Annotated in this window: 150 protein-coding genes, 1 tRNA gene and 2 pseudogenes; 90 read left to right on the top strand and 63 right to left on the bottom strand. The window is 42.7% G+C overall.

Annotated elements, in window-relative coordinates; genetic code table 11:
* Positions 1-148: 148 nt before the first annotated feature.
* The gene (locus M2470_RS11330) at positions 149-2110 is read right to left on the bottom strand and encodes a hypothetical protein (protein WP_348524218.1); all 1962 of its coding nucleotides are present in this window, start codon (positions 2108-2110) and stop codon (positions 149-151) included.
* A gap of 365 nt (positions 2111-2475) precedes the next feature.
* On the opposite strand from M2470_RS11330, the gene truA reads away from it, so the two are divergent.
* From truA to M2470_RS11315, 3 genes are read left to right on the top strand one after another with little or no spacing between them, the layout of a single operon-like run.
* Positions 2476-3237, top strand: coding sequence for a tRNA pseudouridine(38-40) synthase TruA (truA, locus tag M2470_RS11325; protein WP_280745103.1), 762 nt, complete (start codon positions 2476-2478; stop codon positions 3235-3237).
* Between the two features lie 3 nt (positions 3238-3240).
* Complete coding sequence (locus tag M2470_RS11320) at positions 3241-4137, top strand: EamA family transporter (protein WP_280745102.1); 897 nt, start codon at positions 3241-3243, stop codon at positions 4135-4137.
* Positions 4138-4145: 8 nt separating this feature from the next.
* Positions 4146-4778, top strand: a complete 633-nt coding sequence (locus M2470_RS11315) for a DUF3256 family protein (RefSeq protein ID WP_280745101.1) — start codon at positions 4146-4148, stop codon at positions 4776-4778.
* An 8-nt stretch (positions 4779-4786) separates the two neighbouring features.
* On the opposite strand, the gene M2470_RS11310 is transcribed toward M2470_RS11315, so the two are convergent.
* The 4 genes from M2470_RS11310 to M2470_RS11295 form a co-directional block, all read right to left on the bottom strand.
* Positions 4787-5620, bottom strand: a complete 834-nt coding sequence (locus M2470_RS11310; protein ID WP_280745100.1) for a PepSY-like domain-containing protein — start codon at positions 5618-5620, stop codon at positions 4787-4789.
* A gap of 27 nt (positions 5621-5647) precedes the next feature.
* Positions 5648-6094, bottom strand: coding sequence for a PepSY-like domain-containing protein (locus tag M2470_RS11305; RefSeq protein ID WP_280745099.1), 447 nt, complete (start codon positions 6092-6094; stop codon positions 5648-5650).
* A 66-nt stretch (positions 6095-6160) separates the two neighbouring features.
* Positions 6161-7429: a HAMP domain-containing sensor histidine kinase gene (locus M2470_RS11300; protein ID WP_280745098.1), complete on the bottom strand. Its 1269-nt coding sequence runs from the start codon at positions 7427-7429 to the stop codon at positions 6161-6163.
* Positions 7426-8106, bottom strand: a complete 681-nt coding sequence (locus M2470_RS11295; protein ID WP_280745097.1) for a response regulator transcription factor — start codon at positions 8104-8106, stop codon at positions 7426-7428. The genes M2470_RS11300 and M2470_RS11295 overlap by 4 nt, the downstream gene beginning before the upstream one ends.
* A 258-nt stretch (positions 8107-8364) precedes the next feature.
* On the opposite strand from M2470_RS11295, the gene M2470_RS11290 reads away from it, so the two are divergent.
* The 4 genes from M2470_RS11290 to M2470_RS11275 all read left to right on the top strand — a co-directional run bounded on the left by M2470_RS11290 (position 8365) and on the right by M2470_RS11275 (position 10791).
* A complete protein-coding gene (locus M2470_RS11290; RefSeq protein ID WP_280745096.1) occupies positions 8365-8916 on the top strand; it encodes a sigma-70 family RNA polymerase sigma factor in 552 nt (183 codons plus the stop codon).
* Positions 8906-9394, top strand: coding sequence for a hypothetical protein (locus M2470_RS11285; protein ID WP_280745095.1), 489 nt, complete (start codon positions 8906-8908; stop codon positions 9392-9394). Before M2470_RS11290 ends, M2470_RS11285 begins: the two co-directional genes overlap by 11 nt.
* An 82-nt stretch (positions 9395-9476) precedes the next feature.
* Positions 9477-9869, top strand: coding sequence for a hypothetical protein (locus tag M2470_RS11280; protein ID WP_280745108.1), 393 nt, complete (start codon positions 9477-9479; stop codon positions 9867-9869).
* A 22-nt stretch (positions 9870-9891) separates the two neighbouring features.
* A complete protein-coding gene (locus M2470_RS11275; protein WP_348524217.1) occupies positions 9892-10791 on the top strand; it encodes a PorT family protein in 900 nt (299 codons plus the stop codon).
* A gap of 249 nt (positions 10792-11040) precedes the next feature.
* Here the strand turns inward: M2470_RS11275 and M2470_RS11270 are convergent, their stop codons facing one another.
* The 3 genes from M2470_RS11270 to M2470_RS11260 all read right to left on the bottom strand — a co-directional run bounded on the left by M2470_RS11270 (position 11041) and on the right by M2470_RS11260 (position 11884).
* Positions 11041-11433, bottom strand: a complete 393-nt coding sequence (locus M2470_RS11270; RefSeq protein ID WP_280745093.1) for an antitoxin HicB — start codon at positions 11431-11433, stop codon at positions 11041-11043.
* A gap of 12 nt (positions 11434-11445) precedes the next feature.
* Complete coding sequence (locus M2470_RS11265) at positions 11446-11634, bottom strand: type II toxin-antitoxin system HicA family toxin (protein WP_280745092.1); 189 nt, start codon at positions 11632-11634, stop codon at positions 11446-11448.
* A 174-nt stretch (positions 11635-11808) separates the two neighbouring features.
* A tRNA-Pro gene (locus M2470_RS11260) sits at positions 11809-11884 on the bottom strand.
* 161 nt (positions 11885-12045) lie between these two features.
* Here M2470_RS11260 and M2470_RS11255 point away from each other — a divergent pair.
* The 6 genes from M2470_RS11255 to M2470_RS11230 all read left to right on the top strand — a co-directional run bounded on the left by M2470_RS11255 (position 12046) and on the right by M2470_RS11230 (position 17675).
* A complete protein-coding gene (locus tag M2470_RS11255; protein ID WP_280745091.1) occupies positions 12046-13224 on the top strand; it encodes a Xaa-Pro peptidase family protein in 1179 nt (392 codons plus the stop codon).
* 19 nt (positions 13225-13243) lie between these two features.
* On the top strand, positions 13244-14938 hold the full coding sequence (locus M2470_RS11250) for an alkaline phosphatase (RefSeq protein WP_280745090.1): 1695 nt from the start codon (positions 13244-13246) through the stop codon (positions 14936-14938).
* A gap of 67 nt (positions 14939-15005) precedes the next feature.
* Positions 15006-15926, top strand: coding sequence for an aspartate carbamoyltransferase (pyrB, locus tag M2470_RS11245; RefSeq protein WP_280745089.1), 921 nt, complete (start codon positions 15006-15008; stop codon positions 15924-15926).
* Between the two features lie 7 nt (positions 15927-15933).
* Complete coding sequence (gene pyrI / locus M2470_RS11240; RefSeq protein WP_280745088.1) at positions 15934-16398, top strand: aspartate carbamoyltransferase regulatory subunit; 465 nt, start codon at positions 15934-15936, stop codon at positions 16396-16398.
* A complete protein-coding gene (locus M2470_RS11235) occupies positions 16395-16961 on the top strand; it encodes a flavin reductase family protein (RefSeq protein WP_280745087.1) in 567 nt (188 codons plus the stop codon). The genes pyrI and M2470_RS11235 overlap by 4 nt, the downstream gene beginning before the upstream one ends.
* A 3-nt stretch (positions 16962-16964) precedes the next feature.
* Complete coding sequence (locus M2470_RS11230) at positions 16965-17675, top strand: porin family protein (protein WP_280745086.1); 711 nt, start codon at positions 16965-16967, stop codon at positions 17673-17675.
* Positions 17676-17678: 3 nt separating this feature from the next.
* On the opposite strand, the gene M2470_RS11225 is transcribed toward M2470_RS11230, so the two are convergent.
* From M2470_RS11225 to M2470_RS11215, 3 genes are all read right to left on the bottom strand, one after another.
* Entirely contained in the window at positions 17679-20582 is a 2904-nt protein-coding gene (locus tag M2470_RS11225; protein ID WP_280745085.1) for a PD-(D/E)XK nuclease family protein, read from the bottom strand.
* Between the two features lie 222 nt (positions 20583-20804).
* Entirely contained in the window at positions 20805-21413 is a 609-nt protein-coding gene (locus M2470_RS11220; protein WP_280745084.1) for an OmpH family outer membrane protein, read from the bottom strand.
* Positions 21414-21436: 23 nt separating this feature from the next.
* Positions 21437-21655 (bottom strand): hypothetical protein, encoded by a 219-nt coding sequence (locus tag M2470_RS11215; RefSeq protein WP_280745083.1) that lies wholly within the window; start codon positions 21653-21655, stop codon positions 21437-21439.
* Positions 21656-21797: 142 nt separating this feature from the next.
* Here M2470_RS11215 and M2470_RS11210 point away from each other — a divergent pair, with 142 nt between their 5' ends.
* The 5 genes from M2470_RS11210 to M2470_RS11190 all read left to right on the top strand — a co-directional run bounded on the left by M2470_RS11210 (position 21798) and on the right by M2470_RS11190 (position 29375).
* The gene (locus M2470_RS11210) at positions 21798-23255 is read left to right on the top strand and encodes an aminoacyl-histidine dipeptidase (RefSeq protein ID WP_280745082.1); all 1458 of its coding nucleotides are present in this window, start codon (positions 21798-21800) and stop codon (positions 23253-23255) included.
* 148 nt (positions 23256-23403) lie between these two features.
* Positions 23404-24852, top strand: coding sequence for a hypothetical protein (locus M2470_RS11205; protein ID WP_280745081.1), 1449 nt, complete (start codon positions 23404-23406; stop codon positions 24850-24852).
* Between the two features lie 12 nt (positions 24853-24864).
* Positions 24865-25857, top strand: coding sequence for an endonuclease (locus M2470_RS11200; protein ID WP_280745080.1), 993 nt, complete (start codon positions 24865-24867; stop codon positions 25855-25857).
* A 9-nt stretch (positions 25858-25866) separates the two neighbouring features.
* Positions 25867-27555 carry a M23 family metallopeptidase gene (locus tag M2470_RS11195; RefSeq protein WP_280745079.1) on the top strand — a complete coding sequence of 563 codons (1689 nt, stop codon included), beginning with the start codon at positions 25867-25869 and terminating at the stop codon, positions 27553-27555.
* A gap of 68 nt (positions 27556-27623) precedes the next feature.
* Positions 27624-29375 carry a phospho-sugar mutase gene (locus tag M2470_RS11190; RefSeq protein ID WP_280745078.1) on the top strand — a complete coding sequence of 584 codons (1752 nt, stop codon included), beginning with the start codon at positions 27624-27626 and terminating at the stop codon, positions 29373-29375.
* A 79-nt stretch (positions 29376-29454) separates the two neighbouring features.
* Here the strand turns inward: M2470_RS11190 and M2470_RS11185 are convergent, their stop codons facing one another.
* On the bottom strand, positions 29455-30396 hold the full coding sequence (locus tag M2470_RS11185) for a rod shape-determining protein (protein WP_280745077.1): 942 nt from the start codon (positions 30394-30396) through the stop codon (positions 29455-29457).
* A 26-nt stretch (positions 30397-30422) separates the two neighbouring features.
* The gene (locus tag M2470_RS11180) at positions 30423-32315 is read right to left on the bottom strand and encodes an alpha-L-fucosidase (RefSeq protein WP_280745076.1); all 1893 of its coding nucleotides are present in this window, start codon (positions 32313-32315) and stop codon (positions 30423-30425) included.
* Between the two features lie 310 nt (positions 32316-32625).
* Here M2470_RS11180 and lysS point away from each other — a divergent pair.
* The 4 genes and pseudogenes from lysS to M2470_RS11160 all read left to right on the top strand — a co-directional run.
* Positions 32626-34131: pseudogene (gene lysS / locus M2470_RS11175) on the top strand (lysine--tRNA ligase); the annotation flags it as partial.
* A 48-nt stretch (positions 34132-34179) separates the two neighbouring features.
* Positions 34180-35175: an NAD(P)H-dependent glycerol-3-phosphate dehydrogenase gene (locus M2470_RS11170; protein WP_280745075.1), complete on the top strand. Its 996-nt coding sequence runs from the start codon at positions 34180-34182 to the stop codon at positions 35173-35175.
* A 7-nt stretch (positions 35176-35182) separates the two neighbouring features.
* Positions 35183-36526, top strand: a complete 1344-nt coding sequence (locus tag M2470_RS11165; RefSeq protein ID WP_280745074.1) for a glucose-6-phosphate isomerase — start codon at positions 35183-35185, stop codon at positions 36524-36526.
* Positions 36527-36530: 4 nt separating this feature from the next.
* Complete coding sequence (locus M2470_RS11160) at positions 36531-37202, top strand: HAD-IA family hydrolase (RefSeq protein ID WP_280745073.1); 672 nt, start codon at positions 36531-36533, stop codon at positions 37200-37202.
* A 68-nt stretch (positions 37203-37270) separates the two neighbouring features.
* Here M2470_RS11160 and M2470_RS11155 read toward each other — a convergent pair whose 3' ends face one another.
* Complete coding sequence (locus tag M2470_RS11155; RefSeq protein ID WP_280745072.1) at positions 37271-38143, bottom strand: sugar phosphate isomerase/epimerase; 873 nt, start codon at positions 38141-38143, stop codon at positions 37271-37273.
* 158 nt (positions 38144-38301) lie between these two features.
* Between M2470_RS11155 and M2470_RS11150 the strand changes: the two genes are divergently transcribed.
* Entirely contained in the window at positions 38302-39687 is a 1386-nt protein-coding gene (locus M2470_RS11150) for a DUF1080 domain-containing protein (RefSeq protein WP_280745071.1), read from the top strand.
* Between the two features lie 47 nt (positions 39688-39734).
* Here the strand turns inward: M2470_RS11150 and M2470_RS11145 are convergent, their stop codons facing one another.
* The 5 genes from M2470_RS11145 to M2470_RS11125 form a co-directional block, all read right to left on the bottom strand.
* A complete protein-coding gene (locus M2470_RS11145) occupies positions 39735-40964 on the bottom strand; it encodes an ABC transporter permease (RefSeq protein ID WP_280745107.1) in 1230 nt (409 codons plus the stop codon).
* A gap of 4 nt (positions 40965-40968) precedes the next feature.
* A complete protein-coding gene (locus M2470_RS11140; protein ID WP_280745070.1) occupies positions 40969-42147 on the bottom strand; it encodes an ABC transporter permease in 1179 nt (392 codons plus the stop codon).
* Complete coding sequence (locus M2470_RS11135; RefSeq protein ID WP_280745069.1) at positions 42144-43157, bottom strand: HlyD family secretion protein; 1014 nt, start codon at positions 43155-43157, stop codon at positions 42144-42146. The genes M2470_RS11140 and M2470_RS11135 overlap by 4 nt, the downstream gene beginning before the upstream one ends.
* A gap of 21 nt (positions 43158-43178) precedes the next feature.
* Positions 43179-44540 (bottom strand): TolC family protein, encoded by a 1362-nt coding sequence (locus M2470_RS11130; protein ID WP_280745068.1) that lies wholly within the window; start codon positions 44538-44540, stop codon positions 43179-43181.
* Between the two features lie 78 nt (positions 44541-44618).
* A complete protein-coding gene (locus M2470_RS11125; RefSeq protein ID WP_280745067.1) occupies positions 44619-45524 on the bottom strand; it encodes a hypothetical protein in 906 nt (301 codons plus the stop codon).
* A gap of 193 nt (positions 45525-45717) precedes the next feature.
* Here M2470_RS11125 and guaA point away from each other — a divergent pair, with 193 nt between their 5' ends.
* On the top strand, positions 45718-47238 hold the full coding sequence (gene guaA, locus M2470_RS11120; protein ID WP_280745066.1) for a glutamine-hydrolyzing GMP synthase: 1521 nt from the start codon (positions 45718-45720) through the stop codon (positions 47236-47238).
* A 43-nt stretch (positions 47239-47281) separates the two neighbouring features.
* Here guaA and M2470_RS11115 read toward each other — a convergent pair whose 3' ends face one another.
* From M2470_RS11115 to M2470_RS11100, 4 genes are read right to left on the bottom strand one after another with little or no spacing between them, the layout of a single operon-like run.
* Positions 47282-47665, bottom strand: coding sequence for a putative quinol monooxygenase (locus M2470_RS11115; RefSeq protein WP_280745065.1), 384 nt, complete (start codon positions 47663-47665; stop codon positions 47282-47284).
* Between the two features lie 16 nt (positions 47666-47681).
* Positions 47682-48383, bottom strand: coding sequence for a 16S rRNA (uracil(1498)-N(3))-methyltransferase (locus tag M2470_RS11110; protein ID WP_280745106.1), 702 nt, complete (start codon positions 48381-48383; stop codon positions 47682-47684).
* Between the two features lie 6 nt (positions 48384-48389).
* Complete coding sequence (locus M2470_RS11105) at positions 48390-49703, bottom strand: nucleoside transporter C-terminal domain-containing protein (protein ID WP_280745064.1); 1314 nt, start codon at positions 49701-49703, stop codon at positions 48390-48392.
* A gap of 3 nt (positions 49704-49706) precedes the next feature.
* Complete coding sequence (locus tag M2470_RS11100) at positions 49707-50336, bottom strand: bifunctional nuclease family protein (RefSeq protein WP_280745063.1); 630 nt, start codon at positions 50334-50336, stop codon at positions 49707-49709.
* A 209-nt stretch (positions 50337-50545) separates the two neighbouring features.
* Here M2470_RS11100 and M2470_RS11095 point away from each other — a divergent pair, with 209 nt between their 5' ends.
* The gene (locus tag M2470_RS11095; RefSeq protein WP_280745062.1) at positions 50546-52231 is read left to right on the top strand and encodes a sodium:alanine symporter family protein; all 1686 of its coding nucleotides are present in this window, start codon (positions 50546-50548) and stop codon (positions 52229-52231) included.
* A gap of 78 nt (positions 52232-52309) precedes the next feature.
* On the top strand, positions 52310-54751 hold the full coding sequence (locus M2470_RS11090) for an ATP-binding protein (protein WP_280745061.1): 2442 nt from the start codon (positions 52310-52312) through the stop codon (positions 54749-54751).
* Positions 54752-55048: 297 nt separating this feature from the next.
* Here the strand turns inward: M2470_RS11090 and M2470_RS11085 are convergent, their stop codons facing one another.
* The 14 genes from M2470_RS11085 to M2470_RS11020 all read right to left on the bottom strand — a co-directional run bounded on the left by M2470_RS11085 (position 55049) and on the right by M2470_RS11020 (position 73003).
* Positions 55049-56821, bottom strand: coding sequence for an L-fucose isomerase (locus M2470_RS11085; protein ID WP_280745060.1), 1773 nt, complete (start codon positions 56819-56821; stop codon positions 55049-55051).
* Between the two features lie 20 nt (positions 56822-56841).
* Entirely contained in the window at positions 56842-58125 is a 1284-nt protein-coding gene (fucP, locus tag M2470_RS11080; RefSeq protein WP_280745059.1) for an L-fucose:H+ symporter permease, read from the bottom strand.
* 23 nt (positions 58126-58148) lie between these two features.
* Positions 58149-58550, bottom strand: coding sequence for a nickel-responsive transcriptional regulator NikR (nikR, locus tag M2470_RS11075; RefSeq protein ID WP_280745058.1), 402 nt, complete (start codon positions 58548-58550; stop codon positions 58149-58151).
* Between the two features lie 257 nt (positions 58551-58807).
* Positions 58808-60484 carry a hypothetical protein gene (locus M2470_RS11070; protein ID WP_280745057.1) on the bottom strand — a complete coding sequence of 559 codons (1677 nt, stop codon included), beginning with the start codon at positions 60482-60484 and terminating at the stop codon, positions 58808-58810.
* Between the two features lie 5 nt (positions 60485-60489).
* Positions 60490-61641, bottom strand: coding sequence for a DUF4249 domain-containing protein (locus M2470_RS11065; protein WP_280745056.1), 1152 nt, complete (start codon positions 61639-61641; stop codon positions 60490-60492).
* Between the two features lies 1 nt (position 61642).
* Positions 61643-64384 (bottom strand): TonB-dependent receptor, encoded by a 2742-nt coding sequence (locus M2470_RS11060; RefSeq protein WP_280745105.1) that lies wholly within the window; start codon positions 64382-64384, stop codon positions 61643-61645.
* The gene (locus tag M2470_RS11055; RefSeq protein WP_280745055.1) at positions 64384-65058 is read right to left on the bottom strand and encodes a hypothetical protein; all 675 of its coding nucleotides are present in this window, start codon (positions 65056-65058) and stop codon (positions 64384-64386) included. The genes M2470_RS11060 and M2470_RS11055 overlap by 1 nt, the downstream gene beginning before the upstream one ends.
* A 186-nt stretch (positions 65059-65244) precedes the next feature.
* Positions 65245-68940 (bottom strand): methionine synthase, encoded by a 3696-nt coding sequence (gene metH / locus M2470_RS11050; RefSeq protein WP_280745054.1) that lies wholly within the window; start codon positions 68938-68940, stop codon positions 65245-65247.
* A complete protein-coding gene (locus M2470_RS11045; protein ID WP_280745053.1) occupies positions 68930-69883 on the bottom strand; it encodes a nucleoside recognition domain-containing protein in 954 nt (317 codons plus the stop codon). Before M2470_RS11045 ends, metH begins: the two co-directional genes overlap by 11 nt.
* 2 nt (positions 69884-69885) lie before the next feature.
* Positions 69886-70347 carry an SsrA-binding protein SmpB gene (gene smpB / locus M2470_RS11040; protein WP_280745052.1) on the bottom strand — a complete coding sequence of 154 codons (462 nt, stop codon included), beginning with the start codon at positions 70345-70347 and terminating at the stop codon, positions 69886-69888.
* 22 nt (positions 70348-70369) lie between these two features.
* Positions 70370-70942 (bottom strand): YIP1 family protein, encoded by a 573-nt coding sequence (locus tag M2470_RS11035; protein ID WP_280745051.1) that lies wholly within the window; start codon positions 70940-70942, stop codon positions 70370-70372.
* 52 nt (positions 70943-70994) lie between these two features.
* Positions 70995-71558 (bottom strand): nicotinate (nicotinamide) nucleotide adenylyltransferase, encoded by a 564-nt coding sequence (nadD, locus tag M2470_RS11030; protein ID WP_280745050.1) that lies wholly within the window; start codon positions 71556-71558, stop codon positions 70995-70997.
* Positions 71555-72121: a guanylate kinase gene (gmk, locus tag M2470_RS11025; RefSeq protein ID WP_280745049.1), complete on the bottom strand. Its 567-nt coding sequence runs from the start codon at positions 72119-72121 to the stop codon at positions 71555-71557. Before gmk ends, nadD begins: the two co-directional genes overlap by 4 nt.
* Before the next feature lie 9 nt (positions 72122-72130).
* A complete protein-coding gene (locus M2470_RS11020; protein ID WP_280745048.1) occupies positions 72131-73003 on the bottom strand; it encodes a YicC/YloC family endoribonuclease in 873 nt (290 codons plus the stop codon).
* A gap of 110 nt (positions 73004-73113) precedes the next feature.
* Between M2470_RS11020 and tsaB the strand changes: the two genes are divergently transcribed.
* From tsaB to M2470_RS11000, 4 genes are all read left to right on the top strand, one after another.
* The gene (gene tsaB, locus M2470_RS11015; protein ID WP_280745047.1) at positions 73114-73815 is read left to right on the top strand and encodes a tRNA (adenosine(37)-N6)-threonylcarbamoyltransferase complex dimerization subunit type 1 TsaB; all 702 of its coding nucleotides are present in this window, start codon (positions 73114-73116) and stop codon (positions 73813-73815) included.
* A gap of 369 nt (positions 73816-74184) precedes the next feature.
* Complete coding sequence (locus M2470_RS11010; RefSeq protein WP_280745046.1) at positions 74185-74901, top strand: NUDIX domain-containing protein; 717 nt, start codon at positions 74185-74187, stop codon at positions 74899-74901.
* 33 nt (positions 74902-74934) lie between these two features.
* A complete protein-coding gene (gene xylA, locus M2470_RS11005; RefSeq protein ID WP_280745045.1) occupies positions 74935-76263 on the top strand; it encodes a xylose isomerase in 1329 nt (442 codons plus the stop codon).
* Between the two features lie 2 nt (positions 76264-76265).
* The gene (locus tag M2470_RS11000; RefSeq protein ID WP_280745044.1) at positions 76266-77225 is read left to right on the top strand and encodes a GNAT family N-acetyltransferase; all 960 of its coding nucleotides are present in this window, start codon (positions 76266-76268) and stop codon (positions 77223-77225) included.
* A 7-nt stretch (positions 77226-77232) separates the two neighbouring features.
* Here the strand turns inward: M2470_RS11000 and M2470_RS10995 are convergent, their stop codons facing one another.
* A complete protein-coding gene (locus M2470_RS10995) occupies positions 77233-78549 on the bottom strand; it encodes a sigma-54 dependent transcriptional regulator (protein WP_280745043.1) in 1317 nt (438 codons plus the stop codon).
* Between the two features lie 389 nt (positions 78550-78938).
* Here M2470_RS10995 and M2470_RS10990 point away from each other — a divergent pair, with 389 nt between their 5' ends.
* Entirely contained in the window at positions 78939-83057 is a 4119-nt protein-coding gene (locus M2470_RS10990; protein WP_280745042.1) for a two-component regulator propeller domain-containing protein, read from the top strand.
* Here M2470_RS10990 and M2470_RS10985 read toward each other — a convergent pair.
* Together M2470_RS10985 and M2470_RS10980 are read right to left on the bottom strand one after the other, a co-directional pair.
* A complete protein-coding gene (locus M2470_RS10985; protein WP_280745041.1) occupies positions 83054-84397 on the bottom strand; it encodes a dihydroorotase in 1344 nt (447 codons plus the stop codon). The genes M2470_RS10990 and M2470_RS10985 overlap by 4 nt on opposite strands.
* The gene (locus M2470_RS10980) at positions 84394-85149 is read right to left on the bottom strand and encodes a polyprenol monophosphomannose synthase (protein ID WP_280745040.1); all 756 of its coding nucleotides are present in this window, start codon (positions 85147-85149) and stop codon (positions 84394-84396) included. Before M2470_RS10980 ends, M2470_RS10985 begins: the two co-directional genes overlap by 4 nt.
* Positions 85150-85260: 111 nt before the next feature.
* Here M2470_RS10980 and mfd point away from each other — a divergent pair, with 111 nt between their 5' ends.
* From mfd to M2470_RS10965, 3 genes are read left to right on the top strand one after another with little or no spacing between them, the layout of a single operon-like run.
* Positions 85261-88602: a transcription-repair coupling factor gene (gene mfd, locus M2470_RS10975; RefSeq protein ID WP_280745039.1), complete on the top strand. Its 3342-nt coding sequence runs from the start codon at positions 85261-85263 to the stop codon at positions 88600-88602.
* Between the two features lie 39 nt (positions 88603-88641).
* On the top strand, positions 88642-89178 hold the full coding sequence (locus M2470_RS10970; RefSeq protein WP_280745038.1) for a hypothetical protein: 537 nt from the start codon (positions 88642-88644) through the stop codon (positions 89176-89178).
* 27 nt (positions 89179-89205) lie between these two features.
* Positions 89206-91104 carry an AMP-binding protein gene (locus M2470_RS10965; RefSeq protein WP_280745037.1) on the top strand — a complete coding sequence of 633 codons (1899 nt, stop codon included), beginning with the start codon at positions 89206-89208 and terminating at the stop codon, positions 91102-91104.
* A 71-nt stretch (positions 91105-91175) separates the two neighbouring features.
* Here the strand turns inward: M2470_RS10965 and M2470_RS10960 are convergent, their stop codons facing one another.
* Both M2470_RS10960 and M2470_RS10955 read right to left on the bottom strand, forming a co-directional pair.
* Positions 91176-92504: an outer membrane protein transport protein gene (locus M2470_RS10960; RefSeq protein WP_280745036.1), complete on the bottom strand. Its 1329-nt coding sequence runs from the start codon at positions 92502-92504 to the stop codon at positions 91176-91178.
* Positions 92505-92637: 133 nt separating this feature from the next.
* Positions 92638-93537 carry an SMP-30/gluconolactonase/LRE family protein gene (locus M2470_RS10955; RefSeq protein WP_280745035.1) on the bottom strand — a complete coding sequence of 300 codons (900 nt, stop codon included), beginning with the start codon at positions 93535-93537 and terminating at the stop codon, positions 92638-92640.
* Positions 93538-93734: 197 nt separating this feature from the next.
* Between M2470_RS10955 and queC the strand changes: the two genes are divergently transcribed.
* The 3 genes from queC (at position 93735) to M2470_RS10940 (ending at position 95701) form a co-directional block, all read left to right on the top strand.
* Positions 93735-94412, top strand: a complete 678-nt coding sequence (queC, locus tag M2470_RS10950; protein WP_280745034.1) for a 7-cyano-7-deazaguanine synthase QueC — start codon at positions 93735-93737, stop codon at positions 94410-94412.
* Positions 94375-94818: a preQ(1) synthase gene (queF, locus tag M2470_RS10945; protein ID WP_280745033.1), complete on the top strand. Its 444-nt coding sequence runs from the start codon at positions 94375-94377 to the stop codon at positions 94816-94818. Before queC ends, queF begins: the two co-directional genes overlap by 38 nt.
* Positions 94819-94906: 88 nt before the next feature.
* Entirely contained in the window at positions 94907-95701 is a 795-nt protein-coding gene (locus tag M2470_RS10940; RefSeq protein ID WP_280745032.1) for a DUF1080 domain-containing protein, read from the top strand.
* Here M2470_RS10940 and M2470_RS10935 read toward each other — a convergent pair whose 3' ends face one another.
* Entirely contained in the window at positions 95702-97453 is a 1752-nt protein-coding gene (locus tag M2470_RS10935) for a DNA polymerase III subunit gamma/tau (protein ID WP_280745031.1), read from the bottom strand.
* A 70-nt stretch (positions 97454-97523) separates the two neighbouring features.
* On the opposite strand from M2470_RS10935, the gene M2470_RS10930 reads away from it, so the two are divergent.
* The 3 genes from M2470_RS10930 (at position 97524) to M2470_RS10920 (ending at position 98637) form a co-directional block, all read left to right on the top strand.
* Positions 97524-97829, top strand: a complete 306-nt coding sequence (locus M2470_RS10930) for a septum formation initiator family protein (protein ID WP_280745030.1) — start codon at positions 97524-97526, stop codon at positions 97827-97829.
* A complete protein-coding gene (locus M2470_RS10925) occupies positions 97829-98152 on the top strand; it encodes a hypothetical protein (protein ID WP_280745029.1) in 324 nt (107 codons plus the stop codon). Before M2470_RS10930 ends, M2470_RS10925 begins: the two co-directional genes overlap by 1 nt.
* 62 nt (positions 98153-98214) lie before the next feature.
* Entirely contained in the window at positions 98215-98637 is a 423-nt protein-coding gene (locus tag M2470_RS10920; RefSeq protein ID WP_280745028.1) for a hypothetical protein, read from the top strand.
* A gap of 14 nt (positions 98638-98651) precedes the next feature.
* Here M2470_RS10920 and M2470_RS10915 read toward each other — a convergent pair whose 3' ends face one another.
* Positions 98652-99635 carry a TlpA disulfide reductase family protein gene (locus M2470_RS10915; protein ID WP_280745027.1) on the bottom strand — a complete coding sequence of 328 codons (984 nt, stop codon included), beginning with the start codon at positions 99633-99635 and terminating at the stop codon, positions 98652-98654.
* Between the two features lie 154 nt (positions 99636-99789).
* Between M2470_RS10915 and M2470_RS10910 the strand changes: the two genes are divergently transcribed.
* From M2470_RS10910 to M2470_RS10895, 4 genes are all read left to right on the top strand, one after another.
* Positions 99790-100845, top strand: coding sequence for a glycoside hydrolase family 88 protein (locus M2470_RS10910; RefSeq protein WP_280745026.1), 1056 nt, complete (start codon positions 99790-99792; stop codon positions 100843-100845).
* Between the two features lie 32 nt (positions 100846-100877).
* Positions 100878-102143, top strand: a complete 1266-nt coding sequence (locus M2470_RS10905; protein WP_280745025.1) for a glycoside hydrolase family 5 protein — start codon at positions 100878-100880, stop codon at positions 102141-102143.
* Positions 102144-102421: 278 nt separating this feature from the next.
* Positions 102422-103570: an aldo/keto reductase gene (locus M2470_RS10900; RefSeq protein WP_280745024.1), complete on the top strand. Its 1149-nt coding sequence runs from the start codon at positions 102422-102424 to the stop codon at positions 103568-103570.
* A gap of 1 nt (position 103571) precedes the next feature.
* Positions 103572-104222: a hemolysin III family protein gene (locus M2470_RS10895; protein ID WP_280745023.1), complete on the top strand. Its 651-nt coding sequence runs from the start codon at positions 103572-103574 to the stop codon at positions 104220-104222.
* 1 nt (position 104223) lies between these two features.
* On the opposite strand, the gene M2470_RS10890 is transcribed toward M2470_RS10895, so the two are convergent.
* The gene (locus M2470_RS10890) at positions 104224-105003 is read right to left on the bottom strand and encodes an EFR1 family ferrodoxin (RefSeq protein ID WP_280745022.1); all 780 of its coding nucleotides are present in this window, start codon (positions 105001-105003) and stop codon (positions 104224-104226) included.
* A 179-nt stretch (positions 105004-105182) separates the two neighbouring features.
* Here M2470_RS10890 and M2470_RS10885 point away from each other — a divergent pair, with 179 nt between their 5' ends.
* Both M2470_RS10885 and M2470_RS10880 read left to right on the top strand, forming a co-directional pair.
* A complete protein-coding gene (locus M2470_RS10885) occupies positions 105183-106112 on the top strand; it encodes a transcriptional regulator (protein ID WP_280745021.1) in 930 nt (309 codons plus the stop codon).
* Positions 106109-106585 (top strand): GyrI-like domain-containing protein, encoded by a 477-nt coding sequence (locus M2470_RS10880; RefSeq protein ID WP_280745020.1) that lies wholly within the window; start codon positions 106109-106111, stop codon positions 106583-106585. Before M2470_RS10885 ends, M2470_RS10880 begins: the two co-directional genes overlap by 4 nt.
* Before the next feature lie 7 nt (positions 106586-106592).
* On the opposite strand, the gene M2470_RS10875 is transcribed toward M2470_RS10880, so the two are convergent.
* Complete coding sequence (locus M2470_RS10875) at positions 106593-106955, bottom strand: helix-turn-helix domain-containing protein (RefSeq protein WP_280745019.1); 363 nt, start codon at positions 106953-106955, stop codon at positions 106593-106595.
* Positions 106956-107107: 152 nt separating this feature from the next.
* Here M2470_RS10875 and M2470_RS10870 point away from each other — a divergent pair, with 152 nt between their 5' ends.
* Positions 107108-107524, top strand: a complete 417-nt coding sequence (locus M2470_RS10870) for a cupin domain-containing protein (RefSeq protein ID WP_280745018.1) — start codon at positions 107108-107110, stop codon at positions 107522-107524.
* 64 nt (positions 107525-107588) lie between these two features.
* Here the strand turns inward: M2470_RS10870 and M2470_RS10865 are convergent, their stop codons facing one another.
* From M2470_RS10865 to M2470_RS10845, 5 genes are all read right to left on the bottom strand, one after another.
* The gene (locus tag M2470_RS10865) at positions 107589-108677 is read right to left on the bottom strand and encodes a peptidoglycan bridge formation glycyltransferase FemA/FemB family protein (RefSeq protein WP_280745017.1); all 1089 of its coding nucleotides are present in this window, start codon (positions 108675-108677) and stop codon (positions 107589-107591) included.
* Between the two features lie 225 nt (positions 108678-108902).
* The gene (locus tag M2470_RS10860) at positions 108903-110939 is read right to left on the bottom strand and encodes a beta-L-arabinofuranosidase domain-containing protein (protein WP_280745016.1); all 2037 of its coding nucleotides are present in this window, start codon (positions 110937-110939) and stop codon (positions 108903-108905) included.
* Between the two features lie 90 nt (positions 110940-111029).
* Positions 111030-112667, bottom strand: coding sequence for a RagB/SusD family nutrient uptake outer membrane protein (locus M2470_RS10855; protein ID WP_280745015.1), 1638 nt, complete (start codon positions 112665-112667; stop codon positions 111030-111032).
* A gap of 12 nt (positions 112668-112679) precedes the next feature.
* Entirely contained in the window at positions 112680-115907 is a 3228-nt protein-coding gene (locus M2470_RS10850; protein ID WP_280745014.1) for a SusC/RagA family TonB-linked outer membrane protein, read from the bottom strand.
* Between the two features lie 184 nt (positions 115908-116091).
* A complete protein-coding gene (locus M2470_RS10845; protein WP_280745013.1) occupies positions 116092-117102 on the bottom strand; it encodes a FecR family protein in 1011 nt (336 codons plus the stop codon).
* Between the two features lie 207 nt (positions 117103-117309).
* Here M2470_RS10845 and M2470_RS10840 point away from each other — a divergent pair, with 207 nt between their 5' ends.
* Together M2470_RS10840 and M2470_RS10835 are read left to right on the top strand one after the other, a co-directional pair.
* The gene (locus M2470_RS10840; RefSeq protein WP_280745012.1) at positions 117310-118248 is read left to right on the top strand and encodes an IS1595 family transposase; all 939 of its coding nucleotides are present in this window, start codon (positions 117310-117312) and stop codon (positions 118246-118248) included.
* Positions 118241-118390 (top strand): hypothetical protein, encoded by a 150-nt coding sequence (locus M2470_RS10835; protein WP_280745011.1) that lies wholly within the window; start codon positions 118241-118243, stop codon positions 118388-118390. Before M2470_RS10840 ends, M2470_RS10835 begins: the two co-directional genes overlap by 8 nt.
* A gap of 180 nt (positions 118391-118570) precedes the next feature.
* Here the strand turns inward: M2470_RS10835 and M2470_RS10830 are convergent, their stop codons facing one another.
* Positions 118571-118918 (bottom strand): hypothetical protein, encoded by a 348-nt coding sequence (locus tag M2470_RS10830; RefSeq protein WP_280745010.1) that lies wholly within the window; start codon positions 118916-118918, stop codon positions 118571-118573.
* Entirely contained in the window at positions 118908-119396 is a 489-nt protein-coding gene (locus tag M2470_RS10825) for a type II toxin-antitoxin system antitoxin SocA domain-containing protein (RefSeq protein ID WP_280745009.1), read from the bottom strand. The genes M2470_RS10830 and M2470_RS10825 overlap by 11 nt, the downstream gene beginning before the upstream one ends.
* Positions 119397-119783: 387 nt before the next feature.
* On the opposite strand from M2470_RS10825, the gene M2470_RS10820 reads away from it, so the two are divergent.
* The 3 genes from M2470_RS10820 (at position 119784) to M2470_RS10810 (ending at position 120626) form a co-directional block, all read left to right on the top strand.
* On the top strand, positions 119784-120029 hold the full coding sequence (locus tag M2470_RS10820) for a hypothetical protein (protein WP_280745008.1): 246 nt from the start codon (positions 119784-119786) through the stop codon (positions 120027-120029).
* Between the two features lie 2 nt (positions 120030-120031).
* Positions 120032-120397: a hypothetical protein gene (locus M2470_RS10815; protein ID WP_280745007.1), complete on the top strand. Its 366-nt coding sequence runs from the start codon at positions 120032-120034 to the stop codon at positions 120395-120397.
* Positions 120398-120485: 88 nt separating this feature from the next.
* Entirely contained in the window at positions 120486-120626 is a 141-nt protein-coding gene (locus M2470_RS10810; protein ID WP_280745006.1) for a hypothetical protein, read from the top strand.
* On the opposite strand, the gene M2470_RS10805 is transcribed toward M2470_RS10810, so the two are convergent.
* Positions 120627-120812 (bottom strand): hypothetical protein, encoded by a 186-nt coding sequence (locus M2470_RS10805; RefSeq protein WP_280745005.1) that lies wholly within the window; start codon positions 120810-120812, stop codon positions 120627-120629. It lies immediately after the preceding gene.
* A gap of 133 nt (positions 120813-120945) precedes the next feature.
* Positions 120946-121500 carry an RNA polymerase sigma-70 factor gene (locus M2470_RS10800; protein ID WP_280745004.1) on the bottom strand — a complete coding sequence of 185 codons (555 nt, stop codon included), beginning with the start codon at positions 121498-121500 and terminating at the stop codon, positions 120946-120948.
* 763 nt (positions 121501-122263) lie between these two features.
* On the opposite strand from M2470_RS10800, the gene M2470_RS10795 reads away from it, so the two are divergent.
* The 23 genes from M2470_RS10795 (at position 122264) to M2470_RS10685 (ending at position 146184) form a co-directional block, all read left to right on the top strand.
* Positions 122264-122794, top strand: coding sequence for a dihydrofolate reductase family protein (locus M2470_RS10795; RefSeq protein WP_129733360.1), 531 nt, complete (start codon positions 122264-122266; stop codon positions 122792-122794).
* Between the two features lie 55 nt (positions 122795-122849).
* Positions 122850-123338: an RNA polymerase sigma-70 factor gene (locus M2470_RS10790; protein ID WP_129733359.1), complete on the top strand. Its 489-nt coding sequence runs from the start codon at positions 122850-122852 to the stop codon at positions 123336-123338.
* A gap of 11 nt (positions 123339-123349) precedes the next feature.
* Entirely contained in the window at positions 123350-124135 is a 786-nt protein-coding gene (locus M2470_RS10785; RefSeq protein WP_129733358.1) for a FecR family protein, read from the top strand.
* A complete protein-coding gene (locus M2470_RS10780) occupies positions 124136-126565 on the top strand; it encodes a carboxypeptidase-like regulatory domain-containing protein (protein WP_129733357.1) in 2430 nt (809 codons plus the stop codon).
* Positions 126566-126657: 92 nt separating this feature from the next.
* Entirely contained in the window at positions 126658-127008 is a 351-nt protein-coding gene (locus M2470_RS10775) for a hypothetical protein (protein WP_129733356.1), read from the top strand.
* A 114-nt stretch (positions 127009-127122) separates the two neighbouring features.
* Complete coding sequence (locus M2470_RS10770) at positions 127123-127554, top strand: DUF6769 family protein (protein ID WP_129733355.1); 432 nt, start codon at positions 127123-127125, stop codon at positions 127552-127554.
* Positions 127555-127670: 116 nt separating this feature from the next.
* Positions 127671-128465, top strand: coding sequence for a phosphatase PAP2 family protein (locus M2470_RS10765; protein ID WP_129733354.1), 795 nt, complete (start codon positions 127671-127673; stop codon positions 128463-128465).
* Positions 128466-128477: 12 nt separating this feature from the next.
* A complete protein-coding gene (locus tag M2470_RS10760; protein WP_129733353.1) occupies positions 128478-129209 on the top strand; it encodes a glycosyltransferase family 2 protein in 732 nt (243 codons plus the stop codon).
* A 13-nt stretch (positions 129210-129222) separates the two neighbouring features.
* Positions 129223-129870, top strand: coding sequence for a lipid-A-disaccharide synthase N-terminal domain-containing protein (locus M2470_RS10755; RefSeq protein WP_129733352.1), 648 nt, complete (start codon positions 129223-129225; stop codon positions 129868-129870).
* On the top strand, positions 129867-130889 hold the full coding sequence (locus M2470_RS10750) for an NAD-dependent epimerase/dehydratase family protein (protein WP_129733351.1): 1023 nt from the start codon (positions 129867-129869) through the stop codon (positions 130887-130889). The genes M2470_RS10755 and M2470_RS10750 overlap by 4 nt, the downstream gene beginning before the upstream one ends.
* Before the next feature lie 23 nt (positions 130890-130912).
* Positions 130913-132481 (top strand): glycosyltransferase family 39 protein, encoded by a 1569-nt coding sequence (locus M2470_RS10745; protein ID WP_129733350.1) that lies wholly within the window; start codon positions 130913-130915, stop codon positions 132479-132481.
* Between the two features lie 104 nt (positions 132482-132585).
* Positions 132586-133197, top strand: coding sequence for a hypothetical protein (locus M2470_RS10740; protein ID WP_129733349.1), 612 nt, complete (start codon positions 132586-132588; stop codon positions 133195-133197).
* A gap of 101 nt (positions 133198-133298) precedes the next feature.
* On the top strand, positions 133299-133721 hold the full coding sequence (locus M2470_RS10735; RefSeq protein WP_129733348.1) for a transcriptional repressor: 423 nt from the start codon (positions 133299-133301) through the stop codon (positions 133719-133721).
* A 4-nt stretch (positions 133722-133725) separates the two neighbouring features.
* Positions 133726-134205 (top strand): DUF6769 family protein, encoded by a 480-nt coding sequence (locus M2470_RS10730; protein WP_163176182.1) that lies wholly within the window; start codon positions 133726-133728, stop codon positions 134203-134205.
* 165 nt (positions 134206-134370) lie between these two features.
* Positions 134371-135696, top strand: a complete 1326-nt coding sequence (locus tag M2470_RS10725) for an efflux RND transporter periplasmic adaptor subunit (protein WP_129733346.1) — start codon at positions 134371-134373, stop codon at positions 135694-135696.
* Between the two features lie 20 nt (positions 135697-135716).
* Positions 135717-138860: an efflux RND transporter permease subunit gene (locus M2470_RS10720; protein ID WP_129733345.1), complete on the top strand. Its 3144-nt coding sequence runs from the start codon at positions 135717-135719 to the stop codon at positions 138858-138860.
* On the top strand, positions 138857-140035 hold the full coding sequence (locus M2470_RS10715) for a TolC family protein (RefSeq protein WP_129733344.1): 1179 nt from the start codon (positions 138857-138859) through the stop codon (positions 140033-140035). Before M2470_RS10720 ends, M2470_RS10715 begins: the two co-directional genes overlap by 4 nt.
* Before the next feature lie 11 nt (positions 140036-140046).
* Positions 140047-140319: a hypothetical protein gene (locus tag M2470_RS10710; protein WP_129733343.1), complete on the top strand. Its 273-nt coding sequence runs from the start codon at positions 140047-140049 to the stop codon at positions 140317-140319.
* A gap of 63 nt (positions 140320-140382) precedes the next feature.
* A complete protein-coding gene (locus tag M2470_RS10705; RefSeq protein WP_229058570.1) occupies positions 140383-142275 on the top strand; it encodes a heavy metal translocating P-type ATPase in 1893 nt (630 codons plus the stop codon).
* A gap of 38 nt (positions 142276-142313) precedes the next feature.
* Positions 142314-143162 carry an RteC domain-containing protein gene (locus tag M2470_RS10700; RefSeq protein ID WP_163176180.1) on the top strand — a complete coding sequence of 283 codons (849 nt, stop codon included), beginning with the start codon at positions 142314-142316 and terminating at the stop codon, positions 143160-143162.
* A 339-nt stretch (positions 143163-143501) separates the two neighbouring features.
* Positions 143502-143861: a helix-turn-helix domain-containing protein gene (locus M2470_RS10695; protein ID WP_129733340.1), complete on the top strand. Its 360-nt coding sequence runs from the start codon at positions 143502-143504 to the stop codon at positions 143859-143861.
* On the top strand, positions 143824-145863 hold the full coding sequence (locus tag M2470_RS10690; RefSeq protein WP_163176179.1) for an AAA family ATPase: 2040 nt from the start codon (positions 143824-143826) through the stop codon (positions 145861-145863). The genes M2470_RS10695 and M2470_RS10690 overlap by 38 nt, the downstream gene beginning before the upstream one ends.
* Positions 145864-145875: 12 nt before the next feature.
* Entirely contained in the window at positions 145876-146184 is a 309-nt protein-coding gene (locus M2470_RS10685) for a helix-turn-helix domain-containing protein (protein ID WP_129733338.1), read from the top strand.
* Between the two features lie 86 nt (positions 146185-146270).
* On the opposite strand, the gene M2470_RS10680 is transcribed toward M2470_RS10685, so the two are convergent.
* The 6 genes from M2470_RS10680 to mobC form a co-directional block, all read right to left on the bottom strand.
* Positions 146271-151988: an N-6 DNA methylase gene (locus tag M2470_RS10680; RefSeq protein WP_129733337.1), complete on the bottom strand. Its 5718-nt coding sequence runs from the start codon at positions 151986-151988 to the stop codon at positions 146271-146273.
* Positions 151975-152421, bottom strand: a complete 447-nt coding sequence (locus tag M2470_RS10675) for a DUF1896 family protein (protein ID WP_129733336.1) — start codon at positions 152419-152421, stop codon at positions 151975-151977. The genes M2470_RS10680 and M2470_RS10675 overlap by 14 nt, the downstream gene beginning before the upstream one ends.
* A gap of 160 nt (positions 152422-152581) precedes the next feature.
* The gene (locus M2470_RS10670) at positions 152582-152908 is read right to left on the bottom strand and encodes a hypothetical protein (RefSeq protein ID WP_129733335.1); all 327 of its coding nucleotides are present in this window, start codon (positions 152906-152908) and stop codon (positions 152582-152584) included.
* Complete coding sequence (locus tag M2470_RS10665) at positions 152908-154998, bottom strand: type IA DNA topoisomerase (protein WP_129733334.1); 2091 nt, start codon at positions 154996-154998, stop codon at positions 152908-152910. Before M2470_RS10665 ends, M2470_RS10670 begins: the two co-directional genes overlap by 1 nt.
* Before the next feature lie 28 nt (positions 154999-155026).
* Positions 155027-156511: a DUF3945 domain-containing protein gene (locus M2470_RS10660; RefSeq protein ID WP_129733333.1), complete on the bottom strand. Its 1485-nt coding sequence runs from the start codon at positions 156509-156511 to the stop codon at positions 155027-155029.
* A 182-nt stretch (positions 156512-156693) separates the two neighbouring features.
* Entirely contained in the window at positions 156694-158703 is a 2010-nt protein-coding gene (mobC, locus tag M2470_RS10655) for a conjugal transfer protein MobC (protein ID WP_185154804.1), read from the bottom strand.
* Positions 158704-159352: 649 nt separating this feature from the next.
* Between mobC and M2470_RS10650 the strand changes: the two genes are divergently transcribed.
* Entirely contained in the window at positions 159353-160048 is a 696-nt protein-coding gene (locus tag M2470_RS10650) for a cation diffusion facilitator family transporter (RefSeq protein WP_129733331.1), read from the top strand.
* Positions 160049-160184: 136 nt separating this feature from the next.
* Here M2470_RS10650 and mobB read toward each other — a convergent pair whose 3' ends face one another.
* The gene (gene mobB, locus M2470_RS10645) at positions 160185-161444 is read right to left on the bottom strand and encodes a conjugal transfer protein MobB (RefSeq protein WP_129733330.1); all 1260 of its coding nucleotides are present in this window, start codon (positions 161442-161444) and stop codon (positions 160185-160187) included.
* Positions 161429-161866 (bottom strand): conjugal transfer protein MobA, encoded by a 438-nt coding sequence (gene mobA, locus M2470_RS10640; RefSeq protein ID WP_129733329.1) that lies wholly within the window; start codon positions 161864-161866, stop codon positions 161429-161431. The genes mobB and mobA overlap by 16 nt, the downstream gene beginning before the upstream one ends.
* A 711-nt stretch (positions 161867-162577) precedes the next feature.
* Between mobA and M2470_RS10635 the strand changes: the two genes are divergently transcribed.
* The 14 genes and pseudogenes from M2470_RS10635 to traN form a co-directional block, all read left to right on the top strand.
* A complete protein-coding gene (locus tag M2470_RS10635; protein ID WP_129733328.1) occupies positions 162578-163330 on the top strand; it encodes a ParA family protein in 753 nt (250 codons plus the stop codon).
* A gap of 6 nt (positions 163331-163336) precedes the next feature.
* Entirely contained in the window at positions 163337-163798 is a 462-nt protein-coding gene (locus M2470_RS10630) for a DUF3408 domain-containing protein (RefSeq protein WP_129733327.1), read from the top strand.
* An 18-nt stretch (positions 163799-163816) separates the two neighbouring features.
* Entirely contained in the window at positions 163817-164263 is a 447-nt protein-coding gene (locus M2470_RS10625) for a DUF3408 domain-containing protein (protein ID WP_129733326.1), read from the top strand.
* Positions 164264-164265: 2 nt separating this feature from the next.
* Positions 164266-165021 carry a hypothetical protein gene (locus M2470_RS10620; RefSeq protein WP_129733325.1) on the top strand — a complete coding sequence of 252 codons (756 nt, stop codon included), beginning with the start codon at positions 164266-164268 and terminating at the stop codon, positions 165019-165021.
* 163 nt (positions 165022-165184) lie between these two features.
* Entirely contained in the window at positions 165185-165487 is a 303-nt protein-coding gene (locus M2470_RS10615; protein ID WP_018075063.1) for a DUF4134 domain-containing protein, read from the top strand.
* A gap of 23 nt (positions 165488-165510) precedes the next feature.
* A complete protein-coding gene (locus M2470_RS10610) occupies positions 165511-165843 on the top strand; it encodes a DUF4133 domain-containing protein (protein WP_129733324.1) in 333 nt (110 codons plus the stop codon).
* Positions 165836-168340, top strand: coding sequence for a TraG family conjugative transposon ATPase (locus tag M2470_RS10605; protein ID WP_163218418.1), 2505 nt, complete (start codon positions 165836-165838; stop codon positions 168338-168340). Before M2470_RS10610 ends, M2470_RS10605 begins: the two co-directional genes overlap by 8 nt.
* 5 nt (positions 168341-168345) lie before the next feature.
* Positions 168346-168648 carry a DUF3876 domain-containing protein gene (locus tag M2470_RS10600; RefSeq protein WP_129733322.1) on the top strand — a complete coding sequence of 101 codons (303 nt, stop codon included), beginning with the start codon at positions 168346-168348 and terminating at the stop codon, positions 168646-168648.
* Positions 168649-168685: 37 nt separating this feature from the next.
* Complete coding sequence (locus M2470_RS10595) at positions 168686-169306, top strand: DUF4141 domain-containing protein (protein ID WP_280745003.1); 621 nt, start codon at positions 168686-168688, stop codon at positions 169304-169306.
* A 20-nt stretch (positions 169307-169326) separates the two neighbouring features.
* Positions 169327-170313 (top strand): conjugative transposon protein TraJ, encoded by a 987-nt coding sequence (gene traJ / locus M2470_RS10590; protein WP_129733320.1) that lies wholly within the window; start codon positions 169327-169329, stop codon positions 170311-170313.
* Positions 170314-170334: 21 nt separating this feature from the next.
* Positions 170335-170958 carry a conjugative transposon protein TraK gene (gene traK / locus M2470_RS10585; protein WP_129733319.1) on the top strand — a complete coding sequence of 208 codons (624 nt, stop codon included), beginning with the start codon at positions 170335-170337 and terminating at the stop codon, positions 170956-170958.
* 3 nt (positions 170959-170961) lie between these two features.
* Complete coding sequence (locus M2470_RS10580; RefSeq protein ID WP_129733318.1) at positions 170962-171237, top strand: TraL conjugative transposon family protein; 276 nt, start codon at positions 170962-170964, stop codon at positions 171235-171237.
* Entirely contained in the window at positions 171230-172585 is a 1356-nt protein-coding gene (gene traM / locus M2470_RS10575) for a conjugative transposon protein TraM (protein WP_129733317.1), read from the top strand. The genes M2470_RS10580 and traM overlap by 8 nt, the downstream gene beginning before the upstream one ends.
* Positions 172586-172656: 71 nt before the next feature.
* Positions 172657-173352: pseudogene (gene traN / locus M2470_RS10570) on the top strand (conjugative transposon protein TraN); the annotation flags it as partial.
* Between the last annotated feature and the right edge of the window lie 88 nt (positions 173353-173440).

Raw genomic sequence — 173440 nt, 5'->3', positions numbered from 1 at the left:
TAAAGATACTAATTCTTGCAGATATAAACAAGAAATAATCAAACTAATATATTGTCAATCAAATAAATGAAATGCTTTTAAGGATAGACTAAATAGATTAGTGATCTTTTTATTTATCCTTATAACAGTCCAAGTCTTAAAAATGTTTTTATTGCAGAACTTTCCTTACGGCAGAAAGCATGGGGTCTACTGTTAGCCGTTCGCCAGTTGCTTCCAGCATCCATTGGGTGGGTGTAAGGCGTCCCAGACTGAAGATACGGTCTACCTCCGTAGCAAAGTCTTTTCCTTGCAGATGCCCCTCTAGTTGGAACTCAATAATCTGTCCAAAAGCATAAGCTGATAGATAAAGCGGATAACCGATCATGTGTGAATAAATGGCCAGTACGGTTTCATCTTTTACGTCGAAGACCGGTGCATAGTATTTATTCCAAATTTCTTTTGACAGAGACACAACAGCGTCACGCAGTTGCTCTGCTGTAGCATCGGGGTGTGAATACAGCCATTTCCATACAGAAATGTCAAGCATAGACACTCCGCATATTTCATACATGCTCCATACCTTATCCAGTACATTCATTGCTTCTTTTTCCGGATTATTGTCGGTGATGCCAAGTATTTCCAGGTCGCGTTTCTGAAATACAAAGGCCAGAGCCTCAGTAAATGCCGTGTTCGGCACACCATTTAACATGTAATAATCAACATCATACAGAGAGATCGTTTGTTCAACGTTATGTCCGAATTCATGAATAGCTATGTTGTATCCTTTATAATCCATACCTCCTGCCGGGATACGGGTGCGCAGACGTGATTTTTGCCCTTTCATAACGGCTCCTAAAGCATGTCCTGATCCGCGTGCCGGGTCTACGCCTATTTTTTCAGCCAGATAGTTACCCCTGTCCTTGCTAAAGCCTAGTTTGGCAAGAATATTCGGCAGATCCTTTTCCAAGGCCTCGGCATTTGGGTAAAGGGCTCTTGTTTGTTGGTTTAGCTTTGTTTCATCCAGGTTACTACGGGCTTTGAAGCCGTCATACCAAATATCATAGGCTTCCAGCTTACGACCGAGACGCTTGGATATCATCTTGCCTACTTCTTTTAGCTCGGGAGCCGACAGGAAATCATCGAACAGGCGGGTAACCTCATCTACGGCTACCTCCATGTCGTTGTCGAACTTCCGGTCAATATAGGTATTGCCTGTATACTTGTCTATTTCCTGCATGATGTTGAAGTTGTTCAACATTTTCTGGTAACGTTCCTTTGTTTCCGGGCTACCTTTCATCTCTTTACCCTCCTTTAATACGGTATTCGTATAGGGATTCCAATCGTATGCTCCGCTGTTGATTACTTCTAGGGGGATATCCTGATTGATGATCTGTTTCATTACCTGGTATACGGTGCGTTGTTTCTCCAGTCCCGTATTGCCTTTGTTGTAATTGGCTTTTATTTCGTCGCGCAAATTCCAGTGTGAGAGCAATATCATATCTTCCGGGAATATCTTCTTCCCTTTTGTGTTCAACAGATGCCCCATATAGACATTGTATGCCGCAATGTACATATCAGCATCACTGCTTATTTGTGCCCTTTTCTGCATCACAGACGAAGGAACCCGCTGCGTGAAGAAGTCTCCCAACCGGGCATATGCCCAGGCCTTCCGGTCTTTGCCTAAAGATTCTTTTTCTTTTAAGCTTAATTCGGGAAAGTTCAATGCGATGGTAAATGCCAGTTTGTTGTTATAGAAGTCTTCGGAAAGATGCGAAGAGGGGCTGTAAGCGGCAAACTTCCGGTCGATAGGGTGCAGCTGCCCGTCGTCTATCGTAACATTCCAGTCCAGCCGTACAGACATAGCGCTGAAATTTCCGTATATACCTTCCATGTAATCGCTTATTTTCAGAAAAACAGTTTCCTTTTCCGAAGGATCGGCTATATAATTCTCCAGACAGAAGGCTTTGAAGGCTTCTTCGTCTCCGTCTTTATCCTGCCAGAGCCTGGCAACCTGGCGAACGCCTTTTTCCATTATTTCTTTCTGATTGCCGGATTTCTCCGCCAGACTTTCTATCGTAGTCCGGATGACAGTTTGCGAAATAGTAGCAAATACATTAGAATGTGTGATCATGCAAATTAGTGTGGCGCAAATAAAAGTAATTATCTTTCTCATACTTGATTAATTATGTAGATTATATACAATGAAAACAAAAATAATATTTTTAATTTGTTACACAAAAATAGCCACCTGTCACAGGCAGCTATTTTTCTACTTAACCAAAACCTACTATAGGCATTTTGCTGCCTATATGTAACATACTATAGGTGGCAAAGTTAATATCAGAGCCATTTTTAAAAATGCAATTTTTAATTTATTATTTGTCATATATCAAAAAAACGAATGCTTTAACCTGACGGTTCTTCTAAGCGAGGAATTGTTCCCATCGCTTTTTTCTGTTACCTTTGCCGACGAAAATATAACAATAATACAGGGCATTGAATCGCTATTTTATCTATTTGGGATATAACGGAAAGAACTATTGCGGCTGGCAAGTGCAGCCCAATGGAGTAACGGTGCAGCAGACGCTTGAAGAGGCCTTGGCTACTTTGTTTCGTTGTCCTGTTCCGGTAGTAGGAGCCGGGCGAACGGATGCGGGAGTACATGCCCGCCTGATGGTTGCCCATTTTGACTTTCCGGAGTCTATTGATGATTTGCCCTTTTTGAAAGAGAAGCTCAACCGTCTGCTTCCTAAAGATATTGCCGTGTATAAGGTCGTTCCAGTGAAGGAGGATGCGCATGCCCGCTTTGATGCCGTATCCCGTACCTATCATTATTATATTACGACCCGGAAAGACCCTTTTATGTATGAGTTTGTTTATAAAATGCACGGCTCCCTTGATTTTGATGCGATGAACGAGGCTTGCCGGGTGTTGTATGATACGGTAGACTTTACCAGTTTCAGTAAATTGCATACCGATGTGAAAACAAACAACTGCCGTGTTACATACGCCGGATGGGAGCGGGAAGGGGAGAACTGGAAGTTTACGATTACGGCCGACCGCTTTCTGCGCAATATGGTTCGTGCCATCGTAGGTACATTGATAGAAGTAGGACGCGGTAAGCTATCTATACAAGAGTTTAAAGAGGTAATAGAGGCAAAAGACAGGTGCCGGGCGGGAACTTCCGTACCGGGGCATGCCTTGTTCCTGGCGGATGTTCAATATCCCGAAGCATTGTTTAAGGTTAATAATAAGTAAAATATGTGGGTAGCCCTGGCGTTTATGTCGGCCTTCCTGTTGGGATGCTATGATATAAACAAGAAAATGTCGTTGAACGGGAATGCTGTGATCCCGGTGTTGTTTCTGAATACATTGATAAGCAGCCTGATATTTGTTCCCGTTATCATCCTTTCATATGGAACGAATTTGCTCGACGGAAGTATGCTGTATGTGCCGCATGCACCGCTGGAACAGCATATCGCCGTATTTATAAAAGCCGTGATTGTTCTGTCTTCCTGGTTGTTCGGTTATTTTGCGATCAAGAATCTTCCGCTAACTATAACCGGGCCAATCAAAGCCACCCAGCCGGTAATGACACTGCTTGGCGCACTTCTTATCTTTGGCGAGCGTTTAAATCTCTATCAGTGGATTGGTGTGATTTTGTCTATCATTTCTTTTTTCCTCCTTTCCTTGTCGGGAAAGAAAGAAGGGATAAACTTCTCCCACAATAAATGGATTTTCTTTATGATACTCTCTGCCATGCTGGGAGCCTTAAGCGGACTGTACGACAAACACCTGATGCGTTCGCTGGATGTGATGACTGTGCAAGTGTGGTTCAATGTGTATCAGTGCTTTATCATGGTGTTTATTCTGCTGTTCCTTTGGTATCCAAGAAGGAAGAAAAGCACTCCTTTCAAGTGGCGCTGGAGTATTGTTTTTATCTCTGTCTTTCTGGTGCTGGCTGACTGGATTTACTTTTATGCCCTCAGCTTCCCCGACTCTATGATCTCCATTGTAGCCATGATCCGCCGTAGCAACGTATTGGTGACCTTCGCTGCCGGTGCCCTCTTCTTCCATGAAAAAAATCTAAAGAGCAAAGCTCTGGATCTATTATTAGTGCTGATTGGAATGATATTCTTATATTTGGGAACAAAATAACGTATAATATGAAGCGATATATTTCTGTATTAGTCTTTTGTTTTTGTGTTGTAGGTATGTGGGCGCAGGATATGAAAAGTGTATTTATAGCGATGCCTGATGTGTATATACCTCAGTTGGAATCAGCTTGGAGAAAGGATTTGGTGGATTTGTACGAGTCGGGAAAAGAGGCTCGCTTGAAGAATACGATGGACGGCTATTCCCATCTAAAACAACTGACGGCTGACTACCTACTGCTGCAAACAACGGAAAGAAGCCAGGTTGAGCTGAAAATGCTGCCGCTGGTAAATAATACCCACATTATTTGTATGTCGATCACTGTCGAGGCTCCGGTAGCAGATAGCCGTCTGCAGTTTTTTACAACGGAATGGGCGCCATTAGAGGTGTCAGACCTGATTAGTCCGGTTGCTGCTGATTGGTTTTTAAAAGAAGATGCTGATAAAAACAGTGATGCCTATAAAGATGCGATAGCCCTTTTGGATATGGATTTGATCCGTTATGAATTGAATCCGGACAATCAGACATTGACCGCTACCTATACTACTCCCCTGTATTTAAGCAAACAAGAAAAAGGAAAGGTATTACCTTTCCTTAAAGATGAACCGAAAATCTACACTTGGGAGAAGTTTCAGTTTAAATGAAATATTTCTTATTTGTTGATGATTGTACCGTCTGACTTAATGGTGAGATATACCTCTTTATTCCCTGATTCCAGTTCAAAGATGTAATATGCTCCGTCGGGCTTCTCCATGAAGTCTACATCATCAACTTTGTAGCTGCTATATTCGCTGGCTTTAAGAGCGCTTAATACTACTTGAGGTACATCGTTGAGGCGGATTTCCCATGTTGTGCTTACCCACTCGTAACTGCTGTTATACAATACGTCTTTCTGGATATTGTTATGACGGATATCTATTTCAATATATGATCCTTCTCTTTCAAATTCAAGGAATTGGGCGTTTGGATACCTCTCTTTAATTTCTTCGATCACTGAATTAGGCACCACCAATGGCTCATGGGTATTGGCTCCATTATCGTTTATCTCTTTGATAAGACTACCATCTTCTGTGTAGTATAGATCCACTTCCTGTTTGCCTTGTTCTACTTCTATGATATAGACTGTTTCCGTATTGTGACGTTCCAGTTTGTCTACATCGTCTACTTTCCAATCGGCATAGCTGCTTGCCTTAAAGCTGTTTTGTACAGCCTGAGGTAGTTCGTTGTACGTAATGTCGGTTTCTGTCATCACCCATTCTCCGGTGGGTTCAAACCATGCTTCAAGTTCGTTTTTGTTGAAGTGGAAATCAGCCACTTTGTAGCCGGCTTTTGTTTCCCATTCTACCTTTGTAGCTTGTGGGTATTTGCTTTTGAAAGCATTTACTACTACATCTTCCGGTGTGTAATTGTCGTCATCATTACATGATGTAAAAGCCAAGGTGTTACACACCAATAAAGCGCTCAATAAAAATGTTTTTGTCTTCATAACTATAGTCTTTTATTTGTTAATATGTTAATCGTCAATGTCTAATAAGTTTCCTTTGTGATTGAAGGTAAGTTCCAGTCCGTTACTCAAATCCACTTCATAATCGTTCCAGTCTTTGTCTATTTTAATGATATGAGCTTCTTTGAATTTTGTTTGTACATAGGTCAGGATGGGTTGCGGAATGATACTGCTTGGTACAACAGCCTTGTTGGCGTCTACCTCTGTCCATTCTCCGGCTTTGTCAAATTCCACATCTACTCCATTTGTAAGGATTACGTCGTACCCTTTTATACCCATCATGTTTTTCTCGATAGAGATGTGAGAGATCCTTATTCCGCTAAAATGTTTGGCTATAAAATCCCGGCTGGCAGCAGGAAGTACAGATGTGTCATTCGTTATTGTTTTGCCTCTGTTTCCGGCTTGTATCGTTGTTATGATAAGCAGACAGACAAGAAATAAACCAATCTTTTTCATATTGCTTTGCCTTTAAATTATACTGCAAAGAAAAAGAGGCTTTTGGGAAAGAATCTGGAATAAAGGCTAGCGGAATGTTAAAACAAATTGGTGTTTGCCTGTATAGTGATAAGTAATACTGATTTTATAGGTAAGAATAATTGATTGAACAATGGCCAGTCCAAGTCCGGTAGACTTATTATTGTCTGTTTGTTTGGCGAAGCGGCGAAATAACTTTTCTTTGTTCAGTTCCGGGCAGTTGCCGGTGTTTTCAATGCTGAATGTATTCTCTGATATCGTGATGTTTATTTCGCCATCCGCTATGTTATGAACGAATGCATTCTTCACTATATTTTTAATGAGAATTGTAGCCAGCGATTCATTCATGATATACTTGAGTGATGCATTTTCCGACACCGATATCTTTATTTGTTTTTCTTCGTATATGTCGGAAAAGTCCTGAATGATCTTTTTCGTAATAGCGTTGATTGATACAGTCTCCGTATCTGCAAACTGCTTGTTTTCAATGCGGGATAGTAGTAGTAGGGATTTATTCATTTTTACAATCCCGCCCAGTGTTTGGTGTATGTCGGCTATCTCTGTCAATTGCTCCTGGGTGCAATCAGGATTTTCGCTCAGTAGTTCCAGTTTGTTCAGGCATACGGCAAGTGGTGTCTGCATCTCGTGTGAGGCGTTCTCTACAAACTGCTTTTGCTGTTCGTATAATGCACTGCTTCGTTTGCTGGCATCTGTTATTCCTTCGTTCAGGATTGCGAACTCTTCAATAGGCGTATCATTGTTTAGCGGCTCGATAGGCTTGTCGGGGCGGAACTTTTTGAGCCAGTCCAGAATCGTATATAAAGGACGGAAACTCTTTTTAAATACATACCGGTTAACTAACAGGATGCAAACCAGTAACACCAGATATAAGATGATGATACTGAATAGGATTGTCTCTATCAAATCTTCCTTTTCCAGCGTAGATGTTTCAATGACTAACTCATAGTATTTCCCGTTTGCATCCATGAAGTTTGAGCGTAATACACGTATGGGCTCAAACTCCATTTCTATTTCTATATATTTTGTTGAGTCGTAAAACACATCCTCAGACAGGTTTGCGTCTTTAGCCGGTATTTCCCTGATCTGATAGCGGGTCATGATATCCGGATGGTTGGCAAGAGCGGTACTGTCGGATAGAAATTGTTTGATAATAATTTCCTTATAGTTTTGCAGGCTGTCGTTCGTTTCGTCATCTATCTCGTAAAGGATTAAGAAATAAAATGCTGTAGCCCAGACTGCCATAACAATAAGTAATGGAAATGCCAGCTTGCGAAAGGTGTATTGTATTAGCTTCATTCTTCGTCTGTCATTTTATAACCAAATCCGTATACAGCCTTGATCTCGGGAGTAGCTCCGGCTGTTTTGAGCTTTTTCCGCAGGTTTTTCACCTGGCTGTAAATAAAATCAAAACTGTCAGTCTGATCTATGTAATCTCCCCATACCGACTCAGCTAAGGCGCTTTTGCTGATCAGTCGGTTCGGATTGGTGACGAAATAGTAAAGCAGGTCAAACTCTTTACGGTTCAGTATCAACTCTTCATTGTTTATATATACTGCATGGCGATCCGGATACACCGTAATGTTTGCCAACTCAATATTGATCTCGCCATCCTGCTGGTTTCGCCGGATGATACTTTTTATCCGGGCATTCAGCTCTGCCAGGTGGAAAGGCTTTGTCAGGTAATCGTCGGCTCCCAGATCTAAACCGGTCACTTTATCCTCTATAGAATCTTTGGCCGATACAATAATGACAGACTCTTTTTTGTGCATCTTCTTCAGTTCTTCCAGTAACGTCAGACCACTTCCTCCGGGCAACATCACGTCTAATACCACGCAATCGTAGTCGTAGTCATTAAGCTTTAATGATGCCTCCTGATAATCTGCCGCACTTTCTACCACATAACGTTCCTTTTCCAGAGAGCGAATCATGATCTCACGCAAAGAACGATCGTCTTCCACTATTAAAATCTTCATGCAAAAAACCTTTAGCGGCAAACCTACTAAAATATTCTGGCAAAATTCTGGAATTTCCGGAGTTTTATCTCGAAATCAGACGGTTGTTTTTTGTTGCCGACAATTGTCGGCAAGCCTGCCGATAACTATCAACAATATTGCCGATAATTATCGGCAGGATTGTTGATATATGTGGGCAAACAATTATAACGGGCATTTTCAGGGAATAAACCAGCTTTTGGAAAAAGTTAATTTAGGCAGAAAAAAAATATAGTGGGGATGTTATGTTTTATTTCCTTTGTCGTCTTAATAGTAAAGATGGAACTTGAAGGGTTTAAAATAACAGTTCTTCCGCTTAGAGGGAAATTATTGAATATCTCGCGGAAATTGCTGGAGGAGGAGATTGATTCCGAGGATGTTGTACAGGAAGCATTTCTGAAGCTCTGGCATATCCGTGACAAGCTGGATGAATACCAGAACGTAGAGGCCTTAGCGGTTATGGTAACGAAGAATCTGGCACTGGATAAACTGAGGACACGGAAAAGTATGGTAGAAGAGTCGAACCTCTACACCTATGATTCCGGAATGAAGAACCCCGCAGAGTTACTGGAACAACAGGATGCCATAGCATGCATCCGGCATCTGATAGAGCATTTACCCACTTTGCAACAAACGATTATCAGGATGAAAGACATAGAGGGATACGAGTTGTCCGAAATTGCCGAAATAACCGGAAGTCAGGTAGAAGCAGTAAGGGTAAATCTTTCAAGAGCAAGGAAAAAAGTAAGAGAACAGTTTTTAGCATTAAATCAGTCGGGATATGAATATTGATGACTTGTTAAATAAATATTTTGAGGGGGAAACCTCCATGGAGGGAGAGCGCTATCTGCGAACTTTCTTTGCCTCAGACAAGGTGCCTCAGCGGCTGATGATATACAAGCCGATGTTTGCCTACTTTGACGAGGAAATCAGGAAGAAACAAGAGCTGCGGCAGAAGCAATACACTGTGAAGAGCAACAGGCCTTTCTATTGGCTGGCCGGTATGGCTGCAACTATCCTGCTTGTATTGGGTATCAGACAGTTTGTCTTTACTCCCGATCCTTGCTATTGCTCAGAGAATTATGTGGTGATAAACGGTCGCTGCTATACGGATATTCACAAGGTGCGCGAACTGGCTCTTGAAGCCTTGGGCGAAGTAGCCGCTCCGGCCAGTGAATACTTCCCCGACAGGGAGGAGGATGCTTTAGACCGTAAATTGATAGAGAACCAGTTGAAAGAACTGGAGGATATTTTCAGTGATGACGAATAAATTGAAGAAAATGAGATACGTACACTACACTTATGCACTTTTGCTGGTTGTTTGTTTTCTGTTCCCAACGAAAGCAAAAGCAATGGAAGCCCAGAAAGATCTGAAGATACAGGAGGTGTTCCAACGATACGGGAAGAAGAAGAATGTAACGATGGTTGAGCTATCGAACGAAATGCTGGAAACATTCAGTATGACACACTACAAGAGTATCACGATAAAAGATGATGCGGAAGCCCTGCGTTTTACCCGCAAATGCCTGGAAGAAGATCAGCATGGCGCCCGGAAAATCAAGGAAGTAACCGATGATGGCGGCATTATATCGGCCTACTATCAGCTGCCGGGAATGAATGAAGAACTGAATCGCTTTATCCTGTTTAAACTGAGCAAGAAAGGAGTGATTACTTTGGTCTACATAGAAGGAGAGCTGGATAGTGATGACTTGATCACGATTCTCTTTACAAAGAAAGATTTATAAATAAACTAAACGATAGAAAATGATGAAAAAATTACTGTTAATCATGGCTCTGTGCATATCATTCGGAGCCTGGTCTGCCGGGATTGAACCGATGTCTACAGATACCGTAATAATACTGGGCGGAAAACGTATAGAGGTGAAAGAGAGCGAAGAACGTATGAAGGTAAGGGTCTATGAACTAACGGAAGACGATGAGGAAATAGACGACGAACTGGTGTTTGAAGGGCATTATAAAGACGGCAAAAGTTACGAACGCCGTAAGCGCTCTATCAACATACCGCTTCCTTCCTGGCACAAAAGTTTCGATCCGCATTGGACAGGTTTTGGTATGGGCTTTGCCAACTTTGCTGACGGGAGCTTTAACATAAACGACATAAACGGCGTCTCTTTGCGCAGCGGTAACTCCCTGGAATACAATCTGAATATTCTGGAAACGAGTTTTCCGTTCTCAAAGAAGTCTGACTTTGCAGTCGTTACCGGAGTAGGTATGCGCTGGAGCCGTTACAGGCTTGATGGGGAAGTGTACTTTAAGGAAGTAGACGGAGTTACTGGTCTGTTGCCCGTTCCTGAAGATATGAATTATCGTTCCAGTCGTCTGAATATCACGAGTCTTACGATTCCCCTCTTGATAGAATGGCAGAATAGGAGGCACTCTGAAGATTTCTTTATTTCTGCAGGTGTTGTAGGAGTCGTGAAGACCATTTCTTCGTCGAAGGTGGCTTATAAAAATGAGAAAGGCAAAGGCCAGGTAGATAAGATGGATGGTGGTATGAATATTCGCCCGGTAACCATGGACTTCCTGTTTCAGGCCGGCTACGACTGGATTGGCATCTATGCGAAGTACTCACCTATGGGATTGTTTGAAAGCGGCAAGGGGCCTAAGGTACACCCAGTGTCTATCGGATTGCATATCCATTTATAAACAAGATATATTACGAAAAAAATACGTCCGAATATTCACATATTCGGACGTACCAGTATTTAACCAATAATTATGAAAACAATTATTTAACGAAAAAATGATTGTCATTGCAAATATAATGATAGAAACCAGAATATTAAAATAAAATGTCGTAATTGTACAATGTTTTGGGGAAATTGATAACAAACCGGAGCCTAACTAGTCGTTCTTTGCAAAAAGAACTTTACTTTATCACCATGTATTGTGAAATTAAATCAAGCTGATGGAGGATAGTTCTTCGGTCAGTATATTTATTCCTTTTTGTATTTTTTCTAACTGTTTGGCACGAGGCTTATGAACCCCAGCTGCATAGTGCCAAAGCTGGCGCTCATTTATTCCGGTGATACGGCTTAATGCTGCTTTAGTGAAAATATTGCTATAATAATTTATAAACGTGGCGGCATCAATCTTAAATTTCAATTCAAATTCTCCGGAGAGGATATCAACTGGAGAAGGATTATCTTCAAGATATAATTCGATAGCCTCCTGCATATTCTTCTCGATTTCTTTCAGGTCATTACCTACAGTCATGATAGGAGCTCCATCAATATATGCACTTAGGTTGTTTCCTGCATATTCTACGATTACTTCAACTACTTTCATATCTCTTTGCTTTTATTTAAGTCCCGCTTGTCTCAGGATGTTGTAATAAGTTCCTTTTTCAATGCCTTTTTTGCCATGATTAGGGACAATTACCATTAATCCGTTTTTCTCGTATTTCAGGTGACTGCCTCTTTGGCTTTTTAATTCAAAGCCGTTTTTTATAAGCAAAGCCACTACTTCTTTTACAGATTTGTAACTCATAGTGTGTTGATTTTGGACTTGTTTACAATACAAATGTAGTAATTTTACGAACGAAAACAAATAAATTGTTCGTTTTTTTACTATGTATTGAGTGAGGAAGTATTGATCTGGGGATGGAATAGTGAGGGGATGTTAAAATAAAAAAGCTGAGTATCTATATGATCTCAGCTTTATTGGTCGGGATGAGAAGACTCGAACTTCCGACCTCCACGTCCCGAACGTGGCGCGCTACCAACTGTGCTACATCCCGATTTTTTCTTACGGCTGCAAATGTACAAATAAATTGGAAAAAGGAAATACTTTCTATGATTTTTGTTTTGTAATATTTATTGTTGCTCATTGCTAACGCTTTTTTTACTACTTTTGAAGGGTATAATAGAACGTGTATTTATTCTAGGATTGTAGAAAGGAGTGATAAACAAAGATTTAGTAGGAGATTTAAAGTTGAAGTGGGAGCGCATACAGCAAGCTATGCAGCAGAATGGTGCTGATGCCTGCTTGTTGAGTGTTGATGTGAATTTGTATTATGCAACCGGACAGGTGTATAATGGTTATTTCTATCTGCCTGTCGAAGGTACTCCCTGGTTTTTTATTAAACGCCCGAACGGATTGAGCGGAGAGCAGGTATCATATATCCGCAAGCCGGAACAGATGACCGAAATATTCGCCGAGAGAGGAATCAAGATGCCGGAAAAGCTTTTGCTGGAAGCAGACGAATTGACATATAGCGAATACGTGCGCTTGCAGGCTGTCTTTAGTCCGAAAGAAACAGGAAATGCAACAACGATATTACGTTCTCTGCGTAGCATTAAAACGCCTTGGGAGATTGAGCAGTTTCGTATCTCCGCCAGGCAACATGCCAAAACGTATGCCGAAGTACCTTCGTGTTATCGTCCGGGAATGACCGATCTTGAGTTTCAGATTGAGATAGAGAGACGAATGAGGCTGAATGGCTCTATCGGGCTGTTTCGCTCTTTTGGCTCCAATATGGATATCTTTATGGGAAGTGTTTTGGCAGGAGAAAATGCCGAAGCGCCTTCTCCCTTTGACTTTGCTCTGGGAGGGGGAGGAGTTACCTCGCTACCGCTGGGAGCAAACGGAACCTTGCTGAAAGACGGAACGGCTGTTATGGTAGATATGGCAGGTAATTATACTGCTTATATTACGGATATGACCCGTATATTCTCTGTCGGTAAATTACCCGAGATCGCTTACCGGGCGCATCAGGTGTCTATTGATATCCAACAGGAAATTGAACGGATCGCTCGTCCGGGAACTTCTTGTGCCGAGCTGTATAATCTGGCAGCAGGTATATCCGAAAAGGAAGGCTTGTCGGCATATTTTATGGGCACTAAGCAGCAGGCCAAGTTTGTAGGCCATGGTATCGGCATACAAATAAACGAATTACCTGTATTTACGCCACGTTCAAAAGAACTGTTGCAACCTAATATGGTTTTTGCCCTGGAGCCTAAATTCGTGCTTCCCGGAATAGGTGCCGTAGGGATTGAGAATAGTTTCCTGGTAACGGAAACAGGAATAGAAAAGCTGACCCATGCCGAAGAGAACATCGTAAACTTATCAAAAGAATAGAATTTAAATGAACAAAACAATGAAAAAGAGAATGACACTCTTGCTCTTGCTGGCTGTCTTTATGTTGCCGGTTTCCGGAGCGGATGTAAAAGAAGTCAAACCGGTTAAGAACATCATTCTGTTGATACCGGACGGCACTTCACTAGCTACGGTTTCCATTGCCCGTTGGTTGCAATGGTACGATAACCCCGATCTGCCAAAATTGAATATCGACCCTTATTTATGCGGAACGGTGCGCACGCACTCTTCCAATGCTCCGATCGGAGACTCTGCGCCAACAACATCCTGCTACATGACAGGCTATCCAAGCCGTACAGGTTATGTCTCTACTTATCCGGAAAGTGATCCGCAGAATGATATCTACCCAAATGATCCGGCACGTGCTTTCCAACCTCTGGCTACCGTTCTGGAAGCCGGACAATGGCTGCATGGTAAGGCTGGTGGACTGGTGTTTACCTGTGAGTTTCCTCACGCAACTCCGGCAGACTGCTCGGCTCATAGCTACAACCGGGGAAAATACGAATGGATTGCTCCCCAGATGGCACATAATGACTTGGCAGTTGTGATTGGTGGAGGTATTTCGTTTCTTCCGGAAGAGAGTGAAAACTATCTGAAAGCTAACGGCTATTCTGTTTACAAGAACGACTTGAATGCCATGCGCAATGATTCATCTGATAAGATGTGGGCCTTGTTTGGCGATGGCGCTATGGATTATGATATTGACAGGGATCCTGCTCAGCAGCCCTCTATCGAAGAGATGACTCGTAAAGCTATCGAAAAACTGTCTATGCATGAAGACGGCTTCTTCCTCATGGTAGAAGGAAGCAAGGTAGACTGGGCGGCTCATGGCAATGACCCGGTTGGAATGGCGACTGATTTCCTGGCCTTTGATCGTGCCTGCGGAGCCGCTTTGGAGTTTGCCCGTAAGAATGGAGAGACGGCTGTTATTATTGTGCCGGATCACGGCAATAGCGGCGTAAGCCTGGGAGCACGTCATTGCGGGGGCTACGACAAACTGAGCAAAGACCAGCTGTTTTCGGCCTTCTCCCAGTTTAAGCTGACAGCCGAAGGCTTTGTTAAGAAACTAAACAGCGAGCCGGCTTCGGAGGTGCAGAATATATTCCGCGAATATGCAGGTTTTGAATTAAACGAGAGCGAATTGCAAGCCTTGTATCACTGCAAGAGCTACAAAAACAGTCCGATACCTGAAAACGAGCGTTCGTCTGAAGGTATAGAACCATCTTTGTATAGTGGCTCTTTAAATACGTTTATTTCAAATTTAATTACTTCCAAAACCTGCTTTGCTTTTACCACCGGAGGGCATACCGGAGAGGAAGTCTTTCTGGCTGCCTATCATCCGAACGGAGATCTTCCGATCGGCATGCATACGAATATCGAGTTAAACGAATACCTGTGTAAGTTGTTCGGCTTTAACCGGGATTTGCTGGACGAGCTGAGCAATCAGAACTTTGCTCAACACACAGAGGTATTCAAAGGTTATACCTGCGAGATTGTTCCGGCGAAAGAAGAGAAAGGTTTCCCCACTTTGGTTGTGAAGAATAAGAAGAAGCAACTCAATATAAAGCCGTTCACGAACATCGTAACGGAAGGCAAAAAGGGAGACAAGGAAATTCGCCTCAATTCGGTAATTGTTTATGTCGATAAAAACAATATATTCTACTTGCCGGAGAGCTTGGCGGAATATCTGAAATAAATTGAAAGCGAAGGCTGTTAAGTCTTCGCTTTTTTTATACATTTGTAACTACACAATCAGACAAATTATGAAGAGTAGAAGTTTAGTTTCCATAGATCAATGCTCCAAAGAAGATATCCTGCGTATTTTGGAGAATGCCGCTAAATTTGAAGAAAATCCCAATCGTACCTTATTGGATGGTAAGGTAGCCGCTACTTTGTTTTTTGAGCCGTCCACTCGTACCCGTTTGAGTTTTGAAACGGCTATCAACCGTTTGGGCGGACGGGTGATCGGTTTTCAGGATGCCTCTACCACCAGCTCCGCCAAAGGGGAGACGCTGAAAGATACGATCCTGATGGTTAGCAACTATGCCGACCTGATCATTATGCGTCACCACCTGGAAGGAGCCGCACGCTATGCTTCGGAAATAACAAACGTCCCAATCGTGAATGCAGGCGACGGAGCGAACCAGCACCCGTCACAAACCTTGCTCGACTTGTATTCTATTCAGAAAACGCAAGGGACGCTGAACGATTTGACTATCACGATTGTCGGCGATCTGAAGTATGGGCGCACCGTTCACTCGCTGATCGTAGGTATGTCTCATTTTAATCCGACTTTCCATTTCGTGGCTCCGGACGAGCTGCGTATGCCCGAGGAACAGAAGGCCATATGCGACAACCTGAATATCCCTTACACAGAGCATACGGCTTTTGCCGAAGATATAATCAATCAGACAGATATTCTTTACATGACGCGCGTACAGCGTGAGCGCTTTACCGACCTGGAAGAATATGAACGGGTGAAGAATGTATATATCTTGCGGAAAGATATGCTGAAGGGAAGCCGGGACAACTTGCGTATCCTGCACCCGCTACCCCGTGTAAATGAGATAGATTACGATGTGGATGATAGTCCGAAAGCCTATTTCATACAGCAGGCAAGAAACGGATTGTTTACGCGCGAAGCTATTATATGCGAAGTTTTAGGTATCAACGATTTAATTTGATATAAGTATGTCAACAGGAAAGAAAAGAGAATTACAGGTCGCTGCATTGGAGAATGGAACGGCTATAGACCATATACCGCCCGACCAGTTGTTTAAAGTAGCTCATCTGCTGGAACTGGAAAAAGTGAACAATACAATTACGATAGGTAATAACTTCCATAGCAAGAAGATGGGACGTAAAGGAGTGATCAAGATTTCGGACAAATTCTTTGAAGAAGACGAGATCAATCGCATCGCCTTGATTGCTCCGAACGTCATATTGAACGAAATACGCGACTTTGAGGTAATCGGGAAATATACCGTGACCCTGCCGGACAAACTGGTAGGAATCGTAAAATGTAACAACATTAAATGTATCACCAATAACGAACCGATGCAGACTCGCTTTGAGGTAATAGATAAGAACAAGGGAACCATCAAATGTTGTTATTGCGAGCGGAAAATAAACAAAGAAGATATTATAATAAAATGAAAATAAGCTGGAAGCCGGGAACAATGATCTACCCTTTGCCGGCGGTGATGATTAGCTGCGGAAGCGAGCCCTTGGAGTATAATATAATTACGGCAAGTTGGGTAGGTACGCTCTGTACCAATCCGCCGATGTGTTATATCTCCATTCGTCCGGAGCGCCATTCGTATCCTATCCTGAAAAAGAATATGGAGTATGTAATCAATCTGACTACCGAATCGCTGGCGTATGCTACCGACTGGTGTGGAGTGACATCCGGCAAAAATCATCATAAGTTTGAAGAAATGAAGCTCACGCCGGGGAAAGCATCTCTGGTAAATGCTCCCATCATAGAAGAGGCTCCATTGTGTATCGAATGCCGCGTACGGGAGGTTATGGCATTAGGTAGCCATGATATGTTTATCTCGGATGTTGTAAATGTACTGGCCGATGATAAATACCTGGATAGTGAAACCGGAGCCTTTGATATGGAAAAGGCAGGGCTGCTGGCCTATGTTCACGGAAAATACTATGGATTGGGAGAGTTTATCGGTAAATTCGGCTGGTCGGTAAAGAAGAAAAAGTAAGTAATGAAACAAATCTGTCTGATAGCGTTTTGGCTTTTGTTTGGCCTGTTTGCCCAATCGCAAAACCCCATCAAAATAGAAGACAAGGTCTTCAATTGGGGTGCGAAGGTGGGGCTTAACTCTACATTTCCGGTGATAAATTCAATTACTGTAAACGGAGAGCAGGCCGAAAACATTCACCTTCAGTACCGGGTGGGTTTTTTAGCAGCTGCCTTTTGGCGTGTTAATATCGACAGGTTTTTCATCCAGCCCAGCGTCTCCTGGCGATATTCGTCGGGTGATATCCGATTCAACCTTCCGGAGGAAAAAATGGCTACAACTGCCGTAAGCAATGTCTATGACCGCCTGGTATACAAAACCAGATCCATAGAAGCGCCGGTCTTAGTAGGCTATAAGATTGTGAACGACTACCCATACGGTTTAAGCCTCATGGCGGGACCCAATTTTAAGTATAATTACGATGTCAATTACTCGTCGGATATTTATAATTCGCCGCGCAAGTACACCAGCGACAGTACCCCCTGGGGAATCAACATCGTCGGTGGAGTAGGGGTAACGATCTGGCGCTTTTTCTTTGATGTAACCTACGAGTTCGGACTGAATCAGGTAGACTCTGACTTTAGAGATACCAGCGTAGATGAACCACAGGGAAACAATATCGTTATTGATAAACGAACCAATGTCCTGAGCTTTTCTTTGGGCTTCCTGTTTTAGTCTTTATTTCCCGCAGATGTCTTTGAATGGGCAATAGACACAGGCTTTTCCGGTAGGAGTCTGTATAAATGCCTGCTCTGTCCCGAATATCTCGTCCAGGCAGCTGCGCATACCGCTCTCGAAGTCTTCGGAATAATGGGCAAAGTCTTCCACTAGCTCTTTCTTTCCACGCTCTATCCGCTGGTATATACCGGCCGTAAAGTCTTCAGAAAAGATGGTTCGCATGTAGTAGATACCGGGTTGTATCGCTTTGCTGTTGTTTTCAGGCAGGCGACTGTACATCCAGGCATACATGAAAACCTGCATAATGGCCTTGGCTCTGTCTTTTTCTTCTAAGTTAAAGAGGCTTTCGATACTGTTGAATTGCTGTATGCCATTTCCGCTTTTATAGTCGATAATGCGAATCCTGTCTTGTACTTCATCAATCCGGTCTATAAAGCCTTTCAGTTGTATTTCCGAACCGTCTGACAGGGTAAACGTATCGCTCATTCTCTTTTCCGACTCAATATATACGAAGGGTGTTAGCTTGCTGTCGCGTTCCAGTATCTTCTCCACATATTTGCGGATCATCTCGCCGATCAGGTAGTTCTGACCGCTTAGCGGGCGCACGGTGCCGGACTTGAAAAATACGTCGGCAAAGGCATATTCTATCGTATGGGTTACTGCTTCCTTGTCTTGTTTGATAATTTTCAGCAGATCGGCAGTTACCATCTTCTGTTTGAAAGGCTTGTAGAGCACTTCCATTACTTTATGCAGGATGCTCCCGAATACGTCACTCTCGATGGTTTCACTCACTTCCTCCTCTTCCTGTATTCCTTCTACAACCGAGAAGTAAAACTTCAGCGGACAATCCAGATAGGTGTTCAGAGCACTGGCGGAGATCGCCTTTTCGCCCCCTTTGCGGAAGACTTCCAGCCGCTTCATCACGTCCTCCGTTTTATTCACCTGTATAGGTAGTTTCTTTGACGAGGAAACATCATAAACCACCAGTTTGTCACGCATCGGTACTTCGTAATGATAATGAAGCTGATGGATAAAGCGGCTTTTTTCACCCGTCTGCAAGCCGTTGTTACGAGTGTCGTACAGCAGGCTTATCTTGCCGGCCCGCTGAATCAGACGGTAGAAATGGTAGGCCCATACACTATCCTGATGCTCATAAGTAGGTAGCCCGAACCCGCGACGCAAGTTGTACGGAATAAAAGAATTAGCCGCTTTTTTTAGCGGGAAGATCCCTTCGTTCATCGACAAGATGATGATCCTGTCAAAGTCGAGTGCCCGGGTTTCCAGTACCCCCATGATCTGCAATCCGGAAAGGGGCTCGCCACGGAAGGGTATGGTGATGGTATCGGTAATCCTTTTCAATAGCCGGAAGTAGGTGTCTATCTTCATCTCAATATGCGCTTCACGCATGATGTCCTGCATCCGGTTGACAGTTGTAAAGTAGTGGAAGATAAACTCTTGCTCGATATCCCGGGTAGAGAAGGGTCGGGCAGACGAGGGGTCGGAATCTTCCTCTTCTACCTCCGGCAGCTCGCTACTCATGCGCTTGTTTAATTCTTCCAACACCCAAATCAAATAACCGGACAGCTGGCTCATATCCTCTACTGGACTGAACAGAATACCTAGTAGAGGCGTTTGGTTCAGCTCGTTATAGCTGATGTATATTTTGTTGTAAGCCGTAATGTCTTTTACCAATGAGGTGATAATTTCCGGATGGCTTGGTGCGATATAACGATGGTTCAGGATAGGCAGAACATCCCGGTAGTAAAAGGTGGGGATGCGATCCATATAGCGGATGTTCTTTTGCAAGGCCAGGATATACTCCATCAGCGAGGCAACGGGTGTTCCCGATAGCGGATACCCCATGGTTACATTGATCCGTTTGATGGCTTCGGGGATGGCATTCAGTACCGGCATCAGCAAGTGCTCGTCCGGCAGGATGATGGCTGTCCGCAAAGCCTCTTCGTCTGTCAGTTCGCTTTGATTGCAAATTTCGTTCAACAGGCTGTACACCTGCTTGGCTTGCCCTATTGCAGAGGGAATGCCTATTACTTCTATATCCGCCTTTTTCCCAACTTCCTCCTTAGGAACAGTAAGGGCAGAGGGAAATAATTTCTGGTTACGTTTAACAAAAAAAGAGGCTTTGTTTTCCGGATCTGTTACTTTCTCGGACACATAATCCCAGTAAAAATCAGCAACTTCTTGCTTCTTTAATTCCAACAATAACATTTCTTCCGCTACGGAAAGCGCGTTCAACCCCACAAATACAATCTTCCGGTAGGGAAGCTCCTTTGCTTCGCCCCGTTGCATATTTTCTACTACTTCGCGGAAGATCATGCCTTCATATCCCTTTCCTTCTTCGGCCAGGGAATGCCTTAAGTCGCTATATAGCTCGTAAAGGATTTTCCAGACGGCCAGAAAGCTCTCCTGATTGCTGCTGTCCCCCTTCGGATAAAAAGAAGACCAGAACGAACGGATTGCCGCGATCTGTTCATCGCTTAGAAAGCTGAAGTCGGCTTCTATTGTCCGCAAATCTGTCACATTAGAGAAAAGCATCCGCGCATCAGCCATGTATTTATCAACATCGTCAAAGTCATTCAGCAGCATCTCTCCCCAATAGAGAAACTCGTCAAAGGATTCCGTACTCCCGCTTTTGGCAATATATAGGTTGTATAAGGTGAAAAGCATGCTGATTCGCTCGGCTGTCTGCTTTCCACTCAACTGCATAAACAAGTCGTTAATGGTAAGAATCGTAGGTGAAAACAAAGGCTTGTCTGAGATCTCGGCTAGGTATTTCCTGAAGAACAGCCCGGCACGCCTGTTTGGAAACACAAACGCCAGGCGACTGATGCCTGCTCCATGTTCCGAAAAAAAGAGTTCTGCTATCTGATATAAAAATGGCTTCATACTAACGTTGTTTACATGCAAACCTACTACTTTTTTTATGGATGAAGAAAAAGTTTCATGCCGTTGAGAAAAAAATCTCACGCTGATGAGAAAAAATTCTCATGCGGGTGAGAAAAAATTCTCATGGCGATGAGAAAAAAGTTTCAACCGGGTGAAAAAAAATAGCTCACGAGCCATTTTTGTTTACTCGTGAGCTATTTTGTATGTTGTTTGTGTAATTTCTTACTTGGTGGAAGGATTGTAATTTTTGTTCAAGTGATCCAGTATTTCGTCTGTGATGTTGTAGGCATCGTTTGCCAATAGGATCACGTCTGTAGACCTGCTGCTGAAGATTACCTGGAATTTTCTGTCGGCATTGTATATCTTCAATTGTGCAAGCAAAGAGTCGCGAAGTTGTTCCGTTAGTTTCTGTTGTTCTTCCATCAACTCTCTGGCTAAACGGTTATCAAGGGCTTCCAGCTCTTGCTGCTTTTTCATCAGGCGTTGTTGTTCTTCTTCGGCGCGTTGACGCGTAAGGAATGCATTATTCTGTATTTTGCGTTCAAAATCCTGAATTTCTGTTTGAAGTTTGCTTGCCTGCTGGTTGATGTTGGCACGGGAATTTTCCTGTTTTTTCATGATCACTTCCAGCAGATCATTATAGTAATTATAATTAAGAAGCAGAGAGTCCATATCCACATAAGCGATAGGAAGCAAAGCAGTAGGGTCACCGTCGGATGTAAATGTAGCGACTGCAGCTTTTGTATCCTTTTTGCCTGTAAATTGTAGAATAAACAAAATAATGACAGCTACGGCAAGTACACCGTTAACTACGTAGTTCATGTTCTTCATAAAGCTCAAATTAAATCTTTATATTATACTTTTATTTCTTTCAAACGTTCTTCGAGGTTCTTGCGCTTCATATCTTCCAGATGTTGTGTTCTGGCGCAATAAATCCCTTTTTCTCTTAGCGCTTTGTTGCCTCCGACATGTGAATTGGGGAACTCTCCTCCTTTTTTGAACAATATCTTGACAGAAAGCAATACGAGACAAATAAGAAGAATTATGATTGTTATTAATAATGTTGCAAGCATTTTCTTTATATTTGTGGACGCAAATATAAGAGTTTAACTGATTACATGGTATCTTTTTGGTAGAATATTCTACTTTTTTTAGTGCATTCTTAATATATTGCCTTTAATTAACTAAATACAAACACTGAAACAAGATAACATTATGGACATTAAAAATTTGAAACCGGAAATCGTATGGAAGTTCTTCCATGAGATTACACAAGTGCCTCGCCCTTCTAAGAAAGAAGGCAAAATTATCCAGTATCTGGAGTCTTTCGCAAAAGAGTACAATATCCCGATAAAGAAAGATAAAGTAGGAAATATCCTGATGACAAAGGCCGCTACTCCCGGTTACGAAAAACTGCCGACTGTTATTCTGCAATCGCACATGGATATGGTTTGCGAAAAGAATAGTGACAAGGTTTTCGACTTCGAGAATGATCCCATCCAAACAGTAGTAGACGGCAAATGGCTACGGGCCGATGGCACTACGCTGGGCGCCGACAACGGAATAGGAATGGCTGCCGAGCTGGCTATACTGGCTTCAAACGATATAGAACATGGCACTATTGAATGCCTCTTTACGGTAGATGAGGAAACCGGCCTGACAGGTGCCAAAGCCTTGGAGTCTGGTTTTATGACAGGTGAGATCTTGCTCAACCTGGACAGCGAAGACGAAGGAGAATTGTTTATCGGTTGCGCAGGAGGTAAGGATACACAGGCTGTCTTTTATTATGAAGAACTTGCAGCTCCTGAGGATATGCTGTATTTCCGTATCGACGTGAAAGGTCTGAAAGGCGGGCACTCCGGTGGCGAAATTCATAAAGGCTTGGGAAATGCCAATAAGATATTGGTTCGTTTCCTTTATCTGCTGAAAAAGAACTTCGACTTTGTGCTTTCTGCCATAGATGGTGGCAATCTGCGGAATGCCATTGCCCGTGAGGCATATGCCGTTATCGGTCTGAAATCAGCAGACAAAGAAGAAGTACGTGTCATGCTGAACCGCTTTACAGCTGACATAGAAAATGAATTGAAGCATGTAGACCCGGATGTGCAGATTGTTATGCAGTCTGTAGACCGTCCGGAGAAATATATTGACCCGCTTGTTGCAGAAAAGCTGATCTATTCTCTTTATGCCTGTCCGCATGGCGTAATTGCTATGAGCCATGATATCGAAGGATTGGTGGAAACCTCTACCAACCTGGCTTCTGTAAAGATGAAAGGCGGCGACACGATCGTAATAGGCACCAGCCAGAGAAGTTCAATAGAATCGGCCAAAGAATCAATTGCTAACCAGGTGGCATGTACTTTCCTGTTGGCAGGCGCAACGGTGACGCATGGCGACGGCTATCCGGGCTGGGCTCCTAACCCCAACTCAAAAGTGCTGAAAGTGGCGGAAGAAACCTACAAAGGTTTGTTCAACAAAGAACCGAAAATCATGGCGATTCATGCCGGGCTTGAGTGTGGCTTATTCTTGGAGAAATACCCCTACCTGGATATGATCTCCTTCGGACCAACGCTGCGTGACGTTCACTCTCCGGACGAACGCATCGAAATCGACACAGTTGGTTTGTGGTGGCAGCACACATTGGAACTGTTAAAGAATATTCCGGCAAAATAAAAAGAAAGACTTTTCGTTATAAGAGAGAGGATGAATCCTTATGGAATTCTTCCTCTCTTATGTTTTATAGCTTATGATCAATAAACTGACAGTTTTTTTTCTTGTAATATCAGCTGTGTTTTTCATTGTATTACCGGCTTGTAACGATATGAATGATGATTATTCGACGAATCCGAATGACCGTCTGTCCTTTTCTGTTGATACCCTTTCGTTTGATACGGTGTTTACAACTGTAGGTTCGGCTACCCGTCAGTTTATGATTTACAATAGGAATACAGATCCGCTGAATATAGAATCTGTTCAATTGGCCAGTTCGTCTACTTCCGGCTTTCGTCTTAATGTGGATGGGCGTAGCGGAGAATCCTTCTCTGATATTCGTATTCTGGGAAAAGACAGCATGTATGTCTTTGTGGAAGTAACTGTCGACCCGACAGGGCATGTAGAACCACTACTGCTGGAAGACCGGGTGGAATTTACCACCAATGGTGTGAAGCAAACAGTACTTTTGCAAGCTTACGGGCAAGATGCCAATATGATAAAAGGAGGCTATACCTTTACAACAGATACCTTACTGACAGCTGAGCGACCTTATCTGATCTACGATAGTGTGGTCGTGGCTGAAGGGGTGACGCTGAAAATAGAAGAAGGAACTACTTTCTATATGCACGATAAAGCGAAGTGGCAGGTGTTCGGAACAATGCAGGCTACAGGAACCTTAGAGAAACCGGTGGTATTCCGGGGAGACAGGTTGGATGATATACTCACCGATCTTCCGTATGACCGTATGCCGGGACAATGGGGCGGCATTTACCTTAAAAAGGAAAGTTTCAACAATACTCTGGATTACGTGATCGTGCGGAATGCAACCCATGCCATGGTGCTGGAATCCTCTGAACCTACACAGCCTAAACTGACTATCCGAAACTCGCAGATAACCAATGCTCAGGAAAGTCTTTTTGTAGCCCAAAATTGTCAGGTAGAAGCCATCAATACAGAGTTTACGAATGCAGCTAAGTCTATTGTTTCTTTGGTGGGTGGTAGCTACCATTTCATCCATTGTACATTGGCTAATTATTTTATTATTAGTCCGGGACGACGTGGACAGCCCGTTCTTGCTCTGACGAACTATATCATAGGAGCAGATAAGGAAACGATAATTTATCCCTTGCAAAAGGCTACTTTTGATAATTGTATCATTGACGGAAGCTATCCGGAAGGGGATAAACCACTGGGAGGCGAAATATCTGTAGACAATGCAGAAGGAACGGAGATTAACTTCCTCTTTAATCATTGTGCTGTTAAAACAAAGGAGGCAGAAGTATCTGTTTTTGTTGGAGTGCAGTTTATTGATAAAGACAATAAACTGAGTTATAAATCCCTCGGGAGTAGCGATAATGATTATGTGTTTGATTATCGCCTCAATATAAGCCAGGATGAAGATGGGAACGTCTTGGAAAAGCAGCTGGCTGTAGGAAAGGCAGATCGTTCGGTCTCCGAATTATACCCCTTGGATCGATATGGCCTTGATAGGCTGGCGAGCGAAGATGGACCTGATATCGGCGCCTACGAATATGTGCCGGATCCGGAAGAAGAATAACGAAAATTAAATATGAGCAAAACCTTAACTATCCTGATTTTATCCCTCTTTTTATTAGCTGTAGCAGAAGGGCAAATCCCCTTTCGCGTGATGAGCTATAATGTGGAAAATCTGTTTGATACGGAAGATAATCCGGCAACGAATGATGACGAATTTCTACCCTCCGGTAACCGCCGCTGGACCAAAGGGCGCTATTACCACAAACTACAGCAGATCGCCAAAGTAATCACTGCCGCCGGAGAGTGGGATACTCCTGCCTTGGTTGGCCTGTGTGAAGTAGAGAATGACACGGTGTTGACTCATTTGCTGAGACGGACGCCTCTTCGCCAACAGCATTACCAATACTGTATTTCCCAAACCTCAGACAGGCGCGGCATCAATATGGCTTTGCTTTATCAGCGGGACAAGTTCCGCTATATCAATCATCGCTCCGTTCCGGTAAAGCACAAAAAGAACGAATCGCATGCAGCGCGTGAAATCCTTTATGTCTGGGGAGAGGTTATCAGCGGAGATACGCTGGATGTGATGGTCTGCCATTTTCCTTCAAAGTACGGAGGAGAAAAGGAAAGCCAAAGCCGACGGGTGGAGGCGGCAAAGGCTGTGAGAAACGTATGCGATTCGTTGATAAAGGTTCGCACCTATCCACTAATCCTGTTGATGGGCGATTTCAATGATCCGCCGGAAAGCCGCTGTATGCAATGGCTAATAGGTGATGATTTCACGAATCTTTTCACCGGAAAAGGAGGCAGCCACAAATACCAGGGAGAATGGTCTCAGTTAGACCAGATTGTTGTACACCGGAACCTGACGAAGCCTGATTCACGTATGAAAGTAGTGGAGGAAAGTGCACGCAACTATTCCCCTTCTTTCTTGTTTATAAAGGATAAGACCTGGCGGGGTGAGCGTCCTTTCCGTACCTATCATGGCTTTAAATACGAAGGAGGATATAGCGATCACTTGCCCGTTTTGGCGGATTTCTTTGTATATTTGTGCGAAGATCAATAAACAGAACCAATGCGTTATTACTCTATTATATTTATCCTCAGTTTTTTGTCGTCTGTGCTGCTTCCTGCTTTCGGGCAAGAGGAACTGCGTAATCCCTTTGCTTTCCCTATCCTGCTGAGTGGCAATTTCGGGGAGTTGAGAACCAATCATTTTCATGCGGGACTGGACTTCAAAACACAGGGGGCAGAAGGTAAATCTATTCACATGGTGAAGGATGGATATGTGTCGCGTATATCGGTTAGCCCCTGGGGATACGGAAACGCCTTATATGTAGACCATCCGGACGGGACAACCACCGTTTATGGACACTTGCAGAAGTTTAACGATACACTTACAGCTTATATAAGGACAGAACAGTATGCCCGGGAAAGTTTTAGCGTAAACCTGCTTCCGGAACCGGGACAGTTTCCGGTGAAGAAAGATGAGATCGTTGCTTTAAGCGGGAATTCGGGTAGCTCGGGCGGGCCGCATCTACATTTTGAGATACGCGATACCCAGACCGAAGATATACTGGATCCGATGGATTATTACAAAGCACAGATAAAGGATAAGAGCAAACCTCGGATTCAGGGCGTAATGCTATACCCTGTAGAGGGAAAAGGCGTGATTAACGGAAGCGGCAAGAAGAAAGAGTTGAAGCCTGTAACCGCCAAAGACGGCATGCAAACCATCGTAGGAAAGATAGAAGCCTGGGGTGATATCTCTGTTGCCGTGAAAGCCTATGATTATATGGACGGAACGTCTAATATCTATGGGGTACGTAAGGTGGCTTTGTCAGTTGATAGCCAGCTTGTTTTCAAGAGTAATATCAACCGTTTTGCCTTTGATGAAAGCCGCTATCTGAATAGTTTTGTGGATTATGAGGAGTGGAAGGATAAAAAGTCCTTTTACATGAAAAGCTTTGTAGAACCGGGTAATCGCCTGCGCTTTATAGAGGGCGTGAACCGGGGTATTATTACGATTGACGAAGAACGCGTGTATCAACTGACCTATCATCTGCAGGATGCGTTTGGAAATACAGCACAACTATCTGTTTGGATTGATGGAAAAAAGCAAGACATCCCGGCGCCTGATACAGCGAATGCCACTTATTTCCACTGGAAAAGCGAGAATCGTTTCGGGGCAAAAGGCGTTCGTCTTACCATTCCTTCCGGCAACCTTTATGACGATGTATATTTTCGTTATTCGGTAAAAGAAGACAGCACGGCTCTTGCCGCTACACATACCCTGCATAATCGTACCATTCCTATACATGACAAGGCGCAGTTATCACTTCGTCTGCAAAAGGATTCACTTGATAATAAACAACAATATGGTATTGTGAGACGGCAGAACGGAAAGTATACCTGGGTGGGTGGTACGTACCGTAACGGCTGGCTGGATGCCGATATCCGGGAACTGGGTGTTTATACGATTAAACAGGATACGGTTCCCCCTGTTATTACTCCTGTTAATCAGACTGCTTGGGTAGGTAGCCAGAAAATAACCTTCCGTATAACAGACAACCTGAGTGGAGTAAAGTCTTATCGGGGCGAAATAGACGGACAGTATGCCCTTTTTGAATATGACGGAAAGAAAGGACTGGTTTCCTACTCTTTTGATAAGAAGCGTCTTGCCCGGGGCAATCACAAACTGTCGTTTTTGCTGATAGATAATTGTGGAAATGAGTCTCTTTTTGAGCATTCTTTTGTTTGGTAATTTTAATAAATTGATATCTTTGTTTGCTTATAAATAAAGAGAAGCAATTAACAATACGTGATATAGATATGGAGAATAATGACTTACTTGAAATGGTAAGAAGCCGTGCGAAAGGCTGGCTTACCGATAGTTATGATGCCGATACGCGTGCTCAGGTACAGGCTTTACTGGACAAAGAAGATCCTACGGATTTAATCGAAGCCTTTTATAAAGACCTCGAATTTGGAACCGGAGGACTCCGTGGAATCATGGGTGCAGGAACCAATCGTATGAATATCTATACGGTAGGAGCTGCTACACAAGGTCTTTCCAATTACCTGAAAAAAGAATTTGCTCATTTGTCACAGATAAAAGTCGTTATAGGACATGACTGTCGGCACAACAGCCGCAAGTTTGCGGAGATATCTGCCGATATTTTTTCTGCCAATGGAATCAAGGTCTATCTATTTGAAGATCTTCGCCCTACTCCTGAAATGTCATATACGATCCGTAAGTTCGGATGCCAGAGTGGTATCATCCTGACAGCCTCTCACAACCCCAAAGAATATAATGGCTACAAGGCCTATTGGGACGATGGCGCGCAGATGATTGCCCCACATGATAAGAATACGATTGCAGAAGTAAACCGGATTCGGAATGCTTCTGAGATTCAGTTTAAAGGTGATAAGAGTTTGATTGAAATTATAGGTAAGGATGTTGATAAACAATATATTGAGGCCTTGACCGGTATTTCGCTTTCAAAAGAAGCGATTGCTCGTCATCACGATATGAAGATTGTTTATACTCCCATCCATGGAACAGGGGTACAGATTGTGCCCGCCACCTTAAAGGCCTATGGCTTTACGAATATTATCCATGTGCCGGAACAGGATGTAGTGAGCGGCGACTTCCCGACAGTGGTATCTCCAAATCCGGAAGAACCCGCAGCCTTGGCTATGGCTGTAGAAAAAGCGAAGGAAACAAATGCCGAACTGGTATTGGCAACTGATCCTGACGGCGACCGGGTAGGGGCGGCTGTTAAGAATAATGAAGGCGAATGGGTGTTGCTCAATGGTAACCAAACGGCATTATTGTTTGTCTATTACCTGATCACCCGCTGGAAAGAGTTGGGCAAAATAACAGGTAAGGAATACATCGTTAAAACTATTGTTACTACGGAGTTAATTAGTACGATTGCCGAGCGTAACAAAGTAGAGATGTATGACGTATATACCGGCTTCAAATGGATCGCCAACGTGATGCGCGAAAATGAAGGCAAGAAGGCCTACATAGGCGGTGGAGAAGAGAGCTATGGCTTCCTTTGCGAAGACTTTGTTCGGGACAAAGACGCCGTTTCAGCTTGTGCTATATTGGCAGAAATGGCCGCCTGGGCAAAAGATCAGGGCCTTTCCTTGTATCAGTTGCTGCAGCGTATTTACCTGGAATATGGCTATTCGCATGAAAAAGGTATTTCAGTCGTAAAAAAAGGAAAGAGCGGAGCCGAAGAAATAGAGGCTATGATGGCCAATTACCGCAAGAACCCTTTAACGGAAATTGCCGGTTCCAAAGTAGCTTTCATCTATGATTATTCTACATTGAAGGGATACAGTTGTCAGGACAAGGAAACGATAACCTTGGATATGCCTACCACTTCCAACGTGTTACAGTATGTTACGGAAGATCAAACAAAAGTATCTATCCGTCCTTCGGGAACGGAGCCCAAGATCAAATTCTATTGCGAAGTGCAAGCTAAGATCAGTAGCCTTGACGAATTGCGGGAGGCCCATGATGCAGCAGAAGAAAAGATCGGCCGGATATTAGTTTCCTTAGGCGTTAACTGAGGTATATAAATTAAAATACGAAAACACGGAGAATACGACATACAGTATCTCCGTGTTTTTTGTTTTTATATCCTTAAGATCAGATTATTAAATATTTGTACAGCTCTCCGGGATTGGACTGTATCTTTTCCAGCCCTATACCCAGATAATAGATATCCGGGTTGTATGATTTTGGGGATATGTTTATTTGTTTCGAGATATACTCAATTACCCCTTTTAGTTTAAAGCCTCTTCCTATCAAATAGATACCGGAGCCTTTTACTTTCTGCATAATATCTTCATCCAGGTTCTCATAATGTCTTATGATGCTATCCACTAGATAATCAATGTATTTTTTTACGCAATTGGAGATCTCTGTGTTGAGTATAGTGATGCTTTTGCTCTTGTCGGTGTGTTTTTCTTTTCCGCTTATTGCGATGTATTTTTCAAATGTTTTGTCACTGAGGTCTGCGTATTGTATCTTTAGTTTTTCAGCTTCTGTCTTATCAATCTCCAGATTGTATTCTCTCCTTAGGTAAAGCCAAATAGCTTCGTCGATACTATCGCCTGTAGTGTCGGAAAGGTTGTTTCTTAATATCTTGTATCCTTCTAGGGTAGTGATACTGGTTTTTCCGGCACCGAAGTCTACAAGCATGGATACGGAGTTTTTGATGTCTACCTCTAATCCGGTCAGAGTAATGAAACAATCCTGCAACATAAAACATTGCTTAGCTCCGGCACATTCCATTACATCCCGGTATGCCCTTAGATCAATCTCGCTGGCTCCGGCAGGAATCGAAACTAAAATAGTATACGACGGATGTAAAAAACCTAAAATGGGCTTTTGAATCTTTTTGATCTCTTGTTTTACAAATTGCTCCGTCCCATAGAGGCTGGCAATCTTTCCGTTAGCGATAATGCTAAAGATTTTCCCTTTCTCCTCGAGCAGTGGGGGTGTTTCCGTTTGTAGCTTACCGTTTTTACATATCCTGACTAGACTTGTTCCCAGATCAAAGGCGATATTGTTTTTTAGGTATGCCATTTGCCCGTTGTATCAGCCACTTGCACTTACTCTACCATTACCTTAATCTCGGCAATGGTATAAGATGTTGTGTTGGTGGTTGTTTCAAGTGCTTCCAGCTTTACGTATCGGGCTTCTACCGGGTCGCTAAACCAGACATCCTGACGGATGGGGTTGTTTTTAATATTGTTGAATACTGCTTCTTTTCTTATTTCCTTCCACTCGGAACCATCTTCACTTACGTACAAATTGTATTTGGTGATATGAGAGGCAAACATGTTGTCGGCCGGAGTGTATGAGAATCCTTGCAAGGAAAGGGTTTCTCCCAGGTTCAGAATAATGGGTTCCAGATTGCTGAATGTGCGGGTGGTATGCATATTCCCGTCAATAATATCTCTGTTTCCTTTTTCGGCGGGAGAGTCGATATTCCATTTTTCAGCAAGAGCAACTATTTCGTCTGCCTTGTCGGCACCCTCTGCGGAGCTTGTGTAAAAATGCTCCGGAGCATTGTATATCTCCACTTTGTTCAATACCGGGCAAGCCAAGGCTTCCTTGATATTCAGGCGTAGCTTTTGAGTGGTTACCTGGTGGAAGCGGAGGATGCGCTTATATCCAATCGTTGTGCCGTCGGCTATCATCTCCCAGTTGGCGGTATTTTCGTCCCATATCTCTAGCGAGAAGGCGGCTACCCGTTGTCCCAGCGGGATGTATTCCTGTACCAGAAAACGATTGAATGTTTCCGGTTTCTGAAGGGTGATCTCTATAGCAGTAGACAATACATCATCGTCGGCAGCCCAATAGCTGTCGTATGCTTCGTCCAGCAGATGTTCTGCTTTGTATTTGGCTGATCCTCCACGGGTGTTGATGGCATGCAAGGATGCTCCCTGAGCCAGGTCGCGGGCAAAGCTGTCGTCTATCGCCTGGCGGAATTCCATCAGGCGTGCCGAGTCGTTAGGGTGAATGCGCCCTTCCCGGCTGGGAGGAACATTCAGTAGCAGGTTTGAATTGCGCCCGATGGACGTATAATAGATGTCCATCAGCTGATTGAGGTTCTTAACCTGGTTGTCGGTACGGGGACTGTAGAACCATCCCGGACGGATGGAAACGTCTGTTTCTGCCGGTACCCAGGCTTCTCCATTGATATTCCCCCGGGTCAGTGTGTCACTGGGAGGAGCTCCCAAACCCGGCTCAAATCCTTTGATATTCAGGCGTGACCAGTTTGTTTCTCCGGCTATTCCTTTTTCGTTACCCATCCAGCGGCAACCGGGACCTACATCGCTGAAGATAACAGCTTGCGGATGGTAGCTATATACTGTTTTATGGAATAAATCCCAGTCGTATTCCTGTCGTTTACCTTTGTGTGCATCTCCGTTTGCTCCGTCAAACCATTGCTCGAACACGTCGCCATAACTGCCCAGTACTTCTGCCAGTGTATTGGCAAATACCTCGTTGTATTCAGGCGTGCCATAAGAGGGATGGTTCTGATCCCAGGGCGAAAGATAAACGCCAAACTTTAAACCATATTCCTTGCAGGCATCCGACAGTTCGCGCAGCACGTCTCCCTTGCCGTCTTTCCAAAGGCTTTCACGCACAGTGTGGGTGCTGTATTGGCTGGGCCACAGGCAGAACCCGTCATGATGTTTGGCTGTAATGATGATCGCTTTCATACCCGCTTCCTTGGCGATAGAAGCCCACTGCCGGCAATCCATCTGGGTAGGGTTGAATACTTTCGGATCTTCTTTTCCATCTCCCCATTCTACATCTGTAAAGGTATTCGGACCGAAATGGATAAACATATAATATTCCATTTGCTGCCAGGCGAGTTGGCTTTCAGAAGGAAGGGCGCCATAAGGAGCCGGTGCTTCTACCTCTTTTACGCAAGATGTAAACAGCAAAGAAAGAATGGGTAGTGAGCAAAACAACAAGATTTTTTTGTGCATAAATAAAGCTGGTTTTTAAGTTGTATAAAGTGCTGCAAATATACGAAGAAATGCCGATTACACCTAAAACGCACTGCGTTTTTGTGCGTATCACTTTTGTTGCCGATAATTGTCGGCAAGCCTGCTCATAATTGTCGGCAATATTGTTGATAGTTATCGGCAGAATTGCTGACATATGTCGGCAAACAATGATAACCAACATTTTTCAGGAAGTATGCCCGAAAACTTTATCGATTACCTGTAGCTTCTTTTAATATGATTAATAGGAAAAGTTTTGTACTTTTGTGGCTGTTATTCAAATAGCAAAACAATGAGTGTATCGGAACTAAGTGAACAAGAGATTTTCAGACGGAATAGTATGGAACAGTTGCGCCAGATGGGCATAGAGCCTTATCCGGCAGCTGAGTATGTAACAAATGGCTGGTCTGAAGAAATAAAAAAGAATTTCAAGGATGACGCAGAGCGCCGCGAGGTGCGCGTTGCCGGACGTATCATGAGCCGCCGCATTATGGGAAAGGCTTCCTTTATGGAATTGCAAGACTCGGAAGGCCGGATACAAGTGTATATTTCAAGGGATGATTTATGTCCCGGTGAAAACAAAGAGATATACAATACCGTATTTAAGAAACTACTGGATATAGGTGATTATATAGGTATTAAAGGCTATGTGTTCCGTACACAGATGGGTGAAATATCCGTACATGCCGAGGAATTGACAGTATTGGCCAAATCGCTCCGCCCGCTTCCTATCGTGAAGATGAAGGATGGTGTGGTGTACGATGGCTTTACAGATCCGGAACAACGCTATCGCCAGCGTTACGTAGACCTGGTGGTAAACGAAGGAGTGAAGGATGTTTTTGTCAAGAGAACCAAGATATTTAACTCCATGCGTGAGTTCTTGAATCAACATGGATATATAGAGGTAGATACGCCTGTACTTCAGAGCATTCCGGGAGGAGCTGCAGCTCGTCCTTTCATTACGCATCATAATGCGCTGGATATTCCTTTGTATTTGCGTATAGCCAATGAGCTTTATCTGAAACGTTTGATCGTAGGGGGCTTTGAAGGGGTGTATGAGTTTAGCCGTAACTTCCGTAATGAAGGGATGGATCGTACTCACAACCCAGAGTTTACAGTCATGGAATTCTATGTCGCCTATAAAGATTATAAGTGGATGATGAACTTTACAGAACAAATGCTGGAAAAGATTTGTATGGATGTTCATGGAACCACAAAAGTAATGATGGGAGATAAGGAAATAGACTATAAAGCTCCTTATCCACGTGTAACGATGATTGATTCTATCAAAGAGTTTACAGGTGTAGACATCAGCGGAATGGATGAGGCCGAGTTGCGCAAAGTTTGTAAGCAATTAGGTGTAGAACAGGACGAAACAATGGGTAAAGGAAAGCTGATCGACGCTATCTTTGGTGATAAATGTGAAGGCAATTATATCCAGCCGACCTTTATTATCGACTACCCCATAGAGATGTCTCCTCTAACTAAAAAACATCGTGACAATCCGGAACTTACCGAGCGTTTTGAACTGATGGTAAACGGTAAGGAACTGGCCAATGCCTATTCCGAGCTGAACGACCCGATAGATCAGCGGATACGTTTTGAAGACCAACTGAGTCTTTCGGAAAAAGGCGATGATGAAGCGATGTTTATCGACCAGGATTTCCTTCGGGCACTGGAATATGGTATGCCTCCTACAAGTGGTATCGGAATTGGAATGGATCGTCTGACAATGTTCCTCACCGGTCAGGAAAGTATACAGGAAGTATTGTTCTTCCCACAGATGCGTCCGGAAAAAACCGTCAGAAAAGATGCTCCCGAAGAAAAATAATAATACAAGAATACTATGAGACATCCCGGTAAAATAGCCATTATGGGAGGCGGAAGCTGGGCTACGGCATTGGCCAAGATCGTGCTGTCTACGGAAGATAGTATCAATTGGTATATGCGGCGTCCGGATCGTATTGAAGAGTTCAAACAGTTTGGACATAACCCCTGTTATATTACCAGTATTAAGTTTGATACGGATAAGATAAACTTCTATTCAGACATAAATAAGGTAATTAAGGAGTCTGATACGTTGCTGTTTGCAACGCCTTCCCCTTTCCTGAAGCAACATCTGAAGAAGATTAAAACTCCGATGTGTGATAAGTTTATTATATCAGCCATCAAAGGTTTGGTGCCGGATGAAAATATTCTTATCACGGATTACTTTACTCAATACTATGGAGTTCCTTCGGAGAATATAGCTGTCATCGGAGGTCCTTGCCATGCCGAGGAGATTGCCTTGGAGCGTTTGTCTTATCTTACATTGGCTTGCACCAATACGGATAATATTCAGATCTTGTCGGAGGTGTTCAGAAATCATTATCTGAAGAATATTATCAGTCAGGATGTAGCCGGTATAGAGTATGCATCTGTGTTGAAGAACGTATATGCTATCGTTGCAGGGATCTGTCACGGCATGAAATATGGTGATAACTTCCAGGCGGTATTCCTTTGTAATGCCGTGCAGGAGATGCGCCGCTTTGTAGATGCTGTCAGCGATGTAGAACGTGATATTACCGACTCAGTCTATACAGGTGACCTGTTGGTTACATCTTACTCCCGCTTCAGCCGGAACCGGATATTCGGAACGATGATAGGAAAGGGCTATTCGGTTAAGACAGCTCAGCTAGAAATGGAAATGATAGCCGAGGGCTACTATGGAACCAAGTGTATATACGAAATAAATCAAAAGTACAAAGTAAATATGCCTATCCTGGATGCGTTATATGGCATATTGTACGATAAGAAATCTCCAACAACAGTAATCAGGAAACTGACGGAGACGTTTAAATAAATAAGATATGAAAAGTATTAGTCTTAACATCGACAAGGCATTAGGTGTTGTAACAAAAGAGCAGGTATATGCTCAGCAAGCAAAGGCAACTGCCTGTATAGAGAAATTGCACAAAGGTACAGGCGCAGGGAATGATTTTTTAGGTTGGTTACACCTGCCGTCTTCTATTACAGAAGCAGAACTGGCAGATATAGAACATACAGCCAATGTGCTTCGCGAGAAGTGTGAAGTTGTGGTAGTTATCGGTATCGGTGGAAGTTACTTAGGCACTAAGGCCGTACTGGAAGCTCTGAACAACAGCTTCGACTGGTTACAGAAAGACCGGAAGAATCCGGTTGTAGTGTATGCCGGACAAAACATAGGTGAAGATTATTTATACGAACTGACTGAACTATTGAAAGGCAGACAGTTCGGATTGATTAATATCTCCAAATCGGGAACAACAACCGAGCCGGCTCTGGCTTTCCGTCTATTGAAGAAACAGTTGGAAGATGCCGTTGGCAAAGAGGAAGCCAAACATCGTATTGTAGCCGTTACGGATGCTCAGAGAGGTGCTTTGCGTACCCTGGCAGACCAGGAAGGTTATAAAACATATGTGATACCCGATAATGTAGGTGGACGCTTTTCAGTACTTACTCCGGTAGGTTTGCTGCCGATTGCTGTAGCCGGAATCAGTATCCGCGACTTAGTGGCTGGAGCAGTTGACATGGAGAAAGCAACCGGAGAGAATGTTCCATTCGCAGACAATATGGCTGCTATTTATGCCGCCGTACGGAATGAGCTATATAAGAGCGGAAAAAGCATTGAAATCCTGGCCAACTTCCATCCTAAATTGCATTATATCGGTGAGTGGTGGAAACAGCTTTATGGCGAGAGCGAAGGCAAAGACCATAAAGGAATATTCCCTGCTTCGGTAGACCTGACCACTGACCTGCATTCTATGGGACAATGGATTCAGGATGGCGAACGTACGATCTTTGAAACTGTTATTTCGGTAGAAGCCCCGGATCACAAACTGTTGGTTCCGACAGATGAGGCTAATCTGGACGGCTTGAACTTCCTGGCCGGAAAGCGTGTAGACGAGGTAAATAAAATGGCAGAACTTGGGACACAGTTGGCACACGTTGACGGTGGCGTACCCAACATCAAGATCACAATGCCGGAAGTAAACCCTTACTACATAGGCCAACTGTTCTACTTCTTTGAAAAAGCTTGCGGAATCAGCGGCTATATGCTGGATGTAAATCCATTTGACCAACCAGGTGTAGAAGCCTACAAGAAAAATATGTTTGCCCTGCTGAACAAACCCGGATTCGAAAAAGAAACAGAAGCAATCAAGGCCAGATTGTAAGCAGATGATTAAAGCAGTATTATTTGATATGGATGGAGTGTTGTACGACTCCATGCCATTCCATGCGCGTGCCTGGTATGAAACAGCGATGAGGCATCAACTGGACGCCACTCCCGAAGATTTTTTTCTTTTCGAGGGGCGTACAGGTGATAGTACCGTCAATGCTTTATTTCAGCGAACGTTCCAACGCGATGCCACGCAGGAGGAAAGAGAAACCATCTATAAGGAAAAAGCAGCACTCTTCAATACCTATAATGACGGTCAGCCGATGGAAGGTGCAGCAGAGGTGCTGAAGCAGGTAAAAGCCATTGGACTTGACACCTTGATCGTAACCGGCTCCGGACAGCACAGCTTGATTGACAAATTAAACCAGAGTTTTCCGGGTGTTTTTGTGCGTGAAAAAATGGTGACAGGTTATGATGTGATTTATGGCAAACCTCATCCAGAACCTTACCTAATGGGATTGGAAAAAGCAGGCGTTAAAGCTAGCGAGGCCATAGTCGTAGAGAATGCCCCCATGGGCGTACAAGCCGCAGTAGCTGCCGGCATCTTTACGATTGCCGTGAATACCGGCCCGTTGGATGACAGCGTATTGCTGGAAGCAGGCGCAAGCCTATTATATCCAGACATGAAAAGTCTGGCCGCAGACTGGAAAAATATTATGGAAAGTCTGTAAAAAGGAATAAAAAGAAAAGCCGGCATTGTTCAAGTGCCGGCTTTTTTTATGCTGAATAAAGAGCTTAATCAATATACGTAACCAGCTTTTGCCAGGAAGTCATAGCTTTCTTGTACGCTTTCTACCGGATTGTTGTTGGTGTATTGTTCTACTTCAACATACCAGTCTTTTACGTTATTAGCTTGCATTTGTTCAAAGATGGGCTGGAAGTTCATCTTACCACTTGCGCCGATTTCTTTTTCGTCTTTAATGTGGATAGTCTTGAACTGGCTGGGGCGTTCTTTCAGGTAGGCAGCAGGATCTTCTCCTCCCATCATTACCCAATAAACGTCCATCTGGAAAAATACGTGCTGTTTGCTTACATTGTCAAGTAGATAGTCATACGCATATTTTCCGCCAAATTTGTATTTGAATTCGAAGTCATGGTTATGATAGCCGAAAGCCATGCTGGCTGCAGCGGTCTTGTAACCAACAGAAGTGAAGTAATCGCAATACATCTTCATGTCGTCTTCGGTTGTATTGTCGTCGATAGGCATCCAAGGTTGCACCAGATATTTAGCACCCACCTGGTTGTAAGCTTCGATAGCTCTGTCCCACCAAGCCATTACCTCGTCTTTGTTATCTTTTGTGATCGCTTGGCTAAGGTGAGCGCTGGTACATTTCATACCCAGGTCGTCTACCATTTTTTTGAATTCTAGAGGAGCCAATCCGTATATCTTGCCATTATCGTATCCGGCCGTTTCAAGATGGGTGTAACCCATTTTTGCAACAGTTTCCAGAACGGCTTTAATGCCTTCGTCTTTTACCATTTCGCGAAGAGAGTAAAGTTGTAGGCCAATATGTTTTTTAGGACCACCACAAGATGTTAATAGTTGAGGCATAACCATACCTCCGGCGAGCATAAGGGAAGCTCGTTTCAAAAAGTCACGTCTGTTTTGCATAGCACTTCTGATAAATTAAGTTTATTTTGAGAATAGTACAAAAGTATGATTATATTTTCAGGATTCAAGCCCCAATTTGTTAAAATCTACAAAAACTATTTCGTATCTTAATTTTAAAGTAACTTTAGGCAATAAAAAGAAACTTAATTCATTATACCATGAAAAATGTGTTCATTCTTCCGGTAGTAGCTTGCTGCCTGCTGCTTACCTTTTGCAGCCAATCCCAAAGCGGTGTTTTGTTTGATGGAAAAGATAGTAATAAATGGAAGACAACAGGGCTGGTAGCTGTTGCTGATGAAGCATTGACGCTATCCGGGGCTGAAGCTCAGGCGGTCTTGAAAGGCGGTGATTATCAGAACTTCTTCTTAAGTATGGACGTGCGCACTACTCCGGGTGCGAAAGGTGCTGTGTGGTTTCATACTGATCCGTCCCTGACGAAAGGTTATCAGGTAGCGATAAACAATAACAGGGAAGATCCGGAATGGTGGAAAATGACAGGAAGTTTGCTCTCGGTTCGTAATCTGACCAAGAGTTTTGTAAAAGAAAATGACTGGTTTAAACTGGATATTACGGTGGAAGGCCATTTTATTATGGTTCGTATCAATGGTAGCCCGGTTGTAGAATACATCGAACCGGCTGCTCCTTACCGGGTAGGTGCAAATACGACCGCTTTATTGTCAAAAGGGACGTTTGCACTTGTAAGTGATGGCAGCGGCGATATCCAGTTCAAGAATATAGCTGTAGAAGCATCAGGCAAGAAGGTAGATGTAACAACTCAACAGGCAAGAGCGAATGATGAACAGACAGACGAGATTATCCGTTTGCACCAGGAAGACTTTCCGGTATTGGACTTCCACGTACACCTCAAAGGCGGGCTGACAAAAGAAGTAGCTGCCCAGCAATCGCGCGAGACAGGTATCAATTATGCCATAGCCCCCAACTGCGGCATTGGTTTCCCGATAACCAATGATGGGCAGGTGATGGATTTTCTGAATGTGATGCGTACGGAACCTTTTATCCTTGCCATGCAGGCAGAAGGACGCGAGTGGATTGAAACATTCTCTCAGGGGGTAAGAGACGAATTTGACTATGTGTTTACTGATGCCCTGACATTTACAGATTCCAAGGGGCGTAGAACCCGCCTCTGGATACCGCAAGAAACCTGGATTGAAAACGAGCAGGAGTATATGGACTTAATCGTAGACAAAATATGTGGTGTATTGCAAGAGCCTATGGACATTTACGTGAACCCTTGTTACCTACCTCCTCAGATGCAGGACCGCTACGATGAGTTCTGGACGGAAGCTCGCATGAATAAATTTATCGACGCATTGGTGAAGAGTGGCAAGGCTTTGGAGATTAACGAACTTTACAATATCCCTAACAAGGCTATCCTGATGAAAGCCAAAGCAGCCGGTGTGAAATTCACCTTCGGAACAAATAATATAGTACCCGAGGTAAGTATGCTGGAATACAGCATTCGCATGAAGAAGGAACTAGGCTTAACGGCTAAAGATATGTACAAACCGAAAATCAAGATTTGATCTTTAAGATTGAGTCGTGAGCGATATTTTTTAGCTCGTTAGCTATTTTATTTAGCTAACGAGCTATTTTTATTTGCTAACCTCTCGCTGCGGATGATCTGGTAGCGATAGATGATACAGGCGGTAATGAAATAAAATCCGGCCTGTATCCACAATAGGCGATATTCGGCGGCTACTTCGCTCAACGTGGCTCCTGTAGAGTTGATCCGGATAAATCCCTGTATACCCGGGGTAGAAGGGAACAGGTAACCGAAGGCTTTCCAAAAAGGTGGTACGGAAGCCAATGGCCACGAGACACCGGAAATAAACAATAGGATAAGCGAGGTGAAAACGAACACCAGCATGGGTGATTCGCGGGTAGTCATAAATCCCGACAAAGTCATCGACAAAAATATACAGGCAAACAGATAGGGTAGGATAAAGAGCAATACATCCCAGGGTTCTCCCACTTGCGGAAGTGAGAAAAGGCGCGGGACGATAGCCAATACCCACAAACAAACTACTGCATAGAGCAATATATAAGCCAGAGACTTACCGAATACGATACGAAGCGTACCGTTATAATGCCTGGCAATGGGCACTAATGAGTGGAAACGGTTCCGCTCACGGGCAGTTCCCCCCAACATGCCGATACCCAGTATCAGGGTTTGTTGAATAACCAATATTAAGATGGCCGGAACCAGAAAACTGGCAAAGCCGCTCTGCGAATTAAACATCGTAACCGACTCATAAGGGATAGGGTTCAGAACAATCTGTTGTAATTCGTCCGTTGAAGCCGGATTGTTCCGGGCTGTCAATTCCTTACCCAGATCGAGCGATACTTCGGTAGCGGATAATAAGAAGGCCTTATAGAATAACAGACTGCTCATGTCGGAATACAAGGACACCTTGGTCTGTTTTCCGGTGTGGAGGTCTTTACTGAATTCGCTAGGGAATAACAGTATGCCGTATGCCTTTTTCTCGTCCAGCATCCGTTTGGCTTCTGCCATGTCGGAGCAAACAGCCACTACCTGTACGTCAGGCGTAGCATTCACCCTGCGGGTAAACTCACGGCTCAGGTAAGAGTCCGACTGGTCTACTACTACCATCTTGGCTTCGCGCACCACTTCATTATCATAGATAAAGGCATAGAGTACCGGATACGCCAGCGGGACAAGGAAGAAAAAGATCATCACCCCCGTATCCTTAAATACATTTTTCAGCTCTTCTTTCCAGATGTGAAAAGAGTCCTGTATACCTTCTTTTATTATATATCTTAAACGGCTTTCCTTATTCATCATATTATGGAATATATTTAAAGTGCATCAATGCTCCCTTCAGATTTTTGCCGATTAATAAAGGAAGAATAAGAAATGCAGCCAGACTGGCATATTGTGTCCATGAGAAGAATAGCTCGCGCCCGTTTAATGCCTGGTCTATATAGATCAGGAAATAATGGCGCAAGGGAAACAGGTTGGCCAATGCCTGTAAGGTGGGGTGCATGTCGAGTACGGGATAGGAAAAACCCACGATAGAAAAAGATATCATCCCGAACAAGCTGGCAAAACTCAGCCCCAAACGCAACGTAGGCAGTGTGCCAATCATAAAGACCCCCACAGCCTGCGAGGATATGACGAGCAGGAACATGGCAGACAACATGGGCAACCATCCGCTGTTCAGCGGGAAAGCATTCAGCCCATACATCAGCGCGCAATACATAAAGCCAACGGTTGTAAAAACGATCGTTTGCGGGATTAATTTTCCCAACAAACTGTTGGTCAATGAATGGTTACCCGCTTGCAGCCATTGGCGTGAGGTTTCGTATTTGATTTCGGAGCCGATACTGAACACCGTTACCAGGAATATCATGAGTTGCAAGATACCGGGCAACAGGGTGTTATTCAGGTACACCGAGTAGTTGAGCCACGGATTACCCAACACGTGCGTGTCGAGCGCAATAGGCTGCAACTGAGCCATGATCTGTTCATTCGTGTACCCCTTTGCCGTGCCTTGTTGCAAGCCTACGGATGCGCCGGCCAGAACGGATATGGTTTTCATATCGCGGAACAGCAGCGAACCGGCAATCAGGTAAGACGAATTGGTATAGAACGAGAGCGTCGGCTGTTTCCCGCTTGTTGCTTCTGCCGAAAAGTCTTTAGGGATATAGAATATGCCGTAAACAGTTCCTTTCTGGATTTCCTGCCGCGCTTCGGTGAACGACATGGTAACCATTGCGACTTCGGTCTGCTCAAAGGCGTCCAACTGTCTGATCAGGTTGCGCGAAGTGGAAGAATTATCCAGGTCTACTACGGCAATAGGCAAATCGGTAGGCAGTCCGTTCCACATCAGCGTCAGGAAAAAAATGACACTGATAATAGGAGCACCCAGCATACAGAAGATATAGAGGGGATGAGACCCGAATCGCTGTACCTCCCGTTTGGCTACATTCCAAACACCTCGTTTGCCGTTTGTTGACATCATAGAATATCTTTCCCTTTTTTCTTCATGATAACCGACATGCCGGGGCGTAAATCTGCTATCTTCTCAGTCGGACGGGCACGCACTTCAAACGTTTTTGCATCGTATTGGCCGGTTGTTTTAGTGGCTTTCCAGGCGGCATACGAGCCCATATCCTTCATATAATATACTTTCAATGTCACTTTTTGATCGTCCAATGCCGGGATAAAAGCATTCAGTTCGGAGCCAACCCGTATGTTTTTCAACAAATCTTCCCGTATGCTGAATGTTATCCACATATCGTTCAGGTCTGTAACGTTCATGATCGGAGCACCCGTGCCAACCAACTCGCCCAACTGAGGGAAGCGGTCGGATATCTCGCCATCGATAGGAGACAGCAGAACACTCTCGTCTATATACGATTCAACCTCTGCCACAGCGCCTGAAGCCTGGTTTACCAAAGCTGCGGCTGCATGCTTATCTTCTACGCGTGCACCGTCTTTAGCCATGTCATATTGGGACTTGGCAGCCTTTTCGGTAGCTTCCATAGCCTTGTAGTTGGCTTCTGCCTCGTCTCGTTTCTGAGCAGACATAACTCCCTTTTCGTACAGGTTCTGTACCCGTTCGTATGATTTTCGGGCAATTTCTTTTCCGGCCTGAGCCTTTTGCCACATCTCGTAAGCGGCGGCAATTTCCTGCGCGCGGGCTCCTTTCTGAGCTTTGGCACTTTGAGCTTCGGCTGCTGAGCGGGCGGCTTCTGCTTGTTTCAGCTTTGCCATGATATCTGGTGTGTCCAGGAATGCCAGGGTGTCACCCTTCTGTATCCGGTCTCCTTCATCGGCACGATAGGATGCTACACGTCCGGGTACCTTACTGGATATACGGACTTGCGTTGCTTCTGCCTGCCCCATCACGATGTCGTCGGGAGGTGTTAAGAGGAAAAATCCGGTTAGAGCAACCAGCCCAATGACAACCAACACGGCAATAAATGCCAGTAGCATATTATTGGTTGAAAATTTCTTGTCATGATCCATTTCTGTATGTTTTAATTGTTTTTATTCGTGTTCTTGCGGCCTGAGCTTACCCAATGCTTTTGTCAGGTAAACCTCCGTTAATTTTACATCTATCTGCGCATCTATCATGTCCGAGTGAGCCGATAGCCAGGCCGTTTGCGCTTCCATCAGGTTTAGTGGAGGGATAACGCCTTCCTCAAAACCAAAATTGGCATGGCGCAGGTTTTCTTCTGCACTTTCCATGTGCCGACTGGAAGCAATCAGTTTCTTCTGAGCTTCGTTTACTTTGTAGACCGATTGGTTTACCTGCAACTCTATCTTTTCACGCGCTTCTTCAAACTCCAGCCTGCTTATCAGTGTCTCTGCGCGGGCAGAGTTACGTTTGTAAGAGCCTTCCCACCAGCCGGAGAGCGGCACCTTTAGCATGACACCCACATTGAACATCCCTCCGAATTCATTCTTAAATCCGTTGAATGAGTTGGGGTTTGTGATTAGGTAATTAGCTGTCAGCGCTACGTTAGGCAACATGTCTGCCAGCACGATAGACTCTTTCTTTTGGTATATTTTGGAGGCCAGGTCAAGGCTTTTTAATTCCTGACGGTTCATGAACGCTTCGTTCACATCAGCCGAGATACGGCTCTGTCCGACAGAAATGTTTTTTATATTCTCGTCTGCCAAAGCAAGCGGTTCATGTATGGGGAGTCCGCATAGTTGAGCCAGCAGCATACGGGAAAGTGCCAGGCCGTTGTCTACTTTTGTCTGAGCCATTTCGGCCTCGTTTAATTTCACTTTAACGGAGAGTCCGTCGGCCTGTGTGGCAAGTCCTTCGTTAATCATCTCTGTCACGTCACGATTCATCTTCTGCAACAGGGAAACATAGGCGTCTGCCAGTTCCTTTTTATTGACCAATGATACCACCTGCCAGTAGGTTTCATCAATCTGATAGATCACATCCTGCAGTTTCTGGTTATTCATGGATTCTGCCAGCTCTTTCGCATATTTGGTGATCTGATTGTAGTTTATGATCTTACCACCCAGGAAGACGGGCTGAACTAAGGATACAGCTCCTACCCATACGTTCTGAATGTCCAGATGACCGATGTCTTTCAGCCCAGGAGCAATTGTTCCTACTATTTCTCCGATGCTACCCAAGCCGCTGAGGTCGATAATGCGGAGGTCTTTCTGATTCCACAGATAAGCCCCCGTAGCCGATAGCTCCGGGAAATATTTGGTAAAAGCAGCCTTCTTTTCGTAATCAGCCGCTTTAATTTTTTGATTAGAAATTTGTAACTCTTTATTGTTTTGGATTGCTAAATTCCGGCATTCTTCCAAGGTAAGAGTTCGTTGTGCGTGTGTGTAGTTTACTGCTAGCAGTAACGCAAATAACACAATCAGTTGCTTCATTTTTATATTGTTTAAATACTCAACATTATAACCTAATTTAAAACAAAACAGACTGAATGGCAGGATTGTTCGGAAGGTTTATTTTTCCAAGTCGAATTTTTTTTGCCCGATCAGGTTTCCATCGGCAAAAATATCTACACGATAGGTGCCGGGAGACAAGAATTCTTCAATATTCCAGTACATGGTAACGGGTAGTTCTTCTCCGTCATATTCTACCATTTTTTTCATGGAATAATTGATCTCTTTTCCTTCAAAAGCAAATACATTGGCGCGACTTTTTACAAGGATGTCATCATCCGGCTTCTTCAAACGAATATAAATTGTTTTTTCACCCACCGGAGCTGTTATGTTTTTTACGATGCGGAAGTTGACCGCAAATTGTTCCATTTGCTTTATCTTTTTCACTTCTTTGCCCCTCCCGTTGATCGGAGTAACCGTAATGCCTGTAGCATCCAACCTGCTGGCCAGTGTTACACGCTCTGTTTGTTTTTCCAGTTCCTTTGTCAACTGGGCAGCACTGCTTGAAGCTTGTTGATATCTTCTTACCGCTTGTTCTTTTTCCTTTGTCAGTTGCTGGTTGGCTTGGTTGAGGGAGTCAATCTGTATAACGTAATTGCGCATTATCTTGCGTAGCGTTTCCAGTTCTTTCTTTAGTTCGCTTATTCGGCGGGCATTGGTTGTTTTCACTGTGCGTAACTCTTCCATCAAGCGTTGCACTTTGGCCTGTTCTGTAGACAATAGCGCCAACAGTGAGTCATTATTTACACTGAACTTATAGCCTTCGTATTGAAGCGAGAGCTCATTGAATTCATCTTCCAATGATTCTTTTTCCAGATCGAACGTCTGAACCAGGTCCGACATCTGCTGCTTTTGGTGATATATATAATACGCCGCTCCACCTATTACTAGCAACAATACAATGATAGCTACAATAAGCAGTGATAGTTTATTTATGTCTTTATTCTCTTTCTTTTCCGAATCCATACGGTTTATCAACTAATGAACGTGCAAAGGTAGTGTTAAATTATATTCAATAGGAACTATTAACTCACATTTTACACATTTTAAAACCGTCTTAACATATCTATTGTTCATTTGCAATAATATAATTTCACTCTTTTTCCGCTTCGGAATATTATTATTAACTTTGTGCCACTCAAATAAACACAAAAACTTCATGCACGAGAAAATAATTATTCTTGACTTCGGATCGCAAACGACTCAGTTAATTGGCCGCAGGGTCAGAGAGTTAAATATGTATTGCGAAATAGTCCCATACAACAAGTTCCCTCATGAGGCAACAGATGTAAAAGGTGTTATTCTTTCCGGTAGCCCTTATTCTGTTTATGATGCTCAGGCATTTAAAACAGAACTGGGCGGAATTCGTGGCAAATACCCGGTATTAGGTATCTGTTACGGAGCCCAATATCTGGCTTATACTTCCGGAGGCAATGTAGAGTCGGCAGACTCTCGCGAATACGGAAGGGCAAATCTCAGTTACATTAATAATGATGATCCCTTGCTGAAGGGCGTTCATACAGGGTCACAAGTATGGATGTCTCATGGCGATACGATTACTCAGCTTCCATCTTCTTTCCGGATCATAGCCAGCACTGGTGATGTAGAAGCAGCCGCTTATCGCGTAGACGGGGAGAAGACCTGGGGAGTACAATTCCACCCGGAAGTGTATCACACAACAGATGGTACCCAGTTGTTAAATAATTTCCTTGACATCTGCGGACGTAAAAAAGACTGGACGCCGGCTTCCTTTATCGAGTCTACAGTTGCCGATCTGAAAGAACAACTGAAAGACGACAAAGTGATTCTGGCCTTGTCAGGAGGTGTGGATTCTTCGGTTACAGCCGTATTGCTGAATAAGGCGATAGGAAAGAACCTTACCTGTATCTTTGTGGATCACGGATTGCTGCGGAAAAACGAATTCGAGAACGTCTTGAAAGATTATGAACATCTGGGCTTGAATGTTATAGGAGTAGACGCCAAAGAAAAATTCTATAAAGAATTAGCCGGTGTGACGGATCCGGAACAGAAACGTAAGATTATCGGCAAAGGCTTTATTGATGTATTCGACGAAGAAGCACATAAGCTGCAAGGTATTAAATGGCTTGGACAGGGGACTATCTACCCGGATGTTATAGAGTCATTGTCTATTACCGGCACAGTAATAAAGAGTCACCACAACGTAGGAGGCTTACCTGAAAAAATGAATCTGAAACTGGTAGAACCCTTACGCCTTCTCTTCAAAGATGAAGTGCGGAAAGTAGGAATGGAACTGGGTATGATGCCTCACCTTATCAAGCGTCATCCGTTCCCGGGCCCGGGTCTGGGAATCCGTATCATTAGTGATATTACACCAGAGAAAGTGCAGGTACTTCAGAATGCAGATGCTATTTTCATATCACTGCTCCGCGAGTGGGGATTATACGATAAGGTATGGCAGGCTGCCGCAATTTTACTCCCGATCCGCTCGGTAGGAGTAATGGGCGACGAACGCACATATGAAAACACAGTAGCTCTCCGGGCAGTAACCTCTACTGATGCCATGACGGCCGACTGGGCACAATTACCTTACGACTTCCTGGCAAAAGTATCAAACGAAATAATCAACAAAGTAAAAGGTGTAAACCGCGTAGTATACGACATAAGCTCAAAACCCCCAGCAACGATTGAGTGGGAGTAATTTTATACAGGCACGGATTTCTTTGGGATCCGTGCCTGATTTTTTAGAATTTCTTTTTCATGGTGTAAACTTCCAGAGAGGCTTTGCCTTCGATGGCCTTGGCGAATTCTTGGAAATGGGCACTTTCGTTGTGGGCTTTAATAGCAGCCTGTGATTTCCAAACTTCAACAAATGTGAATTTTTGCGGATTGTCGACGTGCTGGTGCAAAACATACGAGACACATCCCGGTTCCTGACGAGTACCTTTTACCACAGCATCAAAAACTTTTATCATCTGATCCTGGTATTCAGGGTCAATTGTTACATGTGCTACTATTACCAATTCTTCCGGATTGGAATTGCTTTGGGCAGATGAATTGCAAGAAGCAAAAGAAATGGTAGAGCAAAGAGCGAGGAGTAAAAAGCTGCAAAGAATAATCTTTTTCATGACTAATTGTTTTGAATTAATACTCATTTAATATGTGAAATGTCTGACAGGATACCAAGGCTGCAGTCTCGGTACGTAGGCGGCTTTCTCCTAGAGAAACGGGTTCAAATCCGTGACTTATGGCGGCTTGTATTTCTTCGGGGCTGAAGTCTCCTTCCGGTCCTATTAGCAGTAAGGCATTTTCGCCCGGCAGATATGTATGTTTCAATGTTTTTTTCTCTCCTTCTGCACAATGGGCTATGAACTTACGTCCTTCAAAAGGCTGGCTGATAAATGTCCGGAAGTCGGTTATGCCGTTTAATTCAGGCAGTATCGCTTTTTGAGATTGCTTCATGGCGCTGATTAGGATCTTCTCCAGACGGGCTGCTTTTATCTCGCGTCTTTCCGAGAAGCGGCAGTTCAGGAACGTAATAGCATCTATTCCTATCTCTGTTGCTTTCTCGCAGAACCACTCCATCCTGTCTATGTTTTTGGTAGGGGCTACTGCTATGTGTAGGCGAAAATGCCAGGAGGGAGGTTGTTGCCATTGCTCAGTTACCGTTACTGTACAATGCTTGGGGTTGGATTGCGAAATGATGGCTTTGTAAAAATACCCTTTCCCATCGGTCAGCAATACTTCGCTTCCTTCGGCTAGTCTGAGGACGCGAAGGGCATGCCTGGCTTCTTCTTCGGGAAGCTCGGGATGTGTGCTGATATCCGGTGTGTAAAATATTTGCATCATTGTTTAACCCATAATCATACCAACAATCGTAGCAGACATAATAGAGACCAATGCTCCGCCAATCATGGCAGGGAAACCAAAACGAGTGATCATGCCCCGTTTTTCGGGGGCCAAAACACTGATTCCGCCTATTAAAATACCAATGGATGATATATTGGCAAATCCGCATAAAATGTATGTAGACATCAGCATGGACTTCTGATAGATAAACAAACCTGCATTTTTCCATTCTTCCATTTGGGCATATGCCACGAATTCATTCAGAATTGTTTTCTGTCCCAAAAGCGAGCCTACGAGCATGATGTCGTCTGTTGGAACACCAATCAACCACATGAAAGGAGACAGAAGTGTTCCAACGATAAACTCAAAGGTAAACCCTTCCGACTTGCCGTTAGTGAAATCTCTTACCCACTCGTTTATACCGGTATAGCGGCCTATGAAGTCGGAGGATATATAATTGACCAAGGCAACCAAAGCGATGAATACCAGTAGCATGGCGGCTATATTAACCATCAGCTTCACACCGGTAGAAGTACCTGCAGCCAAGGCGTCAAGTGCATTCGATTTGCCGCCCACATGCTCCATCTGGATCATGGTGTCGGTAACTGTTTCAGTCTGTGGGCAAAGCATTTTGGCTATAACAATGGCACCCGGAGCTGCCATTACAGAAGCCGAAAGAAGGTGCTTGGCGAACAATACCTGAGACGCCGGATCACCGCCTCCCAGCATAGCTACATAAGCTCCCATTACAGAACCGGCGATAGTTCCCATTCCGGAAACCAGTACCAGGAATATTTCCGAGCGATTCATGGCTGGCAGGTAGTTTTTGATAAGCACCGGAGATTCGGTCATTCCCATAAAGATATTGCCGGCAGCTACCAATCCCTCTGAACCGGATATGTTCATGAAACGTCTGAGTACCCAGGAAAAGGCCCCTACGATGCGTTGGATAATCCCCCAGTGGTAGAACAGGGAAACGATAGCCGAGAAGAAAATAACGATAGGTAGCGAATGGAGCAGAAAACTAAAACCTTGGGTTTTGTCGGCATAAGGGCCTAATAGGAAGGCTATTCCGGCATGTGTAAAGTCCATTAGTTTGACAAATGCCTTGCCGACCCATTCAAACAACAATCCCACAAAAGGAATATATAATATAGACAGTGCCAGGATCAATTGTAGAAGTAAGCCTCCGCCTACCAGTTTCCAGTCGATGCGTTTCCTGTTATAACTCATTAGATAGCATACAGCTACAATAGATATCATCCCCAATAAACCACGTAAAAGCGAGGTGATATTAAATCCCATAGGTTCGATCATGTGTTATTCTCCTTTGTTTTCCCGACGATGTAGTTCGTCTTTGTATATTTTGGCATATTCGTAATTTTCATTGGCTATGGCTTCTTCCAGTTTGCTTTTAAGTTCCTCGTCGTCCAGTAGGGTGAGCCATTTTCGGAATTGGTTTTCGTCTTTCATTTCTTCGGGCTCCAGAGCATAAGCTGATTCGTCTTCATCCTCCCTGTCGTCAAAAAGTGAGGTGTCTTCCAGCATAACGCTACATTCCTGCATAATCGCTTCTGTGGTATAAATGTTGCATTGTACGCGAAGTGCAATAGCTATGGCGTCTGAAGTACGTGAATCGAGCTTCACCTGATGTATACCATCATTGAAAAGCAACTCAGAATAAAATACCCCTTCTTCAAATTTATAAATAAATACCTCCTGCAAGCGGATGGAGAACGATTTGAAGAATGCGGAAAACAAATCGTGAGTCAACGGACGCGGAGGCGTAATGTGCTCCAGTGCAATAGCAATAGATTGTGCTTCAGCTGTTCCAACGATAATCGGGATGCGGCGCTGTCCTGCTTCCTCTGCCAGAATCAGAGCATAGGCTCCGGATTGTATCTGGCTGTTTGTTAATCCCTGAACTCTTAATTTTACTCTTGTATTCAAATTCACACTATTTACGTACTGCATACAAAAGTAATATATTTTGTGTTTACATTCATTGTTCTGATGCTGAAAAAAGAATCGCGCCACATATGTGGAGTGATCAAACTACATATGTGTTTTGATCGTTCTACATATGTGTTTCGATCGTTTGACATATGTGGCGCGATTCTTTTTCTAAATAAATTGCTATATTGCAATATCTTATATAAATGAAAAACTACAATATAATGCAGCAATTAAATGATATCCTTTCGTTAATAGACTCTTATTTTGGTGGTTCTCAGTGGTTTGTTTTTCTGTTGTTGGGGACAGGTTTTTTCTTTACGTTTTATCTTAAATTTCCGCAGATTCGCTTTTTTCGCCATGCTATACGTGTTCTTAGCGGAAAGTATGACAAAGAACATCACATAGGCGATACCTCACACTTTCAGGCGCTTTCTACGGCCTTGTCCGGTACGGTAGGAACCGGTAATATTGCGGGTGTGGCATTGGCTATTCATCTGGGTGGGCCATCGGCTTTGTTCTGGATGCTGATGACTGCTTTTGCGGGGATGACAACCAAGTTGGTAGAGGTAACACTATCTCATAAATACAGGGAGCAAACGGAGGACGGAACTATCTCCGGAGGTCCGATGTATTATATGAAAAATCGCCTGAATATGCGTTGGCTGGCAGCTATATTTGCCGTCGCTACTATTTTTTCATCCTTTGGCACCGGTAGCCTGCCGCAAATCAACAGTATATCCAATGCCATGTTTGCTACTTTCGGGATCAAACATTATGCTACGGGAGCAGTTCTGGCCTTTCTTCTGGCCTTAATTGTTATTGGTGGGATCAAGCGCATCGCTAAAGTGTCTGAAAGGCTGGTTCCTTTTATGGCTGTCGTCTATGTGTTGGGGGCAATAAGCGTATTGGCTTATAATTATCAGCATATTATACCTTCTTTTATTTCTATATTTTCCAATGTGTTTAGCGGGACGGCTGCTATGGGAGGTTTTCTGGGGGCTACGGTAGTGCTGGCTTTCAACAGAGGGGTAAACAGAGGATTGTTTTCCAATGAAGCCGGACAGGGCTCGGCGCCGATAGCGCATGCTGCAGCCAGAACCGAAGAGCCGGTATCCGAAGGTATGGTTGCCTTGCTTGAGCCATTTATCGATACGATTATCATATGTTTGCTAACTGGTTTGGTTATCCTTTCTTCGGGTGCCTGGGTTGAAAAAACAGAGAATCAGTTTCAGCAAGCCGACCTGATTGTACTGTCCGGTGTTTATCAAGAGAGCGATCCCGTTCAGCAAGCTGCTGTATCCGATTTTATACAGGGAAAGAAGAATATACCTCTTTATTCGGGCAGTTTGTCTGTAAGGGATGGACTGTTAGACGGAAATACGGTTACTTTGATCCATGCACGTTCTTTTGCCGAGGAAGTGAAGGTGAGAAACAATGACGAGTTTTATACCGGAGAGATCCTTGTCAGGAACGGACGGATCGACCTTTCTTCCGGAGTCGGTAGCCAGTTCTTTATTACCGGAAAATCCCTTACTCACTCAGCACCGCTCTCGACTGAAGCCTTTAAAAAGGGCTTTTTAGGTGATTGGGGAAAATACATTATCCCCTTATCGCTATTGCTGTTTGCTTTTACTACTACTGTGGCCTGGTCGTACTATGGCGACAGGGCTGTAACGTATTTGTGGGGGAGTAAATATGTGCGTTTGTTCCATATTATATATGTCGCCACTTATTTTCTGGCTTCCTTTACCGATACTACGATTGTATGGGCGTTCTCGGGTGTGACTATTGCTTTAATGACATTGCCCAACCTGATCGGTATCTTACTGCTTCATAAAGAAGTGAAAGCATCTATCAATGAATATTGGGCAAAAGTTAAAAGGAAGTAAATTTTTTGTTTAAATTTGCGTTTTTTGTAAGTAGAAAGTGTTTTTATATATATTGCCATTATTAATTAATATTCACCAATGACCGGAAAAAAAGAACATCTGACCAGGATAGTTGTGCTAGGCTATGTCTCTTTGATAATTATAGCTGCTTGTGCTGTACTATATATCTTTAACCTGGTATCGAAAATAGCCGGAGAAAAAAACCTGGATAATGATGCCAGGGAGAAAGTGTACCTGATAGCTAATGTTTTGTCTTTGCTTTATGAGGGTGAAACCTATACTCAGTTTTCGGCAAATGCCGATGAAGAGTACGAGTTGTTTAACGCAACAATGGATAAGGTGACCCGTCAGATGGAAACCTTGCGTATATCTGTAGACTCGACCAACTGGGGGAAGATAGACACGATTGATATCCTGCTAGGCAGAAAGCGTGAAAATACCCGGCTGATGCTAACAACTATGCGCGAGATGCAAGGCATTTATGAAAAAAGTATCGCAAAAGAACTATCTATCTCGCGAGAGCTGAAGAAGCAGATCGAAATCCAGCAACGGGAAGAAAATAAAAAGGATACAGTACTTGTACAGCGTGAGAAGAAAGGCTTTTTCAAACGTTTGGCAGAGGCCTTTGTACCTATAAAGGCTGATACTGCTATCCATGTAAATACCACCAATCATGTGATGATTGATTCTTTAGCCTTTGATTATGACCCTTCGGAGGAGATAACAACTGTATTGCTCCGGGTGCAGCGTGATATCGCATTAGAGCGTGCGAACTTGACAAAACTATTGACAGACAGAACGAATGAGTTACGAAGAGATAATAGTGTTATAGCCAACGAGGTTAATCGTGTACTTGTAGCCATAGAAGAAGAAGAGGTGCTCAATTCGTATGCGGAAGAGCAAACAAAGCAGGATATGATTCATCAGGCTTCTAAGCATTTGGCTATCATTGCTGTAATAGCGATTTTCTTTATCTTGCTATTCCTCTTTTTAACGATTCGCGATATCTCTAAAAGCCGTTATTACCGGAGGCAGTTGGAAGAAGCCAACAAGTATGCACAAGATCTGTTGGTGAGTAGAGAAAGGATGATGCTTACCATCACCCATGATATACGTGCCCCGCTTTCATCTATTATAGGATATATAGACTTGTTGAAAAATAAAGAATCGAAAGAAGGGCAAAAAGAGTATCTGGATAATATGAATGTTTCGGCCAGTCATATTCTGTCGTTGGTGAATGATTTGCTTGATTTCCATCGATTGGAATCCGGACAGATGGATATACACCCGAAGCCATTCCACGTCCCGGCTTTGTTCAACGAGATCTATACCGGATTTAAGCCTTTGGCTCAGGCAAAGAACCTGAAGTTCAATATGGCCTTGGAGGATAAAAACGATTCACAAGCATATATGGGGGATACGGTACGTATCCGGCAGGTAATTGGCAATTTACTTTCCAATGCCATCAAGTTTACTCCCAAAGGAAATGTATTGATGAGTGTTTCTGTTATTCCTGATACCCCTCAGCAAGCCCTTTTGCGCGTGATGGTTAAAGACGAAGGGCCCGGAATAGCCGAAGCGGAGCAGAAGAAGATATTTGAAGAGTTCACCCGTTTGGCCGGAGCAGAAAAAGCAGAAGGTTTTGGTTTGGGATTGTCGATAACCGGAAAACTGGTTTCTTTAATGAAAGGAAATCTTTCGTTGAACAGCACTCTGGGCAAAGGTTCCGAGTTTACGGTGATACTTCCCTTGCCTTTATCAGACGAGGCAGTAGTATCAGCAAAACAGGCAGTGGAGGATGTAAAGCTGCTTTCCGACCGGAAAATAAACTGTTTGCTGGTAGATGATGATACGGCGCAAATAAAACTGACGGAAGAGTTGTTGAAGCGAAATCAGGTGAATGTGATAGCTGTTACCAATCCGCATATGGTATTGGATTTACTTGCTACAGCTTCTTTCGATATTATACTGACGGATATCCAGATGCCGGGACTGGATGGATACGGTTTATTGGAGAAAATCCGCAATTCTGCTCTGCCGGGTGCTGATACCATCCCGGTGGTAGCTCTTTCAGCCAGTGTAGCAGAAACAAAGGAGCATTACAGAGAAGTAGGTTTTACCGGATTCCTGAATAAACCTTTTACGGCAAATGAACTGATCCAGTTGCTAAATGAGATATTATCTGTTCAGCTTAACCCGATAAATATATCCTCCTTATTGTCTTTTGCCGAGGAAGATAAAGAGGCTTCCAAAGATATTTTGAAAACCTTCTCCGAAGAAACAAAAAAGAATATCTCCTTGCTTGAAGAAGCCTTAAGCAAAAAAGATATGGTACAGGCGGCCAAGGTTGCTCATAAAATGATTCCTTTATTGAAGATGATGGAAGTAAATACGCTTGTTGACAAACTCAAGGAATTAGAGGCCAATCGCCTGCCCAAGAAAAAATGGGAACAAACAATTAAAAGTGTGATTAAAGAGTCTTCAGACATCGCAATCCAGGTTGAAAATCTGATCAGCTGAGGATGTGAATTGTGGAAAAATTCCCCAACTGGGGTGGGATTCCACACTAAAACACAAATAAAAAATGCAGAGATAATTTTTCTGCATTTTTTATTTATAGCTGATAGATAGCTGATTAAGTCTATTTTCCTTTACGTTTTATTTTTTGGCACGGTATTAGCTATTATATAAGTATATTATTGATAATGGCATTTCTACATTTAACCTTTTTAAGAGTAATCATCATTGAATAACGAATGTATTTGAATTCGTAGGGGAAGGCTGTCTCTGTGTTGAGGTGGCCTTTTTTTTATTTTCTTATTTATATGGCGGACCATAGGCAGCACATGCCCTGTAGTCGGCTCCTTCAAGGTCGGCTCCGAAAGCATTCCAAGCGGATGGGCGGAAAATATCAGCTTCATCTACATTGTGCATGCAAACCGGAATGGATAGAATAGATGCTAGGGAGATCAGGTCGGCGCCAATGTGCCCGTAACTAATGGCTCCATGATTGGCTCCCCAATAATTCATAACAGAATATACATCTTTGAAACGTCCTGTTCCGGTGGTTCTCGGCACAAAGAATGTAGAAGGCCATGTCTTGTCTGTACGCTTGTTTATCACCTCAAATACATGTTCGGGGAATGTAGCGGTCCAGCCTTCAGCTATCTGAAGTACGGGGCCTAATCCTTTCACCATATTCAGGCGGCTCATCGTAATAGGCATGCCGGCTTTTGTAAGGAAATGAGAAGAATAGCCTCCTCCCCGGAAGTATTCCAGTGAAGCGGGATACCAGGTGGTTGCATTCAACATGTTGTCTACTTCCTCTTCTTTTATCTCCCAGAATGGCTTGATAACCGGTTGGCCGTCTTTTGTTTGCTGGCCGGTACCATCTAATGTGCAGGCACCGGAGTTGATCAGGTGGATAGCACCGTTGGCAAGCATTCCGTCTGGTTTCCATCCGCTTACGCGTTCAATGGCTTCCGGGCTCCAATAGGTTCGTACGTCTGCAAATATTTGTGAAGTGTTGGTCAATAGCTTACCGAATAGCATCGACAGGCCATTCAGATGGTCGTTTTCTGTTGCTACAACAAATGGTTCACGTATGCCGTTCCAGTCGAAAGAGGAGTTTAGGATCGCTTCAGAAAAATCTCCGTTAGGCATGAAGTCCGTCCATTGCCTTTGGCCTTGGAAACCACTGGCTATGGCATTATGACCCATAGATTCTTCTTCAAAGCCCATTTCTTTTAACTGGCTATTTCCTATCATCAGGTCTTTGATAATGAGAGTCATTTTAACGACAAACTCCCAGTCTTTATCTTTCTGTTCGCGAGACTTTTTATAGGTTTCCGAGTTGAAGTCTTCTCCTTCTTTCGGCATGCAGTGTTTCTTTGTCCAAGCCAGGGCTTTTTCGTATTCTTCCTGGCTGTAGATGTTCTGCTGAACGCGACGGATGATTTCCGCACTATCCACATATTCGGCACGCATTCCCAGATACTCTTGCAGCAGGTCGGCATTTACGATTGAACCGGCGATGCCCATCGAAACCGTACCGATGGCCAGATAGGATTTGCCACGCATCAAGGCTACAGCCAGCCCGGCTTTGGCAAAGCGGAGTAGTTTCTCCTTTACATCCTCAGGAATGGATGGGTCGCTCACATCCTGTACGTCGCGTCCATAAATGCCAAAGGCTGGGAGCCCTTTTTGTGTATGGGCTGCTAAAGCGGCTGCCAGGTAAACAGCTCCGGGTCGCTCTGTTCCGTTGAATCCCCATATTGCTTTGGGTATGTGAGGGTTCATATCTATTGTTTCCGAACCGTAGCACCAGCAGGGGGTTACAGAAAGCGAGACACCTACGCCTGCTTTTTCAAACTTCTCTGCGCAATTGGCTGCTTCTTTTACACCACCTATACAGGTGTCGGCTATAACGCACTCAACAGCCGATCCATCGGGGTAGCGAAGTGTTTCGCTATACAACTGGGCAACGCGTTTTGCCAGCCCCATCGTCATATCTTCTAAAGATTCGCGTACGCCGCGCCGACGCCCGTCAATGACCGGACGAATACCGATTTTGGGAAATGAATGTTTCATGGCAGATTTATTTTATATTATTAGATGTGTTTTTTCTCCATATAGATACTATATAGTACAACCAGCAGAAAACAGGCCAGCGGTACAATGTAGGAGGTGCTGATGCTGCCGGAAGCATCGGATACAACGCCTTGTATAGCGGTGATAACAGCTCCTCCCAGAATAGCCATAATCTGTCCGGAACCTCCAATCTTAGTATCTTCCCCCAAACCTGTTATTGTTAATCCGTAGATAGTGGGGAACATTAAAGACATAAAGAAGGAAACCATCACCAAGCTGATCACTCCGGCATAGCCGCTCAGCCCAATGGCCAAAGCGCAGCAAACAGCCGCCATAATAGCCGCAAACAGTAATAGGCGGATCGGGCGGAAGTACTTCATCAGAGCTGTAAAGATAAAGCGGGCGCCAATAAATACGATCAACGATAGTATGTAGAAATTAGAAGCTGTTTCTTCATTGACAGACAACTCTCTCATGGCATAGCGGATGGTGAACGACCAAACGGTGATTTGAGCTCCTACATAGAAGAATTGAGCAAGAACTCCTGAAACATATTTTTTGTTGGATAATAAACGTTTTAATGTAGCTGCAAGATGCAGGGAAGAGTCGTCGTCCGAAGCTTTGGGCATCCGGGTGAAAACGATTAATAATAGGATGATTATTAGTACAAAGGCAACTCCAACATACGGTCCCATAACAGCATTTAATTCACCGGACTGAATGTTGTTCAGTTCTTCTGCGCTCATCTGCGCCCGTTCTGCTGCCGTATGAGTGGCTAATCCGGATAAAATGAAGAACTTACTCAGGATAACACCGGTTACCGATCCGATCGGATTGAACGACTGAGCCAGATTAAGCCGTCGGGTAGCTGTTTCTTCCGGCCCCATCAGGATAATATAAGGGTTGGCTGTTGTCTCCAAAACGGATAAGCCACCGGCTAAAATGTAGAGGGATATCAGAAAATGACTGTAAACCATCGTCTTGCTGCAAGGGTAAAACAGCAAAGCCCCTGTGATAAACATAATCAGCCCTACCACAACTCCGGTCTTATAAGTTGTTTTTTTAATTAAAATAGCAGCCGGAAGTGCCAGGCAGAAGTAAGCAAAATAAAAGGCAATTTGTATCCAGGATGTCTGGAAGTCCGTCATGCTCATGATCTTCTTAAAGGCAGCCAATAAGGTATCTGTCATATTATTAGCCAATCCCCAAGCAAAGAATAATGACGTAATTAAGATAAAAGGTAAAAGGAATTCCCTGGGTACTAAAGGCTTTTTTCCGGAAGAAGAGGTAGTGTTTGTTTTCATGTTTGTAGTATTAGATAGATATATTAATCAGCCCGGCTCATCACCAGCTTTCCGTGCTTGATACCTTTAATGGTTGTCAGACGGTCGGAAAGTTCGGTTAGCCGATGGGCTTCTCCTGTTACAGCTACGATGTGCATACAAAAGTTTATGTTGATGTAATATTGTGAAGAAGAAAGAATAACGTCTGTATACTGATATTGGATATCTGTTATTTTGGAAGCAATATCTTTTTTCTGCCGATCATATATCACAATGATAGTACCGGCAACGATATGATTACATTGCCACTTTTGCTCTGCCACGTTTTTCTCTACCAAAAAGCGGATGGCTTGCGAACGATTGGCAAACCCATTATCATTCACATACTGATCCAATGCCTCCAGTAGCTCGTTTTCCAATGATACTCCAAACCGTTTTAATGACATATTCCCTATAGTTTGATATACAAACTTAGATAAAAAAAAAGACTTTTCATACGCCGCCCCATAAAAACTATTTTGCAAACCTTGATCAACCCTGGTTCGTAGATATAGATATATCGATTGGTATATAGCTATTTATTCATTTATACGTATATTTTTCAGCGGTTCACCTAGGTGAGCTGTCTCGTCCACCTTTGTGAACTGATTAATAAATCGGTACAAAAACATAAAATAAATACAGGTAGAACAAGAAATGTGTATTACTCCACCTGGAAGAAAGAGGTGCCTCTGATGATTTCTCCGTCTGTTGTGATTCCTTCTACTGTGATTTGGTATTGGCCGGGGATATCTGAGGTGCTGAATGGGACAGAGATGGTGCTCTTTCCTTCAGTGGGTATTTCAGGCATCCAGAGGAGCGTGTGGCGATAGTCGGGGATACGGTTGTTTTTTACCTGGCTATCTGTGTATGAAGGAGCGTAGAAACGACGATGTGCCTGGGTGCCTTCATAGTCGAATGTTTGTGTTGTTTCTCCTACTTTCAGGCCGGGGTAGTTGAGGTTGTATGTCGTAAAGAAGATGAGTCCGTCGTAAAACTGTCCTCCGAAGACGAACTTTCCTCTGTAAACATCTATTTTACGGACTAAAAACGGGTCATAGCGAAAAATGGATTCGTGATCGGTTACCGGAACTCCGTCTACCAAAACCAGCGAGTTTCCGATGGTAAAGCCACTTCGCTCTTCGTTCAGGACGGATAGTAAACGCTGGTTGTTGATCTTCCGGAAGCGCAGGGTAGGGATGAACTCGATAATGACTTCTTCCATTGTTGTAAAGCGCGTGTATTCATCCAGAAGGTACGAACGGTCGGGCTTCCACTGGAAATGAGCATACGTGGTGTCTGTTTTGCTTAAGGAGTCGGCTGTATAGGTGTATAATACTTGTAACCCCATGCTGCGATCCATCAGTTGCTCTCCCCATGCCGGATTAAGCGTTAACAGAGGGAGTTGCTTCTCACTATGCGCGGCAAACGGAGAGGTTATATCTACCCGGTACTGATTGTTTGAAGCAGAGTAGGTGGCTGTCGCCAACTCGTGCATCCCTTGAATATGTGTTGTATAAAACAGCACATCCTCTTTCTGTATTTGTCCGCCAAAGAGTCTTACCTGATCACCTGTAAAGCCTAACAGAGGGGATACGGATTCGTTTGTACCCAACGTTTCGGTGGATATGTTGATCAGTTTGCCTTTCACTATGTGCCCTTCATATTCGGGGATAAATTCCGTTTTAAGGGGTAGCCTTGGTTTGTCGGACAGTTGGTTATGCCATTGGTTTATATTGATAGCGTTTGTGGTCGGAAGCATGTCAGCTCCGGCTACGGATACAGACAGGGAATGTACATTATCAGGCAAACCCTGTATGCGAAATTCGCTTTGCGAACGTAAAGAGAGCGTCTGCCTTTCGGTTGTGATAGATAGGTTGTTGTCTAAGACAGACGGACTTGTAGCTTGCAAAGTTGAATCTGTCCGAATTGTCTCATCTGTTTTGAATGTATTGATAATTCCTATCAGTTTTTGGAAAAACACCTCTTCTCCTTCATTCTGCATATAGCGGGTATAGGCTGTCAGGCGGTAATAGCCGGTAGGCAGGTTGGCGGGTAAGTCCATCCATCCCTGAGCCGTTCCGTTAGTAATATCCAGTTTTATTTGCACTTGGGCAGAATGCTCGTCCAGCAGTTCTATATATCCTATCTTGCTGAAGGAAGAAGGTTTGCCAGTCGCATCCGTCAGATAGAGTTTTAGCCATAATGACTCGCCTGCCAGATAATGCTGTTTGTCTGTTTGCACATAAACACGTTCCCTGAAATCACCATGACCGGCAGCTAGGCGTTGAAGGCATAAAACCAATAGAGCGAGTATATAGATATAATGTCTTGTTTTCATATGCATTAATAATGATTGTTGGGCCAGAAATCCGGTTTGTTTTTAGTTCCTCTTGTGGTGCAATCCACACATCTCCTGGGTGCATATGTTACATGCGACGGGGGCATGTATTCATAATACGCATATACCGGAGGAGCAAATTCAGGATCATCTGTCACCAAATTCGAACATGAACGGTAAGGAGACTCGTATAAGCCATAGTTCTCAGGCACAAAAAGATCTTTTTGCACAGTAGTAGAAACCTCGATATATCCAATAACCGGGAGTTCCGGATTGTTTATACATTCTATATTTCCCTTCATTTCGGATGGTACCGGAGAAAAGATGCTTCCGGTCTGTTCTACGTTTTTCTGCAAATTAGAGAAATAATCATATGCTTCTTTTCTCAGTATGTTTTGCTTTACCTTAATATAGTATAGAACAGACAACTTCTCGTTGTCACTAGGGATTTCCACCAGTCTTTTCTGATAGACAATGTTGTCGGATAGCTTCTCTGTAGTGGCGAGTATTAAAATTCTGGATCTGTTTTTTCCCCAGCAATAATAGGTGTTGTTGGAGTTTGATAAAGAAAAATAATTGGGAGGACCATTTTCTACATAACCTGCGTTTGCAAACAACTCGGCTTTGATTTCCCAGTTTTCTTCATACGACCAACGGTAGTATCGCGACTGATTGAGTGGGTCATGCGTATTTACACACATAAAGACTGGCTCTCCTTGGCCTTTCTTTGTAGGAGCGATACTATCTATCTCCGGGGTGATAAGAGGAGCCAGGAATGACGACTGATACTCGTTCCCCTTTAAGGAAATGCGGAGGCGATACCGGGTGTTTGTGTCCAAGGCTCCGGTCGCTATCGTATAGGTACCTTTTCCTTCATGCACTCCATCAAAGCGTTTGCCGTTCTCCGCTTCCACATATAGTTGGGCGTTTTCGATACCTTCGTTGCCTGTCAGGTATTCCGATAATCCTACGCTGTGGCTTAGCAATATGGTGGATACACTGTCTGTTATAGCGCCGTCTACAATTAAAAGGTCGCTAACCTCTTCTATCCCTTCCGGTGTAAATTCGGTAATACATCCTGAGAACGAAAATGTAAGTGAGGCCGCTGCAGCAACGGCAATACATCGTACGGTATGGAATATATAGTTTGTGTTCATATCAGAATTTAATATTATATGAAATAAAAGGAATAGGTACACCGAAGATAGCCAGTTTATACCCCTTCATCATGCCATTCTCGGATACATAGTATACAGAATAAGCATTCTTTCTTCCGGTGAGGTTATACACGCCGAACGAGATAGTGCTATGCGTCAGCAAGGTCAGGTGATGGCTCGGCTCAATGTTGAAAGAAGCGTCCATGCGGAAGAAGTCCGGTATTCTATATTTGTTACGGTCTGAGAAGTAGACAAATTCTCCTCCTGCGTAATTGTACTTGGAAACCGGGAGGGTAATCGGACGCCCTGTACTGTAATCACAATTCAATGAGAAACTGAAACGGTGTGTGAATTTATAATTACCCACAAATTTAACATCGTGAGGTTTATCGTAATCTGCCGGATACCAGTCTCCTTTATTTACCGGATTACTGATCTTAGAGTCATTCTGGCGAAGCTCTGTGTGTGAATAAGTATAGCTTATCCAGCCGTTCAACTTGCCTTGTGTTTTTTTAACCATGAATTCAACTCCGTAAGCCCGTCCTTCCGTGTTCAGAACATCGGTTTCTATATGATGATTCATCAATAGTTCCGCACCGTTCCGGTAGTCCAGGTAGTCGTCCATCGTTTTATAATACGTTTCTATAGAAGCTTCGATTGTGTTATTGGCAAAATTCTTGTAGAAGCCAATGGCGAACTGCGAACCTGTCTGAGGCTTGATATTTACATCACTCAGCTTCCAGGTATCGGTAGGCGACATAATGGTGGTGTTGGATAACTTATGTATGTTTTGCCTCATGGTGTTATAACCTGCCTTTATGGAGAATCCGTCTTTAAATTCATAGCGGGCAGATAGCCTGAACTCCGGCCCATGATAGGTCTTAAAGACACCTTTGCCTGCTGTTGCCGTGTCTACAATAGTAGTCAGCGATGGTAGATAATTGCTTGAATATTGATTATACGTTCTGGGGCCTAATGCGTTAAACATGGAATAGCGTATACCGGCATTGATGGAAAGACTGGGCGTGATGTCCCAACGATCTCCCACATAGACAGCCGATTCGATAGCTTTTTCCTTTTGCATCCGGTCTTCAATTACCAGGGATTCGGAACTTGTCGGTAAATATGTGCCGGGGTTCAGCTCGTAATACATACTGTTGGCTCCAAAGTCCAGCGTATGTTTATCATTGATGTACCAGGTAAGGTCGGCCTTCCCGTAATATTGGTTGATCCCAAAATCCAGGGAGTAGGCGTTTACCGGGTTGTCGGTGTTTTTAGTCGTATAGTCGTAATGGTCATACCCGCCGGTTATGGTGCTGGTTAATTTGGGGTTGAAGATGTGGCGCCATTTGGCGGAAGCATTCGCATTCCGGTAGGTATAGCGCTCTTCTGCATCAAATTTGAAGCGGTCGTGGCTATAATAACCATTTACGTACAAGTTGTTGTATTCGTTGAATTTGTGGTTGATCGTAGCATTGAGGTCATAAAAGCCGGCGCTTCCGTCTTTATAGCCGCTTTTTTCCGGCAGGCGTTTCAGTATCCAGTCCGAATAAGTAGTACGTCCCCCTACGATAAAGGAAGTTTTTTCGCTGAAGATAGGCCCTTCCAGCGTGAGACGGCTGGTTAATAAACCGATACTGGCCGATCCTTTGAATTCTTTTTTGTTTCCTTCGCGTGTTGTGATGTCCAATACAGAAGAAATGCGTCCGCCGTATTTGGCAGGGATACTACTTTTATATAGCTCCATATCTTTTACCAGATCCGGATTGAAGGCTGAGAAGAAGCCAAACAGGTGGGTCGGGTTGTATATTGTTCCGTCATTGAATAAGATCAGGTTCTGGTCGGTAGAACCTCCGCGAACGTTGAACCCGCTGGAAGCCTCACCTACGGCTTTTACACCCGGTAGAGACAATACGGCGCGTATGATGTCTACCTCTCCAAAGGCTGTCGGGATATTTTTAATGTCACGTATCTTCAGGCGTTCCACTCCCATGGTGGTACTTCTTACGTTCTCTATTTTTTCCGAAGAAATTGTTACTTCTCTCAAGGCGTAAATTTCTTCTTCCAGTTCTATATCCAGCTTTCCTTCCGAATGGACAACGATTTGGCGGCGTGTATCTTTTAGTCCCAATCCGCGAATATTCAGATCGTGTCGCCCGGCAGGCAACTGAATGGTATAATATCCATAGGCATCAGAGGTGGTGGCTATCATGGGCTCGTTGATGTATAAGGCAGCACCTACCACGGGTTCTCCGGTTTTAAAGTCGGTAACCGTACCTCTCAGGCTCACTCTTCTGGTGGAGCTTAGTGTCGGATCTCCAATCTCGTACACTTTACTTTCAGAGGAGGCCTTCTGGTCTCGTCTGCTTAGCGACAACAGAAGCCCGGAGGTATCATACGCATCTCCGCTTCTTTTTTCGTGAAAATAGTCTTCCGGTAAGGCCGTTATTAGTTCTACATTATCTGTAATAAACAGATGATTCCGGTATTGTGAAACCTTCAGGCTTGAACCCTGCAAAGCTTCGCGGATAACCTCTACAGGCTCTGCAGCGGTGGCATGTACGGTTATAAATAAGGAATCGGTATCTTCCGGCAGACAGAATATCTTGTATGTCGTTTGTTGTTCGATGGCATCGAATAACTCGGGAATGGGCCTGTTTTCAATCTGTACATTTACGGTCTGCTGGGCAAATGTAACAAAGGGTAACAGTAACAATAAAGCTAAAAAGAGGTGCTTTTTCATCATCTGGTAAGTATTTGGTATTGCTGGGCAACGGCTACTATGGCTTCTTCCGGAGATTTGCGGAAATTAAGTTTCTGCTGCTTGATATATTGATTTAATTCTTTCTTTTTTGATTTGAATAATTTCAGAACAGAAGATTTATTGTTTACCTGGTGGTAAACGCCGTCTTTATAGATGTAGAACCTGGTTTTTCCGATGAAAGAAAACTCTACTGCCATATCTTTTGTGGCCGAATTCAGAAAGAATGTTTCCCTTCTTACTACTTTGTGTTCTCCATCATGCAGTCTGATATAATACCCTTTGGGTAGCATTTCTTTGTCTTTCGGCAGATAGAATATGTAGTTGGAACCTATAAGGGCATAATCAATCCGGTTCGCCGGAAGCAGAATGTTGAAGCGCTTGTCGGGTGAACAAATGACCAACTCCTCCAAATGCTGGTTTAAGCGTAACATGACGTTAGGGTAGAACTGTCCGTCAAACGACAAGGAGCCTTCCTGGTATTCGCTTGTTTTCCAATAGGGATGATTGAGTATATAGGTAGGATATTTGGGTTCTTCCTTTCCTGTGTAAATGATGGATTGAACACTGGCTGTATTGATGTAAGATTTTATGTCTTGGGCATTTATTTGCCAGCTAACCAGTATGCAAAATAGAAGAATAAGGTGTCGTTTCATTATGGTATTTCGTATTTTGTGCCTAAATATACAAACTTATAGGAATGAAACAACACTTTATGGCACTAGAGTTGTATTTTCTAGTTTACTAGCCATATTGTAACTTTCTAAAAAATGGTTCCTCGTTCCTCTCAAAAGCTATAAAATCCATTTTTTGAGGAACCAAAAGGAACCGGTGAAGACCTGTCAGGGACGGATATTTTTATTCAGGAAACGTAGAATGTCTTCTTTGTCTACTTTTCTCCGCTGTGCATAATCGGCTACTTGTTCATCGTCTATCGTGCCGATCATGAAATAGGCGGATTCCAGATGGGCAAAGTAGAGCCCGCTAACGGATGCCGTGGGGTGCATGGCGCCGTTTTCAGTCAGGCTGACACCGATTTGGGAAAACGAAAGTAGTTCGTCTAAGGCTACGTTTAACAACTGGTCGGGAAGGGAAGGGTAGCCTATGGCGGGGCGTATGCCCTGGTATTTCACCCGGAACAGGTCGGATATACTCAGAGACTCGTCCGGAGCATATCCCCAGAACTCCCTGCGGACTTTTTGATGTAAATACTCGGCTGTGGCTTCGGCCATCCTGTCTGTCAGCGTTTGCAGCAGCATAGACGAATAGGTGTCGCCTTCCGCCTCGAACTTCTGGCGTAGATAATCCGCGCCCACTCCGGCAGAAACTACAAAGGCACCGATGTAGTCTGTCCGCCCTTCGGAAAGGGGTAACAGATAGTCGGCAAGAGATTTGTAGATGTTGTCTTTATTCTTGCTTTGCTGACGTAGCATCGGGAGTAAGGTGCCGTTTTCGAGTACGATATTATCCTGGTCGCTATTGGCAGGCAGGAAGCAATAGATGGCTTTGCAGTATTCCGCTTTCATTTCTTCCAGCTTATTTAATAGCCTGTTGGCATCTTTGTATAGCTGCATGGCTTCGGCAGCCTTGGCTCTGTCTTCTTCGGGGAAATCAGCCAGCCAGTTGGCACGGCAGACATCGCAACCGTCTATTCCTGCAATCCCGGCAAAGCGTCCGCTCAGTTTCCAGGCGGCAAAGAAGAAGTTCCAATGGATATAAGGGCGTATCTCTTCAATGGAGATGTAAGGAATGACCTGTACACCTGATTGAGCCGGTTTTACCGGATGATAACTCTTCCAATCTATGCGGACGGGATGTTTCCGGGCTTCTTCCAGAGACACCAGCTCTTCTTTCTTTTCTTTCATGGAAGCACGCAGGCTTTCATATTCTTTGTTTAACTCGTCGAGATAGGTCTGACGGGTCTCGGGGTGGAGCAATTTGGCGGCAATGAGCGGGTTTTGAGAAGCATCCAATACATGAATAATCGGAAAACTATGATTGGGTGCAATCTTAACGGCCGTATGCAGCTTAGAGGTGGTAGCCCCGCCTATCATCACGGGAATGGTAAGCCCGGCTTTCTCTAATTCGTCGGTTACATGTACCATCTCGTCCAGCGAAGGTGTAATAAGCCCGGACAGGCAGATTAGATCCGGCTTTACTTCTATCGCCTTTTTTATAATGACATCAGCCGGAACCATCACGCCCAGGTCTATCACATCGTAATTGTTGCAAGACAAGACAATGGATACAATATTCTTGCCGATATCATGCACGTCGCCTTTTACAGTAGCGAAAACGACTGTTCCGGCTTTTGTAGAGCCCGCTTCCGTCTTTTCAGCTTCAATGGCGGGTTGAAGGATGGCTACGGCTTTTTTCATGGTGCGGGCTGTCTTTACCACCTGGGGCAAAAACATCTTGCCTGCCCCGAACAGCTCGCCTACTTTGTTCATACCGCTCATCAACGGGCCGTCGATAATGTCTACGGCTCGCGGATAGTCGCGGAGCGCTTCTGCCAGATCGGTTTCCAGAAAGTCGCCGATGCCCTTTTGCAGTGCATATTCCAGACGCTCTTGCAAAGAGGAGGTTCGCCAGACTTCTTGTCCGCTATCGGTTGTTTCAACAACTTCCTTTTGCAGGTTCTGTGCGTAAGCGATCAGTTCTTCAGCCGCTCCGGGTCTGCGGTATAGGATTACATCTTCCAACAAGGTGCGGAAGCTGGGTTCAATATCTTCGTAAAGGATAGAAGAAGAGGGGTTGACAATGCCCATATCCATACCCTTGCCGATGGCATGATACAGGAATACGGCGTGCATGGCTTCCCGCACGTAGTTATTGCCCCGGAAGGAGAAGGAAAGGTTGCTCACCCCGCCGCTGACTTTGGCTCCGGGCAGATGTTGCTTGATCCATTCAACGGCCTGAATGAAGTCCAGTCCGTAACGGTTGTGCTCTTCCATGCCCGTAGCAATCGCCAATACATTCGGGTCGAAAATAATATCCTGAGGGTTAAAACCTACCTTGTCTATCAACAGCTTGTACGCCCGTTCGCAGACAGCCGTTTTGCGTTCAAAGATGTCGGCCTGTCCTTTTTCGTCGAAGGCCATCACCACTACCGCCGCGCCTAACTGCTTGATCCGCGAAGCTTGTCTGAGGAATGTTTCTTCTCCTTCTTTCAGGCTGATAGAGTTTACAATACTTTTCCCCTGCGTACACATCAAGGCCTGTTCGATGACGTTCCATTTTGAGGAATCAATCATCACAGGTACACGGGCAATGTCCGGTTCGGAAGCGATGAGGTTCAGGAAAGTAGTCATTTCCTTTACGGCATCCAGCATTCCGTCGTCCATGTTTATATCGATGACCTGTGCTCCGTCGTCTACTTGTTTGCGGGCGATGGAGAGGGCTTCTTCGTAGTTCCCTTCTTTTATGAGTCGCAGGAATTTACGTGAACCGGCCACATTGCAGCGCTCGCCTATATTGACAAAATTATTCTCCGGTTTTATTTCCAGCAGTTCCAGTCCGGACAGCCAGAGTGTTTGAGGGGCGGCTACCGGTTGATGAGGCTTTGCACCCTTGATGAGTGCCGGATATTGTGCGATATGCTCAGGCGTTGTGCCGCAGCAGCCGCCCAGTATATTGACAAGTCCTTCATCTATGAAGGATTTAATATGCTGAGCCATCGTTTCCGGTGTTTCATCATACAAGCCGAAACTATTGGGTAGTCCGGCATTGGGATAAGCACTTATATAATAAGGAGCCGATTGTGCCAGCTCTTGCAGATACGGTTTCATATCAGCCGCGCCAAACGAGCAGTTCAGCCCGATGCTGACAAGGTTCACATGCTGGACGGAGGCCAAAAAAGCAGTTAGTGTTTGTCCCGAGAACGTCCGTCCGCCCTGAGCGGAAAGTGTTACGGACAGCATGATCGGAAGCTCTTTGCCTTGTTCCCTGATGGCTGTCTCGGCAGCTTCCAAGGCTGCTTTGGCATTCAGGGTGTCGAACACCGTTTCAACAAGGATGATATCTACGCCTCCTTCGATCAAGGCTTCTATCTGTTCTTTGTAGGCAATATACAGGTCTTTATAGGTAACAGTCCGGTAGGCAGGATCGCTGACATCGGGACTCATAGAAGCCGTTTTGTTCGTTGGGCCTACCGAGCCTGCTACAAAAATAATCCTGTCGGGATGCTCTGCCATGAAGGTATCGGCCACCTTGCGTGATAGCTGTCCGGCTGCCAGGTTTATCTCCCGGCTGAGGGTTTGCATACCGTAATCTTCCATCGATATGGCATTCGCATTGAAGGTATTCGTGGCGAAGATGTCAGCCCCGGCATCTAAGTATTGACGATGTATACCGGCAATGATATCCGGCTGGGTGATGTTCAATAGGTCGTTGTTTCCTTTCAGGTCGTTGGGGAAGTCGGCAAAGCGCGTTCCCCTATAGTCTTGTTCGGATAGTTTATGTCGCTGGATCATGGTACCCATACCACCATCCAGTATTAATATCTTTTCTTTCAGCAGTTGCTGCAATTTATCTTTCATGAGATACTTTTATTTTTCTTACGTAATAGAAGTTGTATGCCCGTTTGAGCCATACAACGATAATAGCAAAGATCAGCCGTGTAAAGATAATCCATAAGGCCGGAATACCAATGGCTATAAATATAAGAGAGTCTTCCAGCAAGGAGTGGCTCATTGCCAGATGATAGTTTAACAGATTCCCGTCTTTATAGGTCAGTTTCTTTTGCTCTACCTGTTCCACCATGATAGCGCCTCCATAGGCTAAACCTACTACATTCCCTACCAACCACAGAAAGGCTGTATCTCTGGGAAGTCCGAATACACGCATCAAAGGAGCGAATATAGTAGAGAGCCCCCGCATCAGTTTAAATTCGTCGAGAATGTAATGCAGTATCATCAAGGCTGTAACCACCAGCAAAATGGTGATAATAACCTTCATAGAGCTTGTAAACCAAAGGACAAACACATCCCATAAGCTATTACAAACCTCTGCACTAACGCTCACCCCAAGCGTACCCCATCCGTCCAAGGCCATTACTTTGTTCAGGATAAAAGCGATTACAAAACTCATAATCAAGCGAAGGATACTCATTTCCCAGAAGCCGGCTCCGGTCTTGGACTGAACGGACGATTCTACCGGTAAGTTATGAGAAATAAGGCACATCAAGGACAGAATAGTAGCTTCCCGCACGCTTAACGACATAGATGTAATCAAGGCTATGGGTGCATATAAAGGAGAAAATATACTGGTGATAAATACAATAGCCGTTTCACCGGGCAGGCCTATTCTGGAAAAAACAGGCTCTAAAAATACAGACAGGGTACTTAATACCCCCGAATATTGAAGCAATCGAACGAAGAGGGAGATCGGTAGAATGATCTTCAGCAACCAAAGGCATGTCTTTCCGGCTTTGGGTAAGGCACGTTTGATACAATCCCATACACGCTTGATTACCTGATTCATAATTAGCGCTTGAATGCACGATCCATTTCGCGTTTATCGTCACGCTCTTTTAATGAGTCGCGTTTGTCATATTCTTTCTTACCTTTAGCAATGGCGATTACTATTTTAGCCAAGCCTTTCTCGTTGATAAACAGCCGTACCGGAATGATAGTGAAGCCACTGTTCTTAGACTCTGCTTCTATTTTCTTCAGTTCTTTCCGGTTGAGTAGCAGTTTGCGGTCTCTACGGGCTGAGTGATTGTTGTAGGTGCCGTAAAAGTATTCGGCAACATACATATTCTTTACCCACAATTCGCCTCTTTCTACAAGGCAGTAGGTGTCTACCAAGCTGGCTTTCCCCAGCCGGATGGATTTTATTTCCGTTCCGGTTAGTACAATACCTGCCGTAAAGGTTTCGAGCAAAGCGTAATCAAAGGTTGCCCGCTTGTTCTTGATCTGTATATTATTTGAAATCTTCTCTTTCATTGTCAGTTGTTGCTACGTTCTGTTATACCCGTAATCCCGGCATCAGCATGAATAACAAGAGCCCGATAATTTCCGGTAATAAAATAATCAGTGCCGAAGCCGTGAGTACGAATTTGAGCCGTATGTTTTCTGTTACTTTCATATAGGGAACGGCTCCTTCCCAAACGATATATACGGTATATAAAACAAAGATACGTAAAAAGAAAAAGTCGGATGTCGGCAATAGCATCAATATAATGTTAAGAGCATACATCATAGCCGAAGAATATCCAACGAAACGTTGGCAAAGCTTCAGGTCTTTTTCCTGTTTAAAGAAACTACTCCACAACTCATTCAGAAAGTATGAAGCCAGATAAAATCCTCCGAAATAAGACACCAAAGCCTTAATGGACGACTTTAAAGCCAACTCTATACTGAATTCCTTTTGAGTAAAAAGTATTCCGATAAAAGCTGCAGCAGTAACAAGCCCGATCAGGGGATAGACAAACTGTGTGAGGTATTCGTCATTCTTTTCTTCCTTATCAGCCAGTTCTTTCAGCGCTTTTCCTGGTTGAGTAATAATGGCAATTACCCATTTGAATAAATCTTTATACATCTTTTGCTCTCTTTATCTTCTTTTTACGAGAGGACAAAAGTACGAAAAAGTATTAAAATTCAGAGAGGTTGTTGCGAATACTTTCGGGGAGGAAGAAGCGGATATCTTTTCCTTCACGGAACGCCTGCCTGATAAACGAAGAGGAGATCTCCATTATCGGAGCATTTACCATGCGAATACGGGGGTATTCATCAGGGATAGTAACCTCGTATCCCAGCCGGGGATAGATGAGTATTGGGTAATTCTTCAGGATTGTTTCATAATCTTTCCACTGATTGATTTTTACCCAGTTATCTGCTCCCATAATGAAGTGGAAATCATGTTCGGGATATGCTTTCTTCAGTTCTGCCAGCGTGTGGACGGTATATGAGGGCTGAGGCAGGGTAAACTCAAAGTCGCTGACTTTAAACTTCGGATAGCCGGCAATGGCCTTTTGCACCATTTCATACCGAAGTTGGTTGTCTATCAGTATGTTTTTTTCTTTTAACGGGTTTAAGGGGGTAACCAGGAACCATACTTCGTCTAGTTCTTCAAACTCACATAGCCAGTTGGCTAAGGCCAGATGCCCGATGTGAATGGGGTTGAACGAGCCGGAGAATATACCCGTTTTTTTCATGCCTCGAGAAACTGTTTAACAATCCGGCAGGTTTCTTCCTGTGCTTCAGACAGGTCGTCGTTAATTACTATTTTGTCAAAGCGGGGAGCGAAGGTCATTTCGTATTCCGCTTTGTTGATCCGGTTTTCAATTGTTTCGGGACTATCGGTGCCTCTTCCCTCCAGCCGTTTGCGTAGTTCGTCTATGCTGGGGGGCTGTATAAATATGGAAAGAGCTTGGTCTCCGTAGTATTCTTTAATGTTGCAGCCACCCACAACGTCTACGTCGAAAACGACATTGTCGCCCTGTTCCAGTATGCGTTCTACCTCGCTTTTCAGTGTGCCGTAAAAACGGTCGGTATACACCTCTTCGTACTCCAGGAAATCTCCTTTTTCTATTCGTATACGAAATTCTTCGGGAGAGAGGAAGTAATATTCCACACCATGCTGTTCTTCCCCTCGCGGAGGACGGCTGGTTGCCGATATGGAAAAGCATATCCGCAAATCCTGCTTCAATAAATAGTTAATAATAGTAGACTTTCCCGAACCTGAGGGAGCAGAGAATATGATTAACTTTCCGGCCACTTTGATTGATTATAAAACGTTAAGTACTTGTTCCTTTATTTGTTCTAATTCGTCCTTCATACGAACAACGATTTGTTGCATTTCGGCGTGATTGCTTTTGGACCCCAGTGTATTGATTTCTCTACCGATTTCCTGAGCAATAAAACCTAGCTTTTTACCTTGTCCCTGTCCGTCAGCCATTGTGCTGATGAAGTATTTCAGGTGATTAAGTAAGCGGCTTTTTTCTTCGTTTACATCCAGCTTTTCTATGTAGTAGATCATTTCCTGTTCAAAGCGGTTTTTGTCATAGTCTGTCAAAGCTACTTTTTCCAGGTTGTCCGTGATGCGGGCTTTGATCTTTTCGATACGTTCGCCTTCATATACTTCCAGTTCGCTTAATAAGCTTGATATCTTTTCAATCTTTTCGGTGAATAACTGCTGAAGCATGGCACCTTCCTGTATTCGGAAATCTTTCAGTTGCTTGATGGCATTGTTGATGGACTGCTGGATAAGGTTCCATTCGCTTTCGTCTACTTCTGCAATTTCGGATTTTAAAACTTCCGGCATACGCAGCAACAAGGTGAACCAGTCTGCCGGAAGCGGTAGCTGTAGCTTGTTGGCCATCTCGTTGACCTGGTTATAATAACCTTCAAAGATGGTGGCATTGATTTGAGTAGCTGCTTCTTTTCCGATATGTTCTACCTGGATATTGAATTCAATTTTTCCACGTTCCAGTTCTTTCAGTAACTGACTACGGATTTGCATTTCCATTTCTTTATAAACGGAAGGCATACGTGTTGAGATGTCTGATTGTTTACTGTTTAATGCCTTTATCTCAACGGTTACTTTTTTTGAAGGTAATTCGGCTGTAACCTTACCGAAGCCAGTCATTGATTGTATCATTTTTTCGAGAAATTTTCGCAAAGGTACTTTTTTATTTCAACTATTATTTAGCATACTATATTAAAAATGTACATTTGTACTTTAAAACAAGAATATTACAAGATTATTATATGTCGTGTTTATTAGCTATTGAGACAGCAACAACCGTATGTTCTGTTGCCTTGTCTTATAATAATGATATACTTTTCAATAAAGAATCTTTTGAGGGGCCGTCGCATGCTGCCTTGCTCGGAGTGTATGTGGAAGAGGCATTGAATGTGGTAGCATCTGAAGGCTTGAAGCCCGATGCGGTAGCTGTCAGCAGTGGCCCCGGTTCGTATACCGGTTTGCGTATTGGTGTGTCGGTGGCGAAAGGCTTGTGCTTTGGCTACGGAATCCCCTTGATTAGTGTTCCTACTCTTGAGATACTGGCTTCAAAAGTGATTGCAGAAAAAAAGATGCCGTCGCAAACTCTTTACTGTTCTATGTTGGATGCTCGTCGAATGGAGGTGTATGCCGCAATCTATGACGAAAACCTTCATCCGGTCAGGGATACCATGGCGGAGATCGTAACGGCGGATACCTATGTCGCTTTCCTGAAAGAAAACCGGGTTTGTTTCTTTGGTAACGGAGCGGCAAAGTGTAAAGAGGTTATAGTATCGGAGCAAGCAATCTTTCTGGATGACATCCATCCGTTGGCTATTGATATGATTCCATTATCCCGAAACTATTTTGATAAGAAGCAATTTGAAGATGTAGCATATTTTGAACCCAATTACCTGAAAGATTTTATAGCTACCATTCCTAAGAATAAAGTATTGGGAAATCTCTGACACAAGTCTGCCTGAGCTTTAAACCTTATTGTATTTTTCCTCCTTTATTAAGTGTATTTACGGGGTGAATTGTATTTGCCTGTGCATTAATTTGTTGTGTCTTTTCAAAAAACGCATGTATACTTTTTTGAAAACGCATGGCTGCAATTTCCCAAACGCATGCATGCGATTCGGAAAACGTATGCATGCGTTTTTTGCTTCGTATAACTTATTGTTTATTTTTCCTTTCATGCTTTGTGCTTATCGTGTAAAATACGATATGTAAAAGTTTGCGCTATAATAATTTAACTAAAATAAATATATCAAATTGTTCGGATTAATGAAATTATATTATATCTTTGATGCCATTGATAAAAATAGCATTTTGCCATGAACACAATGTTTATTCATACCTATGTTTCTGTAGACTGTGTGGTCTTCGGTTTTGAAAACGATCAACTAACCATCTTGTTGGTGAGGAGAGGAGAAGCCGATAGCCATGAAAAAGAACTGAAACTTCCGGGTAGTCTTATCTATAATGAAGAAGATGTGGATGACGCGGCACACCGTGTTCTATTTGAGTTGACGGGAATTAAAAGGGTTTCTCTGAAACAATTTCGCTGTTTTGCCTCGCCCGACAGAGCGAACAATCCCGAAGATATGAAATGGCTAGACAAAGCCTATCAGCCGAATATCAACCGCCTGATCACCGTGGCGTATTTGTCATTGTGTAAGGTGGACAGAAAATTAAATAATATATCAAAGTATAAACAGACAGACTGGTGTCCGATCAGCCGCATTCCTAAATTGCCGTTTGATCATAACCGGATTGTAAACGAGTCGCTAACGGAAATTCGTACCTGGATAGAAAACAATCCGTCTATCGTTTTCGAAATGCTTCCCAAGAAGTTTACGATCAGTCAGCTGCACAAACTATATGAAGCTATATATAATAAACGTATAGATATTCGCAACTTTCATAAAAAAGTAGCGGCTATGCCTTATGTAATTGCGCTGGACGAAAAACAAAAGGATGTTTCGCATCGTGCAGCCCGTTATTATAAGTTTGATAAGAAAGTATATAAGAAAATGAAAAGCAATATATAATCAAGAACTTACATTTATTCACAACAAACAATTATGGAAATTTTAAAAGGAACAAAAGAGTTCTTTCCTGGTATCGGAAAGATTAAATTTGAAGGAAAAGAAAGTCGTAACCCCTTAGCATTCCGCTATTACGACGAGAACAAAGTAGTGATGGGTAAAAGCCTGAAAGACTGGATGCGTTTTTCAATGGCATACTGGCATACATTGTGTGCAAATGGAGGTGACCCATTTGGCGGTCCTACCATTCATCATCCTTGGGATCTAGGTAATGATGCAATCAGCAGAGCCAAGAATAAAATGGATGCTGCATTTGAATTTATGACCAAAATGGGAATACCTTTCTATTGCTTCCACGACGTGGATTTGGTAGATTCGGGCAACTCATGGGGTGAATACGAAAAGAATTTGCAGGCTATCGTAGACTATGCAAAAGAAAAACAAGCTGCCTCTGGTGTGAAACTGCTTTGGGGAACTGCTAACGTATTCGGTCATGAACGCTATATGAATGGTGCTTCTACAAATCCGGACTTCGATGTTGTAGCATGTGCCGGAGCACAGGTGAAGAACGCTATTGACGCAACAATAGCCTTGGGTGGATCAAACTATGTATTCTGGGGTGGACGCGAAGGCTATATGAGCTTGCTGAATACCGATATGAAACGCGAAAAAGATCATCTGGGACGCTTCTTGGCTATGGCTCGCGACTATGCACGCAAACAAGGCTTTAAAGGTACATTCCTGATCGAGCCTAAACCAATGGAGCCAACTAAACATCAGTATGACTTTGATACGGAAACGGTAATAGGCTTCCTTCGTAACTACGGACTGGAAAAAGACTTCAAGGTAAATATAGAAGTGAACCACGCTACATTGGCTGGACACACATTCGAACATGAACTACAGGCTGCTGTTGATGCAGGAATGCTGGGTAGCATTGATGCGAATCGTGGTGACTATCAGAATGGATGGGATACCGACCAGTTCCCGTTGGATATCTATGACTTTGTACAGGCTTGGTTGGTAATGCTTCCGGCAGGCGGACTGGGACATGGTGGTGTAAACTTTGACGCGAAGATTCGTCGTAACTCTACGGATATGGATGATCTGTTCATTGCCCATGTCTCTGGTATGGACGTATTTGCCCGTGGATTGATTACAGCTGCTGAAATCCTTGAAAAATCAGATTACAAGAAACTTCGCCAGAATCGTTACGCTTCTTTTGATGGTGGTAGCGGAAAGGCGTTTGAAGATGGTAAGATGACTCTTGAAGAACTGCTTGCACACGCTCATAAAATTGGTGAGCCAAAGCAAACAAGCGGAAAGCAGGAGTTGTTTGAAGCAATACTGAATATGTATATTTAATATTGAAAAGTAAGAAGAAACAAGTCTATAATCTGTGGAAGGCCGTATTTGGAGATTCGGATACGTTCATGGATTTGTATTTCAGCCGGGTTTATAAGGATGAAAATGCAATGACTATTGAACGAGACGGAACAGTTGTATCTGCGCTCCAGATGCTGCCTTACACAATGACTTTTTGCGGACAGGAGATTTCGGTTGCTTATATCTCCGGTGCTTGTACCTCGCCTTCGGAACAGGGAAAGGGCTTGATGAAGCAGTTGCTTCGTGAGTCTTTCGACGAGATGAGGCGAAGGAATATTGATATAACAGCTTTGATTCCGGCAGAGAAGTGGTTGTTTAATTATTACCGCTCGATGGGTTATACGGAGGTTTTTGAATATTCGCTGGTTGTATACACCCGTAACGAATACATTACACCAGAATTATCCTTGCAGGTAGAACCGCTGAATAAAATACCGGATGCAACCTTGTATGCTTATTTTGACCGTAAACTGCGCGAACGCCAAACCAGTATTCTGCATACCTATGACGACTTTGTAACGATCTATAAAGACTTGAAGACTGTTGATGGAACCTTTTTTGTAGCCTATAACGACGAAATGCAGCCTGTTGGGCTGGCACATGTAACTCCCCCGGGCAAGACTAATCCGGAGAATGTATTCATAAAAGAGTTTCTGTATAATAATGAACAGGCAAAGACCCAGATGCTGTTTGAAATAACCAAGTCCTTTGAGGTGGAAAAAGCCGTTTACCGACAGCCTTTCAGCAATCACCTGGTCGCCTATCCTTACGGTATGGCCTCTGTTATTAATAAAGAAAAGCTAATAGGCTTGTGGCTTCAAGCGCATCCGGAAAGCTCTGTTACGGCAGAGGAGATGGAAGCTATGGATATCCGTAGCCTTACGGCTCATTTATTTGATTACGCAAACAAGACAGCTTACATGAGCCTGATGCTGGACTAAGCCATCCTTATTTGTCTAATCCGTACCCCTTTAATTTATTGTATAATGTCTTTCTGTCTATGCCCAGCAAGCGGGCGGCGGCGGTTTTATTGTTCCTCGAATCCTGTAGTGCTTTGAGGATTAGTTCGCGTTCGTGGGCTCCATCGCGCAAAAGCGTTTGCTCTGCAACTGGAGTAGGAGAGGCAAACATTTCTTCCGGGAGTTCTTTGATTGTTATGTATTGCCCTGTCGCCAGCAAAGTGGCGTACTTGACGGCGTTTTTCATCTGTCTCAGATTCCCGGGCCAGGCATGCGTCTGGAATAATTGAATAACCTCAGCATCAAAGCCGGCAATACTTTTCTGTAGATCCTGATTGGCCTGATGCAGGAAATGATTCGCAAACACCATGATATCTTCTTCTCGTTCTTTCAGATCCGGTATGCGGATGGTAAACTCATTGATCCGGTGGTAAAGGTCTTCTCTGAACTCTCCTTTGCTAATGGCTTCGCGCAGGTTTTCATTTGTGGCGGATACCAGTCGGACATCGGTTGTTATCTCCTGGTTGCTACCTATCGGCTTAACTTTTCGTTCCTGTAAAGCTCTGAGTAGTTGTACCTGCACTTCGTATGTAAGGTTGCCTATTTCATCCAGGAAGATAGTGCCTCCGTGAGCAGCTTCAAAGGCGCCTGTTTTATTGTCTATCGCTCCGGTAAAGGATCCTTTTACGTGTCCGAAGAATTCCGAGGCTGCCAGATCTTTGGGGATAGCCCCGCAGTCTACGGCAATAAAGGGAGCGTTCTTCCGGTTGCTCAACTCATGTATCCGGCGGGCTACGTACTCTTTCCCGGTCCCACTTGAGCCGTTGATTAATACAGACATGTCGGTGGGAGCTACTAAACGGATGTATTCAAACATCTGGCGGGAGACAGGACTTTCTCCTTCTACAAATGTTTCGTCGGGTTGTTTATGGGGTAGCTGAACGGAGGGGAGTTTGATAATCTCCTTTATCTTGAGTAATAATTCGTCGGGGTTGATGGGTTTGGATATATAGTCGGAGGCTCCTAATTTGATAGCTTGTACAGCCGTCTGTATTTCGGCATAGCTGGTCATCATGATTAATGGCTGCGACAGGTTCTTTTCGGCCATCCATTTGAGCAAACCAATCCCATCTCCGTCAGGCAGGCGGAGGTCGGACAATATTAAGTCGTAACTATCAGCTTCGATTTTCTGTTTTGCCTCTGAAATAGAAGCAACGGCATTTACTACAAAATCTTTCTTTTTTAGCCAGGTCGAAAGCATCAAAGCAAATGTGATATCATCTTCTAAAATGAGAATAGATGCCATATTTGGGTTGTTTTCCAAACACAAAGGTAATATTTTCGTTTAATAAAAAAAGAAAACCTGAAAACTAACAGCAAGAAATCTCTTGTTTGTTAGTTTCAGGTATTTATCTTTCCATCTCTTGATAGAGACGGTAGTGTAATTATATAGAGGGTTAGTTAATGTATTACAAAGATCAACAATAAAACTATTCTATATTGTCAATTATGTACACAATCCTTTAAACAATGTTTCATTTGTGAAAAATAATAAGAGAACCTTATTATTTTCTAACATGGCTTGTTTGCCTGATAAATAAAAGGTTTCTCACATAAGATGGTGTATTTTTGTATGTGAAATGATTCATAATTGAAAGAATTACGCTAATTTTACGTAATGGAAATCAAATTAATATGAAAAAAAGCTCGTGGCTGATATTCTTTTGCTTCATATCCGGAACTCTGCAATCATTTGCAGGTATTGATTTGCAGAATATAGGCACCTTCTTCACAACGGAGAATGGTCTGTCTAGCACAAAAATTACGTGCATCCGGCAAGATAACCGAAACTTCCTGTGGATAGGGACAGAGGATGGGCTCAATCGTTTCGACGGCTACGAATTTACCGTGTATAAAAAAGAGTCTGAGGAGCCATTATCCCTCATCAGCAGCCATATAACCGTTCTTTTCCAGGATTCTCATAACCGTATGTGGGTTGGCACGATCGCTGGATTGGAGTATTATGATTTGGCGAGCGACGGCTTTATCAATGCGTCCTTAAATCAGCCGGATGAGGTTATAAAATATAATCAATGTACGGATATAGTAGAAGACAGCAGAGAAAATCTCTGGGTCACGTCTTCTGGATTCGGGGTGGTGTGCTATTCGCTCCTTACGGAAGAGAGTATTTTGTTTACTCCTTCGGCAGATTCTACCTCGTCGCTTTGTAGTTCGTATATACGTTCTATTGTGGAAGATGCGAAGGGCAACATTTGGTTTGCTTCTCAGGATAAAGGTATCTCTGTGTATAACCCGGTTAATGCCACTTTCCGGAACTATAACACAGCCAATAGCTCCTTGCCGAGCAATGCCGTCTTTGATTTAGAGCTTCTTTCCAATGGGAATATCCTTGTCTCCACTTTAAGAGGAGGCCTGGCTATTTATGATGTGCAGAAAGACAACTTTGAAACCTTTCCGGATCTTTTTAACGAAGCCAATACCCGCTCGGTCTTTTGTTCCATTGAAGATTTTAATGGCGATATACTGGTAGGGACAGAAGGTAAAGGAGTTCTTATTCTCGATCCTCAGAAGAGAACCCTTAAACAGCATCCTGTCTTTCTGGAGATGGGTGACTTGATAGGTGATTCGAAAGTACACTCTATCTACAAGGGAAACTACACCTACTTATGGTTTGCACTGGTTAACAAGGGTGTTTTCGTGCTTGGGCACGAGGATACAGGCTTCAAAACCTTGCAGAAGCTTCAGAACAACCCCAATTCCCTGAACTATGGTTCCGTTACGAGCATTACTACAGATGTGGAGCAGAACATCTGGATCGCGACAGACGGAGGCGGCCTAAATTGCTATCATCCGAATACAAATAGCTTCACCTACTATACGAACAATCCTCTCGATAGTCGCACGATATCAGATAATGCCATTGTCAACGTCTTCTGCGATAGCAAGAACCGAATATGGGTCGGAACTTACACCGGCGGACTCTGTTTGCTCAATCGGGAAACAAAGACCTTCACTCGCTTCACAGCATCCGACGCTCCCGACGGATTACAATCTGACTACGTGAAGAGTATAAAGGAAGATAAACGGGGATTCCTCTGGTTGGGAACCAATGGAGGAGGATTAAGCCGTTTCGACCCGGAGAAAAGAACCTTCCGCACCTTCCGCAGTGCCGATAACCGTGGGTTGGTAAATGATTACATTATCACCCTTTTTATCGACTCCCGCGACCGGATGTGGATCGGAACTTATTTTGGACTGAGTTGTATGGACATCGATACAGAGACTTTCACCTTTTTCGGACGTGAAAACGGACTCAGTAGTCTCTCTATCTATTCGCTGGCGGAAGATGAGAACGGGACAATCTGGGTTGGAACGGAAGATGGCCTCAACCGCTACCATCCGGACACGAATACCTTTACAAAGGTCTACCCCAAGTCGCAGTATTACAGTCCCGTTGTGAATGGTATCCTCGCAGAGGATGGCGAGAACAACCTCTGGCTGAGCACCAATCATGGCATTGTGCGCTATTCTGTCAACACCGGGGAACTGATGAAATACCTCTATAATAGTGGCCTGCAAAGTAATGAGTTTCTACTCGGCTCGTATTATAAAGATCCCGGTGGGCAGATGTTTTTCGGAGGCGTAAAGGGACTCAATATGTTTTATCCTGCCAATATTTACGATGAGGTAACCATCCCTAAAGTGTATATCAATAACCTGCAGATATTTAATGAGTCGGTACCTATTGGAAAGCCTGTCGAGGGGCGGGTGTTACTCAATAAAAACATAGAGATCTCTTCCGAGATACATTTGAAGCAGAACGAAAAGAATTTCACTCTCGAATACGTCGCGCTAGGTATCTTCGACCCGAATATGACGCTCTACAAGTCCAAACTCGAAGGATTCAACGACGATTGGACTATTTACGATTATACGCAGCGGAGTATGACCTATACAAACCTCAACCCGGGAACTTACACCTTCCGCATCAAAGCGAGCAGCAATCCCGATGTATGGGGAGATGCGGAAACCACCTTGCGAATCGTTGTAGAACCTTCTATATGGAATACATGGTGGGCAAAGCTCATCTACCTGCTTCTGGCAATATCGGTTGCGGGAGTACTTCTCTGGGCACTCTTCAATAGGATCAAGGCGAAGAATGAATTAGATATCGAGCGTCTCAAGGTAAAGCAACAAGAAGAGTTGCATAACATCCGCACGAACTTCTTTACCAACATAAGCCATGAATTCCGCACGCCGCTCACCCTGATACTCGGTCCGCTGGAGCGCTTGATGAGTGAAGAAACCGATGAAAGTAAAAAACAAGCCGGACGCCTGATTGTGCGCAGTGCCAAGCGTCTTCAAAGCCTGATCAACCAGATTCTGGATGTCAACAAGATGGAAAACTCCAAAATGGTTCTCCATGTACGCCGTCTGGAGCTTGTCTCCTTTGTGGAAGAGACTGTCCGTTCTTTCGGGGAGCTATTTGAGCAGAAACCGATCCATCTTTCTTATACCAGCGATCCAGACACCATTATAGGATGGTACGATCCCGACTTGCTCGACAAATGTATCAGCAATATCCTGCACAATGCCTATAAATTCACTCCTCCCGGAGGAGAGGTGAGTGTCAATCTCCATCAGGCAGACGATCTTATCCGGCTTTCCATCAGCGACACCGGTATCGGGATGGATCCACAAACGCAGGAGCGTGTCTTCGACCGTTTCTACCAAGCTGATACCGATAAATACAATGCCGGGACAGGTATTGGAATGCATTTTACCAAAATGATCGTCGAACTCCACAAAGGCTGCATCTCTGTAGAGAGTGAGAAGGGTGCCGGTAGCCGGTTTACGATCTCTATTTTGGCGGGGAACAGCCATTTCTCACCGGAAGAGTTGGATACGCAGGTAGAGGATACCGAAAGACCTTCCTCTGTGAGTCTGGCAGCAGATACACCTTCTCCTTTAGCAGAAGAACCTCGGGCAGAGGGGAGTCGTCCTACGATTCTACTGGTGGAAGACGATCCTGATATGCGGCTCTACATCCGCAAGGTGCTAGAAGATTCTTACCACATCCAGGAGGCTTCTAACGGTAAAGGCGGGCTCAAAAAAGCCCACAGCCTTATGCCCGACCTAATTATAACCGACGTTATGATGCCGGAGATGAGCGGACTGGAACTTTGCAGCCTCCTGAAGACAGATCCTGACACCAGTCACATACCCGTAATTATCCTAACGGCCAAAGACGGCACCGAAAACCTCATGGAAGGCCTCGAAACAGGTGCAGATAGTTACATCTCCAAGCCCTTTGAGCTTCGCCACTTGAAGATACGCGTCGAAAAGCTCATCGAACTGCGCAATAAACTGAAAGACCGCTTCAGCAAATCTTTTACAATGGACGCACAGGAGGTTACCGTTTCCAGCACCGACGAGCGACTACTCCAGCACGCTATCGATTATGTACGGGAACATATGGAAGATTCCGACCTCACTGTAGAGTCTATGAGCCGTGATCTGGGACTCAGCCGTACCCATTTGCATCGCAAACTCAAGGCGCTGACAGGTCAAAGCCCCGTCGAGTTCATAAAAATCATGCGTTTGAAGCAAGCCGCTTATTTGCTAAGCACCGGAAAGCTCACTATCTCCGAGGTAAGTTATAAGGTAGGTTACGGAACGCCTTCGTACTTCAGCAGCAGTTTCAATGCCTATTTTGGCATGTCGCCCACAGCCTATATGGAAGAAAAACGAAGCGAAAGGCCCCGTCCTGACGAAGATGCCCCTGTGGCTTAGTTGTTATAGCGCACTTCCATTCCCCTTATGGAGTCATCTATCGTTCCATTGTCGTAGACAAGCTGACCATTTACAAAGGTCTGCCGGATACTGTGCTGAAAAGTATGTCCTTCAAAAGGAGACCATCCGCACTTGTACAGGATATTCTCCGCCGATACGCTTGTTTTCTTTTGAGGGTCTACAAGCACCAAGTCGGCATAATAACCCTTACGGATATAGCCTCGGCGATCTATATGGAATAAGTCCGCCGGCAAATGCGCCATTTTATCCACTACTTTCTCGTAAGAGAAGATACCCTGGGCCGCGAGGTCCAACATAGCCAGGAGGGAGTGTTGTATAAGTGGTCCACCGGAAGCAGCAACCAGGCAACTACCTTCCTTTTCGCTCAGCAAATGCGGGGCATGGTCGGTAGCTACGATGTCAATACGGTTGTCGTTTACCGCTTCGCGTAAAGCCTGCCTGTCGGCCTTCGTTTTAATGGAAGGATTCCATTTAATACGATTGCCGAAGGTGGCGTAATCCTCGTCTGAAAACCAGAGGTGATGCACACATACTTCGCCGGTGATCTTTTTTTGCGCCAGCGGTGTCTGGCTGTTCAAGAGGCTCAGCTCTTTGGCGGTAGAGAGGTGCAGGATATGGAGGCGTGTCCCCAGACGTGTAGCCAGTTCCACGGCTTCCGCCGAAGAGGCATAACAGGCTTCTTCGCTCCGTATCTTGCTGTGAAAACTAATATCCAGGTCGTTTCCGTAAAGGGAGGTGTAATGAGCAATATTGCGTTGGATGATTTCTTCCTTTTCGGCATGTACGGCAATCAGAAGGTCACTTTCGCCGAAGATACGTTCTAGTGATTCTTTCCGGTCTACCAACATGTTTCCGGTCGACGATCCAAGGAAGAGTTTCAGTCCGGGAATCCTCGTTTTGTCGAGGCGGCGTATCTCGTCGAGGTTATCGTTTGTCCCGCCGAAGAAGAAAGAGTAGTTGGCGGCAGAGGTTTCTTCTCCGCGTTGCAGTTTCCATTCCAGCTCGCCGAGGGAGGTTGTCTGCGGTTTGGTGTTCGGCATATCCATAAAGGAAGTAACTCCTCCGGCCACGGCGGCACGGCTTTCGCTGCGGATATCTCCTTTGTGCGTCAGTCCCGGCTCCCGGAAATGTACTTGGTCGTCAATGGCTCCGGGAAGGAGCCACAAGCCCGTGGCATCTATTATCCGGTCGGCATTGAGGCCGTCTGCTTCCGAGCCTTCATACACGGCGGCTATTTGGTTGCCTTCTATACGTACGGAACCTTTAAAAGAACGCCCTTCATTGATAATGAGGGCGTTTTTTATAATCGTTTGCTTCATGGCAATGCTTTTCCTTTTTGTGGGTACTTCCGGAAGAAGCTCCACCACTTCAGCTTCAGTACACCGAACAGTGCCTCGCCGAATATGGAAGAGTTCATCTTTGATGTTCCCAGTACCCGGTTGATAAAGATGATAGGTACTTCTATCAATTTGTATCCGCACTTATAGGCGGTGAATTTCATTTCTATCTGAAAGGCGTAGCCCTTGAAATGAATGCTGTCAAGCCCGATCGTTTCTAGCACCTCACGTCTGTAGCATACAAAACCGGCGGTGGTATCCTGTACTTTCATGCCGGTAATGATCCGCACATATACGGAGGCGAAATATGACATCAGTACCCGTCCCAACGGCCAGTTTACCACGTTCACGCCGTTGCAGTAGCGTGAGCCAACGGCCACGTCAGCTCCTTCTTCTGTGCAGGCGGCATATAGGCGTGGAAGGTCTTCCGGATTGTGGCTGAAGTCGGCATCCATCTCAAAGATGTAGTCGTACTTCTTTTCGATGGCCCATTTAAAACCGCAGATGTACGCCGTACCCAGTCCTTGCTTTCCTTCGCGTTCGAGGATGTGCAGTGCTTCGGGAAACTCATTCTGAAGATTTTTTACGATTCCTCCGGTGCCGTCGGGAGACCCATCATCTATTACGAGGATATGAAAATCTTTCGGCAGGCTGAAGACTTTACGTATAATGTTTTCGATGTTTTCTTTCTCGTTATACGTAGGGATAATGACAATACAATCACACGTTTTCATACTATGTTAACCATTTTCGGAGGACCAAAGGTATATATTTAAAACCATTTCAGACATAAATTTGTTCATTTTTGTACAAAACCATACCTTTGCATAAATATCTTTACCACTTTGAACTTACAAGAACTACTCAAACAGTATGCCGCTCACCCGAATGTATCGGCACTGGATCAATTACTCCTTGACGAATCGTCCCGGAACATATTCCTGAAAGGATTGGCCGGCTCCGGAGCTGCCACGGCAATTGCTGCCCTCTTTTCGCGCAGTGGCGGGTCTTACGTTTGTATCCTGAACGATCAGGAAGACGCGGGCTATTTCTATCACGACCTGGTACAGCTTACCGGAGGAGGGAAGATATGCTTTTTTCCTTCGGGATACCGCCGCTCCATCAAATACGGCCATACCGACCCTGCGAACGAAATTCTGCGGACGGAAGTGCTCAGTATGCTGCAAGATCCTTCGGCTTCTTATATAATAGTGACCTATCCGGAAGCGTTGGCCGAGAAAGTAATAGCCAAAGACATCCTGAAGGAAAATACACTCAAGATACACAAGGGGGAGCGTTTAGACAATATGTTTGTATCCGATATCCTGGACGAATATGGCTTCGAACATACCGACTATGTCTATGAGCCCGGGCAGTACGCTATGAGGGGTAGTATACTTGACGTATTCTCGTTTTCTTACGAGTTTCCCTACCGTATAGATTTCTTTGGCGATGAAGTAGAGACCATCCGCTCCTTCGATGTGGAGACACAGTTGTCGAAGGAGCGCTTCGATAGTATTCACATCGTCCCGCGCATGGGAAAGAAAGCCCGGGCAGAGGCTTCCCTGCTCGACAGTGTATCTTCACATGCCATTATTGCTGCCAGGGATCTCGCTTGGTGCAAAGAGCGTATCAATACCTTGTGGGACGAAGAACCGGTGCAGGGCGATGAAGAATCCTTCCGCAATATAGACCACAAACGCGAGAAGCTGGTCACCGCCGAAGGCTTCCTCCGTCAGGCGCTCGACTTCCGTCGTATCCACTTCGGTACACGCCCCAGCGGCACGGCAGATGCCACGATTACCTTTCAGACCACTCCGCAACCAATTTACCATAAAAACTTCGACCTGGTAAGCGAGTCACTCCGCAATTACCTTTCCGAAGGCTATACATTATATATATTAAGTGATTCGGAGAAGCAAACCGAGCGTATCCGAACCATCTTCGAGGATAGGGGAGACGACATCCCCTTCACGGCAGTAGGTAAAACCATTCACGAGGGCTTTTCAGATGCCGGAATAAAGGCTTGCTTCTTTACCGACCATCAGCTGTTCGACCGCTTCCATAAATTCAGTCTAAAGAGCGACAAGGCGCGCAGCGGGAAGATCACCCTCTCGCTCAAGGAACTCAATCAGTTCTCCAACGGCGATTACATTGTGCATGTAGACCATGGCGTGGGTCAGTTCGGAGGCCTTGTGCGTACCGAAGCCAACGGCAAGATACAGGAGGTGGTAAAGCTCATCTTCCTGAACAACGATGTGATCTTCGTAAGCATCCATTCCCTGCATAAACTCTCCCGTTACAAGGGTAAGGACAGCGGCGAACCGCCCAAACTCAGCAAACTGGGTACTGGCGCCTGGGAGCGCATGAAGGAACGTACCAAAAAGAAGGTAAAAGACATTGCGCGCGATTTAATCCTGCTCTACTCCAAGCGGCGACAGGAAACGGGCTTCGCCTACTCTCCCGACAGCTTTATGCAACACGAACTCGAGGCCAGCTTCATCTACGAAGACACCCCGGATCAGATGAAAGCCACTGCCGATGTTAAAATGGACATGGAAGACACCCGCCCGATGGACAGGCTGATCTGTGGCGACGTAGGCTTTGGTAAAACAGAAGTGGCCATGCGTGCCGCATTCAAGGCCGTGGCCGATAATAAGCAGGTAGCCGTTCTGGTGCCCACTACGGTGCTCGCTTTCCAGCATTACCAGTCCTTCCGGGATCGTCTAAAGGATTTTCCTTGTAGGATCGATTACATCAGCCGCGCCCGCTCTGCGGCACAAATTAAGGCGGTGCTCGAAGACGTAAAAGAAGGTAAGGTAAATATACTGATAGGTACCCACCGCATTGTGAGCAAAGATGTGAAGTTCAAAGACCTTGGTCTGCTTATTATAGACGAAGAACAGAAATTCGGCGTTTCTGTAAAGGAAAAATTACGGCAGATGAAGGTGAATGTGGATACCCTCACGATGACGGCAACGCCCATTCCGCGTACCTTGCAGTTCTCACTGATGGGCGCACGCGACCTGAGCAATATCAACACTCCGCCGCCCAACCGTTACCCTGTCCGCTCCGAAGTAGAGCGTTTCAATCCTGATATCATACGCGACGCCATCGAGTTTGAGATGAGTCGCAACGGCCAGGTGTTCTTTATCAATAATCGCATCCAGAACATACACGAGATAGAGGCTCTGATAAAGCGTGAAGTACCCGATGCCCGCGTATGCGTAGGGCACGGACAGATGGAACCCGAAAAACTGGAAAAGATACTGCTCGACTTCATCAATTACGAATACGACGTATTGGTGGCCACCTCCATTGTGGAAAATGGTATCGACGTATCCAATGCGAACACCATTATCGTAAACAATGCCCACCAATTCGGTCTGTCCGACCTGCATCAGCTGCGCGGAAGGGTAGGGCGGAGTAATCGCAAGGCCTTCTGTTATTTACTTTCCCCGCCACTCTCAACGTTAACGCAAGAAGCGCGGCGGAGACTTCAAGCCATAGAGAATTTTTCCGAACTCGGCAGTGGAATACACATCGCTATGCAAGACTTGGATATCCGTGGTGCCGGAAACCTGCTGGGTGCCGAGCAGAGCGGCTTTATAGCCGACCTGGGTTACGAAACCTACCAGAAAATATTGGAAGAAGCCGTAGACGAACTCAAGAACGAAGAGTTTGCCGAGCTTTACGAAGGAACCGAGGCCGCCCGTCACCATAGCGGCGAAGATTTTGTGCGCGAAACCCACATTGAGAGCGATTTGGAACTGATGTTTCCGCCAGTGTATATCCCCAGCGACTCCGAGCGCGTTTCCCTGTACCGAGAGCTCGACAAGATGGAAGAAGAGCTCGACATCCTGGCGTTTTCCGACCGCCTAAAAGATCGCTTCGGTTCTATCCCCAAGGAAGGCAAGGAATTGATACGCGTAGTACGTCTGAGGCGGTTGGCCCGCTCGCTGGGCATTGAAAAGGCCGTCCTCAAACAGGGACGCATGAGCCTCTTCTTCGTGAGTAATCCCCACAGCCCGTACTACGAAAGCGACATTTTCGGGAAGATACTCAGCTACATCAGCTGTTACCCACGTCGTTGTGAACTGCGGGAAAACAATAACAAACGTAGCCTCCTCATCAAAGACGTCCCCACCATAGAAGATGCCTGCTCTATATTGGAGGAAATGGGTTGATTTTTTAATATATTTGTCCCAAACTAAAAAAGAAAGCGGATGAAATGGTTTAATAAAACCCTCTTGCTAGCCTGTTGTCTGTTAGCGTTTTGCTCTTGCGGTGGCGATGATGATGACGAAAGCGATGATATCAACACTCTTCACCATTACCGTGTAGAGTTTGAAACAGAAGGTGATAAATCTTCTTACCTGATGCAGGTGACTATCAATTGCCTGAAAGAATACAGTTCCATCTTACCCAATAAATACGTTGACATAACAATGGACGGTAAAAAGATAGACCAGTACTGGAAAAAAGATGTATCTCTCTATCACTTTGCCCAGTCAACCACTCCTTACCCCAATGAAATGCACAATTTTGTGTTTGGCAAGCTGCATACATTTGAAACCGTGGATAAAGGAGTGCTGCTCACCCTGCATGTAAGTAATTCGGCGCTTGTCCCTTCTGATATGCCCGCTCCCGAATCTCTGACAACGGTTATACGTATATACAGAGACAACAAATTGGTAGATGAAACCAAGTCTACCATTAGCGGAAGAGGTACTGAATTTGTATACGGCCCCAAAGAGTTTTAATATACATTCTTACAGAAAAATACTACCATGAAACGAACATTAGTAGACCTTTTCGAGAGTTCGGTGGCTCAGTATCCATCGAACACCTTCCTTTTAGAGAAAACGAAAGATGAATTTGAACCAACCACCTATTCCCAAACGAAGGAACAAGTCTACACCCTGGGTGCAGGGCTTGTAGCGCTGGGAGTAAGCAAAGGAGACAATATGGCGTTGCTCAGCGAAGGACGGAACGCCTGGATTATCAGCGAGCTGGCTATGTTTTATGCCGGAGCAACCAACGTGCCTCTGTCCGTAAAGCTGGAAGAGGCCAACGATCTTCTTTTCCGTCTGCAGCATGCCGATGTGAAGTATATTATGGTCAGCGGCCAGCAACTGAAGAAAATCCGTGCTATTACAGCACAGCTCCCGCTTGTAGAGAAGGTGATCATCCTGGACGAACAGTCCGAATACCTGCCCGGCGAAATCTCCCTGGCCGAGGTAAAAGCGATGGGCGAACAGTATCTGAAGGATACACCTGTGGAAGACTTTCTGAGTATCGGTCGCTCGCTTCAAAACGATGATTATGCCACTATCACCTATACATCGGGCACTACGGCAGATCCGAAAGGCGTCATCCTGACCCATAGGAACTACACAGCCAATATAGAGCAGTCTCTATCCTGTATCGATATCACCCAAGATTGGCGGACCTTTGTGATCCTGCCATTAGACCATTGCTTCGCCCATGTGGTAGGATTCTACATCTTCATGTCTAAAGGTGCAGCCGTGGCGACCGTGCAGGTAGGCCGTACAGGTATGGAAACACTGAAGAATATCCCCGGCAATATCAAAGAAGTGAAGCCATATCTGATACTCAGTGTTCCGGCATTGGCCAAGAATTTTAAAAAGAGTATAGAGCAGGGTATACAAGCTCAGGGACCTACGGTGGTTCGTTTGTTCAACCTCGGGCTCAAAGCGGCCTATGCTTACAATGGAGACGGTGGTGACGACAAAGGTCGGGGCTGGCGATTCATTCTTAAACCTTTTGTGGCGCTGATGGACAAGCTGGTCTTCTCGAAGGTTAGGCTCAATTTTGGCGGCGAACTGCGCTTTTTTATCGGCGGAGGCGCCCTATTGGACAAAGACCTGCAGAAATTCTATTATGCCATCGGCATGCCAATGTACCAAGGCTATGGCCTGAGTGAGGCTACTCCGGTGATCTCTACCAATGGTCCCCGCCGCCATCTGTTTGGCAGCAGCGGTGTGTTGGTGCAACCGCTGGATTTGAAGATATGCGACAACGATGGTAAAGAACTGCCCGACGGTGAGAAAGGCGAAATCGTGATCCGTGGCGAAAATGTTATGGCGGGCTACTGGAAAAACCCTGTGGCAAGCGCCGAAACCGTGCGTGACGGTTGGTTATACACCGGTGATATGGGGTACATGAAAGACGGTCTCCTCTTTGTACTCGGCAGGTTCAAGAGTTTGCTGATTAGTAGCGACGGCGAGAAATATAGCCCCGAAGGCATTGAAGAAGCCCTTATGGAGCACTCTCCGGCCATCGATCAACTCTTATTATACAACAACCAGAATCCATACACGGTAGCCATCCTTGTTTCGAACAAAGACTACCTTAAGAAGGAACTGGCTGTTAAGCAAATGACCCTCGACACAGCAGAAGGTAAGCAGGAGGCTATCGACATCATCCGTCGCCAGATCGACCGCTTCAAAAAAGGCGGAGATTTGTCTACTCTCTTCCCCGACCGCTGGCTACCTACTACTTTTGCCGTCCTACCCGAAGCCTGGACAGAGCAAAACGGACTGGTAAACAGCTCCCTAAAGGTTATCAGAGGCAAGGTAGAAAAGCTATACGCTTCCCGTATCGAGCATCTATACACCCCCGAGGGCAAGAACCCTCAGAATGAAAAGAATATCACCTCCCTATAAAAGTAGGCAAGATGTAAAAGGCCGCCTCCGAAGAACGGGGCGGCCTTTTTATATTAGATAAAACTCAAATATTAGAAAGAATAGGATAAACCGATCGTGGGCGTAAAGGCCCTGATCTTATAGTGTCCAGGAAATCTGCGAGGGTCTCCAGTTATGGGGCTAACATCGGTGTATGAGCCATCGCGGCCGAATCCGGTGGTATAAGCCATTGCAAAGTCTACCGACAGCCTTGAAAGCGGGCGGAAGCTAAGTCCGGCACTCATTCCCAGTTTGTTCATACTGGGTGTCTCGGGATTGAGGAATTCGTCTTTCACTGGTGTTTCGTCAAAATAGAATCCCAGACGTAAATCGAGACGGTCTGTGGTTGCGTATTGTCCGCCGATGCGGTAGATACGGCTGTTTTTGTAGTTTTTCTCAGCGTTGATACTGTATCCTTCCAGTACTTCTTGAGAAAACTGCACATTCAGAGCCTTGTACGCTCCCCAGCCAACGAACTGTACTTCTCCGGAGAGCAACAGCTTGTCGGTAGGTTTGTAACTGACTCCTACATTGACGTTTGAAGGTAAGGGCAGGGATGCCTCGAATGTTCCTCGGTCGAGGGGAGGTATCGTTGAAAATATAGCTTTTAATTCTGTTTCGTTGGCATAGTTTAATGCGGCAGTTCCTTCTTCTACTTCCATTTTGACTTTGGAACGGTATGAAACTCCGATTGTAATCTTGTCGTTGAGGTCAAACATCGCTCCAAGATTATATCCCAGCTTCAGTCCGGCATCTCCTGAGAGTGTTGCGGCAATCGGCGTGATGCCTTTATACTTATCGGCAATCGGAGTCAGTTCAGGTCTGAGTTGCGCGAGCATAGCAATGTCGTTTGAAGAGATCAGTGCCCGGCTAAGGGAGAAGTCTCCAAACATAACCATCAAACCTCCACCTACGCTGAGGCGGTCGCCAATCTTGAAGGCTACCGTCGGCTGAATGGAAAAGGATTTTAAGGAGATATCCTGTATCAGATGAGAACCTTCCCAGTTTTTTCCCCAGTTCATGGCGCTTCCATAAGGGTTGGTAACGCTGATTCCGGCAGCAAGGAAATCGTATACCTTGAATCCGGCGTAGAAATAGAGGGGAGTGCTCGGGTCGTTATCAATTTTGTGCTTGTAGTTGCCGTTTTTGAAATCGCCGCTTGATATGACAGCAGAAACCCCGGCTGAGAGGTCTATACTATTGTTCATGAAAGCCAGCCCGGCTGGATTGAAGTGCATACTTTCTGCTCCGAGCTTTAATGCAGCACCGACATGTCCCATACCTGCCTGTTTAGCACTTTGTGAGTTTACTTGATAACCCTCCGCCGCTGTGTAAGACAAAGGAAGCATGAGGATACATGCAAATGCAAAGATTTTTTTCATACTCTTTTGTAGTTAATTTCTCTTATTTTAAAGCATATTTCACACAATTGTGGGGACAAAGATATAACTTTATCTGAAAATCTGCACACTTTTTTAAAGTTTGTGCAGATTTTTTTGAGAACTAACTACTGATTTACCTGATTCCTTTTACGTTCATGCGTATGCTGTACAAATATTGAGAGGCTGTGATGAAGAGGGTTTTCATGTCCTTTCCTCCGAAGCAGATGTTGGCTGTCCAGCCAGCCTCTACGGGGATGTGGGCGATCTGTACGCCTTCGGGATTGAAGACACTAACTCCTTTGCCGGTCAGATAGACGTTTCCGGCCTCATCCATCGTCATGCCGTCGGAGCCCATGGAGCAGAAGAGCCTTTTGTTGCTGAGGGAGCCGTCGGGCTGAATGTCGTAAGCGTAGGTTTTCCCGGCCCGGATGTCAGCCACGTAGAGGAGCTTCCCGTCCGGAGTGCCGATGATACCGTTGGGCTGCTCGAGCGTATCGTCGACGCGGGAGACTGTCTGATGATCGGGCGAGAGGTAGTAAAGGTGTTGTCCGTCTTGCTGCATCTCGGGAGAGCGCGTCCAATAGTCGCGTTTGTATAGCGGGTCGGTGAGGTAGACGCCTCCCTTGGGATGTACCCAGAGATCGTTGGGTCCGTTGAGCTTCCGCCCTTGATAATCAGTCAGGATGACCGTGTGGGAACCGTCCGGATTGAAGCGCCAGATCTCATTCTCCATGTCAGAGCAGGAGAGGAGGTGGTTGTCCTTGTCGAAGTACATGCCGTTGGCTCTTCCTGTATTGTCGAGGAAGACGGAGAGTTTGCCGTCTGTCGACCATTTGTAGATCTTGTCGTTGGGCTGGTCGGTGAAGTAGATATTTCCATCCTTGTCTACAGCAGGTCCCTCGGTGAAGCTAAAGCCGTCGGCTAGCTTCTCTACGACAGCTCCTTCGGCTACAACGCCTTTCGGCTGTCCGCACGAAGCCGCTACAGATATCACACACACAAACAGGGAATAAAGAATAAACGATTGTCTCATAAACAAAATATTTAGATTTTCAAATGTCAGAAAGTATTTGCAAATCTACATAAAAATAAGGACTTTAATTAAAATCCCACAATTGTTGAACTTATGTTCTACAACTGTTGAATTCATGTTCTACATATGTTGAACATAAGTTCTACAGTTGTGGGACTATATTTGTTTTGGTTCAAACAATATTTTATCTTTGGGGGATGAAACAGAAAGATGCAGCGTTGGTTTGTTTTTCCGGAGGGCAGGATTCTACTACCTGTCTTTTCTGGGCGAAGAAACACTTTGCGGAAGTTGAAACAGTTTGCTTTACGTATGGACAGAAGCATTCGTTGGAGATTGATATTGCTCGTAAGATCGCTGAGGAGGCGGGAGTTCCGTTTCAGTTGCTGGATGTGTCATTGCTGAGCCAGCTGGCTCCTAATTCGCTGACTGATACATCTATTGTGATGGATGAAGATAAACCGGACGATACATATCCTAACACCTTTGTGCCGGGGCGTAACCTGATTTTTCTTACTTTTGCAGCGATTCTGGCTCGGACAAAAGGGATATTCCATTTGGTGACAGGTGTTTCGGAAGCTGATTATAGTGGCTATCCGGATTGTCGGGATACATTTGTACGTTCGCTGAATGTGACATTAAATCTGGCGATGGACGAGCAGTTTGTAATCCATACCCCCCTGATGAGCCGGGATAAAAGCGAAGTATGGCAGTTGGCAGACGAGCTGGGAGTATTTGATCTGGTGCGAACTCAAACGCTGACCTGTTACAACGGAATCCCGGCAGATGGTTGTGGCCATTGCCCTGCCTGTAAATTAAGAAAAGAAGGATTAGAAAAATATGAAACTGAACGCATTAGGAAAAGAGACGGTTTATAAACAGGAGTATGCTCCTGAAGTGTTGGAAGCTTTTGTGAACAAGCATCCTGATAATGACTATTGGGTACGTTTTAACTGTCCGGAGTTTACGAGCCTTTGTCCGATCACCGGTCAACCGGACTTTGCTACGATCCATATCGACTACATACCAGATGTGAAAATGGTGGAGAGTAAGAGCCTGAAGTTATACCTTTTCAGTTTTCGTAATCATGGAGCATTCCATGAAGATTGTGTCAATATCATTATGAAAGACCTGATAGCCTTGATGGAACCAAAGTATATTGAAGTAACAGGTGTTTTCACCCCGCGTGGAGGTATCAGTATCTACCCCTATTGCAATTATGGCAAGCCGGGTAGTAAGTATGAGCAGTTGGCAGAGCAAAGACTGTTCAATCATAATAAGTAAATCCCATCATAATAAATAAAAGTGAGGAAATACACTTTTGGATTTGATATTTTTATTTATTTTGCATTCAAACTAAACTTTATATACCATGAACAAGAAAAGTTTTATATCTAAATCTCTATTAGTTACATTTAGTTTTGCAATCTGTGTAGGCGCGTATGCCCAACAGAAAGAGTATCCCCAACCAGAGCGGATGAAACCAGGTATGTCTGAGTATTGGACACCACAGCCCAAGATTGTTACTCCAGGAACAACCACTAAAGCGGCTGCCCTTACTGCCCCTTCGGATGCTATTATTCTGTTTGACGGAAAAGACCTGTCGGCATGGGAAGGCGCACAAGGAGGTCCTGCGCTTTGGAAAGTGCATGATGGTGTATTTACAGTTGATAAGAAAACGGGTGATATCCAGACCAAACAGAAGTTTGAAAATTACCAATTACACCTAGAATGGTGTGTGCCTGAAAATATTACCGGAACCAGCCAGGGAAGAGGTAATAGCGGTGTATTCATGCAAGGATTATACGAAGTACAGATACTGGACAACTATAATAACGAAACCTATGTAAACGGACAGGCAGGTAGTGTGTATAAACAAACTCCTCCGCTGGCAAATGCTATGCGCAAACCGGGTGAGTGGAATGTGTATGATATCATTTATTCGGCTCCGATCTTTAAAGAAGACGGAACATATCGCGTTCCTCCTACGGTAACAGTTATTCATAATGGAGTTGTTCTTCAGAACCATACTACTATATTAGGAACTACAGAGTATATCGGTTTCCCGAAAGTACGGAAACATGGTGTCGGTCCGATCGTCCTTCAAAGCCATGGCGACCCAAGCGAACCGATTAGTTTCAGGAATATCTGGATAAGAGAACTTTAATTAATCCGGCATGAGATTAAACTCGTCTTTTAACTTGTTTAAAAGGGGGTTAACGGCAGATAAATGTTCGTATTTGTCTGCCGAAGTATAAGCCAGTTTCTTTTCATTTGTTTCCAGCATACGTATCCGCATTTGTACCCGGCTGTTTTTTAGCTGAGAACGTAAATGGGTGAGGATATGTATGCTGTTGTTTAATAACTCATCGCGTTGCCCGGGGTTGTGGATCGCTATCTCAAAATGAAAATCCTCTTGCAAGTCCGGCGTGCAATTATCCATAATCCCTTTTAGGTAGGCATTCCCCTCCAATGCTTCTGCATATCCGTTCCATGCATTTTTTAGCGCTTCATTGTCGAAAGGAGTAGTCTGCTCTTTCTCTGTGTCGGATGCAATCGATTGATTTTGAGGTTTGTTTATTTCTTCTTCTATCTTTTTGATGGAAGTAGATACCGGTCCTTGTGCTACATTCTTCTTAGAAAATCCAGGTGTGTAGGGCTGACTTGGAGGGGGCGGTGCTACTGATGCCGATGCCGGCATTTGTGTTGTCACTACTGCATTTTGAGCAGGAGGAGGAGTTTGTGCTTGGTTTTGTGTTTGATTTTGAGGCGAAACACCGTCTACCGGTTCAATCAGGCGTTTTTTTTTACTGTCGTCCGATTGCGACTTAGATAGTTGGCAGAGCTGTATCAGCGTTAGCTCCAGTAGTAGGCGCTTATTTCGACTGATGCGATAGTTCAGATCGCATGAATTAGCTAGTTCTATCGCTTTGTATAGGAACTGCTCCGGACAGCGTTTGGCTGTCTCCTTGTAGCGCTCCCGGATAGAGGCACCTACTTCGAACAGAACGAGAGTTGCTTCATCTCTGCAAATCAGTAAGTCGCGAAAATGCGAGGCCAAGCCGGTAATGATATTCTGACCGTCAAAGCCTTTGCTTAAAATCTCATTGAGTATCAAAATGGCCTCTCTTACATTACCTGTCAGCATTGCATCTGTTAGCCTGAAGTAGTACTCATAGTCCAATACATTCAGGTTGTCGATAACAGCTTGATAGGTGATGTTTCCATTGGTGAAACTGAGTACCTGGTCAAATATAGACAAGGCGTCGCGCATTCCTCCGTCTGCTTTCTGGGCGATTACATTTAGTGCTTCTGCTTCGGCAGTAGCTCCTTCCTGAGAGGCTACATACTCCAGATGCTCTACCATGTCTGATATGGAAATACGGGAAAAATCGTAAATCTGGCAGCGGGAAAGTATAGTAGGTAATACCTTGTGTTTCTCGGTAGTAGCCAAAATAAACAAGGCGTGATGAGGCGGCTCTTCCAGTGTTTTCAGAAAGGCGTTGAATGCCGCAGCACTCAGCATATGTACCTCGTCTATGATAAATACTTTATATTTCCCTAAAGCCGGTGGTATGCGTACCTGGTCTATCAGTGTACGAATGTCGTCTACCGAGTTGTTGGATGCAGCATCCAACTCATGAATATTGTACGAGCGTTGCTCATTGAAGGCTATGCACGATTCACAGGCGTTGCAAGCTTCTCCTTCGGCTGTGGGTTGCAGGCAGTTGATTGTTTTGGCGAAAATACGGGCACAGGATGTTTTTCCTACTCCGCGCGGACCACAGAATAAATAAGCATGAGCCAATTTGTTATTTGCTATCGCATTTTTTAATGTTGTAGTTAATGATTTTTGGCCCACAACATTACGAAAAGTAGAAGGTCTGTATTTTCTTGCCGAAACAATATAATTATCCATTCGTTGTTTTTTTCTTACTTAACACAAAGATATAAATAATTCATTTATCTTTGTAGGAAAAGAAATTTCTATGTCTGTTCTGAAAGATTTTTATACGAAATACCTGTCAAAAATAAATGCTTACTGGCTGGTTACGATAGGAGTTGTGGCTCTTACTTTTACAGCGGGCGACAGCAATCTGTATAAACGCTATGAATATGACGAGAAAATAAAGGAACTGGAAAAGGAGATCAAATACTATCAGAAAGAGATTGAAACAAATACTCAAAAGTTGAACGATCTGCATACTGACAAAGAAGGACTTGAACGGTTTGCCCGCGAGGAATACCTGATGAAAAAGTCTAACGAGGATGTGTTTATAATTAAAAAGAAGTAATGAGTAAACAGTTGCGTTCCATCATCTTTAATTTTTCAGCTTTATTGCTTTTATTTGGGGCTGTATTATTTATAACGAAGTTGTTTTTTGCTCCCTATTTATTTGCATTAGGTGCTGCAGGTATTGCTATTGTCCATCTGACAACTCCTACTAAAGATATGGATTTTCGCACACGGCGTTTGCAGATTTTTAATGTGATAGCCAGTCTGTTGCTGATTGTAGCTTCTTCTTTTATGTTTATGAATAGAAATGAGTGGATACTTTGTATGACGATTGCTGCACTTTTGCTACTTTATTCGGCTTTTATGAGCCATAAGAAATGATTAAAACTCTTATTTAAACATTCGACAATCAGTGGATTGTCCTTCTAAAACAAACAAATACTATGGAAGCGAAACATTTATTCTCTGAGGATTCGGATTGGTTGTGCATTACCGAATTAACCTATCCGCAAGGCGAAATCATAAAAGAAAACGGAGGGCTATCTATCAGGATATTACCTGATCAGATTGTTAGAGAAAGTTGGTTTTATGACGAAGAAGGCAAGTTTGAATCTCAACTTGTTATCAACCAGATTTCATCCTGGCAGTATACGTATGAATCCCCGGATATAAAACAGATGGGTACACAAAAAGGCACGATTCACGTTGATAGGAATCGTACGTATTCAAAATTCACAATAGGAGATACTTTGCTGAATGGCTATGAGATAACCGCCCGTAATAACAATGTCTGTTATATGGACGGAGCCCTTTATTATGACCAGAAACTGATCAAAGCCTGGTCTACTGTTATGACGAAACAGTAAATAATAGCAGCTTGTTAAGGCATCACTTCTTTCAGCTTATTGTGCAATGCCTCACCTGTTATATTCCTGGCAATTATAATACCTTCCGGGTTTAGCAATACATTGTCGGGGATTCCACGTACCCCATAAAGTGCCGGAATTTCGGAGTCCCAATATTTCAGGTCGGAAAGGTGTGTCCAGGTCAGTTTGTCATCTGCTATTGCTTTTAGCCATTGACTTTTATCACGATCCAGAGATATTCCTAAAACGGTAAAACCCTTGTCCTTGAAGTCTTCAAATGCCTTCACTACATTGGGGTTTTCGCGGCGGCAGGGAGGGCACCAGGCTGCCCAGAAGTCAATCAAAAGATATTTGCCCCGGAATGATGACAAGGATACCTGTACACCTGCAGTATCGGGCAATGAGAACTCGGGAGCAACCTTCCCTATCTGCACGTTTTCCAACTGTGTAATAATCTTATCCAGGTCCAGGATATAGGGGCAAGATGCCAGAGTGGGAGCCAGTTTGGCTCGTGTATCTTTCAAATTATCCAGTGTTAGCTGATATGTGAAATAGCGGTATAAATAAAAAGCCGCGACCGGAGAGTCCGGGTATTTTGTTACCAAACTATCTATATTATAGCCCTTTTCAAATACCTTTTCTGCATTTTCTAAAAAGATATCATTGGCCGGAGAACCTTGTATGCTGATGGAGCCATCTTCGGCATTCAGTACAACATTCATTGCTTTATTTTCAACGAAGAATTGCGCCGGATACCTCATGTCTTCAGTAGCCAATCCATATAATAATGGAGTTTCTACCTTCCCGCTAAACTCAAAATGCCCCTCTTTGATTTCTGCAGAATCGGTATTGAAGAACATCTTGTTACGAAACGATTTCAGGTAAACCATTCCTTCGGAGGCACCCTCTACTTCTCCCTTTATTACATATCCTTCGGGAGCCTGCTGGCAACCGGCCAGCAATGCGCAAGCTGTTATAATAGCAAAAAACTGTTTCATACGTAAAATACTTGAATTTGATTGACAAATCTACAAAATCAGACGTAAATAACCTATGTTCCGAATAAATAATGTATTTTAGGCCTGATTTATTTTTTACAGACTCTACGAACGAATTAAAGACCAATGTTATAGTATAATTAAAAATTAAACCATGCAAAACAGACGACACTTTATCCGTAACCTATCCCTTATTATACCTGCCACAGCAGTAGGAGGATATGCAGCAAAAGCAGCTACTTTTGCAGAAGAAAACAGACCTGATAATCTTCTTTTACTGAAGGTACGCTATGCCATGTTGGCCATGCAACGTGCCTCTTGGGAGCAGGGAACCACTATTCAGGCCATGATTGAATGCCGGGAGTTTGAAATGCTGCGTTTTTTGGTAGACGAAGCCATTCTGCGCCAGTCGCCTGACGGACGTACTTGTATGCTTGGCTCGGGGCATAATGTTACAGACCCTGTAGCGGCAGGCTGCGGCATATTAAAAGCCTACGAGTTGTTTGGCGACGAAAAATACAAATCGGCAGCTGATCGCTTGTACGATTATTGCAAAAATAAGGCTCCGCGTGATCCGAACGGAACACTATATCACCTGAACGACAGCAAGCAGCTATGGAGCGACTCTATCTATATGCTTCCTCCCTTTTTGGCTGCATATCAGGATTCTGAGGAGTGTATGAAGCAACTCAGGGGCTATCGGACCCGCCTGTGGCAACCCAAGAAGAAGCTGTATTCGCATCGTTGGAGTGATGACGAAAACCGCTTCCTGACTGAAAATAGCTGGGGAGGTGGAAATGGTTGGGCAGCAGCCTCTTTTGCTATTGTATATGAGCTGTTACCCAAGGCACAACAAACATACCGGGAAGAAGTGGCTTCTTATCTGGTAGAACTATTGGAAGGCTTGCTACCCAATATGCGTCCGGACGGGCTTTTCCATGATATAGTAGATAATCCTCAGACTTATGTAGAAACGAATCTCTCTCAGATGACAGCTTTTGCGATCTATAAAGCCGTGAAAAACGGAGCAATAGACTCCTCTTATTTGCAGGCTGCCAAGCAAATGCAACAAGGGGCTCTGTCTAAGGTAGATCAATATGGATATGTGCAGGGTGCTGCCGGCTCGCCGATGTTTAATAGTCCCGGTACCTCTACTGAAGCGCAGGCTTTCCTGCTTATGATGGTGGCTGCAGAGAGTAATGTTTTGTAAGTAAATTTATTAAAGAACTAAATATTGATAAAATGGGAAAGAATTTATTATTTGTAGTCGTTGCAACTATGTTGTTGATGATCAGCTGTCAGCAGTCGAAAGATCAACCAAAAGATCAATCACTTCCCCGCGAAGCTTTTATCCGCGTGCAGGGTCCGGACTTGATTAAATCAAATGGCGAAAAAATACTTATCCAAGGGACAAATCTGGGGAACTGGCTGAATCCGGAAGGATATATGTTTTTGTTTCAGAACGTAAACTCGTATAGGACTATAAATGACGCCTTTTGCGAGATGGTAGGCCCCGATTTTACCAAAAACTTCTGGAATGAGTTTAAGAAAAATTATATCACAGCAGAGGATATTAAGTACATTAAGCAAACGGGCATGAATTCGCTGCGTATCCCATTCCATTACAAGCTCTTTACAGATGAGGGTTATATGGGTTTGAGCTCGGATCAGAACGGCTTTGAACTGATAGACCAGGCCGTAGAATGGTGCCGGCAGGAAGGCCTCTATGTTATTCTGGATATGCACGATGCTCCGGGAGGGCAAACCGGTGATAACATAGATGATAGCTATGGGTACCCCTGGCTGCTGGAAAGCAAAGAGAGCCAGGATCTGTTTTGCGATATCTGGAAGAATATAGCCGAACATTATGCAAACGACACTATTATACTGGGATATGATTTGCTGAACGAGCCGATAGCCCACTATTTCCTGGAAGATTTTGCTCATTTGAACGACTTGCTTGAGCCTCTCTATAAAAGATGTGTAGAAGCCATTCGTACAGTAGATAAAAACCATGTTGTATTACTTGCCGGCGCACAATGGAACGGTAATTTTTCGATATTCAAAGACTCTACATTCGACGATAATATGATGTATACCTGCCACCGCTACTGGTGTGATACGTTACAGCATAATATTCAGGATTTTGTAGATTTCAGAGACGGCGTAAACCTGCCTATATATATGGGTGAAACCGGCGAAAACAGCGACGAGTGGGTAGGAGCCTGGACTCGCTTAATGGAGCGCAACAACATCGGCTGGCACTATTGGCCCTATAAGAAGATGACGGAAGGCGGCGCTTGTATGCGTACAATCCCAGCTCCGGAGAACTGGAATGTGATTGTAGAATATACAAAGGCAGACCGGAGCAGCTTTGCAAAGATACGCGAAGCACGTCCGGATCAGGAACTGGTAAAAAAAGCATTGAACGATTTACTGGAGAATATGAAATTAGCCAACACTTCTAAAAATGAAGGATATATAAAGGCTATGGGAATGAGGCCGTAAGCTCATTTTGCGAGTGTATTAAAGCATTATTTTGTTTAGCAAAAAGTTGCTGGGTTACAATTGTCGATCAACTGGGTCACGGTTGTGAACCACCTGGTCGACAGCTGTGACCCAGCTGGTCGACAGACGTGAACCACGTGGGTCACAGTTGTGACCCAGCAACTTTTTTAAATATTCTTTTTTGAACTATTCAGTAAAGTAAATTGAACCGTATAGCAAACACACCAATCAAATCTCCTCTTAACTTTGTATTGCTAAATAATAGTAGAAATTAAATTATGGAATATAGAAAAATAGGGAAAACCGGAATGTCGGCCAGTGTTATAGGCCTAGGATCAGAGCATCTGGATGGTAAGCCATATGCTGTAGTTGAAGAAACAATTCATGCGGCATTGGAGCATGGTATAAATATCATGGATCTATTCATGCCCGGCGACGAAGTGAGGCGTAACATCGGCAAAGCGCTTGGTAACCGACGGAAAGATATGATAATACAAGGGCATATCGGATCGGTAGATTTAAGTGAGCAATACGATGTAAGCCGCGACTTGCCTACCTGCAAAAGATACTTCGAGAAACTGCTGGATAACCTTGGTACCGATTATATAGACGTAGGCATGTTATTCTTTATGGATTCTGATGAGGCCTTTGAGCAGATTTATTCCAACGGGATTGTTGATTATGCTTTGGAATTGAAGCAGAAAGGTGTTATCCGGGCTATCGGAACAAGCTCTCACAATCCTGTTGTGGCCAGGAAACTTCTGGAAACAGGGATTGTAGACCTGATGATGTTTAGTATCAATCCGGCATTTGATATGACTCCTGCCGAGACAGATGTACTAAGTACAATGGAAGAACTTTCCGCTCAGCAATATGTAACCATAGACCCGGTACGCGCAGAACTTTATAAATACTGTGAGCAACAGGGAATTGCCATTACGGTAATGAAAACTCTGGGAGGTGGACGGCTTTTGTCTGCCGAACATTCCCCTTTCAAGAAGGCCATGAGCGTTCCGCAATGTATTCATTATGCACTTACCCGTCCGGGAGTAGTTAGTACAATGATTGGCTGCCAGTCTGCCCGGCAAGTAGAAGAAGCTGTAGCTTACCTGAATACACCGGAAGAGCAACGGGATTATATGGATATAATAAGCGGCTATCAGGGAGAACTGAGTGGCCAATGCGTGTATTGCAACCATTGCCAGCCCTGCCCTGTCAATATCGACATAGCTATGGTTAATAAGTACCTTGATATCGCCTCTTTAGATACCGCGAATATCCCGCCGAGCATCCGGCAGCATTACAAATCCTTAGCTGCAAGTGGAGCCGATTGTATAGCATGTGGTAATTGCGAGGATAAATGCCCCTTCTCGGTCCCTATCATTAAAAATATGGAACGCGCCGAAGAATTATTCGTACTTTTGTAAAGTGAAAAAGCATACATCGAGTGGATTTTATACCAAAGAAGAAGAACGGCTAAACACCTTGTCTCATGGGGTAGGGATATTAATAGGTATCCTTGGTGGAGGCTACTTATTATATCTGGCTATAGATAGCAATAATCCGTGGGCGGTAGCAGGTATGTTAATCTATTTGTTCGGTATGCTGTCATCTTACGTTAGTTCTACCTTGTATCATGCTGCGCCTCCGTCTCCCCGTAAAGATTTGCTGCGAAAATTTGATCATGCCGCTATTTATCTGCATATCGCGGGGAGTTATTCACCTATTATGTTGGTTACCTTGCGCGAGGTAGGCTTTTGGGGATGGAGTATTCTTATTTTTGTATGGCTCTGTGCTGTTGTAGGTGTGGTTGTCAGTTTTCATAAACTTAAAGCACATAGCCATTTAAAGACAATATGTTATGTGGCAATGGCATGCAGTATATTAATAGCCTTTAAGCCTCTGTTGGAGGTTGTTTCTGTACAGTTTCTATATTGGTTGTTGGCCGAAGCTTTTTTCTATATTACAGGAGCCGTACTTTATTCTTTCTATAAACTACCTTATATGCACTCTGTGTTCCACCTATTTGTCTTAGGTGGAACAATTTGCCATATGATGGTTTTGTGGTATGTCTTATAACTTAGAAATAAAATTCCGGATCCTTACGTGCCGAATGTGCCTTTACAAACTTTCTTCCGGCTACTTTATATAGTAGTCCCCCGAAATGGCGTGCATCGGCTGGGCAAACTACAATGCAGCGTCCGCAGGCTATACATTTTTCCTTATCTGTTTTGCGTGGCGTATCGGCGGCAATAGCCTGTGCCGGACACTGTTTTACACAAGTGCCGCATGCCGTGCATTTCCTGTTTCCGCTGGGTTGCAGAGGTAGTTTGCCGGGGACTTTGTAAGGGCGATTGCCTTTCGGAATGATTTCATGTAGTGTATCCAATCCGTCTATCGAATCAATTATCTGTTTGCTTTTTTGTGCAAATTCAGTGATTGATTCCATATCCTTTTTATCCGGACGCTCTGTCCCAACCTGTGGAAATATAGAATGTTGAGCGATGAATGCTCCGGCCGAAACCACCTTGAAACCATTAGCCTCCACTACGTCTTTCAGCTCAAGCAGCGCGTCATCATATTCGCGGTTGCCGTAAACGCAGACTATAATAGCCGGTGTACCATTGCCTTTGAATTGATGGAGGGCTGGTAATGTTATGGCCGGAATGCGTCCGGCATATACCGGCATCCCTACTATCAGCAGGTCTGAGTTATCCAATACAACTTCCGCTTCAGGAGCCTGCCGTGTGATGTTATACTCTTTTATATCACCGTCCAACTGTGTTGATATATGTCTGACAATCTTCTGTGTAGTGTTGGTCGCACTAAAGTATACGAGCTTGATGTTTTCTGTTTTCATATGTATAATTTATTGAATGTAAACATACGAATAAACTAGCAAAAAAGGAACATATAAAAGATTTGAAGTAACTTTAAAAACTTGCTGACATACTGTTGTCAAACAAGTGTATTATTTTTGTGTCATAATCAATAAAGACATCATCATGAAGCTAACATCTTTAAGAAAACGAATCACCTTTGAACCGGATTGATCGCATATCAGCATTACTGGTGCAGCTTCAATCCCGCCCGTTGGTGAAGTCTTCTGAAATGGCAGAACGCTTTGGTGTAAGTTTGCGTACCATTTACCGCGACATGCGTACCTTGTCGGAGGCCGGAGTGCCGGTATGTGGAAATCCGGGAGTTGGTTACTCATTAGTTGAAGGTTACAGATTACCCTCACTTATGTTTACCAAAGAAGAGGCAATAGCCTTTCTTACAGCCGAAAAGATTATTGAGCAGCTTACCGATACGCAGAATAGCAACTACTTCCGTCAGGGGATGGATAAAATTCGCGCTGCATTGCGGGCTGTAGATAAAAGATACCTCCACGAGATGGATGATACAATAGCAGTGTATAAAAGCCGGAGTTCAGGAGAGAGTTTGCCCAATATAATGCAAATAATATTGAGCAGTATAAACGATAAGTTGATCCTGGAGGTAGACTACAGCAATGCAGACGAGAATAAAAGCAAAAGAGCCTTGGAAGCTGTAGGCATCAGCTATTCGCACCCCCGTTGGTATCTTTCGGCCTGGTGTCATTTGCGCGAAGAGTACCGGATGTTCAGGCTCGATCGTATCAGTAATATACGAACAACAGATAACAAACATACAAAAGCGCATCCGCCTTTAGACTCACTTTTGGATTGTGTCGACTCGCAATGCCTAATAGAAGTCGTTTTGCTTACAAGCAAAGAGGTGTCCAAACAATTTGCCGACAGGTGCTATTTTATGGGGCTGACTAACGAAAAAGAGCTTGCAGATGGCCGGATAGAACAAACCTACATGGCTTATTCACTTGAGGGCCTGGCCAGATGGGTACTGGCGAATGCCGACACGACAACAGTAATAAAACCCTTTGAAATAAAAGATATTATTAAACAAATCATTCAAAAATTAGACGTATGAAAGTGAACAGTACAGAGATTAAGAATCTCGAACCAATCAAGACAATTGCAATTCCTCATGTTGGCGAATATTCAGGTATTGCCGGAGCATTTGATAAGTTAGCAGCATGGGCAGGAGCCAACAACCTTTGGGCAGCTTCTCCTAAAATGGTTGGTCTTTATCAGGACGACCCCACCAACACCCCGCACGACCAATTACGCTCCAAGGCTTGCCTGGAAGACCTTTCCGACATAGAGCTGGGAGAAGGTATGGAACGCTATACCATAAGCGGAGGCAAGTATTTTGTGATGCAGGTAGAAGTAATGATGTCTGAATATGAAGAAGCATGGCAAAAAGCATATGCCGCAGCTTTCAATGAGAAAGGCTGTGAATGCGACCTGCGGGATCACTACGAACTGTATCTGGGTTGTGTAGATGGTACTCAGGGTGTTGATGCTCCTTGGATAGTAGAGTTGCGTATCCCGGTGAAGTAACCTATTTTTAAAGGTTGTTTCTGCCAACCATAATTGTATCGATATTTTCTGTCGCCCAATCAATCAATGCTTGCAGATGAGGGTAGAGGCTCTCTCCCAATTCTGTAAGCTCGTATTCTACTCTTGGCGGAACTTCGGCGTGAATCTCGCGGCTGATTATACCGTCTGCTTCCATAGCGCGCAAAGTAACAGTCAGCATACGTTGGGAAACATCTCCTATGGTGCGTTGTATGTCGCTAAATCTCAGTTTCCCATTAACCTTTAATGTTGTCAACGTAAGGATAGACCATTTGTCGCCCAAACGGGCAATAACGTTCCGAACCGGACAATACTCACTCGCTTCGAAATTTATTAAACTTTTTTTATCCATAACTATCTTCTTATCAACAATTGTTACACAGAAGTAAGCAGCGAACTGTTCTGTGCCTTCTTGTTTTATTAAAACACTTACTCTACTTTTGCCATACAAAAGTAATAAAGTTACGAATAGTAACAAATGTTGATAATTAAAATTTTAAGAACATGAAAACTGTAGCAGAGAACAAGAATTTTACAGCAATTGAATTGGGAAAGTTGGCACTCCTGCCTGAAACAGCAAACGGAAAAGCATTCCTGAAAGAAGCTACCAAAGCAAGCGGTACGGAAATCTCTTTAAGTGTGTTACCTGCCAAAACAGATCTCCCTATCTTTCATTCCCATAAACAAAATGAAGAAACGTACATTGTTTTGAGTGGAGCAGGTAAATTTCAGGTTGACGATCAATGCTTTGATATTGCCGAAGGTAGCATCGTGCGCGTAGCTCCTGCCGGCGTTCGTGGTATGACTAATACCTCTGATGAACAGATGAATTATATTGTTATTCAATCAAAAGAAAGTTCATTGGAGCAATGTTCAATGGAGGATGGAATCATAGATGAAGCAACTTCGCTTTGGAAATAACTATTTTATATTCGGAATCGGAAGTATCTTTCAGACCTAAAGGATACTTCTGATTCCCTTCTTCTTACATATAGTATCCCTGTATTTGCATTTCGCTGTGTTGCAGTATCCGGTATTTATCTTGGTCGAAAACGTAGTCCCAACAGCCTAAATGATGAAACATCTCGCCGCCAAAACCGGTTTTGAACTGATACAATCCATGCATGGGGTGCGAGGCTTGCGGACCGGGTGATACGCCAAACATATCGTATTCAATACATCCCGCCTGTTTAGATAGCCTGATTGCTTCCCATTGGAGGGCATAAGTAGGCATGAAATTACGCATCCGGGAAGACGAAGCCCCGTAAAGGTAAGTTCCGCGATGAGCGGTTAATACAAGGAACATGGCGGCAAGCGGAATATTGTCGACTTCTGCAATGAGAAGCTCTACATGGGCAGGCGATGAGGTGTCGTCTGCACGAGCCGATATCACTGATGTGAAGTATTCAACGTTATTTACAAATAGGTTATTCCGCAGGGCGGTTTCTTTATATAGCTCATACCATATCCCGATTTGTTCCAGTCCGGCTCTACGAACGGACACCCCTTTCCGTCTTGCCAAGCCGATGTTGTAACGGGTTTTTGGCTTCATCTGCTTGAGTATCTCCTCTTCAGTCGGTGCAAGATCAAGGAAAATAGTAGTGGCAGGCAGAACGCCTGAATTGCTTTTGCGAAGGCTCCAGTTAATCGTATTATAATTCATGTTGAACTCTTGGAATACTGGGACAGGAACTTCATCGTCGTGCCAGTGCGAGCGCCAATTGAGGTCGTACCGTATGGCGGCGCAATTCTTCGGCAGGTGCGGCTGGATCAGCTCTGAAAGCTCTTCCAAGAAACGTCCCTGATTTTCGTCAGAAGGCTCTATCTCCGGGCCATAAGGTGCATAGGCAATATAGGTTTCATGATCCAGTGGACGTTCGACCAGTAGAAGGTCGGCATTGGTGTAGGAGTATCCTCCAACTCCGGTATAAATGTCTCGATTACGTACTTTAAAATCAAGGGCTCGCGTGGTTAAACCCTGATTCTTTTTCACTTCAGACCAGAATGCGGTTTGCTGAACGATAGGGGTCGTGTATATATCCTGCTGGTCCTTTTTCTCTACTCTGATATCCATATCTTGAAAATAAATCTGCAAACATAAGCCTTTATTTACTATTTACCTAAAAAATAACTTTTTATACTGTAGTCTAAATAAAGCTGCTCGGGGTAAAAAGAAAGAGACTATCTCAATTTATTTTGAGACAGCCTCTTTTGTTGTGCAATCACCCGTCTGTATGCCAAAGGTCAGGAAGCGACGGTTCGATCCGGAATTCTTTTTTTGCCGAAAAATGCTTTGATTTTATCTTACCAAAGGAAATTCACTTATTCTTAATGTAGTACATCCGTATGGAATCAAGGTGATTTCTTCTACCGCAGCAGAACTGTTTCCAACCGAATAAGGTAACGGACCTGTCATTTCATTATATAATTGCCAATGTGGAATTCGTTTGCCTTTTGTTTTTATTAATATAGGTGCATTTTCTGTATTCCAGGGATAAGCTGCTTTTTGTTTTTCGGAATCGATAATCACTTTGAAATGTTGTTGTATTTCATCTGGCCGGAACCCAAGAATCCCATAATTCCACGGGGTGGAAGATGTCACTTCGTAATACGATTCGCCATAACGTGATATTTCTTCCTGTGCAAAGCTCTTCTTTTTCCAATTCTCTTGCATTTTCAATGCATAAACCAAGGGGCCACGCTCAACGGCTATTGCATTTTCATACCATCGAGACACCTGTACTTCCATCGGCAAGGTGATTTCCACCTTATCTTTATTTCTCCATGTGCGATTGATAATGCCTACTTGCCCGCTTTTAACACTTTGTTCGGGTTTCCCATTTACCGTTACGATTGCTTCTTTACACCATGCCGGCACACGGAAATGAAACGGAAACGTGACTTCTTTCACTTTCTTATCTTGTATATGAATAGTAAAGGAGCATTTATCATCCATCGGATAGTTCGTTTCTTCGGTAATGCGAACCATATGTCCGTTATTCCCCACTTTGGCAGTCACCTCTGACGGAGAATAGATCAATGCTGCCAAACCGTTATCCGGAGTGGAATACCAGAGGTTTTGAGTGAATTTAGGCCAACCTTGATGCATATTCGATGCGCAACATGGATATCCGGTCAATAATCCGTAACAAATATCTGTTCCGGCATGATTATGATCTTCATAGAAATTATGATTGTGGCGGGTAATCATTACCTGATTCGCTTGTTGGAAATATTGTTTGTCCATGAAATCGTCAGTTATCTGAGTCGGAAGAGCGTTGAAAGCAACTCTTTCCAGGTGGTCGGCGAAATCAATATCACCCGTAATCTCAACCATTTTCTCAAGGGAGTACATCAGTTCAACCGCTGAGCACAACTCGGATCCTTGCGTTGGATTGTTGCCATGCAAGCCTTCATCCCCTCCGTACATTCCTTGCGGCTGACCATTATAATGACGAATATCCGCAAACGCTTTTTTTACAGCATCAAGGTACTTCTTTTCAGGTTGTTGCTGATAATAAATAACCGGCTCTTTAATGCCTTGAGCCAGATTGACGCAATGAATCGTATTGAAGCGAGTCAGATCATCCCGATTGAGAAACATATCCACAAAATCATAACTTTGTGTATGTAATAGTTCTCCTAGTTCGAGAAGGAAACGATCTCCGGTAATATTATAAAGCCAGTAAACAGCTTGAAGATTATCACAGGCACGATATTCAGCCCAAAAAGTCCAGTTGCCCAATGGTTTCCGGGGCAGTTCCTGAAGCTGGTATTTGAAGTAATTGGTAAAGAAAGAGATCACACGTGGATCGTTGGTCGCCGAGTAGTATTGCTGCATCACTTTAAGCATCACCATTCTGGGCCACCAGTCGGCTGAATTGTCTCGTTGTAATCCGGGTTCGTGCGGATAATCTTTCGCAGGTCCAAAATAACCGTCTTCCCGTTGGCTGTTTAATGTCCATTCAATCCAAGGTTGTACTTTTTCTTTCAATTTTCCATCATCTAAAAGGTAAGCCAGAGGTAATAAGCCATCAATCCAGTAAGGTCCACGCTCCCATTGATCGCCATCACCGCCTAGCCATCCATTACGATCTCCCATCACCGAGGGGTAGAGTATATCCATTTGGCTGGTAGCACCGCTGCGCTGTCTTTCCAACATTTCTTGCAGCCAACCTTTTGCTTTAATACTGCCCAGGGGAAGTTCAATATAAGGTTTACGTAGAAGCGGATAACGATTATTGGAATAATTAGAAATATCCTTTTTCTCGGTTGCGGATAAAATCGAAAACACAGAAGAAACACATAGTGTTGCTATAAATAATACTAATTTCATAATTGTAAGATAAATTGTAAACAGTAATATTCACAAGGTGTAAACAAAACTACACCTTGTGAATATGCTGTTTTTTTATTAGTCAGATCATTAATTACCCACGTAGTCCGGATTTTGATCTAAATTCGGATTTGTGTCTACAACTTCTTGTGGTATAGGATAGAGCGTACGATAAGATTCGCTTGGCGAGTGAGACAACCAAGCTGCTTTCGTGTAATGACCAAAACGGATCATATCTCTTCTACGGAAAGTTTCTCCGGCTAATTCCCAACCCAACTCATCATAAAAACGTCCGTATTGCTCGGGGAACTTTTGAGATTGAGGAGTGATGACATAATTTTCTACCATACCATATTGATAACTTGAAGGTCCCAGAAGCTGAGCTCCGGTAACAACGGCTTTTTCCGGGTTGTTTTTGAAAGCTCTCTTTCTGACTTCCGTCACCAATACAGCTGCTTCGTCTGCTTTTCCTGTGCGGAGTAAACATTCTGCTTTCATCAGATAAACCTGTGCCAGACGGAAAAGAACATAATCATTGTTCAAACTACTTCTGGATCCCATAGCTACTTCGTATTTAAGAAATCGCAAACCTTCGGCTTCACTGGTGAAAATACCATTGGGCATTTCTTTTACGAAAATAAGCGGCTCACCCATTTTGTCATAAGAACCTAAAAGCGGGGTACCGTCTGATGCATATTGCGGACCACCTAACCAGGTTGCGTTCAGGCGCAGATCATCCGCGTCATAGGTGTCGACAAATTGGGGTGTTCCTTTATAAGCACCCGCGCCCCAGGGACTACCTACCAAATCATAGGTTTTTCTGTTGGCGCCATGAAGAGCAGCCAAATGATAATTGAAGCCTGTTGCATAAATCTCATCAAAAGGTATGACAAATATGTTTTCCAATGAATTTTCATTGTTTGTTTTAAACATATCCGTATAGTCGGCATCAAGTGTGTATACTCCTGCATTCAGAATGTCATTACACTCTTTTATACATGCTTCCCATTGTGGAGTTCCTGCATATACCTCTGCGTTCAGATACACATTGGCAAGCAAAGCTTTTGCACCCCAGCGATTGAAACGCCCGTAATTGGCTACACTTTTTGTTGTAGGAAGAATTTCAATAATTTCCTGAAGCTCTTTCACTACGAAATTATAAATCTCTTTCCGAGGTGTTTTGGGAGGCATTTCATTAGACATTGCTGTGATTAAAGGGGCATCCCCAAAATTATCCATGATGTACCAATAATAAAAGGCCCGCAAAGCTCTGGTTTCCGCAATAAGTTCTTGTTTGTTTTCATTCGAAGCGAATGGGAAATTTTCTTTTTCCAACATACCTATCACGTTGTTACACAATACAGCTCCTGTAAAAAATAGATTCCACATTCTTTTTACATGCTCCTGTGTCCCATCCCATTTATGCTGATGCATACGTCGGAAATTACCTCCATCGTCCCAGCCCGATCCATTGGCGGGAAAAACGGCTTCATCCGTAGAGATCGCTTGTGCGATACAAATCCCTAAACCGGCACCTGCGTCTGTCCATCCTCTCAGATTGGCATAAGCCGCGCCTACTTCGCGGGTTGCATCACCCGGTTCATAGATATAACTATCTTCCGTAATATCCGAGTATAAATTTTCTCCTAAATCTGTACAAGCGGCAAAACCAATCCACAGAAACAAGGCTAAAAGTGAACCTGCCGTATATTTTACATATTTTCTCATAATTCGTTAGTGTTAAAAAGTTAATATTGTGCCAATTGTAAATGAACGGGTAGAGGGATAACGCCCTAGAGTATCACATCCGGGATCTAATCCGTTTACATTTACTTCGGGATCAATACCTGAATAGCTTGTGAAAGTAAAGAGGTTAGTTCCTGTAGCATAAAAGCGGGCTTTCTTGATGTATTTGCTGTTAAACTGCAAATTATATCCCAAGGTTATATTATCTATTTTCCAGAAATCACCTTTTTCAATAAAATAGCTAACATACTGAAGTTCTTGCTGATCATTGAGCACTTGACCAAATTTAGGCTGATAGGCATCTGCCAGCAGATTACCACGGGTCAGATTAACCGGTACTTCGTAAAACATTCTTGGCATATTTAAAATATCATATCCGAAAACACCCCGCATAGAGATGTTCAGATCAAAGTTTTTATAGGATATCTGATTATTCCAGCTAAGGAAATGTTTAGGTAAACCATTCCCGATTTTTTTACGGTCATCATCTGTCTGATCCAGGATGGATTTGGGTTCTCCATTTTTTCCTTCAATGATCCAACGTCCGTCTTCATCAACTCCAATGGTTTTGAATCCCCAGAAATTACCCATTTCACCTCCTTCAAAAATGCGATGTGTTTTTCTCTGGATCGGTTCCCCGGTCCATCCTTCTTCGATATATCCGGAATGCACCTGAAACTGGTCATTCGATAAGGATACTAACTTATTCTTGTTTGTAGAGAAATTGAGGGTTGAATTCCATGTAAAGTCACGGGTTTGCACAGGAGTTATATTGATTTGCGCTTCCAATCCCTTATTCTCCATCGTACCTGCATTGGCAATCATTTCATTGTATAGAAACGGAGGCATAGGCACCGTATATTTCCAAAGCATGTCTTTAGTCGTTCGTTTATAGAAATCGAAACTACCTCTTATGAAATGGTTGAAAAGACTGTAATCGATACCTAAATTCCATTCTTCTTTCTTTTCCCATTTCAGGTTGGGGTTGGCATTTGATGCGGGTTTTAAGGTTGGAATCCAACCACTTTCAGTATAGAAATTAGCTCCGGTATCCAGTTTTCTCAACGACATATAAGGATCGGTAGGAACAGTTCCTGTAATACCAAAACCTACACGCAGTTTCAACAAATTGATCGATTCAATATCTTTCATAAATGATTCGTTCGATAGATTCCATCCTACAGAAAAAGCAGGGAAATTACCCCATTTATGATTCTCTCCGAACTTACTCGATCCTTCCCGACGCAAACTTGCGGAAAGCAAATAACGATTGTCGTAGTTATAATTCACACGTCCGAAGAATCCGATTAGTTTATGTTCGGTTTTTATCGATTCTTCTTTTGCCTCTCCCCGTTTGAGAGCAGCTCCTTGTTGCATTTTATTATATGAATATTGATCGGAAGAGAAATCCCAGTTTTGCATCCAATAATTCTCATACTGATTCATTTGATAGGAATAACCGACTAATGCTGTAATATTATGTGCATTGAACTGTTCACGGTATTGCGAAGTTATTTCCATCAGTTTTTCGGATGAACGGGTCGTTCCTCTGGATGCGAATCCATTTTTCGAATCCCTCACAGTAGAGATATGCTTTTTAGTCTCAGAGTATCCTCTTGTCTCATTAAATGTAGTATTCGACACCAATGCTTTTACAAAAAACTGATTGATGGGGGTTAGTGTGATCGAGCCAAACGTTTTGATCTGGGTGTTTTTATTTTCACCATCACTCTCATAAATAGCGGCTACTGGATTCATATATCCATTCATTGTAGTGTGTTCCACCCATGTGCCTTCTTCATCTTTCAGGCGATCCGTAGGATTACCGATTAAAGCCGTACGATAGATACTACCATTAAAACTATTTCCATCACCAAGTGACTGATAGGTCTGTTGACGTCCCATTATATTGAAATTAAATTTCAATAAATTATCCCACATCGAGTGATTGGCTTCTAAACGCGTAGTTAATACCTTGTTATTTGAACGTTTTACGATCCCTTCCGCCGATTTGTAGTTGATGTTGGCAATATAGTTGGTCGCAGATGTCCCTCCCTGAAAACTGGCATTTGTCACTGAAGTAATAGGCGTACGCAGTATTTCATCCAGCCAATCGATTTCGTAACCATGATCGATAGCACCCGGTTTCTTCTGAGCGACCAGTTCGCGGTATTGAGAGGCATCCATCATATCCAGTTTCCGGTTGATCGTTTGCACAGTCAGGTAAGACTGAACTTCTATCGTAGCTTTTGCTTCTCCGTGAATTTTCCTTGTGGTAATGAAAATTACCCCATTATTCCCCCGAGTTCCGTAGATTGCGGCAGCCGAACCATCTTTCAATACATCAACGCTTTCTATATCTTCCGGAGCTACAGTTGACAGATCACCAGGGACCCCATCAATAATAACCAACGGACTGGTGCCGGAAAGCAAACTTCCCGCTCCACGTAAAACAAGTTGACTGGTAGATGTGGGATTCCCATTGGTAAGTACAACTCCTAAACCGGCTACCTTACCTTGAATCAATTGGGCGGCGTCTTGTACGCTTCCCTGAGTGAAAGATTCTTTTTTAACACTCGCAATGGAAGAAGTCAATTCCCCTTTTCTCTGGGTTCCATATCCTACGACAACAACTTCATTCAAGCTTTGTGAATCTTCCTTTAAGATAAGTTGCAAAGATGTTTGGCCGCTAATGCCCACTTCCTGCATAATATATCCGATATAAGATACTTGTAAGATGGAGGAAGGGTAAACAGAAAGTGAAAACTTTCCATCCATATCTGTTATGACCCCATTGATCGTTCCTTTCTCCACCACATTGGCGCCAATAACCGGTTCGCCTTGTTCGTCGGTGACGGTACCGGTGATTGTACGTTTGGTTTGCGATGCGGTTTGAGCAAGGTTATCGGCTGTTTTCAGATCGGTCAATACCACCTGATTGTCTTCTTTCACTGTGTACGTGATACCGGTACCACTCAACAAACGGTTCAATACGTTCTCTATCGAGCTGTTGGATAATTTAATGGATACTTTTTTGTCCAATCCGGACATGGCATTGTTGAAGAAAAAATTGTAATCGCTTTCTTTGTCTATTTTATGGATGATCTCCCGAATTGTTTTGTTTTTTTCCGACAGGTTGATTTGTGCGGATATGTTTTCGCTGATGCAGCACACCAGTAGGCACAATACAGCCTTTATAATTATATTTTTTATAAGTCTCATTATTTTGAATGTTTGGTTATACAAAGTTTTTAATAACTTTACCCACTTAAAATAGAACCTTTTTGCAATGCTTGATACCCGGCCCGGTATCGGTGATAGATTGCAGTGCGGAACTATTGTAAGCAATTATGCGCGGGACAGGCCCCTGGGGTCTGTTCCGTTTTGTTTTTCTTTGGTTTTTATTTCATGGGCTATTTCTTTTATGGTTATTATTCTTGCTGATAATCACAGAACTATCGCTTATTGCATAGGTGATAGGAACAGTCAGGCTCATAATCTCGAATACATTCGAAAGGCTGTTGTTCTTTATGGTTCCCAGGAAAGTATAGTTCTTTATGTCCTCTGTTTCAAAAATAATTCGGATATTATAGATACGTTCGAGCATAACGGCTGCTTCGCCTAATGTTTCCCCATTAAATACAATCCGTCCGTTTCGCCAGGCAGAGATCAGATCGGTATTATAAAGCGTAGTTTTAACCGATTGATGGGTAGGGCGATGATAGGATATGTTTTCATTCGGACTTAAAAGGACACGATCATTGTCGGAGGTAACAGCGATACTCCCTTCCATCAAAGTGGCCGTAATATCTTCATCCGCAGAATAGGCTTTAACATTGAAAGCTGTACCCAATGCTTCGATCTCCATATCGTCGACTTGTACGATAAAAGGTTTATTCCGGTCTTTGGCTACTTCGAAATAGGCTTCCCCATCCAGGCGGATGATCCGGTCTTTCCGGTTGTAGGCATTGTTATATTTCATTTTGGTGTCCGAATTCAACCATACCAATGTTCCATCGGGTAGCTCCATGCTGGCTTTTTGTCCGCGATCGACTCTGACGATAAGTTCTTCGGAGGATGCCGTTCGTTTTGTGTGTATGAAATAGCTTCCCAGTATGCCACATAATAGGAAACAAGCGGCAGCGATCTGCGTAATCCGGTAACGCAATGATAGTTTCCGTATCTGACGGGCCTGTTCCGCCTCTTTGATCTTTAGGCTGATATGATTCAACATGCGTTGTTGCACATCATCGTCCAATTCATCACTTGCATTGTCCAGACGTTCCTGATAGGATGCGAAAAGGGATTCTTTCGTATCGGGAGTACGAAACCATTCGAACAGATTCTTTTCTTCCTGACCGGATAACCGCCCTTGTAAGAAACGATCCAATGTTTTTATGTCGTTGTTTTTTTCCATGTTGTATAAGTTATATACATGAAGCATTGATTTTCCTTACAGGAGAATGTAAGAATATCTGTTTTTGACTTTTATTAAAGACTTGATGCCAGATAAAGTAAAGCCAACAGGATAAAATAAGGCACTAACATACAAATTCAACCCAAAAATTAGTACTACATAAAAATAAAATGATTATATTCGTCTAAATATTAATCTTTTATCTTTATGTTCAACGGTGAAATCAAGGATGAGTTTAACAGTTTAATCGAATTGACCGATTATCTCCGCGATGAAATGGATTGTATTATGTACTTATCAAAAAAGAGATGGGGAGATAATACAGTTTGTCCTCATTGCGGATGTGAGAAAGTTTATTCATTTTCTGATGGGATAAGGTATAAATGTTCTCACTGTAGAAAGCAATTCACCGTTAAGGTTGGTACCATATTTGAAGGGAGTAAAGTATCATTAAGAAAATGGTTTATCGCCATCTACTTAATAACCTCTCACAAGAAGGGAATATCTTCTTATCAGTTAGCAAAGGATATTGATGTTACACAGAAGACAGCTTGGTTTATGCTCCATCGAATTAGGTATGCATTAAGCCAGGCTGATCTTGATATAGAATTGGAAAATGATGTGGAGATTGACGAGACCTACGTAGGAGGTAAGAACAAGAACCGGCATTGGAACAAAAAAGTAAAACACTCACAAGGAAGAAGTACAGAAGATAAGACACCTGTATTCGGAATGATCGAAAGAAATGGAAAAGTGATTGCAATGGTTGTTCCAGATGTAAAAGGAAAAACATTAAAGGATATAATACGTAGAATGGTAAAGGACACAGCAAGGATCATCAGCGACGAGTATATTGGTTATTCCGGTTTGGAAAAGATATTCCGACAGCATGTTTACGTTCAACACGGAGCGGGTCAATATGTTATAGGGGATATCTATACAAACACAATAGAAGGATTTTGGAGCATAGCCAAACGGGCTATAATTGGAATCTACCATTGCTTAAGCCCTAAACACCTTCAACGATATTTCGATGAGTTCACCTTCCGTTACAATACAAGAAAGATGAAAGAGGGTGAACGTGTAAATAAAATGCTATCTTTGTGTTATGTTAGAATGACATATCAGAATTTAGTTTATGGCTAAGAAAGGAACATCAAGCAAAGGAACAGAAAGACCTAAAGCGGTTGCAAAATCAACTTCAACTAAAAAGAAGAAAGAACCTTCTTTCGGAATGATTATAGAAAAGATATCGAAAGTGAAACCACCAAAGAAAACAAAGAAATAAAAATGGGGAACAATAATGACATATCTAGCAATGAGACATCAAATAAATAGATAAAGGAATCTTCAGGGATGTTTATTCCCACAGAAAAACCTACACCTACAAGAAAGAAATTAAAATTCAAAAAATATAAATCCTATATTGCTAATGATTTACTTATAGATTAGTGAATTTATTATTGAGTTAATTTTTAAAAAGACTTCTAAGAATAATAAGTGGTAATCCTAAAATATTAATTGTTGTAGTAGTTAGTAGCGTTTTGATAACATCACCTTCTAAATCTAATCCTAAAGGCTTATTAAGAAAAAGTAGACACATAACTAATAAAAGCCATATAGAAACAACAAACATAACCCATTTTGAAAGAATTCCTCTATGGCGTGTGTTTTGTTTATATCTTTCTTTTCTTTGGTCATCTAAATTCAAAAGGTCTATATCACTACTAGGTGTATTCACAACATCACTTGAACGGTCAGAAATATCTGAACTTATTTCCAACTCATTGAATTGTATAGGTTGTTCATTCATCATCCTTTTTCACAACAATGGTATCAAAATAATCCTTAATATACTTATCGGGTATTATATCTCCCCATTTAAACCCATCTATAATGGTGGTTTTCTCCCAAGGAGAACCTTTTTTATGTGACCATTCTGATAATGAAACAGCATTATTTTGACCAAAAGAATTAAAAACTAAAGTTATTAAAGAAGACAGGGTTGAGTCTTCTGAGTTTTTTTTAACATCTGGGTCGTCATAACTAATAGATTGAATAACTGTTTTACTAAGTTTATTCCTAGTGGTAGGAAAAACAGGTCCATAAGGCCATGCTTGCGGGTGTTCATCTACTAACCTTTCATTTTTAACACTCAAATAAGTTCCATAAGCAATATATAATAATTTCTGAATCTTAGTCATATTTATTGTGTACTTATGCTTATTAGCATAAGCAGCTATAAATTTAGCTATATCTACACTATTGTATTTATATATGTCAATGATTCCCATGAAGTAACTATTTTATTACAAATATAACATATTTACAATACAGACAGTTCTTAATTCGATTAATAATACGAAACAACAATCTTGATACAAGTCTTTTAGTTTTATTAAACAAAAATAAATAGATATTAGACTTAGTTGTATATCTTTGCGTTTGTATTAGAATCAAACGTGAAGCGTTTAGATATTGTCTTGGACTTCGGAATCTGGTAAATTTCATATCCCCAAGGACAGTAGCACTAAACGTCTACGCTGTTATAGGCGTGGGCTGTTATATGCTGTCGTGGGGGTGGTTTACCAGAGCCAGAAGTCCCGGCACATTTAGCAGTTCCCACGCTTCTTTCATTTATAAATATCCGGAGGGGACAGGATGGTAAAAATGTAATTGAAATGAAAAAGTTATTATTGTTATGTTTGTTTGGAGTGTTTATGTTTACGTCATGCGGAAATATCAGAAGTGTAGCCGCAGTAGAAAACAGATGTCCCAAAAGTGAAGTTAAAATCATTAATGTTCACAGAGGTTATGGTGCAAGAACATATGATTTAAGTGTATGTGGAGAAAGAATGATATATAAAAGATCAGGTTCTGTTTATTTTAGAGTGGACGAAACAGACAAAAACACAGGAAGGAGATAAATATGAAAAAGATTGTTTTTGTCCTTTTTTTCTTATTCTCATTTTTGATAGTGAAGGCAGATGGACTAACTGTTACCTATAGTAGGTCTTATGGATTATCTAACAACAGCGACAATGTAAAACCTTTTAATCTATCAGGGAAAATATTCATTGATTATGACAATGAAACTATTACTAATTATTCATCCGGGCAGGTAGTAAGTAGATTATACATGTATAAGTATGAATCATCAAGAGATATGAAAGGTAATACGGTTATGGTTTTCTATACTACTGATAGCGATGGTACTGGAGTGAGAGTAGACTGCTATACTGATAAAGTTGTATATGTCTATCCAGGTGGAAGGATAATATATACAAACGACTAAAAATATTGCAACAAATAATACAAATTACGGGGCTGGTAATAATCAGTCCCTTTTTTATTCAATAATTATTCACTTAAAAATTACAATCATGAAAAAGATTTGGAAATTTATCAAAGAATTTGCTCTTGTAAAAGTTTACTATTCACCTGAAACTACTTACAAAGCTATCTATATCTTGGATATCTACTTTTTAGGCATCCGTATTTATAGACAGAGAGATGATAAATAATCATTCCTTCACAAACATCTCAAAAGGAAGAATTATGTTTAATATTTTCCCATCCTTAGAGTATGAACAATGTAATTTTTGTGTTAATGTATTTACACGACCAACAGTCATTTTTACAGGATTCTTCATGTTTTGATCAGATTTTAATATTACAATATCCCCTACATTGAAATCTTCTAATTTCATAACATTACATTTTTAAGATTAGCACCCCAAAGATATGGAATCGAACAACACGGAGCAAGTGGAAATGTATAATCAATCAAATTGCATCACCACCCAGAGAGATTAGATATCTTTGGGTGGGAGATGTATGTTATTACCTAAAATAATCTTTGAAGTGTTTTTTTAGGAATTGGATGGAACGATACACTTGTGTCTCTACGGTTTTCTCCGAAATAGATTGTTTCTCGGCGATTTCTTTATTACTCAAGCCTTGCAGCCGACTCATGATAAATATCTCCTTCCGGGCCGGTGGAAGTTTTTCAATCAGTTCATAAATATGTTCCTCCAACAGGCGGGCATCAATCGTTTCCTGTGTGGAATTATCTGTTCCTTGCCCTCTTGCCTGCAGAACGGTCAGAAAACGGTTTTTCAACAGTTCCCTTTCTGTTTCTCTGTAGACCAGGTTCTTAGCGATCGTATGCAGATAAGAGGTAAATCCTTTTTCTTCATCAATATTCTTGCGGTTCTCCCATATTTTCAGGAAACAGGTTTGGGTAATATCTTCAGCCAATGATTTGTCGAACAGCACAGACAATACGAAGTTATACAACCGCCGGTTATATATCCAATACAATTCTTCGAATGCAGTGTAATCGCCCTTTTTCAAACGAATCAGCACCTCTTTGTCTACCTGTTTGTTCCTTTCCATAATAGCATCCTCTTCCCGGAAGAAGAATTTTAAGCTACGAATTAATACTATTTTTTTGAATTATGGAAGGATAGACCTCAAAATCACAAAGAAAAGAATGATTCCCGCTTAAAACGAAAAAAGTCTGTAATCATATAGATTACAGACTTTGACTTCAAAATGTCGCCTAAAGCTTCATTTTTGCGGAACGGACGGGACTCGAACCCGCGACCGCAAAACGCATATATTCAGTGATTAAAAATCTTTTTTTGTTTATGTGGTACGAATTGGAGCAATATCCTTTTCTGCCTTATTTTCTTGGCAGTTCTGGCTGCTATTGACGCCAATTTGTCTGCATAAAACTTGGGTTCAAAGTTACTACAATTTTTGAAATCACCAAAGGTTTTGAAAAATAATCTTTTAGACGTAGTGCAAGGTGCAAGTTTATCTATATATAGATACTTGCACCTTGCACCAACAATCTCAACTGGAAAGACTTTAATACCTTAAACTAATTTGGTATCTTTGCACCAGATAAATAGAATTTTAGCGGATTAATTCCGTTTATATATAACATAACGTTCGCTGAACGTCTCGATACGAAAACTGGTAATTTTCAACTGAAAGGGACAGATAGCGCAATGTTCATGCTATACGAGAGTATGGCGTGGGCTTGCCTGTTTCTTTCAAAGGTATACCAGTACCTCGTATCGGAGCAGTGTGAGTTCCACGCTTCTTTTTTGAGATACAGCGAGCAATGGTATAAACAATTAAATTCAGTAGCATGAAAAAAATTATCCTTTACATCGCTGCATCACTTGACCAACGGATTGCAGAGCCAGGCGGCGGATTGGAATGGCTTACCGGATGCCCAAATCGTGAAAAGACAGATTACGGTTGCAAAAATCTATCAGCTTCGGTTGATACGGTTATTATGGGCGGTCGTACTTACCGTGAAATTATGAACATGGATGTAATTTGGCCATATTCGGAACAGATGGCTTATGTTGTATCCCACCATGAATGGGATACAAAGGAGAATGTACGTTTTATCACGGAGAATATTATTGAAACGATTTCTGAACTTCGCAATCAGGAAGGTAAAGATATTTGGTTAGTTGGAGGCGGAGAATTAATTTCAATGTTGCTCGCCGCAGATTTGATTGACGAAATGCAAATTTGCTACTTCCCCATAATTTTGGGCAAAGGCATATCTTTATTTCCTGAACAAAACAAGGAATCTAAGTGGGAAATAATAAAGACAAAAGTATATGATTCGGGTGTGTTGAAAGTTGATTACCAAAAATCTTTATAATTTCATGTAGGGTATTTATATCTTCATGCGGTATAATAGTAAAATGTCCAACTGGATGATAAGCAAAGCAGAGTTCAAACAATTATTCGATAAGTATTTTGATACGATTCGAAGTTTTATCTTCTATCGCTGTGGCGATAGGGATGCAGCATCGGATATGGCACAGGATGTCTTTATGAAGATTTGGGAGAAACGGGAACAACTGGATAACCTTAATTTAAAACCATTGCTTTATAAGATAGCAAACGATATGGTTATAAGCAATTATCGAAAAAGTTCTACCCGTTTAGATTATGAGGTGAGTATGAGTATTCAGATTGATAGTCCCTTGTCGCCCGAAGATGAATTAAACTTTGAAGAATTGGCATCTACTTATGCTAAAGCATTAGAAAAGATGCCGGAATTACAAAGGGTTGTTTTCCTGATGAGCCGGAATGATGAACTAAAGTATAGTGAAATAGCCCAATGTTTGGATATAAGCGTAAAAGCTGTCGAAAAACGGATGAGCGCTGCTTTGCAATTTCTTAGGACAGAACTATTATAATTAAAGAAGATATGAAAACGGATGATATTAAAATAACCCCTAAATGGAGTAAAAGCAAAGAAGATATTTGGGATAGTGTCTTTGAAGGATTGGAAGAAACTCCCAAAGTTATTGAAATGGCTCCCCGAAAAAGATCATTGTGGTTTTATGCGGCTGCATCTATTGCTGCAATAGCTATAATTCTACCCTCCATAGCATTTTTCTATACAAAAAATGAAGTTGCTGAAAGAGGTACACATCTGGCGGTGGTTTTACCCGACGGCTCTAAAGTAGATTTGAATGCCGAAAGTAAAATCGGCTATAAACCTCTCTGGTGGTTTATTTCCCGTGATGTAGAACTGAAAGGCGAAGCATATTTTGAAGTTGAAAAAGGAAGCACATTTGATGTACGTTCCGGGCAATACACTGTAAGTGTACTGGGAACAAGTTTTAATGTGTTTTCCCGTGCCGAAAATTTTAAGGTAACCTGTCTTACCGGAAAGGTGAATGTTTCGGATAAATCGGAATCAGTAATACTTACCCCGAATATGCAGGCATTATTAAGTAATGGCAAACTTACCACTAATGATGTCGAAGATGCGAAAGAATCTATTAATTGGAAACATGGTAAATTTGTTTTTGTTAGCGTACCTTTGCAAGATGTAATTCAGGAGATTGAAAGACAGTATGATATTGAAGTATTGCCTAATTCAAATCTGAATTATTCATATTCAGGTAATTTTACGAAAGCTAAAGATCCGAATGATGTGCTTAAAATAGTAGGTAAACCGTTCGGAATAGAATTTAAGATAAAGTAATTGAAGAAATTTATAGTTATACTTATAATAACCCTTACAGGCACAATTGCAGCTTTTTCACAAGAGCTGCATTTGGTCGTTAATGACAAGCCCCTTAACGATGTTCTGCGGGGATTACCCGTAGAAATTTCTTTTGATGATAATGCCCTTTCCCAATATAAGGTAACGGTCAATCGAAAATTTAATAATCCTCAAAGCGCACTTGATTTTTTGCTGAAAGATAAACCGTTTCGCCACGAAAATATAAACGGAGTTTATGTTATCGCTTCCTATACTGAAAAGATAGAGCAACCGCCTGTTGTTGAAGTTAAGCGGTACTATACGTTTTCAGGGACAATAAGGGATGCAGATAGCGAAGAAGGTTTACCTTACGCTTATATCACTACTCCCGAAAAGACCGTTTCAACTGATGAAGCAGGTTATTTTTCTTTCAAAACCGAGAAAAAAGGAAATCAGCGTGTACAAGTGCAGTATTTGGGCTATCAGGCACAAGATACTATTCTTTCTCCCGGACTAAACGAAATCCGGCTACAATCTGCTGTTTTTACTATGGATGAAGTAATCGTCAGTCCTGCTCCCGCCACAATGCTTATCCAATCCGGCAATAGTCCCGGCGAAATCCGCATCAATCATCAAATTTCAAAATATATTCCCGGAAGCAATGATAATTCCGTATTTAACCTTATGCGGATGATGCCCGGAGTAAGAGCATCGGGCGAGCCATCGGAAGACCTGATTGTGTGGGGCAGTAATATGGGTGAAAGCAAGATAACATACGACGGATATACGCTATTCGGTATAAAGAACTATAACGACCATATAGGTTCGGTCAATCCCTATATGGTAAAAGACATACGCATCTTGAAAGGCGGGTACGGCTCCAATCAGGGCGGACGTATCGGTGCCATTACGGAGATAACAGGTATAGACGGTAATTTTAATGCTCCGTCTGTAAAAGCAACTGTCAGCAATTATACAATGAACCTTTTTGCTTCGGTACCCTTGACAAAGAAATTGAATATCTCTGCTGCTTACAGGCAGACTTTCTATAACCTGTATAACAATGAGAATGTGGATTTATCCAATAGTGAAAATAATCCACAAACGATTTATTCAAGCATATATATAAAGCCTGATTACCATTTCAATGATGCCAATTTAAAGCTATCAGGAAAAGCATTTAAGGATGATTCCTATTACATCAGCCTGTATGGAGCTAATGACCGCTTTAAATACTCGGTAAATCAACCAAACGAGTATGATGTCAATGCTTCTGAAAAGAACAGGCAATATGGTGGGGCGGCTTCTTATAAACGGGTATGGGAAAACGGCTCAACTACAAAAGTTGTGGCTACATTCTCACGGCTTACCTCTTTGTTGGATAATCTCACAATACTGGGAGATAAAAAGCCGACAACAGACGATGTTAGTCATCTGGATAATGAGGTACAGGAGTTTTCGGTAAGACTTAACCATGACTTTAATATCGGAAGCCGTAACAAAGTACAAGTTGGCGGGGAGTGGCAACAATACAGGGTAAGTCTGAACGAGCTATGCGGAGAACTGGATAAGCCGACAGTCTATATTACAGATAATATATTATTGGATAATTTGACTTTAAGTGCAGGTGTACGGGTGGATATGCCATTGAATAAAAAAGTCTATGTACAGCCCCGTTTATCCGGCACATATAAAATATCGGAAGAACTAACTGCAACTGCTTCGTGGGGACTATACAATCAGTTTCTTACCCGTACCGCATACCAATATGATGAATCGGGATTTCAAACCGTATGGACTATGGCAGACAGTACCTTTACAAAGGCAATGCACACTACCGCAGGTATTGCATACAGTAAAAACGGCTTCTTGGTCAGTATGGAAGGATATTATAAGACTACAAAAAACAGTCAGTATTTTTTGGATAATACAGTCTATAAAATAGATAATACGATTTTAGGAGCAGACTTGTTTGCCAAAAAGCTAATCAGAAATCATACTTTATATGGCTCGTATTCCATCAACCGCCTTAGTAAACCGCAAAACGAACTTTCGCATGAAATAAAAGTCGGAGGTATCGGGGCATTCGATCCTTTCTATTTTTCGTTGAGTTATGTTTATGGTACAGGCTTTTCTTATATTTCCACTGGAGGGCACGGACATGGACAAGGCAATGAGGAAGGACAGCATGGCTCCGAACACGAACATACGGATTATTCCGATGAGCCATACAGCCGCTTTGATATAGGTGCTACATACAGGGCACAAATAAAGAAAGTAAGGCTGCAAGCAGGCGTATCGCTATTGAATGTGTTTGGTACTAAGAATATAAAATACAACTATCAGATTTCCGGTCAAAATACTGCAACAAATATCTTCACAAAAGCAACTCCATTTACTCCAACGGTATTTCTTGAAATTATTTTTTGATTTATGGTAGGGTAAACCCTGCTTTATGCGGTTACTATTACGAAAGCGCTTCAGAAAAAAACAAAGTACAAATTCGTAAATTAGTAGATCAAATGAAAAAGTTATTTTATTCGTTGGCAGTAGTTTTATTTGCAGTAACATTCGTTGCTTGCAGTAATGACGACCATGAAGATTTTGGGACATCAGCAAAACAAGATATTGAAGCCAGAGCTGCGGCTTTAGGATTTGATGATGTTGCAGCTTACCAAGCAAGTGTAGCAGAGCAATGTTCAGCGGGAAATCATGAAAATTGTGATATTTATAACGATGGCACTCACGAAGCCTGCGCATATTCCGACCATTCAGGGAAAAACCATGACGGCACCCATCACAATGGAACCGATCATGGAACACATGACAAAGATGGTCATTCACACGGTTCGCATGATGGTAAACACCATTAATAACCTTTATGTACGATGGGATTCAATAAAGGGGAAACAATTTCTTTATTGAATCCCTTTTTTAAAACACATTGCCTATAATAAAATTATCTAACCACAGTTAAGATATTAAGTTTGAAAAATAAATGTTCCATATCCGCTATTGTACTCTCAACCATACTATTTTTGGTTTTTGCAGTTATTCCACATCATCATCATGGTGGGAAAGCCTGCATTGTTATCGAGTTGTGTGAGTTGGATAATGCAATAAACGATGAACATACACATCACAGCGATACGGATAGTGAGCAAAATCACGATGAAACCTGTATTGCTAAATCAAAATTCATCATTCCTACATCTGTTGATGAAACAAAACTAAAAGTATCAGATAATCAAAATGATACTGTTTTATTTCCTATCTTTTTCCTTGTTGGAAATTTATTTAATTATAGTTTAGATAGTTCATTTATCGAATCTGATTACGGTGAGTATATACTAAGCTATAAATCCGCAGCAGCAAATCAATTTCATGGTTTGCGGGCACCTCCTTTCACCTTTTCATAACAGAAAGACTAAATTATAGTCTTTATCCTTTGTGCTTGTAATCTATCTTCCGGTAGATACTAAGCCACCGCTATATCTAATTTTCCGAACAATCCCAAAAAAATAATATAAATAAGATGTTTTTAAAATTGACAAAAGCATTGTGTACCATTGTGTTATTACTTTCGGTTTCACTCCCAAATGCTTATACCCAAACAAATAATAACACGCTTTCTGAAAGCGATAGTATTCAGGTAAATGACTATAAATTCTCATATAAACAATTAATAATACCTGCATCCCTGATGTTGTACGGAACAATAGAAGCAACATTAGCGCCCAAAAATCGCCTATTAAACTATGCCATAGGGCATGAAGTAATAACACACAAACCTGAAAAGTTTCAGATTGATGATATAACGCAATATGTACCTGCGGCGAGTGTATATGCTTTAAACTTAGTCGGGATAAAAGGCAAACACAATTTCAAAGACAGGACGATTATTTTAGGAATGGCAAGCCTGTTCACGGCGGCTTCAGTGAATGGTTTAAAATATACGGCACGAGTTGAAAGACCAGATAAATCCGCAAAAAATTCTTTTCCGTCAGGGCATACGGCAATCGCTTTTATGGGTGCTGAATTTCTTTGGCAAGAATATAAAGATGTTTCAATCTGGTATGGAATAGCGGGATATACTATCGCTGCGGGAACCGGAGCATTCCGCATATACAATAATAAGCACTGGGTAGGCGACGTCGCATTCGGTGCCGGGCTTGGCATATTAAGTACAAAACTTGCCTATTGGCTCTATCCTACTGTTGAAAAGAAAATATTTAAAGGTGGTCAGGAGAAAAAGAACAAACGAAATCTTGCTTTTTACCCCTATTACACAGGTCAGCAGGGTGGTTTATCGCTTTCAATGCAATTTTAAAATATAAATGATATGAACTCTACAAAAGATTATGATTTAACCATAATAGTTCCTGTTTATAATGAAGAAGAAAATATAAACAAACTTGAAAAGGAACTATCTGAATATGTATGTTCTTCATCAGTAAAAACCTGCATACTATTCGTTGATGATGGATCGAAAGACCAAAGCAAAACATTGATACAGGAAGTGTGTCAGCGAAACCGTCATCTTTTTTATATAAGTTTTGCTCGAAATTGCGGATTAAGCGCAGCTATAAAAGCAGGGATAGATATAGCCCAGTCGTCATTTGTCGGATATATAGATGCTGATTTACAAACAGCGCCTAAAGATTTTGAACTTTTATTGCCATATAGAAATGAATATGAAATGGTAATGGGTATCCGTACAGGACGCAAAGATAGTTTAGGAAAAAAACTATCGTCGAAAATAGCCAATAGTTTTCGCCGCATGATGACTAATGACGGCATAGAAGATACGGGGTGTCCACTAAAAATTATTCATACCGAATACGCTAAACGCATTCCGATGTTTACGGGGATGCACCGTTTCCTACCTGCTCTCCTTCAGTTACAACATGGCAGGGTAAAGCAGGTTCCTGTTAGGCATTTTGAACGTACCGCAGGTCAATCAAAATTTCATTTATGGAACAGGTTGGTTAGTCCTTTTATGGATTGCTTTGCTTTCCGATGGATGAAGAAACGGTACATAAACTATACTATTGAAAAAGAAGGTATTAATTAAGCCATAGCAAAAAGTGAATAACGACATTTGGTATTTTGTTTTAGGTTTTTTAGCACAGGGGTTATTTTCTGCCAGAATGCTTATTCAGTGGATTTTATCGGAAAAGGCTAAAAAAGTTGTATCTCCGACTATCTATTGGCAGTTAAGTTTATTAGCTTCTATATTATTTTCTATATATGGGTGGCTAAGGGGAGATTTTGTAATAATTCTCGGACAACTATTCTCCTATTATATCTATATATGGAATTTGAATAGTAAAAACAACTGGAAAAAAATCCATTTAGCTATAAGAACAGTAATTCTCTTAATACCTGCTGCCGCACTTTGCTATGTGCTATATAACAATGAAGTAAGCATTGACAGGTTATTTTCAAATATATCGTTATGGTTACTTCTATTTGGTTCCGCAGGTCAGATAATTTTCACTTTCCGCTTTGTTTATCAATGGTGGCATTCAAGATTGAGAGGTGAATCTGTCCTTCCCTTAAACTTTTGGCTGTTGAGTATAATAGGTTCTCTGATAACTATTGCATACGCAATATTCAGAGAAGATCCGGTATTGCTTATTGGTCAAAGTTTTGGTTTTATCACATATTCCAGAAATGTGTGGTTGATTATAAAAAACTGTAATGAGGATGAATCTAAAAAAGAGATTAAATGAAAATATTAGTTACAGGCAGTGCAGGATTTATCGGATTTCACTTGGTAAAAGCATTGGTTGAAAATAAAGAGAATTTCGTTGTGGGAATAGATAATATAAATGACTATTACGATGTAAACCTAAAATATGGCAGGTTGTCTGAATGTGGAATAGGAAAAGAGGATATAACAGAAAATGAAGTAGTCCATAGTTCATTTTATTGCAATTATGATTTTGGAAAGATTGATCTTACGGACTTTATACAATTAGGTGTTCTTTTTAAGAAGTATCAATTTGATTATGTTATCAATCTGGCAGCACAAGCGGGGGTTCGGTATTCTTTAGAAAATCCCCATGCTTATATCAACTCTAACATTCTTGGCTTTGTAAATATCTTAGAGTGTTGCAGGCATAATAATATCAAGCATCTTATATATGCTTCCAGTTCTTCGGTTTATGGATTGAACAATAAAATTCCTTTTAAGGAATCTGCCACAGTTGATAATCCTGCCAGTTTTTATGCTGCAACAAAAAAAAGTAATGAACTGATGGCTCATTCTTATAGTCATTTGTTCAATTTGCCCTCCACAGGAATAAGACTTTTTACTGTATATGGAGCATGGGGAAGACCTGATATGGCTCCGATGATTTTCGCAAGATCTATTCGGGAGGGCAGAACAATCAAGGTTTTTAATAATGGGGATATGCTTAGAGATTTCACCTATATAGATGATGTTATAAAAAGCATCGTCTTACTCTTGGATAAAACTCCGGATAAAAATTCAGATTCCGCTTTCTATCAGATTTTTAATATCGGCAATTCAAAGCCAGTTAATTTACTCCAGTTTATAGAAGCGATTGAATATGAAATGCAAAAAGACGCTCATTTGGAAATGTACCCTTTTCAATCCGGTGATGTAAAGGAAACCTATGCTGATATAAGCAAATTGACCAGATACATTCATTATAAGCCCAAAACAGTATTACCGGAAGGAATAAAATCATTTATTGAGTGGTTTAACTCAATGGAAAATCAATAGGTGTTAATCCTTAATTATTAACTATGACATTAAAACGATTATTTACGATTGACCACATCTACTATATTCTTGTTTTTGCATTAATGTTCCCATTAATCCTACTCCGGGATTATACGCCTGCAAACGAACTTAGATATTTGAATATAGTTGATGATGCCTTAAAAACAGGGAATTTTTTCTCATTTTATAATCATGGTGAAATATATGCCGATAAACCGCCTTTATATTTCTGGATTATAATGCTCGGAAAAAAGATATTCGGAAGTCATCAAATATGGTTCTTGTCGCTATTCTCATTACTACCCGCTTTTGTCATTCAGTTTACGATGGACAGGTGGACACGAGCTGAACTTCCAAACGAATATCAATCCAGTGCAAAACTATTATTGTTCACAAGCGCTCTATTTATGGGTGGAGCCATTATTCTAAGAATGGATATGTTAATGTCTATGTTTATAACATTGGCATTATATGTTTTTTATAGAATGTATTCAGGCAGAGAGAGAAAATATGATAAGTATTTGCTTCCTCTTTGTATTTTCCTCGCAATATTCAGTAAAGGGCCAATCGGAATAATTATTCCGGTAGTCTCTATACTGACATTTCTAACTATAAAAGGGAAAATTAAGGATAGTGGAAAATATTTAGGGTTTAGAACTTGGGGAATACTCTTATTGCTTTGTTCTGTTTGGTTCAGCTTAGTGTGGGTTGAAGCGGGAAATAGTTATTTGAACGATTTACTCTTTAATCAGACATTCAACCGTGCTGTTAGCTCATTCCATCATAAGGAGCCGTTCTATTATTATTTTCAGGTATTTTGGTATTCCTTCGCTCCTTGGTCAATTTTATTCTTTGCCCTTATCCTGTTAGGGATTAAAAATAAGCTGATAAAAACAGATATAGATAAATTGTTTTTGACTGTTGTTTTAACGTCATTTCTTGTCTTATCTATTGTAAGTGCAAAGATTGAAATTTATATGTTGCCTGTATTTCCTTTTGTGGCTTATCTGTCAGTTATTATATTGATGAGATTAAAGAATAAGAAATGGATTGTATATTTTATGATAGCGTTATCTCTCATAGCAATAATGGCTTTGCCGTTGTTTTTATTGAGTAAAAATGATATTACATTTTCTTGGTTGAATGAAATTCACACTTCCATAATATGGGGATTAATTTCACTTGCTCTATTTGGATTCCTTTCTTTATATTTTCTGATTTTCCGAAAGAATATAATTCGTTCGATTAACAGCATATCAATAGGGATTTTAACCGTGATATTTATTGTATCCTTTGAAATGCCTTTTCTGAACAGCTATGTCGGTTATGAAAATATGTGTAAGAGTGGGATTGAGTTATCAGAAAATTCAAAACAATACATTGTTTATGGAATCCGCCGTCCAGAGAATATGAAAGTATATTTAGGAGAGAGTGTTATCATAGCTGAAAAGGATGATATTATGTCCGATATTTATGGCGGTTCAATACTTTTTATTTCTGATAGAGCATTGAGAAAAGATTTTTCATTACGGGAGTATATTGAGAAAAAGCCCTCTACAAAAATAGGAGATAATCTTGTGGTAAAATTATGAGAAGTGTCTTTCTCCGTTCAAGTTAAAAATTATTTTATTTTTTGGTAGGGTATAATTACTCTTATGCGGTATATTAACATATAACATTTTAACAATAAAGGAATATGAAAAGAGTATTTTATTCATTAGCGGTTCTCGCATCGGTTATCACATTCGTTTCTTGTAGCCAGGATGATGATAGCAACTTTGGAGATATAGATCAAAGTTTGGAGCTTCGTGCATCTACACTCGGTTTTTCAAATGGCGATATCTACAAAAGCAGCGTGCTGAATCAGTGTGCTGCCGGAAATCACGAAAACTGCGATATACTTGCAGACGGAACACATCAGGTTTGTACAAATTCCCAACATTCAGGAATTAAACATGACGGTACCCATCACAATGGCACAGGCACAGGACATGGAGGAAATAACCATGATTCCAATACCTGCATGGATGTAAGCCACAATCATAACAACACACAAAACCACGATGTGAATACTTGTACTGATGCAAACCATAATCACAATAACGGACAAAACCATGATGTGAATACTTGTACAGATACAAGCCATAATCACAATGGAGAACAAAACCATGATGTGAACACTTGCACTGATGCAAGTCATAATCACAATGGGGAACAAAATCATGATGTGAATACCTGTACTGATAAGAGCCACAATCACAATGGAAGTGCCGATGGCTCTCATAATAAGGGCAACCATCATAATTAAGATATTATATGCAAAAAGGATGTGCAGTGATTTTAAAATCAGCATCATTTGACACATCCTTTTTGTTATAGAATAAATAACATAAATAATCTTTGAAATACGTGGACGATTTTATCATAAAATTATTAGAAGGAAAAGGCATAAAGCCCACATCTACACGGATTTTAGTATGGGATACAATGCTAAAGTTCACCGAAGCATTCAGTTTAGGGGACTTAGAGAAAAAATTATTGAGCATTGATAAATCGACTATTTCTCGTATAATTCACCTCTTTAATGATAATGGGCTGATTCATAAATTTGACGACGGATCAGGTTCGGTTAAATATTCGGTTTGTCAGGAGGATTGCGGTTGTAGTGAAGGTGATTATCATTTACACTTTTACTGTAACTACTGTAAAAAGGCATTTTGTTTGGAAAACGTGCCTGTTCCTCAAATAGAACTACCGGGAAATATGGAATTGGAGAGCGTTAATTTCGTAATTAAAGGCTATTGCGGAAAATGTGATAAGATTGCAACTTAGTTGCATGACTTTTTATTTTATCTTTGCACAGGTAAAAAAAGATTTAGTGAAACGAATTATTTCCATATCGTTTGTTGCATTGTCAAGTTTAGTATTACTGATACTTGCAATAGTACCACATCATCATCATGAGGGATTGGTGTGTATTGTTATGGAGATATGCGAACAGGATAATCAGGTAAACGATGAACATACAGACCATCGTGAGTTACCTAATGACAGTGACCATGAACAATCTTGTATTGCTGAATCTAAATATACTTCACCCAAAACGACAAATGAAACTAAGTGCAAGGTTTCTTCTTGTCAAAACCATGATCTTACACATTTATTCCCGATATTCTTTTTAGCTGCGGATTTCTTAATCTACGATTCGGGAGAATCAACCTCCGACTTTGAGTACGGAGAATTTATTTCATTCTATAAATCCGCAGAAGCAAACCAATTTCACGGTTTACGCGCCCCTCCTTCCATAATTTCCTGATGTTTTGACTTACAGGCTGTAAGTCATGCTGCTTTGTGCATTTGGATATGTTCAAGGCATAGGGTATTGGTATATACATATCAACCCATAAAAATCAATATTTCTCACGAGAAGCAAAGCAAATATCAGGATATGCTTTACTTCCCCCAATAATTAAAAAATAAAATGAAAACGTACATAATAGGATTATTCGTTGTTATCGCAATATTATTAACCGGATGCAATTCCGGTCAGGGAAAAAACAATCAAAAATCAAGTGATAAACATGAGCATGTTGATGGTGATGGACATGACCATTCTAATGAGAAAGAGCATGAACACTCCGAAGGTGATGGACATGACCATTCAAACGATAAAGAACATAAACATACTGACGGCGATGGGCATGACCACGCTAACGAGAAAGATCATAAGCACTCCGAGGGCGACGGACATGACCACGGAGCAGAAGCAATGGAAGACAGCCATTCGGATGAAATACTTTTCACCAAACAGCAAGCGCAACTTGTTGGATTGAAGACAGAAACCGTTGCTCTTGGTAGTTTCTACAATTCCATTAAAACCAGTGGACAGATACAAGCCTCGCAGGGTGATGAAGCTGTTATTGCAGCTACTTCCAACGGTATTGTATCTTTCACCAATCCGTCCATAACAGACGGTACAGCCGTACAAGCCGGACAATCCATTGTAACTATTTCAGCAAAGAAACTGTTGGAAGGCGATCCGTCCGTAAAAGCGCGGATTGAATACGAAACTGCACAGAAAGAGTTCCAACGTGCCGAATCATTGGTAAAAGACCAGATTATTTCCGCTAAGGACTTTGAACAGGCTCGTTTGCGTTATGAAACAGCGAAAACAGTATATCAGGCACAGGCAGGCAATATGACAGCCACCGGGGTAAGCGTTACAGCTCCCATTGCCGGATATATTAAGAACAGGCTTGTTGCACAGGGGGAATACGTTTCAGTAGGTCAGCCCATTGCAACTGTATCGCAGAATAGGCGTTTGCAGCTACGAGCCGAAGTATCAGAGAACAATTTCAAGATACTTAAAAGCATCAGTAGTGCTAACTTTAAGCCTGCCTATGACAATCAGGTATATAAACTTTCGGAACTTAACGGCCGGCTTTTATCTTTCGGTAAAGCATCCACTGACCAATCTTTCTATATTCCTGTTACATTCGAGTTTGATAACGTGGGCGATATTATTCCCGGAGCATATACCGAAGTATATCTGCTTTCGACCTTACAGGATAATGTAATATCCGTTCCCGTTTCTGCTATTACCGAAGAACAGGGACTTAACTTCGTGTATCTGCAAATAGGCGACGAAGAATATAAGAAACAGGAAGTAACCCTCGGACAGAATAACGGCGAAAGAGTGCAGATCCTTTCAGGTCTTCAACGCGGAGCCAAAGTAGTTACCAAAGGAGTATATCAGGTGAAACTGGCAGCAACTTCTTCAGTAATGCCCGAAGGACATAGTCACTAACCATTAAAACACGAATCAGTATGTTGAACAAGATAATAAAATTCTCGCTGAACAACCGTGTCGTTGTTTTAGTGGCATCCCTGCTGCTTATGCTGGCAGGAACCTATACAGCCGTCAATATGGAAGTCGATGTATTTCCCGACCTCAATGCACCCACCGTTGTGGTGATGACAGAGGCACGAGGTATGGCTCCCGAAGAAGTCGAACGGCTCGTTACTTTCCCTGTCGAAACCGCCCTGAACGGTGCTACTGATGTACGCCGTGTGCGTTCATCCTCTACCACAGGCTTTTCTATCGTATGGGTAGAATTTAACTGGGGAACGGACATCTACCGTGCCCGTCAGATTGTATCCGAAAAGTTAGCCGTTGTCAATGACCAGTTGCCGTCTAACGTTGGTAATCCGACGTTGGGGCCGCAATCGTCCATACTGGGTGAGCTTATGATTATCGGAGTAACCGCCGATTCAACCTCATTACAGGATTTGCGGACATTATCTGACTGGACTATCCGCCCCCGTTTATTATCAACAGGTGGAGTGGCACAGGTAACCGTTCTCGGTGGTGAAATCAAGGAATACCAGATATTGCTCGATCCCGGAAAGATGAAACATTACAACATCGGACTCAATGAAGTAATCGACGTCGTTACCGAAATGAACCAGAACGCCGCAGGTGGTGTATTGTATGAATACGGAAACGAATTTATCATCCGTGGCGTGCTTTCAACAAATAAAATACCATCATTGGGAAAAGCTGTTATCAAAACAGTAAACAATGTTCCTATCCTGATAGAAAACATTGCTGAAGTAAAAATAGGAGATAAAGCACCTAAACTGGGTATGGCATCCAACGACGGCAAAGCTGCCGTATTGATAACTGTTACCAAGCAACCGGCTACAAGTACGCTCGAATTGACAGACAAACTTGACGCTTCGCTTGCCGATTTACAGAAACAGCTTCCGGCAGATGTGAAGATAACAACCGACATCTTTCGTCAGGCACGTTTTATAGACAACTCCATCAATAACGTACAGAAATCATTGTACGAAGGGGGTATCTTCGTGGTTATCGTTTTCGTTATCTTCCTGATGAACGCACGTACAACCATTATATCACTTGTAACGATACCGTTGTCATTAGTCTTTGCAATACTCTCCTTAAAATTCATGGGGCTTACTATTAATACCATGAGCCTCGGAGGTATGGCTATTGCTATTGGCTCGCTTGTGGATGATGCCATTGTCGATGTAGAAAATGTGTTCAAGCGATTGCGGGAGAACAGGCAGAAACCAAAGGAACTGCAAAAAACCGTACTCAACGTCGTGTTCGATGCTTCCAAAGAAGTGCGTATGCCAATTCTATACTCCACATTTATCATCATCGCCAGCTTCGTTCCCTTGTTCTTCCTTTCTGGAATGGAAGGTCGTATGCTTGCACCGTTAGGAGTAGCCTTTATTATGGCATTGATAGCTTCTACCGTAGTAGCCTTAACCCTTACTCCAGTATTGTGTAGCTACCTGTTGGGTAAACCACGAAAAGATGATAAACCGGAACGTGAACCGTATATAGTAAGGAAACTGAAAATCGTTTACGAGGTAGCCCTTAAATGGACACTCAAATACAAGAAATGGGTACTTGGCGGAACAGGTGTTGTTTTAGTGATTGCCGTTATCATTTTCTTCTCATTAGGTCGTAGCTTCCTGCCGCCATTCAATGAGGGTTCATTTACCGTAAGCATCAGTAGTATGCCCGGTATATCGCTTGAAGAATCCGACAAGATGGGGCGTATAGCAGAAGATATCTTGCTTTCCATACCCGAAGTTCAAACCGTAGGACGGAAAACAGGACGTGCCGAACTCGATGAACACGCACTCGGTGTAAACGTATCGGAAATCGAAGCACCGTTCATCCTCGATAAACGTTCCAAAGATGAAGTGCTTGCCGAAATACGCGAAAAGATAAAAGTGTTGCCGGGAGTGAATATAGAAATAGGCGCACCCATTTCGCACCGTATCGACGCTATGTTATCCGGTACACGTGCCAACATCGCTATCAAGTTGTTCGGAACAGACCTCAATAAAATGTTCTCCATCGGTAACCAAATAAAAGCAAACATTCAGGACATTGAAGGTATTGCCGATCTGAACGTAGAACAACAAGTGGAACGTCCGCAGTTGAAGATAGAACCCAAAAGGGAAGTAATGGCGAAATACGGCATAACCTTACCCGACTTTGCGAAGATTGTAAACGTCATGCTCGCAGGTGAAGTCGTTTCACAGGTGTACGAAGAAAACCGCTCGTTCGACCTTACCCTAAAAGTAAACGACGATAGCCGTGAAACAGCCGAAAGGATAAAGAACCTTATTGTTGATGCCAACGGACGTAAAATTCCATTGAGTAATATAGCCGAAATAACATCGTCCACAGGCCCCAACACCATCAATAGGGAAAACGTTGCCCGTAAGATTGTAATATCGGCTAACGTTGCCGGACGTGACCTGCGCGGAGTAGTAAATGACATTCAGGACATCGTAAACGAAAAGATAGAACTGCCCGAAGGTTATCATATTGAGTACGGCGGACAGTTTGAGAGCGAACAGGCAGCATCACGCACCCTGCTTATTACCTCAATCTTCTCCATTCTTGCTATTTTCATGCTTCTGTTTGCGCAGTTTAAGAGCATAAACCAGTCCGTTGTTATCCTGCTTAACCTGCCGCTTGCCCTTATCGGCGGAGTGTTTGCCATTTTCTTTACTAACGGCGTTCTGAGCATACCGGCTATTATCGGGTTTATCTCCCTGTTCGGTATCGCTACACGTAACGGTATGTTGCTTATCTCACGATACAACGACCTTGTGGCAGAGGGGTATAGCAAACTTGATGCGGTAATGACCGGCTCGTTAGACCGTCTAAACCCCATCTTGATGACCGCATTAACCTCCGGTCTTGCACTGATACCGCTTGCATTGGGTGGTGATTTGCCGGGTAACGAAATACAAAGTCCGATGGCAAAGGTTATCCTGGGCGGATTGCTCACATCGACTTTGCTCAACGGCTTTATTATTCCTATCATGTACTTAATTACAAACAGGAAAGTAGTTGAAACCGAAATTCTGGACAACGAGGAACCTGAAGTAAACAACACTAAATTAGAATTAGAATGAGAACAATCATAATAACCATGTTGGTACTCTTCGCAGGCATAACGCTCAATGCGCAGAATAATATCAACCCTGTATTGTCTTCGATAGAAGAGAACAATACAACCCTGAAAGCCCTCCGCGAACAAGTTGAAGCGGATAAGCTGCAAAACAAAACGGGCATCTTCCTTGATGATCCGGAAGTGGGCTTCAATTATCTCTGGGGTAACCCTTCAAATATAGGTAATCGTACCGATTTTAGCGTATCGCAGACATTCGACATTCCCACCATTACGGGAATGAAAAGTCGGTTAGCAAACGGTAGAAACAACCTTGTGGAATGGCAGTACAAAGCCGACCGTATGAATATATTGCTCGAAGCAAAACAATACTGCATTGAACTGATATATTACAATTCCCTGCTTAAAGAACTTTATTTGCGTCTGGAACATGCAGAAACCATTGCCAAAGGTTATAAAGACCGTATGGACAGGGGCGACGTAAGTATCTTGGAGTACAACAAAGTAAACCTGAACCTTTCTACCATACAAGGAGAAATATCGCGCATGGAAGTAGAACGTGATGCACTCCTTGCCCAGTTGAAAAGGCTGAACGGCGGTATCGACGTAGTCTTTAATGATGCAGACTACGGCAGCCGTGAGCTTCCGTTGAACTTTAACGACTGGTATGTACAAGCCGAAGATAAAAACCCGGTGTTGGCATACGTGCGTAACGAAATCGAAGTAAGCCAGAAACAGGTATCACTAAGCAAAGCGATGAACCTGCCTAAGTTTACCGCCGGATACATGAGTGAAAAAGTAGTCGGACAACGGTATCAGGGTGTGTCGCTTGGTATATCCATACCGCTATGGTCGAATAAAAATCAGGTGAAACAGGCAAAGGCATCTGTTGCTGCTGCCCAAAGCCGCGAAGCCGATACCAAGCAACAGTTTTTCAGCCAACTGCAAATACAGTATTCCAAAGCAATGGGACTGAAAACTACTGCCGACAAATATCGTAAATCGCTGGCAAACGTAAATAATACCATCCTGTTGAAAAAAGCACTTGATGCGGGTGAAATATCCTTGCTTGATTACATGGTTGAAATGGGATTGTACTACGACAACGTAAACCAGACGCTTGCAGCCGAAAGGGATTATCAACTGGCATTTGCCGAACTTGCAGCCGTAGAACTCTAAAAAATGATGTCATGAAAAGACAGCAAAAGAAAAAAAAGAGTAAGGTCATTGCAAAGAAAAAAATGATTAGTTCAAGAGCAAAAAAATGGATTGTAGCGTTAAGTATAACCATTGGGATTACATTAGGTTTTTTGTTATGGTATTATGTAACCAGATGTCCCCATCATCATTGTTTCTTTCATAGATGGCCGTTAAAGGAAGTCTTATTCTTTGGGACTTTGTTTACACTATTACCATTTGTGTTTTTGAATGAGGAATTGTATAAAAAGAAGTATAAACGATAAATTAAAATAATTATGGGAAATTGCAATGATGGGGCTTGTGTTATAGACAAGACCAAACAGGAAATGGATACCTCACAGAAAAGAGGTTACATCCGGGCGGCTATCTCCTTTGTGATGCTGATTGCAGGCATCATCTTTTCCGCTGTCGGGCTTTCGTTCTTTGCCGATAAGTGGGTACAACTCGCATGGTATATCATCGCTTATATTCCGGTAGGCTTACCGGTGATAAAAGAAGCATGGGAAGCCATTCGCCAGAAAGACGTATTCAGCGAGTTTACATTGATGAGTATAGCTACCATCGGGGCGTTCTTTATCGGAGAATACCCCGAAGGCGTTGCAGTAATGCTGTTCTATGCCGTAGGCGAACTCTTTCAGGATGCAGCGGTAAACCGTGCAAAAAGGAGCATTAGTGCATTACTTGATGTCCGACCAGAAACAGCGACAGTTATTAAGATGGATAAAACTGAAATAATGTCGCCGGAGAATGTAAATGTAGGTGATATTGTGGAAGTCAAGGTAGGCGAAAGAGTGCCTCTTGACGGAATTTTACTGAATGAATCGGCATCTTTTAATACTTCGGCATTAACTGGAGAGAGTGTTCCCAGAACGATACGGAAAAATGAGGACGTATTTGCAGGTATGATACTTACCGACAATGTTTCAAGAATTGAAGTAACGAAACCATTTGGTATGAGTGCTTTGGCTCGTATTCTTGACCTTGTTCAGAACGCCACAGAAAAAAAGGCACCCGCAGAACAGTTCATACGCAAATTTGCCCGCATCTATACTCCGATAGTGGTGGCACTGGCTGCGCTTATAGTGTTATTACCACTGGCATACTCTGCTATTAATCCGGCATTCAATTTTGTGTTGTACGACTGGGTTTATCGTGGATTGGTATTCCTCGTTATTTCCTGCCCGTGTGCTTTGGTTATCAGCATACCGTTGGGCTACTTTGGTGGTATCGGGGCGGCAAGCCGTAAAGGAATACTATTTAAAGGAAGCAACTATTTGGAAGCCATTACCAAAGTAAATACGGTGGTGATGGATAAAACCGGAACACTGACACAGGGAGTTTTCAAGGTACAAAAGATTGTTCCGGCAGATTTTCTGCTCGAAACAGACCTTGTGAATTTAGTGGCTTCGGTTGAAACGCAAAGTACGCATCCCATAGCGAAAGCTATTGTGGAATATGCAAAAGAGCAGAATATCGAAGTAATTAAGCCGGAGATTGTGAATGAAATCGCAGGGCACGGCTTACAGGCTTCTATCAATGGTAAAATAGTTCTTGTGGGTAATCCTAAATTATTGATAAAAAACAATGTAGAGTTCCCGCCGGAAATAGCGACTATACCCGAAACGATTGTTGTTTGCGCTATCAATGGCATCTATTCCGGATATATTCTGGTAGCCGATGCTCCGAAAGAGGATGCAGCTACAGCCGTGAACGCTTTGCGTGAGTTAGGAATTAAGAATATTGTAATGCTGTCAGGAGATAAACAGGCCATCGTTTCGCAGCTTGCCACAGAGTTGAACGTTACGCAAGCGCATGGCGATCTGCTGCCCGAAGGAAAGGTTGAGTATGTAGAGCAGTTGAAGTCCGATCCGGGTAATAACATTGCTTTTGTAGGCGATGGGATAAACGATGCGCCTGTTCTTGCCATGAGCGACGTAGGCATTGCAATGGGTGGACTGGGTAGCGACGTTGCCATAGAAACGGCAGACGTTATTATTCAGACAGACCAACCGAGCCGGATAGCAACGGCTATAACAATAGGCAAAGCTACACGCCGAATTGTTATACAGAATATAAGTCTGGCTTTTGGTGTAAAGCTCATTGTGTTGATTTTGGGTGCAGGAGGTGTTGCAACCTTATGGGAAGCGGTATTTGCTGATGTTGGGGTATCGTTATTGGCGATATTGAACGCTATTAGGATTTTGAAAATGAAATTTTAATTATGCCCTGTTGGGGTTTGTACCTAAAATATAGCCTTATGAATAAACACGTCAATACTATAATCGAAAAAGTGAATGATCAGCTTGAAGCTATTGAACTGGAAGAAGAAGCCTCTTTAAGAAAAGCTAAAAAAGCAGTTTTGTTGCTAAAAGGAATTATGCAACAGCTAAAGATGAAACTGAACGATTATAAGTTCAAAAGTGATGATGAAGAAATATGTTTTTTTAAAGAGTACAAACCCCAACTTTTCAGCAAATTAATCTATTACTCGGAGATTTATAAGATAGAAACTAATCGACCGACTGGAAGTGATACGGCACAGAAAAATTATATAATAAGGGAATTAGACAGGATAAAAGATTATTTTGATAAAAACTTAGATTTCTACCAGTATTACAGGACAGAGAAGACTCATCTTGACCGTTATTATTTTCTTCGGGTAGAGCCGAATATTGAACTTAATGTAGATTGCTTCTACTTTGAAAGGGATAATAATTTTTCTACCAGTTTTGATTACAAAGTTTCTAAAATATTAGCCAATGAGATGCTCCGTATTTATCTCAATGCTGAATTAAATAAACTGGAAAAACATCCTGAAAACGAAATGGATAACTCTAAATTTCCCCGTATAAAACATACTTGGACAGGAACTAAAACAGAACTTGTCGAACTGATTTATGCTATATATGCAAAAGGAAGCATAAATTATGGAAACATTGATATTAAAGAGTTGATAGATTATTTCTGTAATGTTTTCAATACCGATGCCGGAGAGTTTTACCGCATCTATTTGAATATCAGAAACCGGAAAGAAAGCCGGACTTTATATCTTGATTCATTGCGAGATAGCCTTAACAAAAAAATGGATGATGACGATAACAGGTAAAATGTCAGGTGGTCAATAAAAAAACAGCAGAAGTAATTATAAAAATCAATTCATTATCAATAAGTTATGAGAAAATCAATATAAAGATGATATAAAGTTTATCTTAACGGATTTTCCCTCTTTTAGCCCTGAAAAACTATCATTTTCAGGGCTTTTTTACGTCTTTTTCTTCCAAAAATACCCAATGTAAAGATTCTCACTTTACATTCCTAAAAAAACAAAACTAAAACATTCTGATTATTAGATATTTAGAATGAAATTTCAAAAATAGTTATAGCAACTTGTCATTCTACGTTTTTGCAACTTCCGAACTTTGCATCAATTCAATAAGTAGCAATTATGGATGTCATTACAATAGAATCACAGGCATACAAAGAATTAGTTTCCAAAATTAATGCCATAGCGAAATTCGTGATAGATCATCAGGATGATGATACTACCAACCCGGACGAAATGTGGGTGGACAGTTACGAAGTTTGCACCTTTCTCAAAATCAGCGAACGAACACTTCAACGTTTGCGAAGTAACCGGATGATTTCTTATTCCATTATCTCCGGCAAATCATATTATACCATTGCTGAAATAAAACGGATGCTTACTGAGAAAAGAATCCGCAGCACCGATGAATGTATGAATGACCTTATAAATAATCATAAACTCCATGCTCAACAAAGACGAATTATTAAGACGGACGAATAACGGTTTGGACGTATTCAAACACTATATCCCAGTCCAATGGAAAACAGGACGTAATTTCCTTAATCCTTTGTATGAAGACCGTAAAGCATCGTGCAATGTATATTTTGACCGTCGTAATGGCGTTTATAAAATTAAGGATTTCGGCAATGACGATTACAGTGGCGATTGCTTTTTCTTCGTTGGAAGATTGAACGGTTTGGATTGTAGCAATGGAGCTGATTTTGTCGAAATATTAAAGACAATAAACAGGGATATGGCATTAGGACTGGGTGATTCCGATTACTCTCATACTCCGCAGCCAATCACATCGAACAAACAACAGCCTACGCCTGAACTACCCAAAAACAAACCGTATAATATCATTCAACAAAAATTCACTCAAAAAGAACTGGATTTTTGGAAGCAATCAGGTATTACGCCCGAAATATTGAAATACTACAAAACAGTTTCCCTGAAAGAATTTAGAAGCGAAAATAAAGACAATAAACCATTCTACTATACTTCATCAGAAAATGAGCCTATTTTCGGATATATGAGTAAACGGTATGTGAAGATTTACCGTCCGTTTTCGGAAGTCCGTTTTTTATATGGTGGTAATATCGGGGAGAATTACTGTTTCGGACTGGAGCAATTACCCGCCAAAGGAGATACGCTGTTTATCACCGGCGGAGAAAAAGACGTGATGACACTTGCCGCTCATGGATTCCACGCTATCTGCTTTAATAGTGAAACCTCTATAATCCCGACAGGGATCATCTACAAACTGACATTCCGGTTTAAACATATTGTACTGCTCTATGATGCAGATAAAACAGGAACAGATAGTGCGGTGAAGCATGAAAAGGCATTGTCCGAATATGGTGTTAAACGTCTTGTACTCCCACTTTCGGGAGAAAAAAAGGACAAAGATATTACCGACTATTTCAGTAAGGGTAATAGCCGGAAAGAGTTCCGACAATTATTTCTCGATTTTCTTGATAACCTATATAATGAAACAATGACCATGCTGAAATCATGCGAAATTGATTTTAACAATCCTCCGGCAAAAGCAGAAGAAGTTATATCTGCCGGCGACGTACCACTGGGCACACAGGGTAACATACTTTGTATTACTGGCGGTGAAGGCACAGGAAAAAGCAACTATGTTGCTGCCCTGATTGCAGGTTCGATAAGAAACGACAATCGTCCCATTGATACGTTAGGCGTTGATGTACGGGATAATTCCGACCATAAAGCGGTTTTGCTCTATGATACGGAACAATCGGAAGTACAGCTTTTCAAAAATGTATCAAATCTTTTAAAGCGTGCTAAACTGGAAGAAAAACCGGAAGAACTACGGGCTTTTTCTCTTACGGGAATGTCCCGAAAAGAACGGTTACAAGCTATTGTTCAGAGTATGGATAAGTACCATTACGAATATGAGGGCATTCGCTTAGTTGTCATTGACGGGATAGCAGATTTAGTGTCATCGGCAAATGACGAAGTTGAAAGCATCAGGATTATGGATGAACTATACAGGTTGGCAGGAATATACCGTACCTGTATTATATGTGTGCTTCATTATGTACCCAATGGCTTGAAATTGCGTGGGCATCTTGGTTCGGAATTACAACGCAAAGCTGCTGCAATCCTTAGTATAGAACTTGACAGCGATCCGTCAATATCAGTGGTGAAGGCGCTCAAAGTAAGGGACGGCAGTCCTCTCGACGTTCCTTTAATGCAGTTTTCGTGGGATAAAGAATTAGGTATGCACATATATATCGGAGAAAAACCACGAGAGGAAAAAGAAAAAAGGAAAGAGAAAGAACTGGCGACAGTTGCCCGTGAGATATTCGATTCACAAAGGCATCTGACCTATATAGACCTATGCGACCGCATACAGCAGATAATGGATGTAAAGGAACGTACCGCCAAAAGCTATATTAAATATATGCGAGAGAAAGATATAATTATAAAAGATCCGTCCAATCAAAACTACTTTATGATAGGGCATATCATCTAAAAACGAAATACTATGTATATAGATAGAGAAAATTTTGAAGCATGGATGGAGCGTATCATGGATCGCTTCGACAAAATAGATAAAATACTTGATAAAATGAGTAAACGTAGGAATATGTTAGATGGAGAAATTTTGCTTGATAATCAGGATTTGTGCATGTTGCTTAATGTAAGTAAACGCACCCTGCAACGCTATCGTAGTACCGGAGAACTGCCTTTTCAGACAGTTTATCATAAGACATACTACAAAGAAAGTGATGTTCATATTTTCATCAGGGAAAACTTTAACAAGAAAAGGGGCAACAATAAGAAAAACCCGTGAGGGCATTACTATTTCCATATTTATAGTTTTTATGAATTTATATTCAAAAGCCCGTACCGTCGTGATGACAGGCACGGGCTTTATTTTTACAGTTTGAAATTTTTAGAAGAATCCTTTTTATCCACTTTCGGCGGACTACCACCCACCGATGCAATAACAAGCCTATCGCCCATTATTTCTTTAACTCCCTGCAAAGTATTTGGCAATGGTGCATCCCGAACAGTCGATGTTTCGGTCTTGCCTTGCGACTGGTTCTGATTGGTAGTAGAAACAGTCTTATCAGGTACAGTTTCCGCTTGTCCTTCAGTTTCACTGATTGGAGTAAGTGAGAGCTGAATTTCCCTATCCAACTTTATTAACTCGTCTTTCAGGGTTTTCAGTTCCGGTTCCTTACGCCAAGTACCTTCGACTACTTCTTTCAGTACAGGTATATCCTTTTGCAACTTCTCATTATCCGCTTGATACTTCTCCAAAAGTTTAGGCATGGTATCGAGTGCATTCAGGAAATTTTGTGCTGCGGTCTTCGGATCAGTAGCCATTACCCCGTGATTATAATTGTAGAGAATATTGCCCTCTCCCTTAATAAAGAAACGATTTTGTATAACATCGAAGCCATCTTTATTAGTGGTTTCAGATTTTACCATTAAATCAAAACCGTAAAGTGTACCAATTTTCTCATGCGCTCCATGTGTGCGGGCTTTGTCGGCTATTTCATTTAGCTTCAGCCCGACTTCTTTTGGGTTACTGCCCTGTAATCCGTCTAACTGAACAGGATTCAGGCGGGTAATACCGTCCGGCTGATGCTGAACACGGGTGTTAAACGCTTCAATATCTTTGGATATACGGCTAATAAACCCGTTGTTTTGCTCTACATTGGATATAATATCCTCCAATTTGTAACGTGATGATGACTTGCCACGCATGAATGCCTGTCGTTCGGATTCCAAAGAAGCGATTTTCTTTTCCAATCGTGCTTTCTCCAGTAATTCGGTATTGCCGGAAAGAATTGCCACATATTCAGAGAAGTTCATACCGCCTTTTTCGTCCATACTTCCCTCGTCGATAGTACGGCTACCCAGTGAATTATTTTTCAACTGGCGAATGAAAAGCTGCTTGTTGTGAAGTAAACCGAACTTGTACGCATCTAACGATTTTTCCACAGCATAGATAAGTACATCTACTTTATTATCCGCATATAGCTTCGCAATTTCATTGCCCTTGCGAATGCCCCGACCGTCCCGCTGTTCCAAGTCTGACGGTCGCCAAGGCGCATCTAAATGGTGGATTGCAACGCATCGTTTCTGGGCGTTTACTCCGGTTCCCAACATTTCGGTAGAGCCGAACAATACACGGATTTTACCCTCGTTCATATCCTTAATCATGGTTTTACGAGCCTTATCCGTTTTGGCTTCCTGAATAAAGCGTATTTCGTGAGCCGGGATTCCATAGTCATCCACCAGTTTACGCTTTATCTCGGAGCATGGGTTCCATTCTCCGGGTTTGTAAGTGCCTAAATCGGAGAAAACGAACTGGGTTGCTTTGTGGTCTTTGAATTTTGTGTAGTAGTCTGATACCATTTTAGCCACATGGGAAGCCTTGTTGTCCACATGGTCGCCATATTTAACTGGATCAATCAGTCGCATATCGAGGGACATCTTTCGCGCGTAATCGGTAGCGATAAGCATTTTTGCTTTTTCTTCGCTTTCCGATAATGGCGCACGTCCTAATATTTCACCTTTACCTGTTTTGGCGAACTCTACCAACTTTTGTATAAACTCCTGTTGGTCGGGTGTTGGTGGAATATTATGCAGAATTTCATTCTTTACAGGGCGGTCGATACCAATATCCTCCGCAGAACGATAGTCTGTTATTTCGGCATAAAAAGCTGCCAATTCGGGTACTTTGATAAAATACCGAAAGCGTTCTTTTTGCACAATTTCATTCGTTACCGAAAATTCGTAGTCTATCGACTTTTTGGCGAAGATTGCCGCCCACGCATCGAATGTATTAATACCCTGTCGTTCCAGTTCGTTCGGCCGGAGATACTTGAAAAGCAAGTATAACTCTGTCAAACTGTTGGAAATGGTTGTGCCTGAAAGAAAAGTGGCTCCCAAATCTTTTCCCGTCCTGTCCTGAATGGTACGCAGGGCAAAAAGCATATTCAAGGCACGTTGTGAGCCTTCGGCATTACCCAGACCTGCAACCCTGTCGTGTCGGGTTGTAAAGGTCAGGTTCTTGAATCGGTGGCTCTCATCAACATACAAGTGGTCGATACCCATAAGACGGAAATCTACGGTGTCATCCTTGCGGTTCTCAATCTGGTAGGTTATATTTTCCAATTTGGCTTCAAGGTTTAATTGTCTTTTAACTAAACCTTTTTCCATAGCACGGGAAATCTCCTTTCCTTGTGCCCGTAACACTTCCAGATTTTCTTCTACGCTATCGAGTTCCGCCTGTAATATCCGTTGCTGAATTTCGGGTGACTGGGGTATCATACCAAACTGTTCGTGTGTTAAAATGATTGCATCCCAGTTGTTATTCTTCATTTCGTTGAAAATCTTCGCCCGTTTAGCAGGGGTGAAATCTTCTTTACCCGGATACAACACTTTTGCATTGGGGTAAGCCGTACAGAAAGTTTGGGCTATTTCATGAACATTGGCTTTGAGCGCCATAATGAGCGGTTTATTTACCAATCCCAAACGTTTTTTCTCGTAGGCGCTTACACACATTATCAGGGTTTTACCGCCCCCGACTTCGTGGTCGATAATACCCCCGCCATTGAGTTTATCCATCCAAATTGCATCCTTTTGGCTATTGTATAGGTCGGGAATACCCAAGCCTTTCAGATCCAGTCCCGGAAACTCTTGGTGGCTTCCGTCATACTCCGGACGGACGAAACAATTAAATGTACGGTTGTATTTATCTGCCAGTCGGTCTTTGAACTCCGGTGATTGTTCGTTAAGCCATTCAACGAAACCGTTCCGTATCTCGTCAATCTTGGAATTGGCGAGTTGAATAGATTCGGAATCACGTACCTTGACCTCTTTTATTTCCCCGTCAATCAACTTATTGACTTTCTTTGTTATATCAGGAGAGGTATTATGCAAGGCGTGTTTCATCAGGGCGATACCGTCGAAAGTCCGGCTTGTTGCCTTAACAGCGTACTGATCCCATATCTTGATATTTTTGCTGTCGGCTTTGAGCGTGTATTCATCACGGCTTTGAGCATAATGCACCGATACATTCGTATCAAACAAATGTGAAGCGTATTTGCTGTAAATGCCCGACGGTATCCACCGTTCTCCGAAATTAAAATCCAAATCTTCGAATGCTATCGGACGGGGTATTGCTTCTTTCAGAGCCTTTAATGATTCTTTTGCCGCTTCATTGTCGGGGTGGTTTTCTATATACCGCTCTACGTGTTCCGCTTTGGAGATAACATTACCACTTATGAACTTGTCTTTAATTTCATAAGAGCCTATCATTGGATTGAAAAATACCTGCCCTTTGAGTTCCTCCAGTATTTCATCCGAAGTCCCCCCTGTAAGCCCTGCCATATATTCAAGGTTTACCGTTGCATGTTTATTGAGCGAAGCGGTCAGGGCTTCCCGTGCATTATCGGCATGGGTAATCTCATTGGGATTAAAGGCAACCGGTTGTTGAAATATATCTGCTTTGACGGCTTTACCGTCGATATACCGTTCCAGAGAAAGAATTTCCGTTCCTCCGGCATCCATTTTTATAAGACTAAGATTTTTCGCATCGTTTATATTTCCGAAACGGCGGGTAAAATCATCATACAGTCGGTTAAGCATTTCCCTTAATGCAGGATTGGCTTCCAACCTTGTTGCTTCGTTGCTGTACAGGTGGTGATAAGTGTCCCGTATTTCAATATAAAGGGATGCTTTCGCCTGCTGTGTTCCGGTGAGCTGAAGCGGATGGAACATCGGCTGAAATCCATTCAAATCACGCAAATAACCGATACGATTATTTTCGTCGGTAACAAGTGAGCCATCACGGTAATGGGACGGTATATCTTCCAATAGGAAAGGAACAGGTTTCATGCGTTCCTGCTGTTCCCGTTCGGCTTCCTCTTTCAGCCGTTCCAACTGTTCTTCCCGACGGGCATCGAATACGGGATAGGCCTCGGCGCTTTCCTGTTGTAGCTTTTCCCGTTGCTGCGCTGCATTATGCGCCATTTCTTCCCGCCAGTCCATAAACGGCAGTTCCTTTGACTTGCTTGCCTGTAATTTGAATTTTCTACCTCTCTTTTTGGGTTTGTTTACCTGACTGCGTTCCTCTTGGGTAAAGCCGAAAAGGTCATAGAGCGTTATTAATGGTTCCTGCGTTACGGACTGGGGTTTCGCCTCCGTAGTCGGCGCTTTTTTAATGGCAGGATCATCCATATCGAAAAGAGTACCTCTAAAAGTATTTGGAGCAGCCGGTTGTCTTTCTTCTGTTTCATTCTGCTTTTTTTCTTTAATTCCAAAATCTTCGGGTTGTGGCGGACGTTCGGCATACAGTTTTCTGTCCATTTCAGAAGCGTAATCACTTAATTCCTGAATATCCTGTTCGGTTATCTGATTGCTGTTATCCAATTTTGCAGATTGAGATTGTTGTGTTACCGACTGTGCCGGGTTTTCCTGTGCATAGTTTTGGTAACGCTGCAAATCCAAATGTTTTGAAAAATCATCTTTCAGCATTTGCCGCAAATCTGTGGCTATTCCCTCAATACCGCCTTCATGGGTAAAAACAATAGCAGGTTTGCCGTATGGATCGGTGTCGATTTTGGAACGGGTTTGTACTACTCTGTTGAAATCACGGAACAGGTTATTAATAGATATGCCGTTAGATAATTTGCGGGATTCGATAAAATCCTGCTGTCGTTGGCTTGGAACTATATTTTTATTATTCCGTTGTAATACAATCAGGTCGCTGCCGACATCAGTTCCGGCATGGTCGGAAAAGAGGTTGTTCGGCAAACGGATAGCTGAAACAACATCGCAAGAGTTCATCAGGTATTCCCGTATCGGTTTGTTTTGTTCCGAATTGAGTACGCCCTGACTGGTAATAAAGGCGATTAACCCGCCTTCTCTGGCCGACATGACACTTTTTACAAAAAAGTAGTTGTGTATCGCCTGTGTCGATTGTTTGACGGCGGGTATTTCATGGTTGGACAGTAGCGGATCGAATACCGAAACATCTCCAAAAGGGATATTAGATGCAATCACATCAAAATGCTGTGAATAGCGTCCTTCCATTTTTTCGTAACCTTCAATCCGTACCTTATCATCAGGATAAAGGTGCGATAGAATTTTACCTGTTAGCAGGTCTTTTTCAAAACTGGTTACGTTAGCTTCAGGTGCAATATCTTTGAAAGAAGAAATAAACGCACCTGTTCCGGCACTGGGTTCTAAAAAGCGTGTCGGAGTTATACCGCTATCCTTTAGTGCATCCGCTAACACATCAATAACAGGCTTCGGCGTATAAAATGCCGTAAGGATAGAACTTTTCAGGGAACTGACATAGCGTTTGTAAACTTCCGGTGTGGGAGAACTTTCACGGAGTACCTCGTGGAGTTCTTGCACCAACGGGAAAAGCTCGACTTCGGATTTAGACCACCGCTCAATATCTTCGGGTTTGTCGGCAGGGTTAAGGATTGCCTTAATCCCTCCAAAGCCTGAATATTTTGCGAGTATTTCCCGTTCTTCGGGTGTTGCCTTTTTTTGTTCCTTGTCGAGCCTTAACGCTAACTTTATTGCGTCAATATTCTGACGCAAATGAGTTCGCTTATTGTAACTCATTTTCGAGCAGTATCAGGATCGTGCCGACAAGCTCTGTATAAAGCGACTGGTACTCTGTCGTTTCGGCATAATCATCACTAAGGTTGTATTTAGCAAATACCGCCTGACATTCGGGCATTAGTTCTTTTGCCTTTGCCTGGGCACCACCCGGAGAAACTTCGTCGAAAAACTCGTTCCAAAGTATTTCAACTACTATATTATAAGGTGAAAAGTGTAAGCCTTTGAATAAGGCTTCGTTTGCAATTTCGGCAGCTTGAATATGGTCTAAACCGCTTTTTACGGCTTCGCTGTACGCTTCGGCTGCCATATCCCCACGTCCGGCAATAAATGAAAGGTCATTTGCTTTGTCGGGGTGGGAATCACGTAAATAAGAAAGTAGATTGAGCCGGAAGTATGACATTTCCGCAGGCTCTAAATTTGAATTGTATTTCATAACTATGAATTTTTTAGTGGAAAACTATTGATACGGATAAGCAAAAGGCACCGGGGTATCCCTCCCCAGTGCCACCACTAAAAAATTCAATAGGATAGATTTAATAATTTCTCATTAAAACCTGTGCCATATGAACTTCTTAGTGGCAAAGATAGCTGTTTTATTCCAATTTATACAAGTCAGAACAGTACAGGACTGAGCGATTTACATTGTGAATAACATTGATGACCTTAATTTCCTTACCGATACACGTAGTTAGCGAATTAATATTATCAAGCATATTTAATTCGCAGTCATCAAGCGATTTCGCCCATTCTATAAAGAACTCTTCCAATGAAATAAATTCTCCGATTCTTGGAATAGTAGGATATGGAAAATCATGACTTTTACAATAATCAATAAAAGAATATAGCATTTTAGTCGGCTTATCCAGATTTGCATTTCTCGTCAATGCCTGTCCTAAATTTAATAACAAACTTATTTTCATTACTTTTTCCTCTTTTTGGAATTATCAAATTGGAATATCGTTTTATACTCTGCATCAAAAGCTACGGCAGCATCAAAAGGCTTATTTTCTTTACTCTTAAAGCCTTTGATAGTACCTGTCTTGCCTTTGGTAAGCAGGTCTTTCAGTTGTCCGTCCGTCAGGTCTTTTCCTGATTTATTCCGGAATACTGTCAGTCCGCAAGCCTCATTGTTACATTTTGCAACCTTTTGGAATATTACTACCTGACCGTTTTTACATTTCGGACATGGACAGCTCTCTCTTGTATTGCCGCCTTCGATTTTCTTCTCCAGTAATTCGGTGGTAATCTGTGCGGCATATACTTCGATACTTCTATGAAAGGTATCGGCATCCATTTCTCCCGTTGCTATTTTATTCAATGCGCTTTCCCATGCTCCGGTCATAGCTACGTCCGCTATTTTTTTATCACGGATAGCCAGATAGACTACCAATCCTTTATTGGTAGGAACAAGGGATTTTTTTTCACGCTGAATATATTCACGGGAGAAAAGCGTTTCGATAATAGCGGCACGGGTGGCAGGTGTTCCGATACCCGATTCTTTGAGCGCTTCCCGTTCCGTTTCGTCGGTAAGGTCTTTACCACAGGTTTCCATAGAAGATAATAAACTACTTTCCGTATGTAATGGGCGGGGCTTGGTTTGTTTCTCCAGTAAGTCCGTTCCGTTAATGGGAAGTACATCCCCATCGGACAGGGATGGAAGTGCCGGAGCATCGTCTTCGCCTTTTTCTTCATCAGGTGCGTTCAATACGGCACGCCAACCGGGAATAAGGATAATGCTACCTTTGACTGAAAAAGCAATGCCCGAAGCATCCAAAGAAACGCTTGTGTTTTCTTTGGTGCATTTGCCGGAAAAGGCTTCCAACATTCGGGCAGCAATCATATCGTATATGATACGTTGGTCGGCTGAAATATCTTTCGGCATATTTTCGGTGATAATCAGAGCATGGTGGTCTGTTACTTTCTTATCATTTACAGAACGCCTGTTCAGGCTTGCCCCTGACATTATTTTTGCATAGTTGCCGAATGGAGCGTAACCGGATAACTGACCTATAAGGGCGGGTATCTCGGCAAAAACATCATCGGAAATATAACGGCTGCCCGTTCTTGGATAGGAAATAAGTTTCGCTTCGTAAAGCGACTGGGCTACCGACAGGGTTTTATCTGCTGAAAAACTATGGCGGCTGTTCGCTTCTTTCTGCAAAGTAGTCAAATCGTAGAGCAATGGCGGTTCCTGATTGGCTTCTTTCTTTTCTACGCTTATCACGTTTACGGATTCGGCGGATCGGACACGGTTTAAGATGTCGTCTGCCTCCTGCTTTGTGTTGTACCGTTCTGTGGAAATAGCGGCGAACTGGGTTGCATCTTTTGCCGTATGCAATTTTACCTGAAAATAGGTTTGCGGTTTGAAATCTTTGTTTTCCAGATAACGGCTGCATATCATGGCGAGTGTAGGTGTTTGCACCCGTCCCAATGACCATACGCCGTGCCCGGCTGATATTGACAGGGCTTGTGAAGCGTTTATCCCGACAACCCAATCGGCTTGGCTCCGGGCTTTTGCCGAACGATACAGGTTGTCGTACTCTTTTCCCGGACGTAGGTTCTCCAATCCTTTGCGGATAGCCTGATCCGTGAGAGAGCTTATCCAAAGACGGTCGAAAGGGCGGGAACACTCCAGATAATTATATATATATCTGAAAATTAACTCCCCTTCACGTCCTGCATCGGTCGCAACCACTATACGCTCACATTTATTAAATAACTCTTTGATAACTTTAAGTTGTTTCATTGTGCCCGGATCAGGTTTGTATTCTTTACCGTCCTTTACCTGACGAGGCAATAACTTAAATTCGGCAGGAAGTATCGGTAGGTTTTCAGCCTGAAATCCTGTAATACCATAGTCCTGCGGCATTGCCAGTCCTATGAGGTGGCCAAATGCCCACGTTACACAATATCCGTTCCCTTCTAAATAACCGTCCTTGCGGTTATCCGCACCAACGATAGCCGCTATATCACGGGCTACGCTTGGCTTTTCTGCAATTATTACTTTCATTTACTATTGGATTTTTTAGTGGTTGGTATTACATTTTATGTCCTGTGGACTTTTTCACAGGTTTCCTAATCTGCTTCTGCTCTTGCTGCTTTTCGGTCGGGTTTTGCTGACCTTGTTTCAGGGGTTCATTTGAATGTTTGGTTGCTTCATTGGTTTTACCCTGTGAATTGACTGCTACCTGTGTCTTATTGCCTTCGGCAACTTTCACATCCGCACCTTGCTTTTTGGCTCTGTCCGGGTTCCACTTAAAGAAATCCAGTTTGCCTTTTTCCTGATTGACCTTTACATAGGCATTGAAAGGCTCGCCCTTTCCGTCTTTCATCATACCCTGAACATAGACGGCTTTTCCTTCCCGGAGAGAACTTTGTTGTTTATCGTCCAAATCAACGCCTAAAAGTTTTTTAGGAATACGGACTTGGTTCTGCTGTTCTCCGTTCTGGCTTTGTTCCTGTCTATTGTTCTGCTGATACTTATTGCGGTCTAATCCGTCATAATTGAAATCGTAACCGCCTTTGGCTGCATTAAACTGAACATAAGCATCGAATTTTTTAGGATTATCGGTACCTATTGTCTTTTTGGAGGTCATACCCTCTACGAGTACCTTTTTCCCTTCTTTTAATGCCTGTTGTTGTTCAGGAGATAACTCAACACCTTTCAGGTTTTGAGATACTGTGAGCTTATCAAGGGGTACGGCTTCCAAACGGTTAGTCTGCTTGTCGATAGAAATAAGCGACGGTACTTTTTCGCCCGGTCTTGGCTCCAGTTCTACCACCCTACCACTGTTACCCGTTGCTAACAGGTTTTCTTTTACGTCATTGGGGAGCATAATGCCCTGAAACGGTTTTTCCAAATCAACCTGCTGTTGGTATGGATGCGGGGTAAATTTCAGGCTGCCATCCGGCTGTTCCTCCAGTGAAAGACGGGCTTTCATGGGATATTCTACTCCCTCTATTTTGGGGTTGATATCTACAAGGTGCGGAGATTTATACCCGTAACTCATGGCTTTGAGTTCGCCCTCCAGATTTTCGGGCTTGATACCGTATTTCTGATATTCACTTTCAGGGATACGGCTTGTGTCGAATTGCTTAAATTCGGTCTTCTGTTCGGTTGCTGGTGTTGCTTCCATTTTTTCTTCTTTTTTTTCGGTTTGAACTTGCTTTTCACTCTCTTTGGTGGATTGTTCCTGCTGATTCATATAATCTTTCGGATTGATACGATACTTCTCCAAATCTTCATCACTTAGTTTTAATACTTTATCAAGCATATCGACGGTAACCGCATAGAATCCTGTATGCGACGGGTTTTTAGCTTGATTAAAGAAGTTTTTGAAAAAGTTTTCAAGGGGATCGGCGTGTTTGTCAATTTTGATAAAATCGGTTTGCTTCGCCTTCATGGGATCAATGGCATCAATTTTACCTTTTTTGTCGATGCCTTTCACGACTTTGAGTTTGTTGCCTTCTCCTTCATCTCGCATCAGGAGAACTTTGTCTTTCGGATTTAATTTTTCATCCATAATAAAAACTGTTTTTGTTCTGCATCACTATTAATGCAGAATAAAAGTAGCGGTAATCAAGAGGTTAGCTGTTGATTTTTCGGCAGGTGGTCGCTTGTGGCTTCGATTTGGCAGTGAGTGGCGTTATAGGAAAAACAAAGAGCCGGAAATCCGGCTCTCCTACATTATATATATATGTATATTTATTCTTGTTGCTGTAATAAATGAGCCAATGAAGGATCATCCTTAATGCGTTGTAGTTCTTCTGCAACAATTTGTTTGGTTTCCTCTTTGATACGGTTATAGTTGAGCTGTATCTGCTCTTTCATCTTATCTACTCCGTTTTCGTCTTTAAAGTCGGTAATAATAGGAATAGATTGATAAGCCTTAGTTTCGGCAGCTACCTTTGCATTATCTACAACTATTTCACAATGGAAAATTTTCTGCTCGATACGTTCATCAAAGTTGTCGGCAATCGCTCCGACAAACATCCCTTGTGTCAAGTTACTGATTTTGGACGGTGGTATCAAGCTATCCATCTGGGTACTTATAGAGGTCGATTTATCATTGCGGTTAATAGTCATAGACTGGCGTTTCTGTAAGACTTTACCAAATCTATCGGATAATGTTTTTGCAGTTTCTCCCACAACCTGACCGCTAAAAACATTTCCTACGGTGTTCATCACAACTTTTGCTTCCTTATCCCCGTAGTCCCTTATTAGCTGCGAAAAATCCTGAAAGCCCAAAAGCACAGCAACCTTATTACTACGGGCTGTTGCGATCAAATTGTCAAGACCTTTGAAATAAATTGTCGGTAATTCGTCGATTACGACCGAACTCTTTAATTGCCCTTTTTTGTTTATCAATTTAACTATTCTGGAATTGTAAAGTCCCAAAGCTGCGCCGTATATATTTTGCCTATCGGGGTTATTGCCTACGACTAATACCTTCGGATCATCAGGGTTGTTTATATCAAGCGTGAACTCATCACCGCTCATTACCCAGTATAATTGCGGGCTAATCATTCTTGAAAGCGGTATTTTAGCACTTGCTATCTGTCCCTGCAACTGTTCCATTGCGCCCCCAAGCCACGCGTCCATAAAGGGACTTAGGTAGTTTTCCAGTTCGGGATAACTTGTCAAAATAGGGAAAATATCTTCATACCTTTTATTCAGGAACTCTATCGCATGAGGGAATGTGCAATATTTTCCGTCTTTATAAATTCGGAGATACCATATAATAGCAGCAAACAGAATTATCGGAGATTCCACAAAGAAGTCGCCTTGTTTTTGCACCCATGTTTTATTAAGGTTAAGCATAATTGTATAACTCGATTCGTAAGCATCGCTAATATCTTCCATGAAAGAAGGGTTGATTGGATTACATCGGTGTGAACGGCTCGGATCGTCGAAGTTTATCACGTAAAACGTGGGGACTTTTTTGTAGCCTAATTGATTGTTCAGTAAATGATTATAAGCGATTGTAGAAAGGTCAGGAAACTTAAAATCATACACGTACATTGAAAATCCTTTCTCAATTTGTTGCTTAATGTATTGATTAACAACAGCGTATGACTTCCCACTGCCCGGAGTTCCTAACACAATACTTGCACGAAAAGGATTTACAACGTTTATCCAACCCCGCCATTCTTTTTTCTTATACCAGAATTTCGTAGGCAGGTTCACGGAATATTCACTCTGTAATAGCCGTGTTTCCTGCATAAAACTCTCGTTCTCCGTGTTGAATACGTCGTCGAACATATTGTTTTTGAGTAAACGGCTCATCCATAATCCACCGACCAAAAGGAACAGATAACCTGCTGCCATTGTCAGGATGTAAAAACCTGTTGTAGCCGATGCAGGTAATGGCAATTCAAGTATCCACCAATTCATAAAGAACAGGATAAAACCTATTGTCAGAAAAACATAGATTTTCGGCCAAGTGATTTTTTCCTCTTTAACTCCCTTAGTTCCCAGACACGAAAGGGCAAGGAAAACAACGGCAAATAATTTGGTATAAAGAATACTACCGAATAGTCCGGCAGTCCGGTCAAAGTTCAGTAGTATCTTATCAACTACCGAAATATTGATTCCCCATTCACGCAAAGCGTAATAGCAAAACCAATAAATGTTTATCACTACAAAAATAATACTGATTGCCCTCATGAACTCCATCACTTTGGCAAGTCCTCTTAAATCATCTTCTTGTTGCATAATCTTTAAAAATTAAAAGTTTGAGAAGCGAAATTAGAGAGGTTGTTCTTGTAAATGATTGATTTTCTGTCATGTGGTCGCTTGTGGCTTCGATTTGGCAGCGAGTGGCGCTAAAATGGAATAAGAGGTACCTTATAAGTAAATACCTTAAAATAGTGATTTACTATTTTAAGGAATATTGCTAAATTTGAGGCGTGAAATTTTTGACCATCATAGTCGTTACTTTACTGTCCCTGCAAATAGGATTCACTAATACTGTTTTGCAGGAAATATATCGCTTGCCTTTTTTAATCCAACATTATTGCGAACACACTGAAGAAACATCCATTGACTTAAAAGATTTTTTTAAACTGCATTATTCCGAAAATGAGCATAAAACGAAAAAAAAGGCAAATCACAATCACGCATCTTTGCCTTTTCATAACTCACTTAATACAGTACATATTAATCCTTTTATATTTGCGGAACATTCTTTCGACAATCCTGAAAAACCATTTGCCATAAAATCCGATATTAAAATACCGGATCACACATATTATATTCCTCAAAATCTTATTAACTCAATCTGGCATCCACCCAAGAATAATATTTTATAAATAACTTCTTAGCTAAATAATAAGACGATTATCCAAATAAAATATTAATCATCATGGGAGATAAACATAATCATGCGGAGAATAATCATCCGCATACTAAAAATCATACACATACCAACGAACAGAAAACCAAATGGGTTGTTTTGCTGACAGCCGCAACAATGGTAGTAGAAATTAGCTTCGGGTACTGGACTAACTCAATGGCATTATTAGCTGACGGCTGGCACATGGCTTCCCATGTACTTGCTTTAGGTCTGACATGGGTTGCTTACTATGCAGCCCGTAAGTATTCACAAACAGAAAATCACTCATTCAATAAAGGGAAACTATTGGCTTTATCCGGCTATACGAGTGCCGTAGCATTGCTGATTGTAGCTGTATTGATGGCAGTTGAATCCGTACAAAGGTTAATGAATCCAGTAGATATATTTTTCAAGGAAGCTATTATCGTTGCCATTGTTGGATTGATTGTAAATGCTCTAAGTGCAGTATTCCTGCATCACGATCATGAGCATCGTGACCATAATATCCACTCGGCATACCTACATGTATTGGCTGACGGATTAACAAGTATAACCGCTATTATTGCCCTAACTATCGGAATGTTTTGGCAGATATATTGGTTAGATTGTTTGAGTGGTATAATAAGCTCGGTAGTAATAACAAAATGGGCTATTGATCTGATGAAAGGTTCGGGTAAAGATTTAATTGACTATAAAAAAAAGCAACACACGGCAGATCCAGAATAAATATAGTTAATTACAGACAATAACTTTGTTGATTCAACATCCTAATGGGCAAGTTATTAATTATAAAAGACGAAATCAATAACCTGATTCCGTCTTTTATCGTATAGGTGAAATGACAAACAAAACCTATATTTTATTACATCTGCCTGCCATACCTGCGCTTCTTTTTTTTCTTACGACGTGGTAATGGCATTTCTTCTTTAGGATGGTTCTCCGGCTCCGGATTAAGAATTGAGAAAAGCCCACCGGTTACACTATCCGAAGTGTAACTGTTATCATGGTGCGTGCCTGGCTGAATATTATTGTAAACATCAGAAAGGCGTGTGTCTTTGACTGGCTCTTGTGCTTGTTCCTGTTTTCCACCGTACAGGTCATTGAAAACATTAGCGGAATACTCTTTACCCAATCGGGAACCGTTCAGTATGGTGCGGGTAGTATGGTCTATGAATGTAGCGCCATATATCCGTCCTTCATCATTCCGCCTAAACAGAACATCAATACCCTGCTGCCTTAGCTTCGCTCGGAACTCGCTCTCACTTTGGCTGCCCTGCTTGGCTTCCGATACCGCTTTTAATGTATGTGTCTTCAGGTTTTTAGTTTTGATGCGTTCGGCAGATTTCTCCATACGCTTTTCCAGTCCATCGTAACCGACTGACTTCCCGAATATGGAAGACTTTAGCGGATTGCCGACCTTGTTGCCCTCACTATCCAAAGCGGAATAAAGCAATCCCCGATAAGGCTTTCCTTTTGCCTCGCCTTTCAGTTCCTCAACATTTATATTATATAAGGAAAGGACGGCTTTATATTCTCCCATGCTTTGAAAGTGATACATAGAAGCCAGCGGTTTGATAACGGATGCAATCTGCTTTTTAAGGTTTCCCTTTGAAAAATCGACAGGGGTTAGTTCCCATTGTTCACCCTGCTTTTGTCCTTCTGCCGGATGCAAGTTATATTCCCGTTCCAAATCTTCTGTTATAGCCTTACTTCGTTCATGTTCTTTTCCATCATAAACCTTTTTTCCGTCGCTTTTTACCCGAAGCGATACAATGTGCATATGCTCCCGCTCAATGTCCTCATGCTTGAATATCAGATAAGGTTGATCGCCATACCCCAATCGTTTCATGTATTCCCTTCCGATATCTACCAGTTGGTCATCTGTCAAAACATCATCCTCATGTGGATTCAGGGATACATGGAAAACGTGTTGTTCGGTACGGAAGTGCGACGGGATAAACTGCATGAAGTCCTCAATACAATCAATAACGTTGAAGTGTCCATCGGCAGGTTCAAACACAAGATTCGCACCTAATATCTTTCCCAGACCTTTATCAACCTTTTCCTGATTGTACGTCAATGCACCGTACAGGTTACTACCGATGTTTATTTTTGCAACCATTGTTCCTTAAATTCTTCCGATAATTCCAGAATTTTTTTCCCCGTTTCTGCCAGTTCTACCGTTGCCTTTTCCAATTTATAGAGCAAAGCAAGTGCTTTCTTTTCTGAAAAATTGGTATGCAATTCCTTTACAACCTGATTGTAATTCGTCCCAACGGAACGGAATTGTGCGTAAAAAGATGTGAGTTTAGTAACGTATTCCATAGCGGAACGGTCGATTTTTACCACTCGAAACTCGTCCCCGAAAACACGGGCAGCGATAAAACGAGCCTTCGATTGTAGCCCTGATTGCTCAAACATGGTGAGGAACCGGGCATGTTCTACTGCGGTGAAGTTTACCGAATAACGGTAATTCGCCGGATCATTCTTGGGGTTTCTACCCCCTTTTCCCCTTTTGGGGAGATTCTTTGCTTTTTCATTCATACGTCGGATTTTTTAGTGGTATAATCCGTCGTTAGGCACCCTTGCCGCCTTAACAATCATCGCCCGAATGATTCATTATAAGCAACCGACTTCGGAGGTTGCGCCCCCCCGGAGGGGCAAGCGTTTTTTGCAGCAGAACTTGTTTCGTGCAGCAAAAAACACAGCTTGCTATTTGCCATGACGCAAATAAAATCTGTCCTGAACAGGGACAGATATGAATGCGAGTAAACGAGCGAAAATGGCGGTCGGATATCTCCCGACATTTCATGCAGCAAAGTTATAGGCTAAAGTAACGTGCTGTATTCCAAGCAGCGAAGCCACTCGCTGCCAAATCGACGCCACTCACTGCCACCTCGTGAAAAAGTGATGATTCTGCTAATAAATAGGTTTTTATTTGCAGAGAAAATGACTGTATGAACAGACAGCCGGATAGCTAAATGAATAGCTGTACGGATATAAAAACATACAGTCGGCTATATGGAGATACAGCCGGATTAATAGCTAAACAAATGGCTGAACAAACAAATGACTGGCTAAACGGCTAAACGTTCCAACGGCTAAACAGACGGACAGACAAACAGCCAAATGGCTAAACGGTCAAACGGACGGACAGATGAACGGATAACTAATCAAACGTATGGCTGAACAGACAGACGGTTGTTCAACCGGACAGAGATACAAACGATGTATAATAATTAAAAATTTCAGACAATGGAAAAGAAAACTTTGAACGTGGCTTTCAGTACCCAAAAGGGGGGAGCCGGAAAAACAACTCTTACGGTGTTGGTTGCTTCTTACTTGCACTATGTGAAAGGCTATAACGTAGCCGTGATTGATTGCGACTTTCCACAACACTCGATTGCGGAAATGCGTGAGCGTGATATAAAAATGTCGATGGATGATGACCATTACAAGCTCATGGCTTACGAACAGTTTTCTGCATTGGGTAAAAAGGCTTATGAAGTTATCGAAAGCAGCCCAGAAAATGCTATGGAAGATGCACAGGAAGTTATTGAAGTATTGCAGCCTGACTTCGTATTTTTCGACCTGCCCGGAACAATCAACAATCCGGCAGTTGTACACACGCTTTCACTCATGGATTACATTATTGCTCCGATCAGTGCTGACAGGTTGGTACTGGAAAGCACCCTGCAATATGTGATTACGGTCAATGATGCCCTGATTACGCCCGGCAAAGCAAAAATCAAAGGGCTGTACCTGCTTTGGAATCTCGTTGATGGTCGGGAGAAAACCGAACTCTACGAAGTGTATGAAGATGTGATTGATAAACTGGGTTTCCCGCTTTTCAAAACATTCCTGCCCGACAGTAAGCGGTTCCGCCGGGAGCAGTCGGTAAACCACAAAGCCCTGTTCCGCTCTACACTGTTCCCTGCGGACAAAGCATTGGTAAGAGGCAGTAACCTCGATGCCCTGATAGATGAAATGTTGGAAACTTTAAAATAACCGATTATGGCGAAAAAGAAAGAAGAAGTAAACCTGAATGAGATTGATGCCAGTTTTGTCATATCCTCATTCAAGAATAAGGAACGCCGGAATAATCCGAGTTCCATACCCAGAGCATTAGTTCCTGAACACGAAAAGAAACAGGAACAGGAAGCGGAAAGCGTGGAACCTGAAAAAACGGAAGTTATTCAGGAAGAATCCCCCCGTGAGGAAACCAAACGGAAACGCAGTAAATCTCCTGATTACGAAAGCCTGTTTATTCAGGAAGTCGGCATTACGGCACGTACCGGAAAATCTGTTTACATACGCAAAGACCACCATGAAAAGATTATGAAGATCGTTCAGGTCATCGGTAAAAATCAGGTGTCTTTATTCAGCTATATAGATAATGTACTGTCCCAACATTTTGCTGCTTATCAGGATGAGATAACGGAATTGTACAATAAAAACAACGAAGGAATTTTCTAACAATAAAACAATCAAATTATGATAGTCAGTCCATTTTTAATAGATAGCGGAGATAAGGCAATAATAGGAATTGTCCTCTGGGGATTGGTGATACTGGCGGCAATTATTCTGCCGAAAGCTATTCGCTATAAGAAACGTATGCGGAAAGAATACGAAGAAAAAACGGCTCCTGAAATAGAAATGATAGTCGTTCCGGGTGATAAAACGAAACCCGAATCTTCCGGCTATAAGAAACAGTTTCTTGTCAATGCAGGTATCCCGACAAGAAACGGAAAATTAGTAAGTATCCGTAAGGAATACCATAACCGGATTTCAAAGATTGTAGGGGTTATAGGAAAAAATGAAGTAACCATATTCAGTTACATAGACAATGTCCTGAAGCATCATTTTGAAACCTTTCAGGATGAGATTTCAGAACAGTATAAGAAGAATAACAATGATGATTACCTAAACCCTAAAAAGTAAGGATGGAAAAGATATTTATAACCGTAGTTATCCTGTATGCCCTTTTTGTCGGAATTTATTTCTTGTGGGCAAGAGCAGGAAAAAGACGAAAAAAGAACATTATCGGTCAGGGTAGCTCCATTCATGAAGCAGGTCGTTTGAAGGAAAATATTGTCGGGAAAAGCACATTTGATTTAAGCGCATCGACGCCACTCGCTGCCAAATCGGAGCCACTCACTGCCACCTCGCTAAAATCTGAAAATCAGGCTGAAAATCCCGATATATTTGCTTCGCCTAACGAGGTAAAGCCATCAGCGGAAGTGCCGCCGGAGGAATTGGAAGAAGCGTTTTCCGACACTCCACCGGATGAAGAAAACGAGCCTATGGATATAGATTATCCGCTCGAATATGAAATGACGGACGAAAACGAAGATGCGCCGGAAGACGAAGAAGAAACGGAAGAAGTGGAAGGAACGGCACAAGCCGTACTCGCTTCAGGTATTCAGTTCGATGATCTGGGTAATGCAGTCCGCACTGTAAACCGGACGAATGAAGCAACGCCGGAGCAAAAACGAAAAGCGGGCGATACTTTACTGGAGATACGGCAGACTGATATGTTTGAACAGGTGGTTTCTGGTAAGCCCGATGCAAAGCGAATCGTTACCGACCTTATGGCTGAAAGCCTTTCGGCTTTTTATGAGCGGAAAGACAAGGAAGCCGGAACTGCCGGAAACGGCAAAAAGGCTCCCGACAATTTTAATATCAGAGATTTCGCATAGTGCGAAAAGTATTAATAATAATGTAAAACAAAGAAAGATGAAAGAAAGAGATTACGGATAGCTTTCGCGCTATCAACCACTAAAAAATTCAATAGTAACAAGATTTATCAACCCGGTATCGGGACTATCCACCCCGATACCATTTTTTAAACAATTTCTCATTATGACAAAGAAAAAATTTCTAATGTCGGCAGCTTTTATTCTGGCTGCTGTTTCAAGTGCATTCGCACAAGGTAACGGAATTGGCGGCATTACCGAGGCCACGAACATGGTAACGAGCTATTTCGATCCGGGGACAAAATTGATATACGCCATAGGTGCGGTCGTCGGTTTGATTGGGGGTGTAAAGGTGTACGGAAAATTCAGTTCCGGCGATCCCGATACATCGAAAACGGCCGCGTCGTGGTTCGGTGCCTGTATATTTCTTATAGTTGCCGCTACCATCCTGCGCTCCTTCTTCCTTTAATCAGCTTCATACAGATAAGAGTTATGGAGTTTAATATTAACAAAGGGATAGGCAAAAGCGTGGAGTTCAAAGGTTTAAAATCACAATACCTTTTCATATTTGCCGCAGGCTTGCTTGCCGTATTCATTGTCTTTGTCATTATGTATATGGCAGGCGTGGATCAGTGGGTGTGTATCGGCTTCGGTGTAATCGCTGCATCGGTATTGGTATGGATGACCTTTAACCTGAATACAAAATACGGGGAACATGGCTTAATGAAAGTCATGGCTGTAAAACAGCATCCCCGCTATTTGATAAACAGGAAAACTCCGCACCGCCTGTTCAAACGGAAAAGAAAGGAGGTAGGATATGCGTAATATAATGAAGGCATCTACCATTGAAAACAAGTTCCCGTTACTGGCTGTCGAACATGACTGCATCATTTCAAAGGATGCGGATATTACGGTCGCTTATTATGTGGAGCTGCCGGAATTGTTTACAGTAACCAATACGGAATATGAAGCGATACACTCGTCCTGGACGAAAGCAGTAAAAGTCCTTCCTGAATACAGTGTGGTGCATAAACAAGATTGGTTTGTGCGTGAAACCTACAAACCACAGACTGATAAGGATGATATGAGTTTCTTATCCCGCAGTTTTGAAAAGCACTTCAACGAACGTCCTTTCCTGAATCACTCATGTTTCCTGTTCCTGACTAAAACAACGAAAGAGCGAATGAGAATGCAAAGCAACTTCTCATCGCTTTGTCGTGGGAACATTATTCCTAAAGAAGTCAATAAGGATACGAGTGTGAAGTTTCTGGAAGCTGTCGGGCAATTTGAACGGATAATGAATGATAGCGGATTTATTACGCTTACCCGTATCAGTTCGGATGAGATTACAGGAACGGATGAAAAGGCAGGGCTTATTGAAAAGTATTTCGCCTTGTCGCTCGATGATACCACCTGCTTGCAGGATATGGAACTGGGTGCCGACGGACTTCGGGTAGGTAGTAAACATATTTGCCTGCATACGCTTTCGGATGCAGAAGATCTGCCCGGACGTATTGGAACGGATATGCGGTATGAAAAACTATCGACCGATAGAAGTGATTGCCGTTTGTCGTTCGCTTCTCCGGTAGGATTACTTCTCTCATGCGACCATATCTACAACCAGTATTTATTTATTGAGGATAGTGCGGAGAATCTTCGGAAGTTTGAAAAGAGTGCAAGGAATATGCAGTCGCTTTCAAAGTACAGTCGTGGAAATCAAATAAATAAGGAGTGGATCGACCAGTATCTAAACGAAGCGCATAGCTTCGGGCTGACTTCCATCAGGGCGCATTTCAACGTGATAGCGTGGAGTGATGATGTGGAAGAACTAAAACATATCCGCAATGACGTAGGTAGCCAGTTGGCTCTTATGGAATGTAAGCCCAGACACAATACTGTGGATGCCGCTACTTTGTACTGGGCAGGAATGCCGGGTAATAGTGGGGATTTTCCTGCGGAAGAAGCGTTCTATACATTTATCGAACCTGCCTTGTGCTTTTTCACGGAAGAAACAAACTACCGGAGTTCACCCAGTCCGTTCGGTATCAAAATGGCGGACAGGGTTTCAGGTAAGCCACTCCATGTGGATATTTCCGACTTGCCCATGAAAAAAGGAATTATTACAAATAGGAATAAATTCATTCTTGGGCCGTCGGGAAGTGGCAAATCTTTCTTTACAAATCACATGGTGCGCCAATACTACGAACAGGGTACGCATATCGTTTTGGTGGACACAGGAAACTCTTATCAGGGATTATGCAACCTAATCAACAAGCGCACAGGTGGTCAGGATGGAGTATATTTTACTTACACGGAACAAAATCCGATTGCTTTCAATCCTTTTTACACGGATGATAATGTTTTCGATATTGAAAAGCGTGAGAGTATAAAAACGCTGATCCTTACCCTGTGGAAAAGGGATAATGAGCCGCCTTCACGGGCGGAAGAAGTTGCCCTCTCCAATGCAGTCAGCCAGTATATAGAAAAGTTGAAAACCGATAAAAAACTGATACCGTCTTTCAACACATTCTATGAGTTTGTCCGTGATGACTACAAAAAGGTACTGGAAGAAAAGAAAGTACGTGAAAAGGACTTCGATATAGCGAATTTCCTGAATGTACTGGAGCCGTACTATCGCGGGGGTGAATACGACTTCCTGTTGAACTCGGATAAGCAACTGGATTTATTATCTAAACGCTTCATTGTCTTTGAGATAGATGCGATAAAAGACCATAAAATCCTATTTCCCGTCGTAACGATCATAATCATGGAAGTGTTCATCAACAAAATGCGCCGTTTGCAGGGCATCCGTAAGATGATATTGATTGAAGAAGCATGGAAGGCAATCGCTAAAGAGGGTATGGCAGAGTACATTAAGTATCTTTTTAAGACTGTGAGGAAATTCTTCGGAGAGGCGATTGTCGTTACACAGGAGGTCGATGATATTATCGCTTCTCCTATTGTGAAAGAGAGTATTATCAACAATAGCGACTGTAAAATTTTGCTCGACCAAAGAAAATACATGAACAAATTTGACAGTATTCAGGCGTTGTTGGGATTGACCGAAAAGGAAAAATCGCAGGTACTCTCTATCAATATGTCCAATGTACCCAGTCGTAAATACAAGGAAGTCTGGTTTGGGTTAGGAGGTGTACAAAGTGCCGTATATGCCACAGAAGTAAGTCTGGAAGAATATTACACCTATACAACCGAAGAATCGGAGAAAATGGAAGTGATGCAACTGGCTGAAAAACTGGATGGAAATATGGAACTGGCGATTAAGCAGATTGCTGAAAGCAAGCGACAGGAGTACGGAGGATAGATGCCATGAAAAGAAAAAACAGTAAGCCGTTTGCGGCACCGCAACTTCATACCCATTTCCCGATGAGAGAGATATGCGGGACATGGGAAAGCCTTTGCGGTTCCCCCGGACTTAAAATATTCCATGACGGTAGTCGGTTCCGGTTGAAGTTTATTTACAAACAAAACACGGCGTTTACCGTCCCTTTGTGCCAGAGCTGGGGGATTACCTTTTTCTATTTCTACGGTATGATTCGCATTGCCTACGATGATGAGCGGGATATGCTTCTGCTTACTACCGAAGGCGAATACAAAAGGGTGTACGATTAAGGTACACAAAATCAATAATCATTAAAAAATAAAAAGTATGAAACGAATATTTATGTGCCTGATAGTGGCACTTTCTATGTTCTCATTTCAGGCGAAAGCGCAGTGGGTTGTAACCGATCCGACCAATCTTGTGCAAAATATCACAAGTGCGATACAAGGTACATCCACGGCAGGTAATATGATAAAAAACCTGCAAGAAAGTATCAAAATCTACAATCAGGGAAAGGAATACTACGACGCTTTGAAGTCTGTCCACAATCTGATTAAAGATGCCCGTAAGGTACAAAAGACGATTTCAATGGTCAGCGAAATTACGGACATCTACGTGAACGGATTTAATAAAATGGTGGGTGATCCCAATTTTACCCCGAATGAACTGGCGGCAATCTCAACAGGCTATGCCAAACTACTGGAGGAAGGGGGAGCGTTGGTAACGGATTTGAAAAACGTAGTTACCGGAAGCAACGGGCTTTCCCTGTCCGATAAAGAACGGATGGATGCGATAGATGACATTTATACTAAGATGTTGGACTATCGTAACCTGACTAAGTATTATACCCAAAAGAGTATATCGGTTTCGTATATCCGTGCCAAAGAAAAAGGCGATACGGACAGGGTATTATCTCTTTACGGTAGTCCTGCCGAAATATATTGGTAATCAAACAAATGTAGTCAGTTATGAATTTTGACAACTTACATCAGATTCTTGCGAATCTGTACCAAGACATGATACCTCTTTGCAGCAACATGATTGGGGTTGCAAAGGGGTTGGCAGGATTGGGCGCACTCTTTTATGTAGCATACAGGGTATGGCAGGCGTTAAGCCGTGCGGAGCCTATTGATGTGTTTCCGCTTCTCCGTCCTTTTGCGATAGGGCTTTGTATAATGTTTTTCCCTACACTGGTTTTGGGAACTATCAATGCGGTTATGAGTCCCATTGTTACAGGTACTCATAGCATTTTGGAATCGCAGACAATGGATATGAAAGCCTATCAGCAACAGAAAGATAATCTGGAGTACGAAGCCCGTGTCCGTGAGGGTAAAGCGTGGCTTGTCGATGATAAAGTGTACGATCAAAAAATGAAAGACCTCGGTATTACCGATACGCCTGAAATTATCAGTATGTGGGGAGAACGCCTTTGGTATGATATCAAGGCATGGTTCCGGCAGGTAATCAGGGATTTCTTTGAACTGCTGTTCAATGCTTCCGCATTGGTCATTGATACGATACGCACATTTTTCCTTGTCGTGTTAGCCATACTGGGGCCTATTGCGTTTGCCTTTTCCATTTATGACGGGTTTCAGGCAACGCTCACCCAGTGGCTTACACGCTATATAAGCGTATATCTGTGGCTTCCTATTTCTGACATTTTTTCTTCCGTACTGGCACGCATACAGACTTTGATGCTTGAACAGGATATAGCCTTGTTGCAAGATCCGAACTATATTCCCGACGGCTCGAATGGTGTGTATATCGTATTCTTGATTATCGGAATTATCGGATACTTCACTATCCCGACCGTAGCCGGATGGATTATTCAATCAGGTGGAGCGGGTGCATACGGAAGCGCAGTAAACAAAACAGCAAGTAAAGCAGGTGGAATTGCCGGAGGCGTTGCGGGATCAGTAGCCGGAAACGTTGGCGGTCGTTTGCTTGGTAAATAACCAATAAATGTAATTAAAAACATGGAGTTCAAAAGTTTAAAAAATATTGAAACAAGTTTCAAGCAAATAAGGATTATCGCCATTGTGTTTGTGGTGCTGTGTGCAGGAATTACCGGATATGCAGTCTGGAACTCATTCAGCTTTGCGGAAGCACAACGGCAGAAAATCTATGTATTGGATGAAGGAAAATCGCTTATGTTGGCTCTTTCACAGGACTTATCTCAAAACCGTCCTGTTGAAGCAAGGGAGCATATCAAGCGATTTCACGAACTGTTCTTTACCTTATCACCGGATAAAAGCGCCATTGAATCAAACATCAACAGGGCACTCTTTCTGGTGGACAAAAGTGCTTTCCGCTATTATCAGGATATGTCGGAAAAAGGTTACTACAACCGCATTGTGTCGGGTAATATCAATCAGATTATTCAGATTGATTCTGTGGCATGTAATCTCGATGTTTATCCCTATAAGGTAATGACCTACGCCCGGCAAATGATTATCAGGGCAAGTAATGTAACGGAGCGAAGCCTTGTTACACGCTGCGACCTGATAAACTCTGTCAGAAGCGACAATAATCCTCATGGGTTCACTATGGAACGCTTTGAGATAATAGAAAACAGGGATTTAAGAACAATAGACCGATAAGCCATGATAAAGAAAAAACTTACAGCCGTAAGGGACTGGATGGAAGACGGTCTGCGGTCATTGTTAGGGCAGATAACGCCCGACGGACGGATTATTATAATCCTTGTAATGCTTTTCGTGTTTGGCGCAGGTTCCATCTACATGACGGTTTCTTCCATATATAATATGGGAAAGAAAAGCGGTCAGGAAATGCAGATAGACCATATCAAGCAACTGGAACTGGAGTATCAGCAGAAAGCAGATAGTATCAACCAAATAAACAGATTTGATTATGAGTAAGGAAAACGAAGGTAACGAACCGAAACCGGAAGTTACTGAAAAAAAGAAAGAGAGTAAGCCTAAAAAAGAGCTTACGCCGCAGGAGATTCAGAAGCGGAAAAAGATGCTTGTCTATCCCTTGTTTGTCTTGCTGTTCATCGGGGCTATGTGGCTCATCTTTGCGCCCTCCGGCGGAAAGGATGAAAAGCAACCCGACGGGTTTAACCCTGAACTACCCATCCCTAAAGACGAAGGTATTGTAGGGGATAAGCGGACAGCTTACGAACAGGAAGCCATGCGTAACAAAGAAGAAAATAAAAGGCGTAGTTTACAAGACTTTGCATTTTCGCTCGGTGAAGATGAAGACCGCAAAACGCAGGAAGATTACGAAAAACAGGTGCGCACGGCTCCTGTTACTCCCGATTCTCCCGATAACTCCCGTAGTGCGGCTTCTCCTATCCAATCTTCAGCCCATGCTTATCAGGATGTAAACCGCCAGTTAAACAGTTGGTATGAACAACCCGCAAGCGGAGCCGATGAACAGCAGCTTGCTTTGGATCGGCGTATGCAGGAATTGGAGCGTAAACTGGAAGAAGCCGAAGCTGCGAAAAGTGCGGAGGATAAACAACTGGAACTGATAGAAAAATCTTATCAGATTGCAGCCAAATACACGCCCAATGCACAGGGACAGGTAACGCCTGACGGACAGCAGCAACAAAATGGGGATAACACAATCAACCTGCGTGAGAAAGTAACCCCGAAGCCTGTGTCACAGGTACATCACAGTGTTGTTTCGCTTTTGGCAGCTCCAATGGATAATGACGAGTTTCTGGAGCAATACAGCAAGCCCCGTAACATGGGATTTATCACGGCTGCCGGACAGGAAGGCGTAAGGGAGAAAAACGGTATCAAGGCTTGTGTGTGCCAGACTATAAAACTTTCCGATGGGAAAGAAATGCAACTGCGTTTACTGGAGCCTATGAGAGCCGGAAATATTCTGATTCCTGCTAATACTATTCTGACAGGAAGTGCGAAGATTAGCGGGGAGCGGCTTCAGGTAACAATCATTTCTATACAGTATGCAGATAATGTGATACCTGTTGAAATGGATGTTTACGATTTAGACGGATTGCGGGGATTTTCGGCTCCGGGTTCGGATGAAATGAACGCAGCTAAAGAAATTGCAGCCAACATGGGTACGTCGATGGGCAGTAGCATTACCATAACAGACGACGCAGGTTCACAGCTTGCCGCCGATTTGGGGCGAAGCGCCATTCAGGGATTGTCGCAATACGTCAGTAAAAAAATGCGTAAAGTGGAAGTAACATTGAAAGCTAATCATCAGGTATTACTTCTTCCAAAGGTATAAAACAGGGCGTAAGCCTACCACTAAAAAAATCCAATAGTATTTAGTAATTAACAATTAAAACAATTTTTCGTATGAAACAAATTCTTTTTGCACTCGCTATTATCGGGTGCGTATTCACAGCGAACGCTCAGGATGTTGAAAAACAGAGCGTAGAAAAACAGCAAACAGCAAATATTTCTCCCTCTACCGGAGATTATTTTGACGGTCTGACCAGACCGCTAACCTTTAACCGGATGATACCACCGTACGCACTGGAGGTTACATTCTCAAAGACAGTGCATATCATTTTCCCGTCTGCTATAAGATATGTCGATTTGGGTTCTGCCGACCTGTTGGCAGCCAAAGCTGCTGGAGCGGAAAACGTATTGCGTGTAAAAGCTGCTCTCCGGGACTTCTCTCGTGAAAGCAATTTGGCGGTCATTACCGACGATGGCGCATACTATACCTTTAATGTTAAATATGCCGATGAACCGGTGAAATTGAGTGTCGAAATGACCGACTTTATCCATGATGGAGAAGCCGTGAACAGACCAAATAACGCTATGGAGATTTACATGAGGGAATTGGGTAGCGAATCGCCGTTACTGGTTAAACTGATAATGAAATCTATCTATAAAAATGATGACAGGGAAATAAAGCACATCGGTTCCAAACGTTTCGGTATTCAGTACACACTCAAAGGAATTTACACGCATAACGGATTGCTTTATTTCCACATGCAACTCAAAAACTCATCCAATGTGCCGTTTGATGTAGATTTTATCACTTGTGCGCCCGTAAAGGTATCATGATAAATATCTCAATAGCAAGAGATTAGGTAAGTGTTCTTTGAAAAACCTATCATCAACTGACTTA

Source organism: Parabacteroides sp. PH5-46 (assembly GCF_029892785.1).
GTDB lineage: Bacteria > Bacteroidota > Bacteroidia > Bacteroidales > Tannerellaceae > DFXE01.
Note: the sequence above shows the minus strand (reverse complement) of the source record. Positions and strands in the feature narration are given on the sequence as shown.

Coding starts and splice junctions, on each gene's coding strand:
- metH (WP_280745054.1), bottom strand. CDS start 68,940: ATGAAAGATAAATTGCAGCAACTGCTGAAAGAAAAGATATTAATACTG.
- M2470_RS11010 (WP_280745046.1), top strand. CDS start 74,185: ATGAACACAATGTTTATTCATACCTATGTTTCTGTAGACTGTGTGGTC.
- M2470_RS11090 (WP_280745061.1), top strand. CDS start 52,310: ATGACCGGAAAAAAAGAACATCTGACCAGGATAGTTGTGCTAGGCTAT.
- M2470_RS10795 (WP_129733360.1), top strand. CDS start 122,264: ATGAAAAAAATTATCCTTTACATCGCTGCATCACTTGACCAACGGATT.
- M2470_RS11135 (WP_280745069.1), bottom strand. CDS start 43,157: ATGGATCATGACAAGAAATTTTCAACCAATAATATGCTACTGGCATTT.
- M2470_RS10580 (WP_129733318.1), top strand. CDS start 170,962: ATGATAAAGAAAAAACTTACAGCCGTAAGGGACTGGATGGAAGACGGT.
- M2470_RS11300 (WP_280745098.1), bottom strand. CDS start 7,429: ATGAAGCTAATACAATACACCTTTCGCAAGCTGGCATTTCCATTACTT.
- M2470_RS11095 (WP_280745062.1), top strand. CDS start 50,546: ATGAAAAACTACAATATAATGCAGCAATTAAATGATATCCTTTCGTTA.
- fucP (WP_280745059.1), bottom strand. CDS start 58,125: ATGAAAACAAACACTACCTCTTCTTCCGGAAAAAAGCCTTTAGTACCC.
- M2470_RS11310 (WP_280745100.1), bottom strand. CDS start 5,620: ATGAAGACAAAAACATTTTTATTGAGCGCTTTATTGGTGTGTAACACC.
- M2470_RS11065 (WP_280745056.1), bottom strand. CDS start 61,641: ATGAACACAAACTATATATTCCATACCGTACGATGTATTGCCGTTGCT.
- M2470_RS11320 (WP_280745102.1), top strand. CDS start 3,241: ATGTGGGTAGCCCTGGCGTTTATGTCGGCCTTCCTGTTGGGATGCTAT.
- M2470_RS11110 (WP_280745106.1), bottom strand. CDS start 48,383: ATGCAAATATTTTACACACCGGATATCAGCACACATCCCGAGCTTCCC.
- M2470_RS10740 (WP_129733349.1), top strand. CDS start 132,586: ATGAAAAGAGTATTTTATTCATTAGCGGTTCTCGCATCGGTTATCACA.
- M2470_RS10630 (WP_129733327.1), top strand. CDS start 163,337: ATGGCGAAAAAGAAAGAAGAAGTAAACCTGAATGAGATTGATGCCAGT.
- M2470_RS10620 (WP_129733325.1), top strand. CDS start 164,266: ATGGAAAAGATATTTATAACCGTAGTTATCCTGTATGCCCTTTTTGTC.
- M2470_RS10750 (WP_129733351.1), top strand. CDS start 129,867: ATGAAAATATTAGTTACAGGCAGTGCAGGATTTATCGGATTTCACTTG.
- M2470_RS10985 (WP_280745041.1), bottom strand. CDS start 84,397: ATGAAGCAAACGATTATAAAAAACGCCCTCATTATCAATGAAGGGCGT.
- nadD (WP_280745050.1), bottom strand. CDS start 71,558: ATGAAAAAAACGGGTATATTCTCCGGCTCGTTCAACCCCATTCACATC.
- M2470_RS10890 (WP_280745022.1), bottom strand. CDS start 105,003: ATGAAAACAGAAAACATCAAGCTCGTATACTTTAGTGCGACCAACACT.
- M2470_RS10940 (WP_280745032.1), top strand. CDS start 94,907: ATGAACAAGAAAAGTTTTATATCTAAATCTCTATTAGTTACATTTAGT.
- M2470_RS10875 (WP_280745019.1), bottom strand. CDS start 106,955: ATGGATAAAAAAAGTTTAATAAATTTCGAAGCGAGTGAGTATTGTCCG.
- M2470_RS10920 (WP_280745028.1), top strand. CDS start 98,215: ATGGAAGCGAAACATTTATTCTCTGAGGATTCGGATTGGTTGTGCATT.
- M2470_RS11225 (WP_280745085.1), bottom strand. CDS start 20,582: ATGAAGCCATTTTTATATCAGATAGCAGAACTCTTTTTTTCGGAACAT.
- M2470_RS10615 (WP_018075063.1), top strand. CDS start 165,185: ATGACAAAGAAAAAATTTCTAATGTCGGCAGCTTTTATTCTGGCTGCT.
- M2470_RS11205 (WP_280745081.1), top strand. CDS start 23,404: ATGAATGATGATTATTCGACGAATCCGAATGACCGTCTGTCCTTTTCT.
- M2470_RS11070 (WP_280745057.1), bottom strand. CDS start 60,484: ATGAAAACAAGACATTATATCTATATACTCGCTCTATTGGTTTTATGC.
- M2470_RS11160 (WP_280745073.1), top strand. CDS start 36,531: ATGATTAAAGCAGTATTATTTGATATGGATGGAGTGTTGTACGACTCC.
- M2470_RS10965 (WP_280745037.1), top strand. CDS start 89,206: ATGAAACGAACATTAGTAGACCTTTTCGAGAGTTCGGTGGCTCAGTAT.
- M2470_RS10685 (WP_129733338.1), top strand. CDS start 145,876: ATGTATATAGATAGAGAAAATTTTGAAGCATGGATGGAGCGTATCATG.
- M2470_RS10665 (WP_129733334.1), bottom strand. CDS start 154,998: ATGAAAGTAATAATTGCAGAAAAGCCAAGCGTAGCCCGTGATATAGCG.
- M2470_RS10675 (WP_129733336.1), bottom strand. CDS start 152,421: ATGAAATACAATTCAAATTTAGAGCCTGCGGAAATGTCATACTTCCGG.
- M2470_RS11235 (WP_280745087.1), top strand. CDS start 16,395: ATGAAAATAAGCTGGAAGCCGGGAACAATGATCTACCCTTTGCCGGCG.
- M2470_RS11115 (WP_280745065.1), bottom strand. CDS start 47,665: ATGAAAAAGATTATTCTTTGCAGCTTTTTACTCCTCGCTCTTTGCTCT.
- M2470_RS11180 (WP_280745076.1), bottom strand. CDS start 32,315: ATGCACAAAAAAATCTTGTTGTTTTGCTCACTACCCATTCTTTCTTTG.
- M2470_RS10825 (WP_280745009.1), bottom strand. CDS start 119,396: ATGGGAATCATTGACATATATAAATACAATAGTGTAGATATAGCTAAA.
- traM (WP_129733317.1), top strand. CDS start 171,230: ATGAGTAAGGAAAACGAAGGTAACGAACCGAAACCGGAAGTTACTGAA.
- traK (WP_129733319.1), top strand. CDS start 170,335: ATGGAGTTCAAAAGTTTAAAAAATATTGAAACAAGTTTCAAGCAAATA.
- M2470_RS10625 (WP_129733326.1), top strand. CDS start 163,817: ATGATAGTCAGTCCATTTTTAATAGATAGCGGAGATAAGGCAATAATA.
- M2470_RS11275 (WP_348524217.1), top strand. CDS start 9,892: ATGAAAAAATTACTGTTAATCATGGCTCTGTGCATATCATTCGGAGCC.
- M2470_RS11230 (WP_280745086.1), top strand. CDS start 16,965: ATGAAACAAATCTGTCTGATAGCGTTTTGGCTTTTGTTTGGCCTGTTT.
- M2470_RS10850 (WP_280745014.1), bottom strand. CDS start 115,907: ATGAGACTTATAAAAAATATAATTATAAAGGCTGTATTGTGCCTACTG.
- M2470_RS10865 (WP_280745017.1), bottom strand. CDS start 108,677: ATGGATATCAGAGTAGAGAAAAAGGACCAGCAGGATATATACACGACC.
- queF (WP_280745033.1), top strand. CDS start 94,375: ATGAAACTGAACGCATTAGGAAAAGAGACGGTTTATAAACAGGAGTAT.
- M2470_RS10980 (WP_280745040.1), bottom strand. CDS start 85,149: ATGAAAACGTGTGATTGTATTGTCATTATCCCTACGTATAACGAGAAA.
- M2470_RS10815 (WP_280745007.1), top strand. CDS start 120,032: ATGAAAAAGATTGTTTTTGTCCTTTTTTTCTTATTCTCATTTTTGATA.
- M2470_RS11265 (WP_280745092.1), bottom strand. CDS start 11,634: ATGAGTTACAAATCTGTAAAAGAAGTAGTGGCTTTGCTTATAAAAAAC.
- M2470_RS11315 (WP_280745101.1), top strand. CDS start 4,146: ATGAAGCGATATATTTCTGTATTAGTCTTTTGTTTTTGTGTTGTAGGT.
- M2470_RS11200 (WP_280745080.1), top strand. CDS start 24,865: ATGAGCAAAACCTTAACTATCCTGATTTTATCCCTCTTTTTATTAGCT.
- M2470_RS11220 (WP_280745084.1), bottom strand. CDS start 21,413: ATGAAGAACATGAACTACGTAGTTAACGGTGTACTTGCCGTAGCTGTC.
- xylA (WP_280745045.1), top strand. CDS start 74,935: ATGGAAATTTTAAAAGGAACAAAAGAGTTCTTTCCTGGTATCGGAAAG.
- M2470_RS10700 (WP_163176180.1), top strand. CDS start 142,314: ATGAATAAACACGTCAATACTATAATCGAAAAAGTGAATGATCAGCTT.
- M2470_RS11105 (WP_280745064.1), bottom strand. CDS start 49,703: ATGATCGAACCTATGGGATTTAATATCACCTCGCTTTTACGTGGTTTA.
- M2470_RS10605 (WP_163218418.1), top strand. CDS start 165,836: ATGCGTAATATAATGAAGGCATCTACCATTGAAAACAAGTTCCCGTTA.
- M2470_RS10600 (WP_129733322.1), top strand. CDS start 168,346: ATGAAAAGAAAAAACAGTAAGCCGTTTGCGGCACCGCAACTTCATACC.
- smpB (WP_280745052.1), bottom strand. CDS start 70,347: ATGAAAGAGAAGATTTCAAATAATATACAGATCAAGAACAAGCGGGCA.
- M2470_RS11125 (WP_280745067.1), bottom strand. CDS start 45,524: ATGGATTCGGAAAAGAAAGAGAATAAAGACATAAATAAACTATCACTG.
- M2470_RS11215 (WP_280745083.1), bottom strand. CDS start 21,655: ATGCTTGCAACATTATTAATAACAATCATAATTCTTCTTATTTGTCTC.
- M2470_RS10650 (WP_129733331.1), top strand. CDS start 159,353: ATGGGAGATAAACATAATCATGCGGAGAATAATCATCCGCATACTAAA.
- M2470_RS10730 (WP_163176182.1), top strand. CDS start 133,726: ATGACTTTTTATTTTATCTTTGCACAGGTAAAAAAAGATTTAGTGAAA.
- M2470_RS11305 (WP_280745099.1), bottom strand. CDS start 6,094: ATGAAAAAGATTGGTTTATTTCTTGTCTGTCTGCTTATCATAACAACG.
- M2470_RS10745 (WP_129733350.1), top strand. CDS start 130,913: ATGACATTAAAACGATTATTTACGATTGACCACATCTACTATATTCTT.
- M2470_RS10785 (WP_129733358.1), top strand. CDS start 123,350: ATGAAAACGGATGATATTAAAATAACCCCTAAATGGAGTAAAAGCAAA.
- M2470_RS10915 (WP_280745027.1), bottom strand. CDS start 99,635: ATGAAACAGTTTTTTGCTATTATAACAGCTTGCGCATTGCTGGCCGGT.
- M2470_RS10905 (WP_280745025.1), top strand. CDS start 100,878: ATGGGAAAGAATTTATTATTTGTAGTCGTTGCAACTATGTTGTTGATG.
- M2470_RS10800 (WP_280745004.1), bottom strand. CDS start 121,500: ATGGAAAGGAACAAACAGGTAGACAAAGAGGTGCTGATTCGTTTGAAA.
- M2470_RS10910 (WP_280745026.1), top strand. CDS start 99,790: ATGCAAAACAGACGACACTTTATCCGTAACCTATCCCTTATTATACCT.
- M2470_RS10935 (WP_280745031.1), bottom strand. CDS start 97,453: ATGGATAATTATATTGTTTCGGCAAGAAAATACAGACCTTCTACTTTT.
- M2470_RS10635 (WP_129733328.1), top strand. CDS start 162,578: ATGGAAAAGAAAACTTTGAACGTGGCTTTCAGTACCCAAAAGGGGGGA.
- M2470_RS10775 (WP_129733356.1), top strand. CDS start 126,658: ATGAAAAAGTTATTTTATTCGTTGGCAGTAGTTTTATTTGCAGTAACA.
- M2470_RS10705 (WP_229058570.1), top strand. CDS start 140,383: ATGGATACCTCACAGAAAAGAGGTTACATCCGGGCGGCTATCTCCTTT.
- M2470_RS11020 (WP_280745048.1), bottom strand. CDS start 73,003: ATGATACAATCAATGACTGGCTTCGGTAAGGTTACAGCCGAATTACCT.
- queC (WP_280745034.1), top strand. CDS start 93,735: ATGAAACAGAAAGATGCAGCGTTGGTTTGTTTTTCCGGAGGGCAGGAT.
- M2470_RS10760 (WP_129733353.1), top strand. CDS start 128,478: ATGAACTCTACAAAAGATTATGATTTAACCATAATAGTTCCTGTTTAT.
- M2470_RS10820 (WP_280745008.1), top strand. CDS start 119,784: ATGAAAAAGTTATTATTGTTATGTTTGTTTGGAGTGTTTATGTTTACG.
- M2470_RS10670 (WP_129733335.1), bottom strand. CDS start 152,908: ATGAAAATAAGTTTGTTATTAAATTTAGGACAGGCATTGACGAGAAAT.
- M2470_RS11055 (WP_280745055.1), bottom strand. CDS start 65,058: ATGAAACGACACCTTATTCTTCTATTTTGCATACTGGTTAGCTGGCAA.
- mobC (WP_185154804.1), bottom strand. CDS start 158,703: ATGCAACAAGAAGATGATTTAAGAGGACTTGCCAAAGTGATGGAGTTC.
- M2470_RS11130 (WP_280745068.1), bottom strand. CDS start 44,540: ATGAAGCAACTGATTGTGTTATTTGCGTTACTGCTAGCAGTAAACTAC.
- M2470_RS10790 (WP_129733359.1), top strand. CDS start 122,850: ATGATAAGCAAAGCAGAGTTCAAACAATTATTCGATAAGTATTTTGAT.
- M2470_RS11165 (WP_280745074.1), top strand. CDS start 35,183: ATGAAAAGTATTAGTCTTAACATCGACAAGGCATTAGGTGTTGTAACA.
- M2470_RS11085 (WP_280745060.1), bottom strand. CDS start 56,821: ATGAAACATTCATTTCCCAAAATCGGTATTCGTCCGGTCATTGACGGG.
- M2470_RS10720 (WP_129733345.1), top strand. CDS start 135,717: ATGTTGAACAAGATAATAAAATTCTCGCTGAACAACCGTGTCGTTGTT.
- M2470_RS11210 (WP_280745082.1), top strand. CDS start 21,798: ATGGACATTAAAAATTTGAAACCGGAAATCGTATGGAAGTTCTTCCAT.
- M2470_RS11270 (WP_280745093.1), bottom strand. CDS start 11,433: ATGAAAGTAGTTGAAGTAATCGTAGAATATGCAGGAAACAACCTAAGT.
- M2470_RS11290 (WP_280745096.1), top strand. CDS start 8,365: ATGTTATGTTTTATTTCCTTTGTCGTCTTAATAGTAAAGATGGAACTT.
- M2470_RS10990 (WP_280745042.1), top strand. CDS start 78,939: ATGAAAAAAAGCTCGTGGCTGATATTCTTTTGCTTCATATCCGGAACT.
- M2470_RS11280 (WP_280745108.1), top strand. CDS start 9,477: ATGGAAGCCCAGAAAGATCTGAAGATACAGGAGGTGTTCCAACGATAC.
- M2470_RS10765 (WP_129733354.1), top strand. CDS start 127,671: ATGTTTTTAAAATTGACAAAAGCATTGTGTACCATTGTGTTATTACTT.
- M2470_RS11285 (WP_280745095.1), top strand. CDS start 8,906: ATGAATATTGATGACTTGTTAAATAAATATTTTGAGGGGGAAACCTCC.
- M2470_RS11330 (WP_348524218.1), bottom strand. CDS start 2,110: ATGATCACACATTCTAATGTATTTGCTACTATTTCGCAAACTGTCATC.
- M2470_RS11250 (WP_280745090.1), top strand. CDS start 13,244: ATGAAAAAGAGAATGACACTCTTGCTCTTGCTGGCTGTCTTTATGTTG.
- M2470_RS11035 (WP_280745051.1), bottom strand. CDS start 70,942: ATGTATAAAGATTTATTCAAATGGGTAATTGCCATTATTACTCAACCA.
- pyrB (WP_280745089.1), top strand. CDS start 15,006: ATGAAGAGTAGAAGTTTAGTTTCCATAGATCAATGCTCCAAAGAAGAT.
- M2470_RS10660 (WP_129733333.1), bottom strand. CDS start 156,511: ATGGATGAAAAATTAAATCCGAAAGACAAAGTTCTCCTGATGCGAGAT.
- M2470_RS11190 (WP_280745078.1), top strand. CDS start 27,624: ATGGAGAATAATGACTTACTTGAAATGGTAAGAAGCCGTGCGAAAGGC.
- M2470_RS11045 (WP_280745053.1), bottom strand. CDS start 69,883: ATGAATCAGGTAATCAAGCGTGTATGGGATTGTATCAAACGTGCCTTA.
- M2470_RS10860 (WP_280745016.1), bottom strand. CDS start 110,939: ATGAAATTAGTATTATTTATAGCAACACTATGTGTTTCTTCTGTGTTT.
- M2470_RS10690 (WP_163176179.1), top strand. CDS start 143,824: ATGCTCAACAAAGACGAATTATTAAGACGGACGAATAACGGTTTGGAC.
- M2470_RS10725 (WP_129733346.1), top strand. CDS start 134,371: ATGAAAACGTACATAATAGGATTATTCGTTGTTATCGCAATATTATTA.
- pyrI (WP_280745088.1), top strand. CDS start 15,934: ATGTCAACAGGAAAGAAAAGAGAATTACAGGTCGCTGCATTGGAGAAT.
- M2470_RS11195 (WP_280745079.1), top strand. CDS start 25,867: ATGCGTTATTACTCTATTATATTTATCCTCAGTTTTTTGTCGTCTGTG.
- M2470_RS10840 (WP_280745012.1), top strand. CDS start 117,310: ATGTTCAACGGTGAAATCAAGGATGAGTTTAACAGTTTAATCGAATTG.
- M2470_RS10680 (WP_129733337.1), bottom strand. CDS start 151,988: ATGAGTTACAATAAGCGAACTCATTTGCGTCAGAATATTGACGCAATA.
- M2470_RS10710 (WP_129733343.1), top strand. CDS start 140,047: ATGAAAAGACAGCAAAAGAAAAAAAAGAGTAAGGTCATTGCAAAGAAA.
- M2470_RS10835 (WP_280745011.1), top strand. CDS start 118,241: ATGGCTAAGAAAGGAACATCAAGCAAAGGAACAGAAAGACCTAAAGCG.
- M2470_RS11170 (WP_280745075.1), top strand. CDS start 34,180: ATGAGACATCCCGGTAAAATAGCCATTATGGGAGGCGGAAGCTGGGCT.
- M2470_RS11140 (WP_280745070.1), bottom strand. CDS start 42,147: ATGATGTCAACAAACGGCAAACGAGGTGTTTGGAATGTAGCCAAACGG.
- M2470_RS10880 (WP_280745020.1), top strand. CDS start 106,109: ATGAAAGTGAACAGTACAGAGATTAAGAATCTCGAACCAATCAAGACA.
- M2470_RS10715 (WP_129733344.1), top strand. CDS start 138,857: ATGAGAACAATCATAATAACCATGTTGGTACTCTTCGCAGGCATAACG.
- M2470_RS10695 (WP_129733340.1), top strand. CDS start 143,502: ATGGATGTCATTACAATAGAATCACAGGCATACAAAGAATTAGTTTCC.
- M2470_RS11185 (WP_280745077.1), bottom strand. CDS start 30,396: ATGGCATACCTAAAAAACAATATCGCCTTTGATCTGGGAACAAGTCTA.
- M2470_RS10830 (WP_280745010.1), bottom strand. CDS start 118,918: ATGATGAATGAACAACCTATACAATTCAATGAGTTGGAAATAAGTTCA.
- tsaB (WP_280745047.1), top strand. CDS start 73,114: ATGTCGTGTTTATTAGCTATTGAGACAGCAACAACCGTATGTTCTGTT.
- M2470_RS10955 (WP_280745035.1), bottom strand. CDS start 93,537: ATGAGACAATCGTTTATTCTTTATTCCCTGTTTGTGTGTGTGATATCT.
- M2470_RS11145 (WP_280745107.1), bottom strand. CDS start 40,964: ATGAATAAGGAAAGCCGTTTAAGATATATAATAAAAGAAGGTATACAG.
- nikR (WP_280745058.1), bottom strand. CDS start 58,550: ATGTCATTAAAACGGTTTGGAGTATCATTGGAAAACGAGCTACTGGAG.
- M2470_RS11060 (WP_280745105.1), bottom strand. CDS start 64,384: ATGAAAAAGCACCTCTTTTTAGCTTTATTGTTACTGTTACCCTTTGTT.
- M2470_RS10595 (WP_280745003.1), top strand. CDS start 168,686: ATGAAACGAATATTTATGTGCCTGATAGTGGCACTTTCTATGTTCTCA.
- M2470_RS10995 (WP_280745043.1), bottom strand. CDS start 78,549: ATGGCATCTATTCTCATTTTAGAAGATGATATCACATTTGCTTTGATG.
- M2470_RS10925 (WP_280745029.1), top strand. CDS start 97,829: ATGAGTAAACAGTTGCGTTCCATCATCTTTAATTTTTCAGCTTTATTG.
- M2470_RS10970 (WP_280745038.1), top strand. CDS start 88,642: ATGAAATGGTTTAATAAAACCCTCTTGCTAGCCTGTTGTCTGTTAGCG.
- M2470_RS10930 (WP_280745030.1), top strand. CDS start 97,524: ATGTCTGTTCTGAAAGATTTTTATACGAAATACCTGTCAAAAATAAAT.
- guaA (WP_280745066.1), top strand. CDS start 45,718: ATGCACGAGAAAATAATTATTCTTGACTTCGGATCGCAAACGACTCAG.
- mobB (WP_129733330.1), bottom strand. CDS start 161,444: ATGGTTGCAAAAATAAACATCGGTAGTAACCTGTACGGTGCATTGACG.
- M2470_RS10610 (WP_129733324.1), top strand. CDS start 165,511: ATGGAGTTTAATATTAACAAAGGGATAGGCAAAAGCGTGGAGTTCAAA.
- M2470_RS10870 (WP_280745018.1), top strand. CDS start 107,108: ATGAAAACTGTAGCAGAGAACAAGAATTTTACAGCAATTGAATTGGGA.
- M2470_RS11155 (WP_280745072.1), bottom strand. CDS start 38,143: ATGCAAAACAGACGTGACTTTTTGAAACGAGCTTCCCTTATGCTCGCC.
- M2470_RS10810 (WP_280745006.1), top strand. CDS start 120,486: ATGAAAAAGATTTGGAAATTTATCAAAGAATTTGCTCTTGTAAAAGTT.
- M2470_RS10960 (WP_280745036.1), bottom strand. CDS start 92,504: ATGAAAAAAATCTTTGCATTTGCATGTATCCTCATGCTTCCTTTGTCT.
- M2470_RS10845 (WP_280745013.1), bottom strand. CDS start 117,102: ATGGAAAAAAACAACGACATAAAAACATTGGATCGTTTCTTACAAGGG.
- M2470_RS11150 (WP_280745071.1), top strand. CDS start 38,302: ATGAAAAATGTGTTCATTCTTCCGGTAGTAGCTTGCTGCCTGCTGCTT.
- traJ (WP_129733320.1), top strand. CDS start 169,327: ATGAATTTTGACAACTTACATCAGATTCTTGCGAATCTGTACCAAGAC.
- M2470_RS11295 (WP_280745097.1), bottom strand. CDS start 8,106: ATGAAGATTTTAATAGTGGAAGACGATCGTTCTTTGCGTGAGATCATG.
- M2470_RS10900 (WP_280745024.1), top strand. CDS start 102,422: ATGGAATATAGAAAAATAGGGAAAACCGGAATGTCGGCCAGTGTTATA.
- M2470_RS10855 (WP_280745015.1), bottom strand. CDS start 112,667: ATGAGAAAATATGTAAAATATACGGCAGGTTCACTTTTAGCCTTGTTT.
- M2470_RS10805 (WP_280745005.1), bottom strand. CDS start 120,812: ATGAAATTAGAAGATTTCAATGTAGGGGATATTGTAATATTAAAATCT.
- mobA (WP_129733329.1), bottom strand. CDS start 161,866: ATGAATGAAAAAGCAAAGAATCTCCCCAAAAGGGGAAAAGGGGGTAGA.